Source organism: Candidatus Poriferisodalis sp. (assembly GCF_965205175.1).
Classification (GTDB): Bacteria; Actinomycetota; Acidimicrobiia; order Acidimicrobiales; family Poriferisodalaceae; genus Poriferisodalis.
In genome coordinates this window covers 686,576-917,261 of sequence record NZ_OZ242038.1, presented here as the reverse complement: position 1 = coordinate 917,261, position 230,686 = coordinate 686,576, and the positions used below count along the sequence as shown (strand labels likewise).

Here is a 230,686-nt window from a genome sequence, read left to right as displayed (position 1 = left end):
ACCGGCGTGACCTCGTCGAGGCCGCACGCGTCGAGGGTGTCGAGATTGATCGGCTGATACTCGACGCGGAACGGGTTCTTGAATCCCTTGCGCTTGGGCAGGCGCACCTGCAGCGGCAGCTGCCCGCCCTCGTACCAGACCGGAACGGTGCCACGAGCGCGGGTTCCCTTGGTGCCGCGGCCGGCGGTCTTGCCGCCCTTGCCGCCGGTGCCGCGCGCCACCCGCTTGCGCCGGCGCCGTGACCCGGGCGGCGGGGCCAGGTCATGCAGTCTCAGCATTGCCGACCTCCTGCACGTCGACGAGATGACGAACCTTGCGCAGCATGCCGCGGATCTCGGGTCGATCCGGCAGCACATGGCTGCGGCCGATCTTGCCCAGGCCCAGCGCGCGCAGTGCGCCGCGCGCCTTGGGCTTGGCCCCGATGGCCGACCGCACCTGGGTCACCACCAGCTGGTTGGGGTCGGCTTGGTTCATGCCGGCGAACCTCCGGGCCCCGCCGTGGCCGCACTCAGCTTCCGCGAACGCTCGGATTCCCGGTAGGCCTCCAGCAGGCCGGCCGGGATGCACTCCTCCGGCGACAGCCCGCGCAGCTTGGCCACCTCGTCGGGACGCCTGAGGTCCGCCAAGCCCGCGATCGTGGCGCGGGCCACGTTGATGTGATTGGACGATCCGAGGGACTTCGCCAGCACGTCGCGGATGCCTGCTTCCTCCAGGATTGCGCGTGCAGCACCGCCCGCGATGACTCCGGTTCCGGGCGCTGCCGGCTGCAGCAGCACCTTGCCGGCACCCATGACTCCGAGCACCGGATGCACGATGGTGGCGCCTGCCAGAGGAACGGCGAAGAGGCTCTTGCGGGCCTCCTCGGTGCCCTTTTGGATGGCCAGCGGCACTTCTTTGGCCTTGCCGTAGCCGAGCCCGACTCGGCCGGCGCCGTCGCCGATCACCACGAGCGCGGAGAACGAGAAACGGCGGCCGCCCTTGACCACTTTGGCTACGCGATTGATGTCGATGACCCGCGATTCGCGCAGGCCGTCGTCTCCGCTGTGGCGAGGATTGTCGGACTGGCGGTCGCGGGGGCGCCGCCCGGCGCCGCGTTCGCCGCTGCTGCGCTCCCGCTCAGGACGGTTCTGCGAGGTGGGTGCTTCTGCCACGAGTCCTCCCTCAGAACTCCAGGCCGCCGGCACGGGCGGCATCTGCAAGGGCCGCGACACGGCCGTGGTATCGGTTGCCGCCCCGGTCGAAGGTGACCGTGGTGGTACCCGCCGCTCGCGCTCGCTCGGCAATGAGCCGGCCGATCTCGGCTGCGGCCGCGATATTGCCGCCGCCGTTCACGCCCGCTTCGTGCGACGATGCGGCGGCCAAGGTGCGGCCGGCTTGGTCGTCGATCAGCTGGGCGCTGATGTGGCGGTTGGACCGGAACACCGCCAGACGCGGACGCTCAGCGGTGCCGGTCACCTTCTTGCGGACGCGTCGGTGACGCCGATCGCGGCCCGCTGCCTTCGTGGGAACGCTCACTTCGCCGCCTTTCCGGCCTTGCGCAGCACACGCTCGTCGACGTAACGGATGCCTTTGCCCTTGTAGGGCTCGGGCTTGCGCAGCGCGCGGATGTTGGCCGCAACCTGCCCGACGAGCTGCTTGTCGATGCCCTTCACGACGATGGACGTCTGGCTTGGGACGTCGAAGCTGATGCCCTCGGGCGCGGTGAACGGCACCGCGTGGCTGAAGCCCAGCGACAGCTCCAGCGCATTCGGCCCTTTGGCGGCTGCGCGGTAGCCCACACCGACGATCTGCAGTTCCTTGGAGAAGCCCTGCGAGACTCCCTGCACCATGTTGGCGACGAGCGCGCGGCTGAGTCCGTGCAGCGAACGCTGAGTGCGGCTGGCGTCGGCGCATTCCACGACCGCCACCGAGCCCTCGGGGCCGTCGTCGAGGCGAACCCGGATGCCTGCCGCCAACGACTGGGTGAGCTTGCCGCCGGGGCCGGTGACGCTCACCACTTGGCCCACCGCCGAGTCGGCGTCGCCCGAGGCGCTCTGCGCGGTGACGGTGACCCCGTCGGGAATCGAGATGGGCGTCCTGCCGACGCGTGACACTGCGGCCTCCTACCAGACGTAGCAGAGGATCTCGCCGCCCATGCGGTTGCGACGAGCCTCGCGGTCGGTCATCAGGCCCCTACTGGTGGACAGCACGGCGATGCCGAGGCCGCCGAGCACGCGGGGAACCTTGTCGGACTTGGTGTACACCCGCAATCCAGGCTTGGAGACCCGCCGCAGCCCCGAGATGGTGCGATCTCGGTCACCGGTGTACTTCAGGTCGATGGTGAGCGTCCGGGCTGGGCCGTCGGCCTCGTCGCTCACTCGGTAGTCGCTCACGTAACCCTCACGCTTGAGGATTGCCGCGAGACGCTCCTTCTGCTTGGAGGACGGCATGACCACCTTGTCCTTGAACACCATGTTGGCGTTGCGGATGCGGGTGAGCATGTCCGCTATGGGGTCGGTCATCGACATACGGCCACCTCCCTGACCAACCGGCCTCTCATCAGCTGGCCTCTCACCAGCTGGCCTTCGTGACGCCCGGCACCTCGCCGGCATGAACCATCTCTCGCAAGCACACCCGGCACAGCCCGAATTTGCGGTACACCGACCTCGGCCTGCCGCAGACGCGACAGCGTGTGTACGCGCGCACCTTGAACTTCGGGGTGCGCTGCTGCTTGTTGACGAGTGCTTTCTTGGCCATCAGATCCGCCTTTGTGAAGCCTTGGTGGAGTCAGGGCTCTACTGAGCCGGGCCCTGCCGGAACGGGAACCCGAGAGCAACCAGCAGGGCGCGCCCGCCCTCGTCGTCTACGGCTGACGTCACCAAGGTGACGTCCATGCCGCGGATCTGGTTGACGCTGTCGTAGTCGATCTCCGGGAAGACCAGCTGCTCGGTGATGCCGAACGTGTAGTTGCCGTGACCGTCGAAGCTGCGCGGCGAGAGGCCGCGGAAGTCGCGGATACGAGGAATGGCCAAGGACACGAGCCTGTCGTAGAACTCCCACATCCGGTCCCGACGCATCGTCACCCGAGCACCGATCGCGTTGCCCTCGCGAAGCTTGAACCCCGCAATGGAACGCTTCGCCCGGGTGATCGCCGGCCGCTGACCGCAGATGCGGCTGAGGTCATCGATGGCACCCTCGAGCAAGCCCCGGTTCGTCAGCGCCGCTCCCACGCCCATGTTCACGCTGATCTTGGTGAGCTTGGGCACCTGCATGACGTTCGGGAGCCGCAGCTGCGCTTGCAGTTGCTCGCGGATCGTGTCTCGGTACAGCGCCTTCATGCGGGGCTGCGACCGCGGCGCGGCGCGCGTCTCGGTCTCGACCACCGACGACGCATCGGGCAGAGCTTCGGTCGTGCTCACGGCAGCTCCTCCCCCGAGACCCGGTGGTAGCGCACCTTGCGGTTGCCTTCGAAGCGGTAACCGACGCGGCCCGGCCGGCCCGTTCGCGGGCACATCACCGCCACGTTGGAGACGTCGATCGGCAGCAGGTAGTCGATGATCTGGCCTTCTTGGTTCTGCTGGGTAGGCCGCTGATGCTTGTGCCCCACATTCACGCCTTCCACCGTGATGCGGTGCCGCGCCAGATCCACCGACACCACCTCGCCTTCCTTGCCCTTGTCCGGGCCGGAGATGACGCGAACGCTGTCGCCCTTGCGGACGCGCAGCGGTGGTGGCTGGTTCTTGCGACGTGTCATGGTCTCGCTCCCCTCACAGGACTTCCGGAGCGAGCGACACGATGCGCATGAAGCGCTTGTCGCGCAGCTCGCGGCCGACCGGTCCGAAGATGCGGGTGCCTCGCGGCTGGCGGTTGTTGTCGACGAGCACCGCTGCGTTCTCGTCGAAGCGGATGTAGCTGCCGTCCGGGCGTCGGCGCTCCTTGCGCGTGCGCACCACGACACAGCGCACCACGTCGCCCTTGCGCACCGATGCACCGGGAATGGCGTCCTTCACGGTGGCGATGAACACGTCGCCGATGGACGCGTAGCGGCGGCCGGTGCCTCCCAGCACACGAATGCACAGCACCTCGCGGGCACCGGAGTTGTCGGCGACCTTGAGTCGCGATTCCTGTTGAATCATTGCGTCACCGCGCTCGCTCGACGATCTCCACGACACGCCAGTGCTTGGTCTTGGAGATCGGCCGGGTTTCCATGACGCGAACCCGATCGCCGGGGCTCGTCTGGGAGTTCGGATCGTGGACGTACAGCTTCTTCGTGCGCTGCACCGTCTTGAAGTAGCGCGGGTGGCGTACGCGCTCGGTCACCGAGACGACCGCGGTCCGGTCCATCTTGGTGGAAGTGACGATGCCCTCGCGTACCTTGCGCCGATTGCGTTCGGGCCGATTGCTGCTGGTTTGAGCGCTGTTGGGCCCAGTGCTGTTGGGCCCAGCGCTGTTGGGGGTCTCGGCGGCATCGCTGCTCATGGCTGGTCTCCTGGGGGTGCTGTGGCAGGTGCGGCAGAGTCCTGCGCGGCGCCGGGTGCGGTTGCCGGGCCGGTCGCCGCGGCACTGGGTGCGGGTGCGGTCGCGGCGGCATCGGGTGCAGTTGTGGTCGCTGGGGCCGGCAGTTCGGCTGCGGCGATCTCGCGCTCGCGCAACACGGTGTGGATGCGGGCGATATCGCGCTTGACGGCGCCGAGCTGCGCGGAGTTGTCGAGCTGGCCGGTCGCGAACGCGAAGCGCAGGTTGAACAGCTCCTTGCGGGCGCTGTCCAGCTCGTCGAGCAGCTGATCGTCGGTCAGGGTTCGAAGCGTCGCCGCGGCCGCCATCAGATGGCCTCTTCTCGTGAGATCACCCGCGCACGGATGGGCAGCTTCTGTATGGCGCGTTCCATCGCACCATGGGCCAGCTCTGCGTTCACACCGCCCAGCTCGAACATCACTCGGCCCGGCTTGACTACGGCAACCCACTTCTCGGGATTTCCCTTGCCGGAACCCATGCGCGTTTCCGCAGGCTTCGCGGTCACCGGCTTGTCCGGAAACACGTTGATCCACACTTTGCCGCCGCGCTTGACGTGGCGGGTCATGGCGATGCGCGCCGCTTCGATTTGACGAGCGGTGATCCAGCCGGGTTCGAGTGCCTGAATGCCATAGTCGCCGAAATGCACCGCTGTGCCGCCCTTGGTGCGACCCTTCATGCGCCCGCGATGCTCCTTGCGGTACTTCGTCTTGCGAGGCATCAACATCAGTCGTCTCCGGGCCTGAAGTTGGGCGTCTGGGCCTGGTCGCGTGTGGCCCGCTCGATCTGTTCTTCCTCTTCGAGCAGCCGCTCGAATTCGGGATCCGCCTCGCGCAGCAACGGTGCGGGTTCTTCGGGGGACAGATCCTCGAAGTCGCCGCGCCGACCGGCCGAGGAGACCACGCCTGCGGCGAGCGCGCCGTCACCTGAGGTCTGGCCGGTGGCCATTGCCGCCTCGCGGTGGATGCGGTCGTCGGAGGACACCTTGTAGGGCAGGATGTCGCCCTTGTAGAGCCACACCTTGACACCGATGCGGCCGGCCGTCGTGCGAGCCTCACGGAATCCGTAGTCGATGTCTGCGCGCAGCGTGTGCAGCGGCACGCGTCCTTCGCGGTACCACTCCGTTCGTGCCATTTCCGAGCCGCCCAAGCGGCCCGAGCACTGCACCCGGATGCCGAGCGCTCCGGCCTTCTGGGCGTTCTGCACGGCTCGCTTCATGGCCCGTCGGAACGCGACGCGCCCGGCGAGCTGATCTGCAACGCCCTGAGCGATGAGCGCCGCCTCGAGCTCTGGCTGCTTGATCTCTTGAATGTTGAGCTGAACCTTGGGATTGCCGGAAATCTGGCTGAGTCTGGTGCGCAGGCGATCTGCCTCGCTGCCGCGGCGTCCGATGACGATGCCCGGCCGGGCCGTGTGTACGTCGATCCGCAGACGGTCGCGGGTGCGTTCCACCTCGATACGGCTGATCGCTGCATGCGGCAGCTCGGTCCGCAGAAAGTCGCGGATCTTCCAGTCCTCGATGAGGTAGTCCTGATACTCCTTGTCGGCGTACCAACGGGACTTCCAGTCGCTGGTGACTCCCAGCCGGAACCCGTAGGGGTTGACCTTCTGACCCATGACTAACTGCCTTCCTTGGGCTCGGAGGCTGAGGGTTCCGCGGCCGAGGGTTCCGCGGCTGAGGGTTCCGATGCTGCCGGCACCGAGTCTGAGACCTCAGCGGCAGAGAGTTCAGCGGCCGCGGTGTCGGAAGCGGCGGTTTCGGATTCCGTGGCGGAGGGTTCCGCGGCGGGCTCAGCGGCGGCGGGCTCAGCGGCCGCTGTTTCAGCATCGGACTCCACGGCATCAGCATCTGCGCCGGCAGGAGCAGCCGCCGCACGGCTGGCCGCGACGCGGGCTGCACGCGCCGCCGATGCAGTTCGCGAACCCGAGGCCGCCAAGCGGGCCTCCCGCATCGCCAGTTCCTCAGTGCTGAGCTGCGCCACGATCACCGTGATATGGCACGTCTGCTTGAAGATGCGAGTTGCTCGGCCACGCGCCCGTGGGCGCCAACGCTTGAGCACCGGCCCATCGTCGGCCCAGCATTCGGCTACGTACAGCTCATCTGCGTCGAGCTGCTCGTTGTTGGTGGCGTTGGCCACGGCGCTCTCGAGCACCTTCGACACCACCTCAGCAGCGCCCCGCTCGCAAAAGCGCAGTCGGTCCCGTGCAAGGCCCAAGTCCTCGTCGCGAACCAAGTTGAGCACCGCCCGAGCCTTGGATGCGGACAAGCGTGCGTAACGGTGCGTGGCCTTCGCGCCGGCAATGACGTCGAGGTCGATCAGTCCGCTCATCGCCGTCGCCCGCCGCGCTCTTGGCCGGCGTGGAACCGGAAGGTCCGCGTCGGAGCGAACTCGCCCAGCTTGTGGCCGACCATCGATTCGGTCACATACACCGGCAGGTGCTTGCGCCCGTCGTGTACGGCGATGGTGTGACCGATCATCTCGGGAATGATCGTGGAGCGCCGGCTCCAGGTCTTGATGACCTTGCGCTCGCCGCTCTCGTTGAGCGCGTCGACCTTCGAGAGCAGGTGGTCGTCGACGAACGCACCTTTCTTGAGACTGCGCGGCATCGCTCTACCTCCGTGACCCGCGCGTCCGGCGACGGCGGACGATCAGATCGTCGGACTTGCGGTTCTTGGGCCGTGTGCGGCCCTCGGGCTTGCCCCACGGCGACACCGGGTGGCGACCACCGGAAGACTTGCCTTCGCCGCCGCCGAGCGGATGATCCACCGGGTTCATGGCCACACCGCGTGTCTGGGGCCTGACGCCTTTGTAGCGGTTCCGTCCGGCCTTGCCGATCTTGATGAGGTCGGCCTCGGCGTTGCCTACCGAGCCGATGGTCGCGCGGCAGTCGATCGGCACCCTGCGCATCTCCGTCGACGGCAGCCGCACGGTGGCGTAGGCGCCTTCTTTGGCCACCAGCTGCACGCTGGCGCCGGCGGATCGAGCCATCCGGCCGCCCGCGCCGGGCTTGAGCTCCACGTTGTGTACGGTGGTTCCCACAGGCACGTATCGCAGCGGCAGGGCGTTGCCGACGCGCACCTCGGCTTGGGGGCCGTTGGCGAGCTTGTCGCCGACCTGCAGACCTGCCGGTGCCAAGATGTAGCGCTTCTCGCCGTCGTGGTAGTGCAACAGGGCAATCCGCGCGTTGCGGTTGGGGTCGTACTCGACCGTTGCGACCGTGGCCGGCACGCCGTCCTTGTTGCGTCGAAAGTCGATCACCCGGTAGCGCTGTTTGTGGCCGCCGCCCCGGTGGCGAGCGGTCTTGCGCCCGTGGTTGTTGCGGCCGCCGGTGGAGTGCTGCTTGACGAGGAGCGAGCGCTCGGGCTTGGTGGCGGTGATGTCCGCGAAGTCAGAGACCGTCTGGAACCGTCTGCCGGGACTGGTCGGCTTGCGTGCTCGGATGCCCATGACGCCCTGCTTCAGGAGTTGAAGATCTGGATCGAGTCGCCCTCGACGAGGGTGACGATGGCCCGTTTGGCGTCGGGCCGCTTGCCGATGGTGTTGCTGCGACGGTTGCGGCGTGTCTTGCCCTTGCGGTTCAACGTGTTCACCTTGGCGACCTTGACGTCGAAGATCGACTCGACCGCTTGGCGGATCTGCGGCTTGGTGGCTGCTGGGTGGACGCGGAAGACGTAGATGCCTGCCTCCAAGAAGTCGTAGGACTTCTCGGAGATGACCGGAGCTAGCAGCACGGCGCGGTGATCCTTCACTGGTCCCGCGCCTCGCTCACCGGCAGTGTGTCGCGGGTGAACACCAGCCAGTCGGAGCGCAACACGTCGTACGCGTTCAGCTCGGCTGCTGCGACCGAGCGCACCGACGGAATGTTGCGGAAGCTGCGATCGGCGGTCCGGTGCTGCGGGCCGATGCCCAGAACGAGCAGAACCTGCCCCGACAGGGACAGGTTCTCCAGCACGGCGACGGCGTCTTTCGTGCGAGGCTGCGCGAAGCGCCATTCGTCGACGACCATGACGCGCTCGCTGCGAGCCCGGTCGCTGAGGGCGGATCGCAATGCCAGCCGCACGGTCTTGCGGTTGACCTTCTTGCGGTAGTCCCGAGGCTTGGGACCATGCGCCACGCCGCCGCCCGCCCACTGCGGAGAGCGGATCGAGCCGTGTCGAGCCCGACCGGTGCCCTTTTGCCGCCACGGCTTGGCGCCGCCGCCGCGCACTTCGGCGCGGGTGAGGGTGCTGTGCGAGCCGCTGCGGCGGGCGGCCCGCTGCGCCGTGACGGCTTGGTGCAGCGCCGCCATGTTCGGCTCGATGCCGAAGATGGTCTCGTCGAGTTCGACCGTGCCTGCGGTGCCACCCTCAGCGGTGCGGACGTCGAGTGTGAGGGCCATCGGCGTCGACCTCAGACCTGCGCCGGTGCCGTGCCCGCCGACGCGCCCGCCGGCATCTTGACGGCATTGCGGACGATGACCGTGCCGCCCTTGGGCCCTGGGACCGAGCCGCAGACCAACAGCAGGCCGCGGTCCGCATCGGCCTCGACGACGGTGAGATTGAGCGTGGTCACCTTCTGCCCACCGAGGCGGCCGGCCATGCGGGTGCCCTTGAACACTCGCGAAGGCGTGGCGCACGCGCCGATGGCGCCGGGCGCTCGATGGACGCGGTGGGCGCCGTGGCTGGCTCGCTGCCCCGCGAAATTGTGTCGCTTCATGGTTCCGGCGAAGCCCTTGCCCTTGGAGGTGGCGGTGACGTCCACCAGCTCGCCGGAACGAAAGAGGTCGGCACCCAGCTGGGTGCCGACCGTCAGTTCGCTCACGTCGTCGAGCCGAAGTTCTACGAGACGCACGCCGGGATCGGTGCCGGCTCGCTCGTACTCGCCGACAGTGGGCTTGTTGAGCTTGCGCGCGTCGCGGTGACCGTAGGTGACCTGGACTGCGGTGTAGCCGTCCTGCTCCATCGTGCGGACTCGCGTCACGCGGCAGTCGTCGACGCGCAGCACCGTGACTGGGACGACGCAGTTGTCGTCGTCCCAGAGCTGTGTCATGCCGACCTTGGTGGCGACGAGCGCCTTGTTCGCCATGTGCGCGTCTCTCTCGTTACGGCTTTCACCATGCGAACGCTCCGCACGGGGCTGCCGGCGGAGCGGTTCTGAGGTTGTGCCGGCCGGTTCCGCGTGCTCACCGCCTCGTCGCGTTGGGCGTCGTTGCGTTGAGCACCCGGCCTAGCCGGACATCAGCTCGGCGCAGGAGACCCCGCACCGCGGACCCGGCAGCATAGCGAGCGACGCAGACCGCTCCAACGCCGACGCCCGCTCTCAGCACGCGGGCATGCGCAGTCGCGGCTGCACCGGTCGCGGCGAGCATGGCCTTGGTGCAGCTATCGTCCGCTGCCAGACCATACTCGCCGCGCGCCCAGCCACGCGTCCATGAGGGGAGACTTCCTCAGATGAAGTACGCCGCTCCGACCACCATCGACGAAGCATGTTCGCTGCTGGCCGGCAATGCAGATGCCGTCGTGTTCGCGGGCGCCACCGACGTGGTGCCGCAGATGCGGGGCGGCCGGCCCGAGCCGGCCATGCTGATCGACCTCAAGAAGATCGATCGCCTCATGACGGTGAGCTGCGACGGCGACACCTGGCGCATCGGCGCCGCAGTGCCCGCCTCGGCGTTGACTGCCGACACCGACTTCAGCAGCGACTTTCCCGGGCTTACCGAAGCGGCGGGGCTCATCGGCTCGGACCAGATCCAGAACCGCTCGAGCCTCGGCGGGAATCTGTGCAATGCCTCCCCGGCCGCCGACTCGGTCCCGTCGCTGGTGGTGAACGACGCGGTCGCCGTGATTGCCAGTGCGCACGGCGAGCGGCGAGCAGCCGTCGCCGAAGTCGTGACCGGGCCGGGCCGTACATCGCTGGCGCACGACGAGATCGTCGTGTGCTTCGAGCTGGGCCGCCCGCCGGAGCGCACGGCGGACGCCTACCTGCGGCTCATCCCGCGCACCGAGATGGACATCGCCGTGGTCGGCGCCGCCGTCCGGCTCACGCTGGGCCCCGACAGCACGGTCAGCGACGCAGCGGTCGCGCTCGGCGCCGTCGCGCCGACCGTGGTGCGAGTGCCAGCGGCGCAGACGGCACTCGTGGGCAGCCGACTCGACGACGCTGCGCTGGCCGCTGCCGCCGAATCTGCCAGCGCAGCCTGCAATCCCATCGACGACAAGCGCGGCACCGTTGCCTATCGGCGCCAAGTGGCCGGCGTCCTCACCCGGCGAGCCGCCGGCATTGCCGCGGAGCGCATCCGCACAGCCGACGGGCAGCCCCGGCGCCAACCCAACCACAGCGAGCCCAACCACAGCGAGCCCAACCACAGCGAGCAAGGATCCTCCTGATGAGCCGTACCCACGTGACCTGCGACGTCAACGGCGACGCTGTCGAGTTCTTGACAGAAGACGGCGAATCGCTGCTCAACGCCCTGCGCGACGAGCTCGGCCTCATCGGAGCGAAAGAAGGCTGCGGCACCGGCGACTGCGGTGCCTGCTCCATCATCATGGACGGCCGCTTGCAGTGCTCCTGCCTGGTCTTCGCCCCCGAGGCCGACGGCGCCTCCATCACCACCTGCGAAGGTCTCGCGAGCGCGGACGGTCTGCACCCGCTGCAGCAGTGCTTCCTGGAGGGCGCTGCGCTGCAATGCGGCATCTGCACCCCGGGTTTCCTCATGGCCGCAAAGGCACTGCTGGACGAGCACCCCGACCCCACCGAGACACAGGTGCGCTACGCGCTCGCCGGCAACCTGTGCCGCTGCACCGGGTACGACAAGATCGTTCGCTCGGTGCTCGATGCGGCCGTGCAGATTCGTACGGCCGCATGACCCGGACTCGCTGTTACCCGCCGCCTGATCTGCACAGCCTGTTCCGCGCCACCTGACATCGCTTCGTCTCACATCGCACCCCGACATCACACGAGGACACCTGACCATGAGCACCACCGAAGCTCCCACCAGCGGCACTGCGTCGCCACGCGCCAACGGCAATGGCACTCATGGCAACGGCGCTAGCGGCTACCGCTGGGTCGGCACTCGTCCGGTCCGGCACGACGGCATCGACAAGGTCGCCGGCAAGGCCCGCTACGCGGCGGACCTGACCCTGCCCGGGATGCTGCACGGGCACATCCTGCGGTCGCCGCATCCGCACGCCCGGATCGTCTCCATCGACACCACCAAGGCCGCCTCAATGCCCGGCGTCAAGGCCGTGGTCACCGGTGCCGACTTCCCGGAAGCGCCAGCAAGAGGCGCCACCCGCAGCCTGATGTGTACGGTCATCGCGCGCGACAAGGTGCTCTACAGCGGCCATGCGGTTGCTGCGGTGGCGGCCACGACTCGGCGCGAGGCTGCCGCCGCGGCGGCAGCCATCGAGGTCACCTACGAGCTGCTTCCGCACGTGCTGAACATCGCCGACGCAATGGCCGACGACGCGCCGGTGCTGCACGACACCTTGTTCACACGCGGCGTGGAGCCGCGGCCCACCGAGCCCTCCAACATCGCGGCCCGGACGCTGTACGAACGCGGCGACATCGAACAAGGGTTCGCCGAGGCCGACATCGTGATTGAGCGGGAGTTCTCGACCCAAGCGGTACACCAAGGCTACATCGAGCCCCACGCCTGTGTCGTCGACTGCGACCAGGACGGCAGGGCAGTCATCTGGGCCTCCTCGCAGGGCCACTTCATGGTGCGGTCCTCAACGGCGACCGTGCTGGGCTGGGACACCTCGCGAATCAAGGTGATCCCCGCGGAGATCGGCGGCGGGTTCGGCGGCAAGACGACGATCTACCTGGAGCCGGTGGCTGCGCTGCTGTCGGCCACCGCAGGTCGTCCCGTCAAGATCGTGATGAGTCGCGCCGACGTGTTCCGAGCGACGGGACCCGCCCCGGGTTCGATCGTCAAGCTGAAGGTGGGCGCCCGAAGCAACGGCACCATCACCACGGCGAAGGCGTGGCTGGCGTACGAGAACGGCGCATTCGCGGGCATCGCCGCGATGCTCGGGTGCATGTGCGTTGTGTCGGCCTACACGCTCGATCACCTCCGCGTAGAAGGCTTCGACGTGGTGCTGAACCGTCCGGTCAACGTGGCGTACCGGGCGCCGTCTGCCCCGGCGGCCGCGTTCGCGATGGACTCGGTGGTGGACGAGATCGCCGAGCGGCTCGGCATGGACCCGATCGAGCTGCGTCTCCGCAACTGCCCGTCGCAGGGCGACCCGACGCCGTACGGACCCAAGTGGCCCACCATCGGCCTGCGCGAGTGCCTCGAAGCGATCCGCGACAGCGACCACTACCGATCCGAGCCGGCCCCCGGGAGCGGACGCGGCGTGGCCAGCGGCTTCTGGTTCAACATCGGCGAGGCATCGAGCGCGACCGTCAACCTGAACGAGAACGGCACCGCCACCGTGATCACCGGCAGCCCGGACATCGGCGGCAGCCGAGCGTCGATGGCGCTGATGGCAGCCGAGGAGCTGGGCATCGACGTACATGCCATCCAACCGGTCGTGGGCGACACCGAAGTGGTCGGCTTCACCGACGTGACCGAGGGCAGCCGCGCCACGTTCGCGACAGGCATGGCGGTGGTGGAAGCCTGCCGCGACCTCAAGGTGCAGCTGCGCAAGCGTGCAGCAAAGACGTGGGATTGCGACGTGGAGGAGGTCGAGTGGACCGACGGCGCTGCCGTCCACAGCCCAGGCGAGCACGAGCCGCTGGCATTGGCCGCCATCACCGCCAACGCGAAGCGCACCGGTGGACCGCTGGGCGCCACTGCCTCGTTGACTGCCCGCGGTGCAGGTCCGGCGTTCTCGGTCCAAGTTGCGGACGTGTCGGTCGACGCCGAGACCGGTCGGGTCACCGTCGAGCGCTACACCACCGCGCAGGATGCCGGCACGGCAATCCATCCCAGCTACGTCGAAGGCCAGATGCAGGGCGGCGTCGTCCAAGGCATCGGCTGGGCGCTCAACGAGGAATACATCTACTCCGACGACGGCAACCTCGAGAATCCAGGGTTCCTCGACTACCGCATCCCGGTGGCATCGGATCTGCCGATGATCGAGACGGTCATCGTGGAGGTCCCGAATCCGTCTCACCCCTATGGCGTTCGCGGGGTCGGCGAGGTGGGCATCGTGCCGCCGCTGCCGGTGCTGGCCAACGCAGTGGCCGACGCCACCGGTGTGCGCATCCGGGATCTGCCGCTCTCGCCGCCGCGAGTGCTCGCAGCGCTGAACGTTGCTGCGGCGGGCTGACCGCCGACGGCAGTATCTGGCTGGAGGTCAGCGGCATGGCGACAGTCTGGTTCTCCAGCGAACAGCGCCGGCACACCGGCGTCTCGAAGGTCACACTCGCTGCATCGAATGTGCGCGAGCTGCTGGGTCAGCTCGCCGCGCGCTATCCGTCGCTGAACGCGCACCTCGTCGAGACGTCAGCCACGGCGCTCGCCATCGACGGCGAGATCATCCCCGACCCCATGCTCGAAGCACTCACCGACACCGCAGAGGTACACCTCGTCCGACCACTGGCAGGCGGATAGACCAGCGAGGGACGAGCTAGGGCTGGACCTTGAGCTCGATCTCGACACCGGCCGGCAGGTCGAGACGCTGGAGCGAATCGACCGTCTTGTCGGTGGGATCGATCACGTCGATGAGACGCTTGTGGATGCGCATCTCGAAGTGCTCGCGCGAGTCCTTGTCCTTGTGGGGAGACCGCACAACCGTGTAGCGGTGCTTCTCGGTGGGCAGCGGCACGGGTCCGCGGACCTTGGCATTAGTGCGCAGCACCGTCTCGGTGATCTTCTGCGCCGACTGATCCACGATCTCGTGGTCGTAGGCCTTGAGCCGCATCCGGATCCGAGGTGCTGCCATGTGAATGCCTGCCTGTTCGCCTGGGAGGTGCCTGCTTGAGTCTGGGCTACTGGATGATCTTCGTGACCCGGCCGGCGCCCACGGTGCGGCCGCCTTCGCGGATGGCAAAACGCAAGCCTTCGTCCATCGCGATCGGGTTGATGAGCTCGACGGTCATCTCGGTGTTGTCGCCTGGCATGCACATCTCCGTGCCCGACGGCAGCTCCACCACGCCGGTGATGTCGGTGGTGCGGAAGTAGAACTGCGGCCGATAGTTGGAGAAGAACGGCTTGTGGCGGCCGCCTTCGTCCTTGTTCAGCACGTACACCTGCGCTTCGAACTTGGTGTGCGGCGTGATGGCGCCCTTGCGGGTGCAGACCTGGCCGCGCTCCACCTCGTCCTTGCCCGTGCCGCGCAGCAGCAGGCCGACGTTGTCGCCCGCTTGGCCCTGATCGAGGATCTTGCGGAACATCTCGACACCGGTCACCGTCGTGGTCTGCGTGCCGCGGATGCCGACGATCTCCACTTCGTCGCCCGTGTTGATGATGCCCTGCTCGATCTTGCCAGTCACGACGGTGCCTCGGCCGGTGATGGAGAAGACGTCCTCGATCGGCATCAGGAACGGACGGTCGGTGTCGCGCTCGGGCTCGGGCACGTAGGAGTCCACGGCGTTCATCAGTTCCACGATCTGCTCCGCAGCGGCGGCATCGCCCTCGAGCGCGCTCAGCGCGGAGACCCGCACGACCGGCACGTCGTCTCCCGGGAACTCGTACTCGCTGAGCAGCTCCCGCACCTCCAGCTCGACCAGCTCCAGCAGTTCCTCGTCGTCGACCATGTCGACCTTGTTGAGCGCCACCACGATGTAGGGCACGCCGACCTGGCGGGCGAGCAGCACGTGCTCGCGGGTCTGCGGCATCGGGCCGTCGGCAGCCGACACCACCAAGATGGCACCGTCCACCTGGGCAGCGCCGGTGATCATGTTCTTGATGTAGTCGGCATGGCCCGGCATGTCCACATGGGCGTAGTGCCGGTTCTCCGTCTCGTACTCGACGTGCGCGATGGAAATCGTGATGCCGCGCTCGCGCTCCTCGGGCGCCTTGTCGATCTCGTCGAACGCCGTCGCCTGACCGCCGACCTTCTCGGCCAGCACGCGCGTGATCGCGGCCGTCAGCGTCGTCTTGCCGTGGTCGATGTGTCCCATCGTGCCCACGTTGACGTGAGGCTTGGTCCGCTCGAACCGTTCTTTTGCCATGTCGTACCCGCCTTTCGGGATGCTGCTCGCCTATCGGAGGTGAGTGAGGTGCAGGGTTGCGTCGGTCGCTGTGGTGATTTCGCCGTTTTGGACGGCCTGAGGCTAGGGAGTTCGCGGCCCGCTCACGCGCCGCGGATGCGCTGGACGATCTCCTCGGCAATGCTGGGAGGCACCTGCTCGTACTTGTCGAACTGCATGCTGTACGTCGCCCGACCCTGGGTGCGCGACCGCAGGTCGTTGGCGTAGCCGAACATCTCCGACAGCGGCACTTTGGCGTCGATCACCTGATGGTGGCCGCGCAGCTCCATCTGCCCGACTCGGCCGCGCCGCGAGTTGAGGTCGCCAATGACGTCGCCCATGTAGTCCTCCGGTGTCACCACCTCCACCGACATGACCGGCTCGAGCAGCACCGGCCGAGCCAGCCGGGTCGCGTCACGCATCGCCATCGTGCCGGCGATCTTGAAGGCCATCTCCGAGGAGTCCACGTCGTGATGGTTCCCGTCGATCAGGTCGACCGCCACGTCCACCAGCGGAAAGCCTGCAAGCGGCCCGTTGTCCAGCGACGACTGCAAACCCGCATCGACCGAGGAGATGTACTCACGCGGGATCACGCCGCCGCGGATGTGGTCCTCGAAGACGTATCCCTCGCCCGGCTCGGACGGGCGCAAGTTGATGACCACCACGGCGTACTGGCCCGAGCCGCCTGTCTGCTTGATGTGGCGGTACTCGAACTTGTCGACCGGTGCGGTGATGGTCTCGCGATAGGCCACCTGCGGCTTGCCGATCGAAGCGTCCACCTTGAACTCCCGCAGCATCCGGTCCACCAGCACTTCGAGGTGCAGCTCGCCCATGCCCGAGATCACCGTCTGGCCGGTCTCATGGTCCGTCTTGACCTGGAACGTCGGGTCTTCTTCGCTGAGGGCCGTGAGCGCCTTGCCCAGCTTGTCCTGGTCGCCCTTGGACTTCGGCTCCACCGCGACATGCACGACCGGATCCGGGAAGTCGAGCTGTTCGAGCACGATCGGCTTGGAGGTATCGCACAGCGTGTCGCCGGTACGGGTGTTCTTCAAGCCGATGCCCGCAACGATGTCGCCGGTGGCGATGTTGTCACGGTCTTCGCGGTTGTTGGCATGCATCTGCAGGATTCGCCCGATGCGCTCGCGGTTGCCGGTGGTGGTGTTGAGCACCTGGCTGCCGCGCTGGAACGTGCCGCTGTACACGCGGAAGTAGGTCAGCTTGCCGACATGGGGGTCGGTCATGATCTTGAACGCCAGCGCCGAGAACGGTTCGCTGTCATCAGGCTTGCGCTCCAGCTCGTCGTCGCCGCTGAGGGAATGACCGGCGATCGCGGGGATGTCCACCGGCGACGGCAGGTACATCGTCACCGCATCGAGCAGCGGCTGCACGCCCTTGTTCTTGAACGCGCTGCCTGTGAGCACCGGGACGATTTGGCCTGTGAGCGTGCCCTGCCGAACGGCGCGCCGCACTGTGGCAGCATCCACGTCGTCGCCTTCGAGGTAGGCCAGCATGATGCCCTCGTCGACGTCCGCCAGCCGCTCGAGCAGCTTGCTGCGGTACTCCGATGCCTGCTCGGCCAAGTCCGCGGGGATGTTGACGGTGTCGTAGGTGGCGCCGAGATCGTCGCCCTTCCACACCAGGGCCCGCATCTCCACGAGGTCGATGACGCCCTCGAAGTCGGCCTCCAGCCCGATGGGGAGCTGCAGGACGGCCGTATGAGGAGTCAGCCGATCCTCGATGCTGGCCAGCGAGCCGAAGAACGAAGCGCCGGTGCGGTCCAGCTTGTTGATGAAGCACATCCGCGGCACGCCGTACCGGTCGGCCTGCCGCCACACGGTCTCGGTCTGGGGTTCCACGCCCGCCACGCCGTCGAACACCGCGACGGCACCGTCGAGCACTCGCAGCGAGCGTTCCACCTCGACGGTGAAGTCCACGTGGCCGGGAGTGTCGATGATGTTGATGACGTGGTCGCTCCAGCGGCAGGTCGTGGCAGCGGAGGTGATCGTGATGCCCCGCTCCTGCTCCTGTTCCATCCAGTCCATCGTGGCTGCGCCGTCGTGGACCTCGCCGATCTTGTAGTTGACGCCGGTGTAGTAGAGGATTCGCTCCGTCACTGTGGTCTTGCCCGCGTCGATGTGGGCCATGATCCCGATGTTGCGGACGCGGTCAAGAGGTTGCGTTCGAGCCATTTCAGCGTTGTCCCAGAGTGATCAGATGGAGTCGATCAGGTTGACCAGAGATATGCAGGCGTCCCGATCAGCTCACCGGCGACCGGTTACCAGCGCTAGCGATTACCAGCGGTAATGGGCGAAGGCCTTGTTGGCTTCCGCCATGCGGTGCGTGTCCTCGCGCCGCTTGGCAGCCGAGCCGGTGCCATTGGAGGCGTCCATCAGCTCGTTCGCCAGCCGTTCCGACATCGTGCGCTCGCGGCGGTCGCGGGCGAACCCCACGATCCAGCGGATCGCCAGCGCAGTTGCACGGCGCGGGCGCACCTCGACGGGCACTTGGTAGGTGGCGCCCCCGACGCGACGGCTCTTCACCTCGACCTGTGGCCGCGTGTTGTCGACTGCACGCTTCAGAATCTCGAGCGGCTCACCGCCGGTTCGCTCGCCCATCTGGTCCATCGCCTGGTACACGATGCGTTCGGCCAGCGAACGCTTGCCGCGCCGCAGCACCTTGTTGATGACCTGGGTGACCAGGGCAGAGTCGTAGACCGGGTCCGGGGCGATGCTGCGGCGGGGCGCTGCACCTCGACGCGGCACCTCAGGACTCCCGCTTGGCGCCGTAGCGCGAACGTGCCTGACGGCGAACGTTCACACCGGACGCATCCAGCGCGCCGCGGACGATCTTGTAGCGGACACCGGGCAGGTCCTTGACGCGACCGCCGCGCACCAGCACGATGCTGTGCTCCTGCAAGTTGTGACCTTCGCCGGGAATGTACGCCGTCACTTCGACGCCGCTGGTGAGCCGCACACGAGCAACTTTGCGCAGTGCCGAGTTGGGCTTCTTCGGCGTATGCGTGTACACCCGCGTGCACACGCCGCGCCGCTGCGGCGAACCCTTCAACGCAGGCGTGCGCACCTTCGTCGGCTTGGACTTTCGGCCCTTGCGGACCAGCTGCTGGATCGTCGGCACCAGAACCTCGGCAAACTCGGGGGGACCCTGCGGCGCAGGGTGGTCAGCGGGACATGTTGACGGTCAGGGACTGGAATCTTCCGCGCGAGGCCCCACCCGTCCGGCGCGCCGCAACCGGACCCACAGGCTAGGCAGCCGAGCCGGTCACGACAACTCCGGGCCGGCGCGCCAGGCCCGTATTGACTAGCCCGGCGTCAACTGGCATCCACGATCGCCGGGGTGCTCTCGCCCAGCGACACGTCCGAAAGGCCCGCTCCGTTGCCGAGCGCTGCCAGCCACACCGCCGGGTCCTCCTCGTCGTCCTCGGACGACCAGAACTCCATCGGCTCGTAATCAGGAGCAATCGTCTCGATGTTGCGGTACAGCTCTTGACCGGTGCCCGCCGGAATCAGCTTGCCGATGATGATGTTCTCCTTGAGGCCCGCCAAGGCATCCCGACGCGACTCGATGGCCGCTTCGGTCAGCACCCGGGTGGTCTCCTGGAATGAAGCAGCAGACAGCCACGACTCGGTCGCAAGCGACGCCTTCGTGATACCCATGATGACGGGGCGTCCCTGGGCCGGCCGGCGTCCCTCGGCCACTAGCTCGCGGTTGGCTTCACGGTAGTTTCGCTGATCGACCTGCTCGCCGGGCAAGAACGGCGAGTCGCCCTGCTCGCCGACGAGCACCCGCCTGGTCATCTGGCGGACGATCAGCTCGATGTGCTTGTCATGGATCGACACGCCCTGCTCGCGGTACACGCGCTGAACCTCCGAGACGAGGTACTGCTGGGTTTCGCGTACACCGCGGATCTCGATGAGTTCCTTGGGATCGCGCGGCCCGTCGACGAGCGGATCGCCGGCGCGGATGTCCTGCCCGTCGACCACGGCGAGCCGGGCAACGGAGCGCACCGGGTGGGGGTACTCTGAGCCGTCGTCGCCGAGCACGTCGATCTGGCGCCCGCGGCCGTCGTCGTCGCCGATGCGGACCACACCCGAACGGCGGGCCAGCACCGCCTTGCCACGCGGCGTGCGAGCTTCGAACAGCTCGACCACACGGGGCAGGCCGGCGGCGATGTTCTCGCCGCCGATGACGCCGCCGGTGTGGAAGTTCCGCATCGTCAGCTGCGTGCCGGGCTCGCCGATGGACTGAGCCGCAATGACCCCGACGGCTTCGCCCACCTCGATGAGCTTGCCCGTCGCCAGCGATCCGCCGTAGGCCAGAGCCGACACGCCGAACTCGGATTCGTCGGTGAGCGGAGAGAGCACGCGCACACGCGTGATCTCCGGGTCGTCGCGCAGTGCGATCAGTTCGTCCTCGCCGATCAGCGAGCCGGCTTCGAGCACGGTGCCGTCGCTGAGTTCCACATCGGCCGCGAGACAGCGACTGAACAGTCTGGTTTCGAGATGCGTGCGCTTGTCGGGTCGGTCCGGCTCGACGTCCTCGATCCACAGCCCGTTCACCGGGCCGCCTCGCTCAAATGGGCTCTCGCTGTTGACGATGAGCTCTTGGGCGACATCGACCAGCCGGCGGGTCAGATAGCCCGAGTCGGCCGTGCGCAGCGCCGTGTCCACCAAGCCCTTGCGGGCGCCGGGCGTGGAGATGAAGTACTCCAGCGTGGCGAGGCCTTCTCGGTAAGAGGACTTGATGGGCCGCGGGATGATGTCGCCGCGAGGGTTGGCGACCAGCCCGCGGATGGCCGCAATCTGGCGCACCTGCATCATGTTCCCGCGGGCGCCGGAGCCGACCATCATGTCGATCGGGTTGGACGTGGCGCGGGCCAGCTCGGCTTCGAGCGAGCGGCGAACCTCGTCAGTGGCATCGGTCCAGATCTCCACTTCTTTCTGGCGCCGCTCGCCGTCGGTGATGATGCCGCGCCGGAACTGCGTCTCCACGCGCTGCGCCTCGCTCTCGTGGCGTTCGAGGATCTCCGCCTTGTCGGGCGGCGTGCGCACGTCGTCGACCGAGATCGTCAAGCCCGAGCGGCTGGCGTAGGCGTAGCAGAGATCCTTGAGCCGATCGAGGCTGACGGCGATATCGCCTGCGGCGTAGCCGTCTGACAGCGCTCGCACAATGCGGCCCATCTCGCTCTTGCGCACAGGGCCGTTCACGAACCCGAAGCCGTCGGGAAGCGCTGCGTTGAACAGCGCTCGGCCCGGCGTGGTGGGCTCGTAGCCTCCGTTGCCGTCGCTCAGCTGCGCGGTGCGCCATTCGATGCGCTGATGCAGCCGGACCTGACCGAGGTCGAGGGCCTGCTCGATCTGATGCAGGTGCCGAAACACCGGCAGTGCTGCGCCGTCGCTGCTGTTGTCGCGCAATTCGGTGAGGTAGTAGCTGCCGATGAGCAGGTCTTGGCTGGGCACCGTCATCGGGCGACCGTCGGCGGGGCTCAAGATGTTGTTGGCCGACAGCATCAGCACCCGTGCTTCGGCCTGCGCTTCTGAGGACAGCGGCAGGTGAACCGCCATCTGGTCGCCGTCGAAGTCCGCGTTGAAGGCAGCGCACACGAGCGGATGGATCTGCACCGCCTTGCCTTCCACGAGCAGCGGCTCGAAGGCTTGGATGCCCAGCCGGTGCAGCGTGGGCGCCCGGTTCAGCAGCACCGGATGCTCCTTGATCACATCTTCGAGCACGTCCCAGACGTCTGCTCGCCGACGCTCCACCATGCGCTTGGCGGACTTGATGTTCTGGGCAATCTCCGCATCCACCAGCCGCTTCATCACGAACGGCTTGAACAGCTCCAGCGCCATCAGCTTGGGCAGCCCGCACTGGTGCAAGCGCAGCGTGGGACCGGCGACGATCACCGAGCGGCCCGAGTAGTCCACGCGCTTGCCGAGCAGGTTCTGGCGGAAGCGGCCCTGCTTGCCCTTCAACATGTCCGACAGCGATTTCAGCGCGCGTCCGCCGGGACCGGTGACGGGGCGACCGCGTCGGCCGTTGTCGAACAGCGCATCCACCGCCTCTTGCAGCATGCGCTTCTCGTTGTTGACGATGATGTCCGGTGCCCGAATGTCCAGCAGCCGCTTCAGCCGGTTGTTGCGGTTGATGACACGCCGGTACAGGTCGTTGAGGTCGGAGGTCGCGAAGCGGCCGCCGTCGAGCTGCACCATCGGCCGCAGGTCAGGCGGAATGCACGGCACGGCGTCGAGAATCATCGCCCTCGGGTCGTTGATGCGTCGCCCGTACTCGTCCCGTCGGTTGAACGCACTCAGGATCTTGAGACGCTTGATGGCTTTCTGCTTGCGCTGAGCCGACAGCGGCCGACGGCCGTCGGAGGCCTCGATGGCATCGCGCAGCTCAGCCTCTTCGTCGTCGAAGTCCATGTGCGCCATGAGCTGCGCGATGGCCTCCGCTCCCATGCCGCCCTCGAAGTACTGGCCGTAGCGGTCCTCCATCTCGCGCCAGAGATCCTCGTCGTCGATGATGGTGCGCTCGCGCAGGTCCCGAATCGCGGAGAACGCCCGCTCGACGACGTCCTTCTCTTCGGTCGCCTCTTCTTCGAAGGTCTCGATGTCTCGTTCGGCGTCGCGCTGGGCAGCCCGCAGTTCACGCTCCTTGGCATCGTCTGCCTCCAAGGACTTCAGCTCGCGCTCCAGCTGTTCGAGCCGCTGCGTTCTGCGTTCGGCGAGTTCCTCGTCGATGACAGCAAGTTCCTCGGCCTTCTCGGCTTCGAGCCGCGGCAAGTCCGCGTGCCGCTTCTCCGCGTCGACCTTGGTGACGAGGTTCGCCGCGAAGTAGATGACCCGTTCCAGCGCCTTGGCCTTGAGTTCCTGGCGGGGGTCCAAACCGGTCAGGAAGTACGCCAGCCACGACCGTGTGCCGCGCAGGTACCAGATGTGTACCACCGGCGCGGCCAACTCGATGTGGCCCATGCGTTCGCGTCGCACCCTGGACCGGGTGACCTCCACGCCGCAGCGCTCGCAGATGATGCCCTTGAACCGGACCCGCTTGTACTTACCGCAGCCGCACTCCCAGTCCTTGGTGGGACCGAAGATCTTCTCGCAGAACAGGCCGTCCTTCTCGGGCTTGAGCGTGCGATAGTTGATGGTCTCCGGCTTGCGGACCTCGCCGTTGGACCACGTGCGTATGGCGTCGGCGGTCGCCAAGCCGATGCGGATGTCAGAGAAGTCGTTGACGTCGATCATGGATGGTGTCCGGCCCTGTGTCGGTGTGTTCGGTGCGAGTACTCAATGGGGTTGGCGCCGGGTTGGCGCGTGGAGATCACATGCGCTGGCGGCGACGCAACTCGTCCTCCTCATCGGTGCCGCGTTCAGGCCGACTGATGTCGATGCCGAGCGATTCCTCGGCCCGAAAGACGTCCTCGTCGAGGCCTTGGATGTCGATCTGGTGCCCGACGTTCGACATCACTTCGACGTTCAGGCACAGCGCCTGCATCTCCTTGATGAGCACCTTGAAGCTCTCGGGAATGCCGGGCTGCGGGATGTTCTCGCCCTTGACGATCGCTTCGTAGACGCGCACGCGGCCCAGCGTGTCGTCGGACTTGATGGTGAGCAGCTCCTGCAGGCAGTACGCGGCACCGTAGGCCTCGAGCGCCCAGACCTCCATCTCGCCGAAGCGCTGGCCGCCGAACTGCGCCTTGCCGCCCAGCGGCTGCTGCGTGATCATCGAGTACGGCCCGGTCGAGCGAGCGTGGATCTTGTCGTCGACGAGGTGCGCCAGCTTCAAGATGTAGCTGTAGCCGACCATGATCGGCTCGTCGTAGGCCTCGCCGGTCCGGCCGTTGAACAGCACCGTCTTGCCCGAACGCAGCATCAGACGCTCGCCGGTGGCCGACTCGGGCCGCAGATTCTCCAGCGTCTGCTGGATCGTCGGATGCCGACCGGCGGCCTCCGTCTCGTCCCACCGCGCGCCGTCGAACACCGGCGTCGCGATGAACACCGACGGCTCGGTGGTGGGGCGAGTCTTGCGGGCAGTGTTGCTGACCGGCGCCTTGCCGACCATCTCAGCCTTGCCGTTGCCGCCGGCGCCGCTCCAGCCCCAGCGCGCGGCGTAGCCCAGGTGCGCCTCGAGCACTTGGCCGACGTTCATTCGGCTCGGCACGCCCAGTGGACTGAGGATGATGTCCACAGGCGTCCCGTCGGCCAAGTACGGCATGTCCTCCACCGGGAGGATCTTGGAGATCACGCCCTTGTTGCCGTGGCGTCCGGCGAGCTTGTCGCCCACGCTGATCTTGCGCTTCTGGGCCACGTACACGCGCACCAGCTGGTTGACGCCAGGCGGCAGGTCGTCGTCGTGCTTGCGGTTGAACTCTCGGATGTCGATGACGACGCCGCTCTCGCCGTGGGGCACCTTCTTCGAGGTGTCACGCACTTCGTGGGCCTTCTCGCCGAAGATGGCACGCAGAAGCCGTTCCTCTGGCGTCAGCTCAGTCTCGCCCTTCGGCGTGACCTTGCCCACCAGCACTGAGCCGGGCTCCACCTCTGCGCCGATACGCACGATGCCCCGCTCGTCGAGGTCGGCGAGCATGTCGTCGGCCAGATTGGGGATGTCCCGAGTGATCTCCTCGGGCCCCAGCTTGGTGTCGCGGGCGTCGATCTCGTACTCGTGAATGTGAATCGACGTGAGCACGTCGTCCTTCACGAGCCGCTCGGACAAGATGATGGCGTCCTCGAAGTTGTAACCCTCCCAGGACATGTAGGCCACCAAGAGGTTCTTGCCCAGCGCCAGCTCGCCGTGATCGGTGGATGGCCCGTCCGCGATCACCTGGCCTTCCGACACCGGTTCGCCGGGCCGCACCAGCGCCTTCTGGTTGATGCAGGTGTCCTGGTTGGATCGCCGGAACTTCAGCAGCGGATAGAAGGCCTCGTTGCCGTCGGGCGACTCCACCACGATGTGATCGCCGGTGACCTCGGTCGCGGTCCCGTCGGTCTCCGACAGCACCATCTCCGCGGCGTCGGCCATGGCCAGCCCCTCGATGCCCGTGCCGATGTAGGGCGCTTCGGCTCGCAGCAGCGGCACCGCCTGACGCTGCATGTTGGCGCCCATGAGCGCCCGGTTGGCGTCGTCGTGCTCCAGGAACGGGATCAGCGCGGTGGCCACCGAGACGATCTGCTTGGGCGAGACGTCCATGAGCTGGACTTCGGCTGCCGGCACGTAGCTGATCTCTGTGGTGGCGGCGAAGTAGGTGTCGCGCTCCATCTGCAGGCGCAGGTCCTCCAGGCTGGCGCCTTGGGGACTCTTGCGCACGAGCACCCTGGGGTTGCGGAACGACCCGTCGGGGTTGAGCGGCGCATTGGCTTGGGCAACCACGTACTGCTCTTCTTCGTCCGCGGTCAAGTAGCGCACGTCTTTGGTGGCCTTGCCGTCGCGCACCACCCGATAGGGCGACTGGATGAAGCCGTACTCATTGACGCGGGCGAAGGTGGCCAGCGCCCCGATCAGCCCGATGTTGGGACCTTCGGGAGTCTCGATCGGGCACATGCGGCCGTAGTGGCTGAAGTGGACGTCGCGTACCTCGAAACCGGCCCGCTCCCGTGACAGGCCACCGGGGCCGAGCGCGGACAGACGGCGTCGGTGCGTGAGCCCGGACAGCGAGTTCACCTGGTCCATGAACTGGCTCAGCTGGCTGGTCCCGAAGAACTCCTTGGTGGCAGCCACGACCGGCCGGATGTTGATCAACGTCTGCGGTGTGATGGCCTCCTCGTCCTGGGTGGTCATGCGCTCGCGCACCACCCGTTCCATGCGGCTGAGGCCGATGCGCACCTGATTCTGGATCAGCTCGCCGACCGAGCGGATGCGGCGATTGCCGAAGTGGTCCTGGTCGTCGAGCCGGTAGCCGGGTTCGGCGTTCGCCAAGTGCAGCAGGTAGCTCGCAGTGGCGAGGACTTCACTGCGGTGGAGCACCGTGGAATCACCGTCCACCTCGGGGCGGACCAGCTCGGGGCGCTCCTGCGCATCGGGATGGTCGGCGGTGATGAAGTCCAGGCCGAACAGTTCCGAGACTCGGTCCAGCTCAGGCCCGAGCTTGCGGTTCAGCTTGTGGCGCCCGACCTTGGAGAGCGAGTAGCGACGCTCTTCGAAGAACGCATTCTGGAAGTAGTTCGACGCGGCGTCGGGCGTCGCCACCTCACCTGGCCGAACCCGCTTGTACAGCTCGAGCAGCGATTCCTGCTGAGAGGGCGCAACGTGTTGGTCCTTCTCCCATTGCGGCGCCAAGAAGTCGAAGTGTTCGACGAATCGCTCGAGCAGGCCGGGGTGACGTTCCTCGTCGTAGCCCAGCGCCCGCAGCAGCGCGAAGATGCTGAGACGGCGCTTGCGAGCCACCCGGCTGCCCGCCGTCGGGTCCTTCCCCGGCTTGTGCTCGACGTCGAACTCGATCCATTCGCCGCGGTACGGGTGGATGGTGGCCGTCACCAGCTGGTGCTTGGACATGTTGCGCAGCCGGTAGCGCTCGCCGGGCTGGAAGATCACGCCTGGCGAGCGAACGAGCTGGCTCACCACCACTCGCTCGGTGCCGTTGACGATGAACGTGCCCTTGTCCGTCATCATCGGGAAGTCGCCCATTAACACGGTCTGGGCCTTAACCTCGCCCGTCTTGGCGTTCTTGAACTCGGCGCGCACGAAGACCGGCGCCGCAAACGTCATGTCGCGTTCCTTGCACTCCTCCACGGAGAACTTCGGCGGCGGGCGCAGATCTTCGTCTTCGGGATCGAAGGAAAAAACGAGATGCAGGTTCCCGCCGAAGTCGCTGATGGGGCTGATGTCGTCGAACGTCTCCTTGAGACCGACATCGAGAAAGCGCTTGAAGGAGTCCTTCTGAATGGACACGAGGTCCGGCAGCTCCAAGACTTCGTCGAGGTTGCCGAAGGAATAGCGTTCACGACCGACACGAGACGACAACGGACTCTCCTAGTGGTTCGGCTAGCGGTTCAGCGGTGCGGAATTGGTCGTCGGCGACTGCCCACAGCAAGCGGCCCCGGCGACATCGGCAGCGGCGGGCAATCGGAGGCGCGCGGGGGCGCAGGAGTCCGCAGCAAACTGGGTGCCCAACGGCGGGCTTCAATGCTGGGGACTGGTGGGTGCGCGAGTGAGGAGGCCACCTGTGCCACGTTGCCGCGCAGGGTACCTGCTGGCGCCGAGCATCACAACCGCCGACGCACCGCGCTCCCGGTTCCTGGTCCGCGGCAGCGCCGAGCGCCGGTTCAGGGCACCATCGGGCGCGTCGGCACCACGGCCGGCCCCGCAGGCAGCCGCGCGGGAACCCGCCTCAGGACAGCTCGACGGTGGCGCCGACGCCCTCCAAGGCTTCCTTGGCCTTGTTGGCCTCTGCGGCGGGCACGCCCTCGAGCACGGCTTTGGGTGCCGCCTCGACGAGGTCCTTGGCTTCCTTGAGGCCCAGGCTGGTCAGCGAGCGGACCTCCTTGATGACCTGCACCTTCTTGTCGCCGATGGCAGTGAGGGTGACGGTGACTTCGTCCAGTGCCTCCTCTTCGGCTGCGGCCTCGCCGTCTGCCCCGCCCGCAGCTGCGGCTGCCATCATCGGCGCGGCCACGGCGGCGGTGACGTCGAAGCGCTCTTCGAACGCCTTCTTCAGCTCTACGAGCTCGAGCACCGTCATGTTGGCGATGGCGTCGAGGATCTCTTCGGTGGATGTGCTCATGGGTTGCTCCTGGGTTGGTCTGGCTTGGGTTGGCTCAGACTGGGTTGGCTTGGATTGGGTTGGCTTGGATTGGGTGGGCTTGGATTGGATGGGGTTGGGTTCGCTGAGAGCGACTGCGTCGGGCGCGGGTCCGCATGGCGTCAGTCGGACTCGCCGGCAACATCAGCGCCGGCAACGTCAGCGCTCGGGGCCGGGTCGGCGGCGGCTGGGCTGTGCTGGCGCTCGGTGATCAGCGCCTGGACAAGGCCGGACACCTCGGCGATCAGGCTGTTCATCATCGAAGCCAATGCGGTGAGAGGCGCTGCGAACGCGCCCAGCATCTGGGCCATCAGCTCGTCGCGTGCGGGCAAGTCGGCGAGTTCGCGCACCTGTGCGTCGCTGAGCAGCGAGCCGGCCAGCACGCCGCCCTTGATGACCAGCGCGTCGTGCTCTGCAGCGAAGCTCCGCAGCGCCTTGGCCGCAGCGGACGGATCCTTGCCGCAGAAGGCGAGCCCCGTCGGGCCCAGCAACAGCTCCAGCGTGCCGTTCGGCGCAGTGTCCGCCAACGCTCGGCGCACCAAGGTGTTCTTGAAGATCTTGTAGCCGCAGTCGGCGTCAAGGAGCCGGCGCCTCAACTCGGCCATCTGTGCCACGTCCAGACCGCGGTACTCGGTGAACAGCACGGCCTCGGCGTCGGCGAACCGCGTGCGGACCTCGTCCACCACGGCCACCTTGTCGGCCCGCGGCGCGCGTGAGTCAGCCGTCGTTGCTGTGGCCACTGTGGACTCCTCCTGTGCCGCAGTCTGCGCTGCAGCTCTGCTGTGCGGAAAGCCAGCGCTGGGGCGCTGCGATGGTCGCTGAGATCGGTCAGTTGGTTGGCTCCCGGTACCGCTGTGGGCACCGGTCCGCAAAACCAGACAGCGCCGCATCCCGACGCAGTCGCGCACAGGAGGAGCGTCCGCCTCTTCAGGCTCGACCCGAGCAGGTCACCCGAGGCGGGCGATCTGTTGAACGCTGTTCAGACGGGGCCGATTTCAGGCCGAAGCCAACCGGAGTTCTACGGCGAGCAAATTGTCGAACGGCTGATGCTAGCGGCACCAACCGGCGTTGCGGCGCCTGAGGGGAACCGACCGCCAAGAACCGGCAGCTCAGCGCCGCAGCGTCGCCAGCCGCATCGCGCCGGACTCGTCGCCGGTGGTGAACGGTGTGCCTGTCGCAGGTCCGTCAGCTGCAGGTACGGCCGTTGTGCATCGGTCAGTTGTACGCGGAGGGGTCGACCCGGACGCCTGGGCCCATGGTCGAGGAAACCACCATCTTGCGCACGTAACGCCCCTTGGCACTGGCCGGCTTCGCACGCGCCAGCTCGTCCATGACCGCACCCAAGTTGGCGTTCAGGTCCTCTGCGCTGAAGCTCACCTTGCCGATCGCCAAGTGCACATTGCCGTAGCGGTCGGTGCGGTACTCGATCTTGCCGCTCTTGAACTCGCCCACTGCCTTGCCCACATCAGGCGTCACCGTGCCCGACTTAGGGTTCGGCATCAGGCCACGCGGACCGAGCACTCTGCCCAAGCGGCCCACCACGCCCATCATGTCGGGAGTCGCAATCGCCACGTCGAAGTCGGTGAATCCGGCCTCGACGCGCTCGGCCAGGTCAGCGCCGCCTACGACGTCAGCGCCCGCTTCGGAAGCCTCGGCCGCCGCGTCGCCCTGCGCGAAGACTGCGACGCGCACGTCGCCGCCGGTGCCCGACGGCAGTGCAACGGTGCCACGCACCATCTGATCGGCCTTGCGCGGATCCACGCCGAGCCGTACCGACAAATCCACCGATTCGTCGAACTTCGCGGTTGCCAGCGTCCGCACCAGGTCGATGGCCTGGGCGGGTTCGTGCATCAGCTGCCGGTCGTACCGGCGGGTCGCCTCGGCGTACTTCTTCCCTGACATCTTCGAGTCTCCTGCGCTGTGCTCTGCGATGCTGTGCTGTGGGCTGCTCGTGCGGTGTCGTCGTGCCAGCTCAGCCGACGACGTCGATTCCCATGGATCGCGCGGTGCCGATCACCTGCTGCTTCGCGCTCTCGTGATCGCGTGCATTGAGGTCCGGCATTTTCGTGCTGGCGATCTCGGCCACCTGCGCGGCCGTGATGTTCGCCACGGTCTCGCGTCCGGGAAGGCTGGCCGCCTTGTCCAGCCCGGCGGCCTGGCGCAGCAGCACCGACGTCGGCGGCGTCTTGGTCACGAACGTGAACGTCCGGTCTTCGAAGATCGTGATTTCCGCCGGCACGACGGTGCCGCGCTGGCTCTCCGTCTTGGCGTTGTACTCCTTGCAGAAGTCCATGATGGCCACGCCGTGCGGACCGAGCGCGGTGCCGACCGGGGGTGCAGGCGAGGCCTGCCCGGCCGGGATCTGAATCTTCACGACCGCGGCCACCCGCTTGCGGCCGGCTGATCTTCGTGGACTGGCGGCCATCAGGCGCTCCTTGGCTTCGTGCTGCTGGATGACTCGGTCTGGCTTAGCTGGTGCTGGATTGGCTGGTGCTGGGCTGCGCCGCTCTGGGCGTCGTAGCGCCAGATGCCCGCCGGAACTCAGATCTTGGCGACTTGGACAAAGTCGAGTTCTACCGGGGTCTCGCGGCCAAAGATGTTGACCAACACCTTCACCTTCAGCTGCTCCTCGTTGATCTCGATGACTTGGCCTTGGAAGTCGGAGAACGGACCTTCCTTGATGCGCACGCCCTCGTCGATCTCGAAGATCATCGACGGCTTGGTGCGACGAGGCAGCTCAGGTCCGTCGTCGGGCGCCGCCAGGAACGACTCCACCTCCCGTCGGCGCAGGGGTGACGGCTTGCCACCCGGTCCTGCGTAGCCGGTGATGCCAGGCGTGCTGCGGATCATGTGGTGAGTTTCGTCGTTGGGCTTGCAGCGGACCAGCAGGTAGCCCGGGAAGACCTTCTTCTTGGCGACGACTTTGCGGCCGCCCTTGAACTCGATCACGTCCTCCATCGGGATGGCGACTTCGAGGATTCGGTCCTCCATGTCGAAGGTGCCGATCCGGGCTTCGAGGTTCTGCTTGACCTTCTTCTCATAGCCCGACTGCGTGTGTACGACGAACCAGCGGCCCGGCCGGTCATAGGGCGAGACCCGCTCAGGCTCAGGTTCGTCGACAGCGAGGAGGTCGTCCTCGGTGAGCACGTCGACCGAACCGGCCTCGTCGGGCGGCGCGGTCGGCGCTGCGGCAGTGTCGGGCGGAGCAACGCCTGGACCGGCCAAGGTGGTCGCCGTGTGCGCGCCCAGCAGCCGGCGTGCGGTGGCCATCGGGTCGGTTTCGGGTGTTGCGGTGGTGTCGGTCTGGTCGCTCATGTTGGTCAGTTCGGGTGCTCGTCGATCTCTTGGCCGTCTCGGTCGGTCAGTTCGGTCGGTCAGTTCACGATGCGGATCAGTTGACGTCGAAGAGGCGCAGGACGCCCTCGCCCAGCGCCCAGTCGAAGCCGGCGATCATCGCCGTCAGGATCACGATGGTGATGAACACGACGATGGAGTAGTTGACGATCTCCGCACGGGTCGGCCAGATCACCTTCTTCAGCTCGGAGCGGACCTCGCCCACGAACTGCGTCGGCCCGGCCCGTTCGGCGGTAGGTGCCGGCGACGCCGCCTGGCGCCGTTCGCGCCGGCCCGCAGGAGCGCCGTCGGCCCCCATCTCGCCCTGACGCTGCAGGTGACGGCGTGTCCGTCGGTTCATGGCCATCAGAAACGTCTCCGGCTCAGGACTGCAGGTGCGGGGCGGACATCGGGCGGGCGGGATTGGGTTTGGTGTGCGGCGGCGCCGAACTGGAGTTAGTGCCGATCTGCAGTTCAGGCCGGCGGAATCGCAGGGCAGGAGGGACTCGAACCCGCAACCGCCGGTTTTGGAGACCGGTGCTCTGCCAAATTGAGCTACTGCCCTCAGCGTCGACGCATCGTGGGCGATGCGCGGGTGACACTCAGCGCGGCCATCGTGGGGAATGTCCGCCACAACAGGCTACCGGCGGCGGTCTGCGTCGCGTCCCGCAACGACTCGGCGGCGGCGCTGCGCCTCACCACGCCTCTCGCCCGACGCTGCGTAGCGGGACCGGGGCTCGAACCCGGGACCTCACGATTATGAGCCGTGCGCTCTGACCAGCTGAGCTATCCCGCCACCGAAGCGCTCCCGCTGAGCGCCACAACCGGTCATCCTAGCGAGTTGGGCACCGAACGAGTCTGGTGTGCGGCGCGAGCCCCGTGCCGGAATCGAACCGGCGACACCAGCCTTACCATGGCTGTGCTCTGCCTACTGAGCTAACGGGGCGGATTCGGTCGCCGGATTCTGCGGCAGGCTCAACCTCGCGACGGTTCGACCTTCCGACAGGTCCAGCCCGGCGAGGCCGACCTCTCGAGAGAAGCTAACGAGGCGGCGCTTCAGGCGCACGGCCCGCAGCATCGGCGCGCAGATAACTTCACTGCCATGGGCACGCGGCCCGCGGTGCGGACCCGGCTGGCCACAGCGGCCGACGCCGACGCCATAGCGGAGATCTACAACCGCGAGGTGACCCAGGGCACGACCACCTTCGACCTGGTGCCTCGCTCATCGGCCGAGCAGATTGCCTGGATGCGGGAGCACTCCGGTGCCTACCCCTGCATCGTCGCCGTGCCCGCTGACGACGACGCGCCGGCCAACCGCACCCGACCCGCCGACGCTCCAGCCGCAGGCACCCGGCCCAGCTGCATCCAGACGGCTGGCGCGGTGCTGGGCTGGGCGTCGCTGTCGCCTTACCGCGCGCGGCCTGCGTACTCGACGAGCGTGGAGGATTCCGTCTACGTGCATCACGAGCACCGAGGGCGCGGCATAGGCGACGTGCTGCTCGGCGACCTGGTGGCGCTGGCCGACGAGCACGGCTTCCACGCCGTGTTCGCCCGTATCGCAGACGCCGGCGCAGCGTCGGTGGCGCTGCACGCCAGACACGGCTTTGAGCTGGTCGGCGTGGAGCGCGAAGCGGGCCGCAAGTTCGGCCGCTGGCTCGACGTCACGCTCATGCAACGCCTCCGCCCCACCTGAGACACCACAACGACGCTGCCCGGATCTGCATCGACGCTGCGCTGCTGCCCGGGCCCGCTGCTCCACTCCAGCCAGCCCTTGGGTCCTGGCGCACACCGCCCCGTTGGCACGATGTCGGCGCGGTGATGCCTACGCTGGCATGAGACGCCAGGAATCACTGGAGTTGGCACGATCCAATGCGGCTTGTCGGTTGTGGCGCGGTTCGTCTTGCGCGCCGAGTGTCACACAGCTGCGCCAACGTAGGTCTCAGCAGCCGAGGAGTGCCCAGATGGCGGATCGCAGCGGCATCGAGTGGACTGAGACCACGTGGAACCCGACGACCGGGTGCGACCGTGTCTCGACCGGCTGCGACAACTGCTACGCGCTGACGCTGGCGAAACGTCTCAAGGCGATGGGCAGCCCCCGCTACCAGAACGATGGGGACCCGAGGCACAGTGGCCTTGGGTTCGGCCTCACGCTGCACCATGACGTGCTCGAGCGGCCTCGGCGCTGGAGGCGTCCGCGCTTGGTGTTCGTGAACTCGATGAGCGATCTGTTCCACCCGCAAGTGCCTGCCGAGTTCATCGTCGAGGTGTTCGAGGTCATGGTCGACACACCGCGACACACCTATCAGATCCTCACCAAGCGCTCGAAACGACTGAGCCAGCTTGCGGACGCGCTTCCGTGGCCATCGAATGTGTGGATGGGCGTCACCGTCGAGACGCCGGCTTACGCGTTTCGCATCGACCACTTGCGCAACGTTCCCGCCGCTGTGCGGTTCGTCAGCGCCGAGCCGCTCATCGAGCCGCTCCCCGGTCTCGATCTCGACGGCATCGACTGGCTCATCGCCGGCGGGGAGAGCGGTCTCGGTGCCCGCAGCCTCCAAGGCGACTGGGCCGCGGACCTGCGCGACCAATGCGCGAGGTCGGACACGGCATTCTTCTTCAAGCAATGGGGCGGCCGAACCCCCAAGGCCGGAGGACGCCTATTGGAGGGACGCACCCACGACGACATGCCTCCACGCGCCGTGCTGAGACCGAGCAGGAATGCTAGAGCATCTTAGCTGTATGGATTCCACGGCGGTTGATGCAGGTAGATTCCTTCGTCTTTCTCTGGCGGCTGTCGCAAGCTGCTGTCATCAAACAGTTTCTCCACACCCGTCGCTTCTCGCTCAATATCGCGCCGCATTTGCTGTGCTTCCTCGCGCATCTGAGGAAACGTTTCGGCAGCCTTCGTGAAGATGTGTCTCATGATCTTGTCGCCGGCCTGGTGATCAGTGGCGAAGATCAGATAGTAGATGGGGCTTCCACGCTCATTCTTTACTTCGAGCGAATGAGTCCATTTGTATCCGAGTTCGTTTTCCATTCTCCACCGCATCAGATTGAGATACCTCTCGCGTGCTTCCGCTGGATCAATCTCTTCCGAGAGACGAGCCTGATAGATGATGTACCAGTCATGAGTGCCGAACAGCAAGTCGATTGCATCTATGTCTTGAGGCCGGACGTCAGTACCATCGACCCGCAACAGACGCTGAAACATCGGCGGGGAAAAGAGGTAGAAAAGTTCGACCTTAGTTTTCTCATTGCGTCGGAAATCGGCAAGGGCTTTCAGCGCTCGCCACTCGGCTTCCATACCGTTCGGATCGATGAAAGCGAAGGTGGGTGCCCGCACCCACTTGGCCAGTGCCCGCAGTGCCTTCGGCACCTCCTCGTTGCTGTCCCCGGCGATCACAAGAAAATCACGATTCGGAAAATCTGCTTGGAGCACATCCCGAAGCGATGTGGCATTCTCAGCACTCTCAAAGAACCGCAGCTTGGTGAACGACCGCGAATCGATAGAGAGCGCGATACGTGCTGAACCTTCAATGCGTTTCTGCGTTAACCGATCTCGATTTTCTGCTGTACCGGCGAACACATCAATATAGATGAGTTCAGGGGACCGCTGCGCGGCTGTCGTGAATGCATCCAAGTACGCGCGAAGGATGTCGAGCTTGCCTCTGGTCCAGAATCCCCAAGTGCGAGCCGCCATGCCGACGCCATCCCTGTGCATCTCGACATCGAAGTCAGTGACAGAGTAGTCGACCGGAATGATCACGTACGTACAATTTAGGAGAAAGCTGCGACTGCACCAGAGTCGCGACGACACAGCAAGCGGGCCGCGCTCGCGGCATCGCTACTGTCGGCGTGGCGACCTCTTCAGCCGGTTCGGAGCGGCCGGTGACTGCTGCGGACGGCGGCGGGTCGGGCAGGACGCCGGGCGCGATACTGATTGGCTGTGGCTGGAGGCGACGCAGGCGCTGACGCTGCAGGCCAGCACATGACAGGGGGGCACATGACACGTCGGGGCGGGCCGTCGGAAGCGGATGAGCGAGCGCGGGCGCTGTGGCGGGCTCGGGCAGTGCTCGATGAGCATGGGCCGCAGCACACCGACGGCACGTGGCTCGAAGAGCTGACGGTGGAGATCGGTCCGCGGCTGGCCGACTGGGATGTCGAGGTCGTCTACCCGTGGGCGCAGTGGCCCGAACGACTGCAGCATTTTCCGCACTCGACCGAGCAGGACACCGGAATCGACTCGGTCGCCGTCCGGCGTTCTGACGGTGAACACATCGCGGTGCAGTGCAAGTCGCGCCAGCTCGACGCCGAGGGCAGAGGCAACGACATCCACAAGAGCGAGTTCGACAGCTTCGCTTCGGCGTCCTCCAGTGCCTTCTGGTCGGAGCGTTGGCTGGTCACCAACGGCAGCGTGCAGCTCAGCGGCCCGGCCGAGCAGAACAACCAGAGTGCCGACGCGCCGGTGAAGCTGGTGAACCTGCGAGCTGACGTGACGAACGCGCTCTCAGCAGCCAGCGACGACACCGAGTGCGAACACTGCGCGGCCCAGTCGCCCGCGGATGCGCTGCCGCGGGCACCCAGCGGCGGCGCCAGCGACATCGGCGGCACCCCAGCAACCCCAGCGCCGCGCCAGACCCGTTCGTGCATGCAGCGCGAGGCCATCGAGGCCAGCGTCCGGCTGCTGCGCGAGCACGCCGAAACCGACACCGGCGGTCTGCCCGTCGGTCAGGCTCGGGGGCGCATCGTCCTGCCGTGCGGTACGGGCAAGACGCGCATCGCCCTGCGCATCACCGAGCAGCTGACCGACCCGGGGGAGCTGTCGGTAGTGCTGTGCCCGTCGATCGCCCTGGTCGCGCAGATTCGGCGCGAGTTCCTGAACCACGCCACCGCGCCCATGCGGGCGCTGGCGGTGTGCTCGGATGCAACAGCCGGCTACGACCCGAAGCGGGAAGACCGTGCCAGCCTCGACGACGACCCCACCCTGGACACCAGCAACGTCAGCGCCCACGACGTCAAGGGCCAAGTCACCACCGACGCCGACGAGATCGCCGCGTGGATTCGCCACGGTGCCGGCGGCAGCAGCGTCAACGTGATCTTCGGCACCTACCAGAGCGCTGGGCGCGTGGCCGCAGCCATCAGCGCGGCCGGCGCGGAGCTGCAGCTGCTGGTGTGTGACGAAGCGCATCGCACAGCGTCGCTGCGCCGCAAGCGCAGAGCCGCCGCCGACGCAGACGCCAAGCTGCGCGAGTTCACGCTGTGCCACGACCAAGCGGCGTTCCCAGCGCGCTACCGGGTGTACCAGACCGCCACGCCCCGCATCTACAACCACACGACGTCCACGCAATACGTCAGCCCGAGCGAGTTCATCGTGCGCTCGATGGACGACGAGACCACCTTCGGCGTCGAGCTGTACCGGCGCAGCTACATGGATGCGGTGGCCAACGGCTGGCTGGCCGACTACCGCATCATCGCGCTGGGCGTGAGCGACCAGCACGCCTATGACCTCGCCACCAACTTGGCTCGTGACGCTGCGGGGACGGGGCGCCACAAGCTCACCACCATCGATCACGTACGCGGTCTGGCGCTCGCATTGGCGCTGGCCGGCGGCACCCGCACCGACGACGAGCGCAGCGTCGCGGTGAACTCGTGCATCGCGTTCATGAACACGGTCAACAAGTCCAAGCACCTAGCCGAGAACCTGCAAACCGACGCGGTGCGCGACTGGCTGACGCATCGGCTCGACGGACGCGCGCCGGCCCCGTACACGCTCGAGCACCTCGACGCGTCCAGCAACGTCACCGCCCGCGACAACGCCAAGCGGCGGCTCGCAGAAGCCACCGGCGACGCTCCGCACGGCATCGTCAACGTCGGCATCTTCGGGGAAGGCACGGACTCGCCGAGCCTGAACGCCGTGGCGTTCCTGGAACCGCGCCGCAGCCCCATCGACGTGGTGCAGGCGGTGGGCCGCGCCATGCGTACCTCGCCCGACAAAGCGCTCGGCTACGTGATCTGCCCGATTCTGATCCCGCCCGCCGCCGACGCCGAACAGTGGCTCAGCACCGCTCGGCCCGAGGAGGGCTGGAACGAGCTCGGCCAGATTCTGCTGGCGCTGCGAGCCCACGACGAGCGCATCGAGAACGAGCTGGCCGGCCTGCTGCGCATTCACCTCCCGCCCGCCGCCGAGACGCCGCGGGTGTTCTCGCTGGTAGCGGTGCCGTCTCGTTCGACGGGACGGATCCGCTACGGCGAGCACATCGGGCCGCCGGACTCAGTATTCGACGACGTGGAAGCCGCTGCCGCAGGCGACGCGCCCTTGTCGGATCACGGCATCAGCCGCCTTGAGCCGGAACGGTGGGCGCCGGACGCCGCGCCGACGTTGGTGGTGGCAGCGATTCCGCCGCATGACGGCGACGCCGACGGCACGGTGCGACTGCGCCAAGACAGCGTGGAGCGTGACAAGCCCAAAGCGGGAGAGCCGCGCGGCGCAGTGAACGCGGAGAAGACCAAGAAGCTGGCCCGCAAGATGGTCAACCAGGGCGCAGGCAAGCCGGTGCCGACGCGCGCCGAACGGGCGGAACGTAAGCGTCGGCGTGCGCAGGAGCGCCACGAAGTAGAAGCCCAGCGGATGCTCAACCTGGTCGACAGCGCGGTGGGTGCCGAGATCACGGTGAACCTGCTGGCCAACTCGGGCTTGCAGCGCGACCGCACCGAACGCGACTTGAACATTCTGGAATCCAGCGTGAGCGAAGCCGCCCACCATCTGCGCACCGACGAACTGCAGGCCGCGCTCGACGCTCACTTCGGCCTCGACCAGCTCGCGGCGGACAAGCGCAAGAGCCAGGCCGACGGCTGCACCATTGCGGCGCTGCTGATGATGAACGCTGCCATGCTGCATCAGCGCATCGCCTCGGGCGCCTGGCTGCGCGGCGTGGAGCCTCTGGCGCTGGTGAAGAACGACCCGCGGGTGGTGGAGCGTCTGAAGCAGAACTGGCAGCGCATCACCCGGCAGGACTTTCTGCCGGTGATCGAGCCGGCGCAGGAGGTGGTGTTCGCCGCGGAGCGCACCGGCCGGCTGGCGGGCCTCGAACGCGCGGTGCGGCACCTCGCTGCTGAGGCCGAGCGCATTGCGGCCACCTACGCCGACATGGGCGCCGACCACGCAGGGCCGCTGTTCAACAAGGTGATGGGCAACCAGGCCTCCGACGGCGCGTTCTTCACGAGACCGCCGGCAGCGACCATCGCCGCACGCTTGGCACTCGACGCGTGCAGCCGCACCGGCCGGGGCGCCGGCGGCACCGACAGCACCGACACCAGCGGCAACGGCAACATTGGCGAGACTGGCGCAATCGTGCGCGGCCGCGGAGGTGGCAGCGACGGCACGGGCGACAGCGCAGGCCGCATTGCTGGAGACGCGGAGCGGGTGCCCGCCGACTGGAGCGACCCGCGGACATGGCTGGAGCACCGCGCGGTCGATTTGGCGTGCGGCAGCGGCACCTTGCTGGCTGCGCTGCTGACGGAGATGAAGCGACGCGCGGCCGCCGACGGCGCCACCGACGAACAACTGGCTGAGCTGCAGCGGCTGGCGGTGGAGGAGGTGCTGACCGGCATGGACATCAACCCGGTGTCGCTGCAGCTGGCCGCCACCCAGCTAACCGCCGGCAACGCCAACGTCAGCTACCGCCGCATGGGGCTGTACCAGATGCCCTACGGCCCCACCGCCGACTCGATGGTGCCCACCGCAGCGGGGACGCTGGAACTGCTCGCCGAAGAAGCGGTGCTGCCGGCGGCCGAAGCGCAGATGTTCGCCGCGGCCGCAAAAGGCACGGCACTGTCGATGAACCTCGACACGCCCGCCAGCCTGAAGGACCCCAACGTGCGGAGCGCAGCCGAGGCCGCAATGCGCTCCCGCATCGCCATCATGAATCCGCCCTACACCGAACGTGAACGGATGGGTCAGAAGTTCCCTGAGAGCATCCAAGTGCAGCTACGGCAACGCGTCGACGGTCTGGAACGGGCACTCGTGGCCGCAGATGCTGGACTCGCAGGCTTCGTCTCGAAACGAGCACTAGAGCCGATGTTCACAGCGCTCGCTGAACACTGCGTCGAAACAGCTCGGGGAGTACAAGTGATGATTCAACCCACCGTTGCATTGTCTGCACCTTCGAGTTGGATCAAGCGTCAAGTTCTCGCCCAGCGATTCGACCTCGACACCGTGCTGACCTGTCATCAGCCCGGCAACATCAACCTCTCCCAGAACACGAGCATCAACGAGAGCATCGTCGTGCTGCGCCGACGCGCGGACATCCCGGGTGCGGACGCGCGCGGTGGGAAGGCCGGTACTGGTAGGCAGCATCGCGCAGACGCGGTGACCCCCCCCCCCGCAAGACTGGCGGGGGCATCTGCGAGATGCACCGCCAGCGCGGTTCATCAGTCTCGACCGGCTACCTGCCGACGCCTCCGAGGTCGCAGCACTGTTCGAGGCCATCGACCGGCTGGGTTCGGCAGGGTCGGGCGTGCTGGCGGACGGTTGGGGCGAGGTGTCGCACTGGCCCGCGGAGCGCGTGCGACAAGGCGACTGGACAGCCGCAGCATGGCGCTCGCCAGAATTGGCGGACGCTGCGGCGTGCCTCGCTGCGGACCCGATGCTGCAACCCTTCGCTGAGTTCGGCGCCGCGTGTCATCTGACCCGTCCATCACTCGCGGTTTCCCACCGCCGCAGTCACGTCGACGGTGCCAATGCGTTTCCGATCCTCAAAACTAAAGGCGCTGAAGGCCAACTACGGATCGAAGGCACGCCGGACGAACACTGGATGTGGACCAAGCCCGGGCCATCTCCGGTGCTCAACAAGGCGGGCTACCTGCTCGTAACCGCCGGTCAAGACACCAGCACCGGACGGCTCACGGCGGTCGCGTCGGAGACCAACTACGTCGGCCACGGCTGGATGCCAATCACGGGATTGACACCTACCGCAGCCAAAGGCGCAGCGGTGTTCCTCAACAGCACAGTCGGACGGCTGCTCCTTCTTCGCAATCCTGGCCGCAAGCTGAATTTTCCGAACTACACACCGGCCACCGTCAACAGCCTCCCGATCTGCGACCTGACCGACCAGCGCATCTGCTCGACGCTGGCGGCGTGCTGGGAGGCGACCCGCGACATCGTGGTGCCGCAGTACCGCGACGGGGAGTGCGAGGTACGCGAGTTCTGGGATGCTGCGGTGTGTGAGGCGCTCGGCTGGGACGAAGCCGAGATCGCCGCGCTGCGCAAGCTGTTGCACCAAGAGCCTCACGTGCGCGGCCTCGGCTACAACCAGTACCGCGACTGAGCCCGCCGCGCCGATTCGCCGCGCCGACCAGCCCGCGCTGGGCCGCCCGGCAAACCGGGCGGCAGGCGAACAGCAGACGCAGACATCTGGCCCGCCGCCCGGCCCGCGCCACGGCCCCCGACCAACCGGGCGGGCAAACAGCAGACGCAGACGTCCGGCCCGCCGACCAGCTCCCGCCGCAACACCCGACAACCCGCAACCCGCGCACGCGGGCAAGCAGCAGACGCAAACATCCGGCCCGCCCCCCACGCCCCCGCCGGGCCGACCGAATAATCGCTGGACGAGACGCGCCGGCGGGCTGTACGTTGCTTGCATGGGCGGCGCCGAGATCGCGATGATCACACTGGCAGCATTCATCGGCATAGGCATAGTCGGGATGCTGTGGCAGGGTCGCGGCGTCAATGCTCAGTTTGCGGTGATGCGCGACGAAATGGCGTCGATGCGAGACGAAATGGCCACGATGCGCAGCGAGATGGCGTTGATGCGCGGCGAGATCGCTGCCATACGCGGCGAGATGCGCAGCGAAGTCGTCGCACTGCGAACCGAAATGGCCGCCATGCGTACGGAGTTGACCGACAAGATCGACAACCTGCGCGCCGAGCTCAAGAGCGAGATCGCAGCCTTGGACGCCGAGATGCACAAGCTGCACACCGAACTCAAGCGCGAGGTCGCAGCCTTGGACGCCGAGATGCACAAGCTGCACACCGAGCTCAAGCGCGACATCGCAGCGCAGACCGCACGCATCGACGCGCAGACCGCACGCGTCGACGCGCTGACGAAGCAGCTCGGAGAACTCAGCGGCCAGCTCGGAGAGTTCACCGGCCGTCTGGGCCGCGTCGAAGACCGACTCGACGTCGCGCCAGTCGCTGCGGTGTAGCAGCCGCGACGTTCGGCTGCTGGAGCGAGCAAATTCGATTGACCGCGGCCAAGGCCGGCGCATACGGTCGGGATCACACGCTGCGCCCGACGCTGACCGTTCCGCAGATTGACGAGAGGAATGCCCGATGACGAGTGACGCCAGCTTGAGCAGCGCCAGCCACGACGGCGCCGCCGACTACAGCAGCGGCCTCAGCGATGCCGCCGGGCAGCGGGCCCGCGAACCGGCGCGCAGTGCTGCGTGCGGAGGTGAAGCCGTGCATGGCGACTGGCGCCTCAGCGGCACAGACATCGCAGCAGCCGACTACGTCGAACAGGCACGCGAGTTCATCGAACGCAGCCGCGCCTACCTCGCCGACGACCAGCTGCACCAAGCTTCAGAGAAAGGCTGGGGTGCCGCCGCGCACATGGCCAAAGCCGTCGCCCTCACCCAAGGCTGGGACTACGAGACCCACGCGGACTTCAGCGTGGTTCTGAACAACGCCTACCGGCGGCTCGGCGACGAACGGATCCGCCTGCTGCGATCCGTCGCGAACGATCTGCACGGCAACTTCTATCGTCGCAAGCGTTTCCTCGACGCAGACATCATCGGCCGCGACCTCGAAAACGTGAACGAACTCGTGGACGCACTCACGCCGCTCGCCGCACCGGGCTGACCGCCTGAGCCCACAGCATCGGCTGCTTGCACGATGCCGCGCGCTGCGTGCGGACCGGTGGCGAGCCGGTCAGAAGTGCCACGGGAACTGCTCGAAGCTCGGATCTCGCTTCTCCAAGAACGCATCGCGGCCCTCGGCTGCCTCGTCGGTGCCGTAGGCCAAGCGGGTGGCTTCACCGGCGAAGACCTGCTGGCCCACGAGCCCGTCGTCGATCAGGTTGAAGGCGAACTTGGCCATGCGCTGAGCGGTCGGTGAGCGCGACACGATCTGCCGCGCCCATTCCAGCGCCGTCGATTCCAGTTCGGCATGAGGCACCACGCAGTTCACATCGCCCATCTCGAAGCGCTCCTGCGCGGTGTAGGTGCGGCCCACAAAGAAGATCTCTCGAGCGCGCTTCTGTCCGACTTGGCGAGCCAAGTACGCAGAGCCGAAGCCGCCGTCGAAGCTGGCGACGTTGGTGTCGGTCTGGCGGAAGCGGGCGTGCTCAGCCGAGGCGATTGTCAGATCGCACACCACATGAAGGCTGTGCCCGCCCCCGGCGGCCCAGCCGCTGGCCACGCAGATCACCACCTTGGGCATCATCCGGATCAGCCGCTGACACTCGAGGATGTGCAGGCGTCCAGTGCGGGCTGGGTCGATGTCGGCGGCGGTGTCGCCGTCGGCATAGCGGTAGCCGTCGCGGCCGCGTATGCGCTGATCACCGCCCGAGCAGAATGCCCAGCCGCCGTCGGCAGGCGCCGGGCCGTTGCCGGTCAGCAGCACGCAGCCCACGGCGGGCGTCTGGCGGGCGTGGTCCAGCGCCTGATACAGCTCGTCCACCGTGTGCGGGCGAAACGCGTTGCGCACGTCGGGGCGGTCGAACGCGATGCGCACGGTGCCGTGCTCGGCGCTGCGGTGGTACGTGATGTCGGTGAAGTCGAACCCGCCGACGGCGCGCCAACGCGACGGTTCGAAGATGTCGGAGACGTGGGACAGAAACGGCATGGGCAGCTCCGAGACCGGCGACAAGAGCGCGTTTGTGGCAGCGGTCGAGGACGAACAGGCGATGGGAACGAGTGGGCGGGTGGGTGGAGCGACAACCGCAGGTCGGGCGAGCGGTCGGCGGGCGCACGGTATTGGATCGCGGCCCCCGCCGGCTCGCAACCGGGGCAGCCGGCGGTGTGCGAGAATGCCGCCGGCCATGCACCAAGCAGCGACGGCATCGCCAGAACCAGCAGGGGGCACGCAGCATGAAGTTCGGACTCAGGTACTGCAACACCGGCACGTTCGCCACCGACACGGCGCTCGCGACCGAACTCGTGCAAGCGGGCGAGGCGGCCGGATTCGAGTCGGCGTGGACCGTAGAGCACACCGTCGTCCCCTCGGGCTACCAGTCGCAGTACCCCTACAGTCCGGACGGCAAAATGGCCGGCGGCGTGGAGGACTTGCCCTTGCCGGATCCGCTGATGTGGATGGCCTACATGGCGGGCGTCACCTCCACCATCAAGTTCGGCACGGGCATCTTGATCGTCCCCCAACACAATCCGGTGGTGTGCGCCAAGCAGGTCGCCACGCTCGATCACCTCTCGGGCGGACGGGTAGTGCTGGGCATCGGTGTGGGCTGGATGCGCGAGGAGTTCGAGGCCATAGGCGTGGGCGACCACTTCGACGACCGCGGGCGACGCACCGATGAGTACGTGGCAGCGATGCGGGAACTGTGGTCAGCCGATCGACCCACGTTTCACGGCGAGTTCGTACACTTCGACGCTGCGTACTGCAGGCCTCAGCCGGTGAACGGCACCGTGCCGATCATCGTGGGAGGCGACTCGCGTGTCGCCGCCCGCCGGGCCGGGCGCTTGGGCGACGGCTACTTTCCGGCTCGCGGCGCGCCGTGGGACCTGATCGACTTGGCCCGTCGCACCGCAGCCGAGCACGGGCGGGATCCCGATGCGCTGGAGATCACGGTGCAGCTGCCAGCGGATCTCGACGACGTACCGGAGCTGGCGCGTCGAGGCGTCGGCCGCATCGCGGTGCCGGTATCGCCGATGGCCGGGCTGGACACGGTCATCTCCACCCCCGACGACGCCAGCGCCTGGGCGCAGACCATCGAACGCTTCGCCGAGCTGTAGCAGCCCGCCGTCTGGTCAGTCAACGGAGCCTGAACTCGGCCAAGTCGTCGGCGGCGTACAGCTCGGGGAGCGCAACTTCCCAGTCGAGATACGCCTGCATGGCGGCGCGTGCCACGCAGGCGTCGTCTGGGTCGTAGGGCAGCGGCGGCTGCCGGGAACGCCTCGCCCGCTCGGCTTCGCCGTCGTCGCCGGCTGTCAACCCGGTGCATGCATCATCGCCGTCGGGAGCATCGCGCCCGTCGGGCAGCCAGTCGGGTTCGAGCACCCAAGCATCCCAGCCCATCTGCATCAGCCACGATGCCGTCATCGTCGCGCCGATGCCGTCGTGGTCCGCCAGCACCACCCTGCCACCCCTCGTGGCGAGATACTCATCGGTGGCCTGCACCAGCTGACCCCCGGGAGCGCTGGTGGCATCACGCAAGTGCCCTGCGGCGAACTCCTCGGGCGTGCGCACGTCCATCAGGTAGGTCGTGCGGGTGGTGTCGGCGCGCCACTCCTGTAGCCGAGCTGCATCGACGGTGCGAACCCCGCAGCGCTCAGCGACCGCTGCTGCCGCAGCCGACGCCCGCTGCCGCCCCTGCGCACTCGGTTCGGGGATCGCCTCATCGCAGCCGTGTTCCAGCTCGAACCCGGCCAGCTCCCAGCCCATCGTGCCGTCCTTCAGGGCCACCACCCGGTCCATGCCCGCTGCACGCAACGACTGCGCACCCATGATGCTGCGGGTCCGACCTGCGCAGTTCACCACCACCGTCGCAGCGTTCCCGGCAAGCTCGTGCATCCGACGCACCAGCTCGCCGCCCGGGCACGACCGGGCAGTCGGGATGCTCATGCGACGGAACTCTCGACCAGTGCGCGCGTCCACCACCGCCACGTCCCGGCCGTGCCCGTCTCGGCCCTCGGTGAGCCAGCTCGCCAGCTCGGTCGCCGGTACGTGAGGCGTGCCGAAGTGCGCCTCGACCAGTTCGCCGAACAGCTTGGAGGGCACGTTGATGCCCGCATACAGCTGACCGCCCGCAGCGGCCCACGCGTCGATGCCGCCGTCGAGCACCGCGATGTCGCTGTAGCCGAGGGCGGCAAGCCCGAGCGCGGCCGCTTCGGCTTCTCCGCCGCCGTCGTCGCACACCACCAGCGGCGTGCCGGCACGCGGGATGCGCGCCGCGGCTTCGAGCCGGACGTGACTCGTCGGCAGATTGGCCGCATACAGCAGATGTCGCCGAGCGAACTGCTCGGGCTGCCGGGCATCTACCAGCGCCAACTCGGTGCCGTCACCCCGCAACAGCCTGCGATGCAGTTCCTTCAGTGCATCTGCCGAGACCGCGCGGACCTCGGCCGTCGCGCTCGCCTCGCGGGTCGAGAGCCGTTCAGCGTGCGGTGGCGCCGGGCGGCACACCCGCTCAGGCAACGACACCAGCCCGATGGCCCAAGCGTGCCTCGACGATGTTCGTCACGTCCGAGAAGATCCGCCACTCGCCGGCGGCGGCATTCCAGTAGCGGCGCCCGGTCATGTGCTCCATGGCCAGCCCGTAGCAGTGGAAGTTGGTCGAGGCGCCTTCGATGTGAATCGAGTGCACGTCCTGGCCCAGCATCGCGACGCCGGTGCCGCACTCGACCATCTCGTCGCGAACCGCATGGGGTTCGCCTTCTCCCGCGCAACGGTCGTAGAAGCGGTTGAGTTCCTGGCCGCGCATGCCGACGATGACCGCCCACGTGGTGTGCTCGTGCGGAGGTGCTGACGTGCCATCGCCGACACTTTGGACATACAGCGCCAGTGAGCCGTCGTCCTGCTGGAAGAGCCGGTAGTTGGCCGAGCCGCGCCCGCCACCAGGGGGCGGGAAATCCTCGACGGGAAACAACTCCTCTAGAGCGGCCAACTCCAGCAGCCGTTCCTTGATGCGGTCAACGCCGGTGCGGTCGATGCCGCCGTGCTCGCGCCCATGTGCATCCATCTTGGCGATGTCGTCCATAGCGTCAGCGACCTCTGCCGCACGCCGGCGTGCCCTCGTGTCTGCTGCGGCGACGGCATCGGTGGCGCTCATAGCCGGCGTCCCAGCGCAGCCACGGGGAATGCCGTGGCGGTCAGCGTCCCTGCCACTGCGGCGGGCGCTTCTCAGAGAACGCCCGAGGCCCTTCGACGAAGTCGGCGCTGTCGATCATGGCCCTCACCGCCTCGTAGCGACCTTCATGTGCAGCGCGGACGCCGGTCTCGTTCAGGCCCTGCATGGCCGCCTGCTTGGTGGCCCGCACCGACATCGGCGAGCACTCCAGGATCATCCCCGCCCAGCGGCGCGCGCACGCGAGCGCCTCGCCCTGGGGCACCACCTCGGCGACGATGCCCAGTTCCTTCGCTTCGGCCGCAGGCACGTGACGACCTGTCAGCATCATGCTCATCGCACGCTTCAATCCGATGTGGCGCGGCAGGCGATGCACGCCGCCGGCCAGCGCAGCGAGGCCCACCCTCGGCTCGGGCAGTGCGAACCGTGCGTTGTCAGAAGCCACGATGATGTCGCATGCCAGCGCTATCTCGAAGCCGCCGCCCATCGCCACGCCGTTCACCGCCGCGATGACGGGCTTGTCGAGATTCCAGCGAGAGGTCAGGCCGCCGAAGCCCGACGACGGCATCGCCGAGCGGTCGCCGCCCTCGGCTTGGTAGCGCAGGTCGTTGCCGGCGGAGAACGCTCGGTCGCCCTCGCCGGTGACGATGGCAACCCAGAGGTCTGGATCGCTCTGGAACTCATCAAAGAGCAACGACATCTCGGCGTTGCCCGGCGGGTGCAGCGCGTTCATCCGCTCCGGCCGGTTGATCGTGACGACGAACAGATGTCCGTCGCGCTCCGCATTGCAGAATTCACCCATGGCAGCCGAATGTAGCGGTTGTGCTGCGTGCCGCGCTCGGCCCGCCGCTGAGCAGATGCCGCCGTGGCGAATGCAGGCCGACTGAAGCGCAGGCCGACAGAGGGTCCTGCGATGGACCTGTGCGATCCGGAAGATGTACCAATCGCGCGTTGCATTGAGGGGGGGGGGGTGGTAAATTCGCGAACGCGGGAGCGCGACGCGCTGCTCGCAGCCAGATGCGCAAATCCGAGCCACCGCACTCGCAATGCAGTGCAACTCGGCGCGCCACACAGTAAGCGGTCCGTGCCGGACGAGCGATCTGAGCAGAACCTCGACAACAAGGAGAGTGCATCAATGAACAATCCAGCGAAGGTGCCCGTCAAGCGCCTGACTCGGTGCCGGTTGATGTCGGTAGTGACTGTCGTTGCGGCGCTCTTGCTATCGGTGACTGCTGTACCGGCCGGTGCCAACGTCACGCCCGCACCCACGAACGTCACCGTCACAGCAGGCGATGTCGAAGCAACCATCAGCTGGACACTCGGCACCAGCGTCGCGTGCCCTCTGACGCACCAGTGGGTGCGAGTTACGAACGCTACAACCAGCGAGGCTGTCGCAGAGTCCGAGGATCTCGGAAACACCACGACGAGTTGGTTCGTGGACGAACTCACAGCCGGCACGACCTACGACGTCTACATCTGGGGACACCAAGGCGGCTCGTGCGGATACTCAGCTGCCGGCAGAGCCAAGTTCACGACTGCAGCCAGCACCTCTGGCAGTGACCCCACCGCGCCATCGGGCAACAAGCGGCGCAAGCCGCGCAACGTCGGCAGTCTCGCTGTTACCGACAGTGGCACCACGGCGACAGTGACGTGGAATGCACCGGCATCGGGGAACGGCAAGCGCTGCTCGCCACTCACGGAGTACAACTGGCGCTTGAGGAACATGACGACCAAAACCAGCACCTACCTCGTCAACAACATCGGTCACCAAACCGTTCAAAGCTCGACTACGGCGAATCTGACCGGCCTGACCGCCGGCAACAAGTACCGCATCACGGTCTACGTGAACAGCCGCTGCGGTTGGTCGACCGGCAGGTCACGAACCTGGACCCAGTAGTTCCGGACTCCGTCAAGATCCGGACCCAGTCAAGATTCGGACTTCATCCGCCGATCTGACAGACCGAACATCACGGTACGGCCGACAGGCCGCCTGCCGAAAATCAGACGACGAGTGGTGCCTCCCGCAGCATCTTGCGGGAGGCACCACGCATTTCTTGGATGCTCGGCGCAGGCGGACCTATTGCGGTACGAGCTGTGCCGCGGGTGCTTCTGATTCGTCCGGCTTGGCGGGCTCGATCGGCTCCGCCGGTCTCCCGGGCAGGTAGCTGACCTCGACGACCGTGCCCAATCACTCGCCACGATGCGAGAGCGTCGGCATGCATGCAAACAGAGCACCCGGCGCCGCTGCGGCGAAGCACGTCGATGCCATCTTAATGAACTTTAATGTCATGCTGTGATATTTTAGTCTGTATGCTTTGGAGCCGCGCAGAGTGGAACATGTGTCTTGGCGACCCCGTACTACAACCGCGAGCCAGCTCAGCTGGCGCAGGAAGTGGAAGCAGCGCGCCGGGCGGGTGTCAAGCCAGTCAGCGTCCCGGGCGACGCCTTCGCGGCCGACCGCGAGCGCATGATCTTCGTGGTCATGCATGACGGCAGCCTCGCCGTGGCACCGAGACAGCGACGCGGTGAGCACATTTCTCATGCGGTGCTGGCGCGCACGGACCTTGTTCTCGCTGCTAGCGAATTCGAAGTCGCCTTCGACGGGACCGCGGTGGTCGTGTCCTCGCTCAACAACATGAGCGGTCACTACCGGCCATCGGCAAGCAGCCTCGACGTAGCGCGGCAGGCATTCGAAGTCAGCGGCATTGCCGTTCGCGCCGGCGCCGTGCGGACCTACGATTGGCAAGCACCATGAATGCACTGCCCGCCGCAGCTGAGCCAGCTCCTCATGCCGAGCCTGCAGGCATCGAGGCCGTGCTTGCGAACATCGCGGAAGCGACCAACCTCCACGACTTCGAGCAAGCGTGGATTGCCGGGCTGCGAACACCCGCGGCCGGCGGCCCCGTGGAGCGCGACACGATTCTGGCCGCGGCGGGGTGCAAGCTGAGATCGCTGGGCGAGTCGCAGGATGACCTAGCGCGTCGAGGCTGGCTCCGCCACATCGCCGAAGAAGCACAGCTTCGCAGCGGTGGCGAGCTGGGTATCGATCTCGCGGCGAGAGCGACAACAGAGCTGCGCGAGGCGTTTGCGTTCGCAGCAGGCGACTTGGTCGCGCTCCGCGAATCGATCCTGGCGGGCAACGGTCTCAGGGATGCAGCCGCTAGCCAACCCAGCGCGGCGGATCGGGTCCGTGATCTCGGCCGCATCGCCGAGGCACTGTGCGGAAGCGGCCTGCTAGCGCTGTGCGCAGAGGAGGACGTCGACTTGGCCCGCAGACTGGCTCAAGCAATGCGGCCGCCCATCCACCTCGTACCCGTCGTCCCCGAGGCGCTGCAAGTCAGCCGCGACGATCTGCTCCGCTGGTACACACCTGATCGGGCAGCCCAACTCCCGCGATTGATCCGCAATCTGATTGCCGAGACAGAGCCGACTGTGGAATGGAGTCATTTTCCCGCCGGCAGCGGTGTGTCGTCCCCGGGCTGGGACGGAATCGTCCGGTGCACTCGCGGCAACCGCTATGTGCCGCCTGGTGCCTCCGTATGGGAGGTCACCACCCAACAAGGCGGCACCAATGCCAAAGCCAAGGCTGACTACTTGAAGCGAGTCGACGAATATCCGGCGGACGAGCGTCGACAACTTACGTACGTGGCTGTCGCTTGCGCGCCGTGGACGAAAGCACAGCACTTCGTTGCTGAACACTCGAACAATGGCGATTTCGACAGTGTCAGAGCATTGAATGTAGATGATCTCGAAGACTGGCTCTCCTGTGCTCTCAGAACGACCGTCTGGTTGCGTGAGCAGATAGGGATACCGATTGCAGGCGTCATGACGCTGGCTGCGTGGTGGCATCGATGGCGTGCATCAACCACGACACCGATTGATGAACGTATCGTGCTCGCCGGACGCAAAGAATCTGCCGACAAACTGCGCGAACAGTGCAAGCATCAGCCTGGTGTCATTACTATCGGCGGTCCTTTCTATCCCGATGAGATCATCGCATTTGTCGCGGCTGCGATCGAAGCCGATGGTGCTGAGAGCGACAACGACGGTGCGCAGATCATCTATGTGGATGACCACGACACTGCCCTGCAGCTGTTTGCAACAGAAGCTGTGTCGCTGAAGCCACAACGCGCGGCCAGCGGCCCTGTTCTGACCGTCATGGTGCCGTCAAGAGAGTTCGCGAAGCATCTGCATGCTGGAAGCCCGCATCGAATGATCGTGCCTGTACCTGGCAGCACCCAAGCAGACATCGTGCTCAGTGCCGTCGATTCATCGGCCGTGGCTCAGCAGCTGCGAGCTACAGGATTCGAGCCACGTGAAGCACACGAATTCGGCAACACCGCTGGTGTCAGTTTGATTGCGCTTCGTAGACAGCTCGCAGAGAAGCCCGAACTGTACACTCCGGATTGGGCAACGCAGCACATCGACCAGACACTTCGACGGTGCTTGTTGGTCGGCGGCTGGAACGAGACCTGCGCTGGCGATCTCGAAATCGTGGGGAGGCTGACCGGTGCGGAAAGCGAACAGGTAGCCGAAACGCTGCGCGCGCTTGACCGAGCTGATGCGCCATTCGTCGAGTTCGACCGAACTTGGTGCCTAGTTTCACCCGCTGACTCATGGATACTGCTTCGCGAGCATCTCACGCGATCTGACGTCGATGCCTTCTCGGCTGTGGCGCATGATGTGCTTACGACTGCCGAACCACTGCGAGAACTCGCGAGTGAAGATCTGCTCCGAGCAGCGCTTGACGGCATCAAGGCCAAATTCTCGACGCGATTGAGGCGATCGGTGGCAACCACGCTGGCTCTCGCTGGCAGCCTGGAGCCAGCTACGGACGCAGGAAAATTGGCGGTGTTGGACCTAGCTCGCGACATCACCTTGCGAGTGCTCAAATCTGCGAACGAGGATCCGACCCACAAGACCTGGACTGCAGTGGCCGAAGTCTTGCCGCTGCTCGGCGAAGCGGACCCGGATGCCGTCCTGCAGACACTGCGTACCTGCCTGAGCATGCGGCATCAGTTCGTCGAGGTGATGTTCGCCGGACGCGACGCTATGGCCTCAGCCTTCGGAGGGCACCCGCCGTACCACTACGTGCTCGAGACGCTGGAGATCATTGCGTGGTCGCCTGAACATCTGGTGGAAGTAGTTGACTTGCTGGCCAAGCTGGACGGCATCCATGCCGGCCACCGTGATGGGCGACGGCCGCTAGACGCACTCGAGGCGATCTTGTGGCCGTGGTCGCCCCGCACCGCCGCCGATGCTCATCGCCGACTCCAGGCGGTGGAGTTGCTGCGGCGCCGATACCCGGGTCTTGCATGGGAGCTGGTGCTGTCAATGCTCTCAGACAGCACCAGCAGCCGGTCAGTGTGGCCACAGCCTCGATACCGGCACTGGCGGCAAGCGCTGGGAGGCGTGACTCGCCAGGAGAAAGCGCTGTGGGACGATTCGCTTGCGCCGAAACTGATTGAGGATGCAGGCATTGATCCCGAACGCTGGTACGACGTGCTGCGGCACGTGGACAGGCTGCCTGTTGCGATTCGCTCGCAAGCCATAACGGGCTTGAAGGAGCAGCTTGCTTCTGCTCCTGATGAACAATTCGCATCGAGCCTGTGGCCACAGTTGCGCAGAGTTGCAGCTGAACATCGCCAGCACCGCAATGCCTATTGGGCACTGCCAGATTCAGACTTGGAATTGCTGGAGCAGCTGCGAGACGAGTCTCTACCCGCTGATCCCGGCATAGCCTACGGGCATTTGTTCACTCAGGGGGCTTCATGCTTGGACGGCGTGAGCCGAACTGAACAGCCCGAGACGCTTACAGCTGCGTTGAACTCGAAACAGGACGACGCGGTCGCAGAGGTGTTGTCCCGCGGTGATCTCGAAGCGGTGCTTCGGTTCGCCTCGACCGTTGACGCACCGAGCCAAGTAGGCGAGGCGCTTGCACGCCGGAGCCCGACCCATGACGCGGCTCTGCTTCAACTGATCGGCACGCCAGACGCAAGACGTGCCGACACTGCTGCGGGCTACTTCATGCAACGGTATGAAGCATCGGGATGGGACGGTATCGAGCAGCTCTTGTCACATCACGAGACCTCGGCGCAAGCATCGGCCGAACTGCTCCGGATGCTCAGGCCCGCCGAGGCACCGTGGACGCGAGCAGACGCGCTGGGCGCGGACATCGCTACCGAGTATTGGCACCGGGTGGGCTTTTCCGATCTCGCACATCTGAACGAGCTGAGCGACCTGCTCACCGTTTCCCGCCGACTACGTGAAGCCGGTCGCGTCGGATTCGCCGTGGAACTCCTAGAATTCTGCGGCGGATTCTGTAGCGATGCCCACACCTCGGCGCCTGAGTTCGTCGAGGAAGCCTGCGTTTGCTTGGAACAGTGGATCACACGCAAGAATGACCACGACGACGGGACCAAGTTGCAGCTCAGCACGCTCACCTCGCTCTTGCAAGTGATCGCGCAACACCATGAGTATCTCGGCACGAGACGCGTCGCCATATTGGAGTGGCAGTACGGCCCGCTGCTCGGTGCGAATCCGAAATTCGAAACGCTGAACCTACACCGAGAACTGGCGCGAGATCCGAAACTGTTCGTCGATCTCGTCGAACTGGCTTTCAAGCCTGCAAACGACCAGCAGGACCCCACAGCTGAGCCGGACGACGCTGGACAGTGTACTGCGCTCAATGCCTTCGAATCCTTGCACAGCTGGCCCGATTCGACGTTCGCGCCGGGTCTTGGTGAGACCGACGAGTTGGGCGGCGAGGCGCTAGCTGCATGGGTCAATGTCGTTCACGAGAGCCTTGCGAAGTCTGGCCGAGATGACATCGGCAAGCGCATGATCGGGGTAGCCCTCGCCGCCTCGCCCGCCGATGCGAATGGCGACTGGCCCGGGCTAGCCGTTCGCACATTGCTGGAAGAGCTGGAATGCGACCAAGTCGATTCGGGCTTGAGCGAGGCGATGCGCAACCGACGCATCAACCAACGTGGCCCCGAATGGCGCGACATTGCCGCGGGCGGCGAGCAAGAGCACCGTCTCGCTGCCGGCCTCAAGGCAACAAGCCAGCACTTTGCAGCATGGCCGCGCACTGCAGCGATCCTGCGCGAGGTTGGTCGCAGCTACCGATACGAGGCGCTCGTGCGCGACACTGAGCGAGAGTGGCCGCATCCGGCAAACGAGGAGGCAGGATGAGCAGTATGAGCAGATTCACCGGACGGGTAGCGATCGTGACCGGGGCGGCCGGCGGGATCGGGCTGGCGGCGTGCGAGCGGTTCGCTGCTGAGGGGGCATCGGTGGTGGCGGTGGACTTGGCCACCTCGGACTTGAGCGCAGCGGTGGCGGCGGCGGAGTCGGCGGGTGGTGCGGCGCTGGCAGTCGGCGCCGACGTGACGAAGTCGGACGAGGTCGCCGGCTATGTGCAGGCGGCCATGGACAACTTCGGCCGGGTCGATGTGCTGTTCAACAACGCGGGCATCGAAGGCACCTACGCGCCGATGACCGAGTACACCGAGGAGTCCTTCGATCAGGTCATCGCCGTCAACGTGCGAGGCGTGTGGCTGGGCATCAAGCACGCCGCGCCGGCCATGATCGCCGGAGGCGGCGGGGCCATCGTGAACACTGCGTCGGTCGCCGGACTGTTCGGCGCTCGGGGCATCTCTGCGTACTCGGCCAGCAAGCACGCCGTGGCCGGGCTCACCAAATCCGCAGCGCTGGAACTCGCAGCCTCCGGAGTGCGCGTGAACGCCGTCTGCCCGGCGCCGATCGAGACGCGCATGATGCGTTCGCTCGAGACCTTCATCGGCGGCGATCAGGCCGACGAGGTTCGCAAGCAGTTCGCCGAGCGGCTGCCAGCCCAGCGTTACGGCGAACCGCACGAGGTCGCCGCGTTGGTGGCGTTCCTTGCCTCCGACGAAGCCAGCTTCATCACCGGCAGCCTCTACCCCATCGACGGCGGCTACAGCGCTGGACGCTGAACTCACTCAGCCGTAGTGAAACAGTCGCGGCGAGCGAGGCTGCGTCCAGCCGGCCGAGCCGCGCACGCCAATCACGGCGCGCGGGCCTGCCGCTGGTGGGCCGGGGAGGATTCGAACCTCCGTAGGCGAAGCCGACGGGTTTACAGCCCGCTCCCTTTGTCCGCTCGGGCACCGACCCCCACCGAGCCACGAAGCCTAGAGCAACATCACCAGAGACAGTCACGCGTCGCTAGCTTGCCGTCATGCCTTCTTTCGACATCGTCTCCAAAGTGGACATGCAGGAGATCCGCAACGCGGTAGATCAGGCATCTCGCGAAGTTGCCAACCGCTACGACTTCCGCGACACCGGCAGCACCGTGGAACTCGGCGACCAAGCCATCAACATGCATTCCAGCACCGAAGATCGGCTCGCCGCCATGCGGCAGGTGCTGGAGGAGAAGCTGGTACGCCGTCAGGTCAGCCTCAAGGCTGTCCACTACGGCAAGGTCACCGAAGCAGCCGGCGGCACAGTGCGCCAAGCGGCCACGCTCGCTGCGGGCATCTCATCGGACCGGGCACGAGAGCTCAACAAGTTCATCAAGGGCCTCGGCATCAAGGGCGTCCAGTCGCAAACGCAGGGCGACCAGCTGCGGGTGACGTCCAAGAAGCGTGACGATCTGCAGGCGGTCATCGCCGAACTCACAGACGGCGACTTCGAGCTGCCCCTGCAGTTCGAGAATTTCCGCGACTGAACTCGCCGCTGAGCTGATCGATCAGTTGGGGCTGCTCGATCAGATGGGGCGCTGGGTCAGATGGCATCCTGCCACGAGCCGTCGCGCAGGCGGCGGATGCGCTCATCCATCGGTGGATGCGTGGTGAACAGCCCTTTGAGGCCCATCCGCCGGCCTGCCAGCGGGTTCGCGATGTACATCTGAGCCTGATTCGCGTCGGCCAAGCTGGGCACCGTCTTGGAGGCCACGTCCAGCTTCTCCAGCGCCCGTGCGAGCGGCTCGCCGTCGCCGATCATCCGCGCTGCGGTGCGGTCGGCCTGGTACTCGCGGCTGCGGCTGATGGCCATCTGCAGCAGCAACGCAGCGATCGGCGCCAGGAAGATGAGCAGCAGTTCCCCGATGGGGTTGCGGTCGTTGTCGCCGCGGTGTCCGCCGCCGAAGATCATGGCGAACTGCGCCATGCGAGCGGCGAAGGTGATGGCTGTGGCCACCGCAGCAGCCACCGAGCCGATGAGGATGTCCCTGTTACGGATGTGCGCCATCTCGTGAGCCAGCACGCCCCGGATCTCGTACCAGTCCAGGTGGCGAATGAGCCCTTCGGTGACGCAGACCGCTGCGTTCTTGGGGTTGCGTCCGGTGGCGAAGGCGTTGGGCTGAGGATCGGGCGAGACGTACAGGCGCGGCATCGGAAGCTCTGACAGCGTGGTGAGCTCCCGCATGATCCGCCAGTAGTCGGGCAGCTGATGCGGCTGAACTTCCTGGGCCCGGGCGGAGCGGATGGCCAGCTTGTCGCTGAACCAGTAGCTGCCGCCGACCATGACCAAGGCGATGATGACGCCGAAGGTGAGGCCGCTTTGGCCCCAGAAGCTGCCGATCCACAGGATCAGGCCCGCCAAGCCTGCCAGCAGAACCGTGGTCTTGGCCGTGTTGCGCACGTCGTGCGGTACCTCGCTGTTGACGCTTGTGTCGTCGTGTGGTCGTGTGGTCGCGCCGAGTCGTCTTGGGCCTTGGGCGTCGGTCTCGTCGGTGCCGCTTCAGACTACTGAGGACGAGCTGCGGTCAGTCGTCGCTCGGGGCCTGAGCTGCGCGCGTGCGGATCTCCTCTACCACGCTTGCATCGGCCAGCGTGGTGGTGTCGCCGAGCTGGCGGCCCTCGGCGACGTCTCGCAGCAGACGCCGCATGATCTTGCCGGAGCGGGTCTTGGGCAGATCAGGCACGAGCACCACCGCCTTGGGCCGGGCAATCGCGCCGAGCTTGACCCCCACGTGCCGGCGCACTGCTTCTCGCAGCTCGTCGGTGGCGTCGTGGCCGCCTCGCAGGATCACATACCCCACGATGGCCTGGCCGGTCGTGGCGTCGGTCGCGCCGACCACCGCAGCCTCAGCCACCGACGGGTGGTCGACCAGCGCCGATTCCACCTCCGCCGTGGAGATGCGGTGGCCGGACACGTTCATCACGTCATCGACACGGCCGAGCAGCCACAGGTAGCCGTCGTCGTCGAGCTTGGCGCCGTCGCCGGCGAAGTAGCGGCCCGCATAGGTGCTCCAGTAGGTCTGCCGGTAGCGCTCGGGGTCGCCCCAGATGCCCCGCAGCATCGCCGGCCACGGCTCGGTGATGGTCAGGTAGCCGCCGCCGCGTTCGACGGGATTGCCGGCGTCGTCCACCAGCTCTGCGCAAATGCCCGGCAGCGCATGGGTTGCCGAGCCGGGCTTGGTGGTGGTGACGCCGGGCAGCGGCGTGATCATGTGGCCGCCGGTCTCGGTCTGCCACCACGTGTCCACGATGGGGCAGCTGCTGCCGCCGATGTGGGTGTGGTACCACATCCAGGCTTCCGGGTTGATCGGCTCGCCGACTGTGCCCAACACGCGCAGGCTGGACAGGTCGTGCCGCTCCGCCTCGGCCGCGCCCCACTTCATGAAGGTGCGGATGGCCGTCGGCGCCGTGTACAGCTGGGTCACGCCGTAGCGCTCGACGATGTCCCACAGCCGGTCCTTGGGCCACGACGCCCGGTCGCCGTCGCGGAACTCGGGGCGCGGCGTGTCCGGCGTGCCCTCGTACATGACCGACGAGGCGCCGTTGGCCAGCGGTCCGTACACGATGTAGCTGTGGCCGGTCACCCAGCCGATGTCGGCTGCGCACCAGTAGACGTCGGTCGCGGGCTGCAGGTCGAACACGTAGCGATGCGTGAACGCCACCTGGGTGAGGTAGCCGCCCGTGGTGTGCATGATGCCCTTGGGCTTGGCCGTGGTGCCCGACGTGTAGAGCAGGTACAGCAGGTCCTCTGCGTCCATGTGCTCGGGTGGGCAGTCCGGCGAGGCGCCGGCCATCAGCTCGTGGTACCAGTGGTCGATGCCGTCGTTCCATGCGACGGCTTGGCCGGTGCGCTGCACGACCACCACGTGCTCGATCGTGGAGGCCGCCACCACCGATGCATCAGCGGTGTCCTTCAGTCCGAAGGGCTCGCCCCGGCGATAGCCGCCGTCGGCGGTGACGAGCAGCTTCGCTTCGGCGTCGTCGATGCGGTCCGAGAGCGAGTCCGCCGAGAAGCCTCCGAAAACCACCGAGTGGGCAGCGCCGATCCTGGCGCAGGCCAGCATCGCCACCGGCAGTTCGGGGATCATCGGCATGTAGATGCAGACTCGGTCGCCTCGCTCGATGCCGAGTCGTTTCAGCACGTTCGCGAACTTGCAGACTTCCTCGAGCAGCGCGGCGTAGGTGAGAGTGCGGGTGTCGCCCGGCTCGCCTTCCCACCAGAAGGCCACCTTGTCGCCGCGACCTGCTGCGACATGGCGGTCGAGGCAGTTGTAGGCGACGTTGAGCGTGCCGCCGACGAACCACTTCGCGAACGGCAACTCCCACTCGAGCACCGTGTGGAAATCGCTGAACCAGCTCACGTGCTCGCGGGCCTGGCGTGCCCAGAACGCGAGCCGGTCCGCGGCGGCTTCGTCGTAGAGGGATCGGTCTGCGGTCAGCGCAGCGGCGCGGAACTCCGCGGTGGGCTCAAAGACGCGGTTCTCGACGTAGTAGTCCTCGATGGTCGGCTCGGTGCCGGGATGCGCGTCGGCTGCCTCGGTGTCAGTGGGCTCGGGTGTTGCATCGGTCATCGCTGCTCCAGTGGTGCGAGGCTGCTGTCACGTCGCAGTGCCGGGTCGGTGACGCTCGTCGGCTCAGCAGGCTGCGCAGGTTCGTGTGCGGTTCGGCCGCGAAGGCAGAGTAGTTGTCGCAATAGCGGTTGTCGTAGTTGTCGACTGAGTCATCCCTGGCGGGTGCGCCGCTGTTGCGGTAGCTTGCGAAGGTGCCCACAGATGTCGGATGGAGCGAGCTGGCTGTGTTCGGCAGCGTGTTCGGCGTCGGCATCGGGCTGACGCTGATCATCGTGAAGCTGGTCTTGGCACCGATTGTCCGCCAGACCGAAACCAACTTGGCGGAGCTGAAGGAACAGCCTGTGGACACCACGTAGGCCATCGCTGCTGCTTGCGCGGATCACAAGGAGGACCGCCGAGAACACCGCGCAGCGTCCAACCGCCAGTTCAAGGAGCTGCGCGCCGGCAATCGCCTGAACGTGGGCCAGCCGGAACATCGCTGAACCGTACGCGGCGCTGCACCTCGCCCGGGATGTTGGGCGGGGCGCATCTGCGTCAGTGGTGCTCGAAGCGAGGGTCGGTGGGGCTCAGCTTGGTGTGGCCCATCACACCCCTATTCGGAGTAGGCAAACCTCGCCACGCCCGAAGGATAACGGTCCCATAGCGGAGCACATAGGCGCTTGTAGGCGAATACTTGGGCAACGTATTGGCCGGCGCCCACCAAGCCGGCGAATTTCACGCTCCTCGTGCCGTCTGTGACCCTCTTGCGCTGCTCAATGAAGTCGGTGCCAGGGCTGTACAGCCTGATGTCGTAATAGTCGATGTCGCCGCACCCGACAGGACCACCAGCGACCCCGACAAGCCGCAAAGCGGGAAGGCTGGGGTAGGGCGAGGGCCCCCGGCGCAAGGCTGCTGGAATATTCGCTGGCGCGACTGGCACTGCCGCGGTAGCTTGCGAACATGCCCGCCGACATCGCATGGAACCAGCTCACAGCGCTCAGCAGCTTCTTCGCTTTCGGCATCGCGCTGACGCTCACCATCGTGAAGCTCATGGTGACACCCGTCGCCCGCCAGATCGCCACCATGTCCGCGCACCAGCAGGACCTGCGCGCGGACCAACAGGCCATGCGCGCAGAACTGAAAGACGAGCTGCACAAACACCGCGCCGAGACCAACCGGCAGTTCGACGCGCTGCGCGCCGACAACAAAGAGATGCGCTCGGACATCAAGGAGATCAAGGAAGAGGTGACGCTGATCCGCGAGCGAGTCTCACGGCTCGAGGAACGCCCCTCTCGCGGCACCACGCCGGCAATCGCCTGAGCCCCATCGTCTGAACCTGGGCGCGCCGCAAGGCGACCGTCAAGCCACCCGTACCCACCGAGGAGAACGCGCGGCCTAGCTCAGTCGATGCGCCACTCGGCGACGGTGAATGCCCCCATGCCGGATGGGTCGGTGAGCGCCGCTGCCTCGTCGAGCAGCGCTCGGGCCCCAAGCGCATCGGCTGTGGGAGCGGCTCGGCTTCGCTGCCAGCACGATCGCGCGCCGGCGGTCATCGAATCGATGCCGGCCGCCGCGAGCCACTCGGCTTGGGTGCTCAGCGTTGCGCCGGGTGGCAGCTGGTCGAAGGCGACATCGCAGGTGATGTCGGCGGTGCCGGGCGCACGCAGCACATCAAGGCCGCGCCGGTGGGCCCGATACGTCCGCAACCACTCGGTGTGCGATCTGGCTATCAGCTCTGCGGTGCTGGGTACGCCGTAGTCGAACACCAGCACGCAGCCGCGGCGAACCAGTCTCAGCGCACGCCGCACCCACACGGCCGCACGAAGCTGCAAGGGAACCCTCGATCCGACTGCTGCGTCGGGTGCCAGCGCCGCAGCCATGGCGGCAGCGTCAGCGTCCGCTGGCCGCATGACCTCGACGGCGGGTTCATCGGCACCGACTGTTCGGAGCTGGACGTGTATCTCCTGCCAGCCGTCATGAGAGCGTTCCAGCAGGCGAAGGGGCAGATTGTCCAGCAGTTCGTTGGCTATCACCACCCCGACAAACGGTCCGCTCGGCAGATCAGGCACTGCGACAGCCAACGGGAACGACGAAGCCGCAAGCCGAGACTCGGCAGCGTGTCGCAAACCGGCGACTCGCTCGACCATGACGTAGCGCAGCGCGGCACCCAGCGCAGCGCTGGTTGCTTCGACATGGGCGAGCACGTCAAGACACAGCGTGCCGCGTCCAGCACCGCCTTCGACGACGACGAACGGGTCCGGCCGACCCAGCTCGCGCCACGTGCGGTCCAGCCAGCCGGCGATGCACCGAGCGAACAGCGTGCCCAGCTCGACCGAGGTAGCGAAGTCGCCACGCGCCTGCCCGATTCGCTGCCGGGCACTCGGCCGACCGCCGCTCGTGTAGAAGCCCGAGTCGCCGTACAGCGCTGCGTCCATGTAGTCGTCGAATCGCATCGGGCTGCGCGTCCCGCCGGCCATCACGACCATTCTGCGCATCTGCGCACGCGCCCAAGCCTGACGAGCACCCCGAGGGACTCGTGGCCGTGCCGGAGGTCAGCCGCCGAGGTAGACGAAGGCGATCTGGCCGAAGTGACTGACGAGGCCGGGCAGGACCCCGAACACGAACGTCGCCGCAGCAGTGATGACCAGCGCTGCAGCCAAGGCACCCGTGATCGGAATGGGTCCAGGGGTGTAGGCGACCATGGTGAGCGGGCGCGTCTGCGTGGCTGCGAAACCGCCGTCGTCGTGCGGGACACCGCCGGAGGCACTGCCGGAAGCTCCGCTCGGCAGGGCGTGGGCAGTGTCCCCGCCGTCCACGCCGTCCTCGCGGGTGTCGATGCCGAGCGCCACGGCGTCGGGCACCGGGTGGAACCACATCTGCCTCAGCACTCGGGCGTAGTAGCCGAACGCGAGCACCGCGTTCACTGCTACGACCACCGCGAGCACCCAGCCGGCCGCGGTATTGGCTTCTGCCAGCGCCCGGAAGATCACGAACTTGGCGTACCAGCCGCTCGCCGGAGGGATGCCGGCCAGCGCCGCCACGAACAGCGTCATCAGCACCGCCATCCCGGGCGCGTAGCTGAACAGGCCGCCGTAGCTGGCGATCTCGCCCGAGCGAGTTCGCCGCGACACGGCGAGCACCACGCTGAACGCTCCCAGATTCATGAACGCGTAGATGATGGCGTACACCACCACCGCCTGGTACGCCGCGGGCAGCATGGTGGTGGCGACCTCCGTGCCGCCGATGCGCCACGCATCGCCCTCAAACGCCACCGCGAGAGGTGCCAGCATGAAGCCGCCCTGGGCCACGCCCGAGTACGCCAGCATCCGCACGATGTTCGTCTGGCGCAGTGCGACGAGGTTGCCCACCGTCATGGTCACCGCAGCCAGCACCCAGAAGAACGGCTGCACCACGTCGGCGGCCCCTTCGAAAGCCGCGAACGTCAGCCCCAGCAGCGCCACCAGCCCCGCCGCCTTCGACGCCACCGACAAGAAGGCGGTCACCGGCGTCGGCGCCCCTTCATAGGTGTCAGGGGCCCACGTGTGGAACGGCACCGCAGACACCTTGAACGCGAACCCGATCAGCACGAACAGGATCGCCACGATCACGATCGGGCTCGCGCCCTCGCCGCGCAGCGCAGCAGCAATTGTGCCGAAGTCGGTGTCGCCCGCCACGCCGAACAGCAGGGACATGCCATAGAGCATCACCGCCGAGGCGAACACGCCCATCAGGTAGTACTTCAAGCCGGCTTCGTTTGACCGAGGCCCGCCCTTGCGCCACGCAGCCAGCATGTACGCGGGAATCGACAGCAGCTCCAACGCCACGAACACGCTGATGAGATCCCGCGAGCTGGCCATCATCACCATGCCCAGCAGCGAGGTCAGCAGCAGCGTGTAGTACTCGTTCTCGTAGTAGTCGCCGTCGCGCACGTAGTCCACCGACATCAGCACGACCACGTAGCCGGCCAGGATGAACAGCGCCTTGAGCACCAGCGAGAAGTCGTCCACCACGTAGGCCCCGCCGAACATGGGGCGCTCGGCGCCATCGGCGGCCAGCGTGAGGATCGGCACCAGCGTCACGAGCAGTCCGACGCCGGCCAGCGTCGGCATCATGCGCTTGGCCCGGTCGTCCAGCGCGATGTCGGCGACGGTCACCAGCGTGCCCACCGCCAGCAGCGTCAGTTCGGGCGCGAGCGCGTGCCAGTCGAGGTCCGGCCGCACGAAGGCGAGCAGCGAGCTCAACGACAGCACTCCGGCATCCATCGTCAGCGCCCGCCCACGGCCGCGCTGATGCTCTCGGCGATGCCGGTGGACACGTCATCGACCACGCCGAAGATCAGTCCGGGGACGAACCCGAACAGCACCATCGCAGCGATGAGCGGCGTCCACGCGGCCCACTCGTAGCGATTCACGTCGGCGATCGTGTGACCGTCCCACTCGGGTCGCGGCTCGCCGAATGCGCTGCGCTGGAACAGCCACAGCAGATACCCGGCAGCGAACACGGTGCCCACCGCGGCAATCACCATGTAGGTGCGGAAGGTGGCCTGCGACAAGCCGGCAGCGGGGTTGTAGGCCGATAGGATCGCCGGGAACTCTCCCCAGAAGCCCGCCAAACCGGGGAGACCCAGCGACGCCATGGCGGAGATGCCCAGAATCCAGCCCATCCGGGGCGCGGAGCGCAGCAGTCCGCCCAGCCGGCTGATCTCCAGAGTGTGATAGCGCTCCTTCACCGAGCCGGCCAAGAAGAACAGCATTCCGGTGATGATGCCGTGGGCCACCATGCCGAACACTGCCGCATTGATGCCGATGGGGGTCAGCGTGGCGATGCCCAGCATCACGAAGCCCATGTGCGCCACGGAGCTGAACGCGATGAGACGCTTCATGTCGGACTGCGCCAGGCAGCCCAGAGCGCCGTAGATGATGCCGATGACCGCCAGCAGGCCGATCCACGGCGCCCAGGCCGCAGCGCCCTCGGGCAGGAACGGCAACGCGATGCGCACGAAGCCGTAGGTGCCGAGCTTGAGCAGGATCGCGGCCAGGATCACCGAGCCCACAGTGGGCGCCTCGGTGTGAGCATCGGGCAGCCAGGTGTGGAACGGGAACATCGGCACCTTGATGCCGAAGCCCATGAACATGCCCGCGAAGATGATGGCCTGGGTGCCCCGCGCCAGATCGCCGCCCGCGGCATCGGCCAGCACCCGCATGTCGAAGCTGTTCAGCACTTGCCCGTCCACACCGGTGGCCACGAAGTACAGGGCCACGAAGCTGACAATCATCAAGGCCGAGCCGAACAAGGTGAACAGGAAGAACTTCAGCGAGGCGTAGCGGCGATTCTCACCGCCCCACACGCCGATCATGAAGTACATCGGCAGCAGCACGACCTCGAAGAAGACGAAGAACAAGATGAGGTCCTGCGCCACGAACGTCCCGTTCATGCCCGATGCCAGTATCAGCATCAAGATCAAGAACGCCTTGGCGTTGCCCGGCTCGGGGATGTGCTCCCAGGAGTAGATCACGCACAGCGGGATGATCACCATCGACAGGATCAGCAGCGGCAGCGACAGCCCGTCGAGGCCCAAGATGTAGTCGGCGTCGATGGCGTCGATCCAGCTCTTGTCCACGACGAACTGCAGCGATCCGGCGTTGCCGTAGTCGAAGGCGAACAGCAGGTACACCCCGACGGCCAGCGACGCCAGCGACGCCACTAGCGCTATCGCCTTCAGCTCCAGCTCTCGGGCACGAGGCACAACCATCATGACGAGTGCGCCCACCGCAGGCAGGAAAACCGCCAGCGTCAGCGCCCAGGCGTCGAACCCAGCTGCGGTCACTCCGGTTGCGTCCACTGGCAAGCTCCCTGTCAATTGCCTTGATTGCGTCTCTGCCGGCTCACAGGACGATCACGAACACGATGGCAACGACCGCGGCCGTGCCGAACAGCAGCGAGCCGTAGTTCTGCACTCTGCCGGTCTGCATGACCCGCAGACCCTGGCCGCCGGCATCGGCGCCGCTGCCGAGCGCGTCGACGGTCTGGTCGATCGTGCCTTGGTCGATCCGACGGTAGATCCAGCGGCCGCTGTCGCGGGAACGCTCGCCGGCCACATTGACGGCCCTGTCGATCACGTGGTTGTTGACCCAGTTGGCAGCACGCGCGATCGGCGCCTTGATCGACCCCACGACCACGTCGGTGTACAGATGGTCGAGGTAGTACTTCTGCTCGAGCAGCGTGTACCCCGCCTTGGCGTAGCGATTGCGCTGCGTCAGCCCGTGCGGTCCGGCGTTGCGCCAGAAGTACGCGAACGTGACGGCGATGCCGGCAAGTGCCAAGGCCAAACCCGCCAGTGCCAGCCACAGCTCCGGCTTGGGATGCAGCAGGCCGATACCGTCAGGGCCCATTGCGCTCAGGTAGTGCGTGGGCTCGGCGTAGGTCTGCACCAGATGCGCCAAGCCGTCGAGGCCGAACGTGGACAGCACCGGCGTGGGCAGGTTGAACGCGCCGGCCACCACCGCCATCGCTGCGAGAATCCACAGCGGCACCGTCATCACCTTCGGGGACTCGTGCGGGTGACCGTGACCTCGGTACTCGCCCCAGAACGTGTACCAGATCACCCGCGTCATGTAGGCAGCGGTCAGCAGGGCCACGATGCCCCCGAAGGCCAGCATGAGCGGATAACGGCTCTGCTGACCTGCCCACGCGCCCAGCAGAATCTCGTCCTTGGACCAGAATCCGGCGAAGGGAAACACGCCGGCCAGCGCCAGCGTGGCGATCACGAACGTCTTGTAGGTGTGCGGCATGTGCTTGCGCAGGCCGCCCATGTGGCGCATGTCGAACGTGTGGTGGGCCGCATGGCTGACCGAGCCTGCGCCCAAGAACAGGCAGGCCTTGAAGAAGGCGTGCGTGAACAGGTGGAACATCGCCGCAGTCCAGGCGCCGACGCCCAGCGCCATCACCATGTAGCCGAGCTGGCTCACCGTGGAGTAGGCCAGCACCTTCTTGATGTCCCACTGAGCGAACGCCAGCCCGGCGCCGGCCAGCGCAGTGAAGCCGCCGATGAACGCCATCAGATTGATCGACGACGTCCCGATGGCGAAGCCCTCGAAGAACACCGGGTACAGCCGGCCGATCATGAACACGCCTGCCACCACCATGGTGGCAGCGTGGATCAGGGCGGACACCGGCGTCGGTCCGGCCATGGCGTCGGGCAGCCAGGTGTGCAGCGGGAACTGGCCGGACTTGGAGCACACCGCTGCCATCAGCGCCACCGAGGCCATCAGCAGCGCGAGGTGATGCTCGCTGCCCATCTGCGCGGCCGCTCGGTTGACGGCGTCGATGCTGAAGGTGCCAAAAGTGCCGAACAAGATGATGACGCCCACCAGCAGGCCGATGTCGCCGACGCGGTTGGTCAAGAACGCCTTCAGCGCGGCGTCGGAGTTGGGACGTTCTTCCCACCAGTGCCCGATGAGCACGAAGCTGCACACGCCCACCAGCTCCCAGCCCACGATCATCTGGACCAGGTTCTGGGCCATGACGAAGAAGAGCATCGAGGCGGTGAACAGGCTCAGGAAGGCGTAGTAGTGGACGAAACGCCGGTCGCCCTTCACGTACTCGCTGGAATAGATGTGGACGAGCAGCGAGATGGAGGTCACTACCAACAGCAGCAGCACGGTCTGGCCGTCCACCAGCGTGCCCACGGCGAAGTCCATGCCGCCGCTCGACCACCAGCCGCCGACTTCGGAGATGACCGGCTCGGTGACCGCGTAGCCGCCGCCGTTACTCTTGCCGTCGTCTGCGGCCGCCGTGACCACGTGGGCGCCAGCAGCGCTGAGGCCCGGGCTCAAGCCCGACTGAGCGGCTGCGCCTAGCGCGGCCTCGTGCGCTTCGACCAGCGCGTGGTGCTCGTCGTCTGCGTGCGAGGAGGTGCTGTCTTCGACCCGGGTGATCCACGCTGCGGCGGCGATCAGCGAGAGCACCCACACGAGGCCGACCGCGGTGATGCCCACCCGCTGGACCCGCTCGGCGCCGATCACGCTGCGGCCGAAGAGCAGGATCACCACGAACGACACCGCCGGGATCAGCGGGATGACGAAGGCGTTGTCGAGGAACCACTCGAGGCTGCTGGGGAACGACATGGCGCGGCGCTCAGCCCTTCATCAGGTCGAATTCGTCGACCGCGATCGATCGGCGGTTGCGGTACAGCAGCAACACGATGGCCAGCCCGACGCCCACCTCGGCTGCTGCGACGGCGATGACGAACAAGGCGAAGACCTGCCCCGACACGGCATCGTGCTGCAAGCCGAACGCCACCAGATTCAGGTTGACCGCGTTCAGCATCAGCTCGATCGACATCAGCACCATGACACCGTTGCGGCGCGCCAGCACGCCGTAGACGCCGAGCGCGAACAACAGCGCGCCGAGCAGCAGGAATTGGTTCAGCAGCATTGCAGCGGCCTCAGTCCCGTCGCGCCAGCACGACTGCGCCGATCAGCGCCGCGAGCAGCAGCACCGAGACGGCTTCGAACGGAATGATGTACTGCGAGAAGACCGAGTCCCCCACGTCGGCGGTCCGAAAGACCGTGCTGTCGTCGGCCAGCGAATCCGCACCGAAGCGGTCGATGAGGGCGTAGGCGATGATGCCGCCCAAGGCCAGCGCCGACAGCGCAGCGACCGGCCAGGATGCGCCGGTCATCTGGGGTATTCGCCCGATCGGCGCGCGGGTCAGCATGATGCCGAACAGGAACAACACCATCACGGCACCGATGTAGACCAGCACTTGGGTGGTGGCGATGAACTCCGCCGTGAGCAGCACGTAGTTCGCGGCCAAGCCGCCCAGCACCGCCACCAAGAACAACGCCGCATGCACGACGTTGCGGGTCGTCACCATGCCCAGCCCGGCCAGCACCGTGAGGGCCGCGATGATGCCGAAAGCGATGTTCTGCGCAACCACGGGGCGGCCTAGCTCTCCGCCCCGCCGGCCGGTTCAAGCAGCGGCTGTGCTGCTTCGGGCTCGGCAGCCTCGGGCTCGCCGGCTTCGAGCTTGCGCTTGGGGGCCATGTCCTGCGGGCCGAAGTCGGGCACGCTGCGCACCTTTTGCTCTGAGCCCGATTCGTAGGCCAAGAACTCCGGCACAGTCTCCATCCATTCGCCGAGCCGGATCCGGTCGTGCAGCAGGTCTGCAATGTGCGGCTCGGAGTACTCGTATTCGGGTGTCCAGAACAGCGCATCGAACGGGCAGACCTCCACGCAGATGCCGCAGTACATGCACAGCGCGTAGTCGATGTCGAACCGGTCGATCACGTTGACCGTGCGGGCCTTGCCGCCGGCTCGCCGGGGCGGAGCTTTCACCTTGTGGCCTTCGATGTAGATGCACCAGTCCGGACACGACCTTGAGCACAGCATGCACGCGGTGCAGTTCTCCTCGTGCAGGGCGATCACGCCCCGGGCTCGGTCGGGCGGGGCTTCCTTCTCGTGCGGGTATTGCACGGTGACCGCGCCCTGCTGCGGCGCGGGAATGAGCGTGCGCAGGCCGCGCTTGGGGAACAGCGTGCGCGCGGCGGTTCGGGCAGTGACCCCGAGGCCCTTCAGCAGTCCGGGAAGCCGTGGCATCTAGCGCCCTGCCTGCGTTGAGACTGCCAGTGCCGTCGACACCAGGACTGCGGTTGGGACCGGGAAGAAGACCGCCGCCGAGCTCACCATGGGCTTCACCACTGCTAGATCACCACCTTGAAGATTCCGGTCACGACGATGTTGGCCAGCGAGATCGGGATGAGGACCTTCCAGGCGAACTTCTGCAGCTGGTCCTCGCGCAGGCGTGGGTAGGTGAATCGAATCCAGAAGATCACGAAGGCCACCACCAAGATCTTGACGAGCATCACCACCGGACCGAGCACGCTGAGCGTGGGCGAGTCGAACGCGAAACCAGGCACCCACCAACCGCCGAGGAACATCACCGCGGCGAGCGCCGAGAAGGCGAATGCAGTCGCCACCTCGGCCATGAAGAACAGCAGGAAGCGGAAGCCGGTGTACTCCACGTGGAAGCCGCCGACGAGCTCGGTCTCGGCCACGGGCATGTCGAACGGCGTCTGGGTCAGCTCGGCCTGGGCGGCGATCATGAAGATCGCAAAGCCGATGAACTGGGTCAAGATGAACGGGTTGCCGATGAGGCCGAAGCCGAAGATCTCGCCCTCGGCCTGGGCACGCACGATCTCTTGCAGGTTGAGCGAGCCGGCTTGGACAACCACGCCCATGACCGCGAGGATCAGCGGCAGCTCGTACGCGATGAGCTGGCCGGCCGCTCGCAAGCCGCCGAGCAGCGCGTACTTGTTGGCCGACGCCCAGCCCGCCATCAGCACGCCCAACACCGACAGCGACGAGACCGCCATGGCGTAGAAGATCCCCGTGTCCAGGCTCTCCACCACGGCGTCGGGGCCGGTCGGCAGCACCACGAACAGCAGGAACGACGAAGCGAGCACCACCACCGGGGCCGCTCGGAACACGCGGCGGTCGGCGGCGGCAGGGTGGATGTCCTCCTTTTGGAGGAACTTCACTGCGTCGGCGATGAGCTGCAGCGTGCCGTAGGGGCCGACGTCCTGGGGGCCCAGCCGGCTCTGCATGAAGGCCATCATCTTGAGCAGGAACAGATAGCCCAGCAGCAGCGCCGCGGTAGGGATGACCACGAGCGCAACACCCAGCTTGATGCCGGTCTCCGCCCAGTACGCCAGCCCCAGCGCGTTCACCGGTCGACGTCCCCGAGGATGAAGTACAACGAGCCCAAGATGGTGATGATGTCGGGCACGTACGTGCCGCGCATCACCCACGGCACCACCGAGATGTTGCTGAAGCTGGGCGTGCGGATTTTCACGCGGAACGGGCCGAGACCGCCCTTGGAGACCACGTAGTAGCCCATCTCGCCGAGCGGATTCTCGGTGGACACATACGACTCTCCGGCGGGCACCTTGATGATGCGCGGCACTTTGGCCATGATCGGGCCTGCCGGAATGCCGTCGAGCAGCTGGTCGACGATCTTGGTGGCCTCGCGCGTCTCCTGCAGTCGCACCCAGTAACGGGCGAACGAGTCGCCGTCGGGGTGCGTCCACACGCGCCAGTCGACGTGATCCCAGGCGAGACCCGGGTTCGCGTCGCGGCGCAGGTCCCAGTCGACGCCGCTGGCTCGGAGGTTCGCGCCCGACAGCCCGTAGCTCAGCGCCACCTCGCTGGGGATGACCCCCACGCTGCGGCAGCGGGTCTGGAAGATCTCGTTGCCCATGAGCAGGTCTTCCATCTCGTCGCAGAACCCGCGCATCCTGGCCATGACGGCGTGCGTCTCGGCGATCCAGCCACGGGGCAGGTCGTCCTTCAGGCCGCCGATGCGGTCGAAGTTGGGGTGAAAGCGGCCGCCGGTGACTTCTTCGATCTGGTTCAGCACCCGCTCGCGGTCGCGGAAGGCGAAGAACACGGGTGTGAGGGCGCCGACCTGCACGCCCATGTCGCCCAGGAACAGCGACACGTTCGCGATGCGGCTGAGCTCGAACAGAATCGTGCGAATCCACTGCGCGCGGGGCGGGGCCTCCACGCCCATCAGCTGCTCCGCGGCCAGAATGAACGGCACCTCGTTGGCGAAGCTGCCCAGCCAGTCGATCCGATTGATCAGCGTGGTGCACTGCGGGTAGGTGCGAACCTCGCAGAGCTTCTCATAGCCGCGGTGCATGTACCCCATCAGCGGCTCGGCCGAGATGACCTGCTCGCCGTCGAGCCGGCAGGCGATGCGCAGCGTGCCGTGCGTGGCGGGATGCTGCGGGCCGATGTTCAGCGTCATGTCGCCGGTGTCCAGCTCGACATTGACGCGGGCATCGGCAGCCTGCGCTGCCACATAGGCCCGCTGCTCTCGCAGGGCGGTGGCCGGTGCCGGGGGCGGACTCATGCGCCGGCGCCCGACGCTTCGAACTCGGCCATGACCTCGGCCTCGAGCTGGGCTTCGAGCTCGGGCGGGATTTCTTCGATGTCGACCACGCCGGGCCACGGCTTGACCGCACGTGCCAGCAACGGAAAGTCCTTGCGCAGTGGGTGACCTTCGAACTCGGTGGGCAGGTAGATGGGTTGCAGGTTCGGGTGGCCGTCGAAGGCGAGTCCGAACATCTCGTGCGCCTCTCGCTCGTGCCAGTCGGCACCCGCGAAGACGTCGATGACCGTCGGCACTGGGGCCGTCGCGCCGTCGACCTCGGCCACGTCGGCCTTCACCAGCACCGCAGCGCGGCGCGCCGGCGAGTGCAGCTGTGCCAGCAACTGGAAGCGGGTCTCGCCGCCCCCGAGCCGCACGGTCTCCACAGCGGTGGCGGTATCGGTCACGCCGGCATCGTCGTTCTGGCCGGCGCTCACATCGCCAAGCCCCGCCGTGTCGCTCACTGCGGAATCGAAGACCACCGCATCGAACTGCGTGTCCTCGTAGCGGCCTTCGGGCGCATCGGCCCAGTCGATCACCGAGAGAAACCCGAAGTACGTGAAGCCGGCATCGCGCAGGGTGGCCAGCGCGTCATGCCAGCGGTTGATCTCGACGCGCAGCCAGAGATTCTGGCCGGCTTGGAGGTGCGTCTCGACGAGCGCATCCCCGAGCGCTGCTGACAGCTCGGCCGCCAGCGCCTGGCGCTGCTGGTCGCCCGAGGCTGCTGGGGTGTCGTCGCTGACGCCGTCACCCATGACTACGCCTGCGTCGATCCCGTCAGGGCAACCGCGGAGGCCGGCGCGCCAGCCGAGGCTGCGGGGACGACGATCGGCTCGCCTCGCCAACGCTCAGCCATGTCCTCCCGCTGGATTCGCTCCTGCAACAACACGATGCCTTCGAGCAACGCCTCGGGCCGCGGGGGGCATCCGGGCACGTACACATCCACGGGAATGATCTGATCCACGCCCTTGGTCACCGAATAGCTGTCCCAATACGGGCCGCCGCAGTTCGCGCACGAACCCATGGAGATGACGTACTTCGGCTCGGGCATCTGCTCGTACAGGCGGCGGATGACCGGTGCCATCTTGTCGGTCACCGTGCCGGAGATGACCACCAAGTCGGCTTGGCGCGGGCTGGCCGGAAACGGAATGACGCCCAGTCGCATCACGTCATAGCGCGGCGAACCGAACGCAGCGCCCATTTCGATGGCACAGCAGGCCAGACCCCACTGATAGACCCAGAGCGAGCGGGCTCGGCCGAAGTTCAGCAGCCAGGCGAGCGGCTTGGGCAGTTTGACCTTGTCGACGAGCGCCATGGCGGAATCCCTCAGCCCCTCACACCCAGCGCAAGACGCCCTTGCGCCATGCGTAGAACAGGCCGAGCGCGAGGATGAAGATGAAGATGGCCATCTCGACCAAGCCGAAGAGGGCGTAGACCTCCAGCCGTGTCGCCCACGGGAAGATGAACACTGCCTCCACGTCGAACAGTACGAACAGCACCGCAAAGACGTAGTAGCGAATCTGGCTCTGCGTCCAGTCGCTGCCGACTGGGTCGACGCCGCTCTCGTACGCGATCAGCTTCTGCGGCGTCGGTCGTTGCGGACGCAGAATGCGCGCGACGCCGAACATCGTGAACGCCATCAGGACTGCCGCTGCGCCGAAGATTGCGACGGTCAGATAGCTCCGCAGGAGACCGGACACGGACGGCAACGCTAGCGACTCGCCGACCCCCTGCGCCGGACCGCCCGCCAGGTCGCAGGCGGGTACGCGTGCGCGAGTCCATCGGCGGCTGCACGGTGACGGAGCTGCAGGGATGCGGGGCTACGGGATGACCGCCGAGGCGGCGTCGATTGCCCACTCGATCAGCGGCTGAGGGGCGACGCCCACCAGCAGGGTGATCGCAACGGCCACAGCGATGGCGACCACGGTGGCCAGGGGCAGACCTCCCCAGCGGGCACGGCCGGCTCGGGAGACGGGCGCGTGCTCGCCGGCGCCGGCGTCGGCATCGGCGCTGGGCTCGGCACCTTCGTCGGCAGCTGCCCCGGGGGCGAACATCGCCAGCACCACGCGCAGGTAGGCGTAGGCGCCCACGACGGCGGTGACCATCGCGACGACGGCCAGTACGTAGACCTTGCCTTCGAGTGCGGCGGTGATCACCAGGAATTTGGCCAGGAAACCGCCTGTCAGCGGCACGCCCGCCTGCGCCAGCAGCAGCAGGGTGAAGGCCAGTGCCAGCACCGGATGCCGACGGGCCAATCCGCCGTAGCGACTCAGCGCGTGAGGACTCGCCGCGCCACTGTTGGCTGTGCCAGTGTTCGCCGGGCCACTGCTCGCTGCGTCTGGGCGCTGCGAACCGACGGCCGACAGCACGGCGAAGCTGCCCAGCGCCAAGAACGCATAGACGACCAGATACACCAGCACCGACGACACAGCCTCGGACGCGACGGTCCCCAGCGGGGCAGCACCAGAAGCGACAACACTCGAAGCAGCGGCTGCTGGATCGGCAGCGCCCACCGAGACGACCGCGGTCGCTTCGTCGCCGACGTTCACGATCCAGCGTGAAGCTCCGTCGGTGCCGGCCAACGCTGACAGGCCGACCAGCACGAATCCTGCGTGGCTGATCGAGCTGTACGCCAGCATGCGTTTGACATCGGACTGGCAGATGGCCATGACCGCACCCACGGCGAGCGTGGCGAACGCCAGCCCCACCAGGATCGGCGCCCAAGCAGCGCTGTGCTGCACGACAGCCACGTACAGCACACGAACGAGCGCGGCGAACGCGGCGGCCTTGGCAATCGACGCCAAGTAGCCGGTCACCGGGCTGGGCGCACCTTCGTACACGTCGGGCGACCAGAAGTGGAACGGGACCGCGGCGATCTTGAAGCCCAGTCCCACCAGCAGCAAGGCGATGCCGGCGAGCAGGAGGTAGTCGCTGCCGGCGATCGAGTCGAGCCTGGCCGACCCCGAGAGAAAACTGCGGATGACGGTCAGCTTGGTGCTGCCGGTGGACCCGTAGACCAGCGCGATGCCGTAGAGGAAGAAGGCCGAGCTGAACGCGCCCAGCACGAAGTACTTCACAGCCGCTTCGCGAGCCGTGGCGCGCCGGCCGGCCAACGCGATCATCACGTAGGTCGCGATCGACAGCGATTCCAGGCCCAAGAACAGCACGATCAGGTCGTTGGCGCCGGCCATGACCACCGCGCCCGCAGCCGACGTCAGCACCAGTGCAGCGAACTCCGGCGGCGCCATGCCGTAGCGCTCGAGCGTCGGGTGTGCCACCAGCGCAGTCATGACGACGCCGGCACCAACCAGCACCGTGAGCAACAGGCCGAAGCCGTCGCTCACGAAGGCATCTGCGAGCGTGGAGCGCGGCGCCGAACCCCACATCCCCCACTGGACGGCCGCGACCACAGCGGCGCCGGCGCCCGCAGCGACGGAAACGACGGTCGGCACCCAGCCAGGCAGCTCCCGTGGGGCCAGCGAAGCCACCAGCAGCAGCCCGAGCGCAGCGCCGACGAGGACGATCTGCGGGACCAGCACCCACCAGTCCACGGCCGGGCCCACGAACGCCTCAGAGAACCGGCCCATCAGTGACCGTCCTCGCCGTGGTCGTCGCTACTGGGCTCACCGACACTGGCGCTTGGCCCCGCCACCACGGGCGCTGCCGGATCCGGCACCTCGAAATCGCTGTGCAACTCGAGGTGCGCCAACAGCTCCTCGGCCGAGGTCTCGACGCCCTGCAGCAGCGGCTTCGGATAGACGCCGAGCGCCACCACCGCGACCACGAACGGCGCCAGCGTCATCAGCTCGCCCCGCCGCAGGTCCGCAGTCTGGCGATCCGCAGCTCCGGGCTGCCCGTGGAAGACCCGCTGGTAGGCCCACAGCAGGTACAGCGCCGCCAAAACCACTCCGGTCGCGGCGATGACGGTGGCCACGCGACGAGTCTCGAACGATCCGATCAGGATCAGGAACTCGCCCACGAACCCGTTCAGGCCCGGCACGCCGACCGACGCCAGCATCACCAGCGTGAAGACCCCGGCGTAGACCGGCGCTGCGGTCTGTATGCCTGCCAGCTCGTCGATCTGGCGCGTGTGCCGACGCTCGTAGAGCATCCCGACCAGCAGGAACAAGGCCCCCGTGCTGATGCCGTGGTTGACCATCTGGATCACGGCGCCGCTCACCGCTTGAGCAGTGAAGGCGAAGATGCCGATGACCACGAAGCCCATGTGCGCCACCGAGGAATACGCCACGAGCCGCTTGAGGTCACGTTGGGCCGCCGCGGTGATCGCGCCCCAGATGACGCCCACGACGCCGACGCTCACCAGCACCGGCGCTGCCCAGTCGGAGGCTTCGGGGAACAGGTACACGCCGAAGCGCAACAGGCCGTAGGCGCCCAGCTTCAGCAACACTGCTGCCAGCACCACCGAGCCCGCGGTGGGCGCCTGCGTGTGCGCGTCGGGCAGCCAGGTGTGCAGCGGCACCACGGGCACCTTCACCAAGAACGCAACGGCGAATGCCACGAAGCACCAGCGCGCCGCCTCGACCGACAGATGCTGGCCCTGCGCCAGCGTCACGAGGTCGAAGGTGATGCCGGTGTCCGGCGAGCCGAGCACCGCTGTGGCCACGATCGCGACCAGCAGGAGTGCCGAGCCTGCCATGGTGTAGACGAAGAACTTGGTGGCGGCGTAGCGGCGGCCCTCGTAGCCCCAGCCTGCGATCAGCAGGTACATGGGCACCAGCACCACTTCGAACATCACGAAGAACAGGAACAAGTCGAGCGCCACGAACGCGCCGACCGACCCAGCCTGCAGCAGCAGCATCCATGCCGTGTAGGGCTTCGGGTCTCGGTGCGGGTCCACACCGGCCAGCACGACGGGCACGACCAAGCTGGTCAGCACCACCAGCCACAGCGAGATGCCGTCCACGCCGACCTTCCACGAGATGCCCAGCGCCGGTATCCACGACGCGGTGCTCTCGAACTGGAAGCCGGGAGCAGCAGCGTCGAACTGCCACGCCAGCGCCAGTGCCAGCGCCCCGCCGACGGCAGCGAAGAGCGCTCCGATCGGGCGAGCCAGCTCTGAGCGGCTGCGCGGCACCATGGCGACGGCCAGCGCGCCCGCCACCGGCACGAAGATCAGCGCGTTCAGCAGCGGGAAGTCGAGTGTCCCTTCCGAAACTGCGACCAGCGTGCTCACCGACGTGCTCATCGCTACCAAGCCCCACTCAGCACGAGCCAGACGACGAGGACGACCGCGCCCACCGCCACGCCTGAGGCGTAGTGGCGCAGGTAGCCCGACTGCAGCGGGCGCACGGCCTCGCCGAGCAGGCGCACCAGCCGAGCGATACCGTTCACCGCCCCGTCCACGAAGCGCCGGTCCGCCGAAGCAGCGGCCTCGAAGGCAGCGTTGCCCGGCCCGCCGACGAACTTGGACACGGCGGCATCGACGTAGAAGGCGTTCTGGAGCAACAGCGGTTCCAGCCGTTCGGTCGCGACGCGCGCCTGCAGCCACGCCCGCACCGCGAACGCGATGCCCCCGAGCGCCGCGGCCACCGCCACCAGCGCGAGCGTCAGCTTCGCACCGGTCGGCGAAGCGAAGTGGTGCGAATCGGCCAGCACCGGCGCCAAGAAGTGCTCCAGCACCAGCCAGTCGCCCACCAATGGCAAGTTCACCGCACCCCCGACGACTGCGGCCCCAGCCAGCACCACCAGCGGCACGGTCATGGTGGCGGGCGACTCGTGCGGCCCGACGCCGGCTGACTCGACACTGGCTGGCTGGGCCCCGTGGCCGTCGGCGTGGTCATCCCAGCGCCGCCCGCCGAAGAACACCAAGAAGGTCTGGCGGCTCATGTAGTACGCGGTCAGCACTGCGGTGATCAGTCCGACCGCCCACAGCGACCAGTGCAGTTCCCACGCTGCGAGCAGGATCTCGTCCTTGGACCAGAAGCCCGACAGGGGCGGCACGCCGGCAATGGCCAGCCATCCCACGACGAAGGTGGCTGCGGTGACGGGCATGACCGCCCGCAGCGCGCCCATGCGCCTCATGTCCTGCTCGTCGCCGAGGCCGTGGATGACCGAGCCTGCGCCCAGGAACAGCAGGCCCTTGAAGAACGCATGGGTGACGACGTGGAACATCGCCGCCACGTACGCACCCGATCCGATGGCCAGGAACATGAAGCCGAGCTGGCTGACGGTGGAGTACGCCAGCACCTTCTTGATGTCGTGCTGCGCCACAGCGGCCAACGCAGCGAACAGCGCCGTCGCGGCGCCGACGACGGCGATCACGACCAAGGCCGTGTCGCTCAGCACCGGGTTGAGCCGCACGAGCAGGTACACGCCGGCGGTCACCATCGTGGCGGCATGCACCATCGCCGAGACGGGGGTGGGACCCTCCATCGCGTCGGGCAGCCAGACGTACAAGGGCAGCTGGGCCGACTTGCCCGCGGCCGCCAGCAGCAACAGCAGCGACACCGCTGTCGCTGTGCCGGGCGCCAGCGCTGGCGCGGCTGCTGCGAGCGCCGTATAGGAGACCGTGCCCAGCGTGGTCCACAGCAGGAACGTGGCAACCATGAAGCCGACGTCGCCGACGCGATTGGTGACGAAGGCCTTCTTCCCCGCGACCGCAGCCGCAGGACGCTCGTGCCAGAACGAGATCAGCAGGTACGAGCAGGTGCCCACTCCTTCCCAGCCCAGGAACGTCACCACCAGGTTCTCGCCGAGCACCAGCATCAGCATCGAGAACAGGAACAGGTTGAGGTACAAGAAGAACTTGGAGTATCTCGGGTCGCCGGCCATGTAGCCGACCGAGTACAGGTGGATGAGCGTGCCGACGCCGGTGACGAACAGCGCCATCGTCATCGACAGCGGGTCCACCAGCAAGGCGGCGTCTACGTCGAGACCGCCAATCGGCACCCACTCGAACAGCGTTGAGACGTACCAGCGCCCGCCGCGGCCGCCGGCGCCGCCGTCAGTCGCGGCGTCGAGGCCGAGCAGCCCGACGAAGGTGATCGCCGTGAACAGGAACGACAGCGCACTCGCGGTGGTGGCCAGCCAGCCCGCACCGGGCTCGCCGAGGCGCGGGCCGGCCACCAGGAGCACCGCGAACCCGGCGAGGGGCAGTGCAGGAATGAGCCATGCCAACTCGACCATCGCCTCCGTCCCCGGTCTCAGCCCTTGAGGGCCGACAGATCGTCCGCTGTGTCACGGGGCGAGGCCCTCAGCACCGCCACCACCAGCCCGAGGCCTACCACCACCTCAGCGGCTGCGACGACCAGCACGAACAGCACCACCGTGTGGCCGTCGACGTCGCCGAAGCGATCGGCGAAGGCAATGAAGCTGAGATTGACGCCGTTGAGCATCAGCTCCACGCACATGAGCATGATCAGCGGATTGCGCCGCAGCAGCAGTCCCGTGCCGCCGATGAGAAACAGCGCGGCCCCCAGCGTCAGGTACCAGCCGGTCGTCACTTCGAGGCCGCTCATCGGCGCTCCTCGGCCGGCGGCGCGGCGGGCTCGGCCGAGCTCAGTGCGGCGTAGCTGCCCTGCGCATCTGCGCGTTGGCGAGAGAGCATGACTGTGGCGATGACGGCCACGATGAGCAGCAGCGAGGTCAGCTCGAACGCGTACACGTAGTCGGAGAACAGCGAACGGGCGATGTCGTTGACCGTGGTGAGATAGCTCGACGCGGCTGTGCCTGCATCGCCGCCAAGGGCGGTGACCTCCGGCGCGGAGCGGCACACCGAGCTGGCACGCCTCGCGAGGTAGCCCGCAGTGGCCTGCGCCGAAGCCAGAGCATCTGCTTCTTCGGCGCAGTACGACGCCAAGCCCCCGAAGATCCGCTCGACCGCCGTGACCAGCCAGATCACCACAGCGGCGCCGCCGAGACCGAACGTCGCCGCTGTCCAGCGCTGGGCAGGCAGGGCGCCCAGCGACAGCTCGGAGGCCCGATCCACGCCCAGCAGCATGATGACGAACAAGAACAGCACCACGATGGCGCCGGCGTAGACGATGACCTGCACGGCTGCGACGAAGTGCGCCTGCTGCGCCACGAACAACACCGCAATGCCGAACAGCGTCATCACCAGCATGAGCGCCGCATGCACGGGGTTGCGCAGCAGCACCACACCGACTGCGCCGAGGAGGCAAGCTGCGCCGGCAACGGCGAACACCACGACTTCGATCATCGGTACACCGCCATCAGTCGCGGTGCCCTGCATCACCGGTGCCGGCAGCAGCATCGTCGTCAGCAGCATCGTCTCCAGCGCCGTAGTCGGCGTGCTGGCCTTGTTCGGGAGCGCGCACGCCGTAGCCCAGCTCGCCGCTCCAGCCCACGCGGCCCTCGTAGCCGGGCTGGCCTGAGGGAGCTGTGGCTCTCATCCAGCCGGAGGTGTGCTCGTCGTCGCCGTCGTGCCACAGCTCCCACGGCTGGCGCCGGGGTCGTCCGTCGTCATCGGTCAGCAGCTCGTCCTTGGTGTAGATGGCATCGCGGCGGGTCGGAAAGCTGAACTCGAAGACCTTCGTCTCGGTGATGGCTTCGGTCGGGCACGCCTCCACGCACAGGTCGCAGTGAATGCAGCGGAGGTAGTTGATCTCATAGACGTACCCGTAGCGCTCGCCCGGCGACACCGGGCTGTCGGGCGGGTTGTCTGCCCCACGGACGTAGATGCATCGGGCCGGGCACACCCCGGCGCACAGCTCGCATCCGATGCACTTCTCTATTCCGTCGGGATAGCGGTTGAGCACGTGTCGCCCGTGGAATCGCGGCGGCTTGGGTCGCTTGTGCTGCGGGTACTCCGTGGTGACCCGCTCGCCGAAGAGCTTGCCGAACGTCACCTTGAAGCCGTCGAGGTAGCCCATCAGCCAACACCCACCCTTCGCTTAGCGGCCCGCAGCGCTGCCGACAGCAGTGCCCAGCCGACGGCGCCGCCCGCCGCGCCTCCCGCAACGATCCAGGCACGACTCCAGCCGTCGAGTATGGGCAGCCGGATCAGGCCCAGCAGCATGATCCAGAACAGCATCAGCGGAATCAGCACCTTCCAGCCCAAGGACATCAGCTGGTCATACCGCAGCCTCGGCAGCGTCGCCCGCAGCCACACGAACACGAACAGGAACACCAGCACCTTGCCCAAGAACCACACGGTGGGCCACAGCCACGTCCAGCCGAAGAAGACCGGCCCGGCGGGCCCACCGAAGAACAGCGTCACCATGATCGCCGACATGGTGATGACGTTCATGAACTCGGCCAAGAAGAACAGCGCGAACCGGATCGACGAGTACTCGGTGTGGAATCCGCCGACAAGCTCTTGTTCGGCTTCGACCAGATCGAACGGCGGGCGGTTCAGCTCGGCGGTCACCGCGATCAGAAAGACGAAGAACGGCACGATGCCGGTGGCGAGCCAGAACCACGTGTTCACGCCGCCGGCTTGCAGCGCCACGATGCGCTGGGTCGAGAGCGATCCCGCCACGATCACCACCGCTACCACCGACATCCCCAGAGCCGCTTCATAGGAGATGGCCTGCGCCGAGGCCCGCACCGATCCGATCAGGGGGTACTTCGAGCCCGACGACCAGCCCGCCAGCATGACGCCGTAGACGGCGACCGACGACATGGCGAGCAGCAGCAGGATGCCCACCGGCGGATCGGCCACTTGCAGGATCGTCTCCTTGCCGAAGAGCGTGACGGTTCCGGTGCGGACCCCGCTTCCGTATCCCGCAACATCGGTGAAGACTCCGCCGACCGGCACGATCGCGAACGCGACGAATGCTGTCACCGCCGAGATGTACGGCGCCAGGCGGAAGACCAACGGGTCCGCGTTGGCTGGGCGGAGATCCTCTTTGAAGAAGAACTTGACGCCGTCCGCGAACGCCTGCAACAGCCCCCACGGACCGGCGACGTTGGGGCCGATGCGGTGCTGCATGTCGGAGATCAGCTTGCGCTCGAACCAGATCATGAACATCGTGGCCACCAGCAGCGCGGCGAAGGCCACCGCGACCTTGATGCACACGATCCCGACATCACCCCAGTCGACGCCGTCGGCAAAGAGCGGGTCCCCGGTCATCGCGGCGCGCCGCGGTCGCTGCGGGTCTCGATGCGCACGTTGGTGACCCGCGCAGACGCGTCGATCAAGGCGCCGACGTCGAGGTGCGGCGAAGGGAACGACACCGCGACGTTGCCGCGGGCGACGCCGTCGTCAGGCACGATCGGCAGGCGCAACGCGCCGCGCTCGGAGTGAACCTCGACCTCGGTGCCCGCCTGGACTCCGACCCGTTCGAGGTCCGCCGGATGCACGCGCATCACCGCGTCGGCCGAGAGCGGCGCCAGCCATGGCGTCCGTGCGACCGTCGCGCCACCGTCGTACAGCTTGCGACCGCAGATCAGCCGAAAGCCGTAGGCGTCTCGCGCCGGAGCGACCTGTTCAGCCGGCAGCTCCGGCTCGAAGGCCGCTCCGGATGCCATCACGCCGTCTGCGGCAAGCTCGGGTCCAGTCGCTGCTGCGTGCGTCGCGCACACTTGGGCAATCTCCGCGGTGATGTCGTCGACGGAGACAAAGCCGAGGTCGCCGCCGCAGAGCTGGGCCAGCTCGGCTGCAACCATCCAGTCCGGCCGGGCCGAGCCCGGTGCGGTGACCGATGCACTGAGCGCGAAGACGCGTCCTTCGAGGTTGGTGGTGGTGCCGGACTTCTCGGCGAAGGTCGCCGCCGGCAGCACGATGTCGGCCTCGGCGGCTGAGGCGCTCACGAACGAGTCCAGTGCCACCACGGTGCCGGCCCCCGCCAAGCCGAGGCGAGCCAACCTGCTGTCGGGGAAATCGGTGAGCGGATCGGCGCCGATCAGCACGAGCAGGTCGATGTCGCCGGAGGCGGCTGCGGTCAGGATCTCCGTTGCGTCGTAGCCGCGTCGGTCGCGCACGTCGCCCCATGCCGCCGACAGCGCCGGAGGCGGATCCGCGCTCAGCGCCCGACCGGGAAGCAGCCCGGGCGCCAGACCCATGTCCAGCGCGCCGCGCACGTTGCCTCGGCGCGCTGCCACGAGGAAGCGGGCGTGCGGGATGCGGGACCTGATGACCGATGCAGTCTCGGCCGTCGCTTGGGCGGACTCGGCCACCGAGGAACGGCCCAGCACCACGACCACCGATGCAGATGCCAGCTCGCTCGACAAGGCGTCGTCGGCGTCGAGCAGCTCCCGCAGCACAGCTGCCGTCTCGCCGCCGCTGCACCGCACGCTGCGGTTGGCGTCGCGGGTCAAGCCCGTTGCCGTGGGAGTGATCTCGATCAGACGCGTCGTGCCTGCTTGGGCTGCCCCGCGAAGCCTCAGATGCAGGACCGGCAGCTCCTCGCGCAGGTCTCCGCAGACCAGCAGTGTCACCTCGGCAGCACAGGCTTCGTCGATCGTCGCAGCCGGGAGGCCCACGACGAGTTCGGGCGGCAGTCCGTCGCCGAGCTGCGCGTCCACGTGATCGGTGTGCAGCACCGTGCGCGCCAGCTTCGACCAGGCGTAGGCGTCTTCGTTGGTGCCCCGCGCGCCTCCCAGCACGGCGACAGCACCAGGTCGCGCGGCGGACACGGCACTCGCCACGGCAGCGAGGGCACCGGCCCAGTCGGTCGGCACCAAGCGGCGCTGCGGCTCGGCGGCTGCCAAGTCGGACCAAGGCACATCGGGCCGGGGCAGGTCGGACGCGGGCGATGCGGTCGCTCGCAGCGGTGTGGTCACCCGGTCGGGGCTGGCCAGCGAGCCGAAGGCGAACCGGCCCTTGTCGCACAGCCAGCCGTGATTGACCGGGTCGATGTCCACCCCCAAGCAGCGCACTACCTCGTTGCGGGACGACTGCACCGCCACGCGGCAGCCCACCGCGCAGGTCGTGCAGGTCGACTCGGTGCTCTCGAGGTCCCATGGCCGCGCCTTGAAGCGATACGGCGACGCGGTGAGCGCGCCGACGGGACAGATCTGCACCGTATTGCCCGAGAAGTACGAAGAGAACGGTTCGCCGGGAAACGTCAGCACCTGAGTTTCGTTGCCGCGTTCGACGAAGTCAATGAGCGGATCGCCCGCCACCTCGTCCGCAAAGCGAGTGCAGCGGTCGCACAGGATGCAGCGTTCCCGGTCGAGGTCCACCAGTTCCGAGATGGGGATCGGCTTGCGGAAGTGCCGCTTCTCCTCGGAGAATCTGGATTCGCCCGGTCCGTAGGCCATGGTCTGGTCCTGCAACGGGCACTCGCCGCCCTTGTCGCAGACCGGGCAGTCCAGCGGATGGTTGATGAGCAGCAGCTCGAGCACGCCTTCTTGCGCCCGCTGTGTGCGGGTGCTGGTGGTGTCCACCGCCATCTGCGGCGCTACAGGCACCATGCACGAGGGCTGCAGCTGCGGGCCGCGTCCGGTGTCGATCTCGACGAGGCACATGCGGCACATGCCCACTGGGCTCATGCGTTCGTGGTAGCAGAACCGCGGAATGTGGACGCCCGCCCGGTCGGCGGCCGCAATGACGAGTTCGCCCGGCTGCGCTTCGACGGCAATTCCGTCGATGGTCACCTCGACGGTGCTCGGCGCCGCTGCCACAGCAGCCGCCTCAGACATCGGCCTCAGACACGGATAGTCACGTCCGTGACTTGGCCTGCTCGCAGCAAGCCGGCTGATTCGCTGGGCTGACCCTCGTCGCGATGGCCCCCGTCGAGATGAGTCCCGTCGAGATGAGCATTGGGCGCCACGCGAGCCTCGAATTCATCGCCGAACAGTGTCATCGCAGAGTGCACCGGGGCAAACGCAGACGGCCCCACGAAGCAGATGGTGGTCATCTGGTACGGGAAGGGCTTGGGCTCGAGACCTCGCTCGGGCACCGCAGCGTGCGGGAAGTCACCGGGGCAGATCGAAGCGCCAACGTCCATCAACAACTCCAGGTCACGCGGTGTGCCGGTGCCGTCGCAGACCCGTCGCAGCACCCGCTCCAGCCATGTGGCGCCTTCGCGGCACGGTACGCACTTGCCGCATGACTCGTGGGCGTAGAACTTCGTCAGCGTGAGCGCTGCTGCCGGGATGTCGGTGGTGTCGTCCATCACCATCACCGCCCCCGATCCCAGCATCGACCCCTGCGGGCCCACCTCGGACGCCTCGAACGGCAGGTCCAGCTGTGCCGGTGTGAACCACGGTGCTGAGCCGCCGCCGGGAACGAATGCCTTCAACTCCCGGCCCGGACGCAGTCCACCGCAGTAGTCGGCACCGTAGATCAGATCCCGAAAGGTCGTCGTGCCGTTGACGATCTCGAACACGCCGGGCCGCTGGACATGCCCGCTCACGGCCACCATGCGCGTGCCGGGCGATGAGGGTGTGCCGATCGCCGTGAAGGCTGCAGCTCCGTGGCGCAGGATCCACGGCAGGTTGGCCAGTGTCTCGACGTTGTTCACGATGGTGGGCCGGCCGTACAGCCCGATGGCGGCGGGAAAGTACGGCGGCTTGAGACGCGGCATGCCGCGGTTGCCTTCCAGGCTCTCGATGAGCGCTGTCTCCTCGCCGACCACATACGCGCCCGCGCCGCAATGCACGATGATATCCACCGAGAAGTCGGTGCCGCAGATGTTGCGACCCACCCAGCCGGCCTCGTACGCCTCGTTCAGTGCCTGGGTCACACGTTCTTGCGCCAGCGCCATCTCGCCGCGGATGTAGAAGAAGCACTGCGACAGGCCGACGGCATAGCAGGCGATGAGGCAGCCCTCGATGAGCTGATGCGGGTCCAGCTCCATCAGCAGGCGGTCCTTGTAGGTGCCCGGCTCGGACTCGTCGCCGTTGACCACCAGGTAGCGAGGCCACACGTCCGGCGGGCAGAAGCCCCACTTGACCCCTGCTGGGAAGCCGGCACCGCCTCGTCCGAGCAAGGCGGCCTCGCGTACTTCGCTGTGTACCTCCACCGGCGTGCGAGCCAGCGCGGCTCGCACGCCTTCATAGCCGCCCGTGGCCAGATAACGCTCGAGCGTGTAGCTGTCGGGATGGTCGAAGCGCGAGGACACGATGCGCGGCGCATCGTTCGCGACGAATCCGACTGCATGCGGAATCGTGTACGACGCCATCAGCCCGCTGCGCCTGTGTCGGACGGGTCGCCAGCGGACCGGCCGACCGAAGGCGCCGCCAGCCAAGCCGGCGCTGCTTCGACCTGTTCGGGCGCAATCGCGCCCACGGCCCGATCTGCCGGAATGCGCTGCCGCACGCGGGCGACCACGCCGTGGGGGGGGATTTCCTCGTCGAGGGCGCCCGCAGCCAGACCGTCGACCAGTTCATCGAAGGCAGCGGCGTCCACCCGATAGCGGTATCGGTAGTTCACCTGCAGGCACGGCGCCTCGGTACACGCCGCCTGGCACTCCGCAGCAGCCAGCGTGAACAAGCCGTCCGCGGTGGTGCCACCGACGCGGACGCCCAAGCGCTCCTCGGCATGGGCAGCCAGCTCGACTGCACCCGCGAGCGCACACGACATCGTGGTGCAGATGTTCACGAGATACTTGCCGACCGGTTCTCGCTTGAACATCTCATAGAACGAGCAGGTGCCGAGCACCTGCGCCGGTGTCGTGCCGACCAGCGCCGCTATCTCTGCCATCGCTTCGGGAGACACCCAGCCGGCTTGGGCTTGCGCGAGGTGCAGGAGCGGGATCATGGCTGAGCGGCGCCGCGGGTAGCGGTCGATGATCTGGTGCGCCAGCGAGAGGTTGTCGTCGGTGAAGAAGCTCGTCATCGGTCTACTTCGCCCATGATCGGGTCGATGGAGGAGATGACGGCTACGGCATCGGCCAGCAGGCCGCCGTACATGAGGTGCGGGAGGCTCTGCAGGTTCGCGAACGAAGGCGCGCGGATGTGTACCCGCTGTGGCTTGGGTCCGCCGTCGGACACCAAGTAGCAGCCCAGCTCGCCGCGCGGCGACTCGACCGCCACATACGTCTCGCCGGCCGGCACCCGGAAGCCCTCGGTGAAGATCTTGAAGTGGTGGATCAGCGCTTCCATGGATTCGTCGATGCGGGCCCGCGGGGGCGGCGTGACCTTGCGGTCGTCGGTGCGGTAGGGACCTTGGGGCATCTTGTCCAAGCACTGCTCCACGATGCGCATGGACTCGGCGATCTCCTGCAGGCGGATGGCGTAGCGGTCGAAGGTGTCGCCGAATGCGCCGACCACCACGTCGAAGTCAACCTCGTCGTAAGCCAGGTACGGCATGGTGCGGCGCAGATCCCACGCTTCGCCGGTGCTGCGCAGCAACGGTCCGGTGGCTGACATCGAGACGGCCTCATCCGCGGTGATGACGCCGACGCCTTGGGTGCGGTCGCGCCAGATCGGCTGACCGGTCATCAGCGTGTCGAATTCGGCAAGCCTGCTGGGCAGCACCGCCAAGATGCGCTCCACGTCGTCCTGCCAGCCGTCGGGCAGGTCGGCTGCGACACCGCCGGGACGGATGTAGTTGTGGTTCATCCGCAGACCGGTGACGCTCTCGAAGAAGCGAAGTATCTCCTCTCGCTCACGCCAGCCGTAGAGCATCATCCCGACCGCGCCGAGGTCCATGCCATTCGTCGCCAGGAACAGCAGGTGCGAGCTCATGCGGTTCAGCTCGCACATCAGCATGCGGATCCACGTGGCTCGCGGCGGTATCTCAGCGCCCAGCAGATCCTCGACCGCAAGGCAGAACACCAGCTCGTTGAACAACGGTGCCGCGTAGTCCATACGGGTGACGTTCGTCGGGCCCTGCACGAAGGTGAGGTCCTCGGCAGTCTTCTCCATCCCGGTGTGCAAGTAGCCGATGACGGGCTTGGACCGCAGCACGGTCTCGCCCTGCAACTCCATCGCGATGCGCAGCACGCCATGAGTGGAAGGGTGCTGCGGGCCCATGTTGATGAGCATCGGCCCACCATCGGACACCGCCGTACTGGCTGGCTGTGCTGCGTCGGCGGTCGTGTCGGCCGCGAGTTCGACGGCCGATGCGGCGCTCAGCGCGGCCGCTTCGCTGATGCGCAGCACGGCATCGGATGGTCGGCGCGCAGTTGCGGTGGCCGTAGCGCTCATCGGCCGTCGATGGCCTTGAACTGGACCGGGATGGCACCGATGTCGTAGTCCTTGCGCAGCGGGTGCCCATCCCAGTCCGGCGGCATGAGGATGCGGCTGGGATCGGGATGACCGCCGAAGGAGATGCCGAACAGGTCTGCTACTTCGCGCTCGGGCGCCTCTGCGCCTGGGTAGCGATCGACGATGGACGGCAGCTGCGGATCATCGGCAGGCACTTGGACGCGGAGACGCAAACGGCGGCGACCTCGAAGGTCCAGCAGATTCACCACGACTTCGAAACGCTCCGGCTCGATGCCGGGCGGCAGGACGCGGCTGCGATTCGTGAGCCCGTCGACGGCGCACACGTCCACGCACAGCTCGAAGCCGTCGGCTGCGGCCATGTCGATCACGTCGAGGTAGCGGTCCCGAGGGGGATGCAGCACCCGTTGGCCGCGCTCGTCGATGCACAGCACGCCGAACATGGTGGCGGACCCGGGCGCGGCATCGGCTGCCGACGTCGCGTCGGCACCGGGCGCGGCGGTTTCGGCGGCCGCTTGGGCGCCTGCCATCAGCGCGTCACCGCGGCGTTCGGGGGACGACCAGCCTCGTGTCCTGACTGAGCAACCGGAGCAATCGGGGCCGTCGGACTCGACAACGACACGCCACGTTCTGCCGGCGGCTGGCCTGCGTCCAACGTCACGCCGGCACCGCTGCCGCGTTCGGCACGACGCTGGGTCAGCTCCCCGGTGCGGATCTTGTCGTGCAGCGCCAAGATCGCATGCAGCAGCGTCTCCGGGCCCGGAGGACACCCGGGTGCGTACATGTCCACCGGCACCACTTGGTCCACACCTTGCACGATGGCGTAGTTGTTGAACATCCCACCGCTCGATGCGCACACTCCCATCGACAGCACCCACTTGGGCTCCATCATCTGGTCGTAGATCTGCCGCAGCACCGGGGCCATCTTCTGGCTGACCCGGCCCGCCACGATCATCAGATCGGCTTGGCGCGGCGAAGCCCGGAACGTCTCCATGCCGAAACGAGCCAAGTCGTAGTGCGCCGTGCCTGTCGCCATCATCTCGATGGCGCAGCAGGCCAGCCCGAACGTAGCGGGCATCAGGCTGCGCCGGCGCGCCCACTTCACCAGCTCCTCGATCGGCGCAGTCAAGAAGTTGTGACCGAGCCCAGCGAGGCCGTCGTCGATGCCCAGACGCGACTTGAGGTCGTCGATTCCTGCCATCAGCCGCCCGCCGTTGTGCTGGGCTGCCCACTGCTGTACTGCACCGCGCCCGGCGCAGCCGCGGGCAGCACATGGCCGCGGCCGCTCAGCCCGACCGTGCGCACGCCCGCGACGCCGCTGCGGACTGCCGGCGACAGCGGAACGTAGCTGCGCTTGCGCGGGCCCCACTCCAGCCCGCCCATCGCCAGTTCGTAGACGAACGACAAGAAGAAGATCACGACGAAGACGAGCATCGCCAAGAATCCGAACACGCCCAGCTCGCCGTGCGACACGGCCCACGGGTACAAGAAGACGATCTCGATGTCGAACATGATGAACAGCATGGCGACGAGATAGAAGCGCACCGGGAATCGCTCAGGAATGGCGGCCTGGTCGACGATGCCGCACTCATAGGCCGCCAGCTTGGCAGTCGTTGCGCGTTGCGGCGCCAGCAGCCGCGATGCAACGATGCTCACCAGCACGAACAGCACGGCGAGCACGGCAAGCACCAGCACCGGCAAGTATTCCGCCAAGCCGCTGTTCATCGCCGGAAACCCTCGTTCCCCTCGGTGGTCAGGTGTCGACTCCAGCGCGGCGTGACCGGCTGAGACGGCCGCCGACGGCCCGGCCGGCGGTCACTGACCCGCAGCTTCACGCACCGCCCAGATCGCTTGATCGCGCCGGTGCAGGTGGTAGCAGCCCAAACCGAACAGCAGCGCAGAGAAGATCGTCAGCAATGCCGGACGCAGCCGGACCGAACCATGGTCGCGCACCATCACCACGGAGTAGACGGGCGCCCCAGGATCCACTCGGGGCTTCTCGACAATGGGAGCGCCCTCGTCGTCCACCACGTTGGGATCGATGTCGGCGCCCGGCGCATAGCCCTGGATTTGCACCACCGCGTAGTTCGGACGACCGCGACTCGGGAAGAAGTACTGCGTGATGGCATTGTCGGGAACGCCGAGCGGACGGTAACGCTCACCGCCAGTGATGGCCACACGGTGAGTGAAGTAGTCCGAGGCCGCCGTGAACAGGCAGGAATTCACCGCCAGCAAGCGCCTGGGGTCAGCGTCGCTGCAGGCGACATGACTGTCGGCGGCCGAACGGGCATCGGCCTCGTCGACTTCGGTCCAGTCGGCGGGCAGCGGCACTGCGGCACTGGCCGGCAGCTGCTGCACCTCTGGGATCGGCACGACTGCCGGATTGGTGGCTACCTGCAGGACGTTCCAGCCGGGCTGGGCGCCGATCCATCCGATGCCGAAGATCCACCACACAATGGACATCAGCAGCATCCAGCCCCACAGCCCGGTCCACGCCACCAGGAACCCCAGCCGAACCCCCAGATTGGTGGCCAGCAGCAAGTACACCGACCCACACAGCACGGCCATGCTGATGATGACCGCCAAGTACCCCGTGAGCACTGGATCCCAGCTGACGATGCCGAAGAGCTGCGCGGAGATCACCGCAGCGCTCATGAGCCATCCTCCGCGTCGTGCAGCAGGTCGAATCCGACCGCGGCCTGACTCTGGGAATCAAGGCTGCGTTCGTACTCCGCGATCGCCCTGATCTCCTCTTCGGTCAGCACCTTCTTGAAGCCGGGCATGCCGTAGTTGCCCAGTCGGGCGAACTCGCCGAAGGGCACGTTGTCGGCAGCGCCGTTGGCGATGAAGGTGATGTGGTCGTCGATGTCCGGGAACAGCCGTTCAAGGCTCACGCTGTTCAGCGGAGGGCCGTATCGGCCGGCACCGGACGGTCCCGGCAGCACCTCGACGGTGCCGCCGTTGTTGGGCAGCTGCGCAGGACCCCGCCCGGGCCAGCGCGGCGTGTGGCAGCGGGCGCAGTGCAGATCGAACAGGACCTCTCCTTCGGAATGATCCGGGTTGGCAGCCGTCTCGGCAGCCTTGCGGGCCGCAGCGCGCTCTTGGGCCTCTTCGTCGCTGATGCGCTCGCGCCACAGCCAAGCGACCAGATCGTCAATCTGCTGGTCATTCAGCGGACCGCCGCCCTCGAGTCCCCACGCCGGCATGACGCCACGGCCGTAGACGAGGATCTGTCGCACTTCGGTGACTTCGTCCAAGGACTCCGCATCGGTGTCGAAGCGGGTGAACACGTCGTCGATGGCCGGGCCCTCCCAGGTCGTGTTGATGATGAAGGAGTCCTTGTCGGTGAACTGATTGCCGATGTCGAGCACGACGGGAGCGAAGCGCGCTCCGCCGAGGTCCGCGCCATGGCAGTCGGTACACGCTTGTTCGGCCGCCAAGCCCTCGCCGCGGTTCGCGGCTGCTTCGGAGAACGCCGTCTCCGCACCCGAGCGCCGACCGCCTTCGAGCAGCCAGTAGACCGGCAGCACCAGAACCATGATGAGCAGCATCAGCACGCCGAACGCCTGCACCTTCTCCAGCCGCCGGCCCTCGAGCTGCTCGTCGTCGGGCAGATTGCCACGATTGGGCGCCAGCTCGCGCTCGCTGCCCACCTCCGATTTGGCCTGGCGAATGTTGACGAAGACGTAGATCGCCCAGCCGACGACGACGACCGCCAAGAGCACAATCGCTATCGAGCGCTCCGTGCTTGCGGCCAGCAGGCGCGCGCCCTCAGGCACAGTGGGGCCCTTCGAGGCCTTGGCCGGTGGTGTCGGTGCCAATCGCCGGCCCTTGAGACACGGTGCCCGTGTCGATGTAGACGCTGCCGCCCTCGATGGTCACCGGGAACCGGTCCATGCCGCGAGGCGCCGGGCCGGACTTCTTCTCGCCCACGCGGTTGTACTTGGAGCCGTGGCAGGGGCACTCGAACCACTGCGAGCTGCCGCACACCGGCACCTTGCATCCCAAATGCGGGCAGACCTGCCAGAGCGCGACGTAGCCCATCCGCATGCCGTCGAGCACCGCACCGCCGTAGGTGGTCTCGGCATTCGACAGCGTCGCGGCATCGGTCGGATACGGCTGCAGGTAGCTCTGGGCCTCGGAGAAGTACGAGAAGTTCTCAGCCGGGGTCGACGACGCGATCGCTTCGTCGACCGCCGCGACGGTGCCGATCTTGATCTTCGAGCCGAACCCGCCGGTCGGCCGCGGCCACAAGAACGCGAGCATGGCGGCGCTGAAGGTGCCTAGGCCGGTTGCCATCAACAGCGTCGAGGAGCGGTTGAGGAACTGACGACGGGTCACGCCCACCTCGCTCGGAGGAGGCGGCGCCCAGTCCTCGGGAAGCTCCGGTGGCGCGGCGGCGACGGGTGCGGGTTGCCGCTCGGCGGCCACCGCACGCTCCAAGGCCTGGGCCTGCGCGCTGATGCCGAACGCTCCGCTGCCGTCAGGCTCAGCAGTACTGGCGCCGACGGCGCTCAGGGCCTGTTCGTCCCGCTGCCGAGTCTCGCGCGACAGATGCCCCAACCCGGTGGCGTCGCGGCGACGCAGGGAGACGAACGCGACCACTGCACCGAGCACGACGATGATCGGGACCGCTGTGGCCAGAATCGTTCCGGTGGTCATGCCGGCGTGCTCCTACAGGTGGAAGATGCCGTGCAGACCGGTGTCCCACGGGTAGGTGAAGTTGAAGCCCTGCCCCCGAAAGAACGAGCCGATGATCACCAGCACTGCCCAGAACATCAGGTGGATCGTCTGGACCGAGATGGCGAATTTGCGGTCCTCGGGGCGCAGCGACGGGTTCTTGTCCAGGTAGGGGGCGAAGGCCAGCAGCACGAGCACGACACCGGGGATCGTCACGCCGGCGATCATTGGGTCGAACATGGTCAGCAGCTCTTGCAGACCCAAGAAGTACCAAGGCGCCTTGGACGGATTGGGCGTCTCGTTGTGGTTGGCGAGCTCCAGCAGCGGTGCGTTGATGAACAGCGAGAAGACCAGCGTGAAGGCCGTGATGAACAGCGCCGCAGTGAACTCGGCGGCCAGCAGATGCGGCCAGACGTGCACCTTGTCGCCTGGGGAGGCCTTGACGTCTTGGATCGAGCCGGACTTGACGACCGTCAGCAGACGGTGGGTGTTGCCGGCCGGGCCGGCCATGAGCGGCGGCAGCGAGGCTGCGGCGCCTGCGCTTGCGCCAGAAAGCGCCGCGCCGGCGCCGGCGAGAGCGGGCGCTCCGCCGGGCTGCTGGCTGGCTTCCAGCAGCGACCGAGGAATCGTCACGCCGTCATCGTCATCGGGCTGCGCGGCAGCCGGCGCCGTGGCGGCAGCAGCGGGCGGGCCACCGGTGGCGCGAGCTCTGGCTTCGGCGCTCCGGCGCAAGAGGTGCTCAGGGATCTCAGTCATGCGTGTCGGTCATGGGTGATGGCTTCGGGATGCTCAGGCCGCCTACAGCGGACCCGAGATGCCTCCGTCCTTTCTGACTCTCCAGAAGTGGATCGCCATGAAGATGACGATGACGAAAGGAAGCATCAACACGTGCAGCACGTACCAGCGCAGCAGCGTCTCGGCCCCGATCTGTTTGCCGCCAAGGAGCACGAAGCGGACCTGCTCGCCGAAGACCGGAGTGAAGCCCATCATGTTGGTGCCCACCGTGACCGCCCACAACGACAGCTGATCCCAAGGGAGCAGGTAGCCGGTGAAGCTGAGCAGCAGCGTCAGCTGCAGCAGGACGACGCCGATGACCCAGTTGAACTCTCTCGGCGCCTTGTAGGCGCCGTGGTAGAAGACGCGGGCCATGTGCAAGAACACCGAGATCACCATCAAGTGCGCGGCCCACCGGTGCATGTTGCGCACCAGCAGTCCGAATGCCACCTGGGTGTGCAGGCTCTCGATGTCTGCCCACGCCGCCGTGTCGGTCGGCCGGTAGAAGAACATCAAGAAGATGCCGGTGATGGTCAGCAGGATGAACAGGAAGAAGCTGAGGCCGCCGAGACACAAGGTGTAGCTGACCTTCACCGCGTGCCGCTTCACCTTCACCGGGTGCAGGTGGTACAGCACGCTGTTCATAATGACGTAGGACCGATTCCGCGGGCTGTCGGTGTAGCCCTTGCGGAAGATCGACCCGGGCCGGAAGATGGACGTCCAGAACTGGCTGTCCTGCATCCGGTCTGCCGCGTTCTGCTGCGCCTTCTGGAGGCGTTGCGGCAGCTTCGGCTTGGTGTCCGGTGACTCGAGCGTGTTCGCCATGTCTCTTCGATCTCGGTGGGATGGCTAGATGGGCCGGGTCCGCAGCAGTCTCAGCAGCACACGCATCAACGCAAGCATCTCGGTGACGCTACAGACGCATGCCGTAGGCGTAGCCGTGCGTGTGGGTCCGGCCGTGGACGTCGCCCGACGGCGGAGGGTTGTTGCTGACCCGCCCCAGCGTGATCACGCCGGTCGGACAGCGATCGACGCACAGGGCGCAGCGGGTGCAGACGTCGTCGTCGATGATGAAGATCGCGTTGTCTGCCGGATCCAGCCCTGGCTGCTCCACGCCAACGGCTTCGTCCACTGCGTCTGTGGAGACGTACCAGATGCACTTCCACGGGCAGATGTCCACGCAGCCCTCGCACTGGATGCACTCGGACTGGTCGATGTTGATGAACTGCTTGGGCTTGACGGCCGCTTCGAGGTAGGACGCGTCGACTTGGGCCAGCACGTAGTCGTCCCGGAACTTGGGCATGGGCGGGTTTGCATCGTTCGCAGCCATCTCGTCGCGCCCTCAGTTGCTCCGGATCAGCGGACGGCCGTACTCGGAGATCGGCACCTCTGCCGGCGCCGCCTGATCGCGTCGCTGCCACCACAGCGCCAGCACCGGCAAACCGACCAGTGCGATCAGGTGCTCGATGACCACCACGATGTCGCTGACCTTCTTAAGGTCCATGCGCATCGGCGGGAACGTGATCGGCGACGTCATGAACTGGCCTTCGGTGAACAAGAAGCGCTCCACCGACCACCCCCACTCGTTGTCGGTCAGGCGGATCCAGCGATCCGGCACGATGCCGAACAGCAACAGCAGCAGCATGAAGATGTAGGCCGCCGCCAACATGGCTTCACCCCAAGTCGTCGGCCGATCGGTCGGTCGGCGCTTGCCGTACCACACGAGCAGCACGACCATCGCCGCGGTGACGAGGATCGATGTGACCAGCGCAACCACTCCTTCGTTCCTCCTCCCGCATGCTGCTGTCGGTGCTTGTTGGGGCCTGTTCGGGCTTGTCTTCAGATGAGCGTTGTCGGCCATGCCGGTATCGGCCTGCCGCCGCGAGACCACCGAGAGAATACCGGCGCGCCGGCCACGGCGTGCGATGTTCTAGCACGAGAGGCGACACGCGCCACAGCGCTGTCGGGCCGACGCGAGCGGGCGCCCAGCCTGCAGGCGACGAACGTGTTGTGGCCGATGAGCGTGGTCACTGGGTTGCCGCGTGGCAGACTTGCGCTTCGGCGCGCTCGTGCGCGTATCGTGCGCCGCGAACTTGGCTGCAAACTCGGCTGCAAACTCGGCCTTGCCGCCGCGGCCGAGTCCTTGGGGGCGACCCCGCGGAGGATCACGTGACCGAAGTCCCCGAGTACCTGTTGGAGCGTTCGCGCCAGCGGCGCATCGCCTTGGGCGTGCTCGCCGACGACGGCAGCGGCGACGGAGGCGGGTCCGCGGCGGGCAGCGCGACGGCCGCAGCGACGCCTGCTGCCGGGCCGACCCAGGCCCAGATGATTGCCGCCGCTCGCGAGTCGGCGCAGCTCGAAGCAGAGCCCGAAGCTCCGCCGGATCCTTTGTGGGTGATCTCCGCCCGCCGCAGGCACCGGATTCCGATCTGGGTCCTGCCCGTGCTGTTCTGCCTTCCGCTGTGGGCGTTCGTGTATGTGCAGCTGACCGAGCCTCCTCCTGAGCCCATCACGGCTCTCAACGAGGGAGCGACCACCTATGCCGTGCGCTGCGCGAGCTGCCACGGCGGTGACGGCTCGGGATCTGACGGAGGACTGGTGGGCCGCCCGCTGTGGAACGGCGAGGTGCTGTTGACGTTCCCGAGCCTGGGCGAGTCGTTCCTCGAGTGGCTCGCAGTGGGCTCGGAGGGCATCGGCCTGGGACAGGTCTACGGCGACCCGAATCGGCCTGGCGGTGCACGCGTCTCCGGTGGCAGCTCGAATGCAGCAGCGATGCCCGCCTTCGGCGATGTGCTCAACGAGCATCAGCTCTACGCCGTCGCGCGTTACGTGCGCGAAGTGATCGGCGGCGAGGACATCAGCGACGAGGCGGCTGCGGATCGAGACGCCCGATGGGAGCAGCTGGGCGGCGGCACTCCGGCCGACATGGGCGGTGGCGGCCACTGAGCGGCCGGCGCTCAGCTCGCCCCACACCTTGACACTCGATTGCGAGGTGCTGGTCGTCGGCGGCGGCCCAGCGGGCTGCGCCGCCGCGTATTGGTTGGCGCTCCACGGGCGCGACGTGCTGCTCGTCGAACGCTCGACCTACCCCCGAGCGCGGGTGTGCGGCGACGCGCTCACGCCCGTTGCAGTGAAGGAACTGGCCGACATGGGCTGCGCGCCCGACGCCGCCGGCTGGCACCGTCATCGCGGGCTGCGCCTCACCGCGCACGGGCGGAGCCTCGAGGTTCCGTGGCCCCAAGACGGGAGGTGGCCCGGCTATGGCGTCGTGATGCGCCGGTCGCGTCTGGATGCATTGACGTTCGCGCGCGCGCAGTCGGCTGGAGCGCGCGTGCTCACCGACACGGAGGTGACTGCGCCGCTCATCGCTCACGGCCATCTGCGCGGCTGCATCGCACGCCGGCGGAACGGGGACCGCGCAAGGCGCAGTGGCGGGAACGACGCTGGAGGCCGTGACGGGAGCGGCAATGGCGGCGCTGACACGGCTGATGCCGAGATTGTGGCGCGCGCTCGTTATGTCGTCATTGCCAATGGCCCGAGTTCGCGTTTCGGGCAGGCGCTCGGGACCGCGCGCACCCGCACCTACGCGCAGGGCTTGGCGATGCGCGCCTACTACCCGACGCCCCGCCATCGCGAACCGTGGATCGAATCCGTGTTCGCGTTGGCAGACCGCTCCGGGCGCCAACTGCCCGGCTATGGCTGGATCTTCCCGGTCGGCGACGGCACGGCCAACGTCGGGGTAGGGCTGCTCAGCCATCACGACGGCAACGAAGCCATCTCGCTCGAGCGGCTGTTCGAGCAGTGGACTCATCAGATCCCCGATCGCTGGGAGATCGATCCTGGCGGACCCCACAGCCGCCCGGAAGGCGGGCGCCTGCCGATGGGGGGATCGGTGCGTCCGCAGTCGGGACCGAACTGGGTGGTCGTGGGCGATGCCGCAGGCAGTGTGAATCCTTGGAATGGCGATGGCGTCGGTCCGGCATTGACCACGGGGCGGCTGGCCGCTGAGCACATCTGTCGGGCGCTCGCCACCGACGACGGCGACGAGCTGCGCCAGTACGAGGCCGAGCTGGCAAGCCGTTGGCAGCGCTACCACCATCTCGGTCGGCTCACGACGCGCGCGCTGGGCCGACCCGGGCTGATGCGCAAGCTGACCCAGCTCGCGATCCGCTCGCCGCGCATGGGGAAACTGGTTGTGGGCATCTCGACAGATCTGATCCGCGGGGGCAGCGGCCCGGCCGGTGCGTGCAACGTCTACCGAGCCGCCAGCGGTCTCGCGCGCCTGCGGCGAGATCGCAGCTAATGGCTTGCAGCGGTGCGCTCAGCGCGCAGCGGCTGCAGCTTGGGCGATCTTGGCCAACGCTTCGTCGATGATTTCCGGCGTGTGGGCGAGGCCGACGAAGATCGCTTCGTAGGCACCGGGTGCGAGGGCCACGCCGCGGGCCAGCAGTTCAGCGTGCAGCCGGGCGTAGGCCTGCTCGTCGGTGCTGCGGGCATCGTCGTAGTCGCATGGCGTCCAGCCCGCCTCGGGCGCAGCCCCGCACCACAGGCCGACGAGGGTGCCGACGCGCGTGACCACGACCTCGAAGCGCGCTTCGCGCAACGTGTCGGCGAGGCCGTTCGCGAAGTGCGCGGCCCGCGTCTCCAGCTCCGCATAGGTCTCCGGCGTGAGCTGGTCGAGCGCAGCCAAGCCTGCGGCGGTCGCCAACGGGTTCCCCGACAAGGTCCCGGCTTGGTACACGGGACCGGTCGGGGCCAGCGTCTCAGCGATCTCGGTGCGTGCGCCGAGTGCGCCGATCGGCAGGCCTCCGCCGATGACTTTGCCGAAGCACGAGATGTCCGGCGTGACCCCGAAGCGCTCGGCTGCGCCTCCGCGGCCGAGACGAAAGCCGGTGATGACCTCGTCGAAGACCAACAGCGCACCCGTTTGGGTGCAGGCGTGGCGCAGGCCGTCCAGGAAGCCCGCTGCGGGCGCCACCAGACCCATGTTGGCTGCGACCGGCTCGACGACCACCGCTGCAACCTGCTCGTCAAGTTCGGGCACGACGTTGTACGGCGCCACCACCGTGTCGGCCACGGCGCCGGGCGGGACGCCCGCCGAGCCCGACAGCCCAAGCGTGGCCACTCCGCTGCCGCCGGCGGCCAGCAGCGCATCTGCGTGCCCGTGGTAGCAGCCCGCGAACTTCACGATGCGCCGCCGGCCGGTGAAGCCGCGCGCCAGACGCACAGCGGTCATGGCCGCTTCGGTACCGCTGCTGGTCAGCCGCACCTGCTCGACGCCGGGCGCCGCTGCGGCGATGCGTTCAGCGAGCATCACCTCGCGCGCCGTCGGAGCGCCATAGGACGTTCCCTGAACTGCGGCTGCGGCCACTGCGTCGTTGACGGCCGGATCGGCGTGTCCGAGAATGATCGCCCCGTACGACTGGACGAAGTCGATGTAGCGCCGGCCCTGGACATCGGTCACATGCGGGCCGTGTGCTGATGCCACGAAGTACGGGGTGCCGCCTACCGACCCGAAGGCGCGAACCGGTGAGTTGACCCCGCCGGGGATGACACGGCGTGCTGCGTCGAAGAGTTCTGCATTCGTCGGTCGCGGTATCGACTGGGGCGTTGGCTGCGGTGTCGATGACGGTTCGGTCACCGTTCGCAGCGTAAAGGCTGCACTGCCGGCGAAGGGCAGTCGGCACGCAGCGCCGCTGCGGTCGCTTCGAGCAGACCTTCGTCGGAGGGATGGCGCGCAACCGCCGCCACCTCCAAGTCCGCCTCGATGCATGCGGCAGCCGTGGTGTTGCCGATGCAGACCACTTTGCCGCCGACCTTGGGCCTGCCGAGCTGGCTGAGGTGACCGAGCACCGCCGACGGCGAGGCGAAGATGACCGCATCTGCTCCCAGCACGTCTGCAACGAGGTGGTCCGACAGCGTGGGTGTCACGGTGCGATATGCAGTGACTGCGTCGACCGCCCAGCCGCGGCTGCGCAGGCCGTCGACGAGTTCGGGTCGAGCCTGCGCCGAATGGGGAACCAAGCATGCGTCGCTTGGTCGCGGTTCCCCGAATGCCGCAACGAGACCGGCGGCATCGTTCTGGTCGGGAACAAGATCGGCAGGCCGCTCCAGCTCGCACTCGACGCGTGCCGCCGTGGCAGCGCCGACGGCGGCGACACGGATGCGTGCGAAGCTGCCGCGCACACCGCGGCGGTCGGCGCGCGCGAGCGTCGCCGCAACCGCGTTGGTGGAGGTGAACGCAACCCAGCTGAACTGTTGGAGCCGCAGCAGCGCATCGTCCAGCCGCTGACCGCCGTCCAGCGGCGGCACCACCGCTATTGCCGGCGCAACCAGCGGACGTGCGCCGTGAACTCGAAGCGCTTCCGCGGTGGCAGCAGCCTGGTGCGAGGCCCTGGTGACGACCACGGTGCGGTCAGCGAGCGCGCTCAAGTCGCTCTCGCCGAGGTCCTCAGACATCGCCGGCCTCACACATCGGCGGACTGGCTGGCGGACAGCTCAGCGGGCATCGTGGCATGCGCGCCGACGGCGGACAGCAGCTCGCGGGCCAGCGCCACGCCGAGACGCTCGCCGTCGGCGTCGCTGCGAGCCGCTCGTGCGATGCGGCGGCGATCCGGGGCTGCGAGCGACGCAGTCATGTGTACGCGTCCAGTGGCTTCGAGGATGGCGTGAGCGCCGGTTGGCAGATCGCAGCCGCCGCCGAGCGTCCGCAAGAACGCGCGCTCAGCTCGAACGCATCTCGTCGTCGCATCGTCGATGATCTCGCCGACCGCTGCGGCAGCGTCGGCATCGTCGATGCGGTGCTCGACGGCAATGGCGCCTTGGCCGACCTGAGGCACGATGTCGTCGTGGCTGAATCGCTGTGCGATGCGGTGAGATTCACCGAGACGCTCGAGCGCCACTGCCGCCACGATGACCGCATCGACGTCCGCTCTGTCGGCGACGGCGATGCGACGTGCCATGTTCCCGCGCAGACTCGCAAAGCGCAGATCGCTCCGCAGCGCTGCCAGGTGACATCGGCGGCGTTGCGATCCGGTGGCCACGACGCCGCCGCGGGGAATCGCGTCGAGCGTCATGCCGACCAGCGCGTCGCGTGCCTCCCCGCGTGCCAGGCAGCCGGCCAATGCCAGCCCCGGGGTCTGCTCGGAGCGCATGTCCTTGGCACTGTGTACCGCTATGTCCGCTCGCCCGTCGAGCACGGCGGCTTGCACCTCGGTCACGAACACGCCGCGCCCCGACATCTGCGACAGCGGCGTGGACAGATCCACATCGCCGCTGGTGGACACCGGCACGAATTCGATGTCGCGCCGGGGCGATCCGGCCAGTTGCAGCGCGCTGGCAACGGCATGCGCGGCCCACATCGCCAGCGGACTCGATCGGGTTGCGATCCTCACGCAGACGGGTTCCACAGATCGAACAGGTCGCGCACGGCGTCCGCGAGTCGATCTCCTTTGGACTTGCCCGCCGCCGACTTCAAGGCAACGGTGGGATGATGCAGCAGCTTGTTGACCAGCGATGCCGTCGCACGGTCGAGCGCCTCGCGAGCATCGGCGCCGAGGCCAGGATGTGCCGCCAGCGTGCGCTCGATCTCGACCCGGCGCACCGTCTCGGCCCTGCCTCGAAGCGATTCGATGACCGGCGCCATCTCGCGGGCGGAGCGGCTGTCGCAGAACCGCGCCGTCTCCGCGACCAGCATCGCCTCGACTGCAGCCACCTCCGCTTCGCGTCCCGCTCTGCCGAGCGCCGCGAATCGGGACAGGTCGTCCATGTCGAGCAGCGTGACGCCGCCAATGCGGGCCACCGCCGGATCCACATCACGCGGCACGGCGATGTCGACGATGAGCAGCGGACGACCGGCGCGCCGTTCGATGACCGCGTCCACGCTGGCGTGGTCCACGATGACCGACGTTGCGCCGGTGGAGGTCAACAGCAGGTCCACCTCCACCAATGCGTCCTCCAGCCGACTGAGCGGCAGGTGATGCCCGCCGACGCGGGCGGCAAGTGCGTGCGCATGCGAAGGCGTCCGGTTTGCTACCTGCACCGTTGCCGGGCCGGCCGCTGCAAGAGCCACGATCATGCCTTCGGCCATGTCGCCGGCGCCCACGACGAGCACTTGCGCCGTCTCCAGCGAGCCGAGATGGTCCGTGGCCATGCTGACCGCCGCATGGCTGACCGACGCCGTTCCTCGCGAGATGCCCGTTTGGCTGCGCACACGCTTGCCGGCAGCCAAGCCGTGCTGGAACAGCTGGTTCAGCACCGCGCCCACGGTGCCCTCGTCTCGTGCGATGTCACGCGCGGCACGAACTTGGCCCAGTATCTCGTGTTCACCGAGCACCACCGATTCCAGGCCGCTCGCTACTCGGAACAGGTGATGCGCAGCCGCGTCGTCGTAGTGGACGTAGAGATGGTCGGAGAGCACGGCCGGCGCCACCCCCGACAGCGTGCAGAAGAAATCGCGCAGCTCGCCGTAAGCCGCGTGGAATTTCTCGGCGAGGACGTAAGCCTCGGTGCGATTGCAGGTGGATACCACCACAGCTTCGCTGACGTTCTCGCACGACGCAAGATCGCCAAGTCGTTTCGGGACGTCAGCGGCGGCAACCGTGCAGCGCTCCAACAGTTCGAGCGGCGCGCTGCGATGGCTCACGCCCATGACAACGATGGACACGAGGACTACCCAAGGTTCGGGAATGCGGCACCCGCAGTCTCGCCGGTCCAGCGGCTCGTCGCCACACGCCGGCGCTAACACCAGAGCGCTGCGGTGCCCACCGCGACGACCGCGCGGCATGAGCGCGGCCTTACCCCAAGGCCACGAGCAGCTGAACCGTGGCCGCCAGCAAGATGAGCGCTGCGAGCGCGGCCAGCACCAACGCTGTACGAGGCCTCATGGCGCGGGCGCTTGTGCGGCAAGCCTCACGTCCCTGAGCACGAGGCGACCGGGCATCAGGTCGCTGAGCATCAGGTCGCCGGGCGCAGGCGGACCTCGGCGCCTGGTGCGAAACCGAGGTGGGCGGCGCTGCGGCCCGCGACGGTGAGCTCAAGCAGCCCGAACGGGTCGTCGCACAGCTCCAAGCCGCTCGTGCCGGGCGAGCCGGCCGAAGCAAGCCGCGCATTCGCTTGCCCGGCCGGCGAAGTCGGCCCGTTGTCGGTCCATTCCGCGACGAGGAGATTGCCGAGTGGCGCCAGCGTGTCGCGGTCGACGTTGAGCTGCACTGTGCCCCAGCGTGTCACCGAGAGCACTTCGGCGGTCACTGAGCCGTCGTCGTCGACGCGGGGCACCGCAACCAGCGACGGCATCAGCAGCGCCGGGTCGATCGGCGTACCCAAGGTCTCGACTGGCTCGTCTGCCGCGAGACGGCCCGCAGCGGGTGCGAGCACATCGCGCATTGGGTGCAGCACCGACGCAGGGTCCCTGCCGCCGGGACACTCGATGCGCACTGCGATGTCCGCGCCGCCGACTGCAGCAGTGGTCGCCGCCAGCACACCGTTGTCCGGACCCACCAGCATCGATTGGCCCTTGCCGACCGACACGGCGATGGCGGGCCGGTCCAGACGGCGGCCCACCGATGCCAGCACTACGCCAGGTGCGAGGTACGGCACACTGCGGGCGAGCATCAGCGCCGCCGTGCGCACATCGTCCGGGTCGATCTGGTGGCACAAGTCGATCACCGCGGCACCGGGCGCCGACTGGCGCAGGATCGAGTGGATGACACCCACCGACTCGTCCGCAGTGCCCATGTCGCTCAAGCAGGTGACCGTGCTGTGGTCCGGCCGCGCGGTCACGGGTTCGGGTTCCCGAAGCGGTCCCAGCACTGGCCGCCGAGTCCGCCCGTCACGCTGCGCCGAGTTCGCCAGAGCGAAAGGCGGCTGCTTCAACCGCCGCCGCGAATGCGGTCCGCACGCCGTGCCGTTCCAGCTCGCGGAGCCCTGCTGCAGTCGTGCCGCCGGGCGACGTCACGTCGGCTCGCAGCTCAGCGGGCGAACGACCTTGCGCCAGCAGCGTCGCTGCGCCCAGCAAGGTTTGACTGGTCAACTCCGTTGCCACAGGCCGGCTCAGGCCCACGAGCACGCCCGCCTCGATCATCGCCTCCGCCACCAGAAAAACGTACGCCGGCCCCGAACCCGACAGTCCGGTCACTGCGTCCATCAGGTGCTCTTGGACGCGCACGACGCTGCCGACAGCGCCGAGCACCTCGGTGGCCCATCGGAGGTCGGCTTCGGTGGCGCGGTCGTTGCCGCAGATCGCCGCAGCGCCTTGCGACACCAGTGCCGGCGTATTGGGCATAGCACGCACGATCGGCACTGTGGGGCCCACTGCGGCGCCGAGCGTCGCGAGCGTGACTCCGGCGGCAATGGAGAGCACGCGATCAGTGCCCGCGGCAGCAACCTGAGCCGCGACGGCGGGAGTCACGTCTGGCTTGGTGGCCAGAATTGCTCCCGACGATGCGGCCGTCTCGTCGGCGACAGCGACGCCGTAGCGCCCGGACAGCTCGTCTCGACGTGCGGAAATCGGCTCCACGACGCACATGGCACGCGGGCTGCGGCCCGACGCGAGCAGGCCGCCCACCAGTGCCTCGCCCATCTTGCCGCCGCCGACGATGAGCAGTTCGACCTTGTCGGCCACGGATTCACGGTACCTCGTGCATCCGGTCGTTCGAGATGCTCGTTCGTGATGCCGGGGCGCCCGTTGGGGGTGGGGCACTTCCCGGGTGCCTGACAGCGGGCACCCCGGCAGACATCAAATGCACCAGAACCCGCTGCATGCAGTCAAGTGATTTATGAGTCTGTGTCCTGCGCACGCGAGGTTGGACGTGCCAGCGGTGGGATTGGCGGCTACCACAGCTGCCCATCGTCGGGGCGGCCGGCCATGGGAGCTACTGGCGGAAGCCCAGCCGGATCAACGTCGTGAAATCCCGCTCGACGTACGACCAGAGCGATCCGACGATCCGATCCAGCTCGTCTTCGTCGACGCAGTGGGTCGGCAGCTCTCCGGTCAAGTACAGGGCATCTTCGGGGCCGATGCCGTAGCGGGCGCCTACCAGCGAGTGGTTGCGGCGCAGCACGAAGTCCGCCACGCTGTTGGGCCGATGCTGCGGTGCCGGCAGCACATAGGACTCATAGGCCAGCGTGCGCTGGCGCAGCGTCAGCCAGATCGCAATCACGTCGCGCGATTCCCCTGACAGACGCAGATACCAGCGACGCGGCACGTCGGCGTCGCGGGTGACGTCGAGCAGCAGCGGGCGCTCGTCGGGACCGGCAGCGGACTGCGACCGAGCCCAGTCGGCCAGCCAAGCGTCCAGACGAGCCTCAAGCTGATTGAGCTCCGCATCGGTTGCGGGGCGGCGGGTCACCTCCCCAGCCGCGGCCGGCTCACAGGCAAGCGACCAGTTCGCGCTGTGCTGCTGCTTCGAGCACTTCGAGCGCTGCCGATGCGCTGGCACGCCAGCTGCAGCGCTCTGCGCGGCGAGCGCCGGCGTCGCCGAGTCGCAACGCCAACAGCGGATCGGCGAGAATCTCGATGATCCGACGCGCGAACGCGTCGCTGCTGCGTCCGGCCACGAGGTAACCAGTGCGTCCTTCCACGATGTTGTCGCGCAGGCCGCCCACGTCGGACGCCACAACCGGCGTCCCGCAGGCTGCCGCTTCGAGCGCGACCAAGCCGAAGGATTCCGACCGGCTCGGCACCAAGCACACATCGGCGGCCCGGTAGTAGGTCGACAGCAGATGATGCGGCAGCGGCTCGACGAACCGCACGTGCGGAGCAATCGACAATTCTTCAGTCATGGTCTTGAGCCGTTCAAGCGTCGCCTCGCCTTGGGGGCCGCTGGGACCACCGACGATGACCAGCTGGGCCTCAGCACCCGCCGCGCCGGAGGCTCGGATGGCTGCGAGGGTCTCCACTGCCAGTTCGGCACCCTTGAGCGGCTGCAGACGACCGACGAACAGCAGCACGGGACCCGGTCCAATGCCGATCGCCGCCCGCGCCCCATGACGCTGGCCGGGCGCGAAGATGGCCCGGTCCACGCCCGGCGTCAGCACGTGCAGCCGCTCGGCAGGCGCGTCGTACAGGGACCTGAGCTGGCCCGTCTCGACAGCGCCCGAAGTGAACACCGCATCTGCACAGTCGATGATGCGCTGCTCGGCGTCGCCACGGTGACGCGGCTCGGCATCACCGGCGTCCGCCTTGACGCGCCCGAGCGTATGAAAAGTGACAGCTAAGGGAACGCCCAGGCGGTGCTTCAGCCGGTGTCCCGCCACGCCGCTGAGCCAGTAGTGGGCGTGAATGGCGTCCACCGGGCATCCCGTCAGATGCTCTGCGACGTGGTCGGTGAACGTGGCAACCACCGCCGGCAGGTCCCGCTTGTCCAGAGACGGCGCACCGGCGTCGACATGGATGACCTGCACTCCCGGCTCCACCTCGAGCCGATGCGGCTGTGACCAATCGGTACGACGCGTGTAAATCTCACCCTCGACGCCGAGGTGCGCCAGCGACGCAGTGAGCTCTCGCACGTACACGTTCAAGCCGCCGCCGTCGCCGCTGCCGGGCTGGTGTGTCGGCGAGGTGTGCATGCACAGCACCGCGACTCTCACGGCGCGGCCGCCGGTGTCCGATGGGCTGCAGCCATGTCAGTGACGGCCGCTTCATGCGATGCAGCGGGGACCACGGCGGACAACGCTACGCAGATCATCGGAACACTGCAGAGCAGTTCAACCCACAGCAGTAAACCCAGGGACAGGACCGTGGCGAGGCTCGCAGCAAGCGAACGCGTTCAAGATGCAAGCCGTGACGTCGCTACCTCAATCGATGCCTCAGATGGGCACGAGCCCGAGACCCCACATCCACGCCAGGGCCGTGACGCTCAGCGAATCGAGCCTGCGCACCGCCCATTCCCCGATCATTCGCTGCCAAGCATCTCGGCGTCGGCTGCTGGACGCGGACACGGGTCGATCCCATCCGTCCCCTCCACGTGGAGCCGGTCGCGAAGCCAACGCAGTGATCGGTCGGGCAATGGCAGGACCCAGCGGCAGCGTCAGCACAGCAATAGCGCCGAATTTGACGGCATCGTCAGGAGCGAACGGCGGCACGCTCAAGCCGGTCAGGGCGAAAATGGCGATTGCCGCCGCTACGGCGCCGGCAAGCGGGCCCCGCAGGCCCAGCGGCCGGCCGGCTGCACTCAGATGGGCACCGGCGTCGTACGCCCCGGCTGCGCACACCAGCACGAGCGCCGCGCCGAGTGAGTAGCGGGCAACTGCGGCGGCGCACGCAGCCGCAGTGCCGACCTGCAGCCACGTGCACATCAGCCATCGTGCCCGCACCAGCACCGGCTGGGGCACCCCACCGACCGCCGATGCTGCTGGGCTCGTCGGGTCCGCTGCGACTGCTGGGGGCGCTCGGTCCGCCGAATCCGCCTGATGCACCCGACTTGCTGCGCTGGCTGCTTGGGCTGGGCCAGTCGAGGGCTGTAGACGCAAGGCAATGGCCACCAGCAGGTTCGCCGCGATCGCCGCGACCACCACGGCGCCCGCCAGACGCGTATCGAGGACTGCTGCGGATCCCAGTGCGCCGGCGAGCACTCCGGCAGGTGCGCGGTAGCTCACAGGCAGCAACCGCGCAGCGCATGCGGCATCGCCGTTGGGCGATCCGCGGGGGGCGCCCGCTGCTTGCCAAGCTGCGAGCATCGCAATCCCCGTGACGGCAAACCCGAAGGTCGCGGCCCCCGCTCCCAAGGCAGCCAGCAGCGCGACGAACCAGATCAGCCCTGCGCTGATACTGGCGTCGCGCAGCGCAACCGCAGGACCAAGCCACTGCGCGGCTGCCGATATCCGTCGTTGCGCCGGCCCGAGACCGGGCGACGCCGGCACTGCGCCGATGTCGCTCAGCCGCCCGAGACGGGCGGCAGCACCGCAAGCTCGTCGCCATGGCTGAGCTGCGTCTCCCCGAGTGCCGGCTCGCCGTTCAGCCACACTCTGCTGGCAGTCAGCACCGCGCTGAAGCGCTCGCCGTAGCTGGCTTCTGCCCAGTCGAGCGCTTCAGCCACCGAAGCCGCCTCGGTCTGGATGCTGCCGACTCCAGCGGCTTCGCGCGCTGCCGCGAACAAGCGGATCGTGATCTGCGGCATTGCCGAGATGCTACTGAGCGCTGCGCAGGCGCCCCGCTACCGTCATGGGTCGTGACACGGCATGCAGAGCTGTTGGCAGTGCGTCATGGCCAGTCCGAATGGAACCTGCTCGGACGCTGGCAAGGTCAGGCGGATCCTGCACTGACGGCTCTCGGCGAACGGCAGGCGGAGATCGCGGCGATGAGCCTGCCCGCCTTCGATCTCATCGCGTCGAGCGACCTGCAGCGGGCTCGCCGCACAGCGGAGATCATCGCAAAGCAGGTCGGCGTCAGCGACGTCGTGACCGATGAAGCGCTGCGTGAACGACGCGCCGGGCCCTGGGAGGGTCTCACCAGAGCCCAGATCGAACGGGGCTGGCCCGGTGCGCTCGCGGCCCGCCGATGGCCGCCCGGCTTCGAGCCTGAGGACAGCATCGCCGAGCGGCTGTTGCCAGCGCTCCGGCAGCATCTGTGTGGTGGCGGTCGCGTCTTGCTGGTGGGCCACGCAGGCGTGCTCAAGACCCTCGACGCCCGTGTGGGCCTCGACGACGAGCGGGTACCGAATCTGGCAGGGCGCTGGTTCTGGCTTGACGGCACCGCGGCCGATTTGTCCTGGGGCTGGAGTCAGCTGGTGCCCGGTCACCGGGTGGAACTGGTGTCCTCCGATGTCGATCTGAGGATCGAATAGACGCTGCTGCGCCGTATGAGACTGCTGCTGTGCTGGGGTCGGGGGGAAAAGCCTTGGCGTGACCAGCCGGACGGCTACTCAGGACTCGGGCAGCCAGGACGTGACGGCGGCGGGATCGATGTCATCGTCCGCCAGCAAGCTCAGGGTGCGTTCCGCGCGTGTCAGCTCATCCTCGATGGCATCGAGTTCGCGGTCGCTGAGCAGCGCCGTCTCCGATGCCGCCTCCGTCTCTGTGAGGTGTCGAGTCGCCGAAGGTGCAAGTCCAGGCGGGTCGTCGGTCACCGCCCGCAGGCTAGGTGTTGCATTCGGTGAAGCTGCCGACGCGTGATGCAACTGCTCAATCTGTGTACGAGACGCGTTGCGCGACGCGGCCGCGATTTTCGGCAGAGTCCCGAATTCTCAAGGGAACGCAGCGCGCCAGACCCGCCAGCGCTGGCACCGCCACCAACGACACCGCCAACCCCGACAAGCCGGACAGCGCGAATGCTCCAGGCCGGGACCGCGAGGTCAAGAACGAGACCTGCACAGGCACACACAGGTCGGCCAAGCGTTGTTTGACCGGCTTGCGGCACCTGCTGTCGGTCGCCGAGCGTGAAGGATGCTGCAAAAGTCGCTGGCGCGGCTTGCGCAGCCGCGGTAGCTTGCGAACATGCCCGCCGACATCGCATGGAACCAGCTCACAGCGCTCAGCAGCATCTTCGCTTTCGGCACCGCGCTGACACTCACCATCGTGAAACTCATGGTGACACCCCTCGCCCGCCAGATCACCACCGTCTCCGCGAACCTGAACGACCTGCGCACAGACCAACAGGCCATGCGCACAGAACTGAAAGAAGAGCTGCACGAACAGCGCGCCGAGACCAACCGGCAGTTCGACGCGCAACGCGCGGAAGCCAATCGGCAACTCCAAGCGCAGCGCGCCGAGACCAACCGGCAGTTCGACGCGCTGCGCGCCGACAACGAAGAGCTGCGTGCCGACGTCAAGGAGATCAAGCACGACGTGGCGCTCATCCGCGAGCGAGTCGCGCGGCTCGAAGAACGCCCCGCCATCGGCACCACGCCGGCAATCGCCTGAACGCCGGCGCGCCGGCGCGGCACCGCTGAGGGATCTGCTCAGCGGCGGGGGATCGTGTGGGAGGCGTGCAACGACTCGAAGTTCTCCAGCGCACGGCCGGCACCGAGCACGACCGTCTCCAGCGGAGACTCCGAGCGCAACACGGGCACACGCGCTTCGGATGCGATGCGCTGATCCAGGCCTCGCAGCAACGAGCCGCCGCCCACCATGAGCGCACCGCTGTGGATGAGATCCTGCGCCAGCTCAGGCGGCGCGTCGCTCAGGCACTCCAGTACGGCCTCGAGAATCAGCTCGACCGTTTCGACCAGGGCCGAGCGCACTTCGGTCGGGGTGATGAGAAACGTTCGCGGCAGCCCAGTCGTCAGGTCGCGGCCCTTCACCTCCGCGTCGAACTTGTCATCGACCGGCCACGCCGAGCCGATGCTGATCTTCAGGTCCTCCGCCGTGCGCTCGCCGATGGCTATGCCGTGCGCCCGTCGTGCGTAGTTCATCAATGCCGTGTCGAAGTCGAATGACCCCACCCGGACCGCGCGCAGCGACACCAGGCCGCCGAGCGACACCATGGCGATCTCGGCGGTGCCGCCGCCCACGTCGATGACCAACGAGCCGGTGGGCTCGTGGATCGGCAGGCCCGAGCCGATGGCAGCGGCCAACGGCTGCTCGATGAGCCGAACGTCGGAAGCCCCCGCGCGCCGTGCGGCCTCGATGACCGCTCGCCGTTCGACCGGCGTGATCAGCGACGGCACGCAGACCGCAACGCGGGTTCGGCCAAAGCGGCCGACACCCACGCCCTGCAAGATGAGCCGGATCATGCGCTGAGTGATGTCGAAGTCGGTGATGGCACCATTGCGCAACGGACGGGCGGCGATGATGTAGCTGGGCGTTCGCCCGATCATCTGCCAAGCTTCACGCCCGACCGACAGCACGTCGCCGGAACGCTCATTGAGTGCGATGACCGACGGCTCGTTGAACACGATGCCGCGTCCACGCTCGTACACCAACGTGTTGGCAGTGCCGAGATCGATCGCCAGATCACGAGCCAGGACGACGCCTCTGGTCGCGGAACGTCAGCCGGTCGTGCCGTCGAGCCGCTGCCGGCGGACGCGCCGTTGTCGGACGGTTGAACCGCTCGTCCGCTGACTGCGCAGCGAGCGTGCGGCTGACTGCGGGGCTCGGTGGCTGTCGGCGGACCGGGTCTGGCAGTTCGCCAATGTCAGCGGCTGGCAACACTGAGTAGTCGCGCTCGACCAGTCGGATGCTCCTCGGCACCTGCGCCGCCGATCTCTGCGCTGACCCGGGAGCAACAGACTCCGTGGGGTCGCCGCGCAGCGCCCTCCGCCGACGTCGGCGGCTAGGTCGCCGGCGCCGGGCAGCAGCGGAGGCGTCTCGGGCCTGTGGTGGCGCGATCGACTCCAACCTGCGTCGAAACCGCTCGGTGTCGTCGTCGGACACCCGCTGCCGCCCGATACGAGCGCACACGCCCAACACCATCAGACCCAGCAGTGGCACCACCACCGCGATGGCCAAGAACAGCAGCGGGCTCATGCGCTCGGTACCTGCGCAATCGGCTGCGACTGCAAGCCCCAATCGGTCCCGGCGTCATGGTGTTCCTGCTTCCAGATCGGCACCGTGGCCTTCAATGTGTCAATGCCGAAACGAGCAGCGTCGAACGCCGCTTCCCGGTGCGGTGCAGAGACGGCCACCACGACGGAACTCTCGGTGAGACTGAGCGTGCCCACCCGGTGCAGCAGCACGGTCTTGCGCACGCTCGGCCACCTTCGGCGCATCTCGGCGGCGATGTCGGCGAGCCGGGGCGTCACTTCGGACTCGTACGCCTCATAGCACAGATGCGTCACACCCGTGCGGTGCTCGGCGTGATCCCGGACCGTGCCGGAGAACAGCACCACCGCCCCGGCGGCAGGGTCGAGCGCCCACTGGTAGACGGACTCGATCGACAACTCGCCGTGGGTCAGCTCCACCCAACTGTCGGCCGACCCGGCTGCGCCGTTGACGGGCGCGCCGCCGGAGGGCACTCGGGAGCGCGGCACCTTCATCATCGCAAAGCGTAGGAGCGCCGGAGCCAAGTCGCAGCCGCCCAGACGCCGGCCGCAAGCGTCGCTGCGGCACCGAGCAGTGCTGCGTGTTGGCGCTGGCCGGCATTCAGGTCGTCCCAGGGCATACCGGCATCCGCCACCACAAACGCCTGGGCGCTGCTGTAGCGGGGCGCCCAGCCTGCCGCCCGCAGCCGATCGTTGGCCACCACCCAGCTGTAGCGCGTGAACGGCAGCAGGCCCTCGGGGGCAGCATGGCCCACCCGTCGCGCCACATACCGGTCGAGACGCTTGGGCAGCGGCAGCGGCAGCCGAATCTTGGGGCGGGCGCCCAGCAGCGCCCGCAGCTCGCCCGGCGTCAGCCACCCGTCGGGCGCCACATTGAATGCGCCAGACAGTCGGCGCCGGGTCACCAGCGCCACCGCCGACACCAGATCGTCCAAGTGCAAGAACTGCACTGGCGGATCGTCGCTGCCCGTGCGGATCGGCGCGGCAGCAAGCATTGCCTCGCCGATCGGGCCGCCCATGCCGCTCGACACCACCGGCGCCGGCCGCAGGATCGCCACGGAGCGGGCGGTGCCTTCCGGCGCCGCACCGCCCCACTCCAGCGCCATCCGCTCAGCGAGACCGTGACGGGTCGCCCAAGATGCTTCCGCGTTGGGACGTACCGGCAGGTCCTCCGAGATCGGCGTGGGATGGTTCGGCCAGGCGCCGTACACGCTGGCGCTCGACACCAGCGTGAGATGCCGCACCTCGTCCGCCGCGGCCAGCACCCGGCGCATCCGATCCGAGGTCACGTCACCGCTCAGACGCAAGTACACCAACGCGTCGGCGCCGGCCAGGTCGTACTCGTAGTGCTCGCGGTTGGCGTGCTCGAGGGCATGCTGGTCCAAGTGGGTCGCATCGTCAGCGTCCAGCACGTCGAACGACTGGGCGAGCCGATGCAACACCCGGGCGCCGATGACGCCACCCGTACCTGACACGGCCAGTTGCGCCATCGGATGCGCGTTCAGACGCCGGTCACGGGATGCATGACAACGCCAGTATTGCCCGACCTGGACTGCCCGGCCACGTCACCACCTGATCGTCCACTGCGCGGCACGCGGCACCGCACGCCTGAGCGCTGCGACCGGCCCTACCATGCCTACGTGGCCGACGATGACGACAGACATCCGTTCTCCGGCATACCGTTTCTCGGCGATATCGCATCCTTGCTGAGCGGCAGCGAGACCGCCCTGTGGGAAGGTGCCCGCCAGGCAGCCACGCAGCTCGCCGGCGGCGGCAAGCCTGAGCACAACGTGGATCCGCTCGAGCGGCATCGCCTGAGCGAGATCAGCCGCGTCGCGGAGCTCCACGTGGCTCGCGTCACGCAGATGCAGGGCGCACCGCGCCTCGAGCCGGTCACCCGCTCGGGATGGGCGACCGACGCTCTAGGTGCCGTGCGCCCGCTGATGGACCGGCTGTCCAAGAGGCTGAGCCAGGACATCGGCCAGGACGCCTCGACGAGCCCAGACCCGTTCGCCGGCCTGCTCGCCATGATGAGCCCGATGACGGTGGCGATGACCGCCGGCATGATGGTGGGCCACCTTGCGGCTGGTGCCTTTGGCAACTCGGACCTGTTGATCCCCATGCCGCGCACGCTCATCGTGACCGCCAATGTCACAGCATTTGCGGACGAATGGAGCCTTGAAGCGGACGACGTGATGCTGTGGGCTGCCATCCGAGAGCACGCGATGCACGCCGTGCTCGCCCAGCCGGACATCGCAGGACAACTGGAGGCACTGTTGCGGCACCACATCGAGGGTTTTCGCCCCCGGGACCGCTCTTTGGACGTGGAAGAACTCGGCCTCGCAGACTTGGGCCTCGACGATCTAGGCCTCGGGGACCGAGGCGGAGAGCACTTGGGCGGGCCGGATTTCTCTGGGTGGTTCGGCAGCGACGGAAGCCCGCCAGAATCCCGATCGCAGATGCACCGCCAGCTCCACCAGCAGCTCCAGCGCATCTTCGGCAATCCCGAATTGCTGCTCGGCGTGGCCCGCGACGACCGCCATGACGACACCAGCCGTCTCGAGACGCTGATCAGCGTGCTGACCGCCTACGTCGACGACGTGATCGCGCAGGCAGGTCGTCGCCTCATCGGCGGGTACGAAGCGCTCAACGAGGCTGTCCGCCGGCGGGACGTGGGCACGCAGGGGGCCGACTACGCCGACCGTCTGCTGGGCATCCGGCTCAGTGCCGAGGCCCGCGGCCGCGGCGAGCGCTTCATTGCCGGCGTGATCGAACGCGCGGGCAGGGAGGGGCTGACACGCCTCTTCGAACCTGGCGGACTCCCCACCCCGAACGAGTTCGATGCTGCGGGCCTGTGGCTGGCACGACTGGACCTGAACGACGCTCACTAGGCGTGCGGTCGCCACCGCGAGCCTTCGGCATCTCAGCCGCGACGAATCCTGGTGCGCACCCGAGTTACGATGACCTCCGACGGCGGCCGTCGGCCACGCGCCAGCGCCCAGAGTCCGCCTGCGTACAGCACCACGGCGACGATGCCGGCAATGCTCAACAGCACCGCGCCGGCCCGGAGCGGCAAGATGCCGCTGGGCACAGTCACCGGCACCAACGCTCCGACCACCCACATGAGCTGGAAGCGGGTCTCGAAGCGGGCGAAGGTCCGCCCCCGGTCAGCCGGCACCTCGTCGCGCTGCACGATGGCGTCGAAGCACAGCTTGCCCAGCGCCGACATCAACCCCATCACTAAGGCCAGCACCAGGACAGACAAGCGGTCCGGCGCTGTCGCCACATAGAACGAAACCGCCGCTGCCAGCATCAGCGTGCCGGCCAGCAACACCTCCTCTCGGATGCGGCTTCGCAGCAACGGAGCAGACACGGCCCCGAGCAGCTGTCCGACTGCGCTGGCGGTGAACATGAAGCCGAACCACCACGGCGCTGCGTCGTCGTTGCGCAACCAGAAGGCGATCAGGAACAAGGTGAAGCCGGTCATGGCCCGCACGACGCCCATCGCCGAGCCGGCCAGCAGCATCCCGCCGCGCCGAGTCGATGCCACCGGCGGTGCGGACGGCGGGCGAGGTGCGACCTCGGACCGCTCAGACCGGGGCGATCTGCCGTGGCCGGCACTGCGCCGCGGGCGAATCGCGGTGCGCGGCAGCCGAGCCGCCGGAAACGTCATCAACACGAACACCGCCGCCGCCAGCACGAGCACCCAGCGGGAGGAGATCAAGCTCAACAACACACCCGGCCCCGCAGCCAGCGCGCCGCCCAGCCCGCTGAGCAGCATCAGCTTCGAGTTCGCTTCGACCAAGTCGCGTTCCTCGCGCACCAGCCCCGGCACCACGGCACTCTTGGCGACGTGGTACGCCTTGCCTGCCACGAGCGCGCCGAACGCCTCAGGGAACAACAGCAGCGAGTCCAGGTGTCGCACCATCAACAGCGCCAAGACCGCGCGAGCGATGCCGGCGCTGATGATCATCCCCCGCCGACCGCCGCGACGGCGGTCCACCAATGGACCGATCAACGGACCGACCACGGCGAACGGGGCCATCGTCACCAGCAGATACAGGGCCACCTTGGGCCGGGCGGCCGCAGGGTCGAGATTGAAGAACAGCGACCCGGCCAACGCAATCGCGATCAACGCGTCGCCGGCCGCAGAGAGCAGGTGGGCACGGGCAAGCCACGTGAACGGCTGCATCAGCCGGCAGTCTCAATCGGGATTGTTCGACGCACGCTCGTAGCGATAGCCAAGACCGCGAATTGTGGTGATGCGCTGCGGCGACGCCGGGTCGTCTTCGATCTTGGCCCGCAGCCGTTTGACGTGCACATCGATCGTCTTGGTGTCGCCCACGTAGTCGTAGCCCCACACGTTGTGCATCAGGCTGTCACGGGTCACGACCTTGCCGGCACGCCCGAGCAGGTACCTGAGCAGTTCGAACTCCTTCAGCGCAAGGGCGACCAGCTCGCCGCCCACTCGCACCTCGTGCCGGTCGATGTCGAGCGCCACATCGCCTTCGACGAGACGGGCCGTTTCCGTCTCGGCAGCATCCGCTGGGGACGTCGGCGGCTGAGCCCCTGCGCGGCGCAGCACCGCGCGCATGCGGGCCACCAGCTCGCGCAGCCGATACGGCTTGGCCACGTAGTCGTCGGCCCCCACTTCCAGGCCGACGACAGCGTCGATTTCTTCGCCTCGGGCGGTCACCATGATGAGCGGTACGCGTGACTGCTTGCGAATCTCACGGCACACGTCGAGACCCGACATGCCCGGCAGCATGACGTCCAGCAGCACCAGGTCGGGTACCGACTCGCTGATCTCGGCCAGTGCCGCGCGGCCGTCGGCAGCAGTTCGCACCTCGTATCCCTCGCGTCGCAAGCCCACCGTGAGCGCTTCGGTGAACGACGGCTCGTCATCGACGACCAGCACCGACGTCATGTGTTTGCCGTCGCGCGTTCACGACTGCTCGTTCGCGGCAGCGGACTGACGCTTGTGGGTTCGTGCCGAATGACGTCACGGCGCTCGAGTACGCCCGAGGCGGGGAGCCTGAGCGTGAATCTGGTGCCGACCCCCTCGCGGGTGTGCAGCATGACCTCGCCGCCGTGGTTCATGGCGATGTGGCGCACAATGCTCAGGCCCAAACCCGTGCCGCCCGTGGCTCGCGCCCGGGCCTTGTCGACACGGTAGAAGCGCTCGAAGACCCGCTCAGTCTCATCGGCGGGTATGCCGATGCCTTGGTCGTCTACCACGATGTCCCACCAAGCGGCACCCTGAGTCTCATCGACCTGCGTCTGTGCTGCCGGCGCTTCCGCATCAAACCGAGCCCTGCTGTCGGACGAGCCTGCGCTGGAGGCATCTTGGTGGCCCGCTGCTCGGTGACCGGTGCGGGTCACCGAGGCGTCGGCCTCAGCCAGCACGGCTGAGGGCCGCGCGTCGGAGCTGGGCAGGACCGCCAAGCGGACCTGCGCGCCGGGATCGCTGTACTTGATGGCGTTGTCGACCAAGTTGCCCACCGCCCGCAGCAGCTGGCCGCGGTCGGCGTGCAGCACGATCTGAGACTGAGCGTGCGTTGCACTCAGCTCAGCATCACCGGCAGCATCGGGTGGGAATACCAGTGACACGCCGTGCTCGCGGGCGTGCTCGGAATACTGCTTGGCCACCTCGCGCAGCAGCGGCACCACCGACACCGGCGCGTGCCGCGTCGAACCCTCCAGCTCCACCCGGCTCAGCTCCAGCAGATCGTCGATGATGTGGCGCACCCGGTCGGCCTCCGCACTGATGCGGTCGACGAGCCGGCAGCGCACCTTCGGGTCCCCTTCGTCGGCGAGCGTCTCGGCCAGCAGCGAGATCGCCCCGACCGGTGTGCGCAGCTCGTGGCTCAGGTTGGCCACGAAGTCTCGACGCACCTCGTCGGTGCGCACCCCTTCGGTGCGATCCGCCATCACCGCCACTGCGCCGAGCGGGTCGTTGTCGCTGCCGAGCTGACGCGCGCTGATCTCGATCACCCGCGGCGGCGGACCTGTCAGCTTCACGGTTCGCGATCGCTCCCGGCCGTCGCCGGCCGACGCGAGCAGCTGGCCGAGCCCGGCACCGACGAGCGCCATCGCGTCGCGGGCAGCGAGCATCTCGTTCGCCACGGCGTTGGTGGCGCACACGCTGCCGTCCTCATCCGCCAACACCACACCGACGGCAAGCTCGTCAATCGCGAGCTGCCACCGAGCCGCGTCGCGTCGGGCTGCCGCGGTCGTCGCTGCCGCCATCGCAGCCTGGGACTCCAGGCGCTCGGCGGCCACGGCTCGCTCGCGCATGCTCCGCACCATCACCAACGCCAACGCCAACGCAGTCGCCGACACCGCTGCGAGAGCACTCGCCAGCAGAATCATGACGTCACATCGTTTCCTGGGCCCGCCGGGCGCGAGCCCGGCTGGCGCCCAGATGCTCCGGCAGCTGGCCGGTCACCAAGAATTGCACCCGCTGAGCAATGTTGACTGCATGGTCGCCGATGCGCTCGTAGAAGCGGCCCACCACGGCAAGCTGCACAGCTTGGGGCGTGTCGATCTGGCCGGTGTTGCGCGACGCGAACACCGCGTCGAGGTACTGACCGTGCAGGTCGTCGAGCACGTCATCGACGTCGTTGAGCACCGATGCAAGCCCGGCGTCGCGGTCTGCGTAGGAACTCATGGCCATGACGGTCAGCCGCACCGCCTGCTGGCGCATGCGGTCGAGCAGGCCGCGGATGCGAGGCTCCAACACGGCACCGTGCAGGCGAACCACGGCCTTTGCAATGTTGGTCACCAAGTCGCCGCTGCGCTCGATCTCAGAGATCATCCGCAAGTCGGTCAAGATGGTGCGCAGATCGACAGCCACCGGCTGCTGCAGTGCGAGCAGGTGTACGCACTTCTCCTCGACCTCGATGCTGAGCAAGTCGAGTTCGTCGTCTGCGGTGATGATCTGGTCTGCGCTGCCGATGTCGCCGGCGAGCAGCGCGGCAGTCGCCGCGGAGATGCCCTCGGCCACCAAGCCGCCCATCTGCACGAGATCAGCCCGAACCTCGTCCATCAGCTGATGGAAGTCGGTGCGAACGTCTTCGGTCATGCGTGCAGTCTGTCGTGCCGGTGCCACCTCGGCAGGCAGCGGCTGGCCGGTCGAGTGCCCAGTCCCGAGCTCTGCCGCGTGCTCAGCCGACCCGCCCGGTGATGTACGCCTCCGTGCGGGGGTCCTCGGGGTTGGTGAAGATTGCGCTGGTCGGCGCAACCTCGACCAGCTCGCCGGTGCGCTGCCCGCGCTCGTCCGCCTGCACGGAGAAGAACGCCGTCATGTCGCTGATGCGAGCGGCCTGCTGCATGTTGTGCGTCACGATGATGATGGTGTAGTCGGCCTTCAGCTCGGCGATGAGTTCCTCGATGCGGCCCGTGGCGATCGGGTCGAGCGCGGAACAAGGCTCGTCCATCAGCACCACGTCGGGCTGCACCGCGATCGCCCGGGCAATGCAGAGTCGCTGCTGCTGACCGCCTGACAGGCCGTAGGCGGACGACTTGAGCCGATCCTTCACCTCGTCCCACAGCGCTGCACGGGTCAGCGAGCCCTCCACCACGTCGTCGAGCTGGGACCGCTTGACACCGGCCAAGCGGGGACCGTAGGCAATGTTGTCGTAGATCGACTTAGGGAACGGGTTCGGCTTCTGGAACACCATGCCGACCCGGCGCCGCACCTCCACCGGGTCCACCTGGTCCTGATACAGATCGACGCCGTAGTAGTTGATGGTGCCCTCCACGCGGGCACCCTCGATCAGCTCGTTCATGCGGTTGAAGCAGCGCAAGAACGTGGACTTGCCGCATCCGGAAGGACCGATCAGCGCCGACACCTGGTGCTCGGCGACATCCAAGGTGACATCGCGCAGTGCCCGGAAGTCGCCGTAGTACACGTCGACGTCCGCGCACTCGAAGACGTTGCTGGTTCCCGTCTCGTCGGTCTCAGCCTCGATCTCGCTGTGACGGCCTGATGCGACGGTGACGCCGCTCACGTCGATGCGAGCGGACAGCGCGGCGGTCGTCGATGCCGGCGACGTCTGTCGCGTCTGCGGCTGTTGGCTCGGCTCTCGCGTCATGGCGACCTTCTCGCTGCTCACATCTGACCTTCGTTCGTTGGTCGGTCCGTTGCTCGCACCAGCACGCCTCACCTGCGCTTGGGCTACCACTTCTTCTCGAAGCGGTGGCGCAAGTAAATCGCCAAGCCGTTCACCGCCAGCACGAGCACCAAGATGATGACACTTGCCGCAGCGGCGTTCGTCCCCCAGTCCGCGCCGGGCTGACGAGCGAAGTTGAAGATCAGCACCGGCAGCGCGGTGTACGGGCCGGTGAACGTCTCGAACACGTTGGCGTCGCCGTAGCTCATGAATCCGGTGGCAGCCCCGACCAGGATCAGCGGCGCCGCTTCGCCCAGCGCGCGCGCCAGCGCCAGCACGGTGCCGGTCAGGATCGTGGACAGGGCAGCGGGCAGCACTTGGCGCGAGAGCACTTCCCATTTGGTGGCCCCCACGCCGTAGGCGGCCTCACGCAACGACGACGGCACGGCCTTGAGCGCTTCGACCGAGGTGATGACGACGATCGGCAGCACCATCGCCGCCAACGTCATGCCGCCTGCGATGACCGTCTTGCCTTGGGTGAACCCTGAGATCGACTGCACGAACACCGTGAGGCCCAGCAGGCCGTACACGATGGACGGCACACCGGCCAGATTGCGGATGTTCAGCTCCACGACGCGGGCGAAGCGGGAGCCTTGTGCATACTCGACGAGGTAGATGGCCGTGGCGACACCGATGGGCACGGCGAACGCGCCGGTCGCCACCGCGACCTGCAAGCTGCCGATGATGCCCTGCCAGATACCCGCCTCGCCGGCGGAGCGCTGCGAGAAGCCGTGGGTCAGGAAGTACCAGAGGTTCCCCGTCAGCACCTCCCAGCCGTCCACCACCATGACGGCAAGCAGCACCGCCAGGAATCCCGAAGCGAACACGGTGGCGGCGATGAGCAGCCACTTGAACACGACCCCCGTAGCGTCAGATCCGTGGCGGCGACGCAGCCCTGCTGCGGTGTCGGCGGCGATGGCGGCGGGCGAGCTCAGCACAGACATCTCAACACCAAGCCGCTCAGTATCTGTTCTGCAGCCGGCGAACGATGACGTCGCCCGCCATGTTGAGCACCAACGTGATGACGAACAGCAGCGCGCCGAGGAAGTAGAGGCTCTGGAACGCCAGGCTGTTGCCGGCGACTTGGTCGGTGCCCAGACCCAGCGCGGCCATGGCCGAGGTGATCGTGCCGCCCGACTCGGTGAGTGCTGCATTGAACAGGGACGTGTCGCCGCCGCCGGACGCGATCGTCACCACCATCGTCTCGCCGATGGCCCGACTGAAGCCGACAATGGTTGCGGCCATCAGACCGGACAGGGCGGCCGGCAGCACCACGCGGATCGACGTGGTGGCCTTGCGGGCGCCGAGACCTGCAGAGGCTTCCCGCAGTGCCTGGGGCACGGCCCGCAAGGCGTCTTCGGCGATGGAGGCGATGAGCGGAATGACCAGCAAGCCCACCGCAATGCCCGCAGCGAGCTTGTTGAAGTAGTTGATGTCGTCGAAGAAGTTGCTGAGGAGCGACGGCGTGATGAAGCTGATGGCGAACACGCCGAGCACGACGCTCGGCACGCTGGCCAGCAGCTCCAGCGTGGGCTTCATGATCTTGCGGACCTTCGGGTGCGCGTACTCAGAGAGGTAGACCGCGGCGCCGAAGCCGGAGGGCACCGCCACCGCCATGGCGATCAGCGAGATCTGCGCCGAGTTCACCAGCAGGGTGGTGAGGTCGAACAGGCCCCGTCGGGGGAACCAGCCGATGTCGACGAGCTTGGTGAATTCCACTTGGCTGACGAACGTCCACGCCTCCGAGGCCACGGTCCAGATGATCAAGGCGCTGACCAGCACGGTGGTGGCGGCAGCACCCATGAACAGCCAGCGGACGGTGGTGGAACGCACCCGGCGCATGGGGGAGGTCTGCAGGTCCGCGGCAGTGAGCGGAGCGTGGTTCGGGGTGAGCGTCATGAGGCTGGCTTCAGGTCTACTGCGGTTCTGCGGCCAGTCTGCGTCAGCTTTGCTTCACGAGCTTCACGAGAGGGCACTCAGAAGTTGCTGCCTGTAGTCAGGTTGACCCAGTTGCTGCGGGACTGCTCGAGGTCGACGGCGTCCAAGTTGACGTAGCCCGCCTCAACGACGTAGGTCTGGCCCTCGTCGCTCAGCATGAAGTCCACGAACGCCTTGACCGCTGGGTCCGACGCGTAGGACGCGTCGATGTAGGTGTAGAGGAACCGCGCAATCGGGAACTCTGCCGACGCAATGGTCTCAGGCGTGGGGGACACGCAGCCGTCGCCGCCGTCGACTTCGAGCAGCTTCACCTCGTCGCGCTGCTCGTCGGCGAACGCGAAGCCCACCCAGCCGAGGCTGTACTGGTTGCCGGCGACGCCGTCGATGATCACGTTGTCGTTGGCCGAGGCGTTGTAGTCCGGTCGTACCGCGAATTCGTCGCTGGCAGCACCCGCTTCGGCGCGACCCTCCCAGACGTCCTCGAGGGCGATCTCGATGAGGCTGTCGAAGGTACCCGACTCCTCGCCCGGAGCGAAGATCTCGAGCGCGGCATCCGGGAATGGACCGGTTCCGCCCAACTCGGCGTTCAGCTCGTTGGCGTCGGCCCAAGTGGTGAACCCGGTGGCTTCGATGCCGACGAGGCTGTACAGGTCCTCGAAGGTCAAGCAGTCGATCGCGTCGTTGGCGGCCGAGGAGATCACCGAGATGCCGTCGATGCCGACGCGCAGCTCGATGAAGTCGATGCCGGCGCCATTGATGCACTCGGCCTCGGAGTCCTTGATCTGACGCGAGCTGTTCCAGATCGGCACCTCGCCGGCGCAGGCCGCCTTGTGGCCGTCACCGGAGCCCGGGCCGGCAACCGAGAAGGCCACGCCCGGGTGTGCCTCGGAGAATGCCTCGGCCAGCAGGTTCGTGACCGGCTCGACCGTGGAGGAGCCGGTGACGTTGATGGCGCCGCTGAGCGAGGCCGTTGCGCCGTCGTGATCGTGGTCGTCGTCGGCAGCATGCTCGTGATCGTCACCAGAGGCGGGCTGCGCTGCGGTGTCAGCAGGGGCAGCGGTGGTGATCGCATCGCTCGCCGTTCCACTGCCGCATGCAGCACCAACCAGCGCGAACGCAGCGACTATCGCAAGCAGCAGCCTCGTGCGGCGCAGACCCCGGTGGGCGTCAGGGCACCACAGACGATGGCGGTCGGGCAGCGTCGCGGACATCTCGATGCTGCAACGGTGTGAAGGTGAAGGGGAAATTCGCATGAGCGCGGACGCTACGAAGCGTCGGTGACATCACAGGTCGTTGACGGTGAACGATGCTCGGGGATGTGGTGAACGACCCGTGAACGCAGTTCGGGTCGTGCGCCGGCTTTAGAGGCTCTGTACCGGGAGGTCGTCCTCGACCGGCATGCCGAGGTCCCAGTGCAGCTCGTAGTTCTCACGCTCTGCGTCACGCACCACCCGCTCGCGGTTGCGACGGAACTGCGGATCGTGGGGCGGGAGCAGCTGGAGGCGTGCGTTGGCACGTCGGCGGAACTCGTTGACAGCTGCGTCGTCACCGTAGAGGCCCTCGATCTCCCAGTGCGGTGCTACCGGCCCGAGGTAGACGATGCGGATGCCCACCTCGGGGGGCCGTTGCTCTACGTCGGTTGCGATGTCGGTCACGGGGTTCCTCGACTGGGCGGGGCGGGCGTGCTGGTGAGCTGCTGCGCGGACGCGGCGCTGTGCCGACCCAGCTCAGCAGCGCTCGCGTGGGGCACAAGGGTACCGCTGCCGTTCCAGCCGGCAGCACAAGAGTTTGCCGCTTCAGGGAACCAGAAGGCCCCGTGCAGCGTTAGTGCTCATGATGACGTTGCAAACCAATACGGTCTACGAGCAGCAAGAGTGCGGCTCGAATGTCCACGTACTCAATCCTCGGGCACCGAGTGCTCGTAGGCCGCGCGCCTCCGAGCCGAGCATTCACGAGTTCAGTGTCCTCCAGCGGCACGGTCCGGGTTCGGAGCGCCTAGCGGCCGAATGGATGACGCGCCGGCGGTGTTCGGACATCGCCACCGACGTGTTCTTTCCCCACGACGGCGCAGGCGTCGTCGCCGCTCAGCGGCTGTGCGCCGAATGCCCGGTGAAGGATCCGTGCCGCGAGTACGCGCTCGCCCACCAGATCAGCCACGGCGTGTGGGGCGGAACCTCCGAGCGTCAGCGCCGCCGGATCCTGCGCGACCGCCGACGCGCAGCGGACTCCGCCAGCGCTGTGGCCTCCCGCAACGGCTGGAGCCGCGCAAGCTGAGAACAGGCCAGCTGGATCTGTCGGCTGGAAGGGCGCTGCCCCCGAGCACGCGCCGCCGGGCGTGACATCGGCGAGCGCCCGCCGGCAGCGCTCGACCGCCGATCGGCGGCTCAGGACTTCTTGGATTTGGCTTTGGACTTGGATTTGGCTTTGGACTTGGCGGTGCCGGAGCTGGTGTTGCTCGACGAGCTGTCGTCAGACGCCGGAGCTTCGTCGGACTCGTTCACGCCTTCGCGAAACTCTCGCTGAGCTTGACCCAGCGACCGTGCCAGCTTGGGCAGCTTGGCGCCGCCGAACAGCAACAGCACGATGACCAGCACGATGAGCAGCTCAGACGGTCCGGGTGTGAATGCGAGCACGCCTCAAGCGTAGCAGCAGGCTTCGTGCTCCTTGGCCACAACCGCTTCGGCCACGACACTGCCAGTCCGGCGCAGCACGCCGCCGTGCGGCGCGGCGAGCCTGCAGCGGTTCAGCTCGCGGCTGCACTCCTCGTCAGCGCTCGCTGGCGGCGCAAGCGGCGGCGCTCACGCTCGCTCATGCCGCCCCAGATGCCGAACTTCTCGCTGTTGCGCAGCGCGTACTCGAGGCAGTCGTCGCTGACGACGCAGCCCCGGCAGACGGCCTTGGCTTCACGGGTGCTGGCCCCCCGCTCGGGAAAGAACAAGTCGGGATCGACACCGAGGCAGTTCGCCTGGTCCCACCAGTTGCCCATCGGTAGTTCGACTGCTATGTCGGTTGCAAATGCCATCTGCGATCTCCGATTGCTCCTGCCCGTCTCGGCGGCCGTGCGTGCCGGCCGTCAAGGTTTCGAGCATGTAGTTACATCTATGTGACTTGACATTCAACCCGATGGGTGTCACGCGCGCAAGTGGCAATCTGCACAGATGCGTTGCAGCTGTTTGGACACCGGGGCCGCTGCCCCAGCCCCACCGGGTCTGGAACTCGGGGTGGGACTGCGCGCTCAGGCATCTTCGGCAGGCATCGCTGCGGACTCGGACAGCTCGACATCGCCGACCAAGGCACCGACCAACGGAACTTCGGTTGCGGAGCTGTAGCGCACGGTGACGCGCACGAATGCTCCCTCGACGCTGCGCTCCACGTCCAGCCGGCTCGGATCCAGCGGAGCGGCAGCCTCCACGGCGTCTCGAACAGCTTCCATCGACGGTGCCACCGACGCGATGCGTGCGCCGACGCGGGCGGCGTGCGACACGAGCACTGCGTCTCGCGCAACCAATGCGGTCTGGACGACGCACATGAGCAGGAACACCAAGAACGGCAGCAGCAGCGCCAACTCCACTGTCGCCTGGCCGCGCTCACTCGGCGGGCTGGGACTCAGGAGATGGCCTTGGTCAGATAGTTGAACACTGCGTCGAGCAGGCGACCGACCTTGCCGGTGCTGGTCGCCCAAGCCGTGACGGCCGCAACCAGCAGCGCGATGGCACCCGTCAGCAGCGCGTATTCGGCCGTGGTCTGGCCGGATTGATCGGCTTCCAGTCGATGCGTGCGGCGCAGCGGCTGGTGCGAACGCCCCACCGAGACCGTGGAGTGCCGCGTCGGATGTCCGCTCGCAGGCCGGGCCAGATGCTGCGGCAGTTGTCGGGGCAGGGATTGCAGATGGTGGGGCACGAGTGCTCCTTGGGACTCAGATGACGGTCGGTGAGTGGTGAGATGCAATACAGAGCAATACAGAACAGAGCAATACAGCCATGACGTGGTGAGCGTGAACATTGCGAGCTGCCGGGTGCAAGGGTCTTGCCAGGTCGTGCGAACAGTGGTCTGCAGGGACCGAGCCGAGCACGTCAGCCGCCGAACGCCGCGACGAGCACGGGCACGATGGCGACCAGCCCGAGCGCGGGGAGGACGCACAACACCAGCGGGAACAGCAACAGCACCGGCAAGCGGCGGACCTTGCCTTCCAGCCTGCGGCGGCGGTGCTCGCGCAGCTCCCGACCGAGGCGTCCCAGCTCGGGCGCCAGCGGGATGCCGGTGCGCATGGAGCCCACCACCGCAGCAGCAAACGCGCGAGCGTGCGGGCCGCACGCCCCGCCGAATTCGTCCAACGTCTCGTCCAGGTGATGGACGGCACCGTGGACGGACAGTGCGTGCCTGATGGCGCTGGAGGGTTCCAGGTGTCCGAGCGCAAGCTGCAGCGAAGCGCTGATCGACAGGCCTGACGTCAAGGCCACGTGCATGACGTCGACGATGGATCCGAGTTCGTTCGCTACGCGGTCGGGCGGGATCTTGCTGAGGTCGGCACCGCGGGCCAGCCGGTCCGCGTCGACCATGTGCATGAGTCGTCGCCGGACCGGTTCCGGGCGACAGGCGAATCCGCCCCAGCAAACAGCAGCAGACGCAAGCATGCCGATGACCAGCGGATTGGAGAGCACCACACTGGCGAGCAGGGCGGCAGCGAGCACAGCGTCGACCGTCATCGCAGCGCCCGCGCCACCGCGGCACGCATCCACGACACCCCTGCGAACTCCAACGCCAGCGCACCGGCCGCGCACAGCCAGCCCAACGGTGTGGACGTGAGCACTTGGGCGGCAGCACCACCTTCGGCGAGCAACGCCAGCGCAACAGCCCACGGCAGCGCTGCCACGACCCACACCGACGCTCGAGCCTGCGCAGCGTGGACACGAGCCTCGGCGGCCATGTCCGCACGAGCGCGGACGGTCGCTGCGACGTGGTCGAACAGCTGAGGCTGCGCGCCCACTCGATCTGACGCCAGCGTGACCGCGGTGGAGAGCAGCGCCGCCTCCGAAGTCTGTTCGCGGACCGCCCAGCGCTGCGCCGCGCGGCTCAGCGTCACCCCGCGTTCGTGCTCGGCCACGATCTGCTCCAGCGGACCCGACATGGGACCGTCAGCGGCGGTCCGCAGCGCTTGCAGCATCGTGTCGCCACCCGACAGCCTGCGCGACACTGCTGCGCAGAAGTCGCCGATACACGCGGAGCGGGCCGCGACTGCCTGCGCGGCGCGGCGACGGTCGCGACGCCTGCGACACCACGCGCGGGCCGCGGGCGAGGTGATGCCTCCTGCGCACGCCAGCAACACGCTGAGCCTCAACATCGGTCCTCGACACCTGCTTGCAGCACACCGGACCTCACTGGTGAACTGCCACAGTGCTCACCGGTGCCGGCAGTGCAGCCCGTTTCCATGAACCGTCGTTGCGCACCTCGTAGACAGCTGCGACGCTTCGGTGGCCGTCGGTGCCGCGCCGCATGTGGACCAGACCGTCGAGCACCGAAGCGATGTGCGCAGCCACATCGCCCACTGCACCGCCGGCCCGCGCGAGCTGCTCGAACCGCCACAGCGCATGCGCTGGGTCGTCTGCGTGCAACGTGGACAACGAACCGCGATGACCCGTGGTGAGCGCCTGCAGCAGCGCCGCCGCTTCGGGGCCGCGCACCTCGCCGATCACCAGCCGGTCGGGCCGCATGCGCAGCGCCGCAACGACAAGCTCGGCCATCGTGACGGCCCCGACCCCGTCTACGTTCGGGGGCTGGCCTTCGAGTCGCACCGTGCCGGCGGCGAGCCTTGGCAGTTCTGCGGCTTCCTCGACGACTACGAGGCGTTCTCTCTCGGCTATCGGAGCGAGCAGGCTCGCCAGCACCGAGGTCTTGCCGGTGCTGGTTGGACCGAAGACCATCAGGTTGGCCCGCTCGGCAACGAGACGGCTCAGGCAGGCGACGGTCCCGGGGGCGGCGAATTCGTCCAAGCGGCGAACGGCTGCGGGAAAGCGGCGCAACGTGATGTACGGCCCGTCCACCGCGACCGGCGGCACTGCGATGTGACAGCGTGTGCGGTCGTCTAGCCGCACGTCGACCATCGGCAGGCGACGGTCCACACGCCGGCCGGTGGGCCCCAGCAGGTATTCCACCAGGCGGTGTACCTCGGCTGCGCTGATGCGGCCTGCTGCGCACAGGCGGCCGCGGCGCTCAACCATGATCGGCCCAGGGCCGTTGATCATCACCTCGGTCACATCGTCGTGCAGCCAGATGTCTGCGAGCGGTCCGACGCCGGCGAGGCGAGCGAGCACTTCGGACACGAGATCGGCGGCGCGTCGGCGATCGATCAGCGGCGCCGCACCTTCCACAGCAGCCTCAACATCGCTGGCCGCCGGAGACGGCGCCGGCAAGAACTGCTCGTGGATCTCCTCCACGAAGGCGGTGCTCGATGGCGACAGCACTGCCGAACCGCGGCTCACAGGAACGCGTCCAGCGACCGCGCGGACTTGGCACAGCGATCCAGCAGCAATCCGGCATCTGCCCAGCGCGAGATGGAGCGATCGACTGCCACGACCGCATCGGCCTGGCGCCCCAACGCGGCCTCGATGTCGACGAGGCCCAACGCTCGCTGCGAATCCGTCAGCACGATCACGTCGTCGACGTCGGACACGACTTCGCGCGCGCGGTGCAGTGCCTGGTAGCAGCACGTCATGGTGAGCAGGCACCGGACCCGCGGGCCTGCCACGCGGTCGAGGGCGCCTCTGCCTCGGCCGGCATCGATGATGTTGACACGCGGCTTGCCGGCCAGCAGCGACCACAGCGTGCCGAGCCGAGTGTCGTCGATGTCGCCGCTGCCGCGCGGCAACAAGCTGATGCCCGGCGCGACGTCCACGGCGAGCGCCGAGGCAGCGCCCAGCGACAGTTCCTCGGCCGCGGTCCACTCGGCGATCCCGGGCAGATCGCCGGCTGTACCCAGCACCACGCCGAAGTCGCCCGTGAGATCCACGAGCACGACGTCGCGGCCCGCTCGTCGCGCGCTGTTCGCCGCAAGCAGGGCCGTCACCGTGTTGCCGACTCCGCCTTTCGCACCCACATAGGCATAGATCATTGGCACTCCCGAATACATGGTGAATTATGGAAATTGATCGTGAAATACGATCATTGCCATTGCGTCGGCGTGCGATCCAGTGATTTTCGTGGCGAGCACTGGCGCGAGCGGCGATCGTGCGCCAAGATGGGCGGCGGAGGTGTATGAGCGCCTGGTGGGCTCCCCCGCCTTCAAAGCGGGCGGGACGGGCGATCCCCGTCCGGCGGGTTCGATTCCCGTCCACCTCCGCCATTCGAGCGGTGCCCTCCTACTGCGCCACTCGACAGCCTGAACAGCGCGATCCGTACAGCGTCGTACAGCCGCGTGCTGCCCTCGCGGCAGGCGCGTCTAGCATTCGCTGTGCCGGTGAAGCCACAACATCGGCCACATCGCACAGCCACGCGCTGAGCCACCCGGCCCGGCGCCGCCATCAGCCATCCGCACACAGAGGACGATGCACCATGAAGAAGCTGTTGCTCGCCGTGATCGTCGGCGCACTGATCGCCGTCGTCGTCCGGCGTCTGACCGACGCCTGAGCCACGACAGGTCGCTGAGCGTTCCTTGACCGCGTCCCGCGCCGAGGTTGAGGTTGCGCGGCCTCGCAGCTCCGACGGACTAGCTCAACGGGGCGGCTAGACGGACAGCAGGTCCCGAGCACCGGTGTCGGTGCTGGGATGACGCAGCTTCGACATCGCGCGCGCCTCGATCTGACGTATGCGCTCGCGTGTCAGCTGGAAATGCTCACCCACCTCTTCGAGCGTGCGAGGCTCGCCCCGATCGAGGCCGAAGCGGAGCTTGAGAATCTCGCGCTCGCGCTCCTCGAGCGGTGACAGCAACCGGTTGATCTCGGTGGGCAGCAGCATGGTGGCAGCAACTTCGAACGGAGATTCGGCCGCGCGGTCCTCAACCACGTCTTGCAGCTCAGCGTCGCTGTCCTCGCGCAGCGGCTCCGACAGCGACAGCGGCTCGGCGGCGAATCGCATTGCCTCGGTGACCTTTTGCTCGGTCATGTCCACTTCCATCGCCAGCTCGCCCTGCGTCGCCGGCCGGCCGTGCTTGAGCTCGAGCCGCGAACGGGCCTTCTGCAGCCGTGCCAAGGTGTCGCCCGCATGCACCGGCAACCGAATCGTCCGGCCCGTGTTGGCGATGCCGCGGGTGATCGCCTGGCGAATCCACCAAGTCGCATACGTCGAGAACTTGAAGCCCTTGCGCCAGTCGAACTTCTCCACCGCATGGATCAAGCCCAGATTGCCTTCTTGGACGAGATCGAGCAACGGCAGCCCCGAGGCTTGGTACTTCTTGGCGATGGACACGACGAGCCGCAGGTTCGAGTTCACGAAGTTGCGCTCGGCACGGTCGCCCTTGCGCTGGACTTGGACCAGACGGCGGCGCTGTGCGTCCGACAGGCCAGCGGCTCGTTCGGAGCTGAGCGTCTCCCTCGCAGCCTTGCCCTTCTCGATCTGCTGGGCCAAGCGGACTTCGTCATCCTTGTTCAGCAACGGGTGCTGGCCGATGTCTGTCAGGTACAAGCGGACGAGATCTTCATCGTCCCGTTCGACTCTGTCTTTGGCCACCGCGCCGCCTCGCTGGTCGTCCCCCGCATGCCGGCAACCGGTGGTCGCCGTTGACTCCCCCGGGTGACGGGTGAGGGTAGCGATGCAGCGGTCTGTTGCCTCCGACGACCTCGTCGCAGGTCGTCCGGTCGGCAGGCCGACTCGGGCGCTGGCGTTCGGACGCTGCGGCCGGCGCAAGCCATAGGGTGATGCCGTGGCGGTCGTGCGTGTGGGGCTGGCCCAGCTCAACTTGCGACTGGGCGACCTCGACGGCAATGCCGAGATGATCACTGCTGCCTACGACGCTGCGGTGCGGGACGGCGCGCAGATCGTGGTGTTCAGCGAACTGACGGTGACGGGGTATCCGCCAGAGGACCTGCTGTTGAAGCGCGCGTTCGTGGAACGTGCTGCTGCGGTGCTGGAGGGGATTGCTCGGCACACCGGCTCAGCGCCGGCCGTGGTCGGATTTCCCGAGGACACTGGGCGCACGGGGCCGATTCGGCTGCGGAACGCCGCAGCCGAATGCCGCGAAGGGGAAGTGCGCAGCGTGTTCCGCAAGCACCTGCTCCCCAACTACGCGGTGTTTGACGAGCAGCGTTACTTCGTGCCCGGCAGCGACGCCGGACCGCTGCTGCACGTCGGCGATCTGCGCGTCGGCGTCTCGGTGTGCGAGGACCTGTGGGGGCCGCCACGCACTGCTGACGCTGCGGCTGCTGACGGCGGACTGCCCTCGATCGTCGGAGGCGACGCCGATACGAGCCCGGCGCTCGCGCAAGTCCGCCTCGGCGCGCAATTGCTGGTGAACCTGAACGCCTCGCCGTTCCGGCGCGGCAAGCAGGCCGACCGCGAGGCGGTCGCCGCTGCGCGCGCCGCGGCGCTCGGCGTGCCGGTCGTTTCGGTCAACCAAGTGGGCGGGCAAGACGAGCTGGTCTTCGACGGCAGCTCGTTCGTCATCGCCGCTGACGGAACCGTGGTGTGCAGGCTGCCGGCGTTTCGCGAGCAGGTCGCCGTGTGCGACGTGAACGCAGGCAAGACGGATGCCACTGAGGCGGGCTGCGGTGGGCGAGTCGGCTGCGGATCGGCCCGTCATCGCGCTCGCAGTCCTGTCCGCAACGTGACCGTGCCGCCGCTGGACCCGCTGGAGGAGGTCTGGCAAGCGCTTGTCGTCGCGACGCGTGACTACGTACACAAGAACGGCTTCGCTGATGTGGTCATCGGTCTGTCGGGCGGCATCGACTCGAGTGCTGTGGCCGCCATCGCGGCCGACGCCGTGGGCGCCGACCACGTACACGGCGTGTCGATGCCGTCGCGCTATTCCAGCGAAGGATCGCGAACCGACGCCGCTCAGCTTGCTGCCAACCTCGGTATCGACTTCCGCTGCGTGCCCATCGAGCCTGCGCACGCGGCGTTGTCTGCGATGCTCGCAGCGTCGTTGGACGTCGAGCTGGACGCGGCCGCCGATCTGGCGGCGGTCGATCTCACCGATCAGAACCTCCAGAGCCGCATTCGCGGTGTCGTGCTGATGGCGCTGTCGAACCGGTTCGGCTGGCTGGTGCTGAGCACCGGCAACAAAACGGAGACGTCCGTCGGCTATACGACGTTGTACGGCGACACCGCGGGTGCCTTCGCCGTCATCAAGGACGTGCCCAAACTGCTGGTATATCGACTGTGTCGCTGGCGCAACCGCCAAGGCGACGGCGAGCGCATTCCGCAGGCGTGCTTCGACAAGCCGCCCTCAGCAGAACTGCGCCCACTCCAGCGCGACGACCAAAGCCTGCCGCCCTATGAGCTGCTGGACCCGTTGGTGGAGGCTTATGTGGAGGGCGACCGCAGCGCTGCCGAGCTGGCCGAACTGCCAGAGCTGACTGGGCTGGCCGAAGAGCACAGCGCCGATCTCGCTGTAGTGCAGCGCGTCAGTGCGCTGGTCGATGCCGCCGAGCACAAGCGGCGCCAGTCGCCGCCCGGTCCTCGCATCACGGCCAAGAGCTTCGGCAAAGACCGGCGGATGCCGATCACGAACTTCTACCGCTAGAGCCGGCCCCTCAGGCCAGCGCTTCGCCGATCGTCTGGCACAGCAGCGCTGCCACCACGTACGGATCGGCATTGGCGTTGGGGCGGCGATCCTCGATGTACCCCTTGCGGTCTTGGGCGACCTGCCAGGGGATGCGTACCGACGCGCCGCGGTCCGACACCCCGTAGCTGAACGTGTCGTAGCGCTGCGTCTCGTGCGCGCCGGTCAGGCGCAGCTCGATGCCGTGGCCGTAGCCGGCGATGTGTTCTTCGGGCTTGCCCGGCGCGCCCAGCGCCTCCGCAGCCTTGACCACGGCGTCGTAACTCTCGCGCATCGCCCGGCTGGACACGTTGCTGTGCATTCCCGCACCGTTCCAGTCACCCTGCATGGGCTTGGCGGCCAAGCTGATCTCGATCTCGTGATCCTCGCCGGCGCGGTACAGCAGGTAGCGGGCCAGCCAGATTTGGTCGCCCACAGCGAGCGGGTCGCACGGCCCGATCTGGAACTCCCACTGCCCGGGCATGACCTCGGCGTTGGTGCCCGAGATGGACAGACCCGCCTGGATGCACCACGTGGTGTGCTGCTCAACGACCTCGCGGCCGTGGATGCGCAGGGCGCCCACGCCGCAGTAGTACGGCCCTTGGGGACCGGGGAAGCCATTGGGCGGGAAGCCCGAGGGCCACTTCGTGACCGGGTCGAGCATGGTGTACTCCTGCTCGAGGCCGAACCAGAAGTCCTGGTCGCCGTACTTGTCGAGGATGGCTCGCGTCCTGGCCCGTTGGTTGGTGGGGTGGGGCGCCATCGTCTCGGGCATGAACGTCTCGCACATCACCAGGATGTCGTTGCCGCCCCGCAGCGGATCAGGGCAGGAGTAGACCGGCTTCAGCACGACATCGGAATCGCTGCCCTCCGCCTGGTTGGTGCTCGAACCGTCGAATCCCCAGATGCCCGGCTCATCGCCGTCGGCCAAGATCTTCGTCTTGGACCGCACTTCGGCGGTCGGCTCGGTGCCGTCAGTCCAGATGTACTCAGCCCGGTAGGCCACGATGTGCTCCCTTTTTCGGTTGTGCTGTTGTGCAGTTGTGCCGCAGTTTCGCAGATGGGCGGCGGCGGGTCGGCAAGCCCGCCACATCACACCGCAGGCCGCAGGCCAGTCGACGGGTCGGGCAGGGGTTCGTCCGTGAGAACGATACAAACCGCTGGGAGTTTCAGGGCCGTTGCCCGATTGTGAACAGCGCGTGAAACCGACGACGGCATCCGATGCGAGCACCGCCGCACGGCCGACACTGGGCACTGCAGCACCGACACCAAGCCGCCGAACATGACGACCTCGCCATGGCGACCTGAGGAGATGGCGACCTGACGACGACGCACCGAACATGACGACACCGGACACGCCGATGCCGGCACGAGACCAGCCAGACCAGCGAGGCGAGCCAGAACGGCAACGTCGGCCGGCGCAGCTGCGCGACCGCGAACGGCCGCAGGACTACGTGCTGCGTCGAGTCACCGAGCGGCGCGTGCGGCTGATCCGCCTGTGGTTCACCGACGTGGCCGGACAGCTCAAGTCGTTCGCCATCTCGCCAGCAGAGCTGGAGGCGGCGTTCGCCCAAGGCATGATGTTCGACGGGTCGGCCATCGAGGGCTTCAGCCGCATCGCCGAGGCCGACATGGTCGCCAGGCCCGACCCGGAGACGTTCGAGCTGTTGCCGGCCCGCAACGGCAGCGGTGAGGTCTCGGCCCGCATGTTCTGCGACATCACCGGTGCCGATGGCACCCGCTTCGACGGCGATCCCCGCGGCGTGCTGCGGCGGGTCATGGACCGCGCGCACGCCGCCGGCTACACCTTCTACGTGGCGCCGGAGATGGAGTACTTCTTGTTCGAGTCCGAGCGGGTCGACGGGCAGCCGGTGCCGCTCGATGCCGGAAGCTACTTCGACCTGACCACTGCCGACGTTGCGTCCGACATTCGTCATCGCACGCTGAGCGCGCTGGAGTCCATGGGCATCCCTGTCGAGTACTCCTTCCACGAAGACGCTCCGTCCCAGCACGAGATCGATCTGCGCTACGCCGATGCGCTCACCATGGCGGACAGCGTGATGACCTTCCGGCTGCTGGTACGCGAGATCGCGTTCGAACGAGGCGCGCACGCCACCTTCATGCCCAAGCCACTGGCGGGAGTGCAAGGCTCGGGCATGCACACCCATATGTCGCTGTTCCGCGACGGGCGCAACGCGTTCAGCGACCCCGCAGCGGCCGACGGGCTGTCGGAGGTCGCACGGGGCTTCGTCGCGGGCCTGTTGGCCCACGCACGGGAGATCACCGCGGTCACCAACCAGCTCGTCAACAGCTACAAGCGGCTGATTGCCGGCTACGAGGCGCCGGTGGCCATCTCGTGGGCCCGCAGCAACCGGGCAGCGCTGATCCGAGTGCCGCCGACGCGCAACCACGGCGGCAACAGCGGGGCGGACTCGACGCGGGTCGAGTACCGTGCCCCGGACCCCGCCGCCAACCCGTACCTGGCGTTCGCGGTGATCTTGGCGGCGGGGCTGAAGGGCATCGAGGACGGCTACGACTTGCCGCCCGAGACTCCACCGTCCATCACCGGCTACAGCGAGCACGGCGGTCCGGCGTACGGACATCATCTGCCCGCTTCGTTGGACGAGGCGCTCGACGAGATGGAAGGCAGCGCGCTGGTGGCCGAGACGCTCGGACAGCATCTGTTCCGCTGGTTCCTGCGAAACAAGCGGCGGGAGTGGTCGGCCTACCAGTCGCAGGTGACCCCATTCGAGCTGGACCGATACTTCGCCGCGGTGTGAGGCGCACGGAGACGGGTGAGGCTGAGGGGAAGATGTACGCCGTCTACCCTGCCGCCGTCAGCGCGGAGCTGGCACAGTTCTTGGACCTCGGCGGGTTTGCTTGGAAGCCAGTCGCCAATGCTGCCGATGTGGCTGCGGGCGCGCCCGCAGACGGCTGGGGCGGAGCGATCATCCGTCTGGACGGCGGCACCGCACACCCGGCGGGCAGAACGCGCACCGGCAACACGCGCACAGACAGCACCCATGCCGGCAGTAGCGAGGGTGCCGGCAACGAGGGGGCATGGACGGTGGCGCGAGCGTTGCGCGAACACGCTGGTGCGAAGCTGCGGGTGCTGGTGCTGGTGCGCGGCAGCGCGCTCGACGAGCTGACCAGGCGCGACGACCTATTCGACGACTTCTGCTTGGACCCGTTCCATCCGCGCGAACTCGAAGCCCGGCTGGCGCACCTGACGGCCTCCTCAGTCGCCGGGTCGGCCAGCGTGTCGCCGGAGATCATCGAGTACGGGCCGCTGCGCATCAATCTGGACACCTACGAAGCAGTGGTGGAAGCGCGCCCGCTCGACCTCACCTACATGGAATACGAGCTGCTGCGCTTCTTGGCGTCACAGCCCGGGCGGGTGTTCACACGTGAGGCGCTGTTGAACCAAGTGTGGGGGTACGAGTACTACGGCGGGGCACGGACAGTGGACGTCCACATTCGGCGACTGCGCTCGAAGCTGGGCGAGGAGAACGCAGACCTGATTGCGACCGTCCGCTCCGTCGGCTACCGACTCGGCACGTACACCTGGCGCTAGGTGTGTCGGCTGATGGATCCCGCGTCGGCGCCGTTGTCGTTTTGAGCGCGCCGCTTCGTGACTGCTAGCCAACCCTTGTGCAGACGTTCAGTCTCCTGAAGGACTTGATGCCAAGTACGAAAGACGAGACGGACATCTGTAGTGGTCTCCAGGCTCGTGCGTTGCAATTCGGCATCCTTCGTATACTTCTGAGCAATCATGAGTCCAGTAACTCGAAGTGCTCTTTCGCCACCATACTGACTCCTTTGTGCCATGAGTACGTATCTGTGGAAACGACTGATTTCGTCAGGCTCTACGGCGTACATAGCACCAACAGCAAGAGTGCCGCGCTTGATCTCTACGACCAGCAACTCGTCATGTGTATAAGGTGCTGAGGGGCCGAGTGCGAACAAGTAGTCCATGCGACGGTTACCCTCACTAATCGCATCAGATAATCCAAGATCTGACAAGCGAACTTCGTCATCGAGCAAGTACCAACGCGGATCAAGCAACCACGGATGGCGCTTGATGTGCTGGTGAATGGTTGGTACCTCGGTCGCACCTTCGTCGACGTACTTCCGGAGCTCAGTGATGGCCTTGAGCCGCGCTTCCACGACCGTTTGGTTCCGACGCGCGTCGATGAGACCGAATTGGCGTATGAGATCCCAGACGTGTATCTGAAAGTCAGGTTCAGTGGCATCGATCGTCTCGAGCAATTCTCTGACGATCGTGTCTTGATGCGCTTCCACGAGTGATGAGACGAGTAGGCGAGCATCTTCGAGTTCGATTGCCGGAATTTGGGTAACAGCTTTCGCCACCCGATCCATTCGTCGCCGTTCTTCGGAAGTGAGCTGTTGCAACAAATCCTCGAAGGCTCTGAGGTCGAGGCGGTCGTAGATGCGCTGCCGGCGAATGCCGCTCCACGCTCGCAACGCTTCTTTCACTAGCTTTTGGCCCCACACGAGGAAGCTACTCAGACGTTCATCTTCTAGCTGCAACTGATCACGATTGGCTTGGATGAGGTCCGTGTCGATGTCGGAACCCTCGTCTAGCCAGTCGGCTTGCACTTCGCCCACGAGGTACTCTTGGCCGAGTTGGCCTTCGGTACCAGATGTCCGCTGAAAGAAAAACGGACGTTGCACCAACTTTCCACGGGCCAGCACCGATATGCCTTGCAGTTCCTTCTCCTCAAGCGGCTTGGCAGTGAATCCGATCCACCAACGCATCGGCTTGCCATCGATCTCGCATTCGCCCCAGCCGTCTGCAGTGCGATCGACATTGGGCAGTAGAGTATCTTCGGCAGGAAAACGTATTTCCACGTCCAAATCGAAACGCCCGATCTCCTCGCCATTCAGGACGATACGCATCTGATCTACGTCGATAGCGAAGCGTCGCGCCAACGAACGTCGGAACTGCTGTTCGTTGAGTGCGCGTCGCGCATGCAGCTTCGACAGCGTGATACGTGTGCCTTGCATCAGCAGGTTGCCATCGCCGTCGCAGAGCACGTCTTCGCTCTGCGCTTCTTCCACCTCGTAGTCAGCCGACGGATCTCGGCCGCGGATTGCGTCGTAGTCAAGGCGAAAGCTCGTGAGCTGACCGCTCTCGTCCACCGTGTGACACTCAAGAATCTTCGCTGTACCGAAAGCCGCTAGTTTGCCGATACCCTTTCGTCCGTGCAGCTGCCTGCCGCGGTTCGAGGTGTCCCGATGCAAGTCAACTCGTCGCTTGCGACCCACACGCAGATAGTAGTTCTGAGCGTCCGCATAGGACATGCCGTCGCCGTCGTCGGTGACGGTGATCTCGTCGCGTTCCGTCCACGAACGCCCGAGCGGCAGATCGATCCACACCGTGCGAGCATCGGCGTCCCAAGCGTTCGAGATCAGTTCCGCGATGGTCGCAGTCACGCCCGGATACAGCTGCGCGCCAAGTTGCTCGACGAGCGAACCCAAGAATCTCAGCCGAAGCGGCTCCTGTTCAGGTTCGTTCATGTTGCTCGACTTCCTGCGAGACTGCGAGCATCTGCCGGACTGCAAGCCCGAGTGCGTGAGCCAACCGGACTGGAACGGCGTTGCCGATCTGGCGCTCGGCGGCATCATGCGTGCCGCAGAATTGGTAGTCGGGGGGGAATGTCTGAAGCAATGCTGCCTCGCGGAGGCTGATGGCGCGATCCTCGGTCGGGTGCAAGAAGCGGCCGCACGACGGTGTAGTGCAGCGCGTGGTCATCGTCGGCGCTGGACCGGTCGCAGGGATACGACCGTACGGGCCGGCAGCCGCTGTTCTGCCCGCATTGCGCAAGCGCTTGTGGCAGTCGAGTTGCAGGTCTTCGGGCAAGTCGACATGACTGCCACCCGCAGGGATGGCGCGGATGCGTTCAAGCACACGCCTCGTCGGCGTGCGCGCCCGATGCAGTGGGTCACTGCTGGCGCCAACATCGCCAGCGCGCGCGATGACATCGCTCGCGTGCGGTGGCTTGAGCACGAATGACCACGGCAACACGTCGGTCAGGAACGTGGGGAACGCAACGCCGGATCTTCGCACCGCAATGCCGATGAGGCGCCGACGCCGTTGCGGCACACCGAAATCTGTGGCGTTGACGGTCCAGGAGCCAAAGCTGTAACCGTGCCCGACGGCATCAGCGCGCAGTTCGCTCCAGCGCTGGTCGCGCCCCAAGCTTGGCACATTCTCCACCAAGATGGCTTGCGGCAGGAACTCCTTGGCGAAGCGCCAGACCTGACCGATCATGTCATTCCGCGCGTCGTCGCGGTCGCGGGACCCTAACGATGAGAAGCCTTGACAAGGCGGACAGGCCGTCAGCAGCGTCAGTTCGGACCTGCCGATCTTGAGCTGCTCGCGGAACGCTCGCGGACACACCGAGACGATGTCTTCGGACACAACGATCGTGTTGGCATGGTTGGCAGACAGTGTGCTTGCGGCGAACACATCGTTCTCGATGGCGGCGAGGATGCGGAACCCGGCATCCGTCAAACCCTGTGCCGAGCCGCCCGCACCGGCAAACAGGTCAACTGCGGTGAGCTCGCCGGTTGTGGCCAGACTGCCTGCCGCGACGCCGCGGTCGGTTGCTGCGGGATCGGCCGCGACCGCCAGATCGCTTGTCGTGCAAGGCACAGCGTCAAGGTAGCGCAGCGGCTCGTCGACTCTGGCTTGATATACGGATTCCCGAGCAGGACTGGCGGGTTGGCTCAGGTGTTGGTGTGGATGAGGGAGCTGCCTTGGTGTCGGTCTTCTGCATCTTGGTGCAGGAGCCTGCCGAGAACCGCAGCGACTGCTGCCAAGGACATCGTGATGATGAACGGGCTCAGCAGGAGCACAATCACGATGGCCAGAGCACCGAACACAGCCTTGAGCGTACCTCGGCGCCGACAGAGCCAACCGACGAACGGCGCTGCCTCGGGAGAGCCGCTGCCGAGATAGGGATGCCCGCAGAGAACTGCCCGGAGGGCGGCGCGGGTGGCGTCAGGAGGGGAGGTAAGCGATCGCTTCGATCTCGACCTCGGCCCCCAAGGGGAGAGCGGCGACCGCAACGGCGCTGCGGGCCGGACGGTGTTCGCCAAAGGCCTCGGCATAGATCGCGTTGACGAGCGAGAAGTTGCCGATGTCGGTCATGAACACCAAGCACTTGACCACATCGCGAAGCGTCCCGCCGGCTTCGGCGAGCGCCGCTTCGAGGTTCGCGACCACTGCTTGGGCCTGAGCCTCGACGCCTTCGACGAGTGCGCCGGCGGCGAGGCCGATCTGGCCCGAGACGAACACGAGGTCGCCGGCGCGGTACCACTTGGAATAGTGAGCAACGGGTGCGGACATCGGCATGCTCTCCGTGGTGAAGCAGGGGTGAAGCTGTCGAAATGCTCTCAGGGAACGTCGACCTCAGCCGACACGGCCGGGGTATCCGCCCGTAATGCTGCCGGCGTTGGACGTGACGTGGTCCAGCGAAACGAAGACCGCCAAGCGTCGCTGGGCGGCCATCACGCGGTCGTACTCGTCCCAGTCTTCGTGGGTGCCGGCGGCGGCGCGGAACACGTCGCGCAGCAGTTCGGGAATATCGGCATCGGCGACGCTGGAGACCGGGTCGTCGAGGCCGATCAGCTGCGCGGTGCCGTGTACGGCGACCCAATCCCACCGGTGACGGAACGCCACCGCCGCCCGTGGATCGCTGCGCAGCAGCCGGACCTTGCGGGCATCGGCCCGCACCACGCACGCGACGCTGGTCTCGCCGCTTGCAGGGCTGTCCATGACTCCTGCGTTGACGATGGACACATGCGGGCCGCCGCCGTGGTCCAGGCACACGAAGCTGCACAGCCCGTGTTCCGCTGCTACGAGGCGACGCAGCTTGTCAAGTGCAGGCTCGGACATCGCCACCCGACACTAGCGCGAGCGCCGGTGCGAAGTCCCGCCAGAGCACCATGGGGGCGGGGGCGCATGCCACGGGGCCCGCAGATGGCGGCACTCGGTCGCCCGGCGGCGCAGTCACAGGCCCGTCGGGAGCTGAGGCGGGGTGCCCCGACTGATCCACGTGGCAGCAGCGACGGCGGCGAACACCGCATCGCCTGCCGGCACCGGCGGCCGTGGCGAGCGTTGGATCGTGACCTCGATGGGCGGAGTGTCGGCCGAACGGGCAATGCCGAAACTGCGAATGGTCAGATCGCCGATCTCGCCCGCATCATCCACCGACAGGGACTCCGAGGTGACCCAGCTCCACGCCATGTGGCTAGCGCCGATGACATAGCTGCGCAGCGTGACGTGGTCGAGGGGCTCTCCGGCGTCGATGTTCACCGAGATGCCGTCCGGTCCGACCGTGGCGTTTGCTGATGCGCCGTCGGGCGAGATGATCTCCACTCCGACGGCGTGTCCGGCCGCGGCATGACACGACATGCCGGCTCGACAGCGGGCGAGTGCCGCAGCCAGCATCTGTGCTTCAGCCCAGACTGCGGCGCGCAGCGTCGTCGAGGTGGGAGGGCCCGGCACGTCCACCTCGACGACCTCTGCCCACGGCAGCAGGCCTCGCAACACGGCTGCCGCGCCGGGCGTGCGGGCCACTCGCACGATGCCGGTGCCATCGGCGCGCAAGCCCGCTGCCAACGGCGGACGCTTCGGCCCGCGCCGAACCACATCCTCGCGAGACCACAGCACGCGGATCGGACGGTCAAGCCTCGCGGCAAGCTGCCGCGCCTGCTCGCGAACCGGCGATGGCGACTTGGCACCGAATGCACCGCCGTTCGCCAACGGATCGGACGGCTCGCCGCCCGGCACGCACCACGCTGCATCGGTCTCCAGATAGGCGGGCTCGCTCCAGCACGTGGCGAGCCGAACATCCCACGTCACCCCCACCGGCGCCTCGGGAACCGCAATGGGCGGCGTGGGCGCCAGCGTCGTGCGACGGCCCTGCACCTTGCCCGCGAGCCTGCGGGCGTCGGCCAAGCTCGCGGCAACGTGCCAGTCACCGTCCGCGTCGGCTACAGCGGTGAGCGTCCCCGCAGGCGCGCCGTCGGCGCCGAAGTCAAAACCGCCCAGCACACTGGCCGGCACCGACTGCTGAGGTCCGCCCGACTCGATGCCGGCGCGGCGAGCAGCGCACGACAGCCCACGGGCGCCGAGTCCCGGGGCGGACACGTCCTGGGAAGCGAGCGTCGCCGCTTCACGTATGGTCTGCCAACCCGTGCAGCGGCACAGGTGCGCGGCGAGTGCCCGGTCGACGGCGGCCCGATTCGACAAGTCGGCGCCGCGCCGCTCGAGACCGACGAGTCGGCACACGATGCCAGGAGTGCAATAGCCGCACTGGGTTGCACCGCACGCGAGGAATGCCTCGGACCAGCGCCGTTGCTCGTCGGGGCTCAGGCCGGCCGCCGTGGTGACCCGCCGACCGGCCACCCGACGTGCAGGCGTGACGCATGCCACGCGAGGCGCATCGTCGACCAGCACGGTGCAGCAGCCGCACTGCCCCTGTGGGCTGCAGCCGTCGAGCACGGCCTCGATGCCAAGGCCGTCGCGCAACACCCCGAGCAGAGTGTCGCCGTCGTCGGGCACCTCAACAGTGCTGCCGTCGACCATGAACGATATGGAGTTGCCGGCAGCTGCGCCGGCCGCGGTTCGGCTCAGCTGAAAGAGTTGCCGCAGCCGCAGGTGCGCTGCGCGTTGGGGTTGTCGATCGCGAAGCCCGACCCCATCAGCCCGTCGGTGAAGTCGAGCGTGGCGCCTTCGAGCAGCTGCGCGCTCATCGGATCCGACACCACCTTCACGTCGCCGTAGGAGGAGGACATGTCGTCGTTGGCTACTTCGGAATCGAAGAACATCTCGTAGCTGAATCCAGAGCAGCCGCCCGGCCGCACGGCGACGCGCAGGGCCAGCTCCGTCTCGTTCCCTGCCTCAGACAACTCCTGGGCGATGAGTTCGTGAACCTTCTCAGCAGCGGTATCGGTCAGCGTGATCACAGCGGTGACTCCCGAATCGGCCCAGTCAGCCAAACCCGGTCGGCCAAGCCTGGGTCGGCGAAGCCACGGGGCACAGGTCTGGGGCACATGTCCTGCCACAGGATGCTACCGCCCATGCGTCCGCGAGCGCCAGGACGCGGCGCAGGCACATGCCGACTCAGCAGCCGCGGTCGGCACCAATACGCTGTGCAGGCGTGAGCAGTCCCGCCGACGCTGCTGCCGACGACCCGGCCATGATCGCCATCCTGCGCGGCGTCATGGATCCGGAGCTGGGCGACAACATCGTGGATCTGGGCATGGTGCGCAGCGCTCGCCGCGAGGGCACCGTCGGGCACGTGACCGTGGCCTTGACCACGGCGGGCTGCCCGCTGCGAGCCACCATCAAACGTGACTGCGAGACGCGGGTCGCCGGCTTGGCGGGCATCGAGAGCGTTCGGCTGCACTGGGATGAGCTGAACGCTGCTGAGAAGGCCCGCGTCATGGAGCGCGCCCGGCGCACCGCGCGCGACAGCGCAGCCCCCACGCAGGTGCCTGCCGGCACCCGAGTGCTCGCGGTGGCTTCGGGCAAGGGCGGCGTGGGCAAGTCGTCGGTGACGGTGAACGTGGCAACCTCGCTCGCCCGGCGAGGCTTCGTGGTCGGAGTGCTGGACGCGGACATCTGGGGGTTCAGCATCCCCCGCATGCTCGGCATGGAGCGTCGCCTCGGCGCACGGCCCCCTGGCCAAGGCGAACAGCGCGGCAAGATCGTGCCCGACCAACGCCGCGTCGGCGACGGCCGGCTGAAGGTCGTCTCGACCGGGATGCTGGTCGAGACTGAGGAGACTGCACTGATGTGGCGCGGGCTGATGCTCGCCAAGGCCGTCGAGCAGTTCCTGCACGACGTGGACTGGGGCGAGCTGGACTACCTGCTCATCGACATGCCGCCTGGCACCGGCGACGTGCAGATGGCGCTGGCTCGCCTGCTGCCCCAAGCCGAGCTGCTGGTGGTGACCACTCCTGCGCTGAGCGCTCAGAAGGTGGCAGTGCGGGTAGCCGACATGGCGCGCCGCAGCCACATGCCCATCGTGGGCGTGGTGGAGAACATGAGCGCGTTCACTGCGCCCGATGGCGCGCGATGGGCGTTCTTCGGCGAAGGCGGCGGGGAACGCTTGGCTGCCGATCTCGGCGTGCCACTGCTGGGTTCGATACCGCTCGAACCGGCGGTCTCGGCTGGGAGCGACGCTGGCGAACCCGTCACGCGCGCGCGGGCCGATGCGACAGCAGCACTTGCGGCCGCCGTGTTCGAGCAGATCACGGATCGGCTCGTCACCGACATCTGCCCCCCGGTGGACATGGGGACCTGCACCGCTCGCATGGACGGTCCGATACCGGTCACGATTGGGGCCCGGCGCAGCTAGCAGCGGCCATCAGACGACGCGCACGCGCCATTCGCCACCCCTCGCGATGCGGCTTCAGAGGGCACCGCGTCCAGCGGTAGCGTCGGCGCCATGAGGCCGCCGTCGGTCAACGACCTGGCACTGCGGATCACCGAGGTAGAACTGCCTCACCCGCTGCTAGTCATCGCTGCTCGGGCCGCTATCGCCGCCGGCAATCCCGATGCTGCCACAGACGAGGCGCGCCTGCTGCAGCGCAGCCTGCTGGGGCCGGCCATCAACGCAACGGGAGTCCTGCTGCACACGAACCTGGGCCGGGCACCGCTCGGCGCAGCAGGTGATCCCGAATGCGGCGGCGACGAGCGCGCTGGCCGCGCGGTGCGGTTCAACAACCTCGAGTTCGACCTGACATCTGGCCGGCGAGGCTCGCGCAGCGTCCACGCGTCGCTGCTGATGGCGACGTTGACGGGCGCGGAGGCCGCTCTCGTGGTCAACAACTGCGCGGCCGCGGTGACGCTGGTGCTGGCGGCCTTGGCCAGCGGGCGCGGCGTTGCCGTGTCGCGTGGCGAGCTGGTGGAGATCGGCGGCGGCTTTCGGGTGCCTGAAGTGATGGAGCAGTCTGGAGCGCGGCTCGTGGAGGTGGGGACCACGAATCGCACCCGCGCGGACGACTACCGCGAAGCCGTGGAGCGGCACGACGTTGCGATGCTGCTGAAGGTGCATCCTTCCAACTACCGCATCACCGGCTTCACCGAGCAGGCTCAGGTGGCGGACTTGGCGAGCATCGGGCCGCCGGTGGTGTCGGACTTGGGCTCGGGACTGCTCGACGAGCGCTGCGGGTGGCTCGGGAGCAAGCCGGCATGGCTGGCCGGCGAACCGGGCGCTCGCCAGACGCTGGCGGCGGGAGCGGCGCTGGTCACGTTCTCGGGCGACAAGCTGATGGGCGGACCGCAGGCTGGGATTATCTGCGGCCGAGCCGATCTGATTGGAGCCTGTACCGCGCACCCGTTGATGCGAGCCTTCCGACCCGGATCGCTGGTCCTGGCAGCGCTGCAGACGGTGGCGTTGGCGTACCTGCGCCGGGACGCCGACGCGATCCCGTTCTGGCGCATGGCCCAGGTGCCGCTGGAGGTGCTGACCCAGCGTGCGGCGGCACTCGGTGTCGGCAGGCCGGCTCACACCACGGCGTTGGCTGGTGCGGGCTCTCTGCCGGGCCAGGAGATTCCCTCGGCAGGCGTCGAGCTTGACGGCGACCACACCGCGGCCTTGCGCGCATTCGACCCGCCGGTGATCGCACGGGTCCACGAGCAGACCACGGTGATCGACCTGCGCACCGTCGATCCTGCCGACGACGCCGTCGTGGCCACCGCAGCGCGCCGGGCGCTCGACCAGCAGCGCTGAACACGTCCTCACAGGTCGGCACTGATCCACAGCAGTTGACGCATCCCCGAGCAGGCACGCTCGCTGCGGGCATGCTGGCGGCGTGCACATTGTCGCTACGGCTGGCCACGTGGACCACGGCAAATCCACTTTGGTGCGCAGTCTCACGGGAACCGACCCGGACCGGCTGGCCGAGGAGAAGGCACGCGGCCTCACCATTGACCTCGGCTTCGCGTTCTGCACATTGCCCTCCGGCCGGCAGGTCAGCTTCGTGGACGTGCCGGGTCACATCCGATTCGTGAAGAACATGCTGGCCGGCGTCGGCGCGGTGGACGCAGTGCTGTTCGTCGTCGCCGCGCCCGAAGGCTGGAAGCCGCAGTCGGCCGAGCACCTCGCCATCCTCGAGCTGCTCGGCATCTCTCACGGCACGGTGGCGCTCAGCCAGATCAGCCTCGTCGACGAGGAACTGGCCGAGCTGGCCCGGCTGGACATCGCCGAGCACGTCGCCGGCACGTTTCTGGATCAGGCGCCCGTCATCGCTACCGACGCCGCCGACGGCACCGGCTTGGACGATCTGCGGTCAGCGCTCGACTCCATGTGCGCAGCCACGCCTACCGCAGCCGACCGGCACAGGCCCCGACTGTGGATCGACCGGTCGTTCGCCGCTGTGGGGGCGGGGCGGGTCGTGACCGGCACGCTCGCCGGCGGCAGCATCGCAGCAGGCGACGAACTGCGCACTGCGCCCGGCGGGCAGCCAGCGAGGGTGCGGTCCATCCAGACCCAGGGCGCCACCGCAGAACGCATCGGGCCCGGCCATCGCGTCGCGCTGAACCTCGCCGGCGTCAACGCAGAGGAACTCGGCCGCGGCGTCGCGCTGGTTCGAGCCGGCCAGTGGCACCACACCCGCACTATCGACGTCGAACTCACCGTGCTGGGCAGCCTCGGCAGCGAGGTGACCCGCCGCGGCGCGTATGCCATGTACCTAGGCTCGGGCGAGTGGCCGGTTCGGCTGCGCGTGCTCGGCCCCGAGCGCATCGGCCCAGGCGAGACGGGCCATGTCCGACTGCATCTGCCAGTCGCACTTCCGCTGGTGCTGGGCGACCGCTTCGTGCTCCGTGACTTCGGCCGGGGACAGACCGTCGGCGGCGGCACCGTGCTGGATCCAGATCCGCAGTTGCGGGCTTCGCTGGCCAAGCCGGATGCCCGCCCTGAGCGCATGGTCGCCGAGCGAGGCTGGATGGAAGCGACGCAGCTCGAGCGGCTGACCGGCGAACGCGTCGCGCCGGTGCTGGGCCCTTGGGTGGCGGCACCTGAGGTGGTGGCCGGGCTGTTCGACGATCTTCGAGCGCGAGTCGAGCGCGCCGGACCGCTGGGCCTGGACCTCGCCGCGCTCGACGACGTAGGCCGTTGCGCCATCGACCATCTGGACGGCATCGTGGTTGAGGCTGGACGAGCACGCCGAGCCGGCACGGCGGACGTCCTCGCGGACCACCCCGTCATCGCTGAGCTGTCGGCGACACCGTTCTCCCCTCCTGCACCGAGCAATGTCAGTCAGCGAGAACTTCAGGCGCTCGCGACGCGGGGCGATCTCGTGCATGCGGACGGGGTGTGGTATGCGGCATCGGCCGTGGAGGCCGCAGCCGAGTGCGTCGCCCGTCTGCTCGACGACCAGCCCGACGGCGTCACTGTGGCTCAGATCCGTGAAGCGCTCGGCACGACGCGCAAGTACGCACTGCCGCTGGTGGGTTACTTGGATCGGACGGGGGTCACACGGCGCCGTGGGGACCTGCGCATCGCCGGCCCGAGACTTCCGCAGCTGCCACCTGAACCGGCGCCTTGCCGATGCAGCTCCGCCTGAGACCGACGGACCCGGCTGGCACTACGTCGACGAGCCGTCGGCTTGTGCGAGGCTGGTGCGCGCGAGCAGCAGGTTGCGACGCTCGATCTCGTTGCGGCCACCCCAGATGCCGTGCGCCTCACCGACGTCGAGCGCGTGGTGGAGACAGTCGCTGATGACCGAGCACTGGCCGCAGATGGCCTTGGCTCGGGCCTCGCGCTCAGCCTTCTCGTCGCGCCGCTCGGTGCGGGGCGGCGGGAAGAAGACCGCCGATTGAGGCCCCCTGCAAGCCGCCTTGTCCTGCCACTCGTCAATCAGCAGTGCGCTCATGTGTCCGTGCCCCCCTTGGCCCTGTCGAGGGGGACCTTAGTTCGCGAAAAATCGCTTGACAAGATGCAATCGAAACCTCATTCGGTTTCGGAAATTGTCGAGGACAGCGTCGGCTCGGCCCGCTTCTTGCGCAGCTGCCGGTAGTCCACAGCAGCACCCTCGAGCGGTTCCACCTCCAGCACCACACCCTGCAGGCCGCTGACGCGCAGCGGTTCGCCCGCCCGCAGCGGCGTCAATCGGTTGACGCGTGCGCGCCACTGTGCGCCGTGGACCTCGACCGTCCCGTCAGGGGCGACATCGGTCACGGCCGTTCCCTGGACCCCGATCAGCCACTCCCGCCCCACGGTGGCGGTGCCGTACCGCGTGCGCACCAGCGCCGGCAGGCCGGAGAGCACAAACACGCCGACACCGACGAGACCTACCAACAGTGGAATCCAGCTCATGGAATGGCGGCCGAACAGCATTAGCGAACCCACCAGCACCGAAACGCCTCCTGCTGCTGTCCAAAATCGCGGCACACCCGTTTGGACATCCACGGCGAACATCACGAAACCCGCCACGAGCACGGCGAGCGCCCACGGCCGGATGTCGAGCGTGCCCATGCCGAACGCCGCGAGCAGCGCGCACGCCGCGGCGACGACGGCCGCTACACCGATGCCGCCGGTGTAGAAGTCCAACAACAGCAAGGACAAACCTGCGAGCAGCAACAGATATGCGACCGCTGGACTGGCGGCGGTGTGGAACAGCCCGTCGAGCAGCGGCAGCTTGACGAAGGACACGACTACGTCGTCAGCCGGCGCTCGGCGGACGATGCCGTCGTCGCCGGTCACGTTCTGCCCGATCGGCGGCAGCAAGTGCTGGTCGGACATCGCGAGCAGGAACTCGCCGATCACCGGCGCGGTGCTGTGGGTCAGGCCGGCGCCCATGGCGGTGTCGGCGTCGTAGAAGCGGACGCTCGTGCCCGAATGGAGTCCGTCGCCGTCGTGGCTGTGGACTGCGTCGGTCTCGGCACCGTGGGCGTGGACGAGGCCCGTGATCGGGGTGAACTCGCCGATGCGGCCTCCGGGTGCAATCGCAGCAAAATCGGCTGCGGTGACCAGGTGGGCAGCACCGCCCAACGCCTGCGCCCCGCTGGGGCCGACCCACGAACCGACGGGCAGGTGCGCAAGGCGAACGGCATTGAGCAACTCGATCAGCGCGTCGTCGTCGAGCGTGGTCCCGGCACTGTCGATCTGCAGCGCCACGCCGATCGCGTGGAGGCCGGTTGCGGTGACGAGCTGGCGCTTGATGTACGACGCCATGATCGGATCGATGAGCCCGCTGACCTCCACCACGACAATCATGCGCGGGCTGCCGTCGCCCACGATGGCGGGGGCGTCCGGCTCGTGGGCACCTCCACCCGGCTCGTCGTGCGCGAAGGCCGGCAAGGCGACGAGGCTCACGACGGCCATCGACAGCAGTGCTGCAGCCGCATAACGCCTGAACTGGCCGCGGTGCCGAGGTGGGCCTGCGCAGGGGGGCGGGGTCGGCATCGGTCCGCACTCTAGGTGCGCGCTCTCGGGCCGCCTCCGCGACGCAGCACAGCTACGCTCCGCTGTCGTGACCGATGTGCTGTTGGCGACCGATGCCGACTGGGTCGTCGAAGAGGTAGCAGGCGCGCTCTGCGCACCCGACGTGTCGTTCCGCGTCGTGAGATCGGGCCACGAGGTGCGCCCAGCCGTGGCAGCGAGCACTCCTGACTTGGTGATTCTCGACTTTCAGATCGGCAACATGGGTGGCATGGCCACCTGCTTGGATCTTCGGCTGGAATCAGGCGTTGGCCGGCTGCCGCGACTGCCGGTGCTGATGCTGACCGACCGCGAGGCTGACGCCTTCTTGGCCCGGCGCTCCGATGCCGACGCCTGGCTGGTCAAGCCGCTCAATCCGCTGCTGCTGCGGAGCACGGCGCAGGAACTGCTCGCGCGCAGCCTCGCCGACAACGCGGAACGCCCGGACTGAGCAAGGCCAGATGAGAAGACCTGCTGGCGGGTAGCGCTGCCACAGGCCCAGCGGGTAGCTTCGTGAACAGCGATCTGCCGACGGCAATCGCACACGGGCAGTGGCGCAGGTTGGTAGCGCGCTTCGTTCGGGACGAAGAGGTCGTGGGTTCAAATCCCGCCTGCCCGACGTTCTCCTGCTTCTTCGGCATGATGCAGCAGTGAAGGAGGGGCATTTGAGGGTGATGGATGGCTACGGGCCAGCGGGCGCGGCTCGGGTGGGCTTCATCGGGCTTGGCAATGTGGGCGCAAAGCTGGCCGGCTCGCTGCAGCGCAACGGGTCCGAGATCTGCGTGCGGGACCTGAATCGAGCCGCGATGGCACCGTTCCTCGACGCAGGCGCGTGCGAGGCATCATCGGGCGCTGACTTGGCGGAGCGTTGTGACGTGGTGATCACGTGCCTGCCCACACCCGCGTCGGTCGCGGCGGTGCTCGAAGCGCCGGACGGTGTGCTGGCAGGCTTCGCATCGGCTCGCGCAGCCGCCGAACGCTCGGCTGCGCCGACAGATTCGCATCGCAAGATTTGGGCCGAGATGAGCACCACCGACCACCGCGAGGTGCGCCGGCTGGGCGCGTTGGTGGAAGCGGCCGGCGGCGATGCCATGGACTGCCCGGTGTCGGGCGGCTGCCACCGGGCTGCCACTGGCAACATCTCCATCTTCGCCGGCGGCGAGCGACATGTCTTCGAAGCGCTGCTGCCGCTGTTGCGGGCCATGGGGCGTCGCATTCTGCACACCGGACCGCTGGGCTCAGCGTCGATCTTGAAGGTGGTGACGAATTATCTGGCCACCGCCAACCTGGTTTCGCTGTGCGAGGCACTGGTCACGTCCCAAGCGGCGGGAATGGACCTCGCCGTCGCATATGAGGCCATTCGCATCAGTTCCGGGAACTCTTTCGTACACGAGACCGAGAGCCAAGTGATCCTGAACGGCTCACGCGACATCAACTTCACCATGGATTTGGTGTGCAAGGACATCGGTCTCTTTGCCGATGTCGCCGATGAACACGGCTTGGTGTTGGACCTCGCGCCGGTGCTGATGGACGTGTTCGCCGACGGCGTCGCCCGCTATGGCGATCGAGAATGGTCCTCGAACATCATTCGCCGGCTCGAGGACGCTACCGGGCAGAGCGTCACGGCACCCGGCTTTCCGGCCGAGATTGTCGACGGCGAACCGGAGGTATCCGGTGCCGAAGTGCTGGTGAAACGCAGACGCTGAGACGCTGCGCTGCTCGCAGGAGCAGGCACGGGTCCGTCAGCTGTACAGGCATATACGCCGCACCCCGTCCGGTGATATCGGACGGGGTGCGGTGCAGTGCTCACCGGAGGCCGAGTGAAGGCTCACCCTCCAGCTCACCGATCAGTGAGTGTAAGATGTCCCAGTCCAAGACGAGTAAGGGCTGCTGCAGTCCCCATAGGCAACCACTCTGACATAGTAGTTGGCACCCGACTGCAAGGCTACTGTCGGAGTCCATGACGTGCCCGTGACGGTCGCTTGATCCAACGCCTCATCACTGGACTTGGAGCGCTTGAGCTGAACGGTGTAGTTCGTCGCTGGGCATTCCCCGTCTTTTCCGTTCCCGCCGCTGGACCACGTGAACGTCACCGAGTTGTTGTTCTTCTCGCCGCTCAGACCTGTCGGCGTGCTCGGCGGCCCAGCGGGCGGCGCTTCGGTGGTCGTGGTAACCGACGTATCCGCTATGCCGAAATGGGCAAACCCAACAAGGGACTTGTCACACGCGCTGCTGTACGCGTTCACCTGAGCGACATACTCATGCCCCGCGACCAGGTTGGGCACTTCCCATGTTCTCGTTCCATCGGAGACACGACGAGTCACGGTATCGAAGCTGCCGGAATAGGCCTGAACGGCGACATTGTGATAGGAAATCTCGCAATCCGGGATGACAGCGTCGGTCCACGACAGCGTCAACGTAGTGCCGTCCACTGCAGCTCTCACCACCGGCTTGGTCTCCACAGCAGCTGGCTGCGTGGTCGTAGTCGTGGTGGTGGTAGAGGTGCTGGTGCTGGCGGACTGGGGCGGTGTGCTGGTGGTAGAGGTGCTGGTGCTGGTGGACTGGGGCGGCGTGCTGGTGGTGGTGGTCGTAGTGGTGGTGGTGGTGGTCGTAGTGGTGGTGGTGGTGCCGCCTTGTGCGTCGTCCTGGTCGTCGTCGGTGATCGTCCCGGTGACCGCTATCGAGCTGTCCCCGCCTGCGAACACCGCCCCGCCGGTGAGGTTCTTCAACCGCAGCGTGAACGTCTCGTCCTGTTCGTCGACGGTGTCGCCGATCACCTTCACCGTGACAGTGGCCGTCCCACCCTCATTGTTCGGGACCGCCTCGAAAGTCACCGTCTCCCGCTTCGCCACGAAGTCGCGGCCCGCGCCCTTCTTGCCCGTCGCGGTCCCCGGATACCACTTCCCGCCGGCCGCCTGCGACTTCGCCACCGCGTCCAGCGTCACGTCCTCGCTGATCGCGCCCGCCAGCGTGACCGTGAACACCAGATCCGTCTCCCCCGCGTTCCCCTCCGTGACGGTCGCAGGCGCCACCGACACCACCGGCACACCAGTGGGCGACGCGTCGTCGTTGCGGATCGTCCCCGTCGCCTTCAGCTTCGACGCGCCCCCGTCGAACTGCACACGGCTGTCGGACGACGCCAGACCGCTCAGCTCCAGCGAGAACGTCTCATCGGGCTCATACAGCGTGTCCCCGAACACCTTCACCCTCACCCGCTGCGTCAACGCATCCCCCGTCGCGCCCGACGCGAACGTCACCGACTTCGACGAGAACGCACGAAAATCTCGGCCCGACGCGTCCTTGCCGCCACGCGCCGTGCCGCCCATCCGCGTCGCACGCGCCTCCAACGTCACCTCCGCGCTCGGCGAACCCGACAACGTCACCGCGAAACTCATCCACGACACACCGCTGTCACCCTCAACCGCCGACGCCGGCGCCACCGACACCGTCAACGCACCCTGCGCCGACGACGCCGACCCCGCCAACATCACCAACGACCCCGCCAGCACCACCGCCACCACACCAGCAGCCAACCGGCGGCCCGCACCACGAACCGAAACACCCGAACCAGACATCAGCCACGACCCCCCCCCCGCGAGAACCACGGAAAAGAACCGACAACAATAACACCCACAACCTACCACACCCCCACCGACACCCACAAACCAGACAACCCACCAGCCGCGCGCAGTCACGCCACACCAAGCACGCCTCGTCCCCAGCAGACACATCGCAACTGCTCACCTACGGAGGTCGGGCACGACGGCCCCTGCCCCACCCCAGCCGGCACCGCTACACCGCGGCGAGCAGCTCCGCTATTTGCACCGCGTTCAGCGCAGCGCCCTTGCGCAGGTTGTCGCCCACCACGAATAGCGCCAAACCGTGCTCAACCGTGGGATCGCGGCGAACCCGACCCACATAGGACGGGTCACGGCCCGCAGCTTGCAGCGGCGTCGGCACATCAGACAGTTCCACACCTGGTGCCTCGCTGAGCAGCTCAACAGCCCGCTCGGGCGACATCGGACGCTCGAAGCGCAGGTTCAGCGACAGCGAGTGTCCCGTGAACACCGGCACACGCACACACGTCCCCGACACTGCGAGATCCGGAATACCCAAGATCTTGCGGCTCTCGTTACGGAGCTTCTGCTCCTCGTCGGTCTCGCCGGAACCGTCGTCCATGAAACTGCCCGCCTGCGCCAACACGTTGTGCGCAATCGGCCCGGGGAATGTGCGCGGTGCCGGATGGCCGAGGGCAGCACCGTCGAAGGTCAGCGAGGCTGCTTCACCGCGGGTGGCTTCGAGCGCGCTGTTGAGTTCGTCGACGCCTGCGAGGCCGGCGCCGGACACGGCTTGGTACGTCGATGCCACCATAGAGGTCAAGCCGGCTTCGGCGTGCAGCGGCGCGAGCACCGGCATCGCCGCCATCGTCGTGCAGTTGGGGTTGGCGATGATTCCTTTGGAGGCGTTGAAGGCCTCGGCGCCGTTCACCTCCGGCACCACGAGCGGCACGTCGGGGTGCATCCGCCAAGCCGAAGAATTGTCGATGACCGTCGGGCCCTGCGAGGCGACACGCTCAGCGATCGCCGACGACGTGGCCTTGCCGGCCGAAAACAGCACCACATCGAGATCGCTGAAATCGGCCGCAGCGGCGTCTGCGACAGCGAGTTCGCTGCCGTTCCAGGTGAGCGTGCGACCAGCTGAGCGAGCCGACGCGAAGAGTCGCAGCTCGTCCACCGGAAATCGGCGCTCCGCCAAGACCGCTCGCATGACGCAGCCGACCTGGCCAGTAGCGCCAACAATCCCGACCCTCATCTCCCCAACGCTACCGAGCACCCAACCACCCCCCTCCGACGCGGCGACCGCGCATCCGTCAAGCGGCTACAGAGACCGATGAGGGGTGTCCGAGGGCAGGGGCGTCAGCCCTGCGCCGCAAGGAGGTGGAGTCCTGCGTATGCGGGATGTCCGAGAGCAGGGGCGTCAGCCCTGCGCCGCAGGGAGGTGGACCAGTGGATTTTGCGGGGTGTTCGGGGGCAGGGGTGTCCACGCGCAGTTCGCAGCGCCAGCCCCACCCAACGTGCGACACAAACAACGCGGCGCTGCGCCTGTTTGAGCATGGGCACCCCTACCCCCGAACACCCCGCAGCGCAAACCTCGTAGCGTCCGCCGCAGAGCGCAAGCTCGCGAGGTCAGCCCAGCCCGAAGGCCTTGTGCAGCGCGACGGTGGCTCGGTCGACGTCTGCTTCGGCCACCACGCAGGAGATGCGGATCGGCGAGGTAGAGATCATCTCGATGTTGACGCCCTGAGCCGCCAGCGTCTCGAACATGGTGGCAGCCACGCCGGGGTGCGTGGCCATGCCGGCGCCGACCAGCGAGACCCGTGCGATGTCCACATCGGTGCTGGTGGACGAGAAGCCCACCGTGTCGACCAAGGTCTCACAGATGGTCCGTGCCGCGTCAGCGCACTGCGCGGGGACGGTGAAGGAGATGTCTGCGCGGCCGTGATCGCCCACGTTCTGCACGATCATGTCGACGATGACCGCCGCATCGGCAAGCGCCCGAAACACCTTGGCGGCGATGCCGGGCTCGTCGCGCACGCCGACCAGCGTCACCTTGGCTTGCGACGTGTCCGGCACCACGCCGGTCACGATCGGCCGTTCCATTTCTCTCGCGTCCATGCCCGACTCCGTGTCGCCTACCCATGTTCCCGGTTCCCAGGTGAATGCGGAGCGCACGTGCAGGGGAACGCCGTACGTGCGCGCCACTTCGACCGATCGGGCCGCCGGCTTGGGGCAGCCCATCGCCGTCATCTCCAGCAGCTCGTCGAACCCGATGCGCGCCAGCTTGCGAGCGTCGGGGCACACCCGCGGGTCGGTCGTGAACACTCCCGACACGTCGGTGTAGAGCTCGCAGGCGTCCGCTCCAAGACCGTGCGCCAAGGCGACAGCGGTGGTGTCCGAGCCGCCACGGCCCAGGAACGTCACATCGTTGTCGGCGGACATTCCCTGGGCACCGGCGACGACGGCCACTCGGCCTGCTTCGACCGACGCCGTCACACGCTTGGGACTGACCGACAGGATCTTGGCGTTGCAGTGGTTGCCGTCGGTGAGCAGGCCAGCCTGACTGCCGGTGAACGAGTCCGCCGGCACGCCCACGTCGTGCAGCGCCATGCACATCAACGCGATCGCCTTGCGCTCGCCCGCAGTGATGAGCATGTCCAGCTCTCGACCGGCGGGCTCGTCCGTGATTTGGCCGGCCAGTGCGATCAGCTCGTCGGTCTCGGTGCCCATGGCGCTCACGACGAGCACGACTGCGTCGCCCCGGCTGCGGCAGTGCTTCACGTGATTGGCCACCTCGCGCATGCGCGCAGCGCTCGCCACGGAGGTCCCGCCGAATTTCTGCACTACCAGCGGCACGGGCAGCGAGGGTAGCGAGGGGGCCTGCTCGGACATCGGTTGGACCGCCCACGTTGGCCCACGACTGCCCGCGTTGGCCCCGGGGTGTTCGGGAGGGCAGGCGCACCCATACTCAAACAAGCGCAGCGCACCTCGCGTTGTGTCGCACGTTGAACCGGCTTTGGCGCTGCGAACTGCGCGTGGGGGCGCCTGCCCTCCCGAACACCCCTCGACGCTCACTCACGCACACTCGTCGCGACTGATGCGGAGCGCTCCGCGAAGGGCGGGGTGCACGTTGCGTCAGTAGCGTTGCATGTCGGACAGGCGCCAGAGCAGTCGTCGGGGTAGTTATGGGCAGCGAGAAGCGGCAGCGGCAGCGTGAGAACCGCATGCGGGCGGTGGCCGAGGCCGAACGCTCCAAGAAGCGGTCGAGCGCGACGCGCAAGGTGATCACCATCGCGCTCGTCGTTGCTGCCGTGCTCGTCGCATTGTTCCTGTGGAGCACATTCACCGGTGACGACACCGACGGCATGGAATCGAGCAGCGGCGACGCTGCGGTGGACACGGCCGATGCCGGCGAGGGTGACGAGTCCGACAGCGAGCCGACTCCGGGCACCGACGACGCCGGCTCCGCTGCACGTGACCAACGCGCCGATGCCGCAGCCGACACGAATCCGGAGGAGTGCCCGGCTGGCGACGGCAGCGACGGTCCGGTCAGCCAGTTCGACGCGCCGCCGCCGCTGTGCATCGACCCCGAGACCATGTACGCCGCTCGCTTCGAAACCAGCATGGGCGACTTCACGATGGTGCTGGACCCGTCGCTGGACCTCGCCAGCGTCAACAACCTCGTGGTGCTCGGCCGCTGGGGCGCCTTCGACGACACGCTGTTCCACCGCGTCATTGCCGACTTCGTCATCCAAGGCGGCGACGTGCAGCTGCAACGCGGCACCGGCGGACCGGGCTACATGTTCACTGGCGGCTTCCCCGACGACGACTGGTATCGCATCGGTTCAGTTGCAATGGCCAACTCCAGCAGCAGCCCCGCCACGAACGGCTCGCAGTTCTTCGTCATCACCGGCGAGAACGGAGCTGCGCTGCCGCCGCTGTACTCACCGCTCGGACACGTCGTGGACGGGATGGAGGTGGTAATGGCCATCGAAGGCGTGGAGACCGACGCTGCCGATGCTCCGATCGACGATGTCGTGGTCCGCACCGTGAAGATCACCGAGGCCACCAGCGCCCAGATCGACGCCTACACCGACGCGCGCAGCTGAACTGCTCCGGGAGGTTCTGACGCCGCGTGCTGGTCAGGCGTAGGCTCGCTGCGATGGTGCCCGACGTGAGCGACAGACCGACTGAGCCGCCGGCATCAGCGTGGTCCTTCCCGCCTGCGACCACCGCCGACGAGGACGGATTGGTCGGGGCGGGCGCAGACCTCGAGCCAGGCACGCTGCTGAGCGCCTACCGAGCAGGGCTGTTCCCGATGCCGTTGGGAGACAGCGTGGGCTGGTGGTCACCGGACCCGCGCGGCATCCTGCCCCTCAGCTACCTGCAGGTCAGCCGATCGCTGCGGCGGGCCTGCCGTCGCTTCGACATCCGCATCGACACCGCGTTCGACCAGGTGCTGGAAGCCTGCGCTGACCCCGCTCGTCCGCACGGCTGGATCAGCGACGACATGCACGACGCCTACGTGCAGCTGCACGAGCTCGGCTGGGCCCACAGCGTGGAGTCATGGCTCGACGGTGAGCTGGTGGGCGGTCTGTACGGCGTCGCGATCGGCGCCTTCTTCGCCGGCGAGTCGATGTTCCACACGCACAGCGACGCCTCCAAGGTGGCGCTGGTGGCATTGGTGGATGCCCTCAAGGTGACCGGCGGCGCGCTGCTGGACGTGCAGTGGGCCACCGACCACCTGGCTGGGCTGGGTGCGGTGGAGATCGAGCGTGAGGCGTACTTGGAGCTGCTGGCCGAGGCCGTCACCCGACCGCTGCCGGACATCTGGCGTGAGCCGATGGTCTTTCGCATGCTCGAAGACTGACCACGCAGGGCTCAGGACCAGGATCCGAGGAAGACTGCACATCGTGGGGGGCACCGAAGCGCCGCAGCGTTCGCGGCCGTGGCTGATGCGCACGTACTCGGGGCACTCCACGGCACGGGCGTCCAACGAGCTGTACCGATCCATGCTGGCAGCAGGCCAGACGGGGCTGTCGGTGGCGTTCGACCTGCCGACCCAGACCGGCTACGACCCCGACCACCCGATGGCCCGCGGCGAGGTAGGCAAGGTGGGCGTGCCGGTCAGCCACTTGGGGCATATGGCGCAGCTGATGGACGGCATACCGCCCGATGCCATGAACACCTCGATGACGATCAACGCCACCGCGCCGTGGCTGCTCGGCCTCTACATCGCCAATGCTCATAACGCCGGTGCGGCCCCCGACGTGCTGCGGGGCACCACGCAGAACGACATCGTGAAGGAATACCTGAGCCGAGGCACCTACATCTTCGGTCCCGAGGCCAGCCGGAGGCTGACCACCGACGTGGTGGCGTACTGCTCGGCGCACCTGCCGCAGTGGAACCCGATCAACGTGTGCAGCTACCACCTGCAGGAGGCCGGCGCGACGCCCACCCAAGAGATCGCCTACGCCCTGGCCGGCGCCATCGACGTGCTCGATGCGGTGCGCGACAGCGGCAAGGTGCCCCCGGAGCGCTTCGGCCAGACGGTGGGCAGCATCTCGTTCTTCGTGAACGGCGGCATCCGGTTCGTTGAAGAGGTGTGCAAGGTGCGGGCCTTCACCGCGATGTGGGATCGGATCTGTGCCGACCGCTACGGAGTCGCGGACCCGAAACAGCGACGCTTCCGCTACGGCGTACAGGTGAACTCGCTCGGGCTGACCGAGGCCCAGCCGGAGAACAATGTGGCCCGCATCACCCTGGAGGCGCTGGGCGTGACGCTGTCGCAGCGGGCGCGGACACGCTCGCTGCAGCTGCCCGCCTGGAACGAGGCGCTGGGGCTGCCCCGGCTGTGGGATCAGCAGTGGTCGCTGCGGATTCAGCAGGTGCTGGCACACGAGACCGATCTGCTGGACCACGGCGACATCTTCGACGGCTCGCACGTGATCGAGGGGCGCACGGCCGAGCTGGCGGAGGCGGCGCAGGCCGAGCTGGACGAGGTGCTGTCGATGGGCGGTGCGTTCGCGGCGATCAGCGAGCTGAAGCGGCGCCTCGTGGCGAGCCACACCGAACGCGTGCGCCGAATCGAGAGCGGCGAGCTGACCGTGGTCGGCGTGAACACGTTCACCGAGACAGCGCCGTCGCCACTGCAAGGCGACGAGTCGATCCTGCGGGTGGATCCCCGGGTGGAAGACGACATGGTTGCCGAGCTCGAACAGTGGCGCAGCACGCGCGACTCGAACCGCGTCGCGGCGGCGCTGGACGACCTGCGGGTGGCCGCCTCGGGAGACGTGAACATCATGGGGCCGAGCATCGAGGCAGCCCACGCCGGGGTCACCACGGGGGAATGGGCGCAGGCGCTGCGCGAGATCTTCGGAGAGTTCCGTGCCCCGACCGGCCTGGGCGGCGCCATTGGCAGCGTCGGAAACGCTCGGGGGCCTTCGCCGGCCGCCGGGCATGACGCCGACCCAGCAGATGGCACTGGACGCGCGACTCGGCGTGCATCTCGGGGGTCGTCGCTGGCCGCGTTAGCCGCGCGTTGCGCCGCGATGCCGGGCGGGCCGCCCCGTGTGCTGGTGGCCAAACCCGGCCTCGACGGCCACTCCAATGGTGCCGAGCAGGTGGCGGTGGCCGCACGCGACGCCGGCATGGAAGTGATCTACGAAGGCATACGCCTGACGCCGAGCCACATCGCCGCAACCGCTCGCGACGAGGACGTCGACGTCGTCGGACTGTCGATCCTGTCGGGCAGCCACCTCGAGCTGGTGCCTGAGGTGCTGGACTGCCTGTCTGCAGCGGGTGTCGCCGCACCGGTGGTCGTGGGCGGCATCATCCCCGCTGCCGATCACGAGCGGCTGATCGAAGCCGGCGTCGCCGCGGTCTACACGCCGAAGGACTTCGAGCTGGCGGCCATCATGGCCGACATCGCCGCGCTGGCGCTGGCAGGGCGGGCCCGCGCTGAGGGCGGCTGAACCACGCGCCACAATGCAGCCATGCGAGTGTGGCCGGAGCGGTTCCTCATCGCGTGCGGGATGAACCCGTGACCAACGCAGCCAAACGCGGGTGGCAACGGCTGCGCAAGCTGATCGTGCCCGGCTTCCTGGTGCTGTACCTCGTGATGATTCCCCTGCACGCCCTGGCGGAGACGGACCACGTCGAGGTGTTCCCCTTCTTCAAGTGGAAGCTCTTCACGCACATCCCTGACTGGCAATCGTCCGAATACGGCCTCGTCGTCGACCGCGTCGACGGCGAAGCGCCGGGACGCAGCACCTACCTGATACCGAGCGACGACGTCCGAGACTGGAAGGCGCTTCGCCGGGTCGCGATCGCCTGTGCCAAGGATCGCGGCTGCGACAAGCAGATCACCGAGGTGCTGCATCCGATCCTGCAACGCAAGCTGGGCGAACGCAGGATCGAGTTCAGCATCGTCAAGGCCGAGGTGGATCTGCGCGAGGTGCAAGCCAAGGTCACCGACCTTGCAGACGGGCGCATGAGCAGGACGGACTTCTTTCGTCCCAGCGAAGTGATCGTCCGCTGGGATACCGGTGCCGGTCGCATCGCCGACCGCAGTGGCACCGACGACGGCACCATCAGCGGCGCTGAGAGCGGCTGAGCGATGTCGTTCACTGCCGCCGACGACCGGACTCAAACCGTGGAGGCCACTCGCAGCGACCCGTCGAGCGGGTCCCTCCGCATTCGCCGCGTGCTGCGGCGCGGCCGCGCGGCGCTGCGCAGCACCGAAGCTGACCAGCAGCGAACGCCTGCGGCACTGATGCGACGAGCGCACGACGTGGTGCTGCTCGGCCGCTTTTACTACGTGTTCCTCGCATACCTCGTCGGCACGGGTCACTATCCCTTCGGGGATGCCTACTCCGGCGGCCCGCCGACTGCGCCGCTGTGGCCCATCAGGTTCATGGCGCAACTGGTCGGCACGGACTGGCTGCGCCACGAGATCGCACTGACGGCGGTGGGTCTGGCGTTCGCGCTCGGAGCTGCGGCCGCGCCCGGCGTCTTCGCCCTGCGCCTCGGCGCGTTCATGCATCTGTTCACGTATCTGGCGATTCGCAACTCCTACGGCTCAATCAACCACGGCACCCACGTGTTGCTGCTGGTCGGCTTCGCGCTGTTGTTCCTGCCGGGTCGGCGCAGCCTGCAGCGACGTGCGTGGAGCAGCGTGCGGTCGTGTCTCACGGCGTTGTGGCTGGCGCAAGTGGCAATCCTGCTGGCCTACACCTTGTCGGGCATCTGGAAGATCTGGTACGGGCGAATGGAGGTGTTCTCGGCTGATGCCTTGACCCGCATCCTGGCGGACAGGCTGTTCGCTGAAGCCGACGAGATTCCGCTGCTGCTGCCCATCGTGATGCAGCACGACTGGCTGACACAGCCCATGTGGCTGACGACGCTCTACCTCGAGATCTTTGCATTGTTCGTCGTGTCGCGGCCGCACCTGCACCGTCCGTTCGGTGCTGCGTTCATGCTGTTCCACATCTCCAGCGATCTGCTCATGAACATCTCGTTCTCGCTCAACATCGTGATGGTGGGGCTGTTCTTGCTGGTTTCGCCGCTCGCACCCGAGCGGTTCTCGCTGTCGGGGACGGTGCGGTCGCTGCCGGTGGTGGGCCTGCCGTTTCGCCTGCTGCGGCGGCGCCAGCAGTCGCGACAGCCCAGTGCGGCCCGCCAGCGGCTGCGGGTCTGGCTGGTCTACGACGGCGAGTGCCCGATGTGCGCCAACTACGCCCGCTACCTGAGGCTGCGCCAATCCGTCGGCGAGTTGACGCTGGTCGATGCCCGCCAGGGCGGCCCGATGGTGGACGAGGTGCGCCGTCTGCCCCATGACCTTGACGACGGCATGGTGGCCAAGGTCAACGACCAGTACTACGTCGGTCACGAAGCGCTGAACGTGCTGGCGCTGCTGGCGACCGATCGCGGCGCATTCAACAAGTTCAACCGGCTGGCGTTCGGCTGGCCGCTGATCTCGCGTGTCGCGTATCCGCTGATGACAGCAGTGCGCCGGCTGCTGCTGAAGCGCAAAGGCGTGACGCCGATCGGCGACGACAGCGGAGGCTGATGCCCCGCAATCCGGCATCGGGTACCGGGGGCTCGGGCAGTCAAGGCGCCGGCCAGGCGTCGGCGGATTCGGCGAGGCAGTCGTCGTCGGCGCCGTGGCGGCGACCGGTCCAGCGGACACGGCCAGGGGTGGCGCTCAGCCGAGCCACCACGTTCTGCTGCACGAGCCCGTCTACTTCCACGAACACCTCGCGGGCCTGTGCATGGGGATCGGCTGCGAGCTGGCTCATGTCGAGCACCGGCGCTGCGGCGGCTTCAGCCTCGTCGAATGCAGCCACCGCCTCCTCAAGCGTGCGGCCCGCCACCCATGTCGCCATCGCCCCGTCCAGCTCGGCGCGGTGTGCAACACGGCCCTCGAAGGTCACGAATCGCTCGTCTTGGCCGAGCCCGATCATCTCCATGACCCGCGCGGCCACCGAATCGGTCGATGTACTGACAGCCAGCCACCCGCCGTCGGACGCCTGGTAGGTGCCGCGGGGCACGCTGTAGGGGACGCCCGAGCCCAGCCGCGGCTGCAGGTAGCCGAGCGCGTGCCATGCAGTGATGAGCGGGCCCATCGCCTGGGACATCGCGTCGAGCAGGCTGACATCGACGACTTGGCCGACGCCGCTGTGCAACGCCACCATCGCCGCGAACGCACCGGCGAGACCTGCGATCTCGTCGGTGAGCGCCACCGGCGGCAGCATCGGCGCACCGTCCGCCTCGCCGTTCATCGAAGCGAAGCCGCTCATCGCCTCAGCGAGCGTCGCAAAGCCCGGCCGGTCTCGGTATGGGCCGTCTTGGCCGAAGCCGGTCAGCCGCACGACCACCAGATTCGGATTCGCCGCGATCAGCTTCTCGGGCGCCAAGCCCAGCGCCTCGAGCTTGCCCGGCCGGAAGTTCTCCACCATGACGTCCGCCTCGGCGAGCAGCCGCCGCAGCACAGCCACGTCGTCTGGGGCCTTGAGGTCGAGCGTCACGCAGCGTTTGTTGCGGTTGACGAGCCGCCACCACAGCGACTCGCCCTGCGCGTCGCGCCAGCCGATGTTGCGGACGGTGTCGCCGCCGGGCCGCTCCACCTTGATGACATCGGCGCCGAAGTCGGCCAAGTAGCGGGCGCAGTGCGGACCCGCGAAGACCGACGACACGTCCACGACTCTCAGGCCGGCGAGCGGCATCGAGGTGTCGGTTCGGTGATCTTCGGTCACCGTCGACGGCAGCGAGCCTGTGGTCATCGATGACCGCAGCGGGCCTCAGCCACCGTCAGCGATAGCGGACAGCGGCCCAAGACGTCGGCGCCTGCCACGGGCGGCCGCTGAAGCGCCAGGCGCTGCTCGGGGCCGCGGACGGGACCGGCAGCTCGGGGCGCGGCCACAGCAACTCGAGGGCAACCACGATGGCGGCTGCTTCTTGCGCGTTCGCCGCCGGCGACCTAGCAGGCAAAACAGCCAGCGAGGTCACCGATGCAGGCGCCGGCATCACAGCGGCACGTTGCCGTGCTTGCGACGCGGCAGTTCCTCGCGCTTCGCGCTGATCATGTCGAACGCGGCCACGACCTTCTGGCGGGTCTCGGCAGGGTCGATGACCGCGTCCACGATGCCTCGCTCGGCTGCGACATAGGGATTCGCGTACTTGCGGCTGTACTCGTCGACCAGTGCCGCCTTGCGCGCTTGAGGGTCGGCCGCTTGCTGCAGCTCGCGCCGGTGCAGGATTTCCACCGCGCCTTGCGGGCCCATCACCGCCAGCTCAGCAGTGGGCCACGCGAAACTCACATCGCACCCGACCGACTTGGAGTCCATCACCACGTAGGCACCGCCATAGGCCTTGCGGGTGATGACCTGCACTCGGGGCACGGTGGCCTCGCAGTAGGCGTACAGCAGCTTGGCGCCGTGTCGGATGATGCCGCCGTGCTCCTGGTCGATGCCGGGCAAGAAACCCGGCACGTCCACGAACGTCAGCAGCGGAAGGTTGAACGCATCACAGAACCGCACGAAGCGGGCCGCCTTCTCTGAGGAATCGATGTCGAGCACGCCGGCCATCACCGTCGGCTGATTGCCGACCACGCCGACCGAGCGGCCAGCGATCCGTGCGAACCCGCACACGATGGAACCGGCCCAAGCGGCGTGGTACTCGAAGAACTCGCCGTCATCCACGACCTCGCCGATCACCTGGGTCATGTCGTAGGGCATGTTGGGACTCTGGGGCATGAGGTCGCGCAGCTTGGGGCACGCGCGGTCCGGCTCGTCGGCGGTCGCGACCACTGGGGGGGCGTCGAGGTTGTTCGAAGGCAGGAACGACAGCAGGTAGCGGACGTCGTCGAGGACTGCCTTCTCATCGGCCGCCACGAAGGTGGCCACGCCCGACTTGGTGCTGTGCGAGCCGGCGCCGCCGAGTTCCTCCAGCGTGACATCTTCGCCGGTGACCGTCTTCACCACGTCAGGGCCGGTGATGAACATGTGGCTGGAGTCACGCACCATGAAGATGAAGTCGGTCATCGCGGGCGAGTAGACGGCGCCGCCGGCGCACGGGCCCATGATGACGCTGATCTGCGGGATGACGCCCGAGGCCAGCACGTTGCGCCGGAAGATGCCGCCATAGCCCGCCAGCGAGACGACACCCTCCTGAATGCGGGCGCCGGCACCGTCGTTCAATCCGATAATGGGGGCACCGACGGACTCGGCAAGATCCATGACCTTGTGGGTCTTCTCGGCGAACACCTCGCCGAGGGCGCCGCCGAACACCGTGAAGTCCTGGCTGGCCACGAAGACCTTGCGGCCGTCGATGTTGCCCCAGCCGGTGATGATGCCGTCGGTGTAGGGGCGCTCGTCGAGCCCGACGTCGTGGGCTCGGTGGCGGGCGAGCATGTCGAGCTCGTGGAAGGTGCCGTCGTCGAACAGGTACTCGATGCGCTCGCGAGCGAGCATCTTGCCCTTGTCGTGCTGACGCTGCACGGCACGCGCTGTCCCGGCGTTCAACGCCTCCCCGCGGCGGCGGGCCAGCTCGGCCAGCCGCTCGTCCATCGTCAGCTCAGGGTTGGGCCCAGATGTCGGCTCAGCAGTCGGTCCGACAGTCGGCTCAGCCATCCGCCAGAGCCTACGAGACTGGCCTGCGAGGAAGCTCTGGTGGTCGACGGTTATCCGCCCATCTTGGCCCGCGGCGGCAGGCAGCGTTGGGGCCTAAGCTTTGGCGATGGACTTGGGGCCCGTACATCACGTTTCGATCAACTGCGCCGATGTAGATGCTGCGGCGCCGTTCTATACCGACGTCTTGGGAATGAGGCAGCTCGAACGGCCCGACTTCGGCTTCAACGGGCGCTGGCTGCAGACGCCTGGCGGCGGCGAGGTGCATCTCATCGAGGTGGCCGACTGGGTGCCGCCCAAGGGCCAACACTGGGCATTCAAGGTGGACGACATCGATGCCGCCGTGAGCGAGCTGCGTGAGGTGGGTGTGGAGGTCCGCGATCCGGTGCCGCTGCCGGGCACGACGGCGCGCCAGACGTTCTTCTTCGACCCCGCCGGCAACATGATCGAGCTGAACCAGCCGGCCTGACGCTGCACTGCGCCGCGTCGCGCCTGCGCCGGCGGTCAAGTATGGGCCTGTCGAGTATCGGCGCGGTAGGCAGCCAAGTTCATCACTCGCTCATGCAGCTGAGCGGCGCCGATCTGCTCGCACAGGTCGTCGAAGCCTCGTCGCGGGCCGCGCCACTCCAGCTCGTCGACGGCGGGCGACACCGGAGCGTCGGTGCGCACGGTGGCGACGCGCCGGAACAGCAGAGCGAGGTCACGCTCGGCTGACAGCGTGGCCGCGAGGCCGGCTGCGCCCCGCACACGCGGCGCCCAGTCAAGATGTGACGCAGGGATGTGCTCGATGTGGCCGTAGTGCGACAGCATCGTCGAGGCGGTCTTGGCGCCCCAGCCGCGCAGACCCGGAAAGCCGTCGGCGCTGTCGCCGACCAGAGCCAGGTAGTCGGGTATCGAAGCGGGACCGACGCCGAATTTCGCTTCGATACCCACTGCATCGACGATCTCGTCGGCACGGCGATCCCACTGGACCACCTTGCCGCCCACGCACTGGCCCAAGTCTTTGTCGGGCGTGCAGATCAGCACTCGGCGCACGCGGTCGTCCACGGCAGCCATCGCTGCGCCCGCCGCCATGGCATCGTCGGCCTCGAACTCGACCATCGGCCACACGGTCACGCCCAGCAGCCCCAGCGCCTCCTCGGTGGGGTGAAACTGCGCAAACAAGTCGGGGTCGATGGCCGAGCCGTCCTTGTAGCCAGGCCACAGCTCGTTGCGGAACGACTCCACCACGTGGTCGGTCGCCACCGCCACATGGGTGGCGCCGCCCTCGAGCAGCATCACGATGCTGCCGAGCACTCCCCGCAGTGCGCCTACTTCGGCCCCGTCGGTCGAGGAGCGGCGCGGCACAGCGAAGAAGTGGCGAAACAGCTCATAGGTGCCGTCCACCAAATGGACGTCAACCGACCCGTCGACCTGCCCCGGGCGTGGCGCCGAGCGTCCCGCCTGCACACCAACGACCCTACGCCACTCGCCGCGATGACAGCGACCAGCCCGCTCGGCCGCCCGCATCGAAGCTCATCAGGACCAACCGAACCAGGCCCTCGGCAAGGGACCGTCTGCGGCAGACGTTCTAGAGTTAGCGCGGCTGAGCGGTCGGGCCGGTGTCTGGCTGCGGCGGGGCGGCGGGCGTTTGCCTGCGCTCGCCGGCGAGCTGCTGCGCACGACACTCACCCACGCTTGGCACCCACGCACGACACTGAGGGGGCGACATGAAGGTTTCGTTTTCTGTATCCGACTTCCTGTACCGGGCCACCAATGTCTACCCAGACCGGGTGGCGCTGGCCGATGAGCCCGACGCGCCCGGCGGCGGGCTGGGGGAGATCACCTATGCCCGGTTCGGCGAGCTGGTGCGCGCGCAAGCCGCCAAGCTGGACCAGCTCGGCATCGGGCACGGCGAGCGGGTGGCGATGGTGTCGCAGAACGCCGGACGGCTGATGACCTCGTTCTACGGCGTGTCCGGCTACGGCCGCATCTTCGTGCCGATCAACTTCCGCCTCAGCCGCGAGGAGATCCGCTACATCGTCGACCACTGCGGCGCCTCGATGCTGCTCGTGGACCCGTCGATGGAGGACACCTGCAAGGACATCGACGTCGACCACTTCGTGGTGATGGGCACCGACGCCGACGACCAGATGTACGCCATGGGCGACGAGCCGGCCCCGTGGACGCCCGACGAGGACCTCACCGCCACCATCAACTACACCTCCGGCACCACGGCGCGCCCCAAGGGTGTGCAGCAGACGCACCGTGCATTGTGGGTGAACGCTGCGACGTTCGGCTGGCACAGCGGCGTGAGCGATCGTGACGTGTACCTGCACACGCTGCCGATGTTCCACTGCAATGGCTGGGGCATGCCCTACGCAGTGACCGGCATGGGCGGCAAGCACGTGGTGCTGCGCGAGGTGCGCGGACCGGAGATCCTGCACCGCATCGAGCAGCACGGTGTGACGCTGATGTGCGGCGCACCGGCCGTGGTGGCAGCCGTGCTGGACGCTGCCGCCGATTGGCCGGGCCCGATTCCCGGCAGCGGACGGGTGCGTATGGTGGTGGCGGGTGCGCCGCCGCCCACCCGCACCATCGCACGCATGGAGACCGAGCTGGGCTGGGAGTTCATCCAGATCTACGGCCTCACCGAGACCGCGCCGCTGCTGACCGTGAACCGCTGCCGAGCCGAATGGGACGAACTGGAACCCGAGGATCGGGCCCGCAAGCTGAGCCGTGCCGGCGCGCCTGCCGTAGGCGTCAGGATCGACATCGACGGCCAAGGCGAGATCCTGGCTCGTGCGAACGTGGTGCTCGAGGCCTACTGGGAGCAGCCCGAGGCCACCGCAGAGGCCATCGTGGACGGCTGGTTCCACACTGGCGACGGCGGCACGATGGACGAGGAGCACCACGTCACCATCTCGGACCGCAAGAAGGACGTGATCATCTCCGGCGGCGAGAACGTGTCGTCCATCGAGGTGGAGGACGTGCTGTTCAGCCACCCCTCGGTGACCGAGGCAGCGGTGATCGGCGTGCCCGACGAGAAGTGGGGCGAGACCATCAAGGCCCTCGTGGTCACCGATGCCGGCGCAGCAACGGTGACCGGGCGCGAGCTCATCGACTATTGCCGAGAGCGGATGGCGCACTTCAAGTGCCCCACCAGCGTCGAGTTCCGCGACGAACTGGCACGCACTGCCACCGGCAAGCTCCAGAAGTTCAAGCTTCGTGCGCCCTACTGGGAAGGCATGGACAAGCAGATCAACTGAGCGGCGTCTCAGGCTCGCAGCCCGGCCAGGATGGCGGTTCGCTCGTCACCGGAAGGCGGGCGGCCCACGTAGATCTCGAAGCAGTACGGACTCGCCTCGATCTGCGCGTCCGTCGGCAGGCCTGCTTCGAGTTCGTACCAGCCCATCTGCAGGTAGTACATCGTTCTGGCGCGGTGCAGTGCCATCGTCGGGTCGGCAACTTCGGTGGCCAGCATCGCTGCGCACGCCTCGACTCGCCGCGCGTCGGTCGCACGGAGGCGCTCGCGCAGCTCGGGATTGCTGCGACCCCATCGCCGCACCGCAGCCTCAAGCCGCGGGTCGAATCGCTCCAAGGCGAGCCAGCAGCGCATCAGTGCCACGTAACGGTCGACGATGCTGCCTCGGCTCGTCGCGGCCGCGATGATCGTGCCGGAATTGGTCTCGTCCCACACCTCCAGCAGGCGGTCGAGCAGCGCTGCGCGATTGTCGAAATGCCAGTAGAAGCTGCCGCGGTTGACGCCGAGGCGCGCAGCCAGCCGCAGGATCTTGACGGCGCCGATGCCCTCGCTGACGAGCACCTCCAGCGCAGCTGCCACCCAGTCGTCGGCGCTCAGGCGCGCTCGCCGGGCCATCGAAGCGCACCCTATCTGGGCGCTCGCCCGAGTGCCCTCACGCGGACGCTCTTGACAGGGTGCGCTCCCGCGCTGAGCTGGGCAGACAGACGCACTGACAGATTCACCCAGAGCGAGGCATCTCCGCGGCGAGACACACCGTCCGACACGCAGAGCGACAACTCTCGGAGTAGTCGCTCTCAACGTAGGCGTACACTGCGGCCATGCGGGTCGAAGAGCTGGCTGCAGCCCACTCGGTGAGCGTTGACACTGTGCGCTACTACCAGAGGATCGGACTGCTGCCCTCACCGGAGCGTCACGGCCGCGTCGCGAGCTACGGCGAGCACCACGAGCGGCGGCTCGGCGAAATCCGCCGCCTGTCCGGGGCGGGTTTCTCGCTGGCGCAGATCCGACGACTGTGCGACGGCAACGACGATCCGATGCTGGCTGCGCTGGGCGCACGCGAGACAGACACGCTGACGTTCGACGAACTCGTGCGCCAGTCCGGACTCGGGGAGGAGCTGGTCCGGCTTGCGGCCGATACCGGCCTGGTGCGGCCGCGGCGCGCATCGACGAACCTGCACGACCACCCGTCAGCCGCGGAAGACAGCACCGTTGACGCGCTCTACAGCGCCGGAGCGTTGACGATGCTGCGGGCGGCTATGGATCTGCTCGCCGCGGACATACCTCTCGACGACCTGATCGGCCTCGCATTGCGGCACGCGTCGAACATGGACGCCGTCGCTGCGGACGCGGTAGGGCTCTTCGCTGACCGTTTTGCGGACATGCCGACGGCGCAACGAGCGGACTTGGCCGCGCGGCTCATTCCGCTGGTCACCGACCTGGTGGCGCAGCACTTCCGCGAGTCGCTGGTGGAGCATGCGACCGAGCGCATTCTGGCCTCCGATGAACTGACCGTCAGCGAACTGACGCCCCTTGAACGAGCCGTCGACGAATCGGCCAATGACCAGCACGACGATGCTGGTTCGGCGGGGCGCGCCAGCGGCGGGGCGGAAACGGCCAGCCCCACCAGTACGAACACGACGACAGTCGACCTCAGCGATTCCGGCGCCGCACCGGCGGGCCTCGACGGTGCCTGTGTCCGCGAACCGGGCTGCGACACCGGTCGGGTGACGCTGGAATGCCGCGAATTGCGCGACGCGCCCGACCCGCTCGCGGTGTTCGCCGCCGCGCAAGACATGCAGCGGGTCTACTGGGCCTCGCCGGACGACGAGCTGGAATTCTGCGCGCTCGGCAGCGCGTTCGAGGCCAACGCCGTTGCAGGCGAGCAGCGCTGGGCGTCGGTTGCCGAAACGCTGGAGCGGTTGGACGTGTCGGTGACCGGCGGCAACGGTCATCCGACCGGTCCGTTGCTGGTCGGCGGCTTCTCCTTCAGCCCCGAGCCGCCTGCGACTGGATCGACTTGGGCGTCGTTCGGCGCCGGCAGGCTGACACTGCCTGAGGTGCTGCTGGTGCGTCGCGGCGAGCGTTCGTGGCTGACAGCGACGACTCGAGCGGCACTTGGGCCGGTCATGGCCGCTGCGCGATCTGCTGCGATGGCGGCCGATACTGCGACAAGCGACCCGAATGCGACAGCACTCGCGCTGCTGCGTGCGAAGTATCAGGCAGATGACGGCTACGAGTCGCTCGTGCGCTGCGCTCTGGACCGCATCGGGGGCGGCGGTATGGACAAGGTCGTGACGGCGCGGGCGCTTCGCATTTCGTCGCCCCTCGAACCCGTCGCCGTACTCGACCGGCTGCGGCGGCGGTACCCGTCGTGCGTGACGTTCGCGTTCGGACGCGGGCCGCAGACCTTCCTCGGCGCCACTCCCGAACGCCTGGTGAGCTTCGACGGCAATCGGCTGCGGACCGATGCGCTGGCCGGCTCCCGCCCCCGCTGCGGAGACATTGCACGCGACCGGGAACTCGCGGCTGAGCTGCGGCGCGACCCCAAGGAACTGACCGAGCACGCCATGGTGGTCACCGACGTGCGCGACACGCTGCGCAGGTGCGGCATAACGCTCGACCCTCCTGCGCCGAGCGGCGTGATGGAACTGCAGAGCATCATGCACCTGCACACGCCCATCGCAGGACGGCTAGCGGCCCGCTCGACAGTGCTGGAGCTGGCAGGCGCTCTGCACCCGACCGCGGCCGTCGCGGGGCTTCCCCGACGCATCGCCCGGCGCTGGATCGAACGGCACGAAGACTTCGAGCGAGGCTGGTACGCGGCGCCGATCGGCTGGACGACGCTGGACGGGCACGGCGAGTTCCGCGTCGCGCTGCGCTGCGCGTTGACCGGCCCACACGAGACCAGGCTGTTCGCGGGCGGCGGCATCGTGGCCGACGCTGACCCGCGCCGAGAACTGGCGGAGACGGCCACCAAGTTCGAGGCGCTGATGCACGCCCTCGAAGACGATTGAACGCCCCGTGGCGGCCGCGGGGCGAGGTGTAGACCAAAGAGACGGCAGCAGCGGCGCTGACAGCGGTGGCGACCCGGCGTACGCAGCATGTCAGGCCCTGTGCGACGGACTCGTTGCGGCGGGCGTGACCGATGCGGTGGTGTCGCCCGGTTCGCGGTCGATGCCGCTGGCGCTCACGGCCGACAGGACCGCCGGCTTGCGCAGCTGGGTGCGGATCGACGAGCGTTCGGCCGGGTACTTCGCGCTCGGGCTGGCCAAGGGCGCTGGGCGGCCGGCAGTACTGGTGTGTACCTCTGGCACGGCAGCGGCGAACTACTTGCCGGCGGTGGTCGAAGCCCACTACTCCGGTGTGCCGCTGGTGGTGCTGACCGCGGACCGCCCACCTGAGCTGCGCGGCTGGGGCGCAGGACAGACCATCGATCAACACTCGCTGTACGGCAGTCACGTTCGCTGGTTCTGCGAGACGCCGGTGCCCTCGGAGCTGGCGGTCGGGCAGGCGACGCGTTGGTTTGCTGCCGCAGCGGCGCGGGCGGTGGAGCAGTCGGCGGGGACGAGCCCCGGGCCGGTACACCTCAACGTGCCGTTTCGCGAGCCGCTGGAACCCGTCGTCGCCTTCGGCGACGAGCGCTGGGCATCAAGCCACGATCCGTCCCGAGGTTCCCGGGCGCTTGAGGTGCCCGCGCCCACCGATGGCACTCAGGCTCACGCGAACACAGGGCCGAAGCTCGCGCTCGGTGATGCGGCGCGCGGGCGGATCGCAGCGCCGGGTGTGTCGGGCGGCGCCGCGGCTGAACTGGTCGACTTCGCGCATCGCCATGAGCGTGGCGTGGTGGTGGCCGGGCCGATGTGGGATGGTGGCGACTGGGCGGAGGCTGCGGCGCAGTTCTGCCGAGCTGCGGCCTGGCCGCTGCTGGCTGAGCCGTGCTCGCAGTTGCGGCGCGAACTCGACGGCGTGGTGGTGACCGATCATCACGACCTGCTGCTGCGAACCTCCTGGGCCGATACCGAACCGCCCGATGCCGTGCTGCGCCTCGGCGGCGCTCCGACGTGCAAGCCGCTGCGCTTGTGGGTCGAACGCCACCGGCCGGCATTCGCCCTGGTCGACCCGCACAGCACCTGGACCGACGCCACGTTCAGCGTGTCGCTGCATCTGCGCGCCGGGCCGAGCGTGCTGACCGATGCCGCCGAGCAGCTGCCGGCGCGCAGCAGCCGCTGGGCGCGCCGCTGGGCCGCCGCGGACAGCCGCGCTGCTGGGGCCGTCGACCGAATCCTCGACACAGAGCCGCTGCTGGAAGCGGGGGTCGCCCGCGAACTCGGGCGCAGCCTCCCTGCCGGTCATGCGCTCTATGTGTCGAACTCGATGCCCGTGCGCGATGTGGATTCGTTCCTAGGTACTCGCGCGGCGCCGCTCACGGTGCATGCCAGCCGTGGCGCGAGCGGCATCGACGGCGTGATCTCCGCAGCCGGCGGTGTGGCTGCTGCGGCCACGCCGACCACGGTGTTCGTCGGTGATCTGGCGTTTCGCCACGACCTCGGCGGACTCATCGCCGTGTTCGATTCCGAGCACGGCAGCGTGGACCTCACCGTGGTCGTGGTGGACAACGGCGGCGGCGCCATCTTCTCGTTTCTGCCTGCGTACGGCGTCGTGGAAGCCAGCGCGTTCGAGCGGCTGCTCACCACGCCGCCGACGCTGCGCAGCGCCGATCTGGCGCAGGGGCTAGCGGACTGTGCCGGATTCAAGCATCACCGTGTTTCGACCAGCGAGCAGCTCGGCGCGCTGCTGGCCGCCGGCCGAGCCGGTTGCGGGCTGCGGGTGATCGCCATCGACATCGACGCCGACGCCAACCGCGACCAGCATCGCCGCATCGCCGCAGCCGTCGAGCACGCGCTAGCCCGCAGCGGCGCAGGTCCGCGGTGACCCAGACTGCCGCGTCGCTGCCGCAGCTGGCCACAACGGTCACCGGCAGCGGCGAACCGGTGGTCGTGCTGCACGGCTTCACCGGCAGCGCCGAGGCGATGCGCCCGCTCATCGAACGCTTGGACCGCTGGCGGTGCGTCGCCGTGGACCTGCTCGGCCACGGTCGCAGCCCGTCACCGCCCGAGGGTGCGCTCTACAGCGTCGAGGCCGCGGCGCAGATGGTGGCAAGCGTTACGGCGGCGATGCCTTGTGGCCCATGCCACATCGTCGGCTACTCCATGGGCGGGCGAGTCGCCTTGGCGCTCGCAACGGCGCATCCGCAGCTGTGTCGCTCCCTCACACTCATCAGTGCCACAGCCGGGATCGCCGACGAGCACGAGCGGGCCGAACGCCGCGCAGCCGATGCGAGGCTGGCCGAGCGCATCGGCGAGCGCGGCATCGACTGGTTCGTCGACTACTGGACGGCGTTGCCGATGTGGCGCTCCCTTCGAGCCAACTTCAGCCCCGCCGACTGGGATGCGTCACTACGTCAGCGCCGCCGATGCCACCCGACGGGCTTGGCCAACTGCTTGCGCCACGGTGGTACCGGCTCGATGCCTCCCTTGTGGGACCAGCTCGCCACGATCACGGTGCCGACACTGCTGTTGTGCGGAGCGCTCGACGCCAAGTTCGTCACCATCGGCCACCAGATGCACGAGCTGCTGTCACACAGCGCACTGGCAGTCATGGCTGATGCCGGCCACGCCGTGCACCTCGAATCCCCCGAGGAGTGCGCACGCGCCATTCGACGGCACCTGGCGGCAAACAGCTCCTCCTGACACGCATCGAGCAAACGGACGCCAAGCCGACAGCCCGACTGCGGTGGCGGGGCGGGCGGACCGTGTCAGTCGATCATGTCCCCGTGCTGCAGCCGCGCCAGCACACACGGCCCGAGCTCGACGATATGGGGCGCCGTCCTCAGCGAGTCCAAGTCCACGTGAATGCCGAGATCGGCCAGACGGCGCCACTGGTCGTAGTGACACATGTACTCGAGCACGTGCAGCGTCCTCTCGATCAACTGGTCCGCAGTCATGTACGACCAGTAGGCCTGCCGGAAATCGTCGCTCCAGCCGCCGCGGTCATCACGAAGCACGAAGCGTCTGCCGTCAGCAAGGTCTGCGAACTCCGCCACCTGGAAGCTGATCCACTTCGCGTGCTGCCGGAGGGCTTGAAGGGGGCGAGGCGCCAGCCGGTGTGACGGTTTCGCGGAGAAGCGTCGAAGTGCGGGCCGGCGCTCTCGTGCGGAACCGCGCAACTCGCTCCACGCCGTCTCCTCCTCCGTCAGCATGAAGCCTTGATGCACCGAGGAAGGCATGCGCGTTTCCGAGCCGATTTCGCAGTACGCCCCGAGCGCGATCACGGAGGCATTGGTCACCGAGACCGCCCCCGCAGCGGGCTCGGGGGTGGTCCGCTCGGTGGGGAGGAGTTCGAACGCGCCTGGCAGCAGCTCTTCGACGGTGGCCTCCTCGTTCACAATGCACGACGGCCCTCCCGCCTCGAACAGTAGCTGCCGGCAGCGCCCGCAGGGCGCAAGCGGCTCGCCTCGCTCATTCGTGACGGCCACGGCCACGAGCCGGCCGCCACCGCTGCGGTGCAGGTCGCTGACCATGCCGCACTCCGCGCACAGCGTCAGCCCGTAGGAGGAATTCTCCACATTGCACCCCGACACGATCCGCCCATCGGCCGCTCTGCCCGCCGCCCCGACCTTGAAGCCTGAGTGCGGGGCGTGCGCCATGCGCGCTGCTGCTTGTGCATTGGCGCGCAGCTCTTCCCAGCCGATGCGGTCAAGGCTCGACACGTCGGACACCTCAGCCTCGCCTTCTGCGGCCACCGCACCGAGACCGAGTTACTGCGCGCACGCGGAATGTGATCCTATGGCTGCTGCGGCACGGCAGCCGTCGGGCACTTCGAGTGCCTTATGCGTCACCAAGGCGCTCCACCTAGGGCCTCGTCATTTCGGTCGTCGTTGACAACGCCAGGCTGTGCAAGCTGCAGACGGATCAGGACATGCGGTCCGAACTCGATGACGGCTGGTGCGTCCCTCAGCGATATAGGTTCCACATGGATGCCGAAAGCCAGCAGACGATTGCGCCGGTAGTCAAACTCCTCCTGTGCATACCATTCCGAACTCAACCGTGCGGCAGACTGCTCCGTCAGATATTCGCGGTTGACGTTTTCCCAATATTTCTTAGAGAACTTGTCCTGCCATTCGCGATCGTCGCGCAGCATGATGCGCCTGCCGTCCGCCAGATCCACGAACTCTGACAGCTGAAAGCTGATGCGCCGAACAGAGCGGCGGATACGAGGCCTGTAGGAGAGATGCCAACGAATCCCGGTGCGGGAGTTGTGCCACAACGGGATGCCGAGACGGTCCTGTTCTGTCTCCAAGTGTAGTTGTCGAAAGCCGTTACTGCAGCCGGTGTATCCGTTTCGATTGATATCCCTGATCTCACAGTAAGCGCCTACCGCCGTCACGACGACAGCAGCGTCGGTGTCTTCGCCCGTCACATTCCCCCAAACACACTCGCCACCCAAACCCATCACGCACTGCATCCGCACATTGTACGCCGGCGACTTCATGTGACAACAGCACCTCGGACAGGGGCTGCCGGGAAACACTTCCGAGAACGCCGCGAACTGCGCGCTGCCACATCTGTCCCACCCGCTTTGCGCGACGATGGGGCAATAGCGTTTGGCTGATGCAAGCGACGTTGCGGGAGTTCGAGCTGACACTGGCTCGGCCGCTGCGAACCGCACATGGCGACATCCGCAAGCGACGAGGCATCGAAGTGCAGGTCGGCGACGGCGGCAGTGTCGGCTGCGGCGAAGCAGCGCCCTTGCCCGGCTTCGGCGTCGAGACCTACGACGAAGCGCTTGCGGCCTTGCAGCGATGGGCCGACGAACCCGCCGGCGAGCCACCTCGTGAGCCGTGTGCTGCGGCCGCTGTCGAGTCTGCGCTGACACAGCTCGATGCCGAGATCGAAGGCGTCACGCTCGCGGCGCTGCTGGCCGGCGAGACTTCCACGCAGCGGCACCTCGCAGTGCAAGCACTGGTGTCCGAACCGGACCCCGAAGCCGCTGCGCAGCAAGCCGACGCCGCCGCGACGGCAGGCCACGTGGCGTTGAAACTCAAGGTTGCTGCCCCCGATGCGAACGGCGACAACGCCACGACGGCAGCGTTGCGCAACGAGACGGCGCGTATCGCCGCGGTGCGGCGAGCGCTGCCTGCCGGCGTGGCGCTGCGACTGGATGCAAACGGCGGATGGGATCGCGTTGCGGCGGTGAAGGTGCTGCGACGCCTCGGCCATCTCGACATCGACTTCGTGGAGGAGCCGACACCGCAACCGGCGGACTGGGCGCAGATCAGCCGCACGGTTGGGCTGCGGATCGCCGCCGATGAGCACGTGCGCAGTGCCGAGGCGCTGGACCGGCTCATCGGCGTGGGTGCCATCGAGGTGGCGGTGCTCAAGCCTGCCGTACTCGGCGGGCCGCACGCCGCCTACGACCTCGCACGGCGGGCCGCCATGCGCGGGGTGCGCTGCGTGGTGTCTTCTTTTCTCTGCGGGCCTGTCGGACTGCGGGTTGCCCGCGACACGGCCGCGGCCGTGGATCCGCATGGCGTACATGGGGTTGGCACTGCGCCGTTGTTCACCGATGCGATGCCGCCCGACGTCGTGCCTGTTGGCGGCTACCTCCCTCTTCCTTCGGCACCGTCGTGAGCCTGTTCGCTGGCTTGGGCTTCCCTGGCGAACGGTGTCAGCAGCCTGACTCATGTGGTTGTTTGCCGCTCTGTGGATGCGAGAGCCGGCGACGCTGAAGCTTTCCCAGGGGAGTTCGAGGCAGCCTGGTGACCAACTGGAGGGCTCGGGGGGCGCAGTAGGCCGGGAGCTGCGCCTTGACGGCTTCGCGCAGCTCGGCAAGGTCGGGCGGCTGCTCGGAATCTGCGGGGACGACGACTGCGGTGACCGCTTGGCCCCATTCGGGGTCTGGCCTGCCGACGACTGCTGCCTCGGCGATGTTGGGCATCTCGGCGAGAATGCGCTCTACTGCAACAGGCCACACGTTCTGGCCGCCGCTGACGATCATGTCGTCGAGGCGGCCGAATACGGTCAGCCGGCCGTCGTCGGCCACAGCGCCGGCGTCGCCGGTGGGGAACCAGCCGTCGGCGGTGCGGGGATCGGTCCCGTCTCGGTAGCAGCGCGCCAGCATGGGGCAGCGCAGCTGTATCTCCCCGTCGACGATGCGCAGCTCCACGCCGTCGAGCGGCCGGCCCTCGTACACGACGCCGCTGAACGTCTCCGTCATGCCGTAGGTGGCGACCGTGTTGGCGGGTCGCTGCGATGGCATAGCGGAACCGCCCAGCAGGATGGTTCGGAATGCTGACGCGTCGATCCGCGAAAGGGCGGTGGGCACCAGCGCAGTGAGCGTCGCCCCTCGGCGTGCTGCGGCGTCCACAGCGTCGGCGGCGAAGCCGTCCTGGACGTCGAGCCGTGTGTCGGTGAGCAGCGCTCGCACCGCCACCGCCAGCCCGCCCACATGGGAGAGCGGCAGGCACGCCAGCCATCGGTCGGTGCTGGGGTCCACAGCGAGCGCAGCGCTGGTGGCCATGGCGTTCGCCTCGACGGCTGCGTGCGTGAGCACGACGCCCTTCGGCTCGCCGGTGCTGCCGCTGGTAGCCATGACCAGCGCGTCGCCGGGCTCGACACTCCAGCCGCCCCGCCGCCGGTGGCGTCCGGCGCTGTCCACGACGACCATGGCACCCATGCGCTCGACGAGCGACTGCTGGGCAGCGGCCGGGAGTCGCTGATCGATGGGCATCACAGCGTCGCCGGCATTCCAGGCACGCTGCAGCTCCGCCACGAAAGGATCGCCGCCTCCGATCGCGAGCGCCACCAGCCGATGCACGGCGCGGAACCTACCCGGGCCTGCTGCTGGCGTGCAGCCGCATTTCTTCGCCTGGATTGACCGTTCGGCCTGCGTTGCGGGTCTGGGCTGCGAAGGGTCCGGGCTGCGTTGCGGGTCTGGGCTGCGACAGGTGCTGCGACAAGGTTGACCGCTGTGTGACACATCGGCGCGAGACTGTGGAGCGCATGGACGCACCCACACCCACGCTGCGCTGGACTGGTTCCAGCATCGAGATCATCGACCAGACGCGCCTGCCGGCGGAGCTGATGCTGATCGACGTGCGCGATGCCGCCGGCGCAGTGGATGCCATCGGGCGACTCGCAATTCGAGGAGCGCCGGCGCTCGGGGCGTTCGGCGCCCTCGCGGTGGTCGTTGGCTTCGACGCAGCGTCGCCTTGCTCGCTGGACGACGCCCGAGCGGAGTTGGAGCGGCTGCGCTGCTTCATCGGCGATGCCCGGCCCACGGCGGTCAACCTGCGCTGGGCGGTCGATCGCACCATCGATGCTGCGCTGGCGCTCGTTGCAGCGCCGGTGGTCGAAGCTGACCGTGCGCCCGACACTGGGCTGTCGAACGGCGGTGGCCCGACGGCACCGGGCACTGACAGCGTGGCGGCGTTGCGGCAGCGGCTGCTGGACGAGGCCCTGGCCATCGGTGCCGAGGACGCACGGGCATGCGCGGAGATCGGCCGCCTCGGGCGTGAGCTGCTGACCGATGCCACGGTCATCGCCACGCACTGCAACACCGGACGACTGGCCACCGCGGGCATCGGCACCGCGCTGGCCACGGTCTACGCCAAGGCGGCTGCCAGCGAGCCCGTGCGCGTGCTGGCGTCGGAGACGCGGCCGCTGCTGCAAGGCGCCCGCCTGACGGCGTGGGAACTGGCCGACGCCGGCATCGACGTGGCGGTGGTTGCCGACGGCGCCATGGCCTCGCTGATCGGCAGCGGCGAAGTTCACGCAGTGATCGTCGGCGCAGATCGAATCGCCGCCAACGGCGACACTGCCAACAAGGTCGGAACGCTCGCACACGCACTGGCCGCAGCCGATGCGGGCATCGGGTTCTACGTCGCCGCGCCCACCACCACCATCGATACGTCCCTCGCTTCGGGCGACCGCATCGTCATCGAGCAGCGGCATCCTGACGAAGTGCATTGCGCCGGCAGCAGCCGACTCACTCCGACGGGCGTGGATGCGGTGAACCCCGCCTTCGACGTCACACCGGCACGGCTGATCACGGCGATACTCACCGACGGCGGCGTGCTGTGGCCGCCCTTTGGCGAATCCATCGCTCGCGTGCTGGCCGGCGAGTCGGAATCGGAGTCGGCGGCCAACCGGGCTGCGCACAGTAAGCCGAAGGAGCGGCGGTGCTGAATCGGTGGAATGTCGACGATGCCCGACGTTGGGAAGGCTTGGGCGATCTCGGCGAGATCACCTACGCTTCGCGCTTGGTCGGAGCGGCGCCGGCGCTGGTTCTGCACGGCGGCGGCAACACGTCCATCAAAGGCACCAGCGCTGATGTCTGGGGCGAGCCGATCCCGACGCTGTGGGTGAAGGGCAGCGGCTGGGACCTCGCGACTATTGAGCCGCCCGGATTCGCACCACTTCGCCTCATGCCTGTGCAGCGCTTGGCTGAGCTGCCGGCGCTCAGCGATACCGAGATGGTGAATCAGCTGCGGATCCACCTGCTCGACGCCAGCGCTCCGAATCCCTCGGTGGAGGCGATCCTACACGCGCTGTTGCCTCAGCGCGCAGTGCTGCACAGCCATGCCGACGCCGTGCTGGCACTCACCAACACTGCCGACGGCGACCAGCGAGTACGCCGGCTGTGGGGTGAGCGAGTCGTCGTGGTGCCCTACGTGATGCCCGGATTCGAGCTGGCTCGTCGCTGCGCTGATGAGTGGCGGGCCCAGGCCCACGACGGCACCGAGGCGATGGTGCTGCTGAGCCACGGCATCTTCACCTTCGGCGACACGGCGCGTCAAGCCTACGACTTGATGATTGATCTGATCAGCGAAGCGGAACAGCACCTGGCCGAGGCCGGCGCGCCGACGGCCGGCCGGACGACAGACGATCGAGACGAGCCGCAGACTGATGGTGGTGTTTCGGGCGACGACTGCGTACCGGCAACATCGCGAGGCGACAACGACGACTGCGAGGCTGTTGCACAGCTGCGAGCGGCAATCTCCGCTGCAGCCGGAGTGCCGCTGCTGTTACGCGCGGTCCGCGACAAGCGTGCCGATGCGTTCTGTGCCCGAGATGACGTGGCACCGGTCGCATGCCGTGGGCCTGCCACGCCCGACCACATCATCCGCACCAAGCAATTCCCGCTGGTGGGCCGCGACGTCGCCGCATTCGCAGACGACTACCGCGCGTACTTCGAGCGCAATGTGACGAGGCGTCGTTCTGCGGATGCGAATCAGCCGCGCGCTGCATACTCGGGCACCGCAGCCTCGAACACCACCGAATCAAGCACCGCGGCGTCGCTCACCATTCTGGACCCAGCGCCGCGTGTGGTGCTGGACCGCGAACTCGGACTGCGGACCGCCGGGCGGAGTGCGGCCGACTGCGACATCGCTGCGGATATCTACCTGCACACCATTGACGTGATCTGCGCGGCGGAGGCCCTGGGCGGCTACGTGGCACTCAGCGAGGCCGATCTGTTCGACGTGGAGTACTGGGAGCTCGAGCAGGCCAAGCTGGCGCGTGCAGGTGCGCCTGCGCCGCTGGCGGGGCAGGTGGCGCTGGTGACCGGCGCGTCGTCAGGCATCGGTCGGGCGGCGGCTGACGCGCTGGCGGCGGCCGGCGCTGCAGTGTCAGGCATTGACCTCGCGCCGGCACCCGAGAGCATCAGCGGAACGGCGCGTCACCACACCGTGGCCGATGTCACCGATCCGCGAGCCGTGGCTGCCGGAGTGGCCACTGCGGTGGAGCGCTTCGGTGGCATCGACATCGTGGTGGCGGCGGCCGGCGTCTTCGGCCCGTCAGTGCCGGTGAGCGAACTCTGCGACGATCCGCTGCTGGACGCCGCATGGCAGCAGACCTTCGAGGTCAACGTGAGCGGGGCGGCCAACACGCTGGCTGGCGCGCATCGGGTGCTACGGCATTCGCCGGTCGGCGGGCGCGTCATTGTGGTCGGCTCCAAGAACGTGCCCGCACCTGGGCGCAACGCGGCTGCGTATTCGGCGTCCAAGGCAGCGCTGACCCAGCTGGCTCGCGTGGCAGCCCTCGAATGGGCCACAGACGGCATCACCGTCAACGTGGTGCATCCCGACGGCGTGTTCGACACGGGGCTGTGGTCCGACGAGCTGATCGCCGAGCGAGCCGCCAGCTACGGCCTCACCGCAGAGCAGTACCGCCGACGCAACCTGCTCGGACGCGAACTGGCCGCAGCCGATGTCGGAGCGCTCATCGCCACCCTCTGCGGCCCCGCCTTCGCCCACACCACCGGCGCCCAGATCCCCCAAGACGGAGGCAGCGACCGCGTCATCTAGCCCGCTAATCGCATCTGTCCATCCTATCCCGTCAACTAACGTAGTTTCGCAAAAGGACTAAAGCCCCCGCCCTGCTCCAGCAAGGAGAACGTCGAAGAGATGTCGAAACGTCCTGCTGGTAGTGTCGCCTCATCACACGAACGTCTGAAGCCAACGGACCACACCGAATTGTATCACATAGTTCACCGTAAGAACTTACAATCAATCTTCGAGCACGGCCTCCTCAGTCATGAAGCCGCACAACAATATCGGCCTTTGAACATCGCTAGAGAACGGCCACAAACCATCCGGCGCGAGCGAGAGATACACGATTATGCTTGTCTATACTTCAATGCTCAAAATGCCATGCTGTTCGATGTCATATTGCGCGCCGAAATCAAGGGATATAGTTGGGACGACATCTGTGTATTGGTGGTAAGCCCAGAAGTCTTAGACCTAGAGGAAGTCAGAGTCTCCGATGGCGGTCTGGGTAGTCAGGAGACGTCGGATCCGCTGCCAATGCCGACCGGTGTGAAGCGACTTCGCCGAACGAAGGTGTTTGCTTTAGGTTGGAATCAAGATGAAGCACAACAAGAAGAAAACAAGCGGTTGGCGATGGCTGAAGTGCTGATACCCAACGAGATAGCACCGGAATATATTGAGGCAGTCTACACATTCAGTTATCGCGCTTATGCGGTGCTGAAGCCGCTCTTCCCAAAGCTCGAGCTTTTTGTCCGAGAAGACTGGCTCGCTCTCGGCACTACTTCTATCGCTAAACAAATGGATGGAGATGCCACGTGATCGAACAGGTCAAGACGGCCGGCGATGTATCGCGAGCCGACGAGTATGAAAGTTATATCAGGGATGGACTGCGCCAGCCGATTCAAACACTAGTCAACACCGTCAACTGTAAGGGCGTAATGGGCAAAGGAGTGGCCCTCGCATTCAAACAACAGCCGCGCTTCGGCGACATGTACCGCGATTACAAGCGACGTTGTGCAGCGGGCCGAGTTGAGCCCGGCGTGCCGTACTTGTATCCAGATCCTCCCAATTGTGGCAATGCAATCGTGGCCGAGCAGCTCGGTTTGTTCGCAGGCACCAACGATCATAAGCAAGATGAACGGTCGGAGCCTTGGGTATTGAATTTCCCCACCAAGAATCATTGGAAGGAGCGGTCGAAAATCAGCTATCTTGAGCGAGGTCTAGATCATCTCAAACTTCACTACAAGTTATGGGGTATCACGTCACTGGCGATTCCTGCTCTGGGCTGCGAAAATGGACGCTTGGAGTGGGCAACCGTGGGACCAATGCTATACCGTCGGCTTGATCAACTGGATATTCCGGTGATTCTCTACGCGCCGAGGAACGTACCGGCAGAACAAGCCTCCGTCGAATTTCTTGCTGGAGCCAGTTGAGGCGCTACTCCCTCGCCGTCTCCGGTCGAAGCAGTCGTACTCGCCACGCGTGCCCGTGACGGTCTCATACAACCAGACGGTATAGCAGATCTAGTTTCGCTGCCTGCCGCCGTCCTTGATGTAACGTGACCGCTAAGCTTCTACATCTTCCCCTGTGCAATAGGCCTTTGCTATTTTCCCTATGAGATGGACTTGGTGTGCAGCGGCAGTGCTGGCGCCTATGCGCCGGCCGAGTGGAGCTGCAGACGCGTGCGAGCCTGGATCCCGCAGGTGCATACTCGGCGCGAGCTGACGCTTGGCAGGCTCACCATTTTTGGCGGATGCCCCGGTGCTGTCCAACAGCCGCGTTGACAGCGCTGGCCAAGCAGTGCGGAAGCACCTCATGGGGGCGTTGCCGCCGCCGACAGACGAGGAGCTGCGCGATGCGGCACGCATCGTCGAAGCATTTCGCGCAGCGCACAAGCTACCGATGCTCACAGCTCGCATGGGCCTGCAGTCGTGCGTGTCCACCAAGCGCTACGTCATCGGTCGCGACGCAGAGATCACGCAGCGTCTCAAACGACGCCTTACGGTGTGGGACAAGCTTCGCCGCGAACCCACGATGAAGCTGTCGCGTATGCAGGACATCGGCGGCTGTCGTGCAGTCTTGCCATCGCTGAATGCCATCGCTCAAGTCCGCGACCGCTTCACCGCCAACAGCCGCCGTCGCGACAACCGAGAGGATCGCGTCATCGACTACGTCGAGCATCCGCGCGACTCGGGCTATCGAGCGGTCCACATCCGCACGCACTACCGGGGTCGAAGGGTCGAGGTGCAGCTACGCACGCGTTGGCAGCACAGGTGGGCTCGGATCGTGGAGGATCTCACGAATCGAGTCGGCGTGGACTACAAGAGCGGCAGCGGGCCTGAAGACGTCCACCGGTTGCTGATCGTCATGAGCGACACCTTTGCAGAGCGCGACGCGCAGGGCCAAGACCCGGCAGCGCTGGACAACGAGCTTCGGGGCCTCATGGCGCAGGTCGCCGAGGCAGGGGGGCTTGGCGTGATTGCAGGGACGACCAACATCGAAGAGCTGGGCTGGACGTGACACATCGGCGCGCCTCAACCGCTCCAACTCGGAAGGTCCTGCGCCGGGGCCGGGCCTGAGCGCTTGACTCGCGCCCACTGCGGGCGGCCAGCGGAAAGTGTGGCATAACGAGCGTTGTGCAACTTGACCCGAGTGCGTCGTGGTCGGCTAGCCTGCGGGCATGGCCGCTACGAGCCGCAGGGGCAAGACGATTCACTTCCTCATCGCGTACGACCATGACAAGCGCAAGCGGGTGCGGTGGCAGGAGTTCACCAACGGTTCGCGGGCCGTGGAAGCGTACTTCGCGATGGAGACTGAGTTCGAGGATCAACCGCGCGTGGAGGTTGTGCTCCTTGGAGGCGACTCGGAGCGAGCCATCAGAGTTACGCACCCGAACTACTTCAACGATCGCGTGATCGAGGAGCTGTTGCAAACCGCCGGCTGAGGCTGGCTAGGCCGCGCCGGCGGGGGTGGCGCCAGCCATGAGGAGGCCGATCTCCTCTCGTGTGGTGGCGAGGGGGTCGACGGTGGCCACGATGCGGCCTTCGTACATGACGGCCACCCGGTCGCTCAGCGCCAGCACTTCGTCGAGTTCGGCAGACACCAGCAGCACGGCGGTGCCGTTGTCGCGCCGCTCGCGGATGCGGCGCCAGATGAACTCGATCGCGCCGATGTCGATCCCGCGCGTGGGCTGCGCGGCGATCAGCAATTCGATGTCATCGGAGAACTCCCGGCCCACCACGAGCTTTTGCTTGTTCCCACCCGACAGGCTGTCCGCGGGCAGCTCGACGCTGGGCGTGCGCACGTCGAAGGCGGCCACCACCTCCGCGGCGTGTGCATCGATGCGGTCGCGGCGTAACAGGCCGCCCACGGCGAACGGTCGCCGGAAGTAGCGGTTCAGCACCGTGTTGTCGGCCACCGAGTACGAGCCGATCAGGCCGTGCTTGGCCCGATCCTCAGGGATGTGCCCCACGCCCATGACCGCGACCTGCCGCGGTCGGGCGCCCGAAGCATCGCGTCCGCTGATCGACACCGTGCCCGACGCCACGTGCCGCAAGCCGGTGACGGCCTCCACGAGCTCTCGCTGGCCGTTGCCCTCCACACCCGCTACCCCGACGATCTCGCCGGCGTGCACGGCGAGCGACAACCCGTCGACAGCACGCTGACTGCGGTCGTCGTCCACGCACAACCCCTCGACCTCGAGCACCACCGGAGCATTCGGCGCGACTGGGCTGTCGGGAACTGCCGGCTCGTCCGGCACCGCTGCGGCACCCAGCACCGGCGGCGAAGCTGTGCTGGGCTCGGCCTTGGCGTTCTGGTCGTCAACACCCTTCGCGGCAACGGGAGCGGCACCGCCCGCCGCGCCGGACCCAAGCCGATCACCTCGGAGATCGACCGCGCGGCCCACCATCAGCTCGGCCAAGGTTGCCTCGCTGGTCTGCGCGGGCACCGTCGTGGCTACCACCCGCCCCTCGCGCAGCACGACGATGTCGTCAGCCGCAGCCATGACCTCGCGCAGCTTGTGCGTGATGAACACGATGCCGACACCGTCTTCGGTCAAACCGCGAAGCACGCTCAGCAAGTGATCGGTCTCTTGGGGAGTGAGGACGGCAGTCGGCTCGTCAGCGATCAGCACCCGAGCATCGCGGTACAGCGCCTTGAGAATCTCCACCCGCTGCTGTGCGCCCACCGGCAGATCCTCCACCGTGGCATCAGGGTCGACGTGCAGGCCGAACTGCTCGGCCAGCTCCAGCACTCGGCGCCGGGCCCGAGCAAGATCGATCATCCCCATCCGGCGCGGCTCCGCGCCCAGCACGATGTTGCGTACCACGCTCATGGGCGGCACCAGCTGGAAGTGCTGGTGCACCATGCCGACACCTCGCGCAATGGCATCCTGCGGACCCGACAGCTCGACCGACTCGTCGGCCATCACCACCTCGCCCGCATCCGGTCGGTGCAAACCGAACAACACGTTCACCAACGTGCTCTTGCCGGCGCCGTTCTCGCCCAGCAACGCGAGGATCCGCCCCGGTCGCAGCTCCATCGACACGTCGTCGTTGGCCACGACCGGACCGAACCGCTTGGTGACGCCGCGGCCGGCCAGCAGCACCTCGCAGCCGTCGGTCATCAGCGGACCTCGTAGGGCTGGCCCAGCGCCGCCGGGTCGCGCATGCGCCCCAGCAGGCCCGCTGAGGCCACCACGACGATCGTGACCACGAACGGCAGCATGCCCACGAACTGCGGGGGGATGTCGAACGAGTCGTTGAGCTGGAACTGGTTCTGCAATGCGGTCGTGAAGCCGAAGAACAGTGCCGCCGCGTACGCCCCCAGCGGGGTGCGCCGCCCGAAGATCATCACCGCCAGCGCCAAGAAGCCCCTGCCGCCCGACATGGCCCGAGTGAACGTGCCCACTGCCTCTAGCGCCAGATAGGCACCGCCGAGGCCTGCGAGTCCGCCTGCCAGCGTCACGTTCACATAGCGCAGCCTGATCACGTCGATGCCCACGGTCGCCGCTGCGCCCGGATGCTCCCCGATCGCGGTGGTACGCATGCCCCAGACCGAGCGCAGCAACGCCACGTGCAGCACCACGACCAGCACCAATGTCAGATACGTCAGCGGCGGGCGGTCGAACAGCGCCGTGCCCACGACCGGCAGCTCCGCCAGCGGCCCGAGTTCGATCGGCTGATACTTCAGCTGGCCGAGCGAGCGGCCGCGGTCGTAGAAGAACGACGTGAGACCCAGCGCAGCGATGTTCAGCACCGCGCCGGCGATGATCTGATCGGTACGCAGTCCCACCGCCATGGCGGCCAGCATCCAGCCCATAGCCAAGCCAGTGCTCACCCCCGCCGCGACCCCCACCAACAGCGAGCCGGACATCGAGGCAGCGGTGAACGCGGTGAACGCCGACATCAAGAACTGCCCTTCGATGCCGATGTTCACGATGCCCGAGCGCTCGCCGATCAACCCGCACATGGCGCCGAGCACAAGCAGCGTCGCCGACCGCACCGTGCCCGACAGCACGGCGGTGGTCTGAGCGCCATCCCATACGTAGAAGCCCCACACGACCGCCGCCAGCGCCGCTGCTGCTGACCAGAGCCAGACCTGTTTCGCACGCTTGCGCTGCATGCCCGAGCCTGCAGCGCCAGCGCTCGTCGACGGGGTCACCGGCCCCAGCCCGCGCCGAGCGTCAAGCGGCGGTCGTCGCCGGCTCGCAGCCGCAGCATCCACCGCACGATCAGCGGTGCCGCCACGAACAACAGGATCAGCGCCTGGATCACGTCGATGATCTCGGGCGCCACTCCCGATTCGAATTGCATCTTGGCTGCACCCGCCTGCATCAAGCCCACCAGCAGGCCCGCGGGGATGACGGCAATCGGGTTCGTGCGCGCCAACAGCGCAATCGTGATGCCTTCGAAGCCGAGACCCACGTTGAACCCTGCTTCGAAGCGCCCGTCCACGCCCAGCGATTCGACGGCACCGCCGATCCCTGCCAGCAACCCCGCGACGGCCATCGAGGAGGCCATGATCCAGCCCACCGACATCCCGGCGTAGCGAGCCGCGTGCCGATTGGCGCCGACGCTGCGCACTTCGAAGCCGTAGGTGGTGCGCTCCACTGCGAACCAGCAGGCGAACGCCGCGATGACCGCGAGCACGAACCCTGCGGGCAGCCAGCCCCATGCGGGAAGCTCAGCAGAGGGCTGAATGGGCGGCGTGCGTGCGATGATGTTGCTGCCGGACTGGTCCCGCCAAGGGTTCGCAGCCAGCCAGTCGGTCAGGTTGCCGGCGACGAAGTTCAACATGATGGTGACGATCACCTCGTGCGCACCCGAGGTGGCCTTGAGCACGCCCGCAACGGCACCCCACACAGCACCCGCGGCAGCGCCGGCCGCCAGCGCGAGCGGCAGATGGACCGCTGTCGGCAGACCTTCGAGGCCGAAACCCACAGCAGCAGCGAACGCTGCGCCGACCAACAGCTGCCCCTGCCCGCCGATGTTGAACAGGCCGGCCTTGAAGGCGAACGCCACGGCCAGGCCGCCGAAGATGAGCGGTGTCGCCTTGTGCAGCGTGCGCAACAGCGCGTCCGCATCGCCAGCACCGCCGGCGATCAGCGCACCGTACGCATTCACCACCGAATGGCCCTGCACCGCGATGAGCAGCGCGCCCAACGCCAGCCCGAGCGCGACCGACACCACGGGCACCGCAGCAGCACCCAGCCACCTCCGCAGGCGTTGCCGGGCGAATTCAGGCCCGTCTGGTTCAGCGACCGGGTCGCCGTCCTCGATGGGTGTCGGCGAACCAGTGGGCGCGCTCACGACCGTGTGAGGCACCCGCCGACCCACGGCGAACCGCTCGCCTCAGCCGGTGGGCTGTTGTCAGCTCGGCGGGTATCCGGTGGGGATGCTGCCGTCGTTCAAGCCGGCCAGCACCGAGGCCAGCGTGGCTCGCATCTCGTCGGTGACGACGCCTTCAAAGTCGTGGAACGGCGCCAAGCCGACCTCGCCAACGAAGTTGCCGCCCGGGAAGCTGCCACCGTGCGCTGCTTCGATCAGGTCGGCGACGCCTGGCGTGATGAGCTTCATGGCGCTCGTCACCAGACACGGCTGCGCCTCAGGCACCGTGTTCCACTGGTCGGTGTCGACGCCGACGCAGTACGCGCCTTCCTGTGACGCGATCTCGATCAACGCTCCGTTGCCAGTCGTGCCGCCGGCGCCGAAGATGACGTCGGCGCCTTGGTCCAGCGCTTGGCGAGCAGTGGTCGCGCCCCAGTCCGGATCGCCGAAGGCAACATCGAGCCCGCCGGGGTGATACGTGCTGATGGTCTCCACATCTGGATTCGTATAGCGCGCGCCGTGCTCCCAGCCTTCCTTGAAGGCCACCACTGGCGGCACCAGATCGGTGCCCAGCACCGCGCCTACCTTGTTGGTCTCAGTGAGCATGCCCGCCAGCGCACCGGCCAAGAAACCGGACTTGTCCTCGGGGAAGATCAGCCCGGCCAAGTTCGGCATCACTTCGCCTTGGAACTGGTCGACGCCGATGAAGTAGATCTCGGGGTTCGCTTGGGCAGCGGCGATAGTGGCATCGGCGAGGCCGAAGCCGACGGTGATGATGACGTCGGCATCGTCTTCGACGAACAGGTTGATGTTGTTCTCGTAGTCCTTCGCCGCCTCGGTCTCGATGTAGCGGGCTTCGACGCCGAGCGCGGCGGCCGCCTGCTGAGCGCCTTCCCATGCCGACTGGTTGAAGCTCTTGTCGTCCACCTTGCCCGTGTCGGTGACGAGACCGATCGTGAACGGATCGGCGTCGGGTTCTGGCGCATCGTCCATGTCGCCTCGGGCAACGTCGGCCGACGGTTCTTGCGCCTCCGTCGTCGCCGGTGCCGCAGCAGTCGTTGCTGCAGGCTCGTCGCCGTTCCCGCATGCTGCGGCGAACAGCGCCGTCACAGCCAACAAGATCGCACTGCGTCTGATGAAGCCGGTCATCTGAATCCTCTCGTGAGCGCAGGCATGCAAGAACACTCTGTGCAGCCCATGGCCTGTGGCGGGAGCCTATTCCTCGACGAGCTCGACCAAGGTGCCCAAGTTGCCCTTCGGATGGACGAACGCCACTGTCGTGCCCCGCGAACCCGGCCGGGGCGCAGCATCGATCGGCACAGCACCCGCTTCGACCATGGCAGCCAGAGCGGCGGCGCAGTCGTCCACCCGGTAGCCGACATGGTGCAGGCCCTCACCTCGCCGCTCGAGGAACTTCGCGATGGGCGAGTCGGGCCGAGTAGCAGCGGTGAGCTGGATGTAGCTGTCTGCCACCTTGATCAGCGCCTCTTCGACGCCGTCGGACTCGACGGTCTCGCGGTGCGCGACATCCGCACCGAACGCCTCGACGTAGTACGCCACGGCAGCGTCGAGGTCGTTCACGGCAATGGCCACGTGGTCGATCTCGGTCAGAATCATCGATCTCCCTGCGCGGACTTGGCTTCTAGCGCTGCGGCGTGGCGCGCGAACAGCGTGATGCGCTCCGGGCCGATCCGCTCGCGCTTGTCGGGATCGGTGATGCCTTGCCCCGGCTGGTCGGCCAAGCACAGCACGCCGAGCTTGCCCTCGTGCAGGTTGCGATGCACCTGCCAAGCTGCGAGGCCCGTCTCGTCCAGTGTGTACGTCTTCGACAGGATCGGCTGAATTCGGCCTTGGTCGATGAGCCGGTTCATCTCCCACGCCTCGGCGTAGTTCGCGAAATGGCTCGACACGATCTGCTTCAGCCGCATCCACAGGTGCCGGTTGTCGTACTCGATCATGTAGCCGGTGGTGGCGGCGCAGGTCACGATCTTGCCGCCGCGTTTGGCCACGAACACCGACGCGCCCATGGTGGACCGTCCCGGATGCTCGAACACGATGTCCGGATCGTCACCGATGAGACGGCGCACCTCTTTGCCGAGCCGGCGCCATTCCCGCTCGTCTTGGGTGTGGGCATCGCTCCAGAATCGGTAGTTCTCGGCGCTGCGGTCGATCACGTGCGCCACGCCCAGCTCGTGCAGCAGCTCTGCTTTGTCGGGCGAGCTGACCACGGCCACGGGCACCCCGCCGCCGTTGAGCACCAGCTGGCAGGCGTAACCGCCGAGGCCGCCCGAAGCGCCCCAGATGAGCACCGAGTCACCCTGCTTCATACGAGCAGCGTTGTCACCGACCAGCATCCGGTACGACGTGGAGGCGCACAGCGCGTTCACGGCCGCTTCTTCCCAGCTGAGATGCGCCGGCTTGGGCATCAGCTGATTCGCCTTCACGATCGACAGGTCGGCCAAACCCCCGAAGTTGCTCTCGAAGCCCCAGATGCGCTGGTTGGAGGCCATCATCGAGTCCTCGTGCGCGGCGGGGTCTTGATCGTCGACGTAGTTGCAGTGCACGACGACGCGGTCTCCGGGCCGCCAGTTGCGCACGGCGGAGCCGCACCGCAGCACCACGCCGGAGGCATCTGAGCCCAAGACGTGGTAGTCGAGCGCGTGGCGGGCACCCCAACGGCTTTCGCGGCCGAGCCGGTCCAAGAAGCCGAACGTGGGCAGCGGCTCGAAGATCGAGGTCCAGACCGTGTTGAAGTTGATCGAGCTGGCCATGATCGCCAGGTACACCTCGTCGGGTGCCAACTCGGGTGTGGCGACCTCGCCGATGTGCAGTGCCTCGCGGGGGTCCTTGTCGGCCGAGGCCCGCCCTTCGAATATCGTCTGCTCGTCGCGGCGCACGTACGCGGCGCGAAAGCTCTCAGGGATCGGCATGGCTTCGAGTTCGGCACCGGACACCCCGGCAGCGATGGCATCGGCGAACTGCTTCACGGGACCGAACGCTAACCGTGCAGCTGTGCCGCACCGAGACCGCGCGGCACCGGTGCCGGCGAGGAGGCTGCGGCTTGTGATGCCCTGGCGAGCATTCGCTCAAGCCGGCTCGAGCCGCGCGAGCAGCTCAGTCGCGATGCACAGCGGCCGCAGCACGGCACCTACGGCGGCGCCCACCGCGCGCGACTGCGCGGCTGGGACTTCCAGGTAGACGCGGCTTGCTGCGAGCAGCTCGGCCATCTTGGCAAACGGCGCCGGGTCGGCCAGCATTGCGGTGACGACGGCCGCAGGCGCCGTAGCGATCGCCACCAGCGCACCGCACGGGTCCACGAACACTGCAGCGACGCCGTTCGGGGGCGCCCCGGCGCTCAGGCACAGTGCCCGGGCATGGCGCGGACCCGCTACCAGGACGCGCTCGGCAGGCGATGGACGAAACACGGCAACCGGCAGGGTCGGAAACGCCGGCGCCGACGGTTCGGCTGTCGGCCCGTGGCTTGTCGGCTGGTGAGGATCGACGGCGGCCATGGCGCTCCTGCGAATGCGGTGCAGGCCACCGGGAAGTGCATCGAGACCGTAGGCAGCGCCCGCAGGGAGGTCCAGCGATTTAGCTGCTCTCGAGGGCCCGGCGGTGGCGGAGCGCTCGCTCAAGGGTCAGCTCGTCGGCGTACTCAAGATCGCCCCCGACGGGCAGTCCGCTGGCGAGACGGGTCACCTGCACGCCGAGCGGTGCGAGCTGGCGGGCGAGGAACATCGCCGTGGTGTCACCTTCGATGTTCGGGTTTGTGCAGACGATCAACTCAGTGACCGCCTCGCTGTCGAGACGGGCGAGCAGCTCACGGATCCGCAGTTGCTCAGGCCCGATGCCCTCCAGCGGGTTCAGCGCGCCGCCCAGCACGTGGTACCGGCCTCGGAAGCCTGCCTTGTCCATCGCAATCACGTCGCGAGGCTCTTCCACTACGCAGATCGTCCCGTTGCCACGGGCCGGGTCGGCACAGATGGAGCACGGATCGGTCTCGCTGAGGTTCCAGCAGAGGCTGCACCAGCCCACCCGATCCTTAGCCGCGGTGATGGCTGTTGCCAGTCGGTGGGCATCGGCCGCGGGCCGCTTCAGCAGCCAGAAGACAATGCGCTGCGCGCCCTTCGGTCCGATCCCGGGCAGACGGCTGAGCTCGTCGATCAGCTCCTCGACGGAGTCGTCGTACACGTCAGTCCCTGCCGCCGCGGTTCAGCCGAAGCGGTCAGCTCGCGCCCGGGTCAGCGGAGAACACCTTCGAGTCGGGCCAGCGGTTCATGACCATCTGGAATTTCTCGTCATTCGACTGCGGCTGCGGCTGCGGCTGCGACCGTGTCGGCGGCAGGGAAGCTGCGTCCGCCACAGTGTTTGCCGCGGTCGGCCGCTGCGCGGCGGCGCTCGACGGGACGGTGGCTTCGCTCGCTGCATCAGCGATCTCGACACGCACGGTCTGGTCGAGCAGCGTTGACAAGATCGCTTCTGCCTCGTTGGCTCGGCGCCGCGCCGGTTCCAGCGGCACGCCGTTGCTGAGCCGGATGGTCACCACGTTGCTCTCGTGAGCCAGCACCGTCGCCTCGCGGAACATGCCCGCCGCAAGCGGACGCAGCTGGGCCACGACCTGGGACTCCCAGATGTGCTGCACGTCTGCGGGCGTCGCTGCGTCCGCAGAGGTGTCGAGACCTGCATCGGGCAGCGGCGGCGGAGCGGGCGAGCCGGAGGCGGTCGGCCTGTCAGCAAGAGAGCCAGCAGCCGGAGGGCCAGCAGCAGGATAGCCGGCGGGAGTGCGGCCGGGCGGGTCGAGTGACGGCGGCGCTTGCGTCGCGGCTATTGCAGCGCGTGCGGCTGACGGACCGGAAGCAGCGGTGCCGGATGCCGGCGCGCCAGAGCCCGAAGCCGCAAGGGGAGCTGCTGCTCCGCCCAGCACATCGTCGGCGAGCAGCCCCAGCAGCGCTGTCTCCAGCATGAGGCGACGATCAGCGGACTGGGGCATCTGCGCCAATGCTGCGCCCAGAGCTTCGAGCGCTCGAACGTTGGCGCGTCGCCCCATCGCGTTGCTCAGCTCGCGTGCCGAGTCGATCTCGGCCCGAGGCAGCTCGACGGGCTCGACCCCGGCGCCGATCAAGAACATGTCGCGCAGTCGGCGGGCCGTTCGCTCGGCGAGGTCGCGGGCATCCACGCCCGCCGCTGTGGCCTCCGACACAGCGATCAGCAGCGCTGTCAGGTCCGCTGCGGCCAGTGCTTGCACCAGCGCATGCACATCGGTGCGGTCGTCCGGAATGCCTCCGGCTGCCAGCACCGTGTCGAGCGCGGAGAGAGCATCCCGCACCGAACCGGCACCGCGTTCGGTCACGTAGCTCACCACGGCGTCGTCGAGCGGCACCCCGGCTGCCTCGGCAACGGCCCGCACGTGAGGTGCCATCTCCTCGGCGCCGACCAGCGAGAGCTCGAACTGCTGGGTACGGCTGCGGATGGTCGACAGCACCTTGTTCGGGTCGGTGGTCGCCAAGATGAACACGACGTGTGCCGGCGGTTCTTCCAAGGTCTTGAGCAGCGCATTGGAGGCAGCCGCGGACAGCATGTGCACTTCGTCGAGCAGATACACCTTGCGGCGCCCGGCGCTCACCAGCGCCGCCTTCTCGGTCATGTCGCGGATGTGGTTCACCGAGTTGTTGGACGCAGCGTCGAGCTCGATGAGGTCCATCGAGGTGCCGGCTGCAATAGCACGGCAGCTGTCGCAGCTGTCGCACGGCTCCCCGTCGGCGGTGAGTTCGCCGCAGTTGAGCGCTTTGGCCATAATGCGGGCGGTGGACGTCTTGCCGGTGCCGCGTGGGCCGCTCAGCAGGTACGCGTGCCCGACACGGTCGTGGCTCACGGCGTTGCGCAAGGCCCGCACCAAGTGGGGCTGTCCGACCACTTCCGCGAACCGCTGCGGACGGAACCTCCGGTAGAGCGACTGGTGCGGCATCTCGTGGCGAGCCTAAGCGACCGAGGAGGAACTCCACGACGCACGCGCCCTGCTGCGTGACGAATTTGGCGCCTTCGCGGTTATCGTGCGGGACGTGTCGCCGTCTGACGTGGCGGCCGGGTCCTGTGCAACGGCGACCCGTGAACCGAGTCAGGGCCGGGAGGCAGCAGCTCTCAGCGGACCTCGTGGTGTGCCGCAGATCGCCTGGCCGCCTCGCCAGACGGCGACACGTGAGTTGTCGGAGAGTTGCCAGAGTGGACGAATGGGCTCGCTTGGAAAGCGTGTGAGGCTTTCATCGGCCTCCGTGGGTTCGAATCCCACACTCTCCGCAGCTCGGTCTCCGCGTCGAGCGCAACCGGGTCGCGCCTCGGCCAGCCTGCAGTCCGCTGAGGCCGCGCCGACGCCATGACCGACGAAGCAGCTATCGAAGCGGCGCTGGAACAGGCACGGCGGGCTGAGGCTGCAGGCGAGGTGCCCGTCGGCGCGGCGGTGATCGTGGACGGCGAGTTGATCGCTGCGCGCCACAACGAACGCGAGACCCGCAACGACCCCACTGCGCACGCGGAGATTTTGGCCCTGCGCGATGCCGCTGCGGCGATCGGCGATTGGCGGCTCGGCGGCGCCACGCTGGCCACGACGCTCGAGCCGTGCCCGATGTGCGCCGGCGCTGCACTGTCGGCGCGAGTCGCACGAGTGGTGTTCGGGGCCTATGACCCGAAGGCCGGCGCAGCGTCGACGCTGTACAACCTGCTGGTGGATCCGCGACTCAGCCACAACTGCGACGTCGCGGGCGGTGTGCGCGAAGCAGAGTGCGGCGCGCTGCTCAGCGAGTTCTTCAGAAGCCGTCGATGACGCCGCGCCGGCGCGCGGACGACAGAGGCTTCTGCGCAGCCGGTTCACACCAACCCGCCACCGCATCACAGGCCGAGCAGGTCGGCGAGGAGTTCTCGAATCTGGCGGAGCGCCACTGGTCCGATGTTCGTCCCCGTCGACTCGACGATGCGGTCGACGCTGACGGTGGTGGGCAGGTGTGCTTGGGCTACTCCGAAGCCGGCGATTTCGATCTCGCTCAGCCAGCCGCGTCGACGGGAGGTGCACGGCACCACGACGACGGCGTGTTGACCAAACTCAAGCACCTCGTCGGCCGTGACCACGACAGCCGGTCGGACGAACCCCGGCTCGCCCCTCGCGGGCGTCCCGAAATCACACTGGACGACGTCACCGGCTCGCATCGGCGACATCGCTCGCTGACGCGTCCACCACGGCGCGATCGGCGTCGTCAAGCGGGGAACTCGCGAGCTGTGCGCCGAGGAGGCGGCGGCGTTCCCGCTGAATCAGCCGGGCGATCTGCGCGTCAAGCGTGAGTCCTTCACGATCTGCGAGTTGACGCAAGGCGTCACGATTACGCACGGACACCTTGATGGTAGTTGCACTGGACATACCATTGAGTATACTCGTGGCACCGTGCGGGCTGCAAGGCGTCACGTCGAGTGGCGGAAGGTGTGGGATTCGAACCCACGGTGACCCGACGGGCCACAACGGTTTTCGAGACCGCCCCATTCGTCCGCTCTGGCAACCTTCCACAGCGCACCCTATCGACGCCTTCCCGACGCTCTTTGGAACCGTCGAGCTGCAAATCGCCCGCGTCGAGGGAGCATCCGTGACAGCCTCAGGACCGTGACCAGAGCAGTTGACCGAGTTGCCGACCAGAGAGTCGCCGTCGCCGCAGGCCCAGCGGGCGAGGCTGGCCACACGTGGTCGGTGACGGCGCTGGCTGCCGCCGTGGGCGACACCATCGCGCACGCCTTCCCGACAGAGGTCTGGATCCGCGGAGAGATCGTCGGCTGCTCGAAAGCGGCGAGCGGCCACATCTACTTCAGCCTCGCCGAACCGGGTGCTCGCAGCAGCCGGCGCAGCGCCCGCATGCAGGTGGCGTTATTTCGGAACAGCCAGCGTCAAGTCGACCGCGACCTCGCCGCAGCGGGAGGGCTGACGCTGGCCGACGGCATCGAGGTGCGGATTCGCGCCGCTGTCGAGTACTACCCAGGCAGAGGGCAGGTGCAGCTCGTGATGAGCGGCGTCGACCCGCACTTCACGCTGGGTGCCCTGGCCGCCGAACGCGCACGCACACTCGCCGAGCTGGAGGCGACTGGGCTGCTTCGGCGCAACGCTGCGGTGCCGGTGGCGGCAGTGCCGCTGCGCATCGGCCTCATCACCGCTGCCCGCAGCGCGGCCCACGCCGACTTCGTCCACGAGCTGGCCTCCAGCGGCTACGCCTTCGAGATGCTGTTGTGCGACGCCCGGGTACAGGGCATCACTGCTGAAACGGACCTGATCGCGGCTTTGGGGACACTCAACACGCTCGACATCGACGTGATTGCTCTCGTGCGCGGCGGCGGCGACCGCAACGACTTGCTGGTGTTCGACCTCGCCAGCGTGGCCAAGGCCATCGCACGGTGCCGGCTGCCGGTGTTCTGCGGCATCGGTCACGAGACCGACTCCTCGGTGGCCGATCAGGTCGCGCACACGTCGGCCAAGACGCCGACTGCTTGCGCCGCCCAGCTCGTCGCCCGTGTCACCGCTTTCGAGGCGCGCTTGGACCGGGCCGCTCGCGAAGTGGACAGAACCGCCCGCGCCCGCGCAGCCACGGCCGTCGCACGCTTGGAAGCGGCGGGCAGTCAGCTCCGACTGCTCGCCGAGCGGCGCGCAGCCAGACCTCGCGCACTGCTGAACCAAGCAGAACTGCTGCTGGCGCACCGGGCACAGCAGCACCTCGCCGGGGCGCGCTCCCGGCTGAGGTCGGCCGGCGGCGCACTGGGTCACCTGGCCGTGCGGCACACAGCCGATGCGCGTGCTCGACTGGACTCAGCAGCGGCTGTCGTGGCAGCGATGGCACCGCAGCGAACCTTAGCCCGCGGCTTCACCATCACGCGAACGCTCGACGGCGCCGTCGTGCGCGAGATGCCTCGGGTCGGAGACATCGTCATCACCCAGACTGCGTCGGCCACGTTCGCAAGCGCGGTGCATGCGACGCCGCCGGAACCGACTGGCGACGCAAGACTCACGACGCGGGAGAGAGGCATTCCATGACCGCAACTGCAGCAGAAGACAGCGAACTCGGGGGGTACGCCGAATCCATGGCTGAGCTGGAGTCGATCCTGGCCCGTCTCGAAGACGACAGCCTCGACATCGACACGCTGGCATCTCAGGTGGAGCGGGCCGCGCTGCTGATCACACACTGCAAACGACGCTTGCGTGCCACCGAGCTCTCGGTACAAGAAATTCTGGCACAGCACGGACCGGCTGCCTCGGGCCTTGGTGCGGCGGACCGATGACGCGCGACGCGCGCCGAGGCGGACCATCTCAGCGCAGACAGGTGTGGACCGAGGGAGTTGGTGGGCGCTCCCCCGGTCCACTTGCGCATCACGGGCCGGTGGAAAACCCGGAGCGCACGCTCAGCCGGCTTCGGCACCCATCGACGGTGAACTGCCTCGGCCGTACTTCGATATTGACACATAACTTATGACCTCTTCGCCGCCTTGTCAAGCGATGCCATGCCGGGTGTCGTCGGATTCCCGCGAAACTGCAGTATCGAGCGGCAGCTCCGGCGGTGATTCCGAGGGCACGCCCTACGGTGCTTGGCCGTCTCCGCTGCACGCCGCAGATGTCGCTGCGGGCGCCGTGCGGCGCAGCGAGGCGCGCATCGTGGGTGATTGGGCCTACTGGGTGGAGGAACGACCCGGCGACCGCGGGCGCGGCGCCGTGGTCCGCGTACCGCTCGACAATCCCCAAGCAGTGCCCAACGACGTTCCCCATACCGCCGAAGCGGACATCCGCACTGCTGCGCACGAGTACGGGGGAGGCGCCTGGCTGCCGTTCGCAGCGGCCGACGGGCGTCACTTCGTGCTGGGCAGCTGCATGACCGACCATCGGGTCCGTCTGTTCGACGTGACGGGCGGTGACGCGCCGCGAGTCGTGACGCCGTCGCCTGAGTCGTCGGTGGACCTGCGCTACGCCGATCCGGTGCTGCTGCCAACAGCGCCGGGGGGCGCGGCCGCAGACGTCGTCGAACGTGTCACCTTCTGGGTGCGCGAAACCCATGAGGCCGCGGCGCGCGAGCCGCGCAATGAGCTGGTCGCCGTCCGCCTGGACGGTGAGGTCAGCGTTGTGGCAAGCGGCGCGGACTTCTACTCATCGCCTCGGCCCTCGCCCGACGGCACCCGGCTGGCGTACCTCAGCTGGGATCACCCGAACATGCCGTGGGATCACACCCGCTTGCATCTGGTCGATCTCCGTGACGGCGCGCCGGTCGCCGGCAGCGATCGGGTGCTGTGCGACAGTGCGGCCCTGACGCAGCCAGCCTGGAGTCAGGACAATGCGTTGCACGTCGTCACCGACGTCGGCGGCTGGTGGTCGATCCACCGCGTCGACACCGATGCTGGCACCACCGAACCGGTGCTCAATGACGCATCGGCAGCGCCGGCGAGTGGCCGCGAGTTCGGCCTTCCGGCATGGGTCTTCGCGCAGTCCACCTACGGGTGGGACCAGGACGGCACGCTGTGGTGTACGTGGATGTCGGGCGGCATCGGGCACCTCGGGACCGCCCGCGATGGGCGCTTGGAGGAGATCCCGAGCGGGTTCACCGACTTCGGACGGCTCGCTACCACCGACCGCGGATCGGTCGTCACGGTGGCCGCCTCGTGGACGCGCCGCGCCGCCGTCGTGGAGATCGTGTCGGACGGCTCGCACCGTCGGCTCAGCGCGGACGAGTCTGCGGTGCTGGCACCGGCCGACACCTCGGCCCCCGAAGCCATCTCCTTCCGCAACGAAGGAGGGCGTGAGGCGCACGCGTTCTACTTCCCGCCCGCCAACTCAGCCGTCGCAGACCAGTCCCAGAGCCCGCCGCCACTCGTCGTGCTCAGCCACGGCGGCCCTACGGGCGCCGCACGCAGCTCGCTGGACTTGGGCATCCAGTACTGGACTACTCGAGGCATCGCGGTCGTGGATGTGAACTACGGCGGCAGCACCGGCTACGGCACTGCCTACCGCAATCTGCTCCGCGGCCAGTGGGGCGTTGTAGACACCCAAGACTGCATTGCGGCGGCTCTCCACCTCGCCGCGACGGGCCGAGCGAACCGCCGTCGCCTCGTCATCAAGGGCGGTTCGGCGGGCGGCTACACCACGTTGTGCGCGCTCACGGGCAGCGACGTGTTCGCGGCCGGTATCTCGCGCTACGGGGTCGCGGACCTCGAAGCGCTCGCACGGGACACCCACAAGTTCGAGGCCCGGTACTTGGACGGACTGATCGGCCCGTGGCCCCAGCAAGCCGATCTGTACCGGGAGCGATCACCGCTCGGGCGCGTCGACCGGTTGCGAACGCCGATGATCGTGCTGGCGGGCACCGAGGATCGCGTGGTGCCACAGAGCCAGTCCGAGCGGGTCGTGGCGGCCTTGGCCGAAGCCGGCGTGCCTCACGCTTACGTGTTGTTCGAAGGCGAGGGCCACGGGTTCCGGCGCGGACCTAACATCGTGGCCGCACTGGAAGCCGAGCTGTCGTTCCTCGGCCAGATGCTGAACTTCGAGCCTGCGGGCGACATCGCACGCGTCGAGGTGCGCGCCGCCTCTCCATAGCTGGCGCTAGGCCGCGTTCACGCGATCGGCGGTGCAAGTCCGCCTGCCCGGGCAGCCCACCGGCCGGATCAGCCCCTCCGGGTTCCGCCACGTCGCATACAGACGGCGCTCTTGGTCATCAGACATGGCTCTCACGCTACGCAGCGGGATGTGACGAGAGCGTCGTAAGCGATGATCGGCACGGTGATCTGGTCTGTTGAAATCACGGCGTCTGTCCCTCGGCTGTCGGCGGTAGTTTCGGTGCGTGCGCGGTGTGACTGATGGTTGCACGCAGCGCCTGGCGGCAGCGCGGGGAGCCTGAGGTGTACAGGTTCGCGCGGTCGCCGCGCTGGGTGGCTGGGCACGCGCTGGCGGGCGTGCTGCTCGTGGTCTTCGTCGTCGCCGGCGTGTGGCAGTACGGCCGCCATGGCGAGACGCGCGAGCGCAACGCAGCGACCCTCGAACGTCAGGATGCCGAACCGCTCGATGTCGGCGGATTCTTCGCGGCGGTGCAGGACGCGGATGCCCTGGGCGGACTGGAGTACCGGTCGGTGACGCTGCCGGTGGCCGGTGTCAACTGGGACGAGCGCGTGCTGATTCGCAATCGCAGCCTGAACGGTCTTGCCGGCTGCCATCTCGCCATGCCCGTTGCTGTCGCCCGCGGCGGCGATGCCTCCGGCGTGCTGGTGGTCGCTGGCTGGCTGCGCCAGCAGGCTTGCGAGTCGCTGCACGACGTCGAAAACGGCGATGCAGCCGTGACCCGACGAGCGGTGCCCAGCCAGATTGCAGGCCGTATCCGGCTGAGCCAGACACGCGGGCTGCTTGGTCCCACCGATCCAGCCCAAGGTCGCTTGGCCACACTGGCGAGAACCGATGTCGAGCGGATCGACCAGCAGACCGCTCTGGATTTGGCACCGGTCTACATCGAGGCAACAGACACCACGAACGCGGCCAGCGCATTCGGCGCCGACGGCGAACTCGGCTTCGTTGAGCCGGTGCCCTTGCCGCCACCGGAACTCGATGCCGGCCCCCACTTGGGTTACACGGTTCAGTGGTTCAGCTTCGCGCTGGTGGCCGTGGTCGGCTACGCGCTGGTCTTGCGCCACCAAGCTCGCAAGGGCGAGTCAGAACAGATCGCCGACAACTGAGCACTGCTGCCAACGGCGGGTCAGCGGCCTAGGGCTTCGGCCATGCGAGCGGTGATCTCGTCGAGCATCTGGGGCGAGGTGGCGAAGTTGAGCCGCACGTGTCCTGCGCCCTCAGGCCCGAAATCGAGCCCAGAGTTCAGGTACACCTTGCCGTGCTCCAAAAATGCGGCGGCCGGGTCGTCGCCGAGGCCCAGCTCGCGGCAGTCCAGCCATGCCAGGTACGTGGCGTCGGGCGGCCGGTACCGCACCTCCGGCAGCCGCTCGGCCAGCAGTTCCGCCAGCAGATGCCGGTTGTGGTCCAAGCCGGTCACCAGCTCGTCCAGCCAGTCCAACGCCTCGGTCCAGCCGGCGACAGTGGCTACTTGGCCGAGGATGCCGATGCCGCCGATCAGCCGCTTGGGGATCGCCTGGACGACCGGGCCGTAGCGGGCTGAAGCGGAGTGCAGGAAGGCCATGCGCAGCCCCGCCATGTTGAACGACTTCGTGGCCGCAGTGACGGTGACTGTCCGCTGCGCGGCCAGATCGCTCGCCGAGGCCACTGGCAGATGCCGCATGGGCGGGTACACGAGGTCACAGTGAATCTCATCGGAGATGACCACCAGGTCGCGGCGCTCGGCAACGTCGATCAGCGCTTCGATGTCGTCGGCATCGAGCACCACGCCGCACGGGTTGTGCGGCTGGCACACGATCACCGCGGTCACGTCGGGCGCAGCAGCAACCGCGTCGAGATGGTCCACATCCAGCCGCCAGCCGGCGTCGTGGCGCACGAGTGGGTTGGCTACCACCCGGCGTCCGTGCCCCTCCACGCTGGAGAAGAACGGCGGGTATGCCGGGGTCTGGAAGATGATGCCCTCGCCGGGTTTCGTGCATGCGGTGATGGCCAGCTCCAAGCCCTGGATCACATCGTGAACCCGCACGGTGTCGCTCGAGTCGACCTGCCAGCCGAACGCCTCGCCCATGCGCTTCGCGAACACGTCCAGCACGGGGATCGGCTGATCGTAGAAGTCGTAGCCGAGGCCGCCGGAGTCGATGCGCTCCCGTAGCGCTGCGAGCACCGGCGCCGGCATCTCCAAGTCCATGTCGGCGACCCAAGCCGCGGCTACGTCGGGTCCTTGTCGCCCCCACTTGATGCCCGGTCGGTGCCGAACCCGATCAGAATCCAAGTCGAAGATCACGGAGCGACCCTATGCGGCCGCAACGCTCCGTGGCGCGGCACGACTGCCGACAGCGTGGTCGGACGGCCGATCGGCTCGGCGTCCCGGTTCGTGACAGCTGGCCGCACCCTAAGCGGCGCTCTCCGCCTCGGGCTAGTACAGGCCGATCATGCGGCCAGCGAGGCCGAGGACGGCAACGATCAGCACGGGCCGGATGAGCCGTTCGCCGCCGCGCACTGCCCATCTGGCGCCGAGCCAGCCGCCGGCGGCGAAGCCTGCGGCGACCACGATGGCCAGCCCCCAGTGCACTTGGTCGTTCCAGATGAACACCGGTACCGCCACCGACGTCAGCACGGCGATCACCACCACCTTGACCGCGTTGGCGTTCACCAAGTCCAGCCCGGCGTGGGACAACGCCAAGACCAGCATGAGGCCCACGCCGGCCTGGAAGGCGCCGCCGTAGGCACCGATCGAGAAGAACAGCGCGACCCGCAGCGGCTTGGGCCACACCATGTCGGCGCCGCTGACCTTGGGCGGACGCAGGCTCAGCAGCAGCAGTGGCACCATCAAGATGCCGAAGACCTGTTCGAAGGCGGTGTCGGTGAGCAGGCTGGACACGGCGAACGCGCCCACCGCGGCGCCGGCTGCTGCGGGCACCAGCACCGGCACGCATCGGCGCAGACCCCACACGCCTTCGGAGCGGAATCCGGCGACCGAGGCCACGTTCTGCACCACGACGCCGATGCGGTTCGTGCCGTTGGCGACCAGACCACCGAGATCGCCCGCCACCGTGAGCAAGCTCACCGTCAGCAGCGAGCCGCCGCCCGCCATCGCATTCACCACGCCTGCCGCCACGCCTGCTGCAGCGACGAGCGCAACCTGCCCTGGCGCCATCGGCGGCAGCCCTAGAGCGCGGTGGCGCAGGCGCACCGCACGCGCCGGGCTTCCCATTCCCGATGCGGCGGACTGCATGCAGGCATCGACAGGTGCTACGCGCGCGGCGAAGAGCCGGGTGCGAGCTGCGTGGTCTGCTGACGCAGGAGGTGGTCGGCCAGCACGAGGCAGACCATCGCCTCGACCATCGGCACTGCCCGCGGCAGCACGCACGGGTCGTGACGTCCACGGGCCGCCAGCACGGTCGGCTCGCCTTGGCGCGTCACGGTGCGCTGCTGGCTGGCGATGGTGGCAGTGGGCTTGAAGGCCACCCGCAGCACGATGTCGGCGCCGTTGCTGATGCCGCCCTGGATGCCGCCGCTGCGGTTGGTCAACACCACCGGCCGCCCGTGGGGGCCAGGCGCGAACTCGTCGTTATGGGTGCGTCCGGTCATCAACGTGCCCGCGAAGCCGCTGCCGATCTCGATTCCTTTGGCGGCGGGCAGCGACATCACCGCACGGGCCAGCTCTGCGTCCAGCTTGTCGAACACTGGTTCGCCCAAGCCTGGCGGCACTCCGCGCGACACGCAGGTGACCACTCCGCCCACAGAGTCCCCGTCGCGGCGCACGGCCTCGATGGCTTCGGCGATGCGGGCCGCCGCAGCCGGGTCCGGACAACGGGTGGGGTGTGCCTCCACGGCTTCTCGTGTCACCTCGGCAGGGTCGACCTCGGCGACGATGTCACGCACCGCGCTGACCCAGCCCAGCACCTCGGCACCGGCAGCGGCCAACATCTTGCGAGCCACCGCCCCCGCCGCTACACGGCCCACGGTCTCGCGTGCTGAGGCCCGGCCGCCGCCCTGCCAGCTGCGGATGCCGTACTTGGCTTCGGTGGTGTAGTCAGCGTGGCTCGGGCGGTAGAGGTCGACCATGTCGGCGTACGCGCCGGGCCGCGCATCGGTGTTGGCCACTGTCATCCCGATCGGCGTGCCCAACGTGAGGCCCTCGAACACGCCTGAGTGGATGCTGACCCGGTCCGCCTCGTCACGCTGAGTGACCAAACGGCTCTGGCCCGGTCGGCGGCGGTCCAAGTCAGCCTGCACGTCGGCTTCGCTGAGCTCGATGCGTGCCGGGCAGCCGTCGATGACTACGCCCAGCGCGCCACCGTGCGACTCGCCGAAGGTGGTGACCGCGAAGCGCTCCCCGAAGGTGCTGCCGCCCATGCCAGCACCCTACGACGGCAGTGCTCAGCCTTGCGGGCTGGGACCGTTGTTGCCCTCGGCGTCGTCTGCGGCGGCGGCCGCGCCGTCGTTCCCCGTGGCGTTGCCTGAGGCTCGGCCGTCGCATGGGTCGCGGTCGGCGGTGTCGCTGTCTGAGGGGCCGCTGCGTGGCGCGTCAGGGACTGCCGCGTCCTCGCCGCCTGAGGGCGACGCGCCTGTCTGGGCGCTTTGTTCGGCCAAGAACTTCTGGAACTCGGCGGCGAGGTCGTCGCCGCTCGGCAGATGCTCGTGCGAACCGCGGTCGGCCTCGTCTTCGAGCTGGCGGATGTAGGCGACGATCTCGGGGTCGCGGGCCACCGCTTCGTCCACCCGTTGCTCCCACAGCTCCACGCTGCGGTCCAGCTCGCGGTAGCCGGTTCGCACGCCCGTGACCTGCTCGATGTGCGCTAGCAGGGCCCGCGTGCCTTTGGGGTTCGGCGGGCCGGCGACGTAGTGAGGCACCCCGACCCGCAGGGACACCACCGGCAGCGAGGCTCGGTCCAGTGTGTCGTGCAGCGTGCCGATGAGGCCGGTGGGTCCTTGGTAGGTGGGGCGGTCGAGGCCGAGACGGGCTGCCAGCTCGCCGTTCGCTGCACTGCCCTTCACCGCCGACGGGCGCGAGTGCGGCACGCCCGCGACCATCGCCCCGAGGGTCACGACCATCTGGCAGTCGAGTTGCCGCGCGATAGCAGCCACCCCGTCGCAGAGCGTGCGCCAGCGCATCCGCGGTTCGACGCCGGACATGAGCACGAGGTCATGCGGCGGCGCTGCCGGCACGACATGGCATTCGATGGCGGGCCAGCGAATACGGCGTTCACCGTCGGAGGCGATCTCGATGTGGGGGCGGCTCTCCTGGAAGTCGAAGAACTCCTCGGGGTCGATGTGGCACACCCGCCGTGCTTCGCTGCGCTCACGCATCCACGCCAGTGCTCCGGTGGCGCATTCTCCGGCGTCGAACCAGCCCTCGAACGCCACCAGCAGGAGCGGCTGGCGCAGATTCGGCGAGCCTTCCCAAACGACCATCTGCTCGTCGGCCACATGTTCGGGTTCGGTCACGGCATCACTATGGCCGACGCGCGGGCCCGTCACGCCCTTGATTGCGCGGCGGGCTGCCGCCCAGTGGCCATCGTTCGACACGACACCAGCGCGGCGGGCGGGCGCCGACGTTCGGGGCGACTGCCATTGCGACGGGATGTGTGCTAGGCAGATGGTCAGCGAAGGCTCGTGGCGGGCCGTCCCGCTCGAGTCTCGTTCCGGCTCGAAAGGAGACGGTCCATGCAACGCCGCCCGCAACGTCAGTCCAGAGACAGCACGCCAAAACGTAGGACGTAACCATGCTGGCGGAAGCGCCGACGAGCGTGTGTGCTTGCACTGGTCATGTCGCTGACGGCACTAACGCCAGCCGGTGCCCAAGCCGTCGCCGCCGCGGATACAGATGCAAGGACGCCACAAACGGCGATGCATCCGGTGGCTGTCTCCTGTGCGCTGGATTTCTCGGTCACGCATGCTGAAGCTCAGCGCCGTCTCGACCGAATACCCGAATTGCAGCAGATCACGGGCAAGCTGCATGCCGCGGAAAGCGGGCGCATCGCCGGGTGGGGCATCGACCATCACGGACCGATGACCGCATGGGTGTGGCTGGTCGGCGACGAACCGCCAAGTGAAGCTGCCGAGGCCATCGCCGACCGACGGTGCGGCATGAGAACGGGAAGAAAGTGGCATTCCTGACGACTCAAGGGACACGGTTGGAACTTGTACGCAGTCAATGGAATGTGAGCACAGATGCTGCATTCTATTCGATCCCCGCGAATGAAGGCCATACGGTCACCAACAAGATTCGGTGCAGCAAAATCATCTATGCTGAAACAGCTCGAAGCTGCACAATAGACAGAGTCGGGCCCAGCCGGCTGCGTATGAAAGATGATTATGTTTGTCAGATGGGAGCGCGCTCAGGGATGAGTTGTGGGCGTGTAGATCATGTGAGATATCAACCAAATGTGCCAAGCGGCTGTGCCGCGAATGGACGCTCTTGCGGTGCTGTTTTCGTTCGCATCTCCGGTCCACGATTGAGAGCATGTCTAGGCGACAGCGGAGGTCCAATCTATAGCCAAACGGCAGCTTACGGAATCCACAAGGGTGCCGCAACAGGTTCACCATGCAATGCACCTACTTCATTCGCCTTCTTCAGTCCGATTCGACTTGTCGAGACCCTATTGGGTGTCTCCGTGGTTACTGCGTCGCCGTCTGGGGCGGTGTAGCGGACCAGACCCCACGCGCATAGCCGCTAGGCCACTACATAGATGCCACACTTGCGATTCGCAGCATGGGCAGTCGCCGTTGCGTTGACCTTGGGTGCCTGCTCATCCGGTGGTGAGATGTCAGGCGGCCAAAGTCGTTCTGAGGCCTCAGCAGTTCATCCGTCAATCACAGACTCAACCATACGGGCGACAACATCGCATCCTTCCTCCGCGACTTCAGGCATTATTTGGGTGCCGAAGCCGGAGCAGCTGCTGCCGTTGCCAGCATTCAGATTTCGGCATGTGTACAAGCGGCGACCGGGCACATCTGTTCATTCGGTGGGACCAGCAGACGGAATTCTGGAGATTGACGGCAAGTGCCTCTACTATCGTACCAAGCTAGATCGCGAAGAGCACGGTGAAGAATATGAATGGCTATCCGTGCTAGCATTGCCACAGGATCTCGTACAATATGATCAGCAGAAGCACGAGCTATGGTTTCATCATCGCACGCATGTTGAAGGTCCCTTCACTACTGGCACCGCAATAGCCCTTTATGGTCTGCACGGGCGACAATGGACAAGCCCTTTCTGTAGCAGTTATCCCATTATCAGCGCTATGTCTATAGAATTGCGTTGACAGCGCAAGCCAAGATTGGTTCGCCGCTACGCAGTCGCGTGACGACTCATGCTTGAGTGGTAGACCACTCGACGAATGCAGCGCTACCATTTCCGGCAAAAGAACGCGAGCGCGGCAGGCCTGCAGCCATCGCCCTGAGGGTCACGACCATCTGGCGACCGAATTCTTGGGCAATGGCGGCCACGACGTCGCAGAGCGTGCGCCAACGCATCGGCGGCTCGGCGCCGGACAGAGCACGAGGTCGTGCGGCGCCGACGTTCGGGGTGACTTCCATTGTGCTGGGATGTGTGCTAGGCAGATGATCAGCGATGGCTCGTGGCTGGTCGTCCCGCTCGAGTCTCGTTCCGGCTCGAAAGGAGACGGACCATGCGACCCCGCCCCCGACATCATTCCGGAGACAGCACACCGAGATCCATCACGCCACGACACCGGCGGAAGCGTCGTCAAGCGGGCGTGCTGGCACTGGTCATGTCGCTGTCGATGCTGATGCCAGTCAGCGCACAGGCAAACACCGCAGCAGGCGAGACGAACGCCGAGGACGATCCGGAGGCAGCATCGTACGCTTCGGAATACTCGGTTTCGCTCGCTGAGGCGCAGCGGCGGCTGGATCGGATCCCGGCGCTGGCTCTCATCACCGAGAAGCTGCACGGACTCGAAGCGCAGCGGCTCGCGGGGTGGGGCATCGACCATCAAGGGCCGATGACCGCATGGGTGTGGCTGGTCGGCGACGAGCCGCCCAACACAGCGGCGGCAGCGATTGCCGCGCAACATGACGACGTGCAGATCCGCACCGGCGCCGCAGTCACGTTCGCAGCACTCACAGCAGCTCAGGTGCGCTTCGGCTTCGGCGAAGCGGTCGGCGCTGTCGCCAATACCGGCGCAGCCGACGGTGAATCGAGCCGCTTCAGCGATCTCGTCACCCACACCGATGTGGACCTGCGAGCTAACGCGCTCGAGATCGGTATCGACCGCGCGCGGATCCGCCCGGCGGATGTCCCCGGCGGCCTCGAAACCGGCGGTGCGTTCGGGCCCTTCGGTAGCACCGGCGGCAATGCGGACTCAACGGTGACACTTTCGGCACTCCGCGATCTGCTCGCCCCGCACATCGCACTGCCCTACAACGTCGTCGCAGCCGACCCAGTCGAGAACCAAGCCGCATTTGAAGGCGGCCGGCGAACGACCAGCGAAGTGATCGAGAACGGTAAGCGCAAGGAACATTACTGCACATCGGGGTTTACTGCCAGACGCCGCACTACCAATACAGCAGGCGAGACTATCTCACAGTACGGCATTATCACCGCTGGGCATTGCAAGTCGACGACTGTCAAGGTAGGCGTCGTCGAAACACACACAACAGAAACCCAAGGCGCTGATCTGAGGCTTGAGAAGCGCGCGTGGAACGGTTGGGTCGATGCTGCCTTCTACTCAATCCCCACTGCACGCAGCCACACCGTCACCAACCGGGTTCGCTGCAGCACAAATCCGGACCCCGTTCGCACCTGCACCATCGACAGTGTCGGGCCGGGGCGCTTGTTGATGATGGACCACCCAGTATGTCACACTGGCATCAATTCCGGCTACAGCTGTGGGAGGGTCACTAGCGTGCAACATAGGCCGAACATCACAGACGGTTGTGGCGAGAACAAAGCAGCCTGTCGTGGTGTCTTTGTGCGAGCTTCTGGTCGCGACATGCGAAGCTGTGCTGGCGACAGTGGAGGCCCCGTCTTCAGGCGTACTGCAGCCTATGGTATCCACAATGGCGGTCGCAGAGGCAACGGATGCGATGCAGCTAACTCCTCCATCTACTTCAGCGGTGTCCGCCGAGTTCAAGCTGTGCTCGGCGTCAGCGTTGTCACGCGATGGCCTTCAGATGTACTATAGTCCAAAGTTCGGCGAGCTCGTTCGTCAACGTAGCAGTGCGAATGCAGCGCCCGGAATTCGGTTGTGGTGTAGCGTCGCGGCTGTATTGCCGGCATTGGCGACTGCATGCGCCGATAGGACTGATGCTCACAATTCCGGGCTCGGCGCTCCGGCACCATCCGCTGCGGTGACGACCGCAGCAACGCTGGCGACAACCACCACCGAAGCTCTCTGGCAGCCGAAACCCACGAACGTCCTGCCGCTGCCGTGGATAGATTTCCATGAGGCGCACCAACGCCGCAATGCGACAGAAGAGATTGGAATGCTCTCCGAAGCAATGGGCGCGCTGCGTGTCGAGGACAGATGCATCTACTTCGGTGAGAGTGTACTCTCGTTGCCTCAAGGTTTGGTACAATACGACGACACTGCGAGAGAATTCTGGCTCCATCAACGCGTGTACGTCCAAGGACCCTTCCGGACAGGAAGTGAAGTCTACACGCGCAATTTCCGGGACCTACGGACGGAAAGCCCTGCGTGCGGCAATCGCCCGATCATGACGGCAGAATCACTCGAACTTTGCGAAGACCGCTTTCACTACTCGTGTGATGTCGCGTTCTACTCGCGCAACCACGGTGTGCTGCCGTCGGAGGCGCAACGGCGGCTGGACCGCGTCCCAGAAATGGAAGCCATACTCGCAGCAATGCACGCGACGGAACCGCGGCGCACAGCTGGCTGGGGCATCGACCTTGCCGATCCGTGGAGCATGTACACCGACGAGTGGGGCAGATGCAGGAGCGAATCGGGCACCTACACAGAGGAACCCTGCGACGAGTCGTTCGTGGCGTGGCTGTGGCTGACCGGAGACGAGCTGCCAGGCGCTGCTGCCACCGCTATAGCCGCTGCCCACGACGATGTGGAGATCCGCCTCGCCGCCGGCACCAGCTATGCGGCGCTCAGAGCAGCACAGTATCGACTCAGTGGTCACCAAGGGATCCTTCGGCTGCGCGAAACCATCGACACCGGCGGCGAGCGACAGGTGGAATGGGCCTACGAAGTAGCAGAGTCACTCATCGACCACCGTGCCAATCGGCTGAGCATCCACGTGGACGTCCAACAGAACCGCCCCAGCGACAAGAGAAGATATCCGGGAAGCGATGGCAAGTTGTCCGCTCACATCATCAGTCAACTGCAAGACATCGTCGACGTGCCCATCTCCGTCAGCTGGGAATGGGCGCCGAGCGCATCGTGACAAAGACCCGACCATCCACCGCTTGCGAGCAGATTAATCCCCGTGCCTGATACTTGAACGAACATTATGCGGCTGACTTCTGGACTCTAGATGGTGTTGTAGCCATGGTGTCAGCGAAGACTCGTGGCGGGTCGTCTCGCTCAAGCCCTCTCCGGCTCGACTGGAGACCTCAAATGCAACTTGACGGAGTACACAAGATACCGGCGCGTGCTACCGCCGTCGTGATGCTGGTGTTCGTTGTTGCCTGCGCGACCAACACCAACACTAGTCGCACTGGGCTTGAGTCTCGGCCGTTAGCTGAAACGGCAGCACCGGCCGGTTCCAGCGCGCCGGCTACGACTACGAGCAATGCAGGCGCTGCATCGGTCACCGCGACACCGACATCGACGTACACGACATTCCCGACACGGCCACGAGCCGAGAACGTCCTCTCGCTGCCGTGGGGCAGCTTCCATGAGATGTATGTTGCAATGAGCACTACCGATCCTAACGGATGGGGCGGCTATGGACTGGAAGCAACTGGCACACTGCGAATCGTGGGCAAATGCGCGTACTTGGACAATGGGCGCGACGGCCTGTACTCGCCGGACTATTTCTCGCGCTATGTGTTGAGCCTGCCGAGCAACCTCGTGCAGTACGACGAAACCAACAACGAGTTCTGGCTGCATCGACAAATGCATGTCCAAGGACCTCTCACGACGGGAGACGAAGTCATCGTCGGCGAAGCAGTAAGCCGCGGCGGTCGCAGCGCTGCGTGCGGCAACCACCCGATCATGTCGACAGACTCGCTGCAGCCGTGTGAACATCGCTATCGCTACCCATGCAACGTTGCCTTCTACTCACGCAACTACGGTGTGCCGCCGTCCGAAGCGAAACGTCGGCTAGATCGCGCGCTCGAACTGGAATCCGTGCTGGCACAATTGCACGCAGCAGAACCTCAGCGGACCGCCGGCTGGGGTATCGATCATGCCGATCCCGGTGCGGAACGGGGCATTTTCACAGACGTACAACGCGAGTCGTTCCTGGCGTGGCTGCGACTCATCGGAGACGAACCGCCCAACGAGACGGCTGCCGCTATAGCGGCTGCCCACGACGATGTGGAAATCCGCCTCGGCGCTGGCACCAGCTATGTTGCGCTCAGATCGGCGCAACATCAGCTCACCGGCCGACACGGGATCATCCTGCTGCGTGAAGCTTCGGACAGCGACGGGCGGCCAGTCGAACTGACCTATGAAATCACGAGAACACGTATCGATTTCCGATCCAGCTCGCTGAACGTAGAAGCGGTGGTGCGCAGAGACAGCTTCGGTAACCGACCAGAGCCCAGGCCCTTCCGCGAATACCGGCCACATGAAGGCACATTCGCGAACGGGATCGAGCGCGACTTGGACAACGTCATCACCGTGCCCATCACCGTCAGCTGGGAATGGGCAGACCGAGACTTCTGAGGGCCGTACCCGATCCGCCGCAGACCCCTCCTTGGATCACAACGCAAGCGCACTGCGCGCTCCGCTGGCGAGTACGTAGGATGCCATCGACTAGCCGCTGTCTTCGTCTCGTGCAGGGCAGTGCTCGACGCGGCCATGTTGAGGTCACGCACCAATAGCTTAGCACTGGTGGTGGCGGGTGCGGTGTTGTTTGCCGCATGCTCATCGGCAGGTCAGGTCTCGGACGGTCAAACTGGATCGCATGGTGCGGCTACTCAGCCGTCAATGAGCGCTGCGACCGCAGAGGTGACAATACCAACAACAACACTGCCCTTTGTGACGATGTCGGAAGCCCTCTGGGTTGGGAAGCCGAATCCGGACAACGTGCTGCCATAGCCTGCATTCGGATTTCGTCACGTGTATTCGCCCAAGCCGCTTCAAGTGTTCATGCTGTGGGTGCAGCTGCTGGATTCCTGCACATTGACGGCAAGTGTGTCTATCTCGACGGCAGATATGCTCGACCGGAGGCATGGGTCAGCCTAGCCCATTTGGCGGCAATCATCTCATCATGAGCGTCTATGCGATAGCGTCGCGTAAGCAGCGCTACCCTTAGCAGTGTCCGCGCCGCGTATGCCGAATCACTCTTGGACGGCAGGCCACTCGATGAGTGCGGTGCGCTCCAAGGACTCCAGAGACACGGCTTCCAGTGCCTTGTGCGACGCGAGGTACAGATTGCCGCCGGCAACAGCACTTGCGATCACTTGCGCGGGCCAATCAGCCTCGAACCAGCAGTAGCGCTCCCACGGACCGGCTTCCTCGCCGCCGTCGGGAAGGACGGTGACGACGCGTGACTCATTGCAGCTGCGACGTGCCGCCTCTGCGTGGCTAAAGCGAGCACGCTCGGTCAGGCGCCGGTCGTCGGTGCTCAGCACCACTGCGCCCAAGAAATGCGGCGCGTCGGCGTCGTCGAACGGCTCCTGCACCAGCGGCAGCACCGCCACGCTGCTGGGCTGCCAGTACAGGAACGCCAGTGGGTCGGACTCCACCAAGCTGTACCCGCGCTCGGCAATCCAGTGGTCGATGCGCGCTGGCTGGTCGAGATCCGAGATGTCGAACAGCGACACCAGCGCGCCGATCGCCTCGCCGTCGCCGGTGGCTTCTTGGCCGACGCCGAGCAGCAGGTCGCCGTCAAGCGGGTGCAGGTACGCCGAGTAGCCGGTGATCTTCAGCTCGCCGCGCACCTCAGGCGCAGACGGATCGGACAAGTCCAGCAGATACAGCGGATCCACTTGTCGGAACGTCACCACCGCCGCAACATCGCCCAGATAGCGCACCGCATAGATGCGCTCGCCCAGACCCAGCCCCCCGACCTGACCGACCTGCTCGAGCCCGTCAGCGCTCGCCGCCAAGACCGTCACGAGACTCTCGGAGTCTGGAGTGCCGCCGGGCTGCCACGGCGGGGCAGTCGTCGTTGCGACCCGCAGATGGCCTTCGTGCTCAGACATCGAGTACTGGTTGAGCACAGTGCCAGGGACCGATGCGGAGCCGACGTACGTCGTCGACGCCGGCTGGGTCGTGTCGAACATGTGAACTTCGGTGTCCACAGACGCGCCCGCATCGGCAGCGCCGGTCGGCTGCTCGTCCGGGTCGAGCCAGCGCGTCGTGGACACGTAGAGGCTGCGGGGCGAGGCGTACACGGTGGTGCCGTCAGCCATGATCGAGGTGGTGTCGATCGGCCCGGCGAGCCCGCGAGCAGCAATGTCGAGCGTGGTGACGCTGAGCGTGCCCACGCCGGCGTAATCCGGCGGCGCCCACACGCGATCGCACGCAACGAGCCGGTCGGCGGCCACGACTGCACCCGCTGCGTCGCGCAACGCGAAGCGAGGCAGCCAGTGGTCCACACCCGTTTCGGAGATCAGTTCGCGGTTCTTCGCAGTCGCCCGCTCGCGGCCTTCGCTGCGGCCCGACTCGGGGACAGCCCACGGAATCATCGCCCGCGGCTGCGAGCTGGTCACAATGCGCACCACGCCATCGACCATGCGCGCGCCGACGACATTGCCTTCGATCTCCAAGTGCCGAGCGACTCGCGGCACCGCACCGCTGAGGTCGATTTCGACGATTCGCAATACCGACCCCCAGTCCCGTTGCGGCGCATCATCGGCATCAATGCGATCCCAAGTCTCACCGAACGCCAGCACCCGATCGCCGTGCAGCAACAGCCGCTCGACATGCTGCTGTTGCAGATCCACCGACCCCACCAGCACCGGCGAGGTGCCGGTCACGTCGACGACATGCACCTGACTGCCGCTGGCGACCACCACTCGCCGACCGTCGGTCTTGATCGCAGCAGGTTCGTCGATGCCGGCTTCCTGCACGTTGGACGTGCTGTAGTCGACGCCGGATCGCTGCGCCGCCAAGTCGCCCGCCGCAGCCTCATCGGCGGACTCCGCCATGTCCATGCCGGAACCGAGTGCGCCGTCGCCCAGACCCCACGGGCCGACAGCGCGGGCGGCGTGCTCATGCACGTAGCCCAGCACCGCGGCGCATTCGTCGAAGCGCTGCAGCGATGCGGCTTCGGCGACGCCGGACAGTGCGCTCCCGCTGCCGCCGGCGACATCGGCGTTCGCGGCACCCGCCGATGCAGCACCGACGAGGTCGTCATTGTCTGCCTCAAGATCGAACGAACTGCGCGTGGACCCGTCCTGCTCGCCGGGAACCTCGGTCGGCTCGCCGTCGTCGGCATCTGCGCCAGTGGTCGCCGCCGCCACGTCACGCGACGCGCTGTCATCGCTCGTGCAGGCCGCAGCCAACAGGATCAGCGCCGCCAGTGCGCCGAGCACACGCCAGAGGCGCGGGCGGGCACGGGCGCGCCGGGCGGGCGTGCTCAGGACAGATACGGCGCTTGGGTCGGTCGTCCGAAGTGGGTTCATGGGTATGCGTCTCATCAATCACACGACTCCGTGCGCGTGTCGGCGGTTCCGGCAGTCGCGTTTCATTGTGGTGACAGATGGTGCGGCTGCCCGGCTCACGACCTTCAGCTCCTGCGTTTCGCCTCGTCATAGAGACCGTTGCGGCCGAGGCGCACCAGCAGTTCCTCCACACTCCACGGCAGCATCGTCGCCCCGCAGCGGGCGTCGCGGTAGTGCTGCTCCAGCCGGCCCGGCCGCAGCAGCGAGCGGCCGCCACAGGTCCGCAGCGCGAGAGAGGCCATCTCCGGAGCGCTCTCCATCGTCGTGATCGTTGCCGCATGCGCCCGGCGCAGCTGCTGCGGGGTCGGGTCGGCGCCGATCTCGCCGAGCACCCGGTAGGTCAGCGACTGCGCCCGGTCGTAGAGCAGCTGCAGCTGCGCCCAGCCGGTTTGCTTGATCGGATGATCGCGCGCCGCCTTCACGCCGGATTCGCCGCGCAGATAGGTGCGCGTGGTATCGAGAATGGCGCGCATCAGCCCGAGATAGCTGAACGTCAGGCTCATGTAGAACTGCGGAAAGCCCGAGATCATGGCGTTGAACATCCCCGGTGGCAGCACCTCGTTGGCGGCAGGCACGAACACCTCGTCCATCACCAGCGTGCGCGAGTCGGTGCCGCGCATGCCGATCGGGTCCCAGTCGCCGACGATCTCGACGCCGTCGGCACCGGCCGGCACGCCGAGCAGCCGCAGGCGAGGGTCGCCGTCCACCAGTGCGAGCACGTTGTGTACATGGGCAGCACCGCTGAGCGACGCGAAGATCTTGCGACCGGTCACCAGATAGCCGCCGTCTGTGGGCACCGCACGGGTGCTGAACCCCGAGCGAGCGCCAGGTGCCTGACCTTCGGAGAACGGCTGGGAGTGAATCATCCGGCCGTAAACCATGCCCTCCCACAGTCCGGGGCGGGTCGCGTCGAGGTGCGCGGCCATGGTGCCGTCAGGGTCCAGGGCCGTGCCGCGGCCTCCGGCGAGCAGCGCGTCAGCGATCGGTCCGGCCAGCAGCGCCGTCGCCGTGTGCATGTTGAACGTCAGCGCCGTGGTGGCGCAGTGACGGCCCATTTCCTCGGCTACCAGCGCGTACCCGACGAAGTCCGCCCCCAGTCCGCCGGCATGCGCAGGCACGCAGAGCCCGAGGAAACCGGCGCCTGCGAGATCCTCCCAGTTCTCGTGGGGAAAACTGGCGTCGCGGTCATGGGTCGGGGCCCGTTCGGCAAACTTCGGTCCCAGCGCGGCCATGCGGGCCACCAGCTCGGCCCGCTCGGGCGTCAACACGCCGGCCTCGGCTGCTGCGCCGGCCGGATCACTCATCGGTCATGCCGCCTCTCTCCTTCGCCGCAGGCTGGGTCGGCGTTCGCGCCGCGCCGTAGCCGCCCCCGCCGGGAGTGCGTATCTCCATCACGTCTCCCGCCGCAACCTCGACCCGCGCGCAGCCCCCCAGCTCGGTCACGGTGCCGTCGACGCGTTCGAGCAGATTGCGGCCCAGCGCGCCGGGCTCGCCGCCGGCCGCGCCGAACGGCGCTATCCGGCGGCGGCTCGTGAGCAGGTTCACCGTCATCGGCTCGCCGAAGCGAACTCGCCGCACCACGCCGTCGCCGCCCCGGTTCGCGCCCGAGCCGCCCGAGCCGCGGCGAATCTCGAACCGCTCGAGCAGCACTGGGTGGCGCTGCTCCAGAATCTCCGGGTCGGTGAGCCTCGTGTTGGTCATGTGCGTATGCACGGCATCTGCACCGGCACGGCACGGGGTGGCACCCGCGCCGCCGCAGATCGTCTCGTAGTACTGATGGCAAGCGTTGCCCCAGATGACGTTGTTCATGGTGCCCTGAGAGGCGGCCACCACGCCGAGCGCGCCGAACAGCGCATCGGTGATCTGCTGGGAGGTCTCGACGTTGCCGGCGATGACTGCAGCCGGCGGGTGCGGAGACAGCATGGAGGGATCGGGCACCACCAACTCGAGGGGCACCAAGCAGCCGGCATTGAGCGGAATGTCGTCGTCGACCATGCAGCGGAACACATACAGCACGGCGGAGCGGCACACAGCGACCGGGGCGTTGAAGTTGCCCGGATGCTGTCCACTGGTGCCGGTGAAGTCGACCGCGGCGCTGCGGTTCGCTGCGTCCACGCTGATGCGCACGCAGATGGCGCTGCCGTCGTCGAGCTCCATGCGGAAGCTGCCATCGGCGAGCGCGTCGATGACTCGTCGCACCATCTCGGTGGCGTTGTCAGCCACGTGGCCCATGTAGGCACGCACCGTGTCCAGTCCGTAGTACGCCACGATGCGTGCCAGTTCCGCGGCCCCGCGCTCGCACGCGGCGATCTGGGCACGCAGGTCGGCGATGTTCTGGTCCGGGTTGCGTGCAGGCCACGGGCCGGCTGCGAGGGCCTCGCGGACCTCGCGTTCGCGAAAGCGGCCGGCGGCCACGATCTGGAGGTTGTCCAAGACGAGCCCTTCCTCGTCGATGACCGTCGAGTCCGCCGGCGCCGAGCCGGGCACGCAACCGCCGATGTCGGCGTGGTGGCCACGCGAGGCCACATAGAAGTCGCATTGTGTGCCCGAAGCGTCGAACACCGGCCGCACAACGGTGATGTCGGGCAGGTGCGTACCGCCGTTGTAGGGGTTGTTGAGCACGAAGACGTCGCCGGGCGCCATGTTCGGGTTCTGCTCGATGACGGTGCGGATCGACTCGCTCATCGAGCCGAGATGCACCGGCAAGTGCGGCGCGTTGGCCACCAGCCGGCCTGCCGAATCGAAGAGCGCGCAGCTGAAGTCACGCCGTTCCTTGATGTTCACCGAGACGGCCGTGTGCTCGAGCACCACGCCCATCTGCTCCGCGATGTTCATGAACAGATTGTTGAAGATCTCCAGCTGCACCGGGTCCACCGCAGTGCCGACCGCAGCGCTGCCCGGCCGCGACGCGACGCGTTCGAGCACGAGGTCACCGCGGTCGGTGACCGTAGCGCTCCAGCCCGGCTCGACCACGGTGGTGGCGTTCGGCTCCACGACCACGGCGGGGCCGTCGAACACGGTGCCCGCCGCCAACGCGGTGCGATCCCAGAACGGGGTGCGGTACGGAGCGCAAGCGGCCGGCGGCGGCTCGTCGTCGGGCACGTGCTCATCGGCTGCGCCGGCTTCGGTACCCATGTAGGTGACATGGGTGGCGAGCAGCGCTTCACGCAGGTCCGCTGGTTCCGCCGGTGGAGGAGGATCGTCGGCCCAGCCGCGCGCCTCGATGTGCAGGGCGTCCACTACCAGCTCCACTGTGGCCTCCCCTTCGCTTGGCGGGCTGAAGCCGAAGCGCGTCCGGTGCGCCGCCTCGAATGCGGCTGCCACATCGGCAGCGGCGCCGAACGGCACCATCAGCGACGTGTCCGAACCGGCGTAGCGCACAGCCAGCTGTCCAGTCACCTCGGTGCGGTCTGCCGGCACCCCGGCAGCCTCGACCGCCGCGGCCATGACCGGCCTCGCGGCGTCGAGCCGTCCGCGCAGCCTGGCCATGAGGGCATCGTCCAGCGCGGCTTCGACCGGCTCGGCACGCAGCTCGGTGACGTCGGCCAAGCCGATGCCCAGAGCTGACAGCACGCCGGCGTGGGGGTGAACCAGGATCGTGGTGATGCCGAGCCGGTCGGCAACCCGGCACGCGTGCTGGCCTCCCGCGCCGCCGAAGCACACCAGCGTGTACGCGGTGATGTCGTGACCGCGCTCGGTGCTGATCTTGCGGATGGCATTGGCCATGTTCTCCGCGGCGATCTCGCCGTACCCGAACGCGACCTCGACAGCACTGCGCCGCACGCCGGTCGCCTGCGCGATCTGCTCGGCGATGTCAGCCATGGCGCGAGCCGCTGCGTCGACGTCCAGCGGCTCGGTGCCCTCGTCGCCGAACACTGCGGGGAAGTACTCGGGTCGAATCAGGCCCAGCACTGCGTTGGCGTCAGTGAGCGCGAGCGGACCGCCGTTGCCGTAGCCGGCCGGACCGGGGTCTGCACCCGCGGACTCCGGGCCGACCCGCAGACGACTGCAGTCGAAACTCAGCACCGAGCCGCCGCCGGCCGCCACGGTGTTCATGTCCATGATGGGCGTGCGGACGCGGATGCCGGCGATGTCCGTCTCGTGCGCACGCTCGAACGCCCCGGCGAAGTGCGAGACATCGGTGGAAGTTCCGCCCATGTCGAAGCCGATCAGGCGCTCGAAGCCTGCCGCCTGGCCGACGCGAGCCATGCCCACCACCCCGCCTGCCGGGCCGGACAGCAGCGCGTCGCGGCCGCGAAAGCGACGAGCGTCCGCCAAGCCGCCGTTGGACTGCATGAACTGCAGGCGCGGACCTGTTTCGTCAGCATGTGACGCAGCTGCTTCGTGCGCGCCGATGCTCGACGCCACCGCGTCGACGTAGCGGCGCAGCAGCGGGGACAAGTAGGCGTCTGCCACTGTGGTGTCGCCGCGCGGCACCATCTTGACCAACGGATCCACCTCGTGGCTGGCCGAGACCTGCGCGAAGCCGACATCGCGTGCCGCTTGTGCTAGTGCCGCCTCGTGTTCGGTGTGGCGGTAGCCGTGCACCAGCACGATGGCGGCGGCGTCGATGCCGCGCTCACGCGCCGCGGCCAAGCCGACAATGGCCGCGGACAGGTTCAGCGGACACAGCACGGTGCCGTCGGCCGTCACGCGCTCTTCCACTTCGAGCACCTCGGTGTACAGCATCTCGGGCAGCACGATGTCCAGCTGGAACAGATGCGGCCTGGTCTGGTACCCGATGCGCAGCACGTCGCCGAACCCCGCAGTGGTCACCAGCAGCGTCGGTGTGCCGCGCCGCTGCAGCAGCGCATTCGTGGCGACGGTGGTGCCCATCTTCACTGAACCGATCCGCGTTCGCGGCAGCGGCATGCCGCGCGGCACGCCGAGCATGTCCGCTACGGCGGCGGTGGCGGCATCGTCGTAGCGCCGCGGGTCTTCGCTCAGCAGCTTGTGCGTGACGAGGCTGCCGTCGGGCCGCCGCGCGACCACGTCGGTGAACGTGCCCCCACGGTCGATCCAGAAGTCCCACACGTCTGCCTCAAGCGCTCCGGAACCTCTCACCGCGGACCTATGCAGCGGCGAGGTTCACGATGCCGGGGCCTTGCGGAAGCGCGATCCGTGGAGAATGCCGCCGTAGTAGTTGAAGACTTCTCGGGCGGCATCGTCCTCGAAGGGATACTCCGCGCCGAGCTGGGTGGCGGCTGCCAGCCCAGTCACGAAGCAGGTTTCCTGGCTGTTCACGAGCGTGTGGGCCCCGCAGTGCCAGCTGCGCCGACGGCCTTGGATGAAGCGGAACAGCGGCACCAGCAGCGTCACGTGGCGCACGTCGTGTACGACATGCTGGAACCAGCGGCGGCCGATGACCTGGTCGTCGTCGATGGTCGAAATCGGGTTGTAGGTCACCAAGCACGGGCGGTCCGAGGCACCGGCCCACGGCTGCTGGTTGTGCATGATGTAGGTGATCTCGTAGTTGTCGGGCCGCGCGCCGTACTGCTCCACATGGTTGCTGCGCGACGACAGGCACTGCACCTCGTTGTCGGGCAGCACGGAGGCGTCGGAGTGCACGATGGCGTGGTTGTGCAGTTCGCTCTCATAGCGAATCGACGTGAGCAAGAAACGCTCGAGCATCGTGGGACGGTCCAGCATCATCAACGTCTGATTGGCGTTGCAGGCGAAGATCACCTCGTCGTAGGCCTCGCCGTTGCCCTCGGCATCGGTGACGAGCACGTGGCCGTCGTAGCGGCGAACCTTGCTGACCGGCCGCTTCAGGAAGATCCTCTCGCCGAAGCCTTCCGTCATGTGCTCGTAGATGCGACGCGTTCCCTGGTCCCATGTCTGCATGGGTGTGGCGGTCTCGATGTCGAAGAACTCCAAGTACCGCGCGAACAGCGCTGCGGGCATGTCGAATACGTTGGTCGCCATCAAGAAGTTGACGAACATCGGCTTGAGCACCTTGTACCTGAAGTCCGCAGAAAAACCTCCCAGATTCAGCACCGTGCGCATGGACACGTAGTTGAACGGATTGAGCGCGTTGAGCAGCGGCGACTTCGCCCGGCTGAGACGGCCGCACGCGTGCAACCGGGTCAGCAGGCGTTGGAACTTGTCGATCTCGGGCTGCAGCTGGGCCCTGATGTCCGAATCGAAGTCGTGAGCGTAGACGCCGCCCTGGTACCTGACGCTGTAGTTGAACCTGGTGTCCACCAGCTCGATGCCGAAGCGTTCAGCCAGCAGCAGCACGTGGTCGTACACCGACGGGATGCACGCGGTGACAGAGATGTCGAACGGAACCGAGCTGCCGTCGGCTTGGGGCATGTCGACGGTCACGGCGTTGCCGCCGACCTGCTCTGTGGCTTCGTACAGCCGAAAATCGAAACGGTCGGGGTGCTGGTGCAGCGCCCATGCAGCACCCAGCCCGGACATGCCACCACCGATGATTGCGATGCTGCGCTGCATGGTGGTGCTCCCGCTTCTGCGCCTTGCCGCTGCGCCGCCCCGCAGTCTGGCCTGCGCGCCGAGTCCGGTCGGCTCGGCCGCGGCGGCCCTCAGCGCGCTTGCAGGGATTCGAACCCCGAACCTTCTGATCCGTAGTCAGATGCTCTGTCCAATTGAGCTACAAGCGCTGGTGCCCGTGTGGCGAGCCCACGACGCCGAGACACCGCCGATCCCGCGAAGCGAAGCGGCGGACCCGACATCGAAGCGGTGTCCGCACGATGGTGCCGGCAAGCACTGCGACAGTCTACGAGCACGTGCCGGCGCGGCGCCAGTCGGATTCGATCGACAACGCTCACCTGTGCGGACTGTCCGGGCCGACGCAGTCGTCGAGCCGGCCGGCACTGACCGGTGCTGCCTGTGCTTCGGCGGCTCGGGCCACGTCGGTCGGCGTGCGGCCGAGCGCTTCTGCTGCCGCGACGACGGCGTCCCACTCGGGTTTGCTGCGGTAGGGCCCGTGCTTGACGACGACGTTGTGGCCGTCCACCTCGACGCTCGAGGTGCGGCGTTCCAGCGCAGTGCGGACCACCGGGCGGGCGCGCAGCCCCAGCGTGCCGGTGAGCCGAGCGATGAGGTCGGCGAGGCGGGTCACCTCGGCGCGCGGGCACAAGACGGTCAGCGACTGCGCCGGGCGGCCCTTCTTCATCACGATGGGTGTTGCCCAAGCATCGAGCGCCCCAGCGGCCACCAACTCGCTCACTGCGTGGCCGAGCAGCTCGCCGGTGACGTCGTCGAGGTTGGCCGCCAGCTCGACCAACTCCGTGGTGACCGCAGCGCCGCCAACCTCGGCCATGGCGCGCTCCAGCGGAGCAGCGCCGCTGGGTCCCATGGATTCGGGCCCGGCGACATCAAGGGCATCGGGCCAGTCGGCGTCGGGTCCGGCGGCACTGTGCAGCGTGCCGATGAGCACCCCGGTGACGTTGGCCCGACCGGGCAGCTCGCGCGACCCGGCGCCGAAACCGGCGGCGGTGACGGTCATGGCTGGCACCGGACCGAAGCGCCTGGCAAGCGCAGATACAATTGCAGCGCCTGTCGGGGTGGTCAGTTCCGCGTCGATTTCGACGCCCACGATCGGTCGCCCTAGCAGCAGGCGGACCACCGCAGGAGGCGGGTTCGGCAGCACGCCGTGGGCGGCGCGGATGGTGCCGGTGCCCACGGCGACCGGGCCGCAGTAGATCTCGTCCACGCCGAGCGAATCCAGCGCCGCGCAGACACCGACGATGTCCACGATGGCGTCAAGCGCGCCGACTTCGTGGAAGTGCACCTGCTCGGGGGCAATGCCGTGGACTTCGCCTTCGGCGTGCGCCAGCGACTCGAACACCGCCAGCGCACGACTGCGCACCCGCGGCACCAGCGGCGCGTCGCCCAGCAGCTCAAGCATGTCGCTCCAGCGACGGTGATGATGGCTCTCCGGCGCATCGACGAGCGCTCGCGTCGCAGCCAGCTCGTTGCGGCGTACCCGTTCGCAGGCCAGGTGCCAGCCGTCCACAGCCAGCGCGTGCAGCTGCGCAATGACGAACTCCAGTTCGGCACCCGCGTCGAGCAGCGCGCCAAGCGCCATGTCGCCTGCGATGCCCGAGACAGGGTCGAACCAAGCCACGACGGTGCCCGACACAGCTGAATTCGACAGGGCTGGGCTCGACACGGCTGAGTTCGCTACGGCTGGACACGGCGAGACGGGATCCGACGGATCGCCGCTCAACGGGCCGGCGGTCTCGGCCGGCATCGGACACTGAGTTGCGACGGGCGAGCAGGCGTGGTGATCGTCGTGCATCACATCGCCGCGGTGTGCTGAGCTGCCGCGACATCCAAGATGCGCATAGCTGCCATGGCCGCACCGAAGCCGTTGTCGATGCCCACCACAGTGACACCGGCCGCGCAGGACGCATGCATGGCAAGCAGCGCCGTCACCCCCTCGAACGCAGCGCCGTAACCGGCACTGGTCGGCACCGCGATGACCGGCGCGGCAACCACTCCCGCCACAGCAGTAGCGAGCGCCCCCTCCATACCCGCCACCACGATGACCACGTCAGCAGATGTCAGCGTGTCGATCTCGGCCAGGAAGCGGTGCAGGCCAGCGATGCCGATGTCGGGCACCAGCTGGGCACTCACGCCGAAGGCGCTCAGCACCGCTGCTGCCTCGAAGGCCACCGGGCCGTCCGCCGTGCCGGCCGATGCCACCGTCACCCATTCGGCGCGGGCGGGGGCTGCCCGCCACACCACGGTCGCCGGCTCAGCGTCGCCCACCGGAGCGTCAGCGGAGCACTCGTGCTCCCGATCGGGTGGCCGATGTACCTTGCCGCCGGGACACGCTTCGACAGCCGCTTCGGTCTGGACCCGAGTGGCGCGTGTCAGCAGCACCGGACCCGTCCCGCCGCGCAGCATCTCGTTCACAATGCGTGCGCACTGGCCGGGCGACTTGCCCGGTCCGTACACCGCCTCGGGCTGACCGGTCCGCAGCGTGCGGTGATGGTCGATGCGCGCCCCGGCAACTTCGGCGAACGGCAGACGCTTCAGGCGCGCCAGCGCGTCGTCCGGGTCGAGCGAACCGTCTCGAACCGCTGAGATCAGCACGGCGAGCTCGTGGGCATTCATCGCGAGCTGTTCTACCTGCTGCACGTCGGTGACCGGCGTGCTGCGCTGCGTATCCTGCCGTGATGACTGCTGCCGCTGCGCCACCGACCGGTGGCACGCTGGGCACAGCCACCCGCATCGGCTACATGGGGCCGCAAGGCACGTTCACCGAGGCAGCGCTGGCGAGCCAGCGGGACCTCGCCCAGTGCGCACTCGTGCCGCTGACCTCGGTGCCCGAAGTGCTGTCCGCGCTGGACGACTCTGCGGTCGACTACGGCTTCGTCCCGGTGGAGAATGCCATCGAAGGCGCGGTCAACGTGACGCAGGACGCGCTGGCGTTCGACTTCGACTTCCTGATCCAGCGCGAGGTCGTGGAGCACGTGCAGCTCGATCTGATGGCGCTGCCGAGCACCGATGCGAGCGATCTGTCAGCCATACACACAGTGCTGTCGTTTCCCGTCGCCATCGCTCAGTGCAGGGCGTTCTTGCACCGCGAGTTGCCGGGCGCCCAGATCGAGGCGGCGACCTCCACTGCGCTGGCGGCGCGGCGCATTGCCGAGGAGCGTTGCACCGGTGTCGCAGCCATCGCCAGCCCCGCTGCGGCACGCATCTACGGCCTGGAAACCGTCGTGGCCTCGATTGCGGACCACCAGGACAACCAAACCCGGTTCCTGCTGCTGGGAAAGAACCGCGTGCCCGCCGCCAGCGGCAGCGACAAGACCAGCATCGTAGTGTTCCAGCATCAGAATGAGCCGGGCAGCCTGCTCGGCATCTTGATGGAATTCGAGGCGCGCCGGCTTGACTTGTCGCGGCTGGAGTCGCGACCCACCCGGCGCGGCTTGGGGGAATACTGCTTTCTGCTCGACTTCGAGGGCCACATCTCCGATGAGGTCGTCGCCGACTGCCTGCGTGCGCTCAAGATGAACCAGCGTGATGTCAAGTTCCTCGGCTCGTACCCGGCCGCCAACGGCACGGCGTCGGCCCGCCAGCGGGTCAGCGAGCAAGCCTGGTCATCCTCCGACGACTGGCTGAAGTCCCTACGCCGTCTCGTCTGCTGAGCGCTATCCTGAACCCGTGCCGCGCGCCTCGCCCCGGGAGTCGTCTGCGAACCAAGAGTCGTCTGCGAACCAAGAGTCGTCTGCGAACCAGGAGTCGTCTGTGAAGCCCAATAGCAGACCAGTGCCGTCTCACGGGCGCGGGCCGCTTTCGGAAGGAGACTACCTCATTATACTGGAGGCACGGGAACGTTCAAGTTGGCTTGAATCCCAGCTCCGCAAAAGCGGGGGTCGGAGTTCGCGGGTTCACCTGCCCTCTTACTCGACCGCTCGCGATCCTGACGAAGCGGGCGAAGACGCACGGCGGCGTTCAAGCGTAGCAATCGAAGATCAACTTGGATGGACGTCGGACAGTTTAGCGTTCCAAGCATGGTGCGATGAGATTGAGCAACAGGGGATTGTCGTTGAGGAAATGAACATTTGCGGCAGGGCGGTAGGCCGCAGTTGCATTCGCTGTTTCGGTCTTCTGCACGATATCCCGCTCATCGCCGTGAACTCAGCCTACCACGCGACTGCCCGCAGTTATTCGCTGATCTTTGAGTATGCCCATCTTCTAATTCGTTCTGCTCTTCCGTTTCGCTCTACACATTCAATCCAAGAACAACAACTCATTGACCATTGGTGCGCCAAGTTTACGGAGTCGTTCCTCATTCCTCGAGATGCATTGATGACGGAGGTTCACAAGAGAAATATTGCTCACGTGCACCCGCGGCCGGTCACCCAAGAGCAGGATAGCGCTTCTCGCGAGATGTACATGACCAGTTGGCGGCCGGTTACTTCCGCCGCGGCTGTCCGGTTGTTGGCGCGCCGCTTCAACGTCAGCGGGCGCGCCATGGCTGCGAGGTTGATGGAAAACCAGCTCGGCACGATAGACGTATTCTCGCATTTCGCAGAGTCGTCGGAGCCGGAAGATGTTGACCATCCTGCAATAGGGCACGAAGATGCAGTAACGCACACAGCGAGGCGTTTGGGAGAGTCTGGCCCCGGGCAAGCTCCCACTATTGGCAATGGGGTCGAAGCCAGCCTCGACAGACTCGAGGCCAGTCGACTCAACCTTCAAGATACCACTGCAGACGTGAGCCAATTCGGCACCGAATTGGCCGATGCCGAGAGGCTTCGGCGCGGTGAAGGCCGAAAGCAGGACCGAGCGGGATTCCCAGTTCCTGAAAGATGGCGCGGGTACTTCAAGAATAGACGCAAGCACTCCCCAGAGCAGAGCAAACACTCCCCAGAGCGGGGCGGACTCCTACCAGAGCCGGGCGGACTCCGATTGTCGTTGTCGGAGGTATGGTTCCATTATCACTGAAGATCAGATCGCCTGCGGCGGCATCTCAGCCACAGCAGCGTGAGGAAGGGCTGAGGCTGTGGCGGAGGGAGGGGGATTCGAACCCCCGGAGGCTTGCGCCTCAACGGTTTTCAAGACCGTCGCAATCGTCCGCTCTGCCACCCCTCCGCTCACCAACCTAGCGGCACTCCTGCTCCTCCTCGACGCCGCAGCAGCCGGGCAACGGTCGGGCGCGCCGGTCCCAAGCAGCTTCGCGCCGAGGTTCGGCAGTTTCACGACACTGACAGGCAGCTCGCACCGGCCTCGATGACACAGCGCCAGTGACACAGGCCCGCGTGGACGCTCACGGAGCGGGGGTAGCGTTGGGCGTAGTGCTTGGCTGAAGCGATCATGTCAGGCATGGAGAGGTGGCCGAGTCCGGTTGAAGGCGCTTCCCTGCTAAGGAAGTAACTGCCGCGAGGTGGTTCGTGGGTTCGAATCCCACCCTCTCCGCACCCGCAGTGGAGCGAGGAAGACGTAGGCCCGCATGAGGAACCGCCTGCTCCGCTTCGCGACCTACGTCGTCGTGGGCGCGGTCACCGGATTCATCGTGGCCGTCGTCGCAGTGCTCACCGAGAAGGTGCTGCTCGAACGCGTGCTGCACCTCCCGCCGTGGCAGCGGATGATCGCGCCGGCGTTGGGACTGTGGGGTGCCGTGCTCATGCTGCGGTGGGCCGACGCGGGCCGCCGACTCTCGCCGTCCACCTCCGAGGAGTACATCCGGGCGTTTCACGACCGCAGCCACCCTCTGCGCTACCGCGACCTGCCCCTGAGGTTGACAGCCGGCATCGTCACGGTCGGCACCGGCGGCGCGGTCGGCCTCGAGGGCCCCTCGATTTACGCGGGCGCCACTGCAGGGAATGCGATCCAACGCTTGGCGCGCCGCCTGTTCCGCAACCGGGAGGGCTACGCGCTGCTGGTAGCGGGCGCGGCCGCCGGTGTGAGCGCCATCTTCCAGGCGCCGGCCACCGGTGTGCTGTTCGCGCTCGAAGCGCCTTACCGCAGCGACCTAGGCCGTCGGGCACTGCTGCCCGCGCTGCTCTCCAGCGCGTCCAGCTACGTCACCTACGTGCTGGTGGCCGATTTCGACGACCGACCGTTCGAGATCGGCACCGAAATGGTCCGCGTCGGATTCGGCCGTCAAGAGCTGCTGGGCGCAGCGGTCGTGGGGGCGCTGTGCGGGCTTGCGGCAGCGGCGTTCTGCCGTGTGCTGCAAGCGGCAAAGCGAATACAGGCCTCGCAGCGACCGTGGTGGCTGGTGGCGCTGTGCGGCGGCGGCGTTCTGGTGGGCCTCGCGGCGCTCAGCGAATTCCTGTTCGACGCTCCGCTGTCGTTGGGGCCGACTGCCGAGGGCCAACTGGTGAGCTGGTCGCTCGACCCCGATCAGTCGTTGGTGCTGCTCGGGGTGCTGCTCGCGGTGCGCGTGCTGGCAACCTCCACGGTGCTCGCGGCCGGAGGCGTGGGCGGCGTGTTCATTCCGCTGGCCGTGTTCGGGCTGATCGTGGGTCGCCTCGTCGGCGGTTGGATCGAGCTGGGACCGGAGTCGTTGGCGTTCTTCCCGTTCATCGGCGTGGCGGCGTTCTTGGCGGCGGGGTACCGAACGCCGCTCGCGGCAGTGATGTTCGTAGCTGAGTCCACCGGGGCGCCTGCCTTCGTGGTGCCTGCGCTGGTGGCCGTCGCGGTGTCGCAGGTGCTGATCGGCAACTCGTCCGTGTCGCAGTATCAGCGCGACAGCCGCACCGGACACCTCGAGCGGCGCTTGGAGATGCCGGTCAACTCCGCCATGTCCACCGACGTGCCCACCGTGAGCATCGATGCTCCGCTGGCCGACTTCGTATGGGGCATCGCGCTGCGGCGCAAACAGCTCGAAGCCATGGTGGTCGGGCCCGCACAGGAGTTCCTGGGCGTGATACGGCTGAGCGACTGCCGCGAAGTGGATCGCAACGAGTGGATGTCGGTGACCTGCGGCGAGGTGATGACCGCCAACATCGAGCCCGCGCGGCCGTCGTGGACCCTGCGCGAGGTCACCGAGGCCATGGCCGACGCACAGATCGAGCTGTATCCCGTCGTCGACAGCGGAGGCAGGATCGCCGGCGTCGTCACCGAGAACGCCATCGTCAAGCTGGTGGACTTCCTGAACGAGACGCAGACTCGCTGAACTGCACGGCCGGCGGCCAATCCGATGGCACCAGCCGACGCGATCAGTGATCGCGCTCAGCAGACTGCGAAAGGCCGCTCAGTGCGGCTCCATTGTGACCACGACCCGACGTACAGCCGCGGACGGCCCAAGCCGGCGAGTTCCATCGCCAGCGCATCCATGCAGGCACTCACGCCCGAACCGCAGTAGACGACCGCGTTGTTGGCAGCGGTGTCGACAGCGCTGTCGCTGGCAGGGGCAGCCGCGCTAGTGGCGTCTGGCGCCGCACGTACCTGGACGCCTTCGGCTTCGTAGCGGGCACGCAGCGCTCGCGGGTCCGCGAAACGACCGTCGGCGCCCAGATTGTCGGAGGCGGGCACGTTCACTGCACCCGGAATATGCCCGGCACGGGGATCGACCGGCTCTGCTTCGCCGCGGTATCGGTCGCGTTGGCGCGCGTCGATGAGCACATCCCGGCTGCTGGTACCAGCTGTCGACGCCGCGTCGATGTCGGCGAATGCCCAGCGGGGCCAGGCTCGCACGGGGCAGTCGCAGGCTGTTCGCGCATGTGCGGCTGTCTCGAAGGCACCCCGCCACGATCCCCATCCGCCGTCCAGCAGCGCCGCGTCGTGCCCAAGCACCCGCAGCATCCACACCAAGCGGCCGGCAGCTGTGCCGTTCAGATCGTCGTAGGCCACCACCGGGTCGCCGGCCCCGATGCCGAGACCGCCGAGCGTCGCTGCGAACTCCTGCGCGCTGGGCAACGGGTGCCTGCCCAGAGCTGGAGCGCCGGTGCCCGACAAGTGAGCGTCCAGGTCCACCCAGATCGCACCGGGAACGTGTCCCGCCAAGTAGGCCTCGTAACCGGACCGCCCGTCGAGATACCACCGCACGTCGCACAGCACGATGTCGCCACGGCCGACAATGGCTTGCGCGCCCACCACCGGCGGCAGCGGGCTCATCAGCCCTGCCCGAACATCATCAGCCACTGCGCCTCGCTGCGCGGCTTGAAGACATAGTTCGTCTGGCGTGTCTGCCCCATGGTGGCGCTCGCATCGACGGAGTAGCGGTGGCCGGGGAACAGCACGGCGGAATCCGGCACCTTGGCGAGCGTGTCGTGCAGCGACCGGTACATGGCGGCTGGGTCGCTGCCGGGCAGGTCGGTCCGACCGCAGCCTTCGAGGAACAGCGTGTCGCCTGCAACCAATGCGCCGCCCACCAGAAAGCACTGGCTGCCGGGCGTGTGGCCGGGCGTGTGCAACAGCTCGATGTCGATGGCGCCGACCGATACGACGTCGCCCGGAGCGTGCAGCTCCATGTCGCTCATCGAGATGCCGGTGGTCTTGCGCACCAGCTCGGCTTCCGGCGCTTGCAGGTGAATCTTGGTGCCCTGCCGCTCCAGCAGTGCAGCGACGCCTTCGATGCTGCAGCCCATCATGTTCCCGCCCACATGGTCGGGGTGAAAGTGCGTGGCGAGCACCCCGCTGAGCGTCATGTCGTCTTCGGCCAAGAGGTCGAGCAGGTCGTCGACGTGGTAGGCCGGATCCACCATGACCGCTTCGCGCGTCTCTCGGTCGCCGATGAGGTAGCAGAAGTTCACCATCTGACGGGCAAGCGGGTCGCGTACTGCGAAATCGCGGCCGGAGAGCAGCTGGCGGAAATACAGCCTGCTCGCATGCGTCTCACGGGCCGGCTCAGCACGCGCATAGGGCGCAGACGGGTCTTGGGCGGAAGGGTCAACTGCGAGTTCGTCAGCCACGAAAATGCACGGTACTGCGGCGAGTTGCGCGCCGTCTTGTGGCCCGCCGGCAAGCAGCGGCGCAGCGCGGATTCGAGGTGCGCTCACAGAGCCGGCCCACGTCCCGAAAGCAGGGCCGCAACGCAACTGCAACACGCCTCCGAGGAACCGACTCGCCGGCACCGGCATCAGTATTCGTACAACACAGGGTTCGTTCGAGGCTGGACTCGTCACGGCTGGGCGCCGTTCGCCCGTCGCCCCAACCCAGGCCCAGAGCCCATCCATCAGGAGATGCTGACATGAGGCTTCCACACCGTCGCTCGCCCCGACAGAGCTCACCATCCGGCTGCCGACGAACCGTCTTGGCCGCAGCGCTGCTGGTGCTGATGATCGCTGCCTGCTCGACCGACAGTGACGACGAGGGCATGCCGGGCAGCGCTGCATCCACAGCCGAGCACTCGACAGCGACGGAGAGCTTCGCGGCATCGCTCGACGAGGCGGACAGCGACGACGCCGGCTACGCCGTGGCGACCATGGCGGAGTCGTCCGACGACATGGCAGACGCAGCACACATGGACGACGGCGCGGCCACGCCGACGGATTCGGTATCAGCGACCGACGAACTGCAGGCTGCCAATCTCCGCCCGGCGGCGGGGGATGATGCGCAGCCGCGAGAAGGTTCACACCACGCCACCCCGAGCGCGCTCGGCAACGACACCGCGGCCGTGCCTGCCGCAGCGGGGCGCGAGATCATCTACGAGGCCGCTATCAGCGTCGAGTCGGTCGACGTGGCGGCGGCTGCGGCTGAGGCAACAGCGATCATCCGAGGTCTCGGCGGCATCACGTTCGGGCAGCAGACCTCCACACGCGGCGCTGCGTACACCACGCTGACCTTCAAGCTTGCGCCGGCGCATTTCGACGCAGCGCTCGAACAGCTGTCCGCTGTCGGAGAGCTCGTCAATCGGACCGTCAGCGCGGAGGACGTCACCGAGGTCGTGGTGGACCTCGACAGCCGCATCAGGACCGCCGCCCTCAGCGTGGAACGGCTGCGGGAGTTCCTGGCGCAGACCACCGACATGGAAGGCGTGGCGGAGATCGAGCGCGAACTAGCCCAGCGTGAGACGAGCCTCGAACGGCTGCGCGGGCAGCTGCGGACGATTCGGGAGCGAGTCGACCTCGCGACGATCAAGCTCACGATCTCCGAAGCCACCGAAGCCGTGCCGACCGCTTCGTTGATCCTGCGTGCGTGGCTGGCTGACGGCGAGGACGACCCTTGCCTCGGGTCCGACGAACTCGTGGCGCCTCCCGCAGGCGTCGTCGGCTTCTGCTTCGAACTCGAGAATGACGGCGAGGCGGCCCTCACCGACGTCACGTTGAGTTCCGAGGCGCTGCGGTTCGACGCCGAGCAACTGGTCGTGACCTCAGATACGGGGCTCGAACGCATCGAACCCGGTCAGCGAGTCGTCGCCACGCTCGCCGAGGAAATCGCCGACGGCCGCATTGCCGGACGTGTCGTGACGAGGGGTCTCAACATCGACGTGCGCGCGCGGGCCGTGCCGATTGCCGACGACGGCACCGAGCTGGCGGGCTTGGCTCGCGCTGCGGCGCTGGAGTTGTACGTCGAGCCGGACAACTCCCCGCCGAGCTTCGGGGATGCGGTGCGCGGCGGCGCAGGAGCACTGGTTGCCGTCGGCAACGGGGTGCTGCTCGTGATCGGCGCCCTGTTGCCGTTCTTGCCAGTGATGCTCGTTGTCGCGGCGACGGCCTGGTGGTGGCGCCACCGACGCAGTGCCGCACATGCGTCGGGGAGTGCGAACGTCACGACCGACCGCGGTTCGGCGTAGCCCTGTAGCGGCGCGACCACCGCGCGTTGCGCGCGGGTCATCGGCGCGAGCGCACAGCGGGAACGACTCCAGCGGAAGCCATGCCGCCGGCAGCCGTCCCACCGGGCACGATTGCGCGCAGGACAACATCGGACACAGTCGAATCGTGTCCGTTGATGTCCGATTATGTGCTCTCATGGTCCACCGCCGGGGCCAGACTGAGAGCGTGCAAGTCGAGGCGGTACGTACCACGGGCATCTACTGCCGGGCCGAGTGCGCTGCACAACCGCTGGCGCACAACGTGTCGCAGTACTCCCATCCTGCGGCAGCCGAGGCCGCCGGTTTCCGGGCGTGCCTGCGCTGTCATCCCGAGCGACGCGCCGGGTCGCTGGCCGACCTCGACGTGCCCGCGCCGGTGCAAGCAGCCTTGCTGCGCATCAGCGACGGCTTCCTCGACAACGCTGACGAATCTGCGCTGGCAGCATGCGTGGGCTACAGCGCCCGACAGCTGCGGCGACTGTTCGAGCGCCACGTCGGGGCCACACCAACCGCCATTGCCCGTTCGCGCCGAGCACATTTCGCTCGCTGCCTGATCGACGACACCGACCTCACGTTCGGCCAGATCGCTCGAGCTGCGGGCTTCGGCGGCGCGCGTCAGCTGCATCGGGCCATGACTTCGGTGTTCTGCTTCACACCGACCGAGCTACGCGTCAAGAGGCGAGCCGGGGCGCGGCCGCGGCTCGACGGCGGCCTCGTGCTCTCCGTGCCGTACTTGGCGCCGTTTGCGTTCACTGCATTCCTGCAGCACCAGTCCGCCCGGATCATTCCCGGCGTCGAAGACGTCGCCGCAGATGCAGCGGCCGCTGGACGTTGCGCTGCGGGTTCCTACGTACGCAGCTTCCGTGCGTGCGGGCATCCCGGCGTCGCCGAGCTGTACGCAGCGCCGCCGGCCGACGACGACCGCCTGCAGCTGCGGCTGCACCTGCCGACCTACGACTCGATCATGGACGCGGTGAGCCGTTGTCGAGCGATGCTGGGCGCAGATGAAGATCCGGCGGCGGCACACGCCGCGCTGGCCGATGACCCGCTCATCGGCGCGCTCGTGCGCCAGGCGCCAGGGCTGCGGGTGCCGCGGTCTTGGGATCGATTCGAGACCGCTGTTCGCATCGTCGTCGGGCAGCAGATCTCGCTCAAGGCGGCTTCGACGATGTGCAGCCGGATCGCGCGGCGCTTCGGCACCCACTTCGATGCCCTCGGGGCGTGCTGCGAGGACCGTCACGTGCCCGTGACATTCCTGTTCCCTGACGCCGAGCAGCTCGCGTGCGCCGGCCGGGAGCGACTCGCCGCGCTCGGCTTCACCCGGCGCCGCAGCGACACTGTCGTCGGCTTGGCAGAAGCAGTAGCTAGCGGTGTCGTGGATTTGGGCGCCGCGGACTCGTTGGCAGACACCGTCGCACAGCTCTGCGAGCTGCCCGGCATCGGGCCATGGACAGCGCATCTCATCGCCATGCGGGTCTACGGCCACCACGACGCGTTCCCCGCAGCCGACCTCGGGCTGCGACGGGCAGCGGAGCGTCTGGTCGGCCAACGGCTCGACGCCGCCGGCCTTGAAGCCCTGGCGGAACCGTGGCGGCCATACCGTGCCTGGGCAGCGCAGCATCTGTGGCGCAGCGGCACGATCGTGAGCCCGACACGCACCGACGTTCTTCCCGACCCGAAAGGCAGCACATGAAGCGAACGAACCTCCGCTCCGCCAGCAACGCGGACGGCGGCGCCACGCGCTGGTGCATGACCGTCGCCAGTCCTGTAGGACTCTTGCGGCTGGTCGCCACCGGCGACGCACTGAGCGCCGTGTCGTGGCATGACGAAGCACCCCTCGACCCATCGGCGGCCGACCCGCAACGACGCGACATGACCAGCGAAGCGGAACACCCCATCCTGCGCCGCACCGCGCAACAGCTCAACGAGTACTTCGCAGGCGATCGCACCAGCTTCGACATCCCGCTCGATCTGCGCGGCACGCCGTTCCAGGTCGCCGCATGGCGAGCGCTCGGCAGCATCCCCTACGGCACCACGCGCAGCTACCTCGAGCAGGCAACGTGGATCGGCAGGCCCACGGCCGTGCGCGCCATCGGCCAAGCCAACGGCCGTAACCCGGTGCCGATCGTGCTGCCATGTCATCGGGTCATCGGCGCCGACGGCTCACTCGTGGGCTATGGCGGCGGGCTGGACCGCAAGACGACGCTGCTCCGGCTCGAGGGCGCCCTCGGCTGATCCGGCTCTACCGAGGCAACCGCCGTGCGCGAGGAGGGAATTGAACCCTCACGCCCTTGCGGGCACAGGCACCTGAAGCCTGCGCGTCTGCCATATTCCGCCACTCGCGCGTGAAGCCGACAGGCTAGCCGGCACCAGCCGTCAAGAGATACAGCCAGACGTGCGGCCATACACTGGAGGGTCGTGGACTCTGCCAGCCCA

Annotated in this window: 212 protein-coding genes, 12 tRNA genes and 1 other RNA gene (2 of these 225 cut by a window edge); 69 read left to right on the top strand and 156 right to left on the bottom strand. The window is 67.3% G+C overall.

What is annotated here, in order from left to right; genetic code table 11:
• The 20 genes from rplO to rplC form a co-directional block, all read right to left on the bottom strand.
• Window positions 1–278, bottom strand: the 5' portion of a protein-coding gene (rplO, locus tag ACOGI4_RS04045; RefSeq protein WP_419842648.1) for a 50S ribosomal protein L15. Its footprint begins 214 nt before the window's first position; the window shows 278 of its 492 coding nt (coding positions 1–278); its start codon is at window positions 276–278; its stop codon lies beyond the left edge, outside the window.
• Window positions 262–474 carry a 50S ribosomal protein L30 gene (rpmD, locus tag ACOGI4_RS04040; protein WP_419842647.1) on the bottom strand — a complete coding sequence of 71 codons (213 nt, stop codon included), beginning with the start codon at window positions 472–474 and terminating at the stop codon, window positions 262–264. Before rpmD ends, rplO begins: the two co-directional genes overlap by 17 nt.
• A complete protein-coding gene (gene rpsE / locus ACOGI4_RS04035) occupies window positions 471–1,193 on the bottom strand; it encodes a 30S ribosomal protein S5 (protein ID WP_419843085.1) in 723 nt (240 codons plus the stop codon). The genes rpmD and rpsE overlap by 4 nt, the downstream gene beginning before the upstream one ends.
• Window positions 1,162–1,515: a 50S ribosomal protein L18 gene (gene rplR / locus ACOGI4_RS04030; RefSeq protein WP_419842646.1), complete on the bottom strand. Its 354-nt coding sequence runs from the start codon at window positions 1,513–1,515 to the stop codon at window positions 1,162–1,164. The genes rpsE and rplR overlap by 32 nt, the downstream gene beginning before the upstream one ends.
• A complete protein-coding gene (rplF, locus tag ACOGI4_RS04025; RefSeq protein ID WP_419842645.1) occupies window positions 1,512–2,093 on the bottom strand; it encodes a 50S ribosomal protein L6 in 582 nt (193 codons plus the stop codon). Before rplF ends, rplR begins: the two co-directional genes overlap by 4 nt.
• 9 nt (window positions 2,094–2,102) lie before the next feature.
• On the bottom strand, window positions 2,103–2,507 hold the full coding sequence (gene rpsH, locus ACOGI4_RS04020; protein WP_419842644.1) for a 30S ribosomal protein S8: 405 nt from the start codon (window positions 2,505–2,507) through the stop codon (window positions 2,103–2,105).
• A 43-nt stretch (window positions 2,508–2,550) separates the two neighbouring features.
• Window positions 2,551–2,736 carry a type Z 30S ribosomal protein S14 gene (locus ACOGI4_RS04015; protein WP_323671042.1) on the bottom strand — a complete coding sequence of 62 codons (186 nt, stop codon included), beginning with the start codon at window positions 2,734–2,736 and terminating at the stop codon, window positions 2,551–2,553.
• Window positions 2,737–2,774: 38 nt separating this feature from the next.
• Window positions 2,775–3,317, bottom strand: coding sequence for a 50S ribosomal protein L5 (gene rplE / locus ACOGI4_RS04010; protein WP_419843084.1), 543 nt, complete (start codon window positions 3,315–3,317; stop codon window positions 2,775–2,777).
• 77 nt (window positions 3,318–3,394) lie between these two features.
• Window positions 3,395–3,703, bottom strand: coding sequence for a 50S ribosomal protein L24 (rplX, locus tag ACOGI4_RS04005; protein WP_419843083.1), 309 nt, complete (start codon window positions 3,701–3,703; stop codon window positions 3,395–3,397).
• Between the two features lie 43 nt (window positions 3,704–3,746).
• The gene (gene rplN / locus ACOGI4_RS04000) at window positions 3,747–4,115 is read right to left on the bottom strand and encodes a 50S ribosomal protein L14 (RefSeq protein WP_419842643.1); all 369 of its coding nucleotides are present in this window, start codon (window positions 4,113–4,115) and stop codon (window positions 3,747–3,749) included.
• A 4-nt stretch (window positions 4,116–4,119) separates the two neighbouring features.
• Window positions 4,120–4,458 carry a 30S ribosomal protein S17 gene (gene rpsQ, locus ACOGI4_RS03995; protein WP_419842642.1) on the bottom strand — a complete coding sequence of 113 codons (339 nt, stop codon included), beginning with the start codon at window positions 4,456–4,458 and terminating at the stop codon, window positions 4,120–4,122.
• A complete protein-coding gene (gene rpmC, locus ACOGI4_RS03990; protein WP_419842641.1) occupies window positions 4,455–4,802 on the bottom strand; it encodes a 50S ribosomal protein L29 in 348 nt (115 codons plus the stop codon). The genes rpsQ and rpmC overlap by 4 nt, the downstream gene beginning before the upstream one ends.
• Window positions 4,802–5,218: a 50S ribosomal protein L16 gene (rplP, locus tag ACOGI4_RS03985; protein ID WP_419842640.1), complete on the bottom strand. Its 417-nt coding sequence runs from the start codon at window positions 5,216–5,218 to the stop codon at window positions 4,802–4,804. The genes rpmC and rplP overlap by 1 nt, the downstream gene beginning before the upstream one ends.
• The gene (rpsC, locus tag ACOGI4_RS03980) at window positions 5,218–6,108 is read right to left on the bottom strand and encodes a 30S ribosomal protein S3 (protein ID WP_419842639.1); all 891 of its coding nucleotides are present in this window, start codon (window positions 6,106–6,108) and stop codon (window positions 5,218–5,220) included. The genes rplP and rpsC overlap by 1 nt, the downstream gene beginning before the upstream one ends.
• A gap of 2 nt (window positions 6,109–6,110) precedes the next feature.
• Complete coding sequence (gene rplV / locus ACOGI4_RS03975) at window positions 6,111–6,821, bottom strand: 50S ribosomal protein L22 (protein ID WP_419842638.1); 711 nt, start codon at window positions 6,819–6,821, stop codon at window positions 6,111–6,113.
• Window positions 6,818–7,099: a 30S ribosomal protein S19 gene (rpsS, locus tag ACOGI4_RS03970; RefSeq protein WP_419842637.1), complete on the bottom strand. Its 282-nt coding sequence runs from the start codon at window positions 7,097–7,099 to the stop codon at window positions 6,818–6,820. Before rpsS ends, rplV begins: the two co-directional genes overlap by 4 nt.
• A gap of 4 nt (window positions 7,100–7,103) precedes the next feature.
• Window positions 7,104–7,940, bottom strand: a complete 837-nt coding sequence (gene rplB, locus ACOGI4_RS03965; protein ID WP_419842636.1) for a 50S ribosomal protein L2 — start codon at window positions 7,938–7,940, stop codon at window positions 7,104–7,106.
• An 11-nt stretch (window positions 7,941–7,951) separates the two neighbouring features.
• Entirely contained in the window at window positions 7,952–8,242 is a 291-nt protein-coding gene (gene rplW, locus ACOGI4_RS03960; RefSeq protein WP_419842635.1) for a 50S ribosomal protein L23, read from the bottom strand.
• A complete protein-coding gene (gene rplD / locus ACOGI4_RS03955) occupies window positions 8,239–8,871 on the bottom strand; it encodes a 50S ribosomal protein L4 (RefSeq protein ID WP_419842634.1) in 633 nt (210 codons plus the stop codon). Before rplD ends, rplW begins: the two co-directional genes overlap by 4 nt.
• Before the next feature lie 11 nt (window positions 8,872–8,882).
• A complete protein-coding gene (rplC, locus tag ACOGI4_RS03950; RefSeq protein ID WP_419842633.1) occupies window positions 8,883–9,557 on the bottom strand; it encodes a 50S ribosomal protein L3 in 675 nt (224 codons plus the stop codon).
• A 365-nt stretch (window positions 9,558–9,922) separates the two neighbouring features.
• Between rplC and ACOGI4_RS03945 the strand changes: the two genes are divergently transcribed.
• From ACOGI4_RS03945 to ACOGI4_RS03930, 4 genes are all read left to right on the top strand, one after another.
• Complete coding sequence (locus ACOGI4_RS03945) at window positions 9,923–10,858, top strand: FAD binding domain-containing protein (protein WP_419842632.1); 936 nt, start codon at window positions 9,923–9,925, stop codon at window positions 10,856–10,858.
• Window positions 10,858–11,337 (top strand): (2Fe-2S)-binding protein, encoded by a 480-nt coding sequence (locus ACOGI4_RS03940; protein WP_419842631.1) that lies wholly within the window; start codon window positions 10,858–10,860, stop codon window positions 11,335–11,337. The genes ACOGI4_RS03945 and ACOGI4_RS03940 overlap by 1 nt, the downstream gene beginning before the upstream one ends.
• A gap of 106 nt (window positions 11,338–11,443) precedes the next feature.
• Window positions 11,444–13,747, top strand: coding sequence for a xanthine dehydrogenase family protein molybdopterin-binding subunit (locus tag ACOGI4_RS03935; protein WP_419842630.1), 2,304 nt, complete (start codon window positions 11,444–11,446; stop codon window positions 13,745–13,747).
• A 35-nt stretch (window positions 13,748–13,782) separates the two neighbouring features.
• On the top strand, window positions 13,783–14,031 hold the full coding sequence (locus ACOGI4_RS03930; RefSeq protein WP_419842629.1) for a MoaD/ThiS family protein: 249 nt from the start codon (window positions 13,783–13,785) through the stop codon (window positions 14,029–14,031).
• A 16-nt stretch (window positions 14,032–14,047) separates the two neighbouring features.
• On the opposite strand, the gene rpsJ is transcribed toward ACOGI4_RS03930, so the two are convergent.
• The 16 genes from rpsJ to ACOGI4_RS03850 form a co-directional block, all read right to left on the bottom strand.
• Window positions 14,048–14,362, bottom strand: a complete 315-nt coding sequence (rpsJ, locus tag ACOGI4_RS03925) for a 30S ribosomal protein S10 (protein WP_323671069.1) — start codon at window positions 14,360–14,362, stop codon at window positions 14,048–14,050.
• 46 nt (window positions 14,363–14,408) lie between these two features.
• On the bottom strand, window positions 14,409–15,593 hold the full coding sequence (tuf, locus tag ACOGI4_RS03920) for an elongation factor Tu (protein ID WP_419842628.1): 1,185 nt from the start codon (window positions 15,591–15,593) through the stop codon (window positions 14,409–14,411).
• Between the two features lie 122 nt (window positions 15,594–15,715).
• The gene (gene fusA, locus ACOGI4_RS03915) at window positions 15,716–17,800 is read right to left on the bottom strand and encodes an elongation factor G (RefSeq protein ID WP_419842627.1); all 2,085 of its coding nucleotides are present in this window, start codon (window positions 17,798–17,800) and stop codon (window positions 15,716–15,718) included.
• A gap of 102 nt (window positions 17,801–17,902) precedes the next feature.
• A complete protein-coding gene (rpsG, locus tag ACOGI4_RS03910; protein ID WP_419842626.1) occupies window positions 17,903–18,373 on the bottom strand; it encodes a 30S ribosomal protein S7 in 471 nt (156 codons plus the stop codon).
• Between the two features lies 1 nt (window position 18,374).
• Window positions 18,375–18,746, bottom strand: coding sequence for a 30S ribosomal protein S12 (gene rpsL, locus ACOGI4_RS03905; protein ID WP_419842625.1), 372 nt, complete (start codon window positions 18,744–18,746; stop codon window positions 18,375–18,377).
• Window positions 18,747–18,940: 194 nt separating this feature from the next.
• Window positions 18,941–22,870, bottom strand: coding sequence for a DNA-directed RNA polymerase subunit beta' (locus ACOGI4_RS03900; RefSeq protein ID WP_419842624.1), 3,930 nt, complete (start codon window positions 22,868–22,870; stop codon window positions 18,941–18,943).
• A gap of 76 nt (window positions 22,871–22,946) precedes the next feature.
• A complete protein-coding gene (locus ACOGI4_RS03895) occupies window positions 22,947–26,585 on the bottom strand; it encodes a DNA-directed RNA polymerase subunit beta (protein WP_419842623.1) in 3,639 nt (1,212 codons plus the stop codon).
• Between the two features lie 367 nt (window positions 26,586–26,952).
• Window positions 26,953–27,345 (bottom strand): 50S ribosomal protein L7/L12, encoded by a 393-nt coding sequence (gene rplL, locus ACOGI4_RS03890; protein WP_419842622.1) that lies wholly within the window; start codon window positions 27,343–27,345, stop codon window positions 26,953–26,955.
• Between the two features lie 140 nt (window positions 27,346–27,485).
• Window positions 27,486–28,103: a 50S ribosomal protein L10 gene (gene rplJ / locus ACOGI4_RS03885; protein WP_419842621.1), complete on the bottom strand. Its 618-nt coding sequence runs from the start codon at window positions 28,101–28,103 to the stop codon at window positions 27,486–27,488.
• A 475-nt stretch (window positions 28,104–28,578) separates the two neighbouring features.
• Window positions 28,579–29,265 (bottom strand): 50S ribosomal protein L1, encoded by a 687-nt coding sequence (gene rplA, locus ACOGI4_RS03880; RefSeq protein ID WP_419842620.1) that lies wholly within the window; start codon window positions 29,263–29,265, stop codon window positions 28,579–28,581.
• 70 nt (window positions 29,266–29,335) lie between these two features.
• Complete coding sequence (rplK, locus tag ACOGI4_RS03875; RefSeq protein WP_419842619.1) at window positions 29,336–29,788, bottom strand: 50S ribosomal protein L11; 453 nt, start codon at window positions 29,786–29,788, stop codon at window positions 29,336–29,338.
• A gap of 116 nt (window positions 29,789–29,904) precedes the next feature.
• Window positions 29,905–30,678, bottom strand: coding sequence for a transcription termination/antitermination protein NusG (nusG, locus tag ACOGI4_RS03870; protein WP_419842618.1), 774 nt, complete (start codon window positions 30,676–30,678; stop codon window positions 29,905–29,907).
• A gap of 76 nt (window positions 30,679–30,754) precedes the next feature.
• Window positions 30,755–31,057, bottom strand: coding sequence for a preprotein translocase subunit SecE (secE, locus tag ACOGI4_RS03865; protein ID WP_419842617.1), 303 nt, complete (start codon window positions 31,055–31,057; stop codon window positions 30,755–30,757).
• Window positions 31,058–31,187: 130 nt separating this feature from the next.
• Window positions 31,188–31,261: transfer RNA gene (locus tag ACOGI4_RS03860), tRNA-Trp, on the bottom strand.
• Between the two features lie 157 nt (window positions 31,262–31,418).
• A tRNA-Met gene (locus tag ACOGI4_RS03855) sits at window positions 31,419–31,492 on the bottom strand.
• Between the two features lie 77 nt (window positions 31,493–31,569).
• Window positions 31,570–31,642, bottom strand: a tRNA-Thr gene (locus ACOGI4_RS03850).
• Between the two features lie 156 nt (window positions 31,643–31,798).
• Between ACOGI4_RS03850 and ACOGI4_RS03845 the strand changes: the two genes are divergently transcribed.
• Entirely contained in the window at window positions 31,799–32,389 is a 591-nt protein-coding gene (locus tag ACOGI4_RS03845; protein ID WP_419842616.1) for an N-acetyltransferase family protein, read from the top strand.
• A 268-nt stretch (window positions 32,390–32,657) separates the two neighbouring features.
• Window positions 32,658–33,431 carry a DUF5131 family protein gene (locus ACOGI4_RS03840; protein WP_419842615.1) on the top strand — a complete coding sequence of 258 codons (774 nt, stop codon included), beginning with the start codon at window positions 32,658–32,660 and terminating at the stop codon, window positions 33,429–33,431.
• On the opposite strand, the gene tcmP is transcribed toward ACOGI4_RS03840, so the two are convergent.
• Window positions 33,428–34,462 carry a three-Cys-motif partner protein TcmP gene (tcmP, locus tag ACOGI4_RS03835; protein ID WP_419842614.1) on the bottom strand — a complete coding sequence of 345 codons (1,035 nt, stop codon included), beginning with the start codon at window positions 34,460–34,462 and terminating at the stop codon, window positions 33,428–33,430. The two genes, ACOGI4_RS03840 and tcmP, sit on opposite strands and share 4 nt — an antisense overlap.
• Before the next feature lie 237 nt (window positions 34,463–34,699).
• Between tcmP and ACOGI4_RS03830 the strand changes: the two genes are divergently transcribed.
• From ACOGI4_RS03830 to ACOGI4_RS03815, 4 genes are all read left to right on the top strand, one after another.
• Window positions 34,700–39,361, top strand: coding sequence for a DEAD/DEAH box helicase family protein (locus tag ACOGI4_RS03830; protein ID WP_419842613.1), 4,662 nt, complete (start codon window positions 34,700–34,702; stop codon window positions 39,359–39,361).
• On the top strand, window positions 39,342–40,022 hold the full coding sequence (locus tag ACOGI4_RS03825; protein ID WP_419842612.1) for a hypothetical protein: 681 nt from the start codon (window positions 39,342–39,344) through the stop codon (window positions 40,020–40,022). The genes ACOGI4_RS03830 and ACOGI4_RS03825 overlap by 20 nt, the downstream gene beginning before the upstream one ends.
• Window positions 40,023–40,335: 313 nt before the next feature.
• Complete coding sequence (locus ACOGI4_RS03820; protein WP_419842611.1) at window positions 40,336–40,899, top strand: hypothetical protein; 564 nt, start codon at window positions 40,336–40,338, stop codon at window positions 40,897–40,899.
• Window positions 40,900–41,026: 127 nt separating this feature from the next.
• On the top strand, window positions 41,027–41,554 hold the full coding sequence (locus ACOGI4_RS03815; RefSeq protein ID WP_419842610.1) for a PaREP1 family protein: 528 nt from the start codon (window positions 41,027–41,029) through the stop codon (window positions 41,552–41,554).
• Window positions 41,555–41,623: 69 nt separating this feature from the next.
• Here the strand turns inward: ACOGI4_RS03815 and ACOGI4_RS03810 are convergent, their stop codons facing one another.
• A complete protein-coding gene (locus ACOGI4_RS03810) occupies window positions 41,624–42,538 on the bottom strand; it encodes a 1,4-dihydroxy-2-naphthoyl-CoA synthase (RefSeq protein WP_419842609.1) in 915 nt (304 codons plus the stop codon).
• A gap of 245 nt (window positions 42,539–42,783) precedes the next feature.
• Here ACOGI4_RS03810 and ACOGI4_RS03805 point away from each other — a divergent pair, with 245 nt between their 5' ends.
• A complete protein-coding gene (locus tag ACOGI4_RS03805) occupies window positions 42,784–43,662 on the top strand; it encodes an LLM class F420-dependent oxidoreductase (protein ID WP_419842608.1) in 879 nt (292 codons plus the stop codon).
• Window positions 43,663–43,681: 19 nt separating this feature from the next.
• Here the strand turns inward: ACOGI4_RS03805 and ACOGI4_RS03800 are convergent, their stop codons facing one another.
• From ACOGI4_RS03800 to ACOGI4_RS03790, 3 genes are read right to left on the bottom strand one after another with little or no spacing between them, the layout of a single operon-like run.
• Window positions 43,682–45,070 carry a rhodanese-like domain-containing protein gene (locus ACOGI4_RS03800; RefSeq protein ID WP_419842607.1) on the bottom strand — a complete coding sequence of 463 codons (1,389 nt, stop codon included), beginning with the start codon at window positions 45,068–45,070 and terminating at the stop codon, window positions 43,682–43,684.
• Complete coding sequence (locus ACOGI4_RS03795; RefSeq protein WP_419842606.1) at window positions 45,057–45,698, bottom strand: cysteine dioxygenase; 642 nt, start codon at window positions 45,696–45,698, stop codon at window positions 45,057–45,059. The genes ACOGI4_RS03800 and ACOGI4_RS03795 overlap by 14 nt, the downstream gene beginning before the upstream one ends.
• A gap of 40 nt (window positions 45,699–45,738) precedes the next feature.
• Complete coding sequence (locus ACOGI4_RS03790; protein WP_419842605.1) at window positions 45,739–46,515, bottom strand: enoyl-CoA hydratase-related protein; 777 nt, start codon at window positions 46,513–46,515, stop codon at window positions 45,739–45,741.
• Between the two features lie 423 nt (window positions 46,516–46,938).
• Here ACOGI4_RS03790 and ACOGI4_RS03785 point away from each other — a divergent pair, with 423 nt between their 5' ends.
• The 4 genes from ACOGI4_RS03785 to ACOGI4_RS03770 all read left to right on the top strand — a co-directional run bounded on the left by ACOGI4_RS03785 (window position 46,939) and on the right by ACOGI4_RS03770 (window position 53,689).
• On the top strand, window positions 46,939–47,610 hold the full coding sequence (locus tag ACOGI4_RS03785) for a fibronectin type III domain-containing protein (protein WP_419842604.1): 672 nt from the start codon (window positions 46,939–46,941) through the stop codon (window positions 47,608–47,610).
• 447 nt (window positions 47,611–48,057) lie between these two features.
• Window positions 48,058–48,468: a hypothetical protein gene (locus ACOGI4_RS03780; RefSeq protein WP_419842603.1), complete on the top strand. Its 411-nt coding sequence runs from the start codon at window positions 48,058–48,060 to the stop codon at window positions 48,466–48,468.
• The gene (locus tag ACOGI4_RS03775; RefSeq protein WP_419842602.1) at window positions 48,465–52,907 is read left to right on the top strand and encodes a hypothetical protein; all 4,443 of its coding nucleotides are present in this window, start codon (window positions 48,465–48,467) and stop codon (window positions 52,905–52,907) included. The genes ACOGI4_RS03780 and ACOGI4_RS03775 overlap by 4 nt, the downstream gene beginning before the upstream one ends.
• A 5-nt stretch (window positions 52,908–52,912) precedes the next feature.
• Window positions 52,913–53,689 carry an SDR family NAD(P)-dependent oxidoreductase gene (locus ACOGI4_RS03770; RefSeq protein ID WP_419842601.1) on the top strand — a complete coding sequence of 259 codons (777 nt, stop codon included), beginning with the start codon at window positions 52,913–52,915 and terminating at the stop codon, window positions 53,687–53,689.
• A gap of 93 nt (window positions 53,690–53,782) precedes the next feature.
• On the opposite strand, the gene ACOGI4_RS03765 is transcribed toward ACOGI4_RS03770, so the two are convergent.
• Window positions 53,783–53,867 (bottom strand) — tRNA-Tyr (locus ACOGI4_RS03765).
• Window positions 53,868–53,931: 64 nt separating this feature from the next.
• Here ACOGI4_RS03765 and ACOGI4_RS03760 point away from each other — a divergent pair.
• On the top strand, window positions 53,932–54,420 hold the full coding sequence (locus ACOGI4_RS03760; RefSeq protein ID WP_419842600.1) for a YajQ family cyclic di-GMP-binding protein: 489 nt from the start codon (window positions 53,932–53,934) through the stop codon (window positions 54,418–54,420).
• Window positions 54,421–54,476: 56 nt separating this feature from the next.
• On the opposite strand, the gene ACOGI4_RS03755 is transcribed toward ACOGI4_RS03760, so the two are convergent.
• The gene (locus ACOGI4_RS03755) at window positions 54,477–55,334 is read right to left on the bottom strand and encodes a zinc metalloprotease HtpX (RefSeq protein ID WP_419842599.1); all 858 of its coding nucleotides are present in this window, start codon (window positions 55,332–55,334) and stop codon (window positions 54,477–54,479) included.
• Window positions 55,335–55,458: 124 nt separating this feature from the next.
• Window positions 55,459–57,504 (bottom strand): acetate--CoA ligase, encoded by a 2,046-nt coding sequence (gene acs, locus ACOGI4_RS03750; RefSeq protein ID WP_419842598.1) that lies wholly within the window; start codon window positions 57,502–57,504, stop codon window positions 55,459–55,461.
• Between the two features lie 191 nt (window positions 57,505–57,695).
• Here acs and ACOGI4_RS03745 point away from each other — a divergent pair, with 191 nt between their 5' ends.
• Together ACOGI4_RS03745 and ACOGI4_RS03740 are read left to right on the top strand one after the other, a co-directional pair.
• Entirely contained in the window at window positions 57,696–57,860 is a 165-nt protein-coding gene (locus tag ACOGI4_RS03745) for a hypothetical protein (RefSeq protein ID WP_419842597.1), read from the top strand.
• A 583-nt stretch (window positions 57,861–58,443) separates the two neighbouring features.
• A complete protein-coding gene (locus ACOGI4_RS03740) occupies window positions 58,444–58,803 on the top strand; it encodes a hypothetical protein (protein WP_419842596.1) in 360 nt (119 codons plus the stop codon).
• 80 nt (window positions 58,804–58,883) lie between these two features.
• Here the strand turns inward: ACOGI4_RS03740 and ACOGI4_RS03735 are convergent, their stop codons facing one another.
• The 33 genes from ACOGI4_RS03735 to ACOGI4_RS03575 all read right to left on the bottom strand — a co-directional run bounded on the left by ACOGI4_RS03735 (window position 58,884) and on the right by ACOGI4_RS03575 (window position 92,684).
• Complete coding sequence (locus tag ACOGI4_RS03735; protein ID WP_419842595.1) at window positions 58,884–59,978, bottom strand: SAM-dependent methyltransferase; 1,095 nt, start codon at window positions 59,976–59,978, stop codon at window positions 58,884–58,886.
• A gap of 57 nt (window positions 59,979–60,035) precedes the next feature.
• On the bottom strand, window positions 60,036–61,745 hold the full coding sequence (locus ACOGI4_RS03730) for an NADH-quinone oxidoreductase subunit N (protein ID WP_419842594.1): 1,710 nt from the start codon (window positions 61,743–61,745) through the stop codon (window positions 60,036–60,038).
• Window positions 61,746–61,747: 2 nt separating this feature from the next.
• Complete coding sequence (locus ACOGI4_RS03725) at window positions 61,748–63,325, bottom strand: complex I subunit 4 family protein (RefSeq protein ID WP_419842593.1); 1,578 nt, start codon at window positions 63,323–63,325, stop codon at window positions 61,748–61,750.
• Between the two features lie 43 nt (window positions 63,326–63,368).
• The gene (gene nuoL, locus ACOGI4_RS03720; RefSeq protein ID WP_419842592.1) at window positions 63,369–65,609 is read right to left on the bottom strand and encodes an NADH-quinone oxidoreductase subunit L; all 2,241 of its coding nucleotides are present in this window, start codon (window positions 65,607–65,609) and stop codon (window positions 63,369–63,371) included.
• 10 nt (window positions 65,610–65,619) lie between these two features.
• On the bottom strand, window positions 65,620–65,919 hold the full coding sequence (nuoK, locus tag ACOGI4_RS03715) for an NADH-quinone oxidoreductase subunit NuoK (protein ID WP_419842591.1): 300 nt from the start codon (window positions 65,917–65,919) through the stop codon (window positions 65,620–65,622).
• Between the two features lie 10 nt (window positions 65,920–65,929).
• On the bottom strand, window positions 65,930–66,424 hold the full coding sequence (locus ACOGI4_RS03710) for an NADH-quinone oxidoreductase subunit J (RefSeq protein ID WP_419842590.1): 495 nt from the start codon (window positions 66,422–66,424) through the stop codon (window positions 65,930–65,932).
• An 8-nt stretch (window positions 66,425–66,432) separates the two neighbouring features.
• The gene (locus tag ACOGI4_RS03705; protein WP_419842589.1) at window positions 66,433–67,083 is read right to left on the bottom strand and encodes a NuoI/complex I 23 kDa subunit family protein; all 651 of its coding nucleotides are present in this window, start codon (window positions 67,081–67,083) and stop codon (window positions 66,433–66,435) included.
• Between the two features lie 104 nt (window positions 67,084–67,187).
• Entirely contained in the window at window positions 67,188–68,213 is a 1,026-nt protein-coding gene (gene nuoH / locus ACOGI4_RS03700) for an NADH-quinone oxidoreductase subunit NuoH (RefSeq protein ID WP_419842588.1), read from the bottom strand.
• Complete coding sequence (locus ACOGI4_RS03695) at window positions 68,210–69,397, bottom strand: NADH-quinone oxidoreductase subunit D (protein WP_419842587.1); 1,188 nt, start codon at window positions 69,395–69,397, stop codon at window positions 68,210–68,212. Before ACOGI4_RS03695 ends, nuoH (ACOGI4_RS03700) begins: the two co-directional genes overlap by 4 nt.
• Window positions 69,394–70,170, bottom strand: coding sequence for an NADH-quinone oxidoreductase subunit C (locus ACOGI4_RS03690; protein WP_419842586.1), 777 nt, complete (start codon window positions 70,168–70,170; stop codon window positions 69,394–69,396). Before ACOGI4_RS03690 ends, ACOGI4_RS03695 begins: the two co-directional genes overlap by 4 nt.
• Window positions 70,171–70,172: 2 nt before the next feature.
• On the bottom strand, window positions 70,173–70,730 hold the full coding sequence (locus tag ACOGI4_RS03685) for an NADH-quinone oxidoreductase subunit B (RefSeq protein ID WP_419842585.1): 558 nt from the start codon (window positions 70,728–70,730) through the stop codon (window positions 70,173–70,175).
• A gap of 19 nt (window positions 70,731–70,749) precedes the next feature.
• The gene (locus ACOGI4_RS03680; protein ID WP_419842584.1) at window positions 70,750–71,115 is read right to left on the bottom strand and encodes an NADH-quinone oxidoreductase subunit A; all 366 of its coding nucleotides are present in this window, start codon (window positions 71,113–71,115) and stop codon (window positions 70,750–70,752) included.
• A gap of 120 nt (window positions 71,116–71,235) precedes the next feature.
• Entirely contained in the window at window positions 71,236–73,002 is a 1,767-nt protein-coding gene (locus tag ACOGI4_RS03675) for an NADH-quinone oxidoreductase subunit N (RefSeq protein WP_419842583.1), read from the bottom strand.
• Entirely contained in the window at window positions 73,002–74,609 is a 1,608-nt protein-coding gene (locus ACOGI4_RS03670; RefSeq protein WP_419842582.1) for a complex I subunit 4 family protein, read from the bottom strand. The genes ACOGI4_RS03675 and ACOGI4_RS03670 overlap by 1 nt, the downstream gene beginning before the upstream one ends.
• A gap of 14 nt (window positions 74,610–74,623) precedes the next feature.
• Complete coding sequence (nuoL, locus tag ACOGI4_RS03665; protein ID WP_419842581.1) at window positions 74,624–76,561, bottom strand: NADH-quinone oxidoreductase subunit L; 1,938 nt, start codon at window positions 76,559–76,561, stop codon at window positions 74,624–74,626.
• 17 nt (window positions 76,562–76,578) lie between these two features.
• Window positions 76,579–76,893: an NADH-quinone oxidoreductase subunit NuoK gene (nuoK, locus tag ACOGI4_RS03660; RefSeq protein ID WP_419842580.1), complete on the bottom strand. Its 315-nt coding sequence runs from the start codon at window positions 76,891–76,893 to the stop codon at window positions 76,579–76,581.
• Window positions 76,890–77,663: an NADH-quinone oxidoreductase subunit J gene (locus ACOGI4_RS03655; protein ID WP_419842579.1), complete on the bottom strand. Its 774-nt coding sequence runs from the start codon at window positions 77,661–77,663 to the stop codon at window positions 76,890–76,892. Before ACOGI4_RS03655 ends, nuoK (ACOGI4_RS03660) begins: the two co-directional genes overlap by 4 nt.
• Window positions 77,608–78,267, bottom strand: coding sequence for an NADH-quinone oxidoreductase subunit NuoI (nuoI, locus tag ACOGI4_RS03650; protein ID WP_419842578.1), 660 nt, complete (start codon window positions 78,265–78,267; stop codon window positions 77,608–77,610). Before nuoI ends, ACOGI4_RS03655 begins: the two co-directional genes overlap by 56 nt.
• Window positions 78,267–79,469 (bottom strand): NADH-quinone oxidoreductase subunit NuoH, encoded by a 1,203-nt coding sequence (nuoH, locus tag ACOGI4_RS03645; protein WP_419842577.1) that lies wholly within the window; start codon window positions 79,467–79,469, stop codon window positions 78,267–78,269. Before nuoH (ACOGI4_RS03645) ends, nuoI begins: the two co-directional genes overlap by 1 nt.
• Window positions 79,466–81,982, bottom strand: a complete 2,517-nt coding sequence (locus ACOGI4_RS03640) for a molybdopterin-dependent oxidoreductase (protein WP_419842576.1) — start codon at window positions 81,980–81,982, stop codon at window positions 79,466–79,468. The genes nuoH (ACOGI4_RS03645) and ACOGI4_RS03640 overlap by 4 nt, the downstream gene beginning before the upstream one ends.
• A 5-nt stretch (window positions 81,983–81,987) precedes the next feature.
• On the bottom strand, window positions 81,988–83,466 hold the full coding sequence (gene nuoF, locus ACOGI4_RS03635) for an NADH-quinone oxidoreductase subunit NuoF (protein ID WP_419842575.1): 1,479 nt from the start codon (window positions 83,464–83,466) through the stop codon (window positions 81,988–81,990).
• Complete coding sequence (gene nuoE / locus ACOGI4_RS03630; RefSeq protein WP_419842574.1) at window positions 83,466–84,122, bottom strand: NADH-quinone oxidoreductase subunit NuoE; 657 nt, start codon at window positions 84,120–84,122, stop codon at window positions 83,466–83,468. Before nuoE ends, nuoF begins: the two co-directional genes overlap by 1 nt.
• Window positions 84,119–85,435, bottom strand: a complete 1,317-nt coding sequence (locus ACOGI4_RS03625) for an NADH-quinone oxidoreductase subunit D (protein ID WP_419842573.1) — start codon at window positions 85,433–85,435, stop codon at window positions 84,119–84,121. Before ACOGI4_RS03625 ends, nuoE begins: the two co-directional genes overlap by 4 nt.
• On the bottom strand, window positions 85,432–85,983 hold the full coding sequence (locus ACOGI4_RS03620; RefSeq protein ID WP_419842572.1) for an NADH-quinone oxidoreductase subunit C: 552 nt from the start codon (window positions 85,981–85,983) through the stop codon (window positions 85,432–85,434). Before ACOGI4_RS03620 ends, ACOGI4_RS03625 begins: the two co-directional genes overlap by 4 nt.
• Entirely contained in the window at window positions 85,983–86,654 is a 672-nt protein-coding gene (locus ACOGI4_RS03615; RefSeq protein WP_419842571.1) for an NADH-quinone oxidoreductase subunit B, read from the bottom strand. The genes ACOGI4_RS03620 and ACOGI4_RS03615 overlap by 1 nt, the downstream gene beginning before the upstream one ends.
• Complete coding sequence (locus ACOGI4_RS03610; protein ID WP_419842570.1) at window positions 86,654–87,178, bottom strand: NADH-quinone oxidoreductase subunit A; 525 nt, start codon at window positions 87,176–87,178, stop codon at window positions 86,654–86,656. The genes ACOGI4_RS03615 and ACOGI4_RS03610 overlap by 1 nt, the downstream gene beginning before the upstream one ends.
• Window positions 87,179–87,268: 90 nt before the next feature.
• On the bottom strand, window positions 87,269–88,108 hold the full coding sequence (locus tag ACOGI4_RS03605; RefSeq protein ID WP_419842569.1) for a hypothetical protein: 840 nt from the start codon (window positions 88,106–88,108) through the stop codon (window positions 87,269–87,271).
• Window positions 88,105–89,232, bottom strand: a complete 1,128-nt coding sequence (locus ACOGI4_RS03600) for a c-type cytochrome (protein ID WP_419842568.1) — start codon at window positions 89,230–89,232, stop codon at window positions 88,105–88,107. The genes ACOGI4_RS03605 and ACOGI4_RS03600 overlap by 4 nt, the downstream gene beginning before the upstream one ends.
• Entirely contained in the window at window positions 89,225–90,115 is an 891-nt protein-coding gene (locus tag ACOGI4_RS03595) for a ubiquinol-cytochrome c reductase iron-sulfur subunit (RefSeq protein WP_419842567.1), read from the bottom strand. The genes ACOGI4_RS03600 and ACOGI4_RS03595 overlap by 8 nt, the downstream gene beginning before the upstream one ends.
• Window positions 90,116–90,127: 12 nt before the next feature.
• Window positions 90,128–90,766 (bottom strand): menaquinol-cytochrome c reductase cytochrome b subunit, encoded by a 639-nt coding sequence (locus tag ACOGI4_RS03590; RefSeq protein WP_419842566.1) that lies wholly within the window; start codon window positions 90,764–90,766, stop codon window positions 90,128–90,130.
• Window positions 90,767–90,931: 165 nt separating this feature from the next.
• On the bottom strand, window positions 90,932–91,732 hold the full coding sequence (extP, locus tag ACOGI4_RS03585; protein ID WP_419842565.1) for a selenite/tellurite reduction operon b-type cytochrome ExtP: 801 nt from the start codon (window positions 91,730–91,732) through the stop codon (window positions 90,932–90,934).
• A gap of 88 nt (window positions 91,733–91,820) precedes the next feature.
• Entirely contained in the window at window positions 91,821–92,237 is a 417-nt protein-coding gene (locus tag ACOGI4_RS03580) for a 4Fe-4S dicluster domain-containing protein (protein ID WP_419842564.1), read from the bottom strand.
• 12 nt (window positions 92,238–92,249) lie between these two features.
• Window positions 92,250–92,684, bottom strand: coding sequence for a hypothetical protein (locus ACOGI4_RS03575; protein WP_419842563.1), 435 nt, complete (start codon window positions 92,682–92,684; stop codon window positions 92,250–92,252).
• A 392-nt stretch (window positions 92,685–93,076) separates the two neighbouring features.
• Here ACOGI4_RS03575 and ACOGI4_RS03570 point away from each other — a divergent pair, with 392 nt between their 5' ends.
• Together ACOGI4_RS03570 and ACOGI4_RS03565 are read left to right on the top strand one after the other, a co-directional pair.
• Window positions 93,077–93,853, top strand: coding sequence for a c-type cytochrome (locus tag ACOGI4_RS03570; protein ID WP_419842562.1), 777 nt, complete (start codon window positions 93,077–93,079; stop codon window positions 93,851–93,853).
• A gap of 28 nt (window positions 93,854–93,881) precedes the next feature.
• Window positions 93,882–95,210: a geranylgeranyl reductase family protein gene (locus ACOGI4_RS03565; protein WP_419842561.1), complete on the top strand. Its 1,329-nt coding sequence runs from the start codon at window positions 93,882–93,884 to the stop codon at window positions 95,208–95,210.
• Window positions 95,211–95,228: 18 nt separating this feature from the next.
• On the opposite strand, the gene ACOGI4_RS03560 is transcribed toward ACOGI4_RS03565, so the two are convergent.
• The 10 genes from ACOGI4_RS03560 to ACOGI4_RS03515 form a co-directional block, all read right to left on the bottom strand.
• On the bottom strand, window positions 95,229–96,548 hold the full coding sequence (locus ACOGI4_RS03560) for a glutamate-1-semialdehyde 2,1-aminomutase (RefSeq protein WP_419842560.1): 1,320 nt from the start codon (window positions 96,546–96,548) through the stop codon (window positions 95,229–95,231).
• On the bottom strand, window positions 96,545–97,366 hold the full coding sequence (locus tag ACOGI4_RS03555) for a uroporphyrinogen-III synthase (protein WP_419842559.1): 822 nt from the start codon (window positions 97,364–97,366) through the stop codon (window positions 96,545–96,547). Before ACOGI4_RS03555 ends, ACOGI4_RS03560 begins: the two co-directional genes overlap by 4 nt.
• Before the next feature lie 8 nt (window positions 97,367–97,374).
• On the bottom strand, window positions 97,375–98,301 hold the full coding sequence (hemC, locus tag ACOGI4_RS03550) for a hydroxymethylbilane synthase (RefSeq protein ID WP_419842558.1): 927 nt from the start codon (window positions 98,299–98,301) through the stop codon (window positions 97,375–97,377).
• On the bottom strand, window positions 98,298–99,572 hold the full coding sequence (gene hemA / locus ACOGI4_RS03545; RefSeq protein WP_419842557.1) for a glutamyl-tRNA reductase: 1,275 nt from the start codon (window positions 99,570–99,572) through the stop codon (window positions 98,298–98,300). Before hemA ends, hemC begins: the two co-directional genes overlap by 4 nt.
• A 290-nt stretch (window positions 99,573–99,862) precedes the next feature.
• Entirely contained in the window at window positions 99,863–100,687 is an 825-nt protein-coding gene (locus ACOGI4_RS03540; protein WP_419842556.1) for an SAM hydrolase/SAM-dependent halogenase family protein, read from the bottom strand.
• A 49-nt stretch (window positions 100,688–100,736) separates the two neighbouring features.
• Complete coding sequence (proC, locus tag ACOGI4_RS03535) at window positions 100,737–101,528, bottom strand: pyrroline-5-carboxylate reductase (RefSeq protein WP_419842555.1); 792 nt, start codon at window positions 101,526–101,528, stop codon at window positions 100,737–100,739.
• Between the two features lie 250 nt (window positions 101,529–101,778).
• Window positions 101,779–102,255 (bottom strand): YbjN domain-containing protein, encoded by a 477-nt coding sequence (locus ACOGI4_RS03530; protein WP_419842554.1) that lies wholly within the window; start codon window positions 102,253–102,255, stop codon window positions 101,779–101,781.
• 19 nt (window positions 102,256–102,274) lie between these two features.
• The gene (locus ACOGI4_RS03525; protein ID WP_419842553.1) at window positions 102,275–103,474 is read right to left on the bottom strand and encodes a glycosyltransferase; all 1,200 of its coding nucleotides are present in this window, start codon (window positions 103,472–103,474) and stop codon (window positions 102,275–102,277) included.
• A gap of 240 nt (window positions 103,475–103,714) precedes the next feature.
• A complete protein-coding gene (locus ACOGI4_RS03520) occupies window positions 103,715–104,767 on the bottom strand; it encodes a hypothetical protein (RefSeq protein ID WP_419842552.1) in 1,053 nt (350 codons plus the stop codon).
• 14 nt (window positions 104,768–104,781) lie between these two features.
• On the bottom strand, window positions 104,782–105,024 hold the full coding sequence (locus ACOGI4_RS03515) for a MoaD/ThiS family protein (protein WP_419842551.1): 243 nt from the start codon (window positions 105,022–105,024) through the stop codon (window positions 104,782–104,784).
• Window positions 105,025–105,075: 51 nt separating this feature from the next.
• Here ACOGI4_RS03515 and ACOGI4_RS03510 point away from each other — a divergent pair, with 51 nt between their 5' ends.
• Window positions 105,076–105,690: a histidine phosphatase family protein gene (locus tag ACOGI4_RS03510; protein WP_419842550.1), complete on the top strand. Its 615-nt coding sequence runs from the start codon at window positions 105,076–105,078 to the stop codon at window positions 105,688–105,690.
• Window positions 105,691–105,768: 78 nt separating this feature from the next.
• Here ACOGI4_RS03510 and ACOGI4_RS03505 read toward each other — a convergent pair whose 3' ends face one another.
• Window positions 105,769–105,972: a hypothetical protein gene (locus ACOGI4_RS03505; protein ID WP_419842549.1), complete on the bottom strand. Its 204-nt coding sequence runs from the start codon at window positions 105,970–105,972 to the stop codon at window positions 105,769–105,771.
• Window positions 105,973–106,339: 367 nt separating this feature from the next.
• Between ACOGI4_RS03505 and ACOGI4_RS03500 the strand changes: the two genes are divergently transcribed.
• Window positions 106,340–106,765, top strand: a complete 426-nt coding sequence (locus ACOGI4_RS03500) for a hypothetical protein (protein ID WP_419842548.1) — start codon at window positions 106,340–106,342, stop codon at window positions 106,763–106,765.
• Between the two features lie 38 nt (window positions 106,766–106,803).
• Here the strand turns inward: ACOGI4_RS03500 and ACOGI4_RS03495 are convergent, their stop codons facing one another.
• From ACOGI4_RS03495 to ACOGI4_RS03485, 3 genes are all read right to left on the bottom strand, one after another.
• Window positions 106,804–107,808 carry a rod shape-determining protein gene (locus ACOGI4_RS03495; RefSeq protein WP_419843082.1) on the bottom strand — a complete coding sequence of 335 codons (1,005 nt, stop codon included), beginning with the start codon at window positions 107,806–107,808 and terminating at the stop codon, window positions 106,804–106,806.
• A 498-nt stretch (window positions 107,809–108,306) separates the two neighbouring features.
• The gene (locus tag ACOGI4_RS03490; RefSeq protein ID WP_419842547.1) at window positions 108,307–108,819 is read right to left on the bottom strand and encodes a molybdenum cofactor biosynthesis protein MoaE; all 513 of its coding nucleotides are present in this window, start codon (window positions 108,817–108,819) and stop codon (window positions 108,307–108,309) included.
• The gene (locus tag ACOGI4_RS03485) at window positions 108,819–109,814 is read right to left on the bottom strand and encodes an NAD-dependent epimerase/dehydratase family protein (protein WP_419842546.1); all 996 of its coding nucleotides are present in this window, start codon (window positions 109,812–109,814) and stop codon (window positions 108,819–108,821) included. The genes ACOGI4_RS03490 and ACOGI4_RS03485 overlap by 1 nt, the downstream gene beginning before the upstream one ends.
• Window positions 109,815–109,964: 150 nt before the next feature.
• Between ACOGI4_RS03485 and ACOGI4_RS03480 the strand changes: the two genes are divergently transcribed.
• On the top strand, window positions 109,965–111,215 hold the full coding sequence (locus ACOGI4_RS03480) for a zinc-dependent metalloprotease (protein ID WP_419842545.1): 1,251 nt from the start codon (window positions 109,965–109,967) through the stop codon (window positions 111,213–111,215).
• A gap of 32 nt (window positions 111,216–111,247) precedes the next feature.
• Here ACOGI4_RS03480 and ACOGI4_RS03475 read toward each other — a convergent pair whose 3' ends face one another.
• The 9 genes from ACOGI4_RS03475 to ACOGI4_RS03435 form a co-directional block, all read right to left on the bottom strand.
• Complete coding sequence (locus ACOGI4_RS03475) at window positions 111,248–112,516, bottom strand: MFS transporter (protein ID WP_419842544.1); 1,269 nt, start codon at window positions 112,514–112,516, stop codon at window positions 111,248–111,250.
• Window positions 112,517–112,528: 12 nt separating this feature from the next.
• A complete protein-coding gene (locus ACOGI4_RS03470; protein ID WP_419842543.1) occupies window positions 112,529–113,251 on the bottom strand; it encodes a response regulator in 723 nt (240 codons plus the stop codon).
• Entirely contained in the window at window positions 113,248–114,696 is a 1,449-nt protein-coding gene (locus ACOGI4_RS03465) for a sensor histidine kinase (protein WP_419842542.1), read from the bottom strand. Before ACOGI4_RS03465 ends, ACOGI4_RS03470 begins: the two co-directional genes overlap by 4 nt.
• 4 nt (window positions 114,697–114,700) lie before the next feature.
• Window positions 114,701–115,408 (bottom strand): phosphate signaling complex protein PhoU, encoded by a 708-nt coding sequence (gene phoU, locus ACOGI4_RS03460; RefSeq protein WP_419842541.1) that lies wholly within the window; start codon window positions 115,406–115,408, stop codon window positions 114,701–114,703.
• Between the two features lie 82 nt (window positions 115,409–115,490).
• Window positions 115,491–116,420 (bottom strand): phosphate ABC transporter ATP-binding protein PstB, encoded by a 930-nt coding sequence (gene pstB, locus ACOGI4_RS03455; RefSeq protein ID WP_419842540.1) that lies wholly within the window; start codon window positions 116,418–116,420, stop codon window positions 115,491–115,493.
• A gap of 83 nt (window positions 116,421–116,503) precedes the next feature.
• On the bottom strand, window positions 116,504–117,442 hold the full coding sequence (gene pstA / locus ACOGI4_RS03450; RefSeq protein WP_419842539.1) for a phosphate ABC transporter permease PstA: 939 nt from the start codon (window positions 117,440–117,442) through the stop codon (window positions 116,504–116,506).
• 16 nt (window positions 117,443–117,458) lie between these two features.
• Window positions 117,459–118,397, bottom strand: coding sequence for a phosphate ABC transporter permease subunit PstC (gene pstC / locus ACOGI4_RS03445; RefSeq protein ID WP_419842538.1), 939 nt, complete (start codon window positions 118,395–118,397; stop codon window positions 117,459–117,461).
• A gap of 77 nt (window positions 118,398–118,474) precedes the next feature.
• Window positions 118,475–119,647, bottom strand: a complete 1,173-nt coding sequence (locus tag ACOGI4_RS03440; RefSeq protein WP_419842537.1) for a substrate-binding domain-containing protein — start codon at window positions 119,645–119,647, stop codon at window positions 118,475–118,477.
• 150 nt (window positions 119,648–119,797) lie between these two features.
• Entirely contained in the window at window positions 119,798–120,091 is a 294-nt protein-coding gene (locus ACOGI4_RS03435; RefSeq protein ID WP_419842536.1) for a hypothetical protein, read from the bottom strand.
• Between the two features lie 178 nt (window positions 120,092–120,269).
• On the opposite strand from ACOGI4_RS03435, the gene ACOGI4_RS03430 reads away from it, so the two are divergent.
• Window positions 120,270–120,710: a WhiB family transcriptional regulator gene (locus ACOGI4_RS03430; protein ID WP_419842535.1), complete on the top strand. Its 441-nt coding sequence runs from the start codon at window positions 120,270–120,272 to the stop codon at window positions 120,708–120,710.
• A gap of 110 nt (window positions 120,711–120,820) precedes the next feature.
• Here ACOGI4_RS03430 and tatA read toward each other — a convergent pair whose 3' ends face one another.
• The 8 genes from tatA to ACOGI4_RS03390 form a co-directional block, all read right to left on the bottom strand.
• On the bottom strand, window positions 120,821–121,069 hold the full coding sequence (gene tatA, locus ACOGI4_RS03425) for a twin-arginine translocase TatA/TatE family subunit (RefSeq protein WP_419842534.1): 249 nt from the start codon (window positions 121,067–121,069) through the stop codon (window positions 120,821–120,823).
• 110 nt (window positions 121,070–121,179) lie between these two features.
• Entirely contained in the window at window positions 121,180–121,458 is a 279-nt protein-coding gene (locus ACOGI4_RS03420; protein WP_419842533.1) for a WhiB family transcriptional regulator, read from the bottom strand.
• Window positions 121,459–121,671: 213 nt separating this feature from the next.
• A complete protein-coding gene (locus ACOGI4_RS03415) occupies window positions 121,672–122,007 on the bottom strand; it encodes a TadE family type IV pilus minor pilin (RefSeq protein ID WP_419842532.1) in 336 nt (111 codons plus the stop codon).
• A 35-nt stretch (window positions 122,008–122,042) separates the two neighbouring features.
• Window positions 122,043–122,336: a Flp family type IVb pilin gene (locus ACOGI4_RS03410; RefSeq protein ID WP_419842531.1), complete on the bottom strand. Its 294-nt coding sequence runs from the start codon at window positions 122,334–122,336 to the stop codon at window positions 122,043–122,045.
• Between the two features lie 173 nt (window positions 122,337–122,509).
• The gene (locus ACOGI4_RS03405) at window positions 122,510–123,142 is read right to left on the bottom strand and encodes a type II secretion system F family protein (protein WP_419842530.1); all 633 of its coding nucleotides are present in this window, start codon (window positions 123,140–123,142) and stop codon (window positions 122,510–122,512) included.
• A complete protein-coding gene (locus ACOGI4_RS03400; protein WP_419842529.1) occupies window positions 123,139–123,777 on the bottom strand; it encodes a type II secretion system F family protein in 639 nt (212 codons plus the stop codon). Before ACOGI4_RS03400 ends, ACOGI4_RS03405 begins: the two co-directional genes overlap by 4 nt.
• A 34-nt stretch (window positions 123,778–123,811) precedes the next feature.
• Window positions 123,812–124,915: a CpaF family protein gene (locus tag ACOGI4_RS03395; RefSeq protein WP_419842528.1), complete on the bottom strand. Its 1,104-nt coding sequence runs from the start codon at window positions 124,913–124,915 to the stop codon at window positions 123,812–123,814.
• The gene (locus tag ACOGI4_RS03390) at window positions 124,912–125,544 is read right to left on the bottom strand and encodes a hypothetical protein (protein WP_419842527.1); all 633 of its coding nucleotides are present in this window, start codon (window positions 125,542–125,544) and stop codon (window positions 124,912–124,914) included. The genes ACOGI4_RS03395 and ACOGI4_RS03390 overlap by 4 nt, the downstream gene beginning before the upstream one ends.
• A gap of 135 nt (window positions 125,545–125,679) precedes the next feature.
• On the opposite strand from ACOGI4_RS03390, the gene ACOGI4_RS03385 reads away from it, so the two are divergent.
• Window positions 125,680–125,775: transfer RNA gene (locus ACOGI4_RS03385), tRNA-Sec, on the top strand.
• A 380-nt stretch (window positions 125,776–126,155) separates the two neighbouring features.
• Here ACOGI4_RS03385 and ACOGI4_RS03380 read toward each other — a convergent pair.
• The gene (locus tag ACOGI4_RS03380) at window positions 126,156–127,097 is read right to left on the bottom strand and encodes a sigma-70 family RNA polymerase sigma factor (RefSeq protein ID WP_419842526.1); all 942 of its coding nucleotides are present in this window, start codon (window positions 127,095–127,097) and stop codon (window positions 126,156–126,158) included.
• A gap of 193 nt (window positions 127,098–127,290) precedes the next feature.
• On the opposite strand from ACOGI4_RS03380, the gene ACOGI4_RS03375 reads away from it, so the two are divergent.
• Window positions 127,291–129,108: an NAD+ synthase gene (locus ACOGI4_RS03375; RefSeq protein WP_419842525.1), complete on the top strand. Its 1,818-nt coding sequence runs from the start codon at window positions 127,291–127,293 to the stop codon at window positions 129,106–129,108.
• A gap of 10 nt (window positions 129,109–129,118) precedes the next feature.
• Here ACOGI4_RS03375 and glnII read toward each other — a convergent pair whose 3' ends face one another.
• Window positions 129,119–130,132, bottom strand: a complete 1,014-nt coding sequence (glnII, locus tag ACOGI4_RS03370) for a glutamine synthetase GlnII (RefSeq protein ID WP_419842524.1) — start codon at window positions 130,130–130,132, stop codon at window positions 129,119–129,121.
• Window positions 130,133–130,466: 334 nt separating this feature from the next.
• Between glnII and glnA the strand changes: the two genes are divergently transcribed.
• Entirely contained in the window at window positions 130,467–131,906 is a 1,440-nt protein-coding gene (glnA, locus tag ACOGI4_RS03365; RefSeq protein WP_419842523.1) for a type I glutamate--ammonia ligase, read from the top strand.
• Window positions 131,907–131,938: 32 nt separating this feature from the next.
• Window positions 131,939–132,700, top strand: a complete 762-nt coding sequence (locus ACOGI4_RS03360; protein ID WP_419842522.1) for a winged helix-turn-helix transcriptional regulator — start codon at window positions 131,939–131,941, stop codon at window positions 132,698–132,700.
• Here the strand turns inward: ACOGI4_RS03360 and ACOGI4_RS03355 are convergent.
• The 7 genes from ACOGI4_RS03355 to erpA all read right to left on the bottom strand — a co-directional run bounded on the left by ACOGI4_RS03355 (window position 132,697) and on the right by erpA (window position 139,158).
• Window positions 132,697–134,667: an ATP-binding protein gene (locus tag ACOGI4_RS03355; protein WP_419842521.1), complete on the bottom strand. Its 1,971-nt coding sequence runs from the start codon at window positions 134,665–134,667 to the stop codon at window positions 132,697–132,699. The genes ACOGI4_RS03360 and ACOGI4_RS03355 overlap by 4 nt on opposite strands.
• Window positions 134,654–135,805, bottom strand: a complete 1,152-nt coding sequence (locus tag ACOGI4_RS03350; protein ID WP_419842520.1) for a DNA cytosine methyltransferase — start codon at window positions 135,803–135,805, stop codon at window positions 134,654–134,656. Before ACOGI4_RS03350 ends, ACOGI4_RS03355 begins: the two co-directional genes overlap by 14 nt.
• Window positions 135,806–135,879: 74 nt before the next feature.
• Window positions 135,880–136,035: a hypothetical protein gene (locus ACOGI4_RS03345; RefSeq protein ID WP_419842519.1), complete on the bottom strand. Its 156-nt coding sequence runs from the start codon at window positions 136,033–136,035 to the stop codon at window positions 135,880–135,882.
• A gap of 118 nt (window positions 136,036–136,153) precedes the next feature.
• On the bottom strand, window positions 136,154–136,501 hold the full coding sequence (locus ACOGI4_RS03340; RefSeq protein WP_419842518.1) for a RidA family protein: 348 nt from the start codon (window positions 136,499–136,501) through the stop codon (window positions 136,154–136,156).
• A gap of 63 nt (window positions 136,502–136,564) precedes the next feature.
• Complete coding sequence (locus ACOGI4_RS03335; protein ID WP_419842517.1) at window positions 136,565–137,050, bottom strand: pyridoxamine 5'-phosphate oxidase family protein; 486 nt, start codon at window positions 137,048–137,050, stop codon at window positions 136,565–136,567.
• A gap of 114 nt (window positions 137,051–137,164) precedes the next feature.
• Window positions 137,165–138,745, bottom strand: a complete 1,581-nt coding sequence (locus tag ACOGI4_RS03330; RefSeq protein ID WP_419842516.1) for a 2Fe-2S iron-sulfur cluster-binding protein — start codon at window positions 138,743–138,745, stop codon at window positions 137,165–137,167.
• Window positions 138,746–138,789: 44 nt separating this feature from the next.
• The gene (gene erpA / locus ACOGI4_RS03325; protein WP_419842515.1) at window positions 138,790–139,158 is read right to left on the bottom strand and encodes an iron-sulfur cluster insertion protein ErpA; all 369 of its coding nucleotides are present in this window, start codon (window positions 139,156–139,158) and stop codon (window positions 138,790–138,792) included.
• A 161-nt stretch (window positions 139,159–139,319) separates the two neighbouring features.
• Here erpA and ACOGI4_RS03320 point away from each other — a divergent pair, with 161 nt between their 5' ends.
• The 3 genes from ACOGI4_RS03320 to selB all read left to right on the top strand — a co-directional run bounded on the left by ACOGI4_RS03320 (window position 139,320) and on the right by selB (window position 143,736).
• Window positions 139,320–140,522: an Mrp/NBP35 family ATP-binding protein gene (locus ACOGI4_RS03320; RefSeq protein ID WP_419842514.1), complete on the top strand. Its 1,203-nt coding sequence runs from the start codon at window positions 139,320–139,322 to the stop codon at window positions 140,520–140,522.
• 90 nt (window positions 140,523–140,612) lie between these two features.
• Complete coding sequence (gene selA / locus ACOGI4_RS03315) at window positions 140,613–141,899, top strand: L-seryl-tRNA(Sec) selenium transferase (RefSeq protein WP_419842513.1); 1,287 nt, start codon at window positions 140,613–140,615, stop codon at window positions 141,897–141,899.
• 82 nt (window positions 141,900–141,981) lie between these two features.
• On the top strand, window positions 141,982–143,736 hold the full coding sequence (selB, locus tag ACOGI4_RS03310) for a selenocysteine-specific translation elongation factor (protein WP_419842512.1): 1,755 nt from the start codon (window positions 141,982–141,984) through the stop codon (window positions 143,734–143,736).
• Window positions 143,737–143,757: 21 nt separating this feature from the next.
• Here the strand turns inward: selB and ACOGI4_RS03305 are convergent, their stop codons facing one another.
• Window positions 143,758–144,045: a WhiB family transcriptional regulator gene (locus ACOGI4_RS03305; RefSeq protein WP_419842511.1), complete on the bottom strand. Its 288-nt coding sequence runs from the start codon at window positions 144,043–144,045 to the stop codon at window positions 143,758–143,760.
• 77 nt (window positions 144,046–144,122) lie between these two features.
• Complete coding sequence (locus ACOGI4_RS03300; protein ID WP_419842510.1) at window positions 144,123–145,577, bottom strand: NfeD family protein; 1,455 nt, start codon at window positions 145,575–145,577, stop codon at window positions 144,123–144,125.
• Window positions 145,578–145,644: 67 nt separating this feature from the next.
• Here ACOGI4_RS03300 and ACOGI4_RS03295 point away from each other — a divergent pair, with 67 nt between their 5' ends.
• The 3 genes from ACOGI4_RS03295 to ACOGI4_RS03285 all read left to right on the top strand — a co-directional run bounded on the left by ACOGI4_RS03295 (window position 145,645) and on the right by ACOGI4_RS03285 (window position 147,298).
• Entirely contained in the window at window positions 145,645–146,043 is a 399-nt protein-coding gene (locus ACOGI4_RS03295) for a response regulator (RefSeq protein ID WP_419842509.1), read from the top strand.
• 94 nt (window positions 146,044–146,137) lie between these two features.
• A tRNA-Pro gene (locus ACOGI4_RS03290) sits at window positions 146,138–146,211 on the top strand.
• 55 nt (window positions 146,212–146,266) lie between these two features.
• Window positions 146,267–147,298: an NAD(P)-dependent oxidoreductase gene (locus tag ACOGI4_RS03285; RefSeq protein WP_419843081.1), complete on the top strand. Its 1,032-nt coding sequence runs from the start codon at window positions 146,267–146,269 to the stop codon at window positions 147,296–147,298.
• Window positions 147,299–147,439: 141 nt separating this feature from the next.
• Here ACOGI4_RS03285 and ACOGI4_RS03280 read toward each other — a convergent pair whose 3' ends face one another.
• The 3 genes from ACOGI4_RS03280 to ACOGI4_RS03270 form a co-directional block, all read right to left on the bottom strand.
• The gene (locus ACOGI4_RS03280) at window positions 147,440–149,167 is read right to left on the bottom strand and encodes a Calx-beta domain-containing protein (RefSeq protein WP_419842508.1); all 1,728 of its coding nucleotides are present in this window, start codon (window positions 149,165–149,167) and stop codon (window positions 147,440–147,442) included.
• Between the two features lie 217 nt (window positions 149,168–149,384).
• Window positions 149,385–150,404, bottom strand: a complete 1,020-nt coding sequence (locus ACOGI4_RS03275; protein WP_419842507.1) for an aspartate-semialdehyde dehydrogenase — start codon at window positions 150,402–150,404, stop codon at window positions 149,385–149,387.
• Window positions 150,405–150,778: 374 nt separating this feature from the next.
• A complete protein-coding gene (locus ACOGI4_RS03270; RefSeq protein ID WP_419842506.1) occupies window positions 150,779–152,005 on the bottom strand; it encodes an aspartate kinase in 1,227 nt (408 codons plus the stop codon).
• 368 nt (window positions 152,006–152,373) lie between these two features.
• Here ACOGI4_RS03270 and ACOGI4_RS03265 point away from each other — a divergent pair, with 368 nt between their 5' ends.
• The 5 genes from ACOGI4_RS03265 (at window position 152,374) to ACOGI4_RS03245 (ending at window position 158,219) form a co-directional block, all read left to right on the top strand.
• Complete coding sequence (locus tag ACOGI4_RS03265; protein ID WP_419842505.1) at window positions 152,374–153,258, top strand: peptidylprolyl isomerase; 885 nt, start codon at window positions 152,374–152,376, stop codon at window positions 153,256–153,258.
• A gap of 65 nt (window positions 153,259–153,323) precedes the next feature.
• Entirely contained in the window at window positions 153,324–154,019 is a 696-nt protein-coding gene (gene aat / locus ACOGI4_RS03260; protein ID WP_419842504.1) for a leucyl/phenylalanyl-tRNA--protein transferase, read from the top strand.
• Between the two features lie 43 nt (window positions 154,020–154,062).
• Window positions 154,063–156,123, top strand: coding sequence for a methylmalonyl-CoA mutase family protein (locus ACOGI4_RS03255; RefSeq protein WP_419842503.1), 2,061 nt, complete (start codon window positions 154,063–154,065; stop codon window positions 156,121–156,123).
• A gap of 68 nt (window positions 156,124–156,191) precedes the next feature.
• Window positions 156,192–156,764, top strand: coding sequence for a hypothetical protein (locus tag ACOGI4_RS03250; protein ID WP_419842502.1), 573 nt, complete (start codon window positions 156,192–156,194; stop codon window positions 156,762–156,764).
• A 3-nt stretch (window positions 156,765–156,767) separates the two neighbouring features.
• Complete coding sequence (locus ACOGI4_RS03245) at window positions 156,768–158,219, top strand: DCC1-like thiol-disulfide oxidoreductase family protein (RefSeq protein ID WP_419842501.1); 1,452 nt, start codon at window positions 156,768–156,770, stop codon at window positions 158,217–158,219.
• A 40-nt stretch (window positions 158,220–158,259) separates the two neighbouring features.
• Here ACOGI4_RS03245 and ACOGI4_RS03240 read toward each other — a convergent pair whose 3' ends face one another.
• Entirely contained in the window at window positions 158,260–159,432 is a 1,173-nt protein-coding gene (locus ACOGI4_RS03240; RefSeq protein ID WP_419842500.1) for a CaiB/BaiF CoA transferase family protein, read from the bottom strand.
• Window positions 159,433–159,675: 243 nt separating this feature from the next.
• A complete protein-coding gene (locus tag ACOGI4_RS03235) occupies window positions 159,676–161,280 on the bottom strand; it encodes an acyl-CoA carboxylase subunit beta (protein ID WP_419842499.1) in 1,605 nt (534 codons plus the stop codon).
• 106 nt (window positions 161,281–161,386) lie between these two features.
• Here ACOGI4_RS03235 and ACOGI4_RS03230 point away from each other — a divergent pair, with 106 nt between their 5' ends.
• Entirely contained in the window at window positions 161,387–161,746 is a 360-nt protein-coding gene (locus ACOGI4_RS03230) for a VOC family protein (RefSeq protein WP_419842498.1), read from the top strand.
• A 35-nt stretch (window positions 161,747–161,781) separates the two neighbouring features.
• Here ACOGI4_RS03230 and ACOGI4_RS03225 read toward each other — a convergent pair whose 3' ends face one another.
• Window positions 161,782–162,726, bottom strand: coding sequence for a 5'-3' exonuclease (locus tag ACOGI4_RS03225; RefSeq protein WP_419842497.1), 945 nt, complete (start codon window positions 162,724–162,726; stop codon window positions 161,782–161,784).
• A gap of 260 nt (window positions 162,727–162,986) precedes the next feature.
• On the opposite strand from ACOGI4_RS03225, the gene ACOGI4_RS03220 reads away from it, so the two are divergent.
• Window positions 162,987–164,525 carry an AMP-binding protein gene (locus tag ACOGI4_RS03220; RefSeq protein ID WP_419842496.1) on the top strand — a complete coding sequence of 513 codons (1,539 nt, stop codon included), beginning with the start codon at window positions 162,987–162,989 and terminating at the stop codon, window positions 164,523–164,525.
• A gap of 8 nt (window positions 164,526–164,533) precedes the next feature.
• Here the strand turns inward: ACOGI4_RS03220 and ACOGI4_RS03215 are convergent, their stop codons facing one another.
• Window positions 164,534–165,136: a TetR/AcrR family transcriptional regulator gene (locus tag ACOGI4_RS03215; RefSeq protein ID WP_419842495.1), complete on the bottom strand. Its 603-nt coding sequence runs from the start codon at window positions 165,134–165,136 to the stop codon at window positions 164,534–164,536.
• A 203-nt stretch (window positions 165,137–165,339) separates the two neighbouring features.
• Here ACOGI4_RS03215 and ACOGI4_RS03210 point away from each other — a divergent pair, with 203 nt between their 5' ends.
• The 3 genes from ACOGI4_RS03210 to menH are packed head-to-tail and all read left to right on the top strand — an operon-like array spanning window position 165,340 to window position 170,271.
• Complete coding sequence (locus tag ACOGI4_RS03210; protein WP_419842494.1) at window positions 165,340–167,535, top strand: isochorismate synthase; 2,196 nt, start codon at window positions 165,340–165,342, stop codon at window positions 167,533–167,535.
• A gap of 7 nt (window positions 167,536–167,542) precedes the next feature.
• The gene (menD, locus tag ACOGI4_RS03205; protein WP_419842493.1) at window positions 167,543–169,453 is read left to right on the top strand and encodes a 2-succinyl-5-enolpyruvyl-6-hydroxy-3-cyclohexene-1-carboxylic-acid synthase; all 1,911 of its coding nucleotides are present in this window, start codon (window positions 167,543–167,545) and stop codon (window positions 169,451–169,453) included.
• Entirely contained in the window at window positions 169,450–170,271 is an 822-nt protein-coding gene (gene menH / locus ACOGI4_RS03200) for a 2-succinyl-6-hydroxy-2,4-cyclohexadiene-1-carboxylate synthase (RefSeq protein ID WP_419842492.1), read from the top strand. The genes menD and menH overlap by 4 nt, the downstream gene beginning before the upstream one ends.
• A gap of 65 nt (window positions 170,272–170,336) precedes the next feature.
• On the opposite strand, the gene ACOGI4_RS03195 is transcribed toward menH, so the two are convergent.
• Window positions 170,337–171,290, bottom strand: coding sequence for a cytidine deaminase (locus tag ACOGI4_RS03195; protein ID WP_419842491.1), 954 nt, complete (start codon window positions 171,288–171,290; stop codon window positions 170,337–170,339).
• A 125-nt stretch (window positions 171,291–171,415) separates the two neighbouring features.
• The gene (locus ACOGI4_RS03190; protein WP_419842490.1) at window positions 171,416–172,072 is read right to left on the bottom strand and encodes a hypothetical protein; all 657 of its coding nucleotides are present in this window, start codon (window positions 172,070–172,072) and stop codon (window positions 171,416–171,418) included.
• A gap of 119 nt (window positions 172,073–172,191) precedes the next feature.
• Here ACOGI4_RS03190 and menC point away from each other — a divergent pair, with 119 nt between their 5' ends.
• A complete protein-coding gene (gene menC, locus ACOGI4_RS03185) occupies window positions 172,192–173,211 on the top strand; it encodes an o-succinylbenzoate synthase (protein WP_419842489.1) in 1,020 nt (339 codons plus the stop codon).
• A 37-nt stretch (window positions 173,212–173,248) separates the two neighbouring features.
• Here menC and ACOGI4_RS03180 read toward each other — a convergent pair whose 3' ends face one another.
• Complete coding sequence (locus ACOGI4_RS03180) at window positions 173,249–174,397, bottom strand: class I adenylate-forming enzyme family protein (RefSeq protein WP_419842488.1); 1,149 nt, start codon at window positions 174,395–174,397, stop codon at window positions 173,249–173,251.
• 155 nt (window positions 174,398–174,552) lie between these two features.
• Here ACOGI4_RS03180 and mtnA point away from each other — a divergent pair, with 155 nt between their 5' ends.
• From mtnA to ACOGI4_RS03150, 6 genes are all read left to right on the top strand, one after another.
• Complete coding sequence (gene mtnA / locus ACOGI4_RS03175; protein WP_419842487.1) at window positions 174,553–175,767, top strand: S-methyl-5-thioribose-1-phosphate isomerase; 1,215 nt, start codon at window positions 174,553–174,555, stop codon at window positions 175,765–175,767.
• Window positions 175,761–177,887: a bifunctional aldolase/short-chain dehydrogenase gene (locus tag ACOGI4_RS03170; RefSeq protein ID WP_419842486.1), complete on the top strand. Its 2,127-nt coding sequence runs from the start codon at window positions 175,761–175,763 to the stop codon at window positions 177,885–177,887. Before mtnA ends, ACOGI4_RS03170 begins: the two co-directional genes overlap by 7 nt.
• 99 nt (window positions 177,888–177,986) lie before the next feature.
• The gene (locus tag ACOGI4_RS03165; protein WP_419842485.1) at window positions 177,987–178,667 is read left to right on the top strand and encodes a DarT ssDNA thymidine ADP-ribosyltransferase family protein; all 681 of its coding nucleotides are present in this window, start codon (window positions 177,987–177,989) and stop codon (window positions 178,665–178,667) included.
• The gene (locus tag ACOGI4_RS03160) at window positions 178,664–179,281 is read left to right on the top strand and encodes a macro domain-containing protein (protein WP_419842484.1); all 618 of its coding nucleotides are present in this window, start codon (window positions 178,664–178,666) and stop codon (window positions 179,279–179,281) included. Before ACOGI4_RS03165 ends, ACOGI4_RS03160 begins: the two co-directional genes overlap by 4 nt.
• Before the next feature lie 382 nt (window positions 179,282–179,663).
• Complete coding sequence (locus ACOGI4_RS03155) at window positions 179,664–180,368, top strand: RelA/SpoT domain-containing protein (RefSeq protein ID WP_419842483.1); 705 nt, start codon at window positions 179,664–179,666, stop codon at window positions 180,366–180,368.
• A gap of 160 nt (window positions 180,369–180,528) precedes the next feature.
• On the top strand, window positions 180,529–180,792 hold the full coding sequence (locus ACOGI4_RS03150; protein ID WP_419842482.1) for a hypothetical protein: 264 nt from the start codon (window positions 180,529–180,531) through the stop codon (window positions 180,790–180,792).
• A 6-nt stretch (window positions 180,793–180,798) separates the two neighbouring features.
• Here the strand turns inward: ACOGI4_RS03150 and ACOGI4_RS03145 are convergent, their stop codons facing one another.
• The 9 genes from ACOGI4_RS03145 to dnaX form a co-directional block, all read right to left on the bottom strand.
• The gene (locus ACOGI4_RS03145; protein ID WP_419842481.1) at window positions 180,799–182,475 is read right to left on the bottom strand and encodes an ABC transporter ATP-binding protein; all 1,677 of its coding nucleotides are present in this window, start codon (window positions 182,473–182,475) and stop codon (window positions 180,799–180,801) included.
• A complete protein-coding gene (locus ACOGI4_RS03140) occupies window positions 182,475–183,512 on the bottom strand; it encodes an ABC transporter permease (RefSeq protein WP_419842480.1) in 1,038 nt (345 codons plus the stop codon). The genes ACOGI4_RS03145 and ACOGI4_RS03140 overlap by 1 nt, the downstream gene beginning before the upstream one ends.
• Window positions 183,509–184,660: an ABC transporter permease gene (locus ACOGI4_RS03135; protein WP_419842479.1), complete on the bottom strand. Its 1,152-nt coding sequence runs from the start codon at window positions 184,658–184,660 to the stop codon at window positions 183,509–183,511. Before ACOGI4_RS03135 ends, ACOGI4_RS03140 begins: the two co-directional genes overlap by 4 nt.
• A gap of 60 nt (window positions 184,661–184,720) precedes the next feature.
• The gene (locus ACOGI4_RS03130; RefSeq protein WP_419842478.1) at window positions 184,721–185,827 is read right to left on the bottom strand and encodes a BMP family ABC transporter substrate-binding protein; all 1,107 of its coding nucleotides are present in this window, start codon (window positions 185,825–185,827) and stop codon (window positions 184,721–184,723) included.
• 66 nt (window positions 185,828–185,893) lie between these two features.
• Window positions 185,894–186,295, bottom strand: coding sequence for a methylmalonyl-CoA epimerase (gene mce / locus ACOGI4_RS03125; RefSeq protein ID WP_419842477.1), 402 nt, complete (start codon window positions 186,293–186,295; stop codon window positions 185,894–185,896).
• Entirely contained in the window at window positions 186,292–187,665 is a 1,374-nt protein-coding gene (gene ccrA, locus ACOGI4_RS03120) for a crotonyl-CoA carboxylase/reductase (protein WP_419842476.1), read from the bottom strand. The genes mce and ccrA overlap by 4 nt, the downstream gene beginning before the upstream one ends.
• Before the next feature lie 99 nt (window positions 187,666–187,764).
• Entirely contained in the window at window positions 187,765–188,190 is a 426-nt protein-coding gene (locus ACOGI4_RS03115; protein ID WP_419842475.1) for a hypothetical protein, read from the bottom strand.
• A gap of 79 nt (window positions 188,191–188,269) precedes the next feature.
• Window positions 188,270–188,869 carry a recombination mediator RecR gene (recR, locus tag ACOGI4_RS03110; RefSeq protein ID WP_419842474.1) on the bottom strand — a complete coding sequence of 200 codons (600 nt, stop codon included), beginning with the start codon at window positions 188,867–188,869 and terminating at the stop codon, window positions 188,270–188,272.
• Window positions 188,870–188,903: 34 nt separating this feature from the next.
• Window positions 188,904–190,643 (bottom strand): DNA polymerase III subunit gamma/tau, encoded by a 1,740-nt coding sequence (gene dnaX / locus ACOGI4_RS03105; RefSeq protein ID WP_419842473.1) that lies wholly within the window; start codon window positions 190,641–190,643, stop codon window positions 188,904–188,906.
• A gap of 114 nt (window positions 190,644–190,757) precedes the next feature.
• On the opposite strand from dnaX, the gene ffs reads away from it, so the two are divergent.
• The 3 genes from ffs to tadA all read left to right on the top strand — a co-directional run bounded on the left by ffs (window position 190,758) and on the right by tadA (window position 191,495).
• An RNA gene (gene ffs / locus ACOGI4_RS03100) (signal recognition particle sRNA small type) lies at window positions 190,758–190,856 on the top strand.
• A 27-nt stretch (window positions 190,857–190,883) separates the two neighbouring features.
• Window positions 190,884–190,972, top strand: a tRNA-Ser gene (locus ACOGI4_RS03095).
• A gap of 76 nt (window positions 190,973–191,048) precedes the next feature.
• Window positions 191,049–191,495 (top strand): tRNA adenosine(34) deaminase TadA, encoded by a 447-nt coding sequence (gene tadA, locus ACOGI4_RS03090; protein WP_419842472.1) that lies wholly within the window; start codon window positions 191,049–191,051, stop codon window positions 191,493–191,495.
• A 65-nt stretch (window positions 191,496–191,560) separates the two neighbouring features.
• On the opposite strand, the gene ACOGI4_RS03085 is transcribed toward tadA, so the two are convergent.
• The 3 genes from ACOGI4_RS03085 to ACOGI4_RS03075 form a co-directional block, all read right to left on the bottom strand.
• Window positions 191,561–191,875, bottom strand: a complete 315-nt coding sequence (locus ACOGI4_RS03085) for a type II toxin-antitoxin system PemK/MazF family toxin (protein ID WP_419842471.1) — start codon at window positions 191,873–191,875, stop codon at window positions 191,561–191,563.
• On the bottom strand, window positions 191,862–192,083 hold the full coding sequence (locus ACOGI4_RS03080) for a hypothetical protein (RefSeq protein ID WP_419842470.1): 222 nt from the start codon (window positions 192,081–192,083) through the stop codon (window positions 191,862–191,864). The genes ACOGI4_RS03085 and ACOGI4_RS03080 overlap by 14 nt, the downstream gene beginning before the upstream one ends.
• Window positions 192,084–192,134: 51 nt before the next feature.
• Window positions 192,135–192,225: transfer RNA gene (locus ACOGI4_RS03075), tRNA-Ser, on the bottom strand.
• A 95-nt stretch (window positions 192,226–192,320) separates the two neighbouring features.
• On the opposite strand from ACOGI4_RS03075, the gene xseA reads away from it, so the two are divergent.
• The 4 genes from xseA (at window position 192,321) to ACOGI4_RS03055 (ending at window position 197,401) form a co-directional block, all read left to right on the top strand.
• Window positions 192,321–193,733: an exodeoxyribonuclease VII large subunit gene (xseA, locus tag ACOGI4_RS03070; RefSeq protein ID WP_419842469.1), complete on the top strand. Its 1,413-nt coding sequence runs from the start codon at window positions 192,321–192,323 to the stop codon at window positions 193,731–193,733.
• Window positions 193,730–193,978, top strand: coding sequence for an exodeoxyribonuclease VII small subunit (gene xseB, locus ACOGI4_RS03065; RefSeq protein WP_419842468.1), 249 nt, complete (start codon window positions 193,730–193,732; stop codon window positions 193,976–193,978). Before xseA ends, xseB begins: the two co-directional genes overlap by 4 nt.
• A gap of 226 nt (window positions 193,979–194,204) precedes the next feature.
• Entirely contained in the window at window positions 194,205–196,274 is a 2,070-nt protein-coding gene (locus ACOGI4_RS03060) for a S9 family peptidase (protein WP_419842467.1), read from the top strand.
• 302 nt (window positions 196,275–196,576) lie between these two features.
• Entirely contained in the window at window positions 196,577–197,401 is an 825-nt protein-coding gene (locus tag ACOGI4_RS03055; RefSeq protein ID WP_419842466.1) for an SURF1 family protein, read from the top strand.
• A gap of 20 nt (window positions 197,402–197,421) precedes the next feature.
• Here the strand turns inward: ACOGI4_RS03055 and ACOGI4_RS03050 are convergent, their stop codons facing one another.
• From ACOGI4_RS03050 to ACOGI4_RS03035, 4 genes are all read right to left on the bottom strand, one after another.
• The gene (locus ACOGI4_RS03050; RefSeq protein ID WP_419842465.1) at window positions 197,422–198,576 is read right to left on the bottom strand and encodes a MalY/PatB family protein; all 1,155 of its coding nucleotides are present in this window, start codon (window positions 198,574–198,576) and stop codon (window positions 197,422–197,424) included.
• Between the two features lie 132 nt (window positions 198,577–198,708).
• Window positions 198,709–199,449: a sulfite exporter TauE/SafE family protein gene (locus ACOGI4_RS03045; protein ID WP_419842464.1), complete on the bottom strand. Its 741-nt coding sequence runs from the start codon at window positions 199,447–199,449 to the stop codon at window positions 198,709–198,711.
• Window positions 199,450–199,544: 95 nt separating this feature from the next.
• The gene (gene aroC / locus ACOGI4_RS03040; protein WP_419842463.1) at window positions 199,545–200,651 is read right to left on the bottom strand and encodes a chorismate synthase; all 1,107 of its coding nucleotides are present in this window, start codon (window positions 200,649–200,651) and stop codon (window positions 199,545–199,547) included.
• A gap of 24 nt (window positions 200,652–200,675) precedes the next feature.
• Window positions 200,676–201,743, bottom strand: coding sequence for a PAC2 family protein (locus ACOGI4_RS03035; RefSeq protein WP_419842462.1), 1,068 nt, complete (start codon window positions 201,741–201,743; stop codon window positions 200,676–200,678).
• A 402-nt stretch (window positions 201,744–202,145) separates the two neighbouring features.
• On the opposite strand from ACOGI4_RS03035, the gene ACOGI4_RS03030 reads away from it, so the two are divergent.
• The 4 genes from ACOGI4_RS03030 to ACOGI4_RS03015 all read left to right on the top strand — a co-directional run bounded on the left by ACOGI4_RS03030 (window position 202,146) and on the right by ACOGI4_RS03015 (window position 208,120).
• Window positions 202,146–202,415 (top strand): hypothetical protein, encoded by a 270-nt coding sequence (locus ACOGI4_RS03030; protein ID WP_419842461.1) that lies wholly within the window; start codon window positions 202,146–202,148, stop codon window positions 202,413–202,415.
• A 1,601-nt stretch (window positions 202,416–204,016) separates the two neighbouring features.
• Entirely contained in the window at window positions 204,017–205,444 is a 1,428-nt protein-coding gene (locus ACOGI4_RS03025; RefSeq protein WP_419842460.1) for a trypsin-like serine protease, read from the top strand.
• Window positions 205,445–205,610: 166 nt separating this feature from the next.
• Window positions 205,611–206,672, top strand: coding sequence for a hypothetical protein (locus ACOGI4_RS03020; RefSeq protein WP_419842459.1), 1,062 nt, complete (start codon window positions 205,611–205,613; stop codon window positions 206,670–206,672).
• Window positions 206,673–207,142: 470 nt separating this feature from the next.
• Window positions 207,143–208,120: a hypothetical protein gene (locus ACOGI4_RS03015; protein ID WP_419842458.1), complete on the top strand. Its 978-nt coding sequence runs from the start codon at window positions 207,143–207,145 to the stop codon at window positions 208,118–208,120.
• Between the two features lie 617 nt (window positions 208,121–208,737).
• Here the strand turns inward: ACOGI4_RS03015 and ACOGI4_RS03010 are convergent.
• The 7 genes from ACOGI4_RS03010 to larB form a co-directional block, all read right to left on the bottom strand.
• Window positions 208,738–210,939, bottom strand: coding sequence for a beta-propeller domain-containing protein (locus ACOGI4_RS03010; RefSeq protein ID WP_419842457.1), 2,202 nt, complete (start codon window positions 210,937–210,939; stop codon window positions 208,738–208,740).
• A gap of 194 nt (window positions 210,940–211,133) precedes the next feature.
• Window positions 211,134–212,372, bottom strand: coding sequence for an acyl-CoA dehydrogenase family protein (locus ACOGI4_RS03005; protein ID WP_419842456.1), 1,239 nt, complete (start codon window positions 212,370–212,372; stop codon window positions 211,134–211,136).
• Window positions 212,365–216,132 (bottom strand): hydantoinase B/oxoprolinase family protein, encoded by a 3,768-nt coding sequence (locus ACOGI4_RS03000; protein WP_419842455.1) that lies wholly within the window; start codon window positions 216,130–216,132, stop codon window positions 212,365–212,367. Before ACOGI4_RS03000 ends, ACOGI4_RS03005 begins: the two co-directional genes overlap by 8 nt.
• 24 nt (window positions 216,133–216,156) lie before the next feature.
• Entirely contained in the window at window positions 216,157–217,524 is a 1,368-nt protein-coding gene (locus ACOGI4_RS02995) for an FAD-dependent oxidoreductase (protein WP_419842454.1), read from the bottom strand.
• 93 nt (window positions 217,525–217,617) lie between these two features.
• Window positions 217,618–217,691: transfer RNA gene (locus ACOGI4_RS02990), tRNA-Arg, on the bottom strand.
• A gap of 164 nt (window positions 217,692–217,855) precedes the next feature.
• Window positions 217,856–219,205, bottom strand: a complete 1,350-nt coding sequence (gene larC, locus ACOGI4_RS02985) for a nickel pincer cofactor biosynthesis protein LarC (RefSeq protein ID WP_419842453.1) — start codon at window positions 219,203–219,205, stop codon at window positions 217,856–217,858.
• A gap of 128 nt (window positions 219,206–219,333) precedes the next feature.
• Window positions 219,334–220,155: a nickel pincer cofactor biosynthesis protein LarB gene (gene larB / locus ACOGI4_RS02980; RefSeq protein WP_419842452.1), complete on the bottom strand. Its 822-nt coding sequence runs from the start codon at window positions 220,153–220,155 to the stop codon at window positions 219,334–219,336.
• A gap of 62 nt (window positions 220,156–220,217) precedes the next feature.
• Here larB and pheA point away from each other — a divergent pair, with 62 nt between their 5' ends.
• A complete protein-coding gene (pheA, locus tag ACOGI4_RS02975; protein ID WP_419842451.1) occupies window positions 220,218–221,192 on the top strand; it encodes a prephenate dehydratase in 975 nt (324 codons plus the stop codon).
• A 1,362-nt stretch (window positions 221,193–222,554) separates the two neighbouring features.
• Here the strand turns inward: pheA and ACOGI4_RS02970 are convergent.
• A tRNA-Ser gene (locus tag ACOGI4_RS02970) sits at window positions 222,555–222,642 on the bottom strand.
• A 233-nt stretch (window positions 222,643–222,875) separates the two neighbouring features.
• Between ACOGI4_RS02970 and ACOGI4_RS02965 the strand changes: the two genes are divergently transcribed.
• Both ACOGI4_RS02965 and ACOGI4_RS02960 read left to right on the top strand, forming a co-directional pair.
• Window positions 222,876–222,966 (top strand) — tRNA-Ser (locus ACOGI4_RS02965).
• Window positions 222,967–223,000: 34 nt separating this feature from the next.
• Entirely contained in the window at window positions 223,001–224,671 is a 1,671-nt protein-coding gene (locus ACOGI4_RS02960) for a chloride channel protein (RefSeq protein ID WP_419842450.1), read from the top strand.
• Between the two features lie 56 nt (window positions 224,672–224,727).
• Here ACOGI4_RS02960 and ACOGI4_RS02955 read toward each other — a convergent pair whose 3' ends face one another.
• Entirely contained in the window at window positions 224,728–225,612 is an 885-nt protein-coding gene (locus tag ACOGI4_RS02955) for a sulfurtransferase (protein ID WP_419842449.1), read from the bottom strand.
• Window positions 225,612–226,316 carry an MBL fold metallo-hydrolase gene (locus ACOGI4_RS02950; protein WP_419843080.1) on the bottom strand — a complete coding sequence of 235 codons (705 nt, stop codon included), beginning with the start codon at window positions 226,314–226,316 and terminating at the stop codon, window positions 225,612–225,614. The genes ACOGI4_RS02955 and ACOGI4_RS02950 overlap by 1 nt, the downstream gene beginning before the upstream one ends.
• A gap of 434 nt (window positions 226,317–226,750) precedes the next feature.
• Here ACOGI4_RS02950 and ACOGI4_RS02945 point away from each other — a divergent pair, with 434 nt between their 5' ends.
• Genes ACOGI4_RS02945 through ACOGI4_RS02935 form a run of 3 tightly spaced genes read left to right on the top strand, consistent with a single transcriptional unit; the run spans window position 226,751 to window position 230,485 of the window.
• Window positions 226,751–228,232, top strand: coding sequence for a DUF4349 domain-containing protein (locus ACOGI4_RS02945; protein ID WP_419842448.1), 1,482 nt, complete (start codon window positions 226,751–226,753; stop codon window positions 228,230–228,232).
• Complete coding sequence (locus tag ACOGI4_RS02940; protein WP_419842447.1) at window positions 228,186–229,943, top strand: AlkA N-terminal domain-containing protein; 1,758 nt, start codon at window positions 228,186–228,188, stop codon at window positions 229,941–229,943. Before ACOGI4_RS02945 ends, ACOGI4_RS02940 begins: the two co-directional genes overlap by 47 nt.
• A gap of 56 nt (window positions 229,944–229,999) precedes the next feature.
• Complete coding sequence (locus ACOGI4_RS02935) at window positions 230,000–230,485, top strand: methylated-DNA--[protein]-cysteine S-methyltransferase (protein ID WP_419843079.1); 486 nt, start codon at window positions 230,000–230,002, stop codon at window positions 230,483–230,485.
• 25 nt (window positions 230,486–230,510) lie between these two features.
• Here the strand turns inward: ACOGI4_RS02935 and ACOGI4_RS02930 are convergent.
• Window positions 230,511–230,595: transfer RNA gene (locus tag ACOGI4_RS02930), tRNA-Leu, on the bottom strand.
• Between the two features lie 73 nt (window positions 230,596–230,668).
• Between ACOGI4_RS02930 and ACOGI4_RS02925 the strand changes: the two genes are divergently transcribed.
• Window positions 230,669–230,686 carry the 5' portion of a hypothetical protein gene (locus ACOGI4_RS02925; protein WP_419842446.1) on the top strand. Its footprint extends 108 nt past the window's final position, so only the first 18 of its 126 coding nucleotides appear in the window; it begins with the start codon at window positions 230,669–230,671; the stop codon falls past the right edge of the window.

Bases quoted from the DNA above. Each gene is read 5' to 3' on its own strand.
- rpmD (WP_419842647.1), bottom strand. From the start codon at position 474: ATGAACCAAGCCGACCCCAACCAGCTGGTGGTGACCCAGGTGCGGTCG.
- rpsE (WP_419843085.1), bottom strand. From the start codon at position 1,193: ATGCCGCCCGTGCCGGCGGCCTGGAGTTCTGAGGGAGGACTCGTGGCA.
- rpsH (WP_419842644.1), bottom strand. From the start codon at position 2,507: ATGTCGATGACCGACCCCATAGCGGACATGCTCACCCGCATCCGCAAC.
- ACOGI4_RS04015 (WP_323671042.1), bottom strand. From the start codon at position 2,736: ATGGCCAAGAAAGCACTCGTCAACAAGCAGCAGCGCACCCCGAAGTTC.
- rplE (WP_419843084.1), bottom strand. From the start codon at position 3,317: ATGAAGGCGCTGTACCGAGACACGATCCGCGAGCAACTGCAAGCGCAG.
- rplN (WP_419842643.1), bottom strand. From the start codon at position 4,115: ATGATTCAACAGGAATCGCGACTCAAGGTCGCCGACAACTCCGGTGCC.
- rpsQ (WP_419842642.1), bottom strand. From the start codon at position 4,458: ATGAGCAGCGATGCCGCCGAGACCCCCAACAGCGCTGGGCCCAACAGC.
- rpmC (WP_419842641.1), bottom strand. From the start codon at position 4,802: ATGGCGGCCGCGGCGACGCTTCGAACCCTGACCGACGATCAGCTGCTC.
- rplP (WP_419842640.1), bottom strand. From the start codon at position 5,218: ATGTTGATGCCTCGCAAGACGAAGTACCGCAAGGAGCATCGCGGGCGC.
- rpsC (WP_419842639.1), bottom strand. From the start codon at position 6,108: ATGGGTCAGAAGGTCAACCCCTACGGGTTCCGGCTGGGAGTCACCAGC.
- rplV (WP_419842638.1), bottom strand. From the start codon at position 6,821: ATGAGCGGACTGATCGACCTCGACGTCATTGCCGGCGCGAAGGCCACG.
- rpsS (WP_419842637.1), bottom strand. From the start codon at position 7,099: ATGCCGCGCAGTCTCAAGAAAGGTGCGTTCGTCGACGACCACCTGCTC.
- rplB (WP_419842636.1), bottom strand. From the start codon at position 7,940: ATGGGCATCCGAGCACGCAAGCCGACCAGTCCCGGCAGACGGTTCCAG.
- rplD (WP_419842634.1), bottom strand. From the start codon at position 8,871: ATGGCCCTCACACTCGACGTCCGCACCGCTGAGGGTGGCACCGCAGGC.
- rplC (WP_419842633.1), bottom strand. From the start codon at position 9,557: ATGGCGAACAAGGCGCTCGTCGCCACCAAGGTCGGCATGACACAGCTC.
- ACOGI4_RS03945 (WP_419842632.1), top strand. From the start codon at position 9,923: ATGAAGTACGCCGCTCCGACCACCATCGACGAAGCATGTTCGCTGCTG.
- ACOGI4_RS03940 (WP_419842631.1), top strand. From the start codon at position 10,858: ATGAGCCGTACCCACGTGACCTGCGACGTCAACGGCGACGCTGTCGAG.
- ACOGI4_RS03935 (WP_419842630.1), top strand. From the start codon at position 11,444: ATGAGCACCACCGAAGCTCCCACCAGCGGCACTGCGTCGCCACGCGCC.
- ACOGI4_RS03930 (WP_419842629.1), top strand. From the start codon at position 13,783: ATGGCGACAGTCTGGTTCTCCAGCGAACAGCGCCGGCACACCGGCGTC.
- rpsJ (WP_323671069.1), bottom strand. From the start codon at position 14,362: ATGGCAGCACCTCGGATCCGGATGCGGCTCAAGGCCTACGACCACGAG.
- tuf (WP_419842628.1), bottom strand. From the start codon at position 15,593: ATGGCAAAAGAACGGTTCGAGCGGACCAAGCCTCACGTCAACGTGGGC.
- fusA (WP_419842627.1), bottom strand. From the start codon at position 17,800: ATGGCTCGAACGCAACCTCTTGACCGCGTCCGCAACATCGGGATCATG.
- ACOGI4_RS03900 (WP_419842624.1), bottom strand. From the start codon at position 22,870: ATGATCGACGTCAACGACTTCTCTGACATCCGCATCGGCTTGGCGACC.
- rplL (WP_419842622.1), bottom strand. From the start codon at position 27,345: ATGAGCACATCCACCGAAGAGATCCTCGACGCCATCGCCAACATGACG.
- rplA (WP_419842620.1), bottom strand. From the start codon at position 29,265: ATGTCAGGGAAGAAGTACGCCGAGGCGACCCGCCGGTACGACCGGCAG.
- rplK (WP_419842619.1), bottom strand. From the start codon at position 29,788: ATGGCCGCCAGTCCACGAAGATCAGCCGGCCGCAAGCGGGTGGCCGCG.
- nusG (WP_419842618.1), bottom strand. From the start codon at position 30,678: ATGAGCGACCAGACCGACACCACCGCAACACCCGAAACCGACCCGATG.
- secE (WP_419842617.1), bottom strand. From the start codon at position 31,057: ATGAACCGACGGACACGCCGTCACCTGCAGCGTCAGGGCGAGATGGGG.
- ACOGI4_RS03845 (WP_419842616.1), top strand. From the start codon at position 31,799: ATGGGCACGCGGCCCGCGGTGCGGACCCGGCTGGCCACAGCGGCCGAC.
- ACOGI4_RS03840 (WP_419842615.1), top strand. From the start codon at position 32,658: ATGGCGGATCGCAGCGGCATCGAGTGGACTGAGACCACGTGGAACCCG.
- ACOGI4_RS03830 (WP_419842613.1), top strand. From the start codon at position 34,700: ATGACACGTCGGGGCGGGCCGTCGGAAGCGGATGAGCGAGCGCGGGCG.
- ACOGI4_RS03825 (WP_419842612.1), top strand. From the start codon at position 39,342: ATGCTGCAACCCTTCGCTGAGTTCGGCGCCGCGTGTCATCTGACCCGT.
- ACOGI4_RS03820 (WP_419842611.1), top strand. From the start codon at position 40,336: ATGGGCGGCGCCGAGATCGCGATGATCACACTGGCAGCATTCATCGGC.
- ACOGI4_RS03815 (WP_419842610.1), top strand. From the start codon at position 41,027: ATGACGAGTGACGCCAGCTTGAGCAGCGCCAGCCACGACGGCGCCGCC.
- ACOGI4_RS03810 (WP_419842609.1), bottom strand. From the start codon at position 42,538: ATGCCGTTTCTGTCCCACGTCTCCGACATCTTCGAACCGTCGCGTTGG.
- ACOGI4_RS03805 (WP_419842608.1), top strand. From the start codon at position 42,784: ATGAAGTTCGGACTCAGGTACTGCAACACCGGCACGTTCGCCACCGAC.
- ACOGI4_RS03795 (WP_419842606.1), bottom strand. From the start codon at position 45,698: ATGAGCGCCACCGATGCCGTCGCCGCAGCAGACACGAGGGCACGCCGG.
- ACOGI4_RS03790 (WP_419842605.1), bottom strand. From the start codon at position 46,515: ATGGGTGAATTCTGCAATGCGGAGCGCGACGGACATCTGTTCGTCGTC.
- ACOGI4_RS03775 (WP_419842602.1), top strand. From the start codon at position 48,465: ATGAATGCACTGCCCGCCGCAGCTGAGCCAGCTCCTCATGCCGAGCCT.
- ACOGI4_RS03770 (WP_419842601.1), top strand. From the start codon at position 52,913: ATGAGCAGATTCACCGGACGGGTAGCGATCGTGACCGGGGCGGCCGGC.
- ACOGI4_RS03760 (WP_419842600.1), top strand. From the start codon at position 53,932: ATGCCTTCTTTCGACATCGTCTCCAAAGTGGACATGCAGGAGATCCGC.
- acs (WP_419842598.1), bottom strand. From the start codon at position 57,504: ATGACCGATGCAACACCCGAGCCCACTGACACCGAGGCAGCCGACGCG.
- ACOGI4_RS03740 (WP_419842596.1), top strand. From the start codon at position 58,444: ATGCCCGCCGACATCGCATGGAACCAGCTCACAGCGCTCAGCAGCTTC.
- ACOGI4_RS03735 (WP_419842595.1), bottom strand. From the start codon at position 59,978: ATGCGCAGAATGGTCGTGATGGCCGGCGGGACGCGCAGCCCGATGCGA.
- ACOGI4_RS03730 (WP_419842594.1), bottom strand. From the start codon at position 61,745: ATGGATGCCGGAGTGCTGTCGTTGAGCTCGCTGCTCGCCTTCGTGCGG.
- nuoL (WP_419842592.1), bottom strand. From the start codon at position 65,609: ATGTCGTTCCCCAGCAGCCTCGAGTGGTTCCTCGACAACGCCTTCGTC.
- nuoK (WP_419842591.1), bottom strand. From the start codon at position 65,919: ATGCTGCTGAACCAATTCCTGCTGCTCGGCGCGCTGTTGTTCGCGCTC.
- ACOGI4_RS03705 (WP_419842589.1), bottom strand. From the start codon at position 67,083: ATGCCACGGCTTCCCGGACTGCTGAAGGGCCTCGGGGTCACTGCCCGA.
- ACOGI4_RS03695 (WP_419842587.1), bottom strand. From the start codon at position 69,397: ATGAGTCCGCCCCCGGCACCGGCCACCGCCCTGCGAGAGCAGCGGGCC.
- ACOGI4_RS03690 (WP_419842586.1), bottom strand. From the start codon at position 70,170: ATGGGTGACGGCGTCAGCGACGACACCCCAGCAGCCTCGGGCGACCAG.
- ACOGI4_RS03685 (WP_419842585.1), bottom strand. From the start codon at position 70,730: ATGGCGCTCGTCGACAAGGTCAAACTGCCCAAGCCGCTCGCCTGGCTG.
- ACOGI4_RS03675 (WP_419842583.1), bottom strand. From the start codon at position 73,002: ATGGGCCGGTTCTCTGAGGCGTTCGTGGGCCCGGCCGTGGACTGGTGG.
- nuoL (WP_419842581.1), bottom strand. From the start codon at position 76,561: ATGGTCGAGTTGGCATGGCTCATTCCTGCACTGCCCCTCGCCGGGTTC.
- nuoK (WP_419842580.1), bottom strand. From the start codon at position 76,893: ATGAGCGGCCTCGAAGTGACGACCGGCTGGTACCTGACGCTGGGGGCC.
- ACOGI4_RS03655 (WP_419842579.1), bottom strand. From the start codon at position 77,663: ATGCTGCTGACGACGATGCTGCTGCCGGCACCGGTGATGCAGGGCACC.
- nuoI (WP_419842578.1), bottom strand. From the start codon at position 78,267: ATGGGCTACCTCGACGGCTTCAAGGTGACGTTCGGCAAGCTCTTCGGC.
- nuoH (WP_419842577.1), bottom strand. From the start codon at position 79,469: ATGACCGGGGACCCGCTCTTTGCCGACGGCGTCGACTGGGGTGATGTC.
- ACOGI4_RS03640 (WP_419842576.1), bottom strand. From the start codon at position 81,982: ATGTCTGAGGCGGCTGCTGTGGCAGCGGCGCCGAGCACCGTCGAGGTG.
- nuoF (WP_419842575.1), bottom strand. From the start codon at position 83,466: ATGGCGTCGTACACGATTCCGCATGCAGTCGGATTCGTCGCGAACGAT.
- nuoE (WP_419842574.1), bottom strand. From the start codon at position 84,122: ATGACGAGCTTCTTCACCGACGACAACCTCTCGCTGGCGCACCAGATC.
- ACOGI4_RS03625 (WP_419842573.1), bottom strand. From the start codon at position 85,435: ATGAGCGCTACGGCCACCGCAACTGCGCGCCGACCATCCGATGCCGTG.
- ACOGI4_RS03620 (WP_419842572.1), bottom strand. From the start codon at position 85,983: ATGGCAGGCGCCCAAGCGGCCGCCGAAACCGCCGCGCCCGGTGCCGAC.
- ACOGI4_RS03615 (WP_419842571.1), bottom strand. From the start codon at position 86,654: ATGGCAGGAATCGACGACCTCAAGTCGCGTCTGGGCATCGACGACGGC.
- ACOGI4_RS03610 (WP_419842570.1), bottom strand. From the start codon at position 87,178: ATGAACAGCGGCTTGGCGGAATACTTGCCGGTGCTGGTGCTTGCCGTG.
- ACOGI4_RS03605 (WP_419842569.1), bottom strand. From the start codon at position 88,108: ATGAGCGCTGCGGTGATCTCCGCGCAGCTCTTCGGCATCGTCAGCTGG.
- ACOGI4_RS03595 (WP_419842567.1), bottom strand. From the start codon at position 90,115: ATGACCACCGGAACGATTCTGGCCACAGCGGTCCCGATCATCGTCGTG.
- extP (WP_419842565.1), bottom strand. From the start codon at position 91,732: ATGGCGAACACGCTCGAGTCACCGGACACCAAGCCGAAGCTGCCGCAA.
- ACOGI4_RS03580 (WP_419842564.1), bottom strand. From the start codon at position 92,237: ATGGCTGCGAACGATGCAAACCCGCCCATGCCCAAGTTCCGGGACGAC.
- ACOGI4_RS03555 (WP_419842559.1), bottom strand. From the start codon at position 97,366: ATGTCTGAGGACCTCGGCGAGAGCGACTTGAGCGCGCTCGCTGACCGC.
- ACOGI4_RS03525 (WP_419842553.1), bottom strand. From the start codon at position 103,474: ATGCACACCTCGCCGACACACCAGCCCGGCAGCGGCGACGGCGGCGGC.
- ACOGI4_RS03515 (WP_419842551.1), bottom strand. From the start codon at position 105,024: ATGCCGCAGATCACGATCCGCTTGTTCGCGGCAGCGCGCGAAGCCGCT.
- ACOGI4_RS03500 (WP_419842548.1), top strand. From the start codon at position 106,340: ATGCCCGCCGACATCGCATGGAACCAGCTCACAGCGCTCAGCAGCATC.
- ACOGI4_RS03490 (WP_419842547.1), bottom strand. From the start codon at position 108,819: ATGAAGGTGCCGCGCTCCCGAGTGCCCTCCGGCGGCGCGCCCGTCAAC.
- ACOGI4_RS03485 (WP_419842546.1), bottom strand. From the start codon at position 109,814: ATGGCGCAACTGGCCGTGTCAGGTACGGGTGGCGTCATCGGCGCCCGG.
- ACOGI4_RS03475 (WP_419842544.1), bottom strand. From the start codon at position 112,516: ATGCAGCCGTTCACGTGGCTTGCCCGTGCCCACCTGCTCTCTGCGGCC.
- ACOGI4_RS03470 (WP_419842543.1), bottom strand. From the start codon at position 113,251: ATGACGTCGGTGCTGGTCGTCGATGACGAGCCGTCGTTCACCGAAGCG.
- ACOGI4_RS03465 (WP_419842542.1), bottom strand. From the start codon at position 114,696: ATGATTCTGCTGGCGAGTGCTCTCGCAGCGGTGTCGGCGACTGCGTTG.
- phoU (WP_419842541.1), bottom strand. From the start codon at position 115,408: ATGACCGAAGACGTTCGCACCGACTTCCATCAGCTGATGGACGAGGTT.
- pstB (WP_419842540.1), bottom strand. From the start codon at position 116,420: ATGACGCGAGAGCCGAGCCAACAGCCGCAGACGCGACAGACGTCGCCG.
- pstA (WP_419842539.1), bottom strand. From the start codon at position 117,442: ATGTCTGTGCTGAGCTCGCCCGCCGCCATCGCCGCCGACACCGCAGCA.
- pstC (WP_419842538.1), bottom strand. From the start codon at position 118,397: ATGACGCTCACCCCGAACCACGCTCCGCTCACTGCCGCGGACCTGCAG.
- ACOGI4_RS03440 (WP_419842537.1), bottom strand. From the start codon at position 119,647: ATGTCCGCGACGCTGCCCGACCGCCATCGTCTGTGGTGCCCTGACGCC.
- ACOGI4_RS03430 (WP_419842535.1), top strand. From the start codon at position 120,270: ATGATGACGTTGCAAACCAATACGGTCTACGAGCAGCAAGAGTGCGGC.
- ACOGI4_RS03420 (WP_419842533.1), bottom strand. From the start codon at position 121,458: ATGGCATTTGCAACCGACATAGCAGTCGAACTACCGATGGGCAACTGG.
- ACOGI4_RS03405 (WP_419842530.1), bottom strand. From the start codon at position 123,142: ATGACGGTCGACGCTGTGCTCGCTGCCGCCCTGCTCGCCAGTGTGGTG.
- ACOGI4_RS03400 (WP_419842529.1), bottom strand. From the start codon at position 123,777: ATGTTGAGGCTCAGCGTGTTGCTGGCGTGCGCAGGAGGCATCACCTCG.
- ACOGI4_RS03390 (WP_419842527.1), bottom strand. From the start codon at position 125,544: ATGATCTATGCCTATGTGGGTGCGAAAGGCGGAGTCGGCAACACGGTG.
- glnA (WP_419842523.1), top strand. From the start codon at position 130,467: ATGACGACACCGGACACGCCGATGCCGGCACGAGACCAGCCAGACCAG.
- ACOGI4_RS03360 (WP_419842522.1), top strand. From the start codon at position 131,939: ATGTACGCCGTCTACCCTGCCGCCGTCAGCGCGGAGCTGGCACAGTTC.
- ACOGI4_RS03355 (WP_419842521.1), bottom strand. From the start codon at position 134,667: ATGAACGAACCTGAACAGGAGCCGCTTCGGCTGAGATTCTTGGGTTCG.
- ACOGI4_RS03340 (WP_419842518.1), bottom strand. From the start codon at position 136,501: ATGTCCGCACCCGTTGCTCACTATTCCAAGTGGTACCGCGCCGGCGAC.
- ACOGI4_RS03335 (WP_419842517.1), bottom strand. From the start codon at position 137,050: ATGTCCGAGCCTGCACTTGACAAGCTGCGTCGCCTCGTAGCAGCGGAA.
- ACOGI4_RS03330 (WP_419842516.1), bottom strand. From the start codon at position 138,745: ATGGTCGACGGCAGCACTGTTGAGGTGCCCGACGACGGCGACACTCTG.
- selA (WP_419842513.1), top strand. From the start codon at position 140,613: ATGAGGCCGCCGTCGGTCAACGACCTGGCACTGCGGATCACCGAGGTA.
- ACOGI4_RS03305 (WP_419842511.1), bottom strand. From the start codon at position 144,045: ATGAGCGCACTGCTGATTGACGAGTGGCAGGACAAGGCGGCTTGCAGG.
- ACOGI4_RS03300 (WP_419842510.1), bottom strand. From the start codon at position 145,577: ATGCCGACCCCGCCCCCCTGCGCAGGCCCACCTCGGCACCGCGGCCAG.
- ACOGI4_RS03285 (WP_419843081.1), top strand. From the start codon at position 146,267: ATGGATGGCTACGGGCCAGCGGGCGCGGCTCGGGTGGGCTTCATCGGG.
- ACOGI4_RS03280 (WP_419842508.1), bottom strand. From the start codon at position 149,167: ATGTCTGGTTCGGGTGTTTCGGTTCGTGGTGCGGGCCGCCGGTTGGCT.
- ACOGI4_RS03275 (WP_419842507.1), bottom strand. From the start codon at position 150,404: ATGAGGGTCGGGATTGTTGGCGCTACTGGCCAGGTCGGCTGCGTCATG.
- ACOGI4_RS03265 (WP_419842505.1), top strand. From the start codon at position 152,374: ATGCGGGCGGTGGCCGAGGCCGAACGCTCCAAGAAGCGGTCGAGCGCG.
- ACOGI4_RS03245 (WP_419842501.1), top strand. From the start codon at position 156,768: ATGTCGTTCACTGCCGCCGACGACCGGACTCAAACCGTGGAGGCCACT.
- ACOGI4_RS03240 (WP_419842500.1), bottom strand. From the start codon at position 159,432: ATGACCACAGGCTCGCTGCCGTCGACGGTGACCGAAGATCACCGAACC.
- ACOGI4_RS03235 (WP_419842499.1), bottom strand. From the start codon at position 161,280: ATGGCTGAGCCGACTGTCGGACCGACTGCTGAGCCGACATCTGGGCCC.
- ACOGI4_RS03230 (WP_419842498.1), top strand. From the start codon at position 161,387: ATGGACTTGGGGCCCGTACATCACGTTTCGATCAACTGCGCCGATGTA.
- ACOGI4_RS03220 (WP_419842496.1), top strand. From the start codon at position 162,987: ATGAAGGTTTCGTTTTCTGTATCCGACTTCCTGTACCGGGCCACCAAT.
- ACOGI4_RS03215 (WP_419842495.1), bottom strand. From the start codon at position 165,136: ATGGCCCGGCGAGCGCGCCTGAGCGCCGACGACTGGGTGGCAGCTGCG.
- ACOGI4_RS03210 (WP_419842494.1), top strand. From the start codon at position 165,340: ATGCGGGTCGAAGAGCTGGCTGCAGCCCACTCGGTGAGCGTTGACACT.
- ACOGI4_RS03190 (WP_419842490.1), bottom strand. From the start codon at position 172,072: ATGAAGTCGCCGGCGTACAATGTGCGGATGCAGTGCGTGATGGGTTTG.
- menC (WP_419842489.1), top strand. From the start codon at position 172,192: ATGCAAGCGACGTTGCGGGAGTTCGAGCTGACACTGGCTCGGCCGCTG.
- ACOGI4_RS03165 (WP_419842485.1), top strand. From the start codon at position 177,987: ATGTCGAAACGTCCTGCTGGTAGTGTCGCCTCATCACACGAACGTCTG.
- ACOGI4_RS03155 (WP_419842483.1), top strand. From the start codon at position 179,664: ATGGGGGCGTTGCCGCCGCCGACAGACGAGGAGCTGCGCGATGCGGCA.
- ACOGI4_RS03150 (WP_419842482.1), top strand. From the start codon at position 180,529: ATGGCCGCTACGAGCCGCAGGGGCAAGACGATTCACTTCCTCATCGCG.
- ACOGI4_RS03145 (WP_419842481.1), bottom strand. From the start codon at position 182,475: ATGACCGACGGCTGCGAGGTGCTGCTGGCCGGCCGCGGCGTCACCAAG.
- ACOGI4_RS03130 (WP_419842478.1), bottom strand. From the start codon at position 185,827: ATGACCGGCTTCATCAGACGCAGTGCGATCTTGTTGGCTGTGACGGCG.
- mce (WP_419842477.1), bottom strand. From the start codon at position 186,295: ATGATTCTGACCGAGATCGACCACGTGGCCATTGCCGTGAACGACCTC.
- ACOGI4_RS03115 (WP_419842475.1), bottom strand. From the start codon at position 188,190: ATGGCCGCCGTCGATCCTCACCAGCCGACAAGCCACGGGCCGACAGCC.
- dnaX (WP_419842473.1), bottom strand. From the start codon at position 190,643: ATGCCGCACCAGTCGCTCTACCGGAGGTTCCGTCCGCAGCGGTTCGCG.
- tadA (WP_419842472.1), top strand. From the start codon at position 191,049: ATGACCGACGAAGCAGCTATCGAAGCGGCGCTGGAACAGGCACGGCGG.
- ACOGI4_RS03085 (WP_419842471.1), bottom strand. From the start codon at position 191,875: ATGCGAGCCGGTGACGTCGTCCAGTGTGATTTCGGGACGCCCGCGAGG.
- ACOGI4_RS03080 (WP_419842470.1), bottom strand. From the start codon at position 192,083: ATGTCCAGTGCAACTACCATCAAGGTGTCCGTGCGTAATCGTGACGCC.
- xseB (WP_419842468.1), top strand. From the start codon at position 193,730: ATGACCGCAACTGCAGCAGAAGACAGCGAACTCGGGGGGTACGCCGAA.
- ACOGI4_RS03045 (WP_419842464.1), bottom strand. From the start codon at position 199,449: ATGGCGCCAGGGCAGGTTGCGCTCGTCGCTGCAGCAGGCGTGGCGGCA.
- aroC (WP_419842463.1), bottom strand. From the start codon at position 200,651: ATGGGCGGCAGCACCTTCGGGGAGCGCTTCGCGGTCACCACCTTCGGC.
- ACOGI4_RS03030 (WP_419842461.1), top strand. From the start codon at position 202,146: ATGCATCCGGTGGCTGTCTCCTGTGCGCTGGATTTCTCGGTCACGCAT.
- ACOGI4_RS03015 (WP_419842458.1), top strand. From the start codon at position 207,143: ATGAGCACTACCGATCCTAACGGATGGGGCGGCTATGGACTGGAAGCA.
- ACOGI4_RS03005 (WP_419842456.1), bottom strand. From the start codon at position 212,372: ATGAGTGATCCGGCCGGCGCAGCAGCCGAGGCCGGCGTGTTGACGCCC.
- ACOGI4_RS02995 (WP_419842454.1), bottom strand. From the start codon at position 217,524: ATGCAGCGCAGCATCGCAATCATCGGTGGTGGCATGTCCGGGCTGGGT.
- larB (WP_419842452.1), bottom strand. From the start codon at position 220,155: ATGAATGCCCACGAGCTCGCCGTGCTGATCTCAGCGGTTCGAGACGGT.
- pheA (WP_419842451.1), top strand. From the start codon at position 220,218: ATGACTGCTGCCGCTGCGCCACCGACCGGTGGCACGCTGGGCACAGCC.
- ACOGI4_RS02960 (WP_419842450.1), top strand. From the start codon at position 223,001: ATGAGGAACCGCCTGCTCCGCTTCGCGACCTACGTCGTCGTGGGCGCG.
- ACOGI4_RS02955 (WP_419842449.1), bottom strand. From the start codon at position 225,612: ATGAGCCCGCTGCCGCCGGTGGTGGGCGCGCAAGCCATTGTCGGCCGT.
- ACOGI4_RS02940 (WP_419842447.1), top strand. From the start codon at position 228,186: ATGCGTCGGGGAGTGCGAACGTCACGACCGACCGCGGTTCGGCGTAGC.
- ACOGI4_RS02935 (WP_419843079.1), top strand. From the start codon at position 230,000: ATGACCGTCGCCAGTCCTGTAGGACTCTTGCGGCTGGTCGCCACCGGC.